Annotated in this window: 237 protein-coding genes and 2 tRNA genes (1 of these 239 only partly in view); 130 read left to right on the top strand and 109 right to left on the bottom strand. The window is 66.3% G+C overall.

Going from position 1 to position 216,818, the window contains the following annotated elements; genetic code table 11:
• From NJQ44_RS02600 to NJQ44_RS02580, 5 genes are all read right to left on the bottom strand, one after another.
• On the bottom strand, positions 1-371 hold the 5' portion of the coding sequence (locus NJQ44_RS02600) for a DUF5809 family protein (RefSeq protein ID WP_254273127.1). It extends 43 nt beyond the left edge of the window; only the first 371 of its 414 coding nucleotides appear in the window; it begins with the start codon at positions 369-371; its stop codon lies off the left edge, out of view.
• Positions 372-395: 24 nt separating this feature from the next.
• Complete coding sequence (locus NJQ44_RS02595) at positions 396-833, bottom strand: DUF5810 domain-containing protein (RefSeq protein WP_254273126.1); 438 nt, start codon at positions 831-833, stop codon at positions 396-398.
• Positions 834-873: 40 nt separating this feature from the next.
• Complete coding sequence (locus NJQ44_RS02590; protein ID WP_254273125.1) at positions 874-1,368, bottom strand: GNAT family N-acetyltransferase; 495 nt, start codon at positions 1,366-1,368, stop codon at positions 874-876.
• 319 nt (positions 1,369-1,687) lie between these two features.
• Complete coding sequence (locus NJQ44_RS02585) at positions 1,688-2,770, bottom strand: aminopeptidase (RefSeq protein WP_254273124.1); 1,083 nt, start codon at positions 2,768-2,770, stop codon at positions 1,688-1,690.
• 58 nt (positions 2,771-2,828) lie between these two features.
• Complete coding sequence (locus NJQ44_RS02580; RefSeq protein ID WP_254273123.1) at positions 2,829-3,158, bottom strand: SHOCT domain-containing protein; 330 nt, start codon at positions 3,156-3,158, stop codon at positions 2,829-2,831.
• 105 nt (positions 3,159-3,263) lie between these two features.
• On the opposite strand from NJQ44_RS02580, the gene gnd reads away from it, so the two are divergent.
• The 4 genes from gnd to NJQ44_RS02560 all read left to right on the top strand — a co-directional run bounded on the left by gnd (position 3,264) and on the right by NJQ44_RS02560 (position 5,852).
• Complete coding sequence (gnd, locus tag NJQ44_RS02575; RefSeq protein WP_254273122.1) at positions 3,264-4,166, top strand: phosphogluconate dehydrogenase (NAD(+)-dependent, decarboxylating); 903 nt, start codon at positions 3,264-3,266, stop codon at positions 4,164-4,166.
• A 112-nt stretch (positions 4,167-4,278) separates the two neighbouring features.
• Positions 4,279-4,860 (top strand): 2Fe-2S iron-sulfur cluster-binding protein, encoded by a 582-nt coding sequence (locus tag NJQ44_RS02570; RefSeq protein ID WP_254273121.1) that lies wholly within the window; start codon positions 4,279-4,281, stop codon positions 4,858-4,860.
• Between the two features lie 49 nt (positions 4,861-4,909).
• Positions 4,910-4,982, top strand: a tRNA-Arg gene (locus NJQ44_RS02565).
• 150 nt (positions 4,983-5,132) lie between these two features.
• Entirely contained in the window at positions 5,133-5,852 is a 720-nt protein-coding gene (locus tag NJQ44_RS02560) for a CPBP family intramembrane glutamic endopeptidase (protein WP_254273120.1), read from the top strand.
• A gap of 13 nt (positions 5,853-5,865) precedes the next feature.
• Here NJQ44_RS02560 and NJQ44_RS02555 read toward each other — a convergent pair whose 3' ends face one another.
• From NJQ44_RS02555 to NJQ44_RS02525, 7 genes are all read right to left on the bottom strand, one after another.
• Positions 5,866-7,092, bottom strand: coding sequence for an aminotransferase class V-fold PLP-dependent enzyme (locus NJQ44_RS02555; protein WP_254273119.1), 1,227 nt, complete (start codon positions 7,090-7,092; stop codon positions 5,866-5,868).
• 137 nt (positions 7,093-7,229) lie between these two features.
• Positions 7,230-7,877 (bottom strand): DUF624 domain-containing protein, encoded by a 648-nt coding sequence (locus tag NJQ44_RS02550; protein WP_254273118.1) that lies wholly within the window; start codon positions 7,875-7,877, stop codon positions 7,230-7,232.
• Positions 7,878-7,879: 2 nt separating this feature from the next.
• Complete coding sequence (locus tag NJQ44_RS02545) at positions 7,880-8,749, bottom strand: carbohydrate ABC transporter permease (RefSeq protein WP_254273117.1); 870 nt, start codon at positions 8,747-8,749, stop codon at positions 7,880-7,882.
• Positions 8,742-9,665 (bottom strand): carbohydrate ABC transporter permease, encoded by a 924-nt coding sequence (locus NJQ44_RS02540; protein ID WP_254273116.1) that lies wholly within the window; start codon positions 9,663-9,665, stop codon positions 8,742-8,744. The genes NJQ44_RS02545 and NJQ44_RS02540 overlap by 8 nt, the downstream gene beginning before the upstream one ends.
• A 9-nt stretch (positions 9,666-9,674) precedes the next feature.
• Entirely contained in the window at positions 9,675-11,069 is a 1,395-nt protein-coding gene (locus tag NJQ44_RS02535) for an extracellular solute-binding protein (RefSeq protein ID WP_254273115.1), read from the bottom strand.
• A gap of 33 nt (positions 11,070-11,102) precedes the next feature.
• Complete coding sequence (locus NJQ44_RS02530; RefSeq protein WP_254273114.1) at positions 11,103-12,242, bottom strand: ABC transporter ATP-binding protein; 1,140 nt, start codon at positions 12,240-12,242, stop codon at positions 11,103-11,105.
• A gap of 61 nt (positions 12,243-12,303) precedes the next feature.
• On the bottom strand, positions 12,304-14,415 hold the full coding sequence (locus NJQ44_RS02525; RefSeq protein ID WP_254273113.1) for a GH32 C-terminal domain-containing protein: 2,112 nt from the start codon (positions 14,413-14,415) through the stop codon (positions 12,304-12,306).
• Between the two features lie 123 nt (positions 14,416-14,538).
• Here NJQ44_RS02525 and NJQ44_RS02520 point away from each other — a divergent pair, with 123 nt between their 5' ends.
• Together NJQ44_RS02520 and NJQ44_RS02515 are read left to right on the top strand one after the other, a co-directional pair.
• A complete protein-coding gene (locus NJQ44_RS02520; RefSeq protein WP_254273112.1) occupies positions 14,539-16,755 on the top strand; it encodes a TrmB family transcriptional regulator in 2,217 nt (738 codons plus the stop codon).
• 74 nt (positions 16,756-16,829) lie between these two features.
• Positions 16,830-17,843 (top strand): Gfo/Idh/MocA family protein, encoded by a 1,014-nt coding sequence (locus NJQ44_RS02515; protein WP_254273111.1) that lies wholly within the window; start codon positions 16,830-16,832, stop codon positions 17,841-17,843.
• Here NJQ44_RS02515 and NJQ44_RS02510 read toward each other — a convergent pair.
• Positions 17,830-18,891: a zinc-dependent alcohol dehydrogenase family protein gene (locus NJQ44_RS02510; RefSeq protein WP_254273110.1), complete on the bottom strand. Its 1,062-nt coding sequence runs from the start codon at positions 18,889-18,891 to the stop codon at positions 17,830-17,832. The two genes, NJQ44_RS02515 and NJQ44_RS02510, sit on opposite strands and share 14 nt — an antisense overlap.
• A 72-nt stretch (positions 18,892-18,963) precedes the next feature.
• Between NJQ44_RS02510 and NJQ44_RS02505 the strand changes: the two genes are divergently transcribed.
• From NJQ44_RS02505 to NJQ44_RS02495, 3 genes are all read left to right on the top strand, one after another.
• A complete protein-coding gene (locus NJQ44_RS02505) occupies positions 18,964-20,286 on the top strand; it encodes a M28 family peptidase (protein WP_254273109.1) in 1,323 nt (440 codons plus the stop codon).
• Between the two features lie 84 nt (positions 20,287-20,370).
• Positions 20,371-20,787, top strand: coding sequence for an ArsR/SmtB family transcription factor (locus NJQ44_RS02500; protein ID WP_254273108.1), 417 nt, complete (start codon positions 20,371-20,373; stop codon positions 20,785-20,787).
• 10 nt (positions 20,788-20,797) lie between these two features.
• On the top strand, positions 20,798-21,505 hold the full coding sequence (locus NJQ44_RS02495) for a DICT sensory domain-containing protein (RefSeq protein ID WP_254273107.1): 708 nt from the start codon (positions 20,798-20,800) through the stop codon (positions 21,503-21,505).
• A gap of 406 nt (positions 21,506-21,911) precedes the next feature.
• Here NJQ44_RS02495 and NJQ44_RS02490 read toward each other — a convergent pair whose 3' ends face one another.
• Positions 21,912-22,601: a hypothetical protein gene (locus tag NJQ44_RS02490; protein WP_254273106.1), complete on the bottom strand. Its 690-nt coding sequence runs from the start codon at positions 22,599-22,601 to the stop codon at positions 21,912-21,914.
• Between the two features lie 140 nt (positions 22,602-22,741).
• Here NJQ44_RS02490 and NJQ44_RS02485 point away from each other — a divergent pair, with 140 nt between their 5' ends.
• Positions 22,742-23,044 (top strand): cupin domain-containing protein, encoded by a 303-nt coding sequence (locus NJQ44_RS02485; protein ID WP_254273105.1) that lies wholly within the window; start codon positions 22,742-22,744, stop codon positions 23,042-23,044.
• Here the strand turns inward: NJQ44_RS02485 and NJQ44_RS02480 are convergent.
• From NJQ44_RS02480 to NJQ44_RS02470, 3 genes are all read right to left on the bottom strand, one after another.
• The gene (locus NJQ44_RS02480; RefSeq protein WP_254273104.1) at positions 23,041-24,114 is read right to left on the bottom strand and encodes a hemolysin family protein; all 1,074 of its coding nucleotides are present in this window, start codon (positions 24,112-24,114) and stop codon (positions 23,041-23,043) included. The genes NJQ44_RS02485 and NJQ44_RS02480 overlap by 4 nt on opposite strands.
• A gap of 56 nt (positions 24,115-24,170) precedes the next feature.
• Positions 24,171-24,959: a VOC family protein gene (locus NJQ44_RS02475; RefSeq protein ID WP_254273103.1), complete on the bottom strand. Its 789-nt coding sequence runs from the start codon at positions 24,957-24,959 to the stop codon at positions 24,171-24,173.
• Positions 24,960-25,027: 68 nt separating this feature from the next.
• The gene (locus tag NJQ44_RS02470; protein ID WP_254273102.1) at positions 25,028-25,963 is read right to left on the bottom strand and encodes an oxidoreductase; all 936 of its coding nucleotides are present in this window, start codon (positions 25,961-25,963) and stop codon (positions 25,028-25,030) included.
• 80 nt (positions 25,964-26,043) lie between these two features.
• Here NJQ44_RS02470 and NJQ44_RS02465 point away from each other — a divergent pair, with 80 nt between their 5' ends.
• The gene (locus tag NJQ44_RS02465) at positions 26,044-26,292 is read left to right on the top strand and encodes a glutaredoxin family protein (RefSeq protein WP_254273101.1); all 249 of its coding nucleotides are present in this window, start codon (positions 26,044-26,046) and stop codon (positions 26,290-26,292) included.
• Here NJQ44_RS02465 and thiE read toward each other — a convergent pair whose 3' ends face one another.
• The gene (gene thiE / locus NJQ44_RS02460) at positions 26,293-26,934 is read right to left on the bottom strand and encodes a thiamine phosphate synthase (protein WP_254273100.1); all 642 of its coding nucleotides are present in this window, start codon (positions 26,932-26,934) and stop codon (positions 26,293-26,295) included.
• 265 nt (positions 26,935-27,199) lie between these two features.
• Here thiE and NJQ44_RS02455 point away from each other — a divergent pair, with 265 nt between their 5' ends.
• From NJQ44_RS02455 to NJQ44_RS02445, 3 genes are all read left to right on the top strand, one after another.
• Positions 27,200-30,805 (top strand): Hvo_1808 family surface protein, encoded by a 3,606-nt coding sequence (locus tag NJQ44_RS02455; protein WP_254273099.1) that lies wholly within the window; start codon positions 27,200-27,202, stop codon positions 30,803-30,805.
• Between the two features lie 70 nt (positions 30,806-30,875).
• Positions 30,876-31,229: a hypothetical protein gene (locus NJQ44_RS02450; RefSeq protein ID WP_254273098.1), complete on the top strand. Its 354-nt coding sequence runs from the start codon at positions 30,876-30,878 to the stop codon at positions 31,227-31,229.
• A gap of 39 nt (positions 31,230-31,268) precedes the next feature.
• Complete coding sequence (locus NJQ44_RS02445) at positions 31,269-32,405, top strand: site-2 protease family protein (protein ID WP_254273097.1); 1,137 nt, start codon at positions 31,269-31,271, stop codon at positions 32,403-32,405.
• 24 nt (positions 32,406-32,429) lie between these two features.
• Here NJQ44_RS02445 and NJQ44_RS02440 read toward each other — a convergent pair whose 3' ends face one another.
• Positions 32,430-33,785: an aryl-sulfate sulfotransferase gene (locus NJQ44_RS02440; protein WP_254273096.1), complete on the bottom strand. Its 1,356-nt coding sequence runs from the start codon at positions 33,783-33,785 to the stop codon at positions 32,430-32,432.
• 84 nt (positions 33,786-33,869) lie between these two features.
• On the opposite strand from NJQ44_RS02440, the gene NJQ44_RS02435 reads away from it, so the two are divergent.
• Positions 33,870-34,724, top strand: a complete 855-nt coding sequence (locus tag NJQ44_RS02435; protein WP_254273095.1) for a ZIP family metal transporter — start codon at positions 33,870-33,872, stop codon at positions 34,722-34,724.
• On the opposite strand, the gene NJQ44_RS02430 is transcribed toward NJQ44_RS02435, so the two are convergent.
• The gene (locus tag NJQ44_RS02430) at positions 34,721-35,020 is read right to left on the bottom strand and encodes a CPCC family cysteine-rich protein (RefSeq protein WP_254273094.1); all 300 of its coding nucleotides are present in this window, start codon (positions 35,018-35,020) and stop codon (positions 34,721-34,723) included. The genes NJQ44_RS02435 and NJQ44_RS02430 overlap by 4 nt on opposite strands.
• A 50-nt stretch (positions 35,021-35,070) precedes the next feature.
• A complete protein-coding gene (locus NJQ44_RS02425) occupies positions 35,071-35,355 on the bottom strand; it encodes a DUF6360 family protein (protein WP_254273093.1) in 285 nt (94 codons plus the stop codon).
• A 161-nt stretch (positions 35,356-35,516) separates the two neighbouring features.
• Between NJQ44_RS02425 and NJQ44_RS02420 the strand changes: the two genes are divergently transcribed.
• On the top strand, positions 35,517-36,623 hold the full coding sequence (locus NJQ44_RS02420; protein ID WP_254273092.1) for a hypothetical protein: 1,107 nt from the start codon (positions 35,517-35,519) through the stop codon (positions 36,621-36,623).
• Between the two features lie 43 nt (positions 36,624-36,666).
• On the opposite strand, the gene NJQ44_RS02415 is transcribed toward NJQ44_RS02420, so the two are convergent.
• The 4 genes from NJQ44_RS02415 to NJQ44_RS02400 form a co-directional block, all read right to left on the bottom strand.
• Positions 36,667-37,818: a nicotinate phosphoribosyltransferase gene (locus tag NJQ44_RS02415; protein ID WP_254273091.1), complete on the bottom strand. Its 1,152-nt coding sequence runs from the start codon at positions 37,816-37,818 to the stop codon at positions 36,667-36,669.
• 78 nt (positions 37,819-37,896) lie between these two features.
• Entirely contained in the window at positions 37,897-38,061 is a 165-nt protein-coding gene (locus tag NJQ44_RS02410) for a hypothetical protein (protein ID WP_254273090.1), read from the bottom strand.
• 124 nt (positions 38,062-38,185) lie between these two features.
• On the bottom strand, positions 38,186-39,514 hold the full coding sequence (locus tag NJQ44_RS02405; RefSeq protein WP_254273089.1) for an Hvo_1808 family surface protein: 1,329 nt from the start codon (positions 39,512-39,514) through the stop codon (positions 38,186-38,188).
• Positions 39,507-41,030, bottom strand: a complete 1,524-nt coding sequence (locus tag NJQ44_RS02400) for an Hvo_1808 family surface protein (RefSeq protein ID WP_254273088.1) — start codon at positions 41,028-41,030, stop codon at positions 39,507-39,509. The genes NJQ44_RS02405 and NJQ44_RS02400 overlap by 8 nt, the downstream gene beginning before the upstream one ends.
• 76 nt (positions 41,031-41,106) lie before the next feature.
• Between NJQ44_RS02400 and NJQ44_RS02395 the strand changes: the two genes are divergently transcribed.
• Positions 41,107-41,676 (top strand): cysteine hydrolase family protein, encoded by a 570-nt coding sequence (locus NJQ44_RS02395; RefSeq protein WP_254273087.1) that lies wholly within the window; start codon positions 41,107-41,109, stop codon positions 41,674-41,676.
• Here NJQ44_RS02395 and NJQ44_RS02390 read toward each other — a convergent pair.
• Together NJQ44_RS02390 and NJQ44_RS02385 are read right to left on the bottom strand one after the other, a co-directional pair.
• On the bottom strand, positions 41,673-42,491 hold the full coding sequence (locus NJQ44_RS02390) for a DUF8155 domain-containing protein (RefSeq protein ID WP_254273086.1): 819 nt from the start codon (positions 42,489-42,491) through the stop codon (positions 41,673-41,675). The genes NJQ44_RS02395 and NJQ44_RS02390 overlap by 4 nt on opposite strands.
• A gap of 45 nt (positions 42,492-42,536) precedes the next feature.
• Positions 42,537-43,724 (bottom strand): MFS transporter, encoded by a 1,188-nt coding sequence (locus NJQ44_RS02385; RefSeq protein WP_254273085.1) that lies wholly within the window; start codon positions 43,722-43,724, stop codon positions 42,537-42,539.
• Between the two features lie 78 nt (positions 43,725-43,802).
• On the opposite strand from NJQ44_RS02385, the gene NJQ44_RS02380 reads away from it, so the two are divergent.
• The 3 genes from NJQ44_RS02380 to NJQ44_RS02370 all read left to right on the top strand — a co-directional run bounded on the left by NJQ44_RS02380 (position 43,803) and on the right by NJQ44_RS02370 (position 46,091).
• Positions 43,803-44,483, top strand: coding sequence for a lipoate--protein ligase family protein (locus NJQ44_RS02380; protein WP_254273084.1), 681 nt, complete (start codon positions 43,803-43,805; stop codon positions 44,481-44,483).
• Positions 44,484-44,535: 52 nt separating this feature from the next.
• Positions 44,536-45,840 carry a dihydroorotase gene (locus NJQ44_RS02375; protein WP_254273083.1) on the top strand — a complete coding sequence of 435 codons (1,305 nt, stop codon included), beginning with the start codon at positions 44,536-44,538 and terminating at the stop codon, positions 45,838-45,840.
• A 71-nt stretch (positions 45,841-45,911) separates the two neighbouring features.
• The gene (locus NJQ44_RS02370; protein WP_254273082.1) at positions 45,912-46,091 is read left to right on the top strand and encodes a hypothetical protein; all 180 of its coding nucleotides are present in this window, start codon (positions 45,912-45,914) and stop codon (positions 46,089-46,091) included.
• Here the strand turns inward: NJQ44_RS02370 and NJQ44_RS02365 are convergent, their stop codons facing one another.
• Positions 46,092-46,481 carry a hypothetical protein gene (locus NJQ44_RS02365; RefSeq protein ID WP_254273081.1) on the bottom strand — a complete coding sequence of 130 codons (390 nt, stop codon included), beginning with the start codon at positions 46,479-46,481 and terminating at the stop codon, positions 46,092-46,094. It abuts the gene before it with no gap.
• Between the two features lie 51 nt (positions 46,482-46,532).
• Entirely contained in the window at positions 46,533-47,204 is a 672-nt protein-coding gene (locus NJQ44_RS02360; protein ID WP_254273080.1) for a DUF5806 family protein, read from the bottom strand.
• A 98-nt stretch (positions 47,205-47,302) separates the two neighbouring features.
• On the opposite strand from NJQ44_RS02360, the gene NJQ44_RS02355 reads away from it, so the two are divergent.
• Positions 47,303-47,674: a universal stress protein gene (locus NJQ44_RS02355; protein ID WP_254273079.1), complete on the top strand. Its 372-nt coding sequence runs from the start codon at positions 47,303-47,305 to the stop codon at positions 47,672-47,674.
• Positions 47,671-48,192, top strand: coding sequence for a GNAT family N-acetyltransferase (locus tag NJQ44_RS02350; protein ID WP_254273078.1), 522 nt, complete (start codon positions 47,671-47,673; stop codon positions 48,190-48,192). The genes NJQ44_RS02355 and NJQ44_RS02350 overlap by 4 nt, the downstream gene beginning before the upstream one ends.
• Here NJQ44_RS02350 and NJQ44_RS02345 read toward each other — a convergent pair.
• Positions 48,189-48,626 carry a universal stress protein gene (locus tag NJQ44_RS02345; RefSeq protein ID WP_254273077.1) on the bottom strand — a complete coding sequence of 146 codons (438 nt, stop codon included), beginning with the start codon at positions 48,624-48,626 and terminating at the stop codon, positions 48,189-48,191. The two genes, NJQ44_RS02350 and NJQ44_RS02345, sit on opposite strands and share 4 nt — an antisense overlap.
• A 91-nt stretch (positions 48,627-48,717) precedes the next feature.
• Here NJQ44_RS02345 and NJQ44_RS02340 point away from each other — a divergent pair, with 91 nt between their 5' ends.
• Together NJQ44_RS02340 and NJQ44_RS02335 are read left to right on the top strand one after the other, a co-directional pair.
• Positions 48,718-49,185: a universal stress protein gene (locus NJQ44_RS02340; protein ID WP_254273076.1), complete on the top strand. Its 468-nt coding sequence runs from the start codon at positions 48,718-48,720 to the stop codon at positions 49,183-49,185.
• A gap of 41 nt (positions 49,186-49,226) precedes the next feature.
• Positions 49,227-50,318 carry a DHH family phosphoesterase gene (locus NJQ44_RS02335; protein WP_254273075.1) on the top strand — a complete coding sequence of 364 codons (1,092 nt, stop codon included), beginning with the start codon at positions 49,227-49,229 and terminating at the stop codon, positions 50,316-50,318.
• Between the two features lie 455 nt (positions 50,319-50,773).
• Here the strand turns inward: NJQ44_RS02335 and NJQ44_RS02330 are convergent, their stop codons facing one another.
• Positions 50,774-51,412, bottom strand: coding sequence for a helix-turn-helix domain-containing protein (locus tag NJQ44_RS02330; protein WP_254273074.1), 639 nt, complete (start codon positions 51,410-51,412; stop codon positions 50,774-50,776).
• A 282-nt stretch (positions 51,413-51,694) separates the two neighbouring features.
• Here NJQ44_RS02330 and NJQ44_RS02325 point away from each other — a divergent pair, with 282 nt between their 5' ends.
• On the top strand, positions 51,695-52,333 hold the full coding sequence (locus NJQ44_RS02325; RefSeq protein WP_254273073.1) for a helix-turn-helix domain-containing protein: 639 nt from the start codon (positions 51,695-51,697) through the stop codon (positions 52,331-52,333).
• Between the two features lie 167 nt (positions 52,334-52,500).
• Positions 52,501-52,743 (top strand): HalOD1 output domain-containing protein, encoded by a 243-nt coding sequence (locus NJQ44_RS02320; RefSeq protein ID WP_254273072.1) that lies wholly within the window; start codon positions 52,501-52,503, stop codon positions 52,741-52,743.
• Between the two features lie 23 nt (positions 52,744-52,766).
• Here NJQ44_RS02320 and NJQ44_RS02315 read toward each other — a convergent pair whose 3' ends face one another.
• Entirely contained in the window at positions 52,767-53,198 is a 432-nt protein-coding gene (locus NJQ44_RS02315) for a DUF5807 family protein (protein WP_254273071.1), read from the bottom strand.
• A gap of 82 nt (positions 53,199-53,280) precedes the next feature.
• On the opposite strand from NJQ44_RS02315, the gene NJQ44_RS02310 reads away from it, so the two are divergent.
• Together NJQ44_RS02310 and NJQ44_RS02305 are read left to right on the top strand one after the other, a co-directional pair.
• On the top strand, positions 53,281-53,583 hold the full coding sequence (locus NJQ44_RS02310; protein ID WP_254273070.1) for an Hsp20/alpha crystallin family protein: 303 nt from the start codon (positions 53,281-53,283) through the stop codon (positions 53,581-53,583).
• A 42-nt stretch (positions 53,584-53,625) separates the two neighbouring features.
• Entirely contained in the window at positions 53,626-54,048 is a 423-nt protein-coding gene (locus tag NJQ44_RS02305) for a dCTP deaminase/dUTPase family protein (protein ID WP_254273069.1), read from the top strand.
• Position 54,049: 1 nt separating this feature from the next.
• Here the strand turns inward: NJQ44_RS02305 and NJQ44_RS02300 are convergent, their stop codons facing one another.
• On the bottom strand, positions 54,050-54,373 hold the full coding sequence (locus NJQ44_RS02300) for a hypothetical protein (protein ID WP_254273068.1): 324 nt from the start codon (positions 54,371-54,373) through the stop codon (positions 54,050-54,052).
• A 137-nt stretch (positions 54,374-54,510) separates the two neighbouring features.
• On the opposite strand from NJQ44_RS02300, the gene NJQ44_RS02295 reads away from it, so the two are divergent.
• The 3 genes from NJQ44_RS02295 (at position 54,511) to NJQ44_RS02285 (ending at position 56,298) form a co-directional block, all read left to right on the top strand.
• On the top strand, positions 54,511-54,900 hold the full coding sequence (locus tag NJQ44_RS02295) for a 30S ribosomal protein S6e (protein ID WP_254273067.1): 390 nt from the start codon (positions 54,511-54,513) through the stop codon (positions 54,898-54,900).
• On the top strand, positions 54,897-55,325 hold the full coding sequence (locus NJQ44_RS02290) for a DUF7112 family protein (RefSeq protein WP_254273066.1): 429 nt from the start codon (positions 54,897-54,899) through the stop codon (positions 55,323-55,325). The genes NJQ44_RS02295 and NJQ44_RS02290 overlap by 4 nt, the downstream gene beginning before the upstream one ends.
• A 94-nt stretch (positions 55,326-55,419) precedes the next feature.
• The gene (locus NJQ44_RS02285; protein ID WP_254273065.1) at positions 55,420-56,298 is read left to right on the top strand and encodes a CheF family chemotaxis protein; all 879 of its coding nucleotides are present in this window, start codon (positions 55,420-55,422) and stop codon (positions 56,296-56,298) included.
• Between the two features lie 206 nt (positions 56,299-56,504).
• Here the strand turns inward: NJQ44_RS02285 and NJQ44_RS02280 are convergent, their stop codons facing one another.
• Positions 56,505-57,431: a thiamine-phosphate synthase family protein gene (locus NJQ44_RS02280; protein WP_254273064.1), complete on the bottom strand. Its 927-nt coding sequence runs from the start codon at positions 57,429-57,431 to the stop codon at positions 56,505-56,507.
• Between the two features lie 103 nt (positions 57,432-57,534).
• Between NJQ44_RS02280 and tenA the strand changes: the two genes are divergently transcribed.
• Genes tenA through NJQ44_RS02265 form a run of 3 tightly spaced genes read left to right on the top strand, consistent with a single transcriptional unit; the run spans position 57,535 to position 60,454 of the window.
• On the top strand, positions 57,535-58,200 hold the full coding sequence (gene tenA, locus NJQ44_RS02275) for a thiaminase II (RefSeq protein WP_254273063.1): 666 nt from the start codon (positions 57,535-57,537) through the stop codon (positions 58,198-58,200).
• Positions 58,188-58,934, top strand: coding sequence for a TenA family protein (locus NJQ44_RS02270; RefSeq protein ID WP_431357781.1), 747 nt, complete (start codon positions 58,188-58,190; stop codon positions 58,932-58,934). Before tenA ends, NJQ44_RS02270 begins: the two co-directional genes overlap by 13 nt.
• Positions 58,928-60,454, top strand: a complete 1,527-nt coding sequence (locus NJQ44_RS02265) for a sodium:solute symporter family transporter (protein WP_348533069.1) — start codon at positions 58,928-58,930, stop codon at positions 60,452-60,454. Before NJQ44_RS02270 ends, NJQ44_RS02265 begins: the two co-directional genes overlap by 7 nt.
• 1 nt (position 60,455) lies before the next feature.
• Here NJQ44_RS02265 and NJQ44_RS02260 read toward each other — a convergent pair whose 3' ends face one another.
• On the bottom strand, positions 60,456-60,758 hold the full coding sequence (locus NJQ44_RS02260; RefSeq protein WP_254273060.1) for a DUF8106 domain-containing protein: 303 nt from the start codon (positions 60,756-60,758) through the stop codon (positions 60,456-60,458).
• Between the two features lie 142 nt (positions 60,759-60,900).
• Between NJQ44_RS02260 and NJQ44_RS02255 the strand changes: the two genes are divergently transcribed.
• Positions 60,901-61,365 carry a hypothetical protein gene (locus tag NJQ44_RS02255; RefSeq protein WP_254273059.1) on the top strand — a complete coding sequence of 155 codons (465 nt, stop codon included), beginning with the start codon at positions 60,901-60,903 and terminating at the stop codon, positions 61,363-61,365.
• A complete protein-coding gene (locus NJQ44_RS02250; protein WP_254273058.1) occupies positions 61,362-63,311 on the top strand; it encodes a hypothetical protein in 1,950 nt (649 codons plus the stop codon). The genes NJQ44_RS02255 and NJQ44_RS02250 overlap by 4 nt, the downstream gene beginning before the upstream one ends.
• On the opposite strand, the gene NJQ44_RS02245 is transcribed toward NJQ44_RS02250, so the two are convergent.
• From NJQ44_RS02245 to NJQ44_RS02225, 5 genes are all read right to left on the bottom strand, one after another.
• Positions 63,312-64,184 carry a CheF family chemotaxis protein gene (locus tag NJQ44_RS02245; RefSeq protein ID WP_254273057.1) on the bottom strand — a complete coding sequence of 291 codons (873 nt, stop codon included), beginning with the start codon at positions 64,182-64,184 and terminating at the stop codon, positions 63,312-63,314.
• 70 nt (positions 64,185-64,254) lie between these two features.
• Positions 64,255-65,487, bottom strand: a complete 1,233-nt coding sequence (locus NJQ44_RS02240; RefSeq protein WP_254273056.1) for a HEAT repeat domain-containing protein — start codon at positions 65,485-65,487, stop codon at positions 64,255-64,257.
• The gene (locus NJQ44_RS02235; RefSeq protein ID WP_254273055.1) at positions 65,484-66,296 is read right to left on the bottom strand and encodes a CheR family methyltransferase; all 813 of its coding nucleotides are present in this window, start codon (positions 66,294-66,296) and stop codon (positions 65,484-65,486) included. The genes NJQ44_RS02240 and NJQ44_RS02235 overlap by 4 nt, the downstream gene beginning before the upstream one ends.
• A complete protein-coding gene (gene cheA, locus NJQ44_RS02230) occupies positions 66,293-68,251 on the bottom strand; it encodes a chemotaxis protein CheA (RefSeq protein WP_254273054.1) in 1,959 nt (652 codons plus the stop codon). The genes NJQ44_RS02235 and cheA overlap by 4 nt, the downstream gene beginning before the upstream one ends.
• Complete coding sequence (locus NJQ44_RS02225; protein WP_254273053.1) at positions 68,251-69,321, bottom strand: protein-glutamate methylesterase/protein-glutamine glutaminase; 1,071 nt, start codon at positions 69,319-69,321, stop codon at positions 68,251-68,253. Before NJQ44_RS02225 ends, cheA begins: the two co-directional genes overlap by 1 nt.
• A gap of 169 nt (positions 69,322-69,490) precedes the next feature.
• Between NJQ44_RS02225 and NJQ44_RS02220 the strand changes: the two genes are divergently transcribed.
• The 19 genes from NJQ44_RS02220 (at position 69,491) to NJQ44_RS02130 (ending at position 87,047) form a co-directional block, all read left to right on the top strand.
• A complete protein-coding gene (locus NJQ44_RS02220; protein WP_254273052.1) occupies positions 69,491-69,925 on the top strand; it encodes a chemotaxis protein CheW in 435 nt (144 codons plus the stop codon).
• Between the two features lie 84 nt (positions 69,926-70,009).
• Positions 70,010-70,735 carry an ATPase domain-containing protein gene (locus NJQ44_RS02215; protein WP_254273051.1) on the top strand — a complete coding sequence of 242 codons (726 nt, stop codon included), beginning with the start codon at positions 70,010-70,012 and terminating at the stop codon, positions 70,733-70,735.
• 157 nt (positions 70,736-70,892) lie between these two features.
• Complete coding sequence (locus tag NJQ44_RS02210; protein WP_254273050.1) at positions 70,893-71,228, top strand: winged helix-turn-helix domain-containing protein; 336 nt, start codon at positions 70,893-70,895, stop codon at positions 71,226-71,228.
• A 92-nt stretch (positions 71,229-71,320) separates the two neighbouring features.
• Positions 71,321-71,596, top strand: coding sequence for a DUF7521 family protein (locus NJQ44_RS02205; protein WP_254274367.1), 276 nt, complete (start codon positions 71,321-71,323; stop codon positions 71,594-71,596).
• A 315-nt stretch (positions 71,597-71,911) separates the two neighbouring features.
• Positions 71,912-72,523, top strand: a complete 612-nt coding sequence (locus NJQ44_RS02200) for a flagellin (RefSeq protein WP_254273049.1) — start codon at positions 71,912-71,914, stop codon at positions 72,521-72,523.
• 275 nt (positions 72,524-72,798) lie between these two features.
• Complete coding sequence (locus NJQ44_RS02195; RefSeq protein WP_254273048.1) at positions 72,799-73,410, top strand: flagellin; 612 nt, start codon at positions 72,799-72,801, stop codon at positions 73,408-73,410.
• A gap of 76 nt (positions 73,411-73,486) precedes the next feature.
• Positions 73,487-74,050: a DUF7500 family protein gene (locus NJQ44_RS02190; protein ID WP_254273047.1), complete on the top strand. Its 564-nt coding sequence runs from the start codon at positions 73,487-73,489 to the stop codon at positions 74,048-74,050.
• A gap of 58 nt (positions 74,051-74,108) precedes the next feature.
• Positions 74,109-74,585, top strand: a complete 477-nt coding sequence (locus NJQ44_RS02185) for a hypothetical protein (protein ID WP_254273046.1) — start codon at positions 74,109-74,111, stop codon at positions 74,583-74,585.
• Entirely contained in the window at positions 74,582-76,531 is a 1,950-nt protein-coding gene (locus NJQ44_RS02180) for a hypothetical protein (protein WP_254273045.1), read from the top strand. The genes NJQ44_RS02185 and NJQ44_RS02180 overlap by 4 nt, the downstream gene beginning before the upstream one ends.
• Before the next feature lie 103 nt (positions 76,532-76,634).
• Positions 76,635-76,994, top strand: coding sequence for a chemotaxis protein CheY (cheY, locus tag NJQ44_RS02175; RefSeq protein ID WP_254273044.1), 360 nt, complete (start codon positions 76,635-76,637; stop codon positions 76,992-76,994).
• Positions 76,995-78,212: a chemotaxis protein CheC gene (locus NJQ44_RS02170; protein WP_254273043.1), complete on the top strand. Its 1,218-nt coding sequence runs from the start codon at positions 76,995-76,997 to the stop codon at positions 78,210-78,212.
• On the top strand, positions 78,212-78,733 hold the full coding sequence (locus NJQ44_RS02165) for a chemotaxis protein CheD (protein ID WP_254273042.1): 522 nt from the start codon (positions 78,212-78,214) through the stop codon (positions 78,731-78,733). Before NJQ44_RS02170 ends, NJQ44_RS02165 begins: the two co-directional genes overlap by 1 nt.
• Positions 78,734-78,987: 254 nt before the next feature.
• Positions 78,988-80,589 carry a FlaD/FlaE family flagellar protein gene (locus tag NJQ44_RS02160; RefSeq protein ID WP_254273041.1) on the top strand — a complete coding sequence of 534 codons (1,602 nt, stop codon included), beginning with the start codon at positions 78,988-78,990 and terminating at the stop codon, positions 80,587-80,589.
• Positions 80,573-81,016 (top strand): archaellum stator protein ArlF, encoded by a 444-nt coding sequence (gene arlF, locus NJQ44_RS02155; RefSeq protein WP_254273040.1) that lies wholly within the window; start codon positions 80,573-80,575, stop codon positions 81,014-81,016. The genes NJQ44_RS02160 and arlF overlap by 17 nt, the downstream gene beginning before the upstream one ends.
• Position 81,017: 1 nt before the next feature.
• Entirely contained in the window at positions 81,018-81,470 is a 453-nt protein-coding gene (gene arlG / locus NJQ44_RS02150; protein ID WP_254273039.1) for an archaellum stator protein ArlG, read from the top strand.
• Complete coding sequence (arlH, locus tag NJQ44_RS02145) at positions 81,467-82,228, top strand: archaellum protein ArlH (RefSeq protein ID WP_254273038.1); 762 nt, start codon at positions 81,467-81,469, stop codon at positions 82,226-82,228. The genes arlG and arlH overlap by 4 nt, the downstream gene beginning before the upstream one ends.
• A gap of 15 nt (positions 82,229-82,243) precedes the next feature.
• Positions 82,244-83,917 (top strand): archaellum flagellar ATPase motor FlaI, encoded by a 1,674-nt coding sequence (flaI, locus tag NJQ44_RS02140; RefSeq protein ID WP_254273037.1) that lies wholly within the window; start codon positions 82,244-82,246, stop codon positions 83,915-83,917.
• A 2-nt stretch (positions 83,918-83,919) separates the two neighbouring features.
• The gene (arlJ, locus tag NJQ44_RS02135; protein ID WP_254273036.1) at positions 83,920-85,668 is read left to right on the top strand and encodes an archaellar assembly protein ArlJ/FlaJ; all 1,749 of its coding nucleotides are present in this window, start codon (positions 83,920-83,922) and stop codon (positions 85,666-85,668) included.
• 194 nt (positions 85,669-85,862) lie between these two features.
• Entirely contained in the window at positions 85,863-87,047 is a 1,185-nt protein-coding gene (locus NJQ44_RS02130) for a carboxylate--amine ligase (protein WP_254273035.1), read from the top strand.
• A gap of 203 nt (positions 87,048-87,250) precedes the next feature.
• Here the strand turns inward: NJQ44_RS02130 and NJQ44_RS02125 are convergent, their stop codons facing one another.
• Positions 87,251-89,224, bottom strand: a complete 1,974-nt coding sequence (locus tag NJQ44_RS02125) for an aconitate hydratase (RefSeq protein WP_254273034.1) — start codon at positions 89,222-89,224, stop codon at positions 87,251-87,253.
• 141 nt (positions 89,225-89,365) lie between these two features.
• Here NJQ44_RS02125 and NJQ44_RS02120 point away from each other — a divergent pair, with 141 nt between their 5' ends.
• The 4 genes from NJQ44_RS02120 (at position 89,366) to NJQ44_RS02105 (ending at position 91,431) form a co-directional block, all read left to right on the top strand.
• On the top strand, positions 89,366-89,830 hold the full coding sequence (locus NJQ44_RS02120; RefSeq protein WP_254273033.1) for a deoxyuridine 5'-triphosphate nucleotidohydrolase: 465 nt from the start codon (positions 89,366-89,368) through the stop codon (positions 89,828-89,830).
• A 194-nt stretch (positions 89,831-90,024) separates the two neighbouring features.
• The gene (locus tag NJQ44_RS02115) at positions 90,025-90,669 is read left to right on the top strand and encodes a helix-turn-helix domain-containing protein (RefSeq protein ID WP_284440233.1); all 645 of its coding nucleotides are present in this window, start codon (positions 90,025-90,027) and stop codon (positions 90,667-90,669) included.
• Positions 90,670-90,738: 69 nt separating this feature from the next.
• Positions 90,739-91,011 carry a hypothetical protein gene (locus tag NJQ44_RS02110; protein ID WP_254273031.1) on the top strand — a complete coding sequence of 91 codons (273 nt, stop codon included), beginning with the start codon at positions 90,739-90,741 and terminating at the stop codon, positions 91,009-91,011.
• A 39-nt stretch (positions 91,012-91,050) separates the two neighbouring features.
• Complete coding sequence (locus tag NJQ44_RS02105; protein ID WP_254273030.1) at positions 91,051-91,431, top strand: methylglyoxal synthase; 381 nt, start codon at positions 91,051-91,053, stop codon at positions 91,429-91,431.
• On the opposite strand, the gene queC is transcribed toward NJQ44_RS02105, so the two are convergent.
• The 3 genes from queC to NJQ44_RS02090 are packed head-to-tail and all read right to left on the bottom strand — an operon-like array spanning position 91,419 to position 93,356.
• The gene (gene queC / locus NJQ44_RS02100; protein ID WP_254273029.1) at positions 91,419-92,126 is read right to left on the bottom strand and encodes a 7-cyano-7-deazaguanine synthase QueC; all 708 of its coding nucleotides are present in this window, start codon (positions 92,124-92,126) and stop codon (positions 91,419-91,421) included. The genes NJQ44_RS02105 and queC overlap by 13 nt on opposite strands.
• A gap of 16 nt (positions 92,127-92,142) precedes the next feature.
• Positions 92,143-92,907: a 7-carboxy-7-deazaguanine synthase QueE gene (locus tag NJQ44_RS02095; RefSeq protein ID WP_254273028.1), complete on the bottom strand. Its 765-nt coding sequence runs from the start codon at positions 92,905-92,907 to the stop codon at positions 92,143-92,145.
• Positions 92,907-93,356: a 6-pyruvoyl trahydropterin synthase family protein gene (locus tag NJQ44_RS02090; RefSeq protein WP_254273027.1), complete on the bottom strand. Its 450-nt coding sequence runs from the start codon at positions 93,354-93,356 to the stop codon at positions 92,907-92,909. Before NJQ44_RS02090 ends, NJQ44_RS02095 begins: the two co-directional genes overlap by 1 nt.
• 89 nt (positions 93,357-93,445) lie before the next feature.
• On the opposite strand from NJQ44_RS02090, the gene NJQ44_RS02085 reads away from it, so the two are divergent.
• Complete coding sequence (locus NJQ44_RS02085; protein WP_254273026.1) at positions 93,446-94,219, top strand: hypothetical protein; 774 nt, start codon at positions 93,446-93,448, stop codon at positions 94,217-94,219.
• Between the two features lie 82 nt (positions 94,220-94,301).
• A complete protein-coding gene (locus tag NJQ44_RS02080; protein ID WP_254273025.1) occupies positions 94,302-94,469 on the top strand; it encodes a ribbon-helix-helix protein, CopG family in 168 nt (55 codons plus the stop codon).
• Here NJQ44_RS02080 and NJQ44_RS02075 read toward each other — a convergent pair whose 3' ends face one another.
• On the bottom strand, positions 94,470-95,702 hold the full coding sequence (locus NJQ44_RS02075; protein WP_254273024.1) for an MBL fold metallo-hydrolase: 1,233 nt from the start codon (positions 95,700-95,702) through the stop codon (positions 94,470-94,472).
• Positions 95,703-95,873: 171 nt separating this feature from the next.
• Here NJQ44_RS02075 and NJQ44_RS02070 point away from each other — a divergent pair, with 171 nt between their 5' ends.
• Positions 95,874-101,561, top strand: coding sequence for an NEW3 domain-containing protein (locus NJQ44_RS02070; protein WP_254273023.1), 5,688 nt, complete (start codon positions 95,874-95,876; stop codon positions 101,559-101,561).
• The gene (locus NJQ44_RS02065) at positions 101,554-102,057 is read left to right on the top strand and encodes a hypothetical protein (protein ID WP_254273022.1); all 504 of its coding nucleotides are present in this window, start codon (positions 101,554-101,556) and stop codon (positions 102,055-102,057) included. Before NJQ44_RS02070 ends, NJQ44_RS02065 begins: the two co-directional genes overlap by 8 nt.
• A 37-nt stretch (positions 102,058-102,094) precedes the next feature.
• Here the strand turns inward: NJQ44_RS02065 and NJQ44_RS02060 are convergent, their stop codons facing one another.
• The 4 genes from NJQ44_RS02060 to NJQ44_RS02045 form a co-directional block, all read right to left on the bottom strand.
• Positions 102,095-102,808, bottom strand: a complete 714-nt coding sequence (locus tag NJQ44_RS02060) for a hypothetical protein (protein WP_254273021.1) — start codon at positions 102,806-102,808, stop codon at positions 102,095-102,097.
• A gap of 118 nt (positions 102,809-102,926) precedes the next feature.
• Positions 102,927-104,885, bottom strand: coding sequence for a PAS domain S-box protein (locus tag NJQ44_RS02055; RefSeq protein ID WP_254273020.1), 1,959 nt, complete (start codon positions 104,883-104,885; stop codon positions 102,927-102,929).
• 513 nt (positions 104,886-105,398) lie between these two features.
• Complete coding sequence (locus NJQ44_RS02050; protein ID WP_254273019.1) at positions 105,399-105,683, bottom strand: WNWW family protein; 285 nt, start codon at positions 105,681-105,683, stop codon at positions 105,399-105,401.
• Positions 105,684-105,914: 231 nt separating this feature from the next.
• The gene (locus NJQ44_RS02045; protein ID WP_254273018.1) at positions 105,915-106,769 is read right to left on the bottom strand and encodes a sulfurtransferase; all 855 of its coding nucleotides are present in this window, start codon (positions 106,767-106,769) and stop codon (positions 105,915-105,917) included.
• Positions 106,770-107,035: 266 nt separating this feature from the next.
• Between NJQ44_RS02045 and NJQ44_RS02040 the strand changes: the two genes are divergently transcribed.
• Positions 107,036-107,824 carry a sulfurtransferase gene (locus NJQ44_RS02040; RefSeq protein WP_254273017.1) on the top strand — a complete coding sequence of 263 codons (789 nt, stop codon included), beginning with the start codon at positions 107,036-107,038 and terminating at the stop codon, positions 107,822-107,824.
• On the opposite strand, the gene NJQ44_RS02035 is transcribed toward NJQ44_RS02040, so the two are convergent.
• Entirely contained in the window at positions 107,825-108,853 is a 1,029-nt protein-coding gene (locus NJQ44_RS02035; RefSeq protein ID WP_254273016.1) for an AI-2E family transporter, read from the bottom strand. It lies immediately after the preceding gene.
• Positions 108,854-108,914: 61 nt separating this feature from the next.
• Positions 108,915-109,592 carry a class I SAM-dependent methyltransferase gene (locus tag NJQ44_RS02030; protein WP_254273015.1) on the bottom strand — a complete coding sequence of 226 codons (678 nt, stop codon included), beginning with the start codon at positions 109,590-109,592 and terminating at the stop codon, positions 108,915-108,917.
• Between the two features lie 86 nt (positions 109,593-109,678).
• On the opposite strand from NJQ44_RS02030, the gene NJQ44_RS02025 reads away from it, so the two are divergent.
• The 3 genes from NJQ44_RS02025 to NJQ44_RS19535 all read left to right on the top strand — a co-directional run bounded on the left by NJQ44_RS02025 (position 109,679) and on the right by NJQ44_RS19535 (position 110,989).
• A complete protein-coding gene (locus tag NJQ44_RS02025) occupies positions 109,679-110,119 on the top strand; it encodes a DUF2391 family protein (protein ID WP_254273014.1) in 441 nt (146 codons plus the stop codon).
• Positions 110,120-110,164: 45 nt separating this feature from the next.
• Positions 110,165-110,743, top strand: a complete 579-nt coding sequence (locus NJQ44_RS02020; RefSeq protein ID WP_254273013.1) for a DUF7090 family protein — start codon at positions 110,165-110,167, stop codon at positions 110,741-110,743.
• Between the two features lie 87 nt (positions 110,744-110,830).
• Positions 110,831-110,989: a DUF7563 family protein gene (locus NJQ44_RS19535; RefSeq protein ID WP_431357780.1), complete on the top strand. Its 159-nt coding sequence runs from the start codon at positions 110,831-110,833 to the stop codon at positions 110,987-110,989.
• A 58-nt stretch (positions 110,990-111,047) separates the two neighbouring features.
• On the opposite strand, the gene glmM is transcribed toward NJQ44_RS19535, so the two are convergent.
• Positions 111,048-112,367 carry a phosphoglucosamine mutase gene (glmM, locus tag NJQ44_RS02015; protein ID WP_254273012.1) on the bottom strand — a complete coding sequence of 440 codons (1,320 nt, stop codon included), beginning with the start codon at positions 112,365-112,367 and terminating at the stop codon, positions 111,048-111,050.
• Positions 112,368-112,406: 39 nt separating this feature from the next.
• Positions 112,407-112,580 (bottom strand): hypothetical protein, encoded by a 174-nt coding sequence (locus tag NJQ44_RS02010; protein ID WP_254273011.1) that lies wholly within the window; start codon positions 112,578-112,580, stop codon positions 112,407-112,409.
• Between the two features lie 59 nt (positions 112,581-112,639).
• Between NJQ44_RS02010 and rpiA the strand changes: the two genes are divergently transcribed.
• Entirely contained in the window at positions 112,640-113,326 is a 687-nt protein-coding gene (gene rpiA, locus NJQ44_RS02005; protein ID WP_254273010.1) for a ribose-5-phosphate isomerase RpiA, read from the top strand.
• Between the two features lie 57 nt (positions 113,327-113,383).
• On the opposite strand, the gene NJQ44_RS02000 is transcribed toward rpiA, so the two are convergent.
• Positions 113,384-113,551: a DUF1931 domain-containing protein gene (locus NJQ44_RS02000; protein ID WP_220617743.1), complete on the bottom strand. Its 168-nt coding sequence runs from the start codon at positions 113,549-113,551 to the stop codon at positions 113,384-113,386.
• A 254-nt stretch (positions 113,552-113,805) separates the two neighbouring features.
• Here NJQ44_RS02000 and larB point away from each other — a divergent pair, with 254 nt between their 5' ends.
• The 5 genes from larB to NJQ44_RS01980 all read left to right on the top strand — a co-directional run bounded on the left by larB (position 113,806) and on the right by NJQ44_RS01980 (position 117,049).
• Positions 113,806-114,579 carry a nickel pincer cofactor biosynthesis protein LarB gene (gene larB / locus NJQ44_RS01995; RefSeq protein WP_254273009.1) on the top strand — a complete coding sequence of 258 codons (774 nt, stop codon included), beginning with the start codon at positions 113,806-113,808 and terminating at the stop codon, positions 114,577-114,579.
• A 105-nt stretch (positions 114,580-114,684) separates the two neighbouring features.
• The gene (locus NJQ44_RS19530) at positions 114,685-114,834 is read left to right on the top strand and encodes a DUF7563 family protein (protein WP_166967749.1); all 150 of its coding nucleotides are present in this window, start codon (positions 114,685-114,687) and stop codon (positions 114,832-114,834) included.
• A gap of 27 nt (positions 114,835-114,861) precedes the next feature.
• Positions 114,862-115,152, top strand: coding sequence for a GIY-YIG nuclease family protein (locus tag NJQ44_RS01990; protein WP_254273008.1), 291 nt, complete (start codon positions 114,862-114,864; stop codon positions 115,150-115,152).
• A gap of 31 nt (positions 115,153-115,183) precedes the next feature.
• Positions 115,184-116,572 (top strand): phosphoglucomutase/phosphomannomutase family protein, encoded by a 1,389-nt coding sequence (locus NJQ44_RS01985; protein ID WP_254273007.1) that lies wholly within the window; start codon positions 115,184-115,186, stop codon positions 116,570-116,572.
• Positions 116,573-116,596: 24 nt separating this feature from the next.
• On the top strand, positions 116,597-117,049 hold the full coding sequence (locus tag NJQ44_RS01980; RefSeq protein WP_254273006.1) for a pyridoxamine 5'-phosphate oxidase family protein: 453 nt from the start codon (positions 116,597-116,599) through the stop codon (positions 117,047-117,049).
• 41 nt (positions 117,050-117,090) lie between these two features.
• Here NJQ44_RS01980 and NJQ44_RS01975 read toward each other — a convergent pair whose 3' ends face one another.
• The 3 genes from NJQ44_RS01975 to samp2 all read right to left on the bottom strand — a co-directional run bounded on the left by NJQ44_RS01975 (position 117,091) and on the right by samp2 (position 118,418).
• Entirely contained in the window at positions 117,091-117,756 is a 666-nt protein-coding gene (locus NJQ44_RS01975; protein ID WP_254273005.1) for a helix-turn-helix domain-containing protein, read from the bottom strand.
• Positions 117,757-117,822: 66 nt separating this feature from the next.
• Complete coding sequence (locus NJQ44_RS01970) at positions 117,823-118,197, bottom strand: GNAT family N-acetyltransferase (RefSeq protein ID WP_254273004.1); 375 nt, start codon at positions 118,195-118,197, stop codon at positions 117,823-117,825.
• Between the two features lie 20 nt (positions 118,198-118,217).
• Positions 118,218-118,418 (bottom strand): ubiquitin-like small modifier protein SAMP2, encoded by a 201-nt coding sequence (samp2, locus tag NJQ44_RS01965; RefSeq protein ID WP_254273003.1) that lies wholly within the window; start codon positions 118,416-118,418, stop codon positions 118,218-118,220.
• 127 nt (positions 118,419-118,545) lie between these two features.
• Here samp2 and NJQ44_RS01960 point away from each other — a divergent pair, with 127 nt between their 5' ends.
• Both NJQ44_RS01960 and NJQ44_RS01955 read left to right on the top strand, forming a co-directional pair.
• The gene (locus NJQ44_RS01960) at positions 118,546-119,151 is read left to right on the top strand and encodes a GNAT family N-acetyltransferase (RefSeq protein ID WP_348533068.1); all 606 of its coding nucleotides are present in this window, start codon (positions 118,546-118,548) and stop codon (positions 119,149-119,151) included.
• Positions 119,152-119,246: 95 nt separating this feature from the next.
• The gene (locus NJQ44_RS01955; protein ID WP_254273002.1) at positions 119,247-120,224 is read left to right on the top strand and encodes a replication factor C small subunit; all 978 of its coding nucleotides are present in this window, start codon (positions 119,247-119,249) and stop codon (positions 120,222-120,224) included.
• Between the two features lie 26 nt (positions 120,225-120,250).
• On the opposite strand, the gene NJQ44_RS01950 is transcribed toward NJQ44_RS01955, so the two are convergent.
• On the bottom strand, positions 120,251-121,126 hold the full coding sequence (locus tag NJQ44_RS01950) for a hypothetical protein (RefSeq protein ID WP_254273001.1): 876 nt from the start codon (positions 121,124-121,126) through the stop codon (positions 120,251-120,253).
• Between the two features lie 323 nt (positions 121,127-121,449).
• Here NJQ44_RS01950 and NJQ44_RS01945 point away from each other — a divergent pair, with 323 nt between their 5' ends.
• The 7 genes from NJQ44_RS01945 to NJQ44_RS01915 all read left to right on the top strand — a co-directional run bounded on the left by NJQ44_RS01945 (position 121,450) and on the right by NJQ44_RS01915 (position 128,422).
• The gene (locus tag NJQ44_RS01945) at positions 121,450-122,076 is read left to right on the top strand and encodes a flagellin (protein ID WP_254273000.1); all 627 of its coding nucleotides are present in this window, start codon (positions 121,450-121,452) and stop codon (positions 122,074-122,076) included.
• Between the two features lie 55 nt (positions 122,077-122,131).
• Positions 122,132-124,915: an alanine--tRNA ligase gene (gene alaS, locus NJQ44_RS01940; RefSeq protein ID WP_254272999.1), complete on the top strand. Its 2,784-nt coding sequence runs from the start codon at positions 122,132-122,134 to the stop codon at positions 124,913-124,915.
• A gap of 78 nt (positions 124,916-124,993) precedes the next feature.
• A complete protein-coding gene (locus tag NJQ44_RS01935) occupies positions 124,994-125,812 on the top strand; it encodes a DUF4013 domain-containing protein (protein WP_254272998.1) in 819 nt (272 codons plus the stop codon).
• 42 nt (positions 125,813-125,854) lie between these two features.
• Positions 125,855-126,628, top strand: a complete 774-nt coding sequence (locus NJQ44_RS01930; protein ID WP_254272997.1) for an alpha/beta fold hydrolase — start codon at positions 125,855-125,857, stop codon at positions 126,626-126,628.
• 25 nt (positions 126,629-126,653) lie between these two features.
• Entirely contained in the window at positions 126,654-127,193 is a 540-nt protein-coding gene (locus NJQ44_RS01925) for a zinc-ribbon domain and TM2 domain-containing protein (RefSeq protein ID WP_254272996.1), read from the top strand.
• 10 nt (positions 127,194-127,203) lie between these two features.
• Positions 127,204-127,650, top strand: a complete 447-nt coding sequence (locus NJQ44_RS01920; RefSeq protein WP_254272995.1) for a DUF2085 domain-containing protein — start codon at positions 127,204-127,206, stop codon at positions 127,648-127,650.
• A gap of 58 nt (positions 127,651-127,708) precedes the next feature.
• Positions 127,709-128,422, top strand: coding sequence for a type 1 glutamine amidotransferase (locus NJQ44_RS01915; RefSeq protein ID WP_254272994.1), 714 nt, complete (start codon positions 127,709-127,711; stop codon positions 128,420-128,422).
• On the opposite strand, the gene NJQ44_RS01910 is transcribed toward NJQ44_RS01915, so the two are convergent.
• A complete protein-coding gene (locus NJQ44_RS01910) occupies positions 128,419-128,910 on the bottom strand; it encodes an HPP family protein (RefSeq protein ID WP_254272993.1) in 492 nt (163 codons plus the stop codon). The two genes, NJQ44_RS01915 and NJQ44_RS01910, sit on opposite strands and share 4 nt — an antisense overlap.
• Positions 128,911-128,991: 81 nt before the next feature.
• Between NJQ44_RS01910 and NJQ44_RS01905 the strand changes: the two genes are divergently transcribed.
• Positions 128,992-129,507, top strand: coding sequence for a hypothetical protein (locus NJQ44_RS01905; protein ID WP_254272992.1), 516 nt, complete (start codon positions 128,992-128,994; stop codon positions 129,505-129,507).
• A gap of 6 nt (positions 129,508-129,513) precedes the next feature.
• Here NJQ44_RS01905 and NJQ44_RS01900 read toward each other — a convergent pair whose 3' ends face one another.
• The 3 genes from NJQ44_RS01900 to NJQ44_RS01890 all read right to left on the bottom strand — a co-directional run bounded on the left by NJQ44_RS01900 (position 129,514) and on the right by NJQ44_RS01890 (position 131,043).
• Positions 129,514-129,981: a cupin domain-containing protein gene (locus NJQ44_RS01900; protein ID WP_254272991.1), complete on the bottom strand. Its 468-nt coding sequence runs from the start codon at positions 129,979-129,981 to the stop codon at positions 129,514-129,516.
• Positions 129,982-130,050: 69 nt separating this feature from the next.
• Positions 130,051-130,215, bottom strand: a complete 165-nt coding sequence (locus tag NJQ44_RS01895) for a DUF6757 family protein (protein WP_254272990.1) — start codon at positions 130,213-130,215, stop codon at positions 130,051-130,053.
• Positions 130,216-130,269: 54 nt separating this feature from the next.
• Positions 130,270-131,043, bottom strand: coding sequence for a PHP domain-containing protein (locus NJQ44_RS01890; RefSeq protein WP_254272989.1), 774 nt, complete (start codon positions 131,041-131,043; stop codon positions 130,270-130,272).
• Positions 131,044-131,194: 151 nt separating this feature from the next.
• On the opposite strand from NJQ44_RS01890, the gene NJQ44_RS01885 reads away from it, so the two are divergent.
• Positions 131,195-131,482 (top strand): DUF5789 family protein, encoded by a 288-nt coding sequence (locus tag NJQ44_RS01885; RefSeq protein WP_254272988.1) that lies wholly within the window; start codon positions 131,195-131,197, stop codon positions 131,480-131,482.
• A 79-nt stretch (positions 131,483-131,561) separates the two neighbouring features.
• Here NJQ44_RS01885 and NJQ44_RS01880 read toward each other — a convergent pair whose 3' ends face one another.
• From NJQ44_RS01880 to NJQ44_RS01855, 6 genes are all read right to left on the bottom strand, one after another.
• Positions 131,562-131,804: a DUF7120 family protein gene (locus tag NJQ44_RS01880; protein WP_254272987.1), complete on the bottom strand. Its 243-nt coding sequence runs from the start codon at positions 131,802-131,804 to the stop codon at positions 131,562-131,564.
• Positions 131,805-131,860: 56 nt separating this feature from the next.
• The gene (locus tag NJQ44_RS01875; RefSeq protein WP_254272986.1) at positions 131,861-132,271 is read right to left on the bottom strand and encodes a DUF8057 family protein; all 411 of its coding nucleotides are present in this window, start codon (positions 132,269-132,271) and stop codon (positions 131,861-131,863) included.
• Complete coding sequence (locus NJQ44_RS01870; protein ID WP_254272985.1) at positions 132,268-132,954, bottom strand: RAD55 family ATPase; 687 nt, start codon at positions 132,952-132,954, stop codon at positions 132,268-132,270. Before NJQ44_RS01870 ends, NJQ44_RS01875 begins: the two co-directional genes overlap by 4 nt.
• 72 nt (positions 132,955-133,026) lie before the next feature.
• Positions 133,027-133,740 (bottom strand): Nmad3 family putative nucleotide modification protein, encoded by a 714-nt coding sequence (locus NJQ44_RS01865; protein WP_254272984.1) that lies wholly within the window; start codon positions 133,738-133,740, stop codon positions 133,027-133,029.
• Positions 133,741-133,770: 30 nt separating this feature from the next.
• Positions 133,771-134,025: a DUF7577 domain-containing protein gene (locus NJQ44_RS01860; RefSeq protein ID WP_254272983.1), complete on the bottom strand. Its 255-nt coding sequence runs from the start codon at positions 134,023-134,025 to the stop codon at positions 133,771-133,773.
• Positions 134,026-134,094: 69 nt separating this feature from the next.
• Positions 134,095-134,997 (bottom strand): acyltransferase, encoded by a 903-nt coding sequence (locus tag NJQ44_RS01855; RefSeq protein WP_254272982.1) that lies wholly within the window; start codon positions 134,995-134,997, stop codon positions 134,095-134,097.
• Between the two features lie 118 nt (positions 134,998-135,115).
• Here NJQ44_RS01855 and NJQ44_RS01850 point away from each other — a divergent pair, with 118 nt between their 5' ends.
• Both NJQ44_RS01850 and NJQ44_RS01845 read left to right on the top strand, forming a co-directional pair.
• Positions 135,116-136,132: a CPBP family intramembrane glutamic endopeptidase gene (locus NJQ44_RS01850; protein WP_254272981.1), complete on the top strand. Its 1,017-nt coding sequence runs from the start codon at positions 135,116-135,118 to the stop codon at positions 136,130-136,132.
• 46 nt (positions 136,133-136,178) lie between these two features.
• Positions 136,179-137,231 (top strand): aldo/keto reductase, encoded by a 1,053-nt coding sequence (locus NJQ44_RS01845; protein ID WP_254272980.1) that lies wholly within the window; start codon positions 136,179-136,181, stop codon positions 137,229-137,231.
• Positions 137,232-137,598: 367 nt separating this feature from the next.
• Here NJQ44_RS01845 and radA read toward each other — a convergent pair whose 3' ends face one another.
• The 4 genes from radA to htpX form a co-directional block, all read right to left on the bottom strand.
• Positions 137,599-138,645, bottom strand: coding sequence for a DNA repair and recombination protein RadA (radA, locus tag NJQ44_RS01840; RefSeq protein ID WP_254272979.1), 1,047 nt, complete (start codon positions 138,643-138,645; stop codon positions 137,599-137,601).
• A gap of 155 nt (positions 138,646-138,800) precedes the next feature.
• Positions 138,801-139,241: a hypothetical protein gene (locus NJQ44_RS01835; protein WP_254272978.1), complete on the bottom strand. Its 441-nt coding sequence runs from the start codon at positions 139,239-139,241 to the stop codon at positions 138,801-138,803.
• Between the two features lie 2 nt (positions 139,242-139,243).
• Positions 139,244-139,861, bottom strand: a complete 618-nt coding sequence (pspAB, locus tag NJQ44_RS01830) for a PspA-associated protein PspAB (RefSeq protein WP_254272977.1) — start codon at positions 139,859-139,861, stop codon at positions 139,244-139,246.
• A 175-nt stretch (positions 139,862-140,036) separates the two neighbouring features.
• Positions 140,037-140,918 carry a zinc metalloprotease HtpX gene (gene htpX, locus NJQ44_RS01825; protein WP_254272976.1) on the bottom strand — a complete coding sequence of 294 codons (882 nt, stop codon included), beginning with the start codon at positions 140,916-140,918 and terminating at the stop codon, positions 140,037-140,039.
• Between the two features lie 118 nt (positions 140,919-141,036).
• On the opposite strand from htpX, the gene NJQ44_RS01820 reads away from it, so the two are divergent.
• Entirely contained in the window at positions 141,037-141,933 is an 897-nt protein-coding gene (locus NJQ44_RS01820; protein ID WP_254272975.1) for an NAD-dependent epimerase/dehydratase family protein, read from the top strand.
• On the opposite strand, the gene NJQ44_RS01815 is transcribed toward NJQ44_RS01820, so the two are convergent.
• Both NJQ44_RS01815 and NJQ44_RS01810 read right to left on the bottom strand, forming a co-directional pair.
• A complete protein-coding gene (locus tag NJQ44_RS01815) occupies positions 141,930-144,011 on the bottom strand; it encodes a thiol-activated cytolysin family protein (protein WP_254272974.1) in 2,082 nt (693 codons plus the stop codon). The genes NJQ44_RS01820 and NJQ44_RS01815 overlap by 4 nt on opposite strands.
• Before the next feature lie 115 nt (positions 144,012-144,126).
• Complete coding sequence (locus tag NJQ44_RS01810) at positions 144,127-146,340, bottom strand: histidine kinase N-terminal 7TM domain-containing protein (protein WP_254272973.1); 2,214 nt, start codon at positions 146,338-146,340, stop codon at positions 144,127-144,129.
• Positions 146,341-146,491: 151 nt separating this feature from the next.
• On the opposite strand from NJQ44_RS01810, the gene NJQ44_RS01805 reads away from it, so the two are divergent.
• A complete protein-coding gene (locus NJQ44_RS01805; RefSeq protein ID WP_254272972.1) occupies positions 146,492-147,622 on the top strand; it encodes a 60S ribosomal export protein NMD3 in 1,131 nt (376 codons plus the stop codon).
• Entirely contained in the window at positions 147,615-148,649 is a 1,035-nt protein-coding gene (locus NJQ44_RS01800; RefSeq protein WP_254272971.1) for a class I SAM-dependent methyltransferase, read from the top strand. The genes NJQ44_RS01805 and NJQ44_RS01800 overlap by 8 nt, the downstream gene beginning before the upstream one ends.
• A 3-nt stretch (positions 148,650-148,652) precedes the next feature.
• Here the strand turns inward: NJQ44_RS01800 and NJQ44_RS01795 are convergent, their stop codons facing one another.
• The gene (locus NJQ44_RS01795) at positions 148,653-150,140 is read right to left on the bottom strand and encodes a PTS transporter subunit IIC (protein ID WP_254272970.1); all 1,488 of its coding nucleotides are present in this window, start codon (positions 150,138-150,140) and stop codon (positions 148,653-148,655) included.
• Positions 150,141-150,266: 126 nt separating this feature from the next.
• Here NJQ44_RS01795 and NJQ44_RS01790 point away from each other — a divergent pair, with 126 nt between their 5' ends.
• The gene (locus tag NJQ44_RS01790; protein WP_254272969.1) at positions 150,267-151,178 is read left to right on the top strand and encodes a hypothetical protein; all 912 of its coding nucleotides are present in this window, start codon (positions 150,267-150,269) and stop codon (positions 151,176-151,178) included.
• Positions 151,179-151,288: 110 nt separating this feature from the next.
• Here the strand turns inward: NJQ44_RS01790 and NJQ44_RS01785 are convergent, their stop codons facing one another.
• Complete coding sequence (locus tag NJQ44_RS01785) at positions 151,289-153,022, bottom strand: ATP-dependent DNA helicase (RefSeq protein ID WP_254272968.1); 1,734 nt, start codon at positions 153,020-153,022, stop codon at positions 151,289-151,291.
• A 166-nt stretch (positions 153,023-153,188) separates the two neighbouring features.
• Here NJQ44_RS01785 and NJQ44_RS01780 point away from each other — a divergent pair, with 166 nt between their 5' ends.
• Complete coding sequence (locus NJQ44_RS01780; RefSeq protein WP_166967680.1) at positions 153,189-153,383, top strand: cold-shock protein; 195 nt, start codon at positions 153,189-153,191, stop codon at positions 153,381-153,383.
• 223 nt (positions 153,384-153,606) lie between these two features.
• Here the strand turns inward: NJQ44_RS01780 and NJQ44_RS01775 are convergent, their stop codons facing one another.
• From NJQ44_RS01775 to NJQ44_RS01765, 3 genes are read right to left on the bottom strand one after another with little or no spacing between them, the layout of a single operon-like run.
• Complete coding sequence (locus tag NJQ44_RS01775) at positions 153,607-153,903, bottom strand: DUF7521 family protein (RefSeq protein ID WP_254272967.1); 297 nt, start codon at positions 153,901-153,903, stop codon at positions 153,607-153,609.
• Positions 153,900-154,229: a hypothetical protein gene (locus tag NJQ44_RS01770; RefSeq protein ID WP_254272966.1), complete on the bottom strand. Its 330-nt coding sequence runs from the start codon at positions 154,227-154,229 to the stop codon at positions 153,900-153,902. The genes NJQ44_RS01775 and NJQ44_RS01770 overlap by 4 nt, the downstream gene beginning before the upstream one ends.
• Positions 154,230-154,574, bottom strand: coding sequence for an ArsR/SmtB family transcription factor (locus NJQ44_RS01765; protein WP_254272965.1), 345 nt, complete (start codon positions 154,572-154,574; stop codon positions 154,230-154,232).
• Between the two features lie 100 nt (positions 154,575-154,674).
• Here NJQ44_RS01765 and NJQ44_RS01760 point away from each other — a divergent pair, with 100 nt between their 5' ends.
• Positions 154,675-155,619 (top strand): CPBP family intramembrane glutamic endopeptidase, encoded by a 945-nt coding sequence (locus tag NJQ44_RS01760; protein WP_254272964.1) that lies wholly within the window; start codon positions 154,675-154,677, stop codon positions 155,617-155,619.
• A gap of 7 nt (positions 155,620-155,626) precedes the next feature.
• Here the strand turns inward: NJQ44_RS01760 and NJQ44_RS01755 are convergent, their stop codons facing one another.
• A complete protein-coding gene (locus tag NJQ44_RS01755; protein WP_254272963.1) occupies positions 155,627-155,842 on the bottom strand; it encodes a DUF7561 family protein in 216 nt (71 codons plus the stop codon).
• Positions 155,843-155,907: 65 nt separating this feature from the next.
• Between NJQ44_RS01755 and NJQ44_RS01750 the strand changes: the two genes are divergently transcribed.
• The 3 genes from NJQ44_RS01750 (at position 155,908) to NJQ44_RS01740 (ending at position 158,533) form a co-directional block, all read left to right on the top strand.
• Positions 155,908-156,771: a YkgJ family cysteine cluster protein gene (locus NJQ44_RS01750; protein ID WP_254272962.1), complete on the top strand. Its 864-nt coding sequence runs from the start codon at positions 155,908-155,910 to the stop codon at positions 156,769-156,771.
• Between the two features lie 71 nt (positions 156,772-156,842).
• A complete protein-coding gene (locus NJQ44_RS01745; protein WP_254272961.1) occupies positions 156,843-157,802 on the top strand; it encodes an NAD(P)H-binding protein in 960 nt (319 codons plus the stop codon).
• On the top strand, positions 157,799-158,533 hold the full coding sequence (locus NJQ44_RS01740; RefSeq protein ID WP_254272960.1) for a DUF7530 family protein: 735 nt from the start codon (positions 157,799-157,801) through the stop codon (positions 158,531-158,533). Before NJQ44_RS01745 ends, NJQ44_RS01740 begins: the two co-directional genes overlap by 4 nt.
• Here NJQ44_RS01740 and NJQ44_RS01735 read toward each other — a convergent pair.
• Positions 158,520-158,693: a DUF5786 family protein gene (locus NJQ44_RS01735; protein WP_254272959.1), complete on the bottom strand. Its 174-nt coding sequence runs from the start codon at positions 158,691-158,693 to the stop codon at positions 158,520-158,522. The genes NJQ44_RS01740 and NJQ44_RS01735 overlap by 14 nt on opposite strands.
• Before the next feature lie 156 nt (positions 158,694-158,849).
• On the opposite strand from NJQ44_RS01735, the gene NJQ44_RS01730 reads away from it, so the two are divergent.
• The 3 genes from NJQ44_RS01730 (at position 158,850) to NJQ44_RS01720 (ending at position 161,099) form a co-directional block, all read left to right on the top strand.
• Positions 158,850-159,824 carry a DUF5784 family protein gene (locus NJQ44_RS01730; protein WP_254272958.1) on the top strand — a complete coding sequence of 325 codons (975 nt, stop codon included), beginning with the start codon at positions 158,850-158,852 and terminating at the stop codon, positions 159,822-159,824.
• Positions 159,825-159,945: 121 nt separating this feature from the next.
• Positions 159,946-160,614, top strand: a complete 669-nt coding sequence (locus tag NJQ44_RS01725; RefSeq protein WP_254272957.1) for an AIM24 family protein — start codon at positions 159,946-159,948, stop codon at positions 160,612-160,614.
• Between the two features lie 41 nt (positions 160,615-160,655).
• The gene (locus NJQ44_RS01720) at positions 160,656-161,099 is read left to right on the top strand and encodes an acyl-CoA thioesterase (protein WP_254272956.1); all 444 of its coding nucleotides are present in this window, start codon (positions 160,656-160,658) and stop codon (positions 161,097-161,099) included.
• 6 nt (positions 161,100-161,105) lie between these two features.
• Here NJQ44_RS01720 and NJQ44_RS01715 read toward each other — a convergent pair whose 3' ends face one another.
• Positions 161,106-162,101, bottom strand: coding sequence for a hypothetical protein (locus tag NJQ44_RS01715; protein WP_254272955.1), 996 nt, complete (start codon positions 162,099-162,101; stop codon positions 161,106-161,108).
• A gap of 323 nt (positions 162,102-162,424) precedes the next feature.
• Here NJQ44_RS01715 and NJQ44_RS01710 point away from each other — a divergent pair, with 323 nt between their 5' ends.
• The 3 genes from NJQ44_RS01710 to NJQ44_RS01700 all read left to right on the top strand — a co-directional run bounded on the left by NJQ44_RS01710 (position 162,425) and on the right by NJQ44_RS01700 (position 165,277).
• Positions 162,425-163,432 (top strand): tyrosine-type recombinase/integrase, encoded by a 1,008-nt coding sequence (locus tag NJQ44_RS01710; protein WP_254272954.1) that lies wholly within the window; start codon positions 162,425-162,427, stop codon positions 163,430-163,432.
• Between the two features lie 57 nt (positions 163,433-163,489).
• Positions 163,490-164,203: a hypothetical protein gene (locus NJQ44_RS01705; protein WP_254272953.1), complete on the top strand. Its 714-nt coding sequence runs from the start codon at positions 163,490-163,492 to the stop codon at positions 164,201-164,203.
• A gap of 165 nt (positions 164,204-164,368) precedes the next feature.
• Entirely contained in the window at positions 164,369-165,277 is a 909-nt protein-coding gene (locus tag NJQ44_RS01700; protein ID WP_254272952.1) for a DpnII family type II restriction endonuclease, read from the top strand.
• A 3-nt stretch (positions 165,278-165,280) separates the two neighbouring features.
• Here NJQ44_RS01700 and NJQ44_RS01695 read toward each other — a convergent pair whose 3' ends face one another.
• Positions 165,281-165,931, bottom strand: a complete 651-nt coding sequence (locus tag NJQ44_RS01695; protein ID WP_254272951.1) for a hypothetical protein — start codon at positions 165,929-165,931, stop codon at positions 165,281-165,283.
• A gap of 57 nt (positions 165,932-165,988) precedes the next feature.
• Complete coding sequence (locus NJQ44_RS01690) at positions 165,989-166,909, bottom strand: DNA adenine methylase (protein WP_254272950.1); 921 nt, start codon at positions 166,907-166,909, stop codon at positions 165,989-165,991.
• 108 nt (positions 166,910-167,017) lie between these two features.
• Between NJQ44_RS01690 and NJQ44_RS01685 the strand changes: the two genes are divergently transcribed.
• The gene (locus NJQ44_RS01685; protein ID WP_254272949.1) at positions 167,018-167,242 is read left to right on the top strand and encodes a transcriptional regulator; all 225 of its coding nucleotides are present in this window, start codon (positions 167,018-167,020) and stop codon (positions 167,240-167,242) included.
• 1,169 nt (positions 167,243-168,411) lie between these two features.
• On the opposite strand, the gene NJQ44_RS01680 is transcribed toward NJQ44_RS01685, so the two are convergent.
• From NJQ44_RS01680 to NJQ44_RS01670, 3 genes are all read right to left on the bottom strand, one after another.
• Entirely contained in the window at positions 168,412-170,367 is a 1,956-nt protein-coding gene (locus tag NJQ44_RS01680) for an ATP-dependent DNA helicase (RefSeq protein WP_254272948.1), read from the bottom strand.
• A 411-nt stretch (positions 170,368-170,778) separates the two neighbouring features.
• Positions 170,779-170,850, bottom strand: a tRNA-Thr gene (locus NJQ44_RS01675).
• A 67-nt stretch (positions 170,851-170,917) separates the two neighbouring features.
• Entirely contained in the window at positions 170,918-171,574 is a 657-nt protein-coding gene (locus NJQ44_RS01670; RefSeq protein WP_254272947.1) for a DUF7114 family protein, read from the bottom strand.
• A gap of 60 nt (positions 171,575-171,634) precedes the next feature.
• Here NJQ44_RS01670 and NJQ44_RS01665 point away from each other — a divergent pair, with 60 nt between their 5' ends.
• The 4 genes from NJQ44_RS01665 to NJQ44_RS01650 all read left to right on the top strand — a co-directional run bounded on the left by NJQ44_RS01665 (position 171,635) and on the right by NJQ44_RS01650 (position 176,345).
• The gene (locus NJQ44_RS01665) at positions 171,635-172,312 is read left to right on the top strand and encodes an enoyl-CoA hydratase/isomerase family protein (RefSeq protein WP_254272946.1); all 678 of its coding nucleotides are present in this window, start codon (positions 171,635-171,637) and stop codon (positions 172,310-172,312) included.
• 69 nt (positions 172,313-172,381) lie between these two features.
• Positions 172,382-173,098, top strand: a complete 717-nt coding sequence (locus NJQ44_RS01660; protein WP_254272945.1) for a thioredoxin-like domain-containing protein — start codon at positions 172,382-172,384, stop codon at positions 173,096-173,098.
• A 53-nt stretch (positions 173,099-173,151) separates the two neighbouring features.
• Positions 173,152-175,128, top strand: coding sequence for a DUF460 domain-containing protein (locus NJQ44_RS01655; RefSeq protein ID WP_254272944.1), 1,977 nt, complete (start codon positions 173,152-173,154; stop codon positions 175,126-175,128).
• A gap of 182 nt (positions 175,129-175,310) precedes the next feature.
• On the top strand, positions 175,311-176,345 hold the full coding sequence (locus tag NJQ44_RS01650; RefSeq protein WP_254272943.1) for a sensor histidine kinase: 1,035 nt from the start codon (positions 175,311-175,313) through the stop codon (positions 176,343-176,345).
• Here NJQ44_RS01650 and NJQ44_RS01645 read toward each other — a convergent pair.
• The gene (locus NJQ44_RS01645; protein ID WP_254272942.1) at positions 176,342-176,530 is read right to left on the bottom strand and encodes a DUF7470 family protein; all 189 of its coding nucleotides are present in this window, start codon (positions 176,528-176,530) and stop codon (positions 176,342-176,344) included. The two genes, NJQ44_RS01650 and NJQ44_RS01645, sit on opposite strands and share 4 nt — an antisense overlap.
• Positions 176,531-176,567: 37 nt before the next feature.
• Complete coding sequence (locus NJQ44_RS01640; protein ID WP_254272941.1) at positions 176,568-176,981, bottom strand: SCP2 sterol-binding domain-containing protein; 414 nt, start codon at positions 176,979-176,981, stop codon at positions 176,568-176,570.
• A 127-nt stretch (positions 176,982-177,108) separates the two neighbouring features.
• Here NJQ44_RS01640 and eif1A point away from each other — a divergent pair, with 127 nt between their 5' ends.
• From eif1A to NJQ44_RS01590, 10 genes are all read left to right on the top strand, one after another.
• Positions 177,109-177,396, top strand: coding sequence for a translation initiation factor eIF-1A (gene eif1A, locus NJQ44_RS01635; protein ID WP_254272940.1), 288 nt, complete (start codon positions 177,109-177,111; stop codon positions 177,394-177,396).
• Between the two features lie 42 nt (positions 177,397-177,438).
• Positions 177,439-178,374, top strand: coding sequence for a serine/threonine-protein kinase Rio1 (gene rio1, locus NJQ44_RS01630; RefSeq protein WP_254272939.1), 936 nt, complete (start codon positions 177,439-177,441; stop codon positions 178,372-178,374).
• 140 nt (positions 178,375-178,514) lie between these two features.
• Positions 178,515-179,063 (top strand): KH domain-containing protein, encoded by a 549-nt coding sequence (locus NJQ44_RS01625; protein ID WP_254272938.1) that lies wholly within the window; start codon positions 178,515-178,517, stop codon positions 179,061-179,063.
• A gap of 145 nt (positions 179,064-179,208) precedes the next feature.
• Positions 179,209-180,204, top strand: coding sequence for an ATP-binding protein (locus tag NJQ44_RS01620; protein ID WP_254274365.1), 996 nt, complete (start codon positions 179,209-179,211; stop codon positions 180,202-180,204).
• A gap of 137 nt (positions 180,205-180,341) precedes the next feature.
• Positions 180,342-180,989 (top strand): helix-turn-helix domain-containing protein, encoded by a 648-nt coding sequence (locus NJQ44_RS01615; protein ID WP_254272937.1) that lies wholly within the window; start codon positions 180,342-180,344, stop codon positions 180,987-180,989.
• A gap of 55 nt (positions 180,990-181,044) precedes the next feature.
• Positions 181,045-181,413, top strand: a complete 369-nt coding sequence (locus tag NJQ44_RS01610; protein ID WP_254272936.1) for a DUF7344 domain-containing protein — start codon at positions 181,045-181,047, stop codon at positions 181,411-181,413.
• Between the two features lie 11 nt (positions 181,414-181,424).
• Entirely contained in the window at positions 181,425-181,643 is a 219-nt protein-coding gene (locus tag NJQ44_RS01605) for a HalOD1 output domain-containing protein (protein WP_254272935.1), read from the top strand.
• Positions 181,644-181,787: 144 nt separating this feature from the next.
• Positions 181,788-183,467, top strand: a complete 1,680-nt coding sequence (gene thsA / locus NJQ44_RS01600) for a thermosome subunit alpha (protein ID WP_254274364.1) — start codon at positions 181,788-181,790, stop codon at positions 183,465-183,467.
• 353 nt (positions 183,468-183,820) lie between these two features.
• Positions 183,821-183,961 (top strand): DNA repair protein RadA, encoded by a 141-nt coding sequence (locus tag NJQ44_RS01595; RefSeq protein ID WP_254272934.1) that lies wholly within the window; start codon positions 183,821-183,823, stop codon positions 183,959-183,961.
• Positions 183,962-184,042: 81 nt separating this feature from the next.
• Positions 184,043-184,993 (top strand): AEC family transporter, encoded by a 951-nt coding sequence (locus NJQ44_RS01590; protein ID WP_254272933.1) that lies wholly within the window; start codon positions 184,043-184,045, stop codon positions 184,991-184,993.
• Position 184,994: 1 nt separating this feature from the next.
• On the opposite strand, the gene NJQ44_RS01585 is transcribed toward NJQ44_RS01590, so the two are convergent.
• From NJQ44_RS01585 to lrp, 4 genes are all read right to left on the bottom strand, one after another.
• Positions 184,995-186,395, bottom strand: coding sequence for a protein kinase domain-containing protein (locus tag NJQ44_RS01585; RefSeq protein WP_254272932.1), 1,401 nt, complete (start codon positions 186,393-186,395; stop codon positions 184,995-184,997).
• Positions 186,396-186,460: 65 nt separating this feature from the next.
• Positions 186,461-187,933 carry an MATE family efflux transporter gene (locus NJQ44_RS01580; protein ID WP_254272931.1) on the bottom strand — a complete coding sequence of 491 codons (1,473 nt, stop codon included), beginning with the start codon at positions 187,931-187,933 and terminating at the stop codon, positions 186,461-186,463.
• Positions 187,930-188,526: a TetR/AcrR family transcriptional regulator gene (locus NJQ44_RS01575; RefSeq protein WP_254272930.1), complete on the bottom strand. Its 597-nt coding sequence runs from the start codon at positions 188,524-188,526 to the stop codon at positions 187,930-187,932. Before NJQ44_RS01575 ends, NJQ44_RS01580 begins: the two co-directional genes overlap by 4 nt.
• A gap of 81 nt (positions 188,527-188,607) precedes the next feature.
• Positions 188,608-189,063: an HTH-type transcriptional regulator Lrp gene (gene lrp, locus NJQ44_RS01570; RefSeq protein WP_254272929.1), complete on the bottom strand. Its 456-nt coding sequence runs from the start codon at positions 189,061-189,063 to the stop codon at positions 188,608-188,610.
• Between the two features lie 126 nt (positions 189,064-189,189).
• On the opposite strand from lrp, the gene glnA reads away from it, so the two are divergent.
• Entirely contained in the window at positions 189,190-190,545 is a 1,356-nt protein-coding gene (gene glnA / locus NJQ44_RS01565) for a type I glutamate--ammonia ligase (protein WP_254272928.1), read from the top strand.
• A 104-nt stretch (positions 190,546-190,649) separates the two neighbouring features.
• Here glnA and NJQ44_RS01560 read toward each other — a convergent pair whose 3' ends face one another.
• Both NJQ44_RS01560 and NJQ44_RS01555 read right to left on the bottom strand, forming a co-directional pair.
• On the bottom strand, positions 190,650-191,906 hold the full coding sequence (locus NJQ44_RS01560) for a YihY/virulence factor BrkB family protein (RefSeq protein ID WP_254272927.1): 1,257 nt from the start codon (positions 191,904-191,906) through the stop codon (positions 190,650-190,652).
• Between the two features lie 44 nt (positions 191,907-191,950).
• The gene (locus NJQ44_RS01555) at positions 191,951-193,387 is read right to left on the bottom strand and encodes an MATE family efflux transporter (RefSeq protein ID WP_254272926.1); all 1,437 of its coding nucleotides are present in this window, start codon (positions 193,385-193,387) and stop codon (positions 191,951-191,953) included.
• A gap of 92 nt (positions 193,388-193,479) precedes the next feature.
• Here NJQ44_RS01555 and NJQ44_RS01550 point away from each other — a divergent pair, with 92 nt between their 5' ends.
• Complete coding sequence (locus tag NJQ44_RS01550) at positions 193,480-193,899, top strand: hypothetical protein (RefSeq protein WP_254272925.1); 420 nt, start codon at positions 193,480-193,482, stop codon at positions 193,897-193,899.
• A 5-nt stretch (positions 193,900-193,904) separates the two neighbouring features.
• Here NJQ44_RS01550 and NJQ44_RS01545 read toward each other — a convergent pair whose 3' ends face one another.
• Positions 193,905-195,005, bottom strand: a complete 1,101-nt coding sequence (locus NJQ44_RS01545) for a tRNA (guanine(26)-N(2))-dimethyltransferase (protein ID WP_254272924.1) — start codon at positions 195,003-195,005, stop codon at positions 193,905-193,907.
• Between the two features lie 50 nt (positions 195,006-195,055).
• Complete coding sequence (locus NJQ44_RS01540) at positions 195,056-196,738, bottom strand: histidine kinase N-terminal 7TM domain-containing protein (protein WP_254272923.1); 1,683 nt, start codon at positions 196,736-196,738, stop codon at positions 195,056-195,058.
• Positions 196,739-196,829: 91 nt separating this feature from the next.
• On the opposite strand from NJQ44_RS01540, the gene NJQ44_RS01535 reads away from it, so the two are divergent.
• Positions 196,830-197,177 (top strand): hypothetical protein, encoded by a 348-nt coding sequence (locus NJQ44_RS01535; RefSeq protein WP_254272922.1) that lies wholly within the window; start codon positions 196,830-196,832, stop codon positions 197,175-197,177.
• Between the two features lie 261 nt (positions 197,178-197,438).
• On the opposite strand, the gene hisH is transcribed toward NJQ44_RS01535, so the two are convergent.
• The 5 genes from hisH to NJQ44_RS01510 form a co-directional block, all read right to left on the bottom strand.
• A complete protein-coding gene (gene hisH, locus NJQ44_RS01530; protein WP_254272921.1) occupies positions 197,439-198,089 on the bottom strand; it encodes an imidazole glycerol phosphate synthase subunit HisH in 651 nt (216 codons plus the stop codon).
• A gap of 362 nt (positions 198,090-198,451) precedes the next feature.
• Entirely contained in the window at positions 198,452-199,039 is a 588-nt protein-coding gene (locus tag NJQ44_RS01525; RefSeq protein WP_254272920.1) for a uracil-DNA glycosylase, read from the bottom strand.
• 44 nt (positions 199,040-199,083) lie between these two features.
• Positions 199,084-199,659 carry an endonuclease dU gene (locus NJQ44_RS01520; protein ID WP_254272919.1) on the bottom strand — a complete coding sequence of 192 codons (576 nt, stop codon included), beginning with the start codon at positions 199,657-199,659 and terminating at the stop codon, positions 199,084-199,086.
• Positions 199,656-199,847 (bottom strand): DUF5786 family protein, encoded by a 192-nt coding sequence (locus NJQ44_RS01515; RefSeq protein WP_254272918.1) that lies wholly within the window; start codon positions 199,845-199,847, stop codon positions 199,656-199,658. The genes NJQ44_RS01520 and NJQ44_RS01515 overlap by 4 nt, the downstream gene beginning before the upstream one ends.
• Positions 199,848-199,943: 96 nt before the next feature.
• Complete coding sequence (locus NJQ44_RS01510; RefSeq protein WP_254272917.1) at positions 199,944-200,663, bottom strand: ThuA domain-containing protein; 720 nt, start codon at positions 200,661-200,663, stop codon at positions 199,944-199,946.
• Positions 200,664-200,746: 83 nt separating this feature from the next.
• Here NJQ44_RS01510 and NJQ44_RS01505 point away from each other — a divergent pair, with 83 nt between their 5' ends.
• Entirely contained in the window at positions 200,747-201,358 is a 612-nt protein-coding gene (locus NJQ44_RS01505; RefSeq protein ID WP_254272916.1) for an MBL fold metallo-hydrolase, read from the top strand.
• Between the two features lie 49 nt (positions 201,359-201,407).
• Here the strand turns inward: NJQ44_RS01505 and NJQ44_RS01500 are convergent, their stop codons facing one another.
• Positions 201,408-201,557, bottom strand: coding sequence for a 50S ribosomal protein L40e (locus NJQ44_RS01500; RefSeq protein WP_254272915.1), 150 nt, complete (start codon positions 201,555-201,557; stop codon positions 201,408-201,410).
• An 81-nt stretch (positions 201,558-201,638) separates the two neighbouring features.
• Here NJQ44_RS01500 and NJQ44_RS01495 point away from each other — a divergent pair, with 81 nt between their 5' ends.
• Complete coding sequence (locus tag NJQ44_RS01495) at positions 201,639-202,712, top strand: enolase-like domain-containing protein (protein WP_254272914.1); 1,074 nt, start codon at positions 201,639-201,641, stop codon at positions 202,710-202,712.
• A 1-nt stretch (position 202,713) separates the two neighbouring features.
• Here NJQ44_RS01495 and NJQ44_RS01490 read toward each other — a convergent pair whose 3' ends face one another.
• The gene (locus NJQ44_RS01490) at positions 202,714-203,229 is read right to left on the bottom strand and encodes a DUF367 family protein (RefSeq protein ID WP_254272913.1); all 516 of its coding nucleotides are present in this window, start codon (positions 203,227-203,229) and stop codon (positions 202,714-202,716) included.
• 89 nt (positions 203,230-203,318) lie between these two features.
• Here NJQ44_RS01490 and NJQ44_RS01485 point away from each other — a divergent pair, with 89 nt between their 5' ends.
• The 3 genes from NJQ44_RS01485 (at position 203,319) to NJQ44_RS01475 (ending at position 205,721) form a co-directional block, all read left to right on the top strand.
• Positions 203,319-204,695, top strand: coding sequence for a redoxin domain-containing protein (locus NJQ44_RS01485; RefSeq protein WP_254272912.1), 1,377 nt, complete (start codon positions 203,319-203,321; stop codon positions 204,693-204,695).
• The gene (locus NJQ44_RS01480; RefSeq protein WP_254272911.1) at positions 204,688-205,050 is read left to right on the top strand and encodes a nuclear transport factor 2 family protein; all 363 of its coding nucleotides are present in this window, start codon (positions 204,688-204,690) and stop codon (positions 205,048-205,050) included. The genes NJQ44_RS01485 and NJQ44_RS01480 overlap by 8 nt, the downstream gene beginning before the upstream one ends.
• Before the next feature lie 191 nt (positions 205,051-205,241).
• Complete coding sequence (locus NJQ44_RS01475) at positions 205,242-205,721, top strand: NUDIX hydrolase (RefSeq protein WP_254272910.1); 480 nt, start codon at positions 205,242-205,244, stop codon at positions 205,719-205,721.
• On the opposite strand, the gene serS is transcribed toward NJQ44_RS01475, so the two are convergent.
• A complete protein-coding gene (gene serS, locus NJQ44_RS01470) occupies positions 205,722-207,104 on the bottom strand; it encodes a serine--tRNA ligase (protein WP_254272909.1) in 1,383 nt (460 codons plus the stop codon). It lies immediately after the preceding gene.
• A 247-nt stretch (positions 207,105-207,351) separates the two neighbouring features.
• Between serS and NJQ44_RS01465 the strand changes: the two genes are divergently transcribed.
• The 4 genes from NJQ44_RS01465 (at position 207,352) to NJQ44_RS01450 (ending at position 211,332) form a co-directional block, all read left to right on the top strand.
• Complete coding sequence (locus tag NJQ44_RS01465) at positions 207,352-207,960, top strand: twin-arginine translocation signal domain-containing protein (RefSeq protein WP_256557192.1); 609 nt, start codon at positions 207,352-207,354, stop codon at positions 207,958-207,960.
• A gap of 197 nt (positions 207,961-208,157) precedes the next feature.
• Entirely contained in the window at positions 208,158-208,349 is a 192-nt protein-coding gene (locus NJQ44_RS01460) for a hypothetical protein (protein WP_254274369.1), read from the top strand.
• A gap of 48 nt (positions 208,350-208,397) precedes the next feature.
• The gene (locus NJQ44_RS01455) at positions 208,398-209,300 is read left to right on the top strand and encodes an MBL fold metallo-hydrolase (RefSeq protein ID WP_254272907.1); all 903 of its coding nucleotides are present in this window, start codon (positions 208,398-208,400) and stop codon (positions 209,298-209,300) included.
• A gap of 85 nt (positions 209,301-209,385) precedes the next feature.
• Positions 209,386-211,332, top strand: a complete 1,947-nt coding sequence (locus NJQ44_RS01450) for a cation:proton antiporter domain-containing protein (RefSeq protein ID WP_254272906.1) — start codon at positions 209,386-209,388, stop codon at positions 211,330-211,332.
• Here the strand turns inward: NJQ44_RS01450 and NJQ44_RS01445 are convergent.
• Positions 211,329-211,778: a PaaI family thioesterase gene (locus NJQ44_RS01445; protein WP_254272905.1), complete on the bottom strand. Its 450-nt coding sequence runs from the start codon at positions 211,776-211,778 to the stop codon at positions 211,329-211,331. The two genes, NJQ44_RS01450 and NJQ44_RS01445, sit on opposite strands and share 4 nt — an antisense overlap.
• A gap of 201 nt (positions 211,779-211,979) precedes the next feature.
• Between NJQ44_RS01445 and NJQ44_RS01440 the strand changes: the two genes are divergently transcribed.
• Positions 211,980-213,011, top strand: a complete 1,032-nt coding sequence (locus tag NJQ44_RS01440) for a TrmB family transcriptional regulator (RefSeq protein ID WP_254272904.1) — start codon at positions 211,980-211,982, stop codon at positions 213,009-213,011.
• An 88-nt stretch (positions 213,012-213,099) separates the two neighbouring features.
• Here the strand turns inward: NJQ44_RS01440 and NJQ44_RS01435 are convergent, their stop codons facing one another.
• Positions 213,100-213,555 (bottom strand): hypothetical protein, encoded by a 456-nt coding sequence (locus NJQ44_RS01435; protein ID WP_254272903.1) that lies wholly within the window; start codon positions 213,553-213,555, stop codon positions 213,100-213,102.
• Between the two features lie 166 nt (positions 213,556-213,721).
• Between NJQ44_RS01435 and NJQ44_RS01430 the strand changes: the two genes are divergently transcribed.
• Positions 213,722-214,759, top strand: coding sequence for a helix-turn-helix domain-containing protein (locus NJQ44_RS01430; protein WP_254272902.1), 1,038 nt, complete (start codon positions 213,722-213,724; stop codon positions 214,757-214,759).
• Between the two features lie 341 nt (positions 214,760-215,100).
• Here the strand turns inward: NJQ44_RS01430 and NJQ44_RS01425 are convergent, their stop codons facing one another.
• Entirely contained in the window at positions 215,101-216,234 is a 1,134-nt protein-coding gene (locus NJQ44_RS01425) for a thiolase family protein (protein WP_254272901.1), read from the bottom strand.
• A 69-nt stretch (positions 216,235-216,303) separates the two neighbouring features.
• On the bottom strand, positions 216,304-216,780 hold the full coding sequence (locus NJQ44_RS01420) for a pyridoxamine 5'-phosphate oxidase family protein (RefSeq protein WP_254272900.1): 477 nt from the start codon (positions 216,778-216,780) through the stop codon (positions 216,304-216,306).
• Between the last annotated feature and the right edge of the window lie 38 nt (positions 216,781-216,818).

Here is a 216,818-nt window from a genome sequence, read left to right as displayed (position 1 = left end):
AGGGTGCTGACGGCCGCGCCTCGCTGCTCGTGGAACGTCGCCGCCACCGCTTCGTCGCTGAAGTCGGGCGCGTGCCAGACGACGTTGTCGACGTTGTCGGAACCGACGACGGTGACCTCGTGGTCGGCGTCGTCTCGCCACGCCTCGAACTCCTCGCGCGTGCCGACGGTCACCGCGAGCGATTCGGCGAAGAGCACGTCGCGGGCCGTCTCGACAACCTCGCCGGTGACTCGCTCGCGATACTCGTCGGCGTCGAGGCCCATCGCTTTGGCGACCTCTTTGACCACGACCTGTGCGGTCGGGCCGAACGACTCGTAGCGGTCGCGCGCCTCGGCGACTGTCGACGGCGAGAACTGCCCCTCTGTCTCCATGTCCACACCTATGGAGTCGGCGGCTTACTGGGTTTCGTCTTCGGCCGACGAGTCGGTCTCCTCGTCGTTCTCTTCCAGCATCTCCCGCGTGAGGTCCCGCGCTTCGGCCAGCACCGACCGATCTTCGTCGCTCATCGCGGCCTGTCCCTGGTGGCTGTCGGCCCCCGACGGGAGGTCGCTCGCGGGCGTTCGGCCGTGGCTGTGGCCGTCGCTGTGGTCGTGTCCCTCGTCGTGGTCGTCCAATCCGCTCTCCTCGAACACCTGCGGGAACTCCGTCTCCTCGGCGTGGTCGACGACCACCTCGGCGAGTTCCGACTCGCCCATCTGTCCCCAGTCGTCGACGTGGTCGTCCAGCCACGCCGCGTGGTCGTCCCCGCCGGTCATCGCCGTGAACGCGAGGTGGTTCGCGAGGTGGCCCGCGTCGGACTGCGGGTCCCCACAGACCGGACAAGTGTATCCCATAGTTCGACGGAGGCGACCCAGCCGTATATTCCGTCGGGTTTCAGAACAACCGAACCATCACGAGGGCGTCCGCGCCGTTGCTGTAGTAGTTCGGAATCGTCTTGCGGTGCTCGAAACCGAACTGGCGGTAGAGCCGTCGCGCGCCGTGGTTATCCGCTCGCACCTCCAGTTTGACCGACCCCGCCCCCGTCGCCGCGAGGACGCCCAGCGCCCGCTCTAACAGCGCCGTCGCGACGCCCGTCCGCCGGTACTCCTCCCGGACGGCGAGGTCCTTGACGTGGCCAAGCGGCGTCCCGTGGTTCGGGATGGCGTCGGCGACGACGTAGCCCGCGACCGTCGGCACGCCGTCCTCGTGGTCCGTCTCCGCCACCAGAAAACCGGGTTCACCGAGGTAGCTCTCCAGCGCCGAGAACGGCCACGGCTGTGGGAACGACGCCTGCTCGATGCGGTGAATCTCCAGCAGGTCGGCCCGCTCGGCCTGCCGAATCGGCAGCCCGTCGGCCCCGTCTGGTCCGTTCGGTGCGACGGTGGTCACGGTCCAAGGTATGCGGTAGCGACACATAGGTGTTGTCGCCGTCCCCGCGGCCGCGTGGCCCACCCCTCGAAGTTGTGAATCGTGTGTCGCACCGCCGCACAGCATCGCCTCGGCCGGAAGGTTCTTACCTCCGAATGCCGAAGCTACGGGTGCACCCACTTTGGGTGCCACCACCCCCCACCCCCCACCCCTCTTTCGTACTTCGACATTCGCGAGCGACTGCCGTCGGCTGGTATCTGTCACGCGCCTCGCTACTCACGGTTCGCCTCGCTCACCGTTCGGTCATGTCGAGGCCCGCTCACTCCGTTCGCGTGCCTCGCTACTCCCACCGAAACTGCCCATCTTCCTGCACGAGTTCGCCGTCGACCTCCAGCCGCGACCCCTCCCCCATCGTCGTGATGAGGTCCTCGTGGACCGCGCTGTCGTTCCCCGATTCACCTTCGGGAAGACAGGCGTCGTAGGCCCGGCCGAGCGCCAAGTGGACGGTGCCGCCCATCTTCTCGTCGAAGAGGATGTTGTCGGTGATGCGGTCGACGCCGCGGTTCATCCCGATGCCGAGTTCGCCGAGTTTTCGCGCCCCGGCGTCGGTCTCCAGTACTTCCTCGACGACCGCTTCGCCCTGTTCGGCCGCGAAGTCGACGACGACGCCGTCTTTGAACGTGAGTTCAACGTCCCGAACCCGTCGGCCCTGAATCGTCATCGGTACGTCGAACGTGACCACGCCCGCGGTGTCGTACGGTGCGGTGAACACCTCGCCCGACGGGAGGTTGTGCGAGTCGTAGGCGACGCTCGCGGCGGAGTTGACCGCGGTGCGGCCGTCGATGCGCATCGTGAGGTCCGTCCCGTCGGCGACGAGTCGGACCTCCTCGCCCGCGTCGAGGATGTCCTTCAACCGGGCCTGTTCCTCGGCCAGCGCCTCCCAGTCCCGGAGCGTCGCGTCGTAGACGAAATCACGGTAGGCCTCGTAGGCCATCCCGGCCTGCTGGGCCATCGCCCGCGTCGGGTGCTGGGTCGACACCCAGTCGGTGTCGAGGCGGGCCTCCCGAATCCCGCGGCGGGCCTTCGAGTAGGCCTGACGGCGCTCGCCGGGAACGTCGGCGCTCCCGGCGGTATTTCGCGTCCCCTTCAGAATCAGGACGCTGTCGGCCCGGTCGTACAGCGCGAGTTCGTAGTCGGGGTCACTCTCGAACGCGCCGTCGTGCGCGCGGAGGTACGCTCGCGTGAGTTCGTCGGAACTGTACGTCGCGAGCAGGTTCGCGCCGCAGTCGCCGAGTCGCTCGGCGACGGCGACGCCGAGTTCGTGTGCCCCCTCGTCGACGCTGAGGACCACGTCGTCGCCCGCCTCGATGCGGGCGCTCCAGTCCACCAGCGTCCGTGCGTGGTCGCGTACGCGTTCGTCCATATCCCGTCCACGACGGGCGAGCGGGAAAGCGTACCGCTGTCGTGCGGTCCGACTCCGTTCAGCCCTCTGTCTCCAACAGTCCTTCGACCCGGGTCTCGAACTCCCGCTCGTCTATCTCGCCGCGGGCGTACCGGTCGCGCAGCGTCGCCAGCGGGCCGTCGTCCGTTCGTTCCGTTCGCCGTTCTGCCGCCGCCTCCCGTTCCGTCTCCCGCCGTTTCGCCAGTCCGAGCGCCAGCGGAAGGACGCCGCCGTACCCCACGGGGAAGGCGACCCACGCCCACGGGATACCGAGGGCGAGGCCGCCGAGGCCGACGACGAGGACGGCCATCGAGATACCACCGGCGAGCGCCGCGTGTGTCGCCTCCGTCGCGTTCCTGTGCGTGTGCATGCGAGTGGCTACGTGCTCGGCCAGTATAAAACTGAGTGAATACTCACTAAGTACTTCGCCGCGCGAATCGCAACCCCTACACGTCCGGTCGGAGAGCCTGTGCGTATGGAACTGGGAGTCATCGGACTCGGACGCATGGGACGAATCGTCGTCGACCGCGCGCTGGACGCGGACCACGACGTGGTCGTCTTCGATATCGACGCGGACGCGGTCGCGGACGCCGCCGACGCCGGCGCGCGGCCCGCCGACTCCATCGCGGACCTCGCCGACTCGCTGGGCGAGGACAAGCGCATCTGGCTGATGGTCCCCGCGGGCGACCCCGTCGACGCCGCGCTGGACGAATTGGAAGGGCTAGTCGACGGCGACGACGTGGTGGTCGACGGCGGCAACTCCTACTTCGAGGACTCGGTCCGCCGCGCGAAGGCGACGGACGCCGCGTATCTGGACTGCGGGACCTCCGGCGGCCCCGCCAGCGCCGAGAACGGCTTCTCGCTGATGGTCGGCGGCCCGCAGTGGGCCTACGACGAACTCGCACCTGTCTTCGACGCCGTCGCCACTGGCCCCGCGGGCCACGACCGCATGGGTCCGGCCGGGTCGGGCCACTACGTGAAGATGGTCCACAACGGCGTCGAGTACGCGCTGATGCAGGCCTATGGCGAGGGCTTCGAACTGCTGGCGAACGGCCGCTACGACCTCGACCTCGAAGCCGTCGCCCGAACGTGGAACAACGGCGCGGTCATCCGCTCGTGGCTGCTCGAACTCTGCGAGGAGGCGTTCCACGAGGAGGGCAACGACCTCGGCGACGTGGCCGACCGGGTCGAAGGCGGCTCGACGGGCACGTGGACCGTTCAAGAGGCGCTCGAACAGGAGGTTCCCGTGCCGCTCATCTACCAGTCGCTGGCCGAGCGGTTCGGGTCGCGCGCCGACGACGGCCGCTTCGCCCGCCGACTGGCGAATCGCCTCCGCTACGGCTTCGGCCGCCACGAGGTCCCCCGCCGCGGGGAGTGAGTCGCCGACGGCGACCGCCACCCCGTCGACCGCGGCGACTCGAATCCCGCGAGCGCGCGTCGAAACGGGCGAATCCAAAGCTTAGTTAAACCAGTACTCCATAGCCGCGCACATGGTAGAACTCGCAGGCATCGCCGGTGGGGTCACGCTTACCCTCGTCGTAGTGGCGTTCCACTACGCGAAGGGGACCGGCTGGGAGGCACCCGAGGACATCTCCCAAGAGGTCCTCGAACAGCGCGCCGCGTCGGTTTCGGAGACGGAGTTCCCCGAACCGTACAACCGCTCTATCGGCGGTGGCGGCGCGGCCGCCATCCCCGCTGGCGAGGCCGAGGGCGAACTCGCCGAGGGCGAAGAAGAAGCGGCCGACGAAGGCTTCGACCCGGACTCCATCGCCGACGACGAAGTCGAGTACTACGACATCGAGTTCGCGAAGGAGGGCGCAACCATCGAAGTCGCCAACAACGAAACCATCCTCGACGCTGGCGAAGACGAGGGCTGGGACCTGCCCTACGCCTGCCGACAGGGCCAGTGTATCTCCTGTGCGGGCCACATTCAGGACGGCCCGGCCGAGGACTACATCCGCCACAGTCAGAACGAGTCGCTGTTCGAGGACGACATGGACGACGGCTACTGTCTCACCTGCGTCGCCTACCCCGTCGACGACTTCACTATCGAGACCAGCGAGTCCCCCTGATTCGCCGGTTCACAACTGTTAAGCGCGTTTCCCGAGAACGATTCTCTGTGGGCGGCTAGTTCAGCGGACAGAACGCCTGGTTCCGGACCAGATGGTCGGGGGTTCAAATCCCTCGCCGCCCGCTATTCTGCGAGGAGCGGGCGTGACGAGCAAATAGCGAACCGAAGAGGGATTTGAACCCAGGCAGTCGCGCGCAGCGAAGCGAGCACGTCTGGCTCCGGTTCAAAACCCTCGCCGCTAACACTTTTCTCGCCGACAGTCGAACGAGAGGTATGACGGCGCCATCGACGGGCGGCCCTCCCGCAGACGCGGTTCGTGCGCTCGGCACGGTGCTCGGATTACTGGTCGCCGGACTGGCAGTCAGCATCGGCTTCGGTGCGGTGTTCACCGTGCCGCTGGTGCTGTCCGGCGCGACCCTCGACAGTCCGCTGACGTTCCTCGCCTTCGCGGCCGTCGGTCAACTCGCCTTCCTCGTCGTCGGCTACGCGTACCTCCGGCGACACGGCGGCGTGCCGATACGGTGGCCGACGCGGGGGGAGGTCCGGTACATGGGCGTCGGACTGGTCGTGACGCTCGCGGCCGCCGTCGGCCTCAGCGCGCTGTTCGCCGCGCTGGGCGTCGCGCCGGAGGGGAGCGTCTTCGAGGACCCCATCACGCAAGACCCGCGGGTCGCGCTGGGATTGGCGGCGCTCTCTCTCGTTCTCGTCGCACCGGCCGAGGAGTTGCTGTTTCGCGGCGCGATTCAGGGTCGGCTTCGGCGGTCGTTCGGCCCCGTCGCGTCGGTGGCGCTGTCGAGCCTCGTCTTCGGGTCGATTCACCTGCTGAACTTCACGGGGTCGCTCGTCGGCGCGTTCGCGGGAGTCGCCGTCGTCACCGTCGGCGGCCTCGTCTTCGGGACGCTGTACGAGTGGACCCGGAACCTGCTGGTCCCCATCGTCGTCCACGGGAGCTACAACGCCGTCCTCCTGACAATCGCGTTTCTGACTCTGTGAACCGCCGTCGTCCTCAGCCGTCGAGCGCCGCGAGAACCCGGTCGACGGCGTAGTCGGCCTCCGCGTCGGTCAGACACATCGGGTTGAGAACGATTTCGTCCTCGTGGAGGCCGTCCGCGCCGACGTAGACCCGGGGGTCTTCCGCGCGGAGTGTGGCGACGAGTTCGCGGGCGGCGGTGTCGACGGCCGCCAACGAGACGACGGCCTCGGGGGCGACGCTCGAACCGCCGGGTTCCGTCGTCGTCACGGCCAGCCCCGCCTCGCGGAGTCGCGCCGCGATGCGCTCGGTCCGGTCGACCCACGACCGCCGGACGGCGTCTCGGTCCTCGTCGAGAAACGCCTCGAGCGCGCTGACGAGGCCGACGAGTTCCTCCTTGCCGACCTTCATCGAGCGGCCGATACCCTGTCGCGGGACGCCGTCGAAGTTGGCGCGGTCGACGAGTCCCTCGGGCGGAGTCCACACGTCCGCGGCGACGTGCATATCGAGGTGTTGGACGGCTATCGACTCGACGTAGCGGCGTTTCCCGGCGACGATGCCCGTCGTCTGCGGACCGCGGATGCCCTTCCCGCCGCTGAAGACGACCATGTCGGCGCCGTCGTCGACGAACGCCGAGAGGTTCTCGACGGGCGGCACTTCGGCGGCGGCGTCGACGATGACCGGGACGCCGTTGTCGTGGGCGATGTCCGCGACCACGGCGAGCGGCGGCCGAGTGTAGTCCTTCTGGACGTAGCCGACGGCGGCCGTCTCGTCGGTTATCGCCCGGTCGAGTTCCCACGGTTCGACGCTGGTCGCGCCGGTTCCGAGATGGGGGTCGTTGGTCCCCACGTCGACGATAGTCGCGCCCGCCGCACGGAGCGCGTGGTCGTACCCCGTCCGATGGGTCCGTGGCATCACGATTTCGTCGGCGACGCCACTCGTGTCGGGCAGGCGGTCCATCACCGACACGTCTCGTCCGGCGATTGCCGCCGCCGCAGACAGCGTCAGACCGGCGGCGGCCCCGCTGGTGACGTACCCGGCCTCCGCGCCGGTCACGTCGGCGACGAGGTCGGCGGCCCGCGCCTGCAGGTCTCCGAGTTCCACGAACTCGTCGGCGGCCCGGCGCATGTCAGCGAGCGCTTCGGGGCGGATGCGACTGCCGCCGATTCGGGTCTTCGTCCCGGCCGCGTTGACGACGGGCGGGACGCCCAGTTCACGGTACACGGAGTCGTCGTCGATGGGTGTGGGAGTGTCCTCGGGCATGGTGCGTTGCCCGCTCCGATACCGTCGGGGACGGGCGCGATAGCCGACCAACGGGGAGTCGCGGCATAAATCCGGAGCCTTCGCCGACGGTGAGTGCGAGACAGGCTTCAGCGGCGAGAGAAGGAGTCGCGCGGCGGTCAGCAGGCCGCGGCGTCGGCCGTCGTCGCGGATTCGGGCGGCCGGTCGTCGACAGTCTCGACGACGGCCACCTGGAGGGAGAACGCGACGCCCGCGAACAGGAGGACGAACGCGACGGTGAGGACGGCGGTCACGGCGAGGACGACGAGCGACAGCAGGCCCGTCGCCAGCGCGGGCGTCGGGTGGCGCGCGAGCCAGCCGACGCCGTAGCGGAACGCCGCCACCGGGTCGGAACCGCGCGCCAACTCGACGTACGTGGGAACCAGCGCGAGGGCGACGTACAGCGCGACGTAGGCCGCGACGAGCGCGACGACTTCGCCAGCCAGCGACCCCGTCCGGAGCGCGGTCACGCCGTACGTGACGGCGACGGCACCGAAGGCGACGGGGACGCCGCTGAACAGCGCGCTCGCCGCGCCGTTCTGCCGCAAGACCGACCAGATGTGGCCACGGTCGATGCGGTTCCGGTCGCTCCGAAGGTCACGGATGGCGACGTACACCGCCAGCGTGGCCGGGCCGATGGTCACCAGCGGGAGAGACGCGAGGGTCCACAGCAGGCTCAACAGGGCCAGACGGAGGCCGTTGTGGTAGACGAATCCCGGCACGTCGGCGACGGCGCGACGGAACGCCGCTTGGTCGGTCCCGGTCATCGTCACCCCGTCCCCGCCTGCATCTGGACGCTGGAGATGAGTTTGTCCTGGAACAGCAGGAAGATGATGAACAGCGGGAGCGACGCCAGCGCGAGCGAGGTCATGATGACGTTCGGCGCGAGGGCGTTCACGTCCCGCAGCGTCACCACACCGACCGGCAGCGTGTACAGCGCGTCGTCGTTCAGGACGATGAGCGGCCAGAGGAACTGGTTCCAACTCCAGATGAACACGAACAGTCCCAGCGCGGTGAGGATGGGCGTCGACAGCGGCAGGATGATGCGCGCGTAGATGCGCAGCGACGAGAAGCCGTCGAGGCGGGCCGCCTCCTCCAACTCCTCGGGGATGTCCCGGAAGAACTGGACGAGCAGGAACACCCCGAGCGGTCCGGCCGCGAAGGGGAGGATGATGGCCCAGTAGGAGTTCATCAGGCCGAGGTCGTTGATGAGCGTGTACAGCGGGATGATGTTCACGTAGCCCGGAATCATGAAGCTCGCCATGATGACGCCCAGAATCAGGCCCTGCCCCGGCCAGTCGAGTCGGGTGATGGAGAAGGCGATCATCGAGTCGACGAGCAACACGATGGCCGTCGTGATGCTGGCGATGGTGAGCGTGTTGAACGCCCACTGGTAGATGATGGGTTCGTCGACCAGATACCGCTGCCACACCGCCAGCGTAACCTCCGGCGGTATCCAGTGGAATCCGCCCTGAGAGAGGACGCTCATCGGCGTCACCGATAGCTGGAACATCCGCCAGTAGGGGACGAAGAACGCTATCGCCAGCCCGTACATCACGACGTACAGGCCGATGCGGTAGAGCGTGTCCCGGTCGGTCACCCGTTCGGTCAGCGACTGCGTCGCGTCGGCGTTACTCATCGTTGCCTCCCACGAGGACGTAGTTGAGCACCGACACGCCGACCAGTATCAGCAGGAGCGTGTAGCCGACGGCGGCCCCGAACCCGAGTTCGCGCGTCTGGAACCCGAGTTCGTAGAGGTAGTACACGAGCGTCTCCGTGTTGCCGACCGGGCCACCCTTCGTCATCAGGTACGGCTGACCGAACACCTGGAACTGGAAGATAGTCGAGGCGATGACGACGAACAGGAGCGCGTTCTTCATGTGCGGGAGCGTGATGTCCCGGAACATGCGCCACGGCCCGGCCCCGTCGAGGCGCGCCGCCTCGTACAGTCGCTCGGGGACGTTCTGTCGGGCCGCGAGCAAGACGGCGAAGTAGAATCCCGCCTGCCACCACACCGTCGTGATGACGATGACGGGCATGGCCCAGAACTTCGAGTTCAGCGGCGACCCGCTGAACAGCCACCCGAAGTACTGCGTGCCGACGCCGCCCTGTGCGAACATCTGCGCCCAGATGATGCCCACGACGGAGACGGTCAGCACGTACGGGCTGAAGTAGACGAACTGGAGGAGGCGAGACCCCTTCAGTTCCTTGTTCAGGCCGAGCGCGAGGACGAGGCTGAGGCCGACGATGAGCGGCACCGTCATCCCCACGAACTCAAGTGTGTTCCACAGCGCGTTCCAGAACGCCGGGTCCTCCAGCAGTCTGGCGTAGTTCTCCAAGCCGACGTACGTCGACTTCGACGGTTCGAGGAAGTTCCACTCGTGGAGGCTCATGTACAGCCCCTTCAGGAGGGGGTACAGGAGGAACACCGCGAACAGCACGAGGTACGGGGCGGCGAACAGCAGCCCCACGAGTAGCTCCCGGGTGGACCGGTCGAACAGCCGCTCCCAGCGGCTTGCGGTCCGGGTCTCGGTGGTCGCTTCGACGTTACTCATGGTCTATCCTCACTGGTCGAGGGCCTGCCGGAGCGCGTCGGCGCTGCTTTTCACACCGGACTGCACGTCGGTGTTCTGGAGGTACATGTCCATGAACGAGCCCCAGTACCGGTCGCTGTTGATGTTGACCGAAGTCTTGGGCTGGTAGCGGACCTGCCCGTTGGTGACCATGTCGTACATCGTCGAGATGGTGCCGTAGTCCTGCCAGAGCGCGGTGTTCTTCACCTCGCTGGAGGTGGCGACGGACTCCGCCGCGGGCAGGTGCCCACCGGCCGACGCCCACAGCGTGTTGTTCTGCGTGACGTACTCGGCGAACTCGACGGCGGCCTGCTTCTCGGCCTCGGAGTGGTTCGGGTTCGTCGGGAAGTACAGCGAGTTGGACTCACACCACGCCACCTCGTCGCCGTCGCCGGGGAACATGAACGGCTTCTGGAAACTGAAGTCGAGGTCTTCGGGGAGTTCGCCGTTCTCGTTCTCGAAGTTGTTGACCGACCACGTCCCGGCGATGAACATCCCGAGGTCACCCGAGAGGAAGTCCTGCACGCGTGCGGCGTCGCTCTGGAACTGCGGGATGTCCCAGCCGCGCTCGCCGGTGATGCTGGCCATCAGTTCGGCCGTCTCCATTCCGACCTCGTTGTCGTAGACCACCTCGTAGTTGCCGGGTTCGCCGGTGACGACATCGCCGCCCGCCTGCGTGAGGGCGATGATGTACGCGCGGAAGGCGGCCTGCCCGATGTTCCAGTTGAGGAACGAGAAGGCCCGCGAGTCAGTGTCGCTGACGATGGTGTCACAGGCGTCGGAGAACGCCTGCCAGTCGGTGAAGTCCGGGTCGACACCGGCCGACTCCAGCACGCTGTCGTTCGTGTACAGCGCCTTGCCGTGGATGTCGATTGGCAGGGCGTACGTCGACCCGTCGACCTGGAGGTTGTTCCACGCGATGTCGAAGTACTCGTTCTTCGCGCCGTCCGAGAGGTAGTCGTCGATGGAGTGCGTGACGGGTTCGAGGTGGCGGCCGAACGAACCGTAGTAACTCGCGACGTGGGGCGCGTTGCCGGAGTTGACCGCGGTGAACAGTTTGTTGAGGAACTCGGCAAACGGGATGCCCTGTGCGTTGACGTGGATGCCGTTGTCTTGGGCGTTGAACTCCTCGATGAGCGCCGTCATCTCCTCGCGCTCCTGCGCGCCGAAGTACATCCAGTAGTCGATTTCCACGTCGCCGCTGGACGCGCCGTCGCCGCCGCTGCTCCCGTCGCTACTGCCGCCGCCACCGCCGCCACCGCCACCGGTCAGTCCGGCACATCCGGCGATGCCCGTCGCGAGTGCGGCCCCGCCCGCGCTCAGCGCGCGGCGGCGAGTGATTGTGGTGCTGTTCGAGGCGTCGGTTTCGTTGGTGTGTTTCGTCATGGTATCTGGTGTCGCTTGCCGTTGGTTGTCGTGCTATGCGGTGACCGAGGAACCGTCGGCCTCGGCGGTCATGCCCTCGTCGACGACGAGGTTCTCGCCAGTCTTCGCGTCGAAGACGTGCAGGTGCTCCTGCGGGAGCGTGAACTCGACCGTCTCGCCCCACTCGAAGCGGGTGTTGCCGTCGACGCGGACCGTCCACTCCGTGTCGCCCTTCGAGAGGTAGAGGTAGTTGTCGCTCCCCTCGTGTTCGAGAACGTCGAGCGTCGCCGTGACCGTGTCAGCACCGTCCGTGTCGACGGTGACGTGTTCCGGCCGGATACCGAGGACGAGGTCGTCGCTCCGGGCGTTCTCGCGGACGACTGTCGAGAGGTCGCTCGGGATTGCGTACTCGAAGTCGTCCCCGTAAAGGACCCCGTCGTCCAGCGACACGTCGAAGAAGTTCATCGAGGGAGACCCGATGAAATCGGCGACGAACCGATTGACCGGGTCGGCGTACACCTCGGCGGGCGTGCCGACCTGCTGAATCGTGCCGTCCTTGAGGATGACGATGCGGTCGGACATCGTCATCGCCTCCGTCTGGTCGTGCGTGACGTAGACGGAGGTAGTCTCCAGTTCCTCCTGGATGCGCTGGAGTTCCGTGCGCATGTGGAGGCGGAGTTTGGCGTCCAAGTTGCTGAGCGGTTCGTCGAACAGGAACACGTCGGGTTGCCGGACGATGGCGCGGCCGGTGGCGACCCGCTGTTGTTGGCCGCCCGAGAGGTTGTTCGGCTTCTTGTCCAGCAACTCGCCGATACCCATCATCTCGGCGGTGTCCTCGACGCGGCGCTGAATCTCCTCGCTGTCGAGGTCCGTGGTCAGTTTCAGTCCGTAGGACATGTTCTGCCGGACGCTCATGTGCGGATACAGCGCGTAGTTCTGGAACACCATCGCGACGCCGCGGTTCTGCGGAGCGATGTTGTTGACCACCGTATCGCCGATTTTGATTTCGCCGCCGGTGATGTCTTCCAACCCGGCAATCATCCGCAGGAGCGTCGACTTCCCCGAACCTGACGGACCGACGATGGTGAGGAACTCCCCGTCTTCGACGTCGAGGCTCACGTCGTCGACGGCACGTATCGTGCCAGCGTCGGAGTCGTACTCCTTTCGTACATTGTTGATTATGATACGACTCATCGCCACAACAACTCGGCCCCATCCATATCAAGTTTTCCCAACTCCAGTGAATAATCCTTCTTCATCTCGATAACTCCCACACGTCGAGGCGCTCGACGGTCACGTCGGCCTCCGCGGCGTACAGGCCGAGACCGGTGCTGTCGGCCCGCGTGGGGTAGATTCGGGTCGCCAAGGCCTGCGCGTCGTTGGCGAACAGTTCGACCACCGAGCGGTCCAGAAACAGGTGCAACGAGAAGGTGCCGTCGTCGTCGAGGTTGATGGGCATCCGCGCCGGGGAGTCGTCGACGGCGTCGCTGACCGACGATTCCGACCGGTCCACGACGAGAGAGCGATACTGCGCCAGACAGCGGACGACCGTCCGCTCCTCGCCGTCGGGCGTCTCCCGCAGGACGAGGCCGAACTCGCCGACGTTGTCGGCGTCGACGGTCAGTTTCACCTCGACGGTGTCGCTCTCGATGTCGGCGAGCGGATTCGGTCCGTCGGGCGAGACGGTGAGGTCGCTGAACGAGTGATGGGTCTCGCGGAGGGCTTCGAGTTCCTCGGGCAGCGAGTATTCGGGCGTTCCCTCGTCGGTGAGCGAGACGACGCGTGGGAGCGACATCGCGCCGGACCACCCGGCGTCCCACTGGGCCTCTGCGTCTCGCTCCTCCTTGAGCCAGCCGAACATGATGGTCCGGCCGTCGTCGTCCTCGAAGGACTGCGGGGCGTAGAAGACGCCGTGGTCCAGCAGTCCGTCGTCGCTGGGGTCGAACGCGTGGGTCGCCTCGTCGTACTCGCCGACGAAGTACGCCACCTTCGCGTAATCAGAGACGTGCAAGAGCGCGCCGTCGTCGAAGCGGAGCAGTTCGGGGCACTCCCACATCGGCCCGGTCTTGCGCCAGTCTCCGGTCAACAGCGGGCGGCAGTACTCCCACTCGACGAGGTCCGTCGACTCGAACAAGAGGGCGGCCCCGCCCTCGCCGTCGATACCCGACCCGATTAGCTGGTACCACGTCTCTCCCTCCTTCCAGACGCAGTGGTCGCGGAACTCCCCGCGCCAGTCGATGCTGTCGAGGACGTCGACGCCCGCGGGCGTCTCCTCGACCAGCGGGTTCGCCGGTGACTTCTCCCACTCGACGAGTGAATCGTCCGTCGCGCGGGCGAGACACGGCAGTTGGTCCCGCCCGGCCCCGCCCGTGTACAGCACGCTCGGGGTCCCGTCGTCGTCGACAAAACACCCCGACCAGACGCCCGTCTCGTCGGGACCGCCCGGGTCCGGTGCGAGCGCTATCGGTTCGTCCTCCCAGTGGACGAGGTCCTCGGAGGTGGCGTGGCCCCAGTGGATAGTGTCGTGGAAGGGTCCCGCCGGATTGTACTGGTAGAACAGGTGGTACGTGCCGTTCCACTGGACGAGGCCGTTGGGGTCGTTGAGCCAGTTCGCGGGCGGCGTGAAGTGGTACGCCGGACGGTTCGTCGCGTCGGGCACGGCCTCGCGGAGCGCTTCGAACGCCGCGCGTTCCTTCGGTCGGCCGACCGTCGCGGGGTCCTCGCCCGCGCCCGCGACGTAGGCCAGACAGTTGTCGAGAAGCCGTTCTTGGAGGTCCGTCTCCCGGTCGTCGAGGCCGTGGCCGACGCCGACGACGCGGCCGTCGCCGTGGCTCCACCGGAGTACCGACTTCTTCGCGGGGTCGTCTTCCCCGTCGGTGGTTCGGGCCGCCAGTACGTCGGCGTCCTTCGGGTACAGCGTCTCGTAGTGGACGGAGACGGCGTCACCGGTGGCGGCGGAATCGGGACGGAGCGTGCCGATACCGTCGAATATCGGATGGTCCTCGTACGCGCGACGGACGAGAAAACCGCTCTCGTCTCCATCGACGGAACCGATGGCGTCGGGCGCGTGCGTCTCGATTCCGACGTGCGACGCCGCTTCGACGGCCCCGTGCGTGAGGAGGAGGCCGCCACCGTCGGCGACGAACGACCGGATGGCGTCCCCCGCGGCGTCGAGTGCCGCCCGCGCGTCGGCGTCCAGCGCCGACTCGCGGTGCCACCACAGCGCGTCGTAGTCTTCGAGACTGTCGACATCGAGCGCGGAGAGCGCCAGCGTGTCGGTGTCGTCGGTTGAATCGACGGCACCGACGGTGAGGCGGGCCGTCTGTGAGGGCGTGTCGTTCAGTAGTGGGCCGTCACGAGCATTCATTTTCACAACTATCGTGAGGAAAGTCTATACTATTATGTGTATCGGTGTGGTATAGTGTTTCATGAGCACGACCCGCAGGCTCGTTCAGCAAACGGCTTATTTCGGAAGCCCTAGCATCGACCAATGACCGCCGAGGACGACGCGAAGCTCGCCCTCCTTCGCGAGACGTTGCAAGACAACGTCGACCTGACGACTTACGAGACGGAGGTGTACCTCGCGCTGGTTCGGGGTGGAACACAGACGATGACCGACATCGCCGAGACGAGCGACGTCCCGAAACAGCGCGTCTACGACATCGTCGACAGACTCCGCGAACGCGGGTTCGTGGAAGTCATCGACGACTACCCGCAGAAGGCCTACGCCGTCGACCCCGGTGAGGCGTTCTCCTCGATACGCGACCAACTCTCGCGCGCGGAGGGATACCTCGAAGAGCTTCACGAGACGGTCGAAACCGTCGAGAGCGGCGTCGCCCTGTTCAAGAGCGAAAGCACCATCAAGCGGTACGTCAGCGACCTGTTGCAGACCGCCGAACAGGACATCCTCCTGTTGGTCCCAGTCGGCCGACTGCCGTCGGTCGTCGACGACTTAGAACAGTGCGTCGACCAGCAGATACGCCTCATCGTCTCGAACGTCTCGCCGGAGGAAAAGGAGCGCGGGACGCCGGACGTGTCGATTCCCGACACCGTCGACGAAGTGCGACTCGTCTCGACGCGCGAGGACTTCGCGCTCACCGCCGACCGACAGCGGGGCCTCTACTGGGTGCAGGAGGGCCACGACTACGTCGACGACGAACGCCACGGCTACTACATCACGAATCCGAGTCTCGCGATGGTCCTCGACCGGTTCGTCTCCGAGTCCATCTGGCCGCTGGCGAAACCGCTGGAACGGTCGACCGGACGGCCGACGCTCCCGAAACAGTACATGCGCATCCGCGACTGTCTGGCCGACGTGTCGGTCCTCACCGAGAGCCAACCGGTCGACGCCTTCGAAATCACCTTCCACGGGTACGACACCGAGACGGGCGAGGAAGTGACCAAACAGGGGACGCTGACCAGTTACTACTACACGGAGTACGACATCCGCGCCTCGCTGACGCTCAACGTCGACACGGCGACGGACGAAGTGAGTTCCCCGATGATTACCGTCGGCGGCGTCGGGACGCGGAACGTCGACTACACCGCCGACACCATCGAACTCCGGCAGAACGGAACGAGCCACACCGCCGCTATCGACGACGAGACGCGACGCCATCTGGAGGCGTGTAAGGCCGAACTCCCGACCGAGTTCGGGAACGGGTCGGTTGCCCTCTGCTTCGACGCGTTCATCGACCGGATGCGGGAGTTCATCCAGCGCCAACCCGGCGGCGAGTACGAGCAGATTCGGCAGTTCGACTCGTTCCGGGAGGCGCTCGTCCGCTACGAGGCCAGCGAGTCCCCGCCGCGCGTCGAGTGGCGACAGACGCGCACCGAACCAGGCGGCCTCGTCGCTCACGTCGGCAGCGTCTTCGACGAACTCGGCTACGACGTGACCCTCATCGGCCGTATGGGCGACCCGATTCGCTCGGAATTCGCCCGCCGCTTCCGCAACCAGACGCTCGTCAGCCTCGGACAGACCACCAGCACGGACTACGTCTGGTTCGAGGACCGGAAGTTCCTGCTCACCGAACCGAACCCCGAACCGCTCGATTGGGACCGCATCGTGGACCGCATCGGCGCGTCGGCGTTCGCCGAGTATATCGACGGGAAGTCCGTCCTCAGCATGGGGTCGTGGTACTCGACACCGGAACTGGCCGACGTCATCGAGCACCTCGGCGAGGAGGTGTGGCCGATGCTCAGTTCGCCGCCGCGCCACGTCCACTTCGTCCCCGGCGAAGTCGACCAGCTATCGGCCGCCGAACTGGAACGCGGGTGTGCGGCGCTGGCGACGCTCGACGACACCGTTCCGGTGACGGTGACCGCGAATCGGAACCAGACGCGGCGGTTCCGCGATACCCTGCTGGACAACGGCGACGAGACGGCCCCGACCGTCGAGCGAGTGCGGGACCGCCTCGACGTGACGCGGTACGTGATGCACTCCCAACGCGGCGCGACGCTGGCCTCGCACGAGGGCGTGCTCTCGGCGAAGGCCCCGCAGGTCGTCAATCCCCACCAACTGCGCAACGTCGACGAGCACTTCCTCAGCGGGATGACCCTCGCACTCGCCGAGGACCTCTCGGACGGCGCGGCCCTGGTCCTCGCGAACACCGTCGCCAGTTACTTCATGCGCCACAACAAGGCTCCGGAGTCCCGCGAGATTCGGGCGTTCATCTCCGAGTACGACGCTTTCTTCGCCGAGTCGTAGGCGAGTCGGGGTCGGCGGGAACCCATCCCCACCCGGCGGTGAGTTTTATCCCCCCGATAGCCGTCGACTTCGGTATGACCGTCACTATCGCCGCCCTCGGACTCGGTGGACTCGGCCGCCGAGAATGTGCCCACTACGCGTCGTTCGACGACGTGACTCTCGTCGGCGGCGTCGACGTTTCGCCCGACGCTCGCGAGACGTTCGAAGCCGAGTTCGACCGGCCCGCCTACGAATCGACCGCCGACTTGCTCGCCGCCCACGAGGACGAACTCGAAGCCGTCAGCGTCTGTACGCCCCACACGCTCCACCACGAGCAAGCGATGGCCGCGATGGACGCCGACTGTCACGTCTTCGTCGAGAAGCCGCTGACGACGGAACTGGCGACGGCGCGGGAACTGGTCGCGACGGCCGACGAGCGAGGCCTGGTGTTGCAGGTCGGCTTCCAGCGGCACTTCGACCCGTTGTTCCGGGAACTGCGCCGCCTCGTCGACACCGGCACAATCGGTACTCCCACGGCCGTCAACGCCTACCTCGGACAGGACTGGATAGACCTGCAGGCGGGAACCTGGCGCACCAACCCCGGCCTGTCCGGCGGCGGCGAACTGTTCGACTCGGGGACCCACCTCGTCGATGCGATGCTGTGGACGCTCGACGCGGAACCGGCCGCCGTCACCGGCATCGCCGACAAGCAGGGCCACGACGTGGACGTAAACAGCGCGCTGGCGGCGACGCTTGACCGGAACGGCCAGCGCATCACCGCCTCGGTCTGTGTCTGCGGCGACGGCACCGACATCGTGCCCGACGACGGCCTGACCATCTGGGGGAGTGAGGGGCACATCTCGCTTCGGGACGGGACGTTGACCGTCACGACGCCGGAGTCGACGCGTCGAGTCGAAATCACCGAAGCCCGGGACTTCGAGACGCTGACCCGCGAAAAACTCCGCAACTTCGTCGATGCCGTCGAAGGCACGGCGGAGTCAGTCGTCACCGGCGAGTACGGTCTCGCGGTGACGGCCTTCCTCGAAAGCGCCTACGAGGCCACCGAGCGCGGCGTGACGCTCGAAGTCGACGACCTCAGAGCGCCGTGACGACCTCCACGCCGACGGTTCCGTAGTCCGTCATCGCGGCGAGGCGGTCCGACACGTCCGCCAGTCCGACGCGGCGGGTGACCAGTTCGCCGGGGTCGACCGTCCCGTCGGCCACGAGCGCCAGCAGTTCGTCGTACCGCGACGGCGGCATCCCGCGGGACCCGAGGAAGTCCACGTCCCAGCGGGTCATCCAGTCGGTCGGGAGAGCCACCTCGCCCCGTTCGGCCTCGGTGGTCAGGCCCACCTGGACGTGTCGCCCGCGCGGGCGGAGCGAGCGGACGCTGTTCCGGCACGTCTCCGCGCGCCCGAGCGCGTCCATGGAGACGTGTGCCCCGCCGTCGGTCGCGTCGTGAATCGCCGCCGGCACGTCTTCGGTGGCCGACGCGTCGACGGTGGCCGCGGCCCCGAGGTCACGCGCCAGTTGGAGCGGTCCGTCCCGCAGGTCAACGGCGACGACGCGCGCGCCCATCGCCGCGGCCAACTGGACGGCCGCGAGTCCGAGGCCGCCACATCCGTGGACGGCGACGCGTTCCCCGGTGGCAACGTCGGCCCGGTGTGCGAGGGCGTGGTAAGCGGTGACGTACCGACAGCCCAGCGCCGCCGCCGCGTCGAAGTCGACGGCGTCGGGGAGTTCGGTGAGGTTGTACTCGGCCCGCGGAACCGCCACTCGCTCGGCGAACGCACCGGGGGCGTCGCGCTCGAATCCGAGCGCCCACCCGTCGGCACAGACGTTCCCGTGGCCGTTCCGGCAGTGGCGACACGTGCCGTCGCCGAGGTTGAACGGCACGACGACGCGGTCGCCGACCGCTATCGAGCGGACCCGCTCGCCCGTCTCGACGACCCGCCCGGCCGGTTCGTGGCCGAGCACCTGTCCCAGCGGCACGTCGTCGTCGGCCCACTCGCCGTGGCCCCGCCACGCGTGCCAGTCGCTCCGGCAGATGCCGCAGGCCTCGACGGCGACGACGGCCCCGTCGGGGTCGGGCGTCGGCGGGTCGATGTCGCGGATTGCGAGCGGGTCGCCGTACGATTCGAGGACTGCGGCGCGCATAGGTCGTCGTTCGCGGGCGGGCCTGAAAACAGCGGGGGCAGTTTCAAAGCCGTCGGCCACCCACGTGCGGGCATGACCGACACAGCGTGGATAGGCGAGACGTTCACCAGCGACGTAGGCTGGTCGCACTTGGAGACGCTCGTCGACATCGGCGACCGGATGGCCGGGAGCGAGGGCGAACGCGCCGCGGCCGAAGCGACCCGCGACGCGTTAGCAGAATACGCCGAGGACGCCCGCCTCGAACCGTTCGAGATACAGGGCTGGGTCCGCGGTGACAGTCGTCTCGCGGTCGGTGAGGAGACGGTGGCGAGCGCCGCCCACGAGGTCATCGCGCTCCCGCGCTCGCCCGCCGGGGCGGCGACCGGCGAGTTCGTCGACGCGGGCTACGGCCTCCCCGAGGACTTCGCGGAAACCGACTGCGAGGGAAAGGTGGTAATGGTCCGGTCGGACGTACCCGAGTGGTACGACCGCTACATCCACCGCCGAGAGAAGTTCTACCACGCCGTCGAGGCGGGCGCGGCGGCGTTCGTCTACCGGAATCACGTCGACGGGATGCTCCCGCCGACGGGGAGCGTCGGAACCGAGGACGCCCCCATCGGCGAGGTACCCGCCGTCGGCGTCGCCAACGAGACGGGGGCGCGACTGGCCCGCCGCTACGCGGGCGACCCCGTGACCGTCGCCGTCGACTGCGAGACGCCCGACGCGACGAGTCAGAACGTCCACGCGGAACTCGGCCCCGACACCGACGAGCGAGTGCTGGTGACCAGCCACGTCGACGCCCACGATATCGCCGAGGGCGCCAGCGACAACGGCGCGGGGACGGCGCTGGTCGTCGAACTCGCCCGGACGCTCGCCGCCCGCGAGGACGAGTTGTCGACCCGCGTCGAGTTCGTCGCCTTCGGGGCCGAGGAGGTGGGACTGGTCGGGTCCCACCGACTGGCCGACGAGCGTGCCCTCGATTCGGTTCGGGCGGTTCTCAACCTCGACGGCGTCGTCCGCGGGCGGACGGTGGAGTGTTTCACCCACGGGTTCGACGCCCTCGACGCCGCCGTCGAGTCGGTCGCCGACGCGTTCGACCACCCGCTCACCGCGAGCCCCGAACAGAGTCCGCACAGCGACCACTGGCCGTTCGTCCGGTGGGGCGTCCCCGGCATCCACGTGATGAGCGAGACGGGCAAACTCGGGCGCGGATGGGGCCACACGCACGCCGACACGCTGGAGAAACTCGAAGTCCGTACCCTGCGCGAGCAAGCCGTCCTGGTGACCGAACTCGCGCTGACCCTGACCGAAACGACGGTCGACCACCGCTCGCCCGACGACATCGCCGCCGCACTCGAAGCGGAGAGGCTTGCCGAGGGGATGCGAATCACCGGCGATTGGCCCTATCAGGAGTGAACGCGGCGACAGATACGCGTGCTGAGCTTTAAACTAGAACAACACCTATTACGCAATCTATCGTAGTTGTGGCATGTGATACGTATGACGGAGGAAGACGACTCCCGAGGGCGACTTTCGCTCGACGAGACGGCGATGGGCGACGATACCTCGGGACCGCCGCCCGACGAACTGTTCAAGGCGTTAGCGAACGAGAAGCGCCGTCGGGTGCTCTCCCTCCTGAGCGTGCAGGGGCCGATGGACCTCGAGGAGGTGACCGATATGCTCGTCGGGTGGCGGGCCACCGCCGATGGACCGACCGGTCCAGACGAGTGGGCGCAGGTGAAGATAGAACTCGTCCACGCGCATCTGCCGCTTCTCTCCGAGATGGGACTGGTCCACTACGACGAGGACACCGACGAGGTGCGCCTCGCGTCGATTCCGGACCCCCTCGACGACCTGTTCGAATTCGCCAGCGAGTACGAACGACTCGCGGAGTTGTACGGGTGGGCCGAGGACTGACCCCGAACCCATGTCCCTCGGCACGATTCTCACCGCGGCCGCCGACGACCGCAAGCGCGTCGTCGTCTACGCACCCGGTGACGAGGGGACGGACCTCGCGGACGCGCTGGCGACCCGAAATCTGGACGTCTACCGCCGGGAGATTCCCGCTCTCAGCGCGGACGCGTTCGTCGTCATCCGGGACGGTTCGGGGTTCCGAGGGGCCGTCTCGCTCACCGACCTCCTCGCCTTTCTCGCGCCGCCGATTCGCCGACCGACCGAGTTAGACGACCTCGACCCCGCGTACCGCGCCATCTACGAGTTGCTCGACAACACCGTGTTCGTCTCGCTCGACCGGCGACAGTTGCTGGCGACATCGCGCGAACTCGAAGAGCGCGCGTGGCGACTGGGGCGCGGCCGCCTGCACGTCGGCTTCCAGTCCAGCGCCGCGTTCGAAGCGCAGGCCGACCTCTACCGCGAGATGGCGAACGCCACCCGCATCGACATCCACGTCTACGTCCCGCCCGAGGGCGATACGACCCACCTCGACGACGCACCGCTGACCGTCCACGCCATCGACGGGGAACTCGAACGCTACTGGTTCATCCTGTTCGACGACGAGGGAACCGGCGCGCAGAACTGCGCACTGGTGGCCGAACAGCAGTCAGCGGACCGATATCGCGGGGTCTGGACCTACGACCCCGAACTCGTCGAAGTCGCCTTTGCGGCCATCGAGTGAGCCGGAAGGGTCATCGGAGAGACACAAACATACTATTTCTGACTTGTTTCGTGAACGGTTTCACGCTCGTCTAGAGTGAGCTATCGGCGGTTCGTGACGTGAAAGAACTTACTCGGATTGAAAGTAACATTTTCCGTAGATTATTTATCGGAGTGGCGAGTGGACATCACTGGCAGGTCGTCGCCGACACCGCACCCGGCCACTTTCCCCCACCACAGGCCGGTCGCGGTGACCCACACCGATGGAGTCTACAACCGTTTCCGTGGTCGACCGATGCCTGCCGTCGTCAGTCAGAACGTGACCGCCTTCGTGTCAGGGGCCGTCACGTGCACCAATCCATGCCATCGGCACCGCGCCTTCCCCCGGCGCGGTGCCATCGTCCGACACCTGACGAGTGACGACGCCCTCACTCATCGAAGGCGTCGTTTACGTCGCGCTTCGCCCGCGGAATGACCGTCCGTTCGGCCCGCCGCATCGACCGAATCGCTTCGTCTGTGAACTCAACGTCGAGCGACGGCAGCGCCCGCGCGAGACCGCCCAACACCTCGCCGGGGTCGATTTCTAGCTCGAAGGCGAAGGCGTTCCGCTCCTCGCGCAGGGGCGTGCTGAACACGAAGTGGGTCTCGACGAGGTCGATTGCCGCCTCGCGGTCGTACGCCTCGACGACCGCGTCCCAGAAGTCGTCGCTGTCGGCCGCGACCAGCGGTGCGAGGTCGTCGCCGAACGCGCGCTGACGGGCCAGTAGTCGCTCCCGGACGGCCTCCCGTCGCTCGCCGCGGACGCGGGGACGAAGCGCGTCCCAGTAGAGGTCGCGGCGTAACACCTCGTCGGCGTAGTCCTCGAAAGGGGCGTCGTCGGCCGCGTAGTCGAGTACCGAGTCGAACTGCCTGAGAATCGTCCGCTGGTACTCGCGGAGTTTCGGCCGGACGACCCGGCGTTCCAGCGGCCGACTGTTCTTCAGGAGTTTGCTCACCGCGCGACTGCCGCCGCTCCGTGACCCACGGAGGACGGCGGCCACGTCGAACGCCGCGTACGTCTCGTCGACGAGGTCCGAGAGGTACGTCTCGAACCCGTCTTCCACCGCTCGCCTAGTCACGGGTGCCGCTCGGGACGCCATCGACCTATCGTTTGTGCCGATTCTGCCCGCCCTGTCCGACCGCGAGCGGTCGGCGGCGACCCGCGGGACCCGCCGCCGGGGGCCGAAACGCACTCCCCGTCCCCGGTCGAACCGCCGACATGGAGCGGACACACCTCGACTTCGACCGCTACTTCGAGGTCGTCATGGACACCGACGAGGCACAGGCCGCCGAGATGACCGTCGACCCCGGACGAGCGGTCGGCGGTCCCGACAACTACCACGCCGACAGCGACCAGTGGCTGTTCGTCGTCTCGGGGACCGGCCTCGTCACCGTCGACGGCGACACCCAACGTATCGACGCGGGCGACTTGCTCCGCATCGAAGCGGGCGAGCGACACGGCATCGAGAACGACGGCGACGCGCCCCTGGAGACGGTCAACTTCTACACGCCGCCCCGCTAAGGCACGCCCGCCTCGGCGTCCATCGGGTCTTGGATGTCGCCGACGACGGCCTCGAAGGCGTCGGTGACGGTGACGAGGCCGACCACCTCGCCGTCTGCGACGACCAGCGCGAGTTCCTGTCGTTCGGCCTGGAAGCGGTCGATAGCGTCGCTGACGCTCGTGTCGGCCGTCACGGTCATCGGCGGCGCGGCGACCGCTTCGAGGTCCACGCCGTCCAGTAACGCCCCCTCGCCGCGTTCCCGGACCAGTTCGGGGACGTAGACGATACCGAGGAACGTCTCGAAGTCCTCGCCGACCAGCGGATAACGGGTGTGGGGCGTCTCGGCGACCCGCCGGGCGTTCGTCTCCTCGTCGTCGGTCGTCGACAGCGCCACCACGTCCTCGATGGGGACCATCACGTCCCGAACTTGCTGGTCGCCGACGTGAAGCGCCGCCAGCACTTCCTCGCGCCGTTCCTCCGGGAGGTCGCCTTCTTCGAGGACGTTCCCGAGTTTGTTCCGGAGGTCCGCACGGGACTCGATAACGTCCTCCTCGGTTTCGAGCCACGCACCCGTCATCTCGACGCCGAACAGTTTCAGCGTCCACTTCGCGACGGCGTCGCCGAGCGTGATGAGCGGCGAGATGAGCCAGTTGAACCAGTACAGCGGCCCGGACCCGTACCGACAGACGAACCGCGCTCGCTCGACCCCGAGGTAGGTCGGCGTCTGCTCGCCGTGGGTCAGGTGGACGAGGTTGATGACGAGGAAGGCCAGTCCCGCGCCGAGGCCGATACCCGCCAGCCGCGACCCGGCGAAGGCCGGTTCGAACAGCGCCGCCAGCGCGGGTTCGGCGACGATACCGACCGCGATGGAGGAGGCGGTGATGCCGACCTGACAGGTGGTGAGGTAGATTTCGAGGTCGTCGGTCATCGCCCACGCCCGCTCTAGGGCGGGGTGGCCGTCGCGGACGAACTCGTCTTCGGTGAACTGCCGGGCCCGCGTGAGCGCGAACTCGATGGCGACGAAGAAGCCGTTCGCGAGGATGAGGCCGATACCGGCCAGCAGTCTGAGGGCGATTTCGACGGGTTGCATCGGCCGGGGCTACACCCGCATCCGTGGAAAAAGTGGGCGTCTTCCGGTCGGGCGGGTCAGAACGGGAACAGCGAGTCCGCCTCGGGGTCCCGCTCGAGCAGTTCTATCTCGTGGCCGTCGGGGTCCTTGGTGAACGCGTACAGGTCGTCACAGCTCTCGGGGTCGCGGTAGTCCTCGGCCTCCCGGGTCATCAGCTGGTCCCAGTCGTCCTGTAGGTCGTCGAGCCTGACACAGAGGTGGCCCCACCCGTCGCCCATCTCGTAGGAGCGGCCGTCGTAGTTGTACGTGAGTTCGACGGACATCGCCTCGGGGGCGGCGTCGGTTGGTTCGACGAAGTAGTTCGCGAAGGTGTCGGCCTCCCAGCGGCCCACCTCGTCGTAGCCGAACTTCCGGGTCCAGAACCCGAGCGCTTCGTCGGCGTCCGTGACGCGAATCATCGTGTGGTCGAGCGACCACTTCGCGCCGTGGTCGCGCTGGACGAGTTCGATTTCGTGGCCGTCGGGGTCTTTCACGAAGGCGTAGCGGCCGCCGCAGGACTCGGGGTCGCGGTAGTCCGCGACGCCTTCGTCCATCAGTTGCTCGTAGGCCGATTCGAGTTCCCCCTCGGGGACTCGCACGGCGATGTGGCCCCACGCGTCCCCGATTTCGGGCGTCTCGCCCTCGTTGTGGGTAATCTCCAGCATCGCACCGTCCTCGTGCATCTCCTCGGGACCGAGGTAGACGATGGTGAACCCATCGCCCTCGTAGCGGTCTTTCTCCTCGTAGTCGAGGTGGGTCTGGTACCACGCCAGCGATTCGTCGAGGTCCGCGACGCGAATCATCGTGTGGTCGAGTGTGCCGTCCATACCGCTCCACAATAGTCCAACGAACAAAAGCGGCCGGACGCCGCGGTCGGTCACGCCGCCGCGCCGTCTCACTCACCGAAGTCGTAGGTGACGCCGGTCGCCGCCTCGGAGACGGTCCAGAGGCGGTCGGCGTCGTCCTCGTCGTAGGACGCCGCGTTAGACCGCTGGAACTCGGGGTACCCGCGCATGTCCATGAGGCCGTCGGGACCGACGAACTCCCCGCCGAGCACGTCGTCGGCCGTCGCGGCGTACAGCATCGGGAGCGCGCCCTTCTCGGCCGACTGGCCCAACAGCGCGTTGGCGACCTTCATCCCCGCCATTCGGAGCGACGACCCCATCTCGCGGGGGCCGCGGAACTGCAGGTCCGTGTCGGCGTACCCGGGGTGACAGGCGACGCTCAGCACGTCGTCGACGCCGTGGTCGTCGAGTCGGCGGTCGAGTTCGTACGCGAAGAGGAGGTTCGACAGTTTGCTCCGTCCGTAGGCCGCCCACTTGCCGTAGTCGCGCTCGGAGTGGAGGTCCGAGAAGTCCATCTCGCCCATCTCGTGTGCGCCGGAAGACTGGGTGACGACGCGGGCCTCGCCATCGCTCGCGGACAGCATCGGTAGGAGGCGACCGGTCAGCGCGAAGTGGCCGAAGTGGTTCACGCCCATCTGCATCTCGAATCCGTCGGCGGTCTCCTGGCGGGGAATCGCCATCACGCCAGCGTTGTTACAGAGGACGTCGACGGCGTCGTAGTCCTCGCGCAGGCCCTCTGCGAAGGCGGCGACCGAGTCGAGGTCCGCGAGGTCACACTCCCGCACGTCCAACTCACCCGTGGCGGCGTGGCGGATTTCGGCGGCGGCGCGTTCCCCCCGGTCGACGCTCCGGCACGCCATCACCACCGTCGCGCCCTTCCGGGCGAACGCTTCGGTTCCCTCGTAGCCGAGGCCGCTGTTGGCCCCGGTCACGACCACGGTTCGCTCGTCCATCGGCGGCATGTCTTCGACGGTCCAGCCAGACATGCCCGCGGCTTAGGGTCGGACGTACAAAAGCCGTCGCCGCGACCGACAGGCCATTGCCCGTCGAGTCCCAACGACCGATGATGAGCGACGCCTCGGTCACGGTGTACACGCGCGAGAACTGTCACCTCTGCGAGGAGGCTATCGACACCATCGAGCGTGTCGCCGAGGAGGAAGGGGTGGCAGTCGACCTCGAACTCGTCGACGTGGACACCGACTCCGAACTCCGCGAGGAGTACGGCGAGCGCGTGCCCTACGTCCTGCTGGACGGGTCGCCGGCGTTCAAGTACCGCGTCGACGAGTTCCGTCTCCGACAGAAATTATCGCGGTAGCTACGCCTCTCGGCCCCGTCGGACCGCCTCGCGAAGCGCCGCCGTCGCCGCCTCGGGGTCGTCGGCCCGCGTAATCGCAGTGATGACGGCCACGCCGTCGGCCCCCGCTCGGACCACCTCGGCGGTGTTCTCGGCGGTGATACCCCCGATACCGACGACGGGCACGTCGACGGCGTCGGTGATTGCGGCCACTCGTTCCGGACCGACGCCGTGGTCGTCTTCGGGGATGTCGGCTTTCGAGTCGGTCCGATAGACCGTTCCGACGCCGAGGTAGTCCGCACCGGCGGTCACCGCCGCCTCGGCCTCCGCGACCGTCGACACCGACCGCCCGACGACGGCCTCGGGACCCAGCAGTTCGCGGGCGACCGGGACGGGCAGGTCGTCGTCGCCGAGATGGACGCCGTCGGCATCGAGCGCTTGGGCGATGTCCACCCGGTCGTTGACGACGAACGTGACGCCCGCCTCGCGGGTCAGCTCACGGATTTGACGCCCCATCTCGTAGCGCTCGCGGGCCGAGCGGTCCTTCTCGCGCAACTGGACGACGCCGACGCCGCCCGCGATGGCCGCCTCGACGACTTCGCGGGTGGTTCGACCCGCCGACAGCGACTCCCCCGTGACCAGATACACGTCCCAATCGACCATACGCGGAGTCGGACCGAGGGCGTTCTGACTCTTGTGGTCCGGGTCGGGACGCGGTGGCACCGATAGTCGTGTTGCCCGTCGGTTGCTTACCGAACGGTATTCCCATCCAACCCGCGCGTTGTCGGTGCTTTCGCCGCCGACCCACCGGCTGAGGTTCCGCTTACTCCGGCTAAGTCCGTCTTAGCGCCTCGCTATTTGCCCATAACTAATTGTCTACATTCGGATAGGACGGCTGCCAGTGCGACCTGCTGGCGGGCAAAAAGAGATGTCATCACGACCAACGATACGGACACGAGCGCTTTCGGCGGTACTGCTGACCGCCGTGGTCTGCCTCGCCGCGACGACGGCGATGGTGGGCACCAGCGCCGCACAGACCGGGTCGGCGGAGGCCGACTTCGAACCGAACGACGACTTCGCCAACGCGACGGCGATAGCGCCCGGAACCTACTCGGGGCTGAACATCAGTGACGACGACGTGGACATCTACGCCGTCGAACTCGAACAGGGCGAGTCACTGTCGGCCGAAATCGGCTTCTCGCACTCGGTCGGCGACCTCGAACTCCACCTCTACGGGCCGGACCAGACAGTCCAGCAGGCCAGCGTCTCCGCGACGGACAACGAGTCCGTCTCGACCGTCGCGGGCGAGTCGGGGACGTACTATCTGGTGGTCTTCGGCTTCCAAGGGGCGACCGGCCCCTACGACCTGAACGTCGTCACGACGGGCGGGACCGCACCCGACGGGGCCGCCGGACCGGACCGCTTCGAACCGAACGACGACGTGCGCAACGCCACGCGACTCCAACCGGGGACCTACGACGACCTGAACGTCACGGCGGGCGACATCGACGTGTACGCCGTCGGCCTCACCGCGGGCGAATCCCTCTCCGCGAGCATCAATTTCTCGCACGAGGAGGGCGACTTGGACCTCTTCTTGCTCGGGGCGAACGGGACGGTCCGGCAGTCCAGTACGTCGGAGACGGACGGTGAGAACGTCTCCTACGTCGCCGGTGAGACGGGAACCTACTACGTCGTCGTCACCGGGTTCCAGAACGCGACCAACGACTACTCGCTGACGCTCGACACCACCGGCACGGGACCGCCGACCGCCGAGGGCGAGTTCGAACCGAACGACGACTTCGCCAACGCGACGGCGATAGACCCCGGCACGTACGACGGACTGGAGATTACCGAGGACGACGTGGACATCTACGCCGTCGAACTCGAAGCGGGCGAGTCCCTCTCGGCCGAAATCGAGTTCTCGCACTCGGTCGGCGACCTCGAACTGTTCCTGCTCGGTCCCGAGCAGTCGGTCCGACAGGCCAGCGTCTCCTCGACGGACAACGAATCCGTCTCGACGGTCGCGACCGAGTCCGGGACGTACTACCTAGCGGTCGCCGGCTACCAAGGCGCGACTGGTCCGTACAACCTCTCTGTCGCCGTTTCGGGCGGCGAGGAACCGGCCACCACCCCCGACCGGTTCGAACCGAACGACGACGTGCGCAACGCCACGCGACTCCAACCGGGGACCTACGAAGACCTAAGCATCACCGAAGACGACCTCGACGCCTACGCGGTCGGTCTCACTGCGGGCGAGTCCGTCTCGGCGAGCATCAACTTCTCGCACGAGGAGGGCGACTTGGACCTCTTCTTGCTCGGGGCGAACGGGTCAGTAGTCGGGTCCAGCACGTCCGAGACGGACAACGAGTCCGTCTCCTACGTCGCCGGTGAGACGGGGACCTACTACGTCGTCGTCACCGGGTTCCTGAACGGCACGGGGCCGTACGACCTCACCATCAGCACCGCAGGGACCGAGCCTCCGGTGACCGTCGGCGAACTCGAACCGAACAACGACTTCGGGAGCGCCACGCCCGTCGAGACGGGGACGTACACTGGGTTGAACATCACCAAGAACGACCTCGACGTGTACGCGGTCGAATTGGAGTCCGGCGAGTCGCTCGCGGCCGAAATCGACTTCTCACACTCGGTCGGCGACCTCGACCTGTTCTTGCTCGGTCCGGACGGGGCCGAGCGACAGTCGAGTACGTCGGTGACGGACGGGGAGAGCGTCTCCTACGTCGCCACGGAGAGCGGCACCTACTATCTCGTCGTCGTCGGCTTCCAGGGCGCGACGGGACCGTACGAGATGACCATCGAAACGAGCGGTTCGGCACAGTCACCGGCCACCGACCGGTTCGAACCCAACAACGATTTTTCGAACGCGACAGCGCTTGACCCGGGAACCTACGAGGGACTGGAGATAAGCGAGAACGACCTCGACGTCTACACCGTCGAACTGGCGGCGGGCGAGTCGCTGTCGGCCAGCATCGGTTTTTCGCATGCACAGGGAGACCTCGATTTTTTTCTCGTCGACCCGGACGGGTCGGTGGTACGGTCGAGCACGTCGGTGACCGACGGTGAGAGCGTCACGTACGTCGCTCCCGCGGCGGGGACGTACTCGCTCGTGGTCACCGGCTACCGGGGGGCGACAGGCCCCTACGAGTTGACCATCGAGACGAGCGGGGCCGGAAACGGCACCCAATCGGCAGTCGGGCCGCAACTGGCAGACCCAGAAACCGACCGACTGGGTTGGGAGAACGGCTACTGGGCCAACGAGTCCGTCGACCTGACCGTCAGTGACGGCCTCAACGAGAGCGAGCGAGCGGCGCTCGTCGCCCGCGGGATGGCCCGCGTCGAGGCCATCCGCGACCGGGAGTTCCAGCGGGACGTGGAATTCGACGTCGTCGCCCGCGAGGAGTACGCCAGCAATCAGAGCAGGTTCGACCGCCTCGTCGGCTCACGGTACTACAATCAGGTGTACGAGGCCACGTTCATGGTCGACGAGGAAACCGACGCCTACGACGTGGTGGTCGGCGAGGACGGCGCTACCGTCGGCGGGTTCTACGCCATCGGACAGGACCGGTTCGTCCTCGTCGTCGAGGACCCCGACCGGCCCCGAATCGACGAGGGGGTCCTCGTCCACGAACTGACCCACGCCCTTCAGGACCAAGTTGGGCTGTTGGACGGGGTGTTCACCGCCAGTGGCGGCCTGCCGACCGCCGACGAACGCACCGCCGCCCTCGGCCTCATCGAGGGGGACGCCAACTACGTGATGGACCGCTACGAGGCCCGCTGTCAGAACGGGACGTGGCGGTGCGTGGCGACCCGGCCGTCGAATACGAGCGCGAGCGGTGCTGATGTCAACCTCGGCGTCTACCTCAGGAGCATCCAACCGTACTCCGACGGGCCGGTGTTCGTCGACCGACTCCGAGAGCGCGGCGGGTGGGACGCCGTCGACGCCGCCTACGACGCTCCGCCGGTCGCCACCGAACAGACCATTCACCCCGAGCGCTACCCAGACGAGCGCCCGCAGGAACTCGACGCGGAGACCGCCCCCGACGGGGAGTGGCGACAGTTCGACACCGAGACCATCGGCGAGGCGTGGCTGTACGCGATGTTCTGGTACCAGGACCGCGAGTACGACATCCCCGTCGTCGACAGCGACCAGGTCCTCGCGACGGACGGCGGGCCGTACGACACCTACAACTACACCAGCGTCCCCACCGAGGGCTGGGGCAACGACCGCCTCTCGCTGTACACGAACGGGAGCGCGAACGGCTACGTCTGGACCACACAGTGGGACAGCGAAGCGGACGCACAGCAGTTCCGTGACGCCTACGTGCAGGTGCTTCGCGGCCACGGCGGCGAGTCCGTCGGCGAGTCGACGTGGCGGATTCCGGAGGGCGAAGCGTACGCCGACGCGTTCCGCGTCGTCCGCGACGGGCAGACGGTCACCGTCGTCAACGGTCCGAGCGTCGATTCGCTTTCGACCCTCCGCCCGTCGCTCGGCAACGAGAGCGAGGGCGACTCGTGAGGCGTGACCGGGCGACGACCCTGACCGATCCGTCCAAACACATCTATAGTCAGCGCACGAACAGATAGACATGGTTCTGGACACGATACTCTCGTTCGTGGTCGGACTGCTCGTCGGCGCGCTGGCGATACACCTCGCCGCGACGGTCGTCGTCGGCAAAAGCACCTACCAAAAGGCGCTCGTCACGGCGGCCATCGCGTCGGTCGCGTGGGCGCTCACCTCGCTGTTTCTGGGGTGGCTTCCGCTCGTCGGTCCGCTCATCGTACTGGTCGTCTACGTCGGCGTCATCAACCTCCAGTACCCCGGCGGGTGGCTGAAGGCCGCCGGTATCGGCCTCGTCGCGTGGCTCGCCTCGCTGCTCGTCCTCGCGGTACTCAGTTTCGTCGGGTTAGGCGTCGAGGTAGTCGGCGTCCCGGGGGTCTGAGTCCGAACCTATTACTGACTGCCAGTCGTCGCTCCCCTCGTGCGGAATTACCACATCACGACGGTTTGGGGCATCCCCATCCGGGTGAACATCTCGCTGGTCGTCTTTCTCCCAGTGCTGGCGTGGCTCATCGGGAGCGGGTCACAGATAGAACTGTACGCGGGTATCGTCGGCAGACTCGCCGGAACGCCCCTCGACGTGGACCGTCTGACCGTGGGGGTGACGCCGTGGCTCATCGGCGGGACGGCGGCCGTCGGCCTGTTCGTCAGCGTCACGCTCCACGAACTCGGCCACGCGTGGGCGGCGATGCGCTACGACCTCGAAGTCGAGTCCATCACGCTGTGGATTCTCGGTGGGCTGGCGAGTTTCAAGCAGATGCCCCGCGAGTGGAACCGCGAGTTCTGGATCGCCGTGGCGGGACCGCTGACGAGCATCGCCGTCGGCGCGGTCTGTTACGCTGGCGTGCTGGCACTCCCCGCGACCGCGGACGTGACGCTGTTCGTCGTCGGGTGGCTGGCGGTGACGAACATCGTGCTGGCGGTGTTCAACATGCTCCCGGCGTTCCCGATGGACGGCGGGCGCGTGTTGCGGGCGCTCCTCGCCCGCTCTCGCCCGTACGCGTCAGCGACCCGAATCGCGGCCCGCATCGGGACGGCCTTCGCCGTCCTCTTTGCGGTCTTCGGCGTGCTCTCGTTCAGCCCGATTCTACTGTTGCTGGCGCTGTTCATCTACGCCGCGGCCAGCGGAGAGTCCCGGACGGTGGCGCTCGCCGACCTCCTAGAGGGCCTGACCGTCGGCGACATCGCTCGGCCGACGCGACTCTCCATCGAGGCCGACGCGTCCGTCGAGGAACTGGTCGACCGGATGTTCGCCGACCGCTCGCCGGAGTTCACCGTCACCCGGGGTGGCGAGACAATCGGCGTCGTCACCGTCTCGGACTTCAAGGCGCTGTCGAAGGCCGAGCGCGAGGCCGACACCGTCGCCGACCTGATGGAGACGGACCTGCCCCGTCTGCAGGCCGACCAGTCGGCGTTCGACGCGCTGGTCGAACTTGACACCTCCAAGGCGAGCGCCGCCCTCGTCGAGAGTCCCGACGGCGTCCACGTCGTCTCCCGCGAGGACTTCGCCTCGGCGATGGAGATGCGGCGGCTAGTGGGTACGTCGGGGCCGTTCTGACGCACCGAGGCGGGAGAAAACTGCTTATCGCTCTCGGAACCGCGCCCATTCGACGCTTCCCGCGACGACACCGACGACGGCAACGAGCGACAGCGCCAGATGGGATTCGCCGAACCAGAAGGGCGTCCACGGCGCGACGGCACGGATGCCGACGAGCAACAGCGAGAGGCCTGGAACCGAACTCCCCGTCTCGGTGCCCGCGCCGGTCGCCGTCTCGGTCGGCGTCCCGTCCGTCCCCGTCGAGTCGTACTGCGTCGCGCCGACGCGTTCGCCCTCGGGGAGTCGCTCGGCCTCGTAGGGAATCGGCGAGTCGTCGGGCGTGCCGGTGCTCCAGACGACGGTGCCGTTGGGCGTCACCTCGAAGACGCGCTTGTTCAGCGTGTCCGTGACCAGCGTGTTGCCGTTGTCGAGTCGGTCGGCGTCCCGCGGCCAGCGGATGTCGATGCCGCCCGCGCGGGTCAGCGTCCACGCCGGTTCCCAGCGGCCGTCGACGCGGTGGAGTTCGACCACGCGGTTGTTGTCCGAGTCCGCGACGAGTACCGCCCCGTCACCCAGCCATTGGGGGTTGTGCTGGTGGTCCAGAATCTCGGGGTTCCCGCAGGTCACGTCGCCGTCGCCGTCGAAGTCCGCCAACTGCTCGCCGCGGACCCGACAGGAACCGTCGTCGTCGTCGCGCCGGTCCTCGTTGATGACCTCGACGACGCCCTCGCCGCGGGAGACGAGCAGAATCTGGTTCGCGTTACGCACGGAGACGAGGTAGTGGGTCTCGTTGACGGCGTCCACGTCGTTGATGTGGAGCCAATCGCGCCGGGTGGGGTCCGGCGGCGCATCGTAGAACGACGAGGCGTTCCACTGCCACGTCACCGCGCCGTCCTGCACGGTGAAGATGCGCTCGTGTTCCATGTCCGAGAGCAGGTACTCGCCGCTCGGCAGGCGCTCTACGTCGTGCGTCTCGCTGTTCTTGGCCGTCCGGACCGGGAAGGCGTACTCGCTGACGACCGTCGGGCCGCCGTCGGCCTCGGGGTCGATGATGCGGAATCCGGTCTTCGTACACGGGGGGTCGTAGGGGGCGCACCTCGAATCGTAGCCCGAGTGCATGAACCCGGCCATGACCGTCCCGTTCGGGAGTCGCGTCACGTCGAAGTAGCTGTCGGCGCTGTCCTCGCGCCACGCGATAGAGTCGTTCTCGACGAGGTAGACGCTCCCCTTCTCGTGCCACCCGGGGCCGCCGCCCTGTGACCCGACGAGGGTGCCGCCGTCGGCGTCACCGGTACTGCTGACGCCGCGGTCCGGGGCCATCGCGGCCCCGACGGTCAGCGTCGCGGCGAGGAGGAGGAGGCTTGCGGCGACGAGGGCGACACCGCGCGTGGCGCGTTCCATCACTCTCGCTTGGGGTGACGGCAGAAAAAAGGCTTCCGACGCCCGGCGGTAGTTACAAGCGACGGGAGGACGCACGCAACCACGATGCAGTCGGGATTCGTCGACGCGTTCGCGTCGTTGGTCGGCACTGACCCGCTCGTCTTGGGCCTCGTCGGCGGCCTCGTCATCGCCACACTGAACCTCCTGGGGGCGTCGCTCGTGCTGGTGTGGCGGGACCCCTCGGAGAAGGCGCTAGACACCGCGCTGGGATTCGCCGCCGGAGTGATGCTGGCGGCGGCCTTCACGAGCCTCATCATCCCCGGTATCGAGGAGTACTCAGGTGGGAACCCGGTGCCGACGCTGGTCGGCGTCGCCCTCGGCGCGCTGTTTCTCGACCAAGCCGACCGCTTTCTCCCGCACGCCCACTACCTGCTGACCGGGCGCAGGCGGACCGACGCCGCGCACCCCAGCGAGTCCCTGCCCGTCGACGACCAGCGACTCGCGGGCGTCGTCCTGTTCATCCTCGCTATCACGCTCCACAACATGCCCGAGGGACTGGCCGTCGGCGTCGGGTTCGGCGCGGCCGCCACCGACCCCGCACAACTCGGCGGGGCGCTCTCGCTCATGCTCGCCATCGGCATCCAGAACGTCCCCGAAGGACTGGCTGTGTCGGTGGCGGCCATCAACGCGGGGCTGGACAAGCGATTCTACGCCGTCGTCGCGGGGGTTCGCGCGGGCGTCGTCGAGATTCCGCTGGCGATTCTCGGCGCCGTCGCCGTCACCCTCGTCGAACCGCTCCTCCCCTACGCGATGGGCTTTGCCGCGGGCGCGATGCTGTTCGTCATCTCCGACGAGATAATCCCGGAGACCCACCGGAGCGGCTACGAGCGCGTAGCGACGCTGGGGCTGATGGCCGGAGCCATCGTCATGCTGTATCTCGACATCTCGCTGGCCGGTTAGCGGTCGTAGGGCCAGTTCGGGTCCCGGTCGAACCCGTCTGGCGAGATGCACGCCGCCGCCTCTTTCTCCGCGCAGGCCCCGTGTTCGCGGAAGTTCTCGCGCGCGGCCGACAGCGAGACGTGGTTCGTGTCGCTGACGTACTCCTCGTCGCCGAACTGGTGCGGGTCGTCGAGCCAGTGACACACCGGACAGACCTCGTAGGAACCCGGTTGCCCCTCCGGGAGTGTCCGGTAGCCACAGCACGGGCAGTACCCCAGTTCCCGTGCAGCGGGGTTGCCGGGCGTGTCGGTCGACATAGGCCGTGGTATGTGACGACACGGCAAAGAACTATCGGGGCGAGAAACGCCTACTCGGACTGGGCGCTCTCGACCTTCTCGGCGTACGTTTCGAGTTCGGCGGCGAGTTCGCGGGCCTGTTCCGCCGAGAGCGTCACCGTGTCGGCGTGGGGCGTTACCGACTCCAGTTGCGTGTTGTCCATCTCCAACTGGAGCGTGATGTGGTCGGGGTTCTTGCGGGGCGCGGTGACGTTCAACACCGCGAGCGCCTCCTCCTCGAAGCCGTGGCCCTCCACCTCGCCGTCGAGCAGGTCGAACGTCGTGTACGCGTTGACCTTCATGATGCGGTCTACCATACGCGACCCTTCGCGTGTCGGCGTCTAAACGCCTGCGCTAACGCGACGGCGTCGGACGGCCCTGTCGGGGTACTGGCCGTCCCCGCAACGCCTCCCGACCCACCGAACCGACAGGACGTCGAAGTATAATAATTTATTTCTTGACCGTCAGATAATGGCGTATGGCAGACGAGCAGCGAATCAAACGCCGCCGCTTGCTCAAAGCGGGCCTCGGTTCGTCCGTGGCCGGACTGACCGGGTGCCTCCGGTTCGGGACCGGTGGGTCGGGGTCGAACGCCACTGCGACGGGGAGCAACAGCGGGTCGACGACGGACGCGGCGTTCGAGTTCGAGTACGACGCCGGGCGACAACGCGCGACGGTTCGGTACACAGGCGGGGGCCGGATTCCCGCCGGGAACGTTCATATTCAGAGCACTGCGGGCGAGTCCGTGCTGTGGCCGCAACTGGGGACGACAACGGCGAACGACGACGAGGTTCTCACCCCGGGGAGCGAGGCGACGGTCGGGCCGACCGTCCTGAACTGGGACAGCGCCGTCGAGGCCACCGAGACGATTCGCGTCGTCTACGACGACGGGTCGCCGACTACCCTCGCGCGGTTCTCTCCGGCGGCTGCGGAGACGGATACGCGGACCGCCGAACCGACGGATTCTCCCGCGGAGACCGATCGAACCGTGCCCTCGGTGGACGGAGCCTACGACGGCTTCGAAGACGGGACGACCGCCGGATGGACGCCCGCGGCCGAACACACCTCGACTTTCGAGGCGTCGCGGGAACGCGCGTTCGCCGGGTCGTGGTCGGCGAAACTGAGCCAAGGAAGCGCGTCGGACAACCCCGTCTGGGAACGCGTCGGCGAGGAGCGCAGGCCGACGACAGTCCAGACGGCCCACGCGCTGGCGAACGGCGAGATATACGCGGACTCGTTTACCGAGTGGCGACTCGGCGAGACGACCGTCCTCCGGGTCAACTACAACTGGTCGAACAACTTCTGTGCGGTCAACGGCCGGGGCGCGAGACCGAACGACATCGAGGAGGGCGCCGTCGTCGCGGACCTGCCGTGGCCCGCCAGCGACCGGTTCTTCCACGTGGTCCTCGACGACATCGACTGGGCCGAGTCCGTCGTCGGGAGTGTCCGAGTCAACGGGGCGGTACGGGCCGAGAACGTTCCGTTCTTCGACGAGGCCGACGGTATCGACCGCGCGACGGTGTTTATCGGCGGCAACGGTGGCAACGTGATGTTCGTCGACGACACGACGGTCCCGACGGCGTGACGGTCGGAGCGCCTCGTCCGCTGTCGCCGGGCGACGGCCGCCGCTAGTCCCCGTCGAACCCGACCAACTCGGCGTCGTCGGCCGCGCGCTCGATGGCCGCATCGAGGTCGAACTCCCGGACCACCTCGCCGTCGCGCACCAGCGGTTCCATCAGCGAGTCGGCGTCGGCGGGGCCGTCGTGGCTCGCCAGTCCGACGTGATGGCCGCCGTCGGCGGTCCGATAGACGGACTTCTTCCCGGTGAGTTTCCCGCGCTTGGCGGCGGGTTCGCCGTCGACTTCGACGAGGTCCAGCGAGAAGTCCAGCGGGTCGGCGTTCGAGACGTAACTGCCGACGCCGAAGCCCTCGGCCACGTCACGGAGTTCCCGCAGTTGGTCGGGGCCGAGGCCCCCCGAGAGGAAGATGTCCACGTCCTCGTGGCCGTGGGCGTCCAGCGTCCAGCGCACCTCGCGGGCGATATACCGGAAGTCCCCGCGACGAGAGCCAGTGGTGTCGAGGCGAACGCCGTCCAAGTCCTCGATAGCGTCGACGGCCCGGAGCGCCTCGTCTACCTCGTCGGAGTAGGTGTCGGTCAGCGCGATGCGCGGCGTCGAATCGGGGACCGCCTCGTCGAAGGCCCGCCACGCGGCCTCCTGTTCGCCGCGACCGAAACAGATGACCAGCGCGTGGGGCATCGTTCCCCCCGCCTCCCGCCCGAGAACGTCACCGGCGGCGACGTTCGAGAAGCCGTCGAGGCCGCCCAGCAGGGCCGAGCGCTCTATCATCGCGCCCAGCGACGGGTGGACGTGCCGCGAGCCAAAGGAGAGCACCGTCGACTCGGGCGCGGCGGTGCGGACTTCGAGCGCTCGGGTGGCGACGCCGGTGGGATGTGAGAGAAAGCCCAGCAGCGCGGTTTCGAGGCGGCAGAACTCCCGGTACGGTCCCTCGATACGCATCACTGGACCGCCGTCGAACAGTTGTCCCTCCGGCAGGGCGTCGACAGCGATGTCGCGGCCGTCCAACAGCGTCGCGGCGTCTTTCAGTCCGGCCAGCAGGTGCCACTCGCCCGTCGGGAACTGGTCGGCCGTCACCTCGGCGACCACGTCGGGGTTCTTCCCGGCGTGGTCCAGTGCCTCCACCGTCCGGTCGAAGTAGGCGTCGGTCGCCCGCCCCGAACGAATGGCTTCGGGCGGTACAACGTCGAACTCGTCGGTCATAGACGGCCTTCGGTCGGCGGTTCAAAAAGGCACCCGGTCACGTGCGCCGCACTGTGTCAGTCCCGGTGGCCGGGTCGGTCACTCGGCGGCGTCGACGAGCGCTTCGCTCAGTTCGCTCTTGCGGTGATTGAGTTGGAGGTGAACGTACACGTCGTTCGCGCTCTCGCCCGTTTCCCCACAGAGCGGGCAGGTGTGGTGTCCCTCCGCAGACTTGACAGACAGTTGGTTAGACATTGCGGGCATCTACGAGAGGAGTGTTTCCCTACCTACATGAATCTGTCTATGAGGTGTACTTTTCCTACGAATAACACTATGTACGCCACATGATTGGTCCGGGTGTGCCGGTCCGGCCCGTCCGCCGTCGCCCTCAGCGGGGCCGGTGGATGGCCGAGAGGTCGTCGACGGTCGGCCCGTTGACGATGCGGACGGTGTCACCGGACCGCGTGATTCGGAAGGCGTCGGCGAACGGACTCTCCTCGGGGACCACGTAGACGTTCGCCCGCGGTTGGGTCGCGCCGTGTTCCTCGACGAGTGCCGCGCGATACGCGCGGGCGAACTCCCGAGCGTCTTCCTCGCTGTCCCACGTGCTCACCCAGACGTAGCCGCCGCCACCGGACTCGTTCTGGTAGGGGACGACGCTGTCACCGGCCCACCCTTCCGAGGGTTCGCTCTGGTAGGAGTACCGCCCGGCGTCGGTCTGGTTGTTGTGGTACATCGTGGCGAAGATGGACGCTTCGCCGACGGTGTCCGCCACCGGGTCGTGGTCGAAGCGGTTCCACTCCTCGTTCGACCGGTCGGGTACGCTGACGTTTTCGGGCTTCTCGTCGGGGTACCGGTCGGGGTGGATGACCTGTTCGGTGCTGTCGGGCACGTTCTCGTGGAGGGCGTCGACGGCGTCCCACCCGCCCTCGCCGTAGACGCTGTCGACGAACGCGGGGCCGGTGGCGTAGGGCTGGATGATGACGGTGAACAGACCGGGGTTGAGGCTGCTGCCGCCGCCACCGCCGCCACCGCTCCGGTCGGGGCGCTCGATGCAGTCCCACTGGCCGTCACAGCGGCGCTGATACAGCGCCTGGACGTAGTTGGCCTCGCCCTCGACGACACCGTCACGGCTGAGTTGCCGGTCCTGGGTCTCCGGGGACCCGGTCAGCCCGAACTGCTGGTCCTGCAGGGCGTGGACGAGTTCGTGGGCCAGCGTCGTCCGGTCGACCTGCGGCGTCTCGGTGGGGCTGACGACGACGATGCGGTCCCGACTCGGCGAGTAGAAGCCTTGTACGGAGGTCGAGAGCGTGCCCTGAATGGCCTCGCTACTGCCCTCGTCCTCGCCGATGAGCAGCAGCGACTCCCACACCTGGTCGTTCCACGGGTCAGCGGGCGGCCCGCCGGAACCGCCGTTGCCCCGCGAGCGGTTCCGGTACTCCGCCCGGGAGATGACTTCGACGGGAACCGTCTCGGTGAACTCCCGGTCGCGTATCTGCTCGACGCGGGCCATCGTCCGAGCGGTGACGGCCTCGCGCTCGCTCTCGTTGAGGCCGTCGTCGGTGGTCACGGAGACGGGGTCGTCGTACCAGTAGCCGTTCTCCCAGCCGATGGTGTCTTCGCCGCTCGGTTCCGCCGGATGGTCCGGGCCGCCGAAGACGGGGACGGAACACCCGGCCAGCAGGACAGTCAGTGCGAGTAGTAGTTCCTTACGCATCGTGTACCTCGTGCAGGTCGGCTTCCGTCGGCGCGTTCACCACGGTGACCGTGTCGCCGTCGACACGGACCGAGACGGCGTCGGCGAAGGGGCTCGCCGACTCGATGACCCAGTTGCCGTCGGCCGTCTCGGTCCCGCCCCAGTGGGCGATGACGGCCTCCCACGTCGTCGCGAACGTCGCCGCGGCGGCCTCGTCGCTCCAGACGGTCCTCCAGACGTAGGCCGTCTCGGTCGTGTTCGTCGCGTTCGCCCGCGTGTAGGCGTACATCCGCCCGCCCTCCCACTCCGTCGTCGCCGGGAGCGCGTAGTTGTACGGGTCGGTGCTGTCGAGGCCGCCCGAAGCGGCGTAGTTGAACACCGCCCGCCGACTGACGACAGCCGACTCGTTGTAGCCGTCGGCCAGCGTGTACGCCATCGACGCCGCGATGGCCGACGGGCCGACCACCGCGTAGTCCGGCCGGTCGCGGTCGGTGGAGGGCCGCACGCGCTCCCACTCGTCCGTCGAGCGGTCCGAGAGCGTCACGTTCCGCGGTTCCCACGCGGGGTAGTCTTCGGGCCGCATCACCTCGCGCGCGCCCTCCGGCGTCTCGTCGTAGGCCTCGTTCACTCTCGCCCACCCGCCGCGGTCGTGTAAGTTCTCGACCAGTCCGGGACCGTCGCTGTACGGGAAGTACACCAGAAAGGAGATGCCGAAGTGCCGGTCACCGCCGCCACCGCCGCCCCCGGCCCCGCCAGAGAGGCAGTCCCACTGCTCGCCACAGCGGGCCACGTAGCGGTCCTCCGTCGCGGCGGCGTCGCCCTCGACGAGACCGTTGCGGCCTTGGACGGCGTCGCGGGTCCGGGCGCTCCCGTCGAAGCCGAAGTGCTGGTCCTGTAAGGCGTGGACGAGTTCGTGTCCCAGGGTCGCCTCGTCGATGGTCGGCGTCTCCGAGTCGGTGACGAGGACGATGGCGTCCCGCCGGGAACTGTAGTACCCCAGCACGCTGGACCCGAGGGTCCCCTGCTGGGTGGCCACTGAGTCCCGGTCTTCGCCGACGAGGAACAGCGCCTCGAACTTCGCGTTGTCGAACCGCCGGAGCGTCTCGCCCGTCTCGTACGTGTTGTTCGCGCGGTATGCCGCCCGCGAGACGGTGTCGACGGGCACGGACCGCTCGAACTCCAGTTGCCGGACGAACTCGACGCGGGCCATCGACCGAGCGACGACGGCGGCCCGTTCGCTCTCGTTGAGGCCGTCGTCGGTGGTCACCGACAGCGTCTCGTCGTGCCAGTACCCGTTCTCCCAGCCGATGGTGTCGTTCTCGGGGTCCGGCCGCGCGCCGTCCGCGGGCGGCGTCGCCGTCGGGGCGGCCGTGTCGTCGCTTCCTTCGCCGTCGAGCGTGAAGACGTAGTCCGCTTCGGGCGTCGGCGACGCCGTCGCCGTCCCGTCGCCGTCGCTCCCGACACCGAACCCCTGACACCCGGCGAGGAGGACGAGGAGGACCACGGCACAGCACAGGGCGGCGAACTGGCGTCGCATCTACCGTCTGGAGGGGGAGCGCGGTGAAAAGTGGCACGCCCGAACGTTCGTAGGGTTGGCGGTCGAAACGCCGACTATGCAACTGGACCCATCGCAGACGGCGCTCGTCGTCGTGGACATGCAGAACGGCTTCTGTCACCCCGACGGGAGCCTCTACGCGCCGGACAGCGCGGCGGCCATCGACCCGGTCACCGAACTCGTGGAGCGAGCGAACGCGGCGGGCGCGAGCGTCGTGTTCACCCGGGACGTTCACCCGCCCGACCAGTTCGAGGACACGTACTACTACGACGAGTTCGACCGCTGGGGCGAACACGTCCTCGAAGGGTCGTGGGAGGCCGAACTCGTCGACGAACTCGACGCCGACGACGCCGACCTCGTCGTGGAAAAACACACCTACGACGCCTTCTACGAGACGCAACTGGGCGGGTGGCTGGACGCCCACGGCATCCGTGACCTCGTCGTCTGCGGGACGCTGGCGAACGTCTGTGTCCTGCACACCGCATCGAGTGCGGGCCTGCGAGACTACCGCCCGATTCTCGCCGAGGACGCCGTCGGCTTCATCGAGGAACAGCACCGGGAGTACGCCCTCGACCACGCCGAGTGGCTGTTCGGCGAACTCGCCGAGCGCGAGGCCATCTCCTTCTAGTCCCGGTCGACGGTCACCTCGACGGCGTCGCCCACCGCCACATCGACCCCCTCACCGACGAGTTTCGCGCCCGCGTCGTCGCGCGAACAGAACAGCGCCAGTCCCGTCACCGGGTCGCCGTTCGCCCGTACCGTCACGCTGTCCCACGCGACGGTACGGCCGTCGACGGTGCCGACCGGGTCCCCGGCGAGGGTCGCTCGCGTCGTCTCCGCGCCGCCCAACAGACCGCCCCACTCGTAGTGGGGGAACCCGCCGTCCAAGACGCCGCCCGCGCTCTCGACGCCGACGAACCGCTCGCCCGGCGCGGGATGGGTCGGACTGTCGAGGCGCGCCCACGTCTCGCCCGTCTCGACGACGGTGCCCGTACCGTCCCACGGAAGCGGTTCCACGTCGACCCCGACCGCGACCGGCAGCGAACCCGCCGCCCGGTAGGGGTTCGCGTCGTGGTCACGAAACCCCAGATGGACGTGGTTCGGGACCCACGGGGCGAAGAAGCCCGCACGCACCAGTTCGCCGATGTCGTCGCCGACGGCCACCGTCTCGCCCGCCTCGACGCTCGGGTTCACGTGGAGCATCCGGGCGACGTGCTCGCCGGTGTCGACGAGAATCAGGTAGTCGTGCTCGGCGGCGTACGGTTTGGAGGGGGCGCGGACCCGCCGGGTGTCCAGCACCTCGCCCGCGACGGGCGAGGGGGCGCGCTCGCTCTCGGGGTAGAGGTCTATCGCACACCCCTCGTCGTGGGCGTCGAACGGCGAGTTGTACAGCGAGAACCGGTAGTACCGAGCGAGTACGTCCGCGGGGACGGTGACGGACATCGGCGATTGTTGGGAGCGGTCGAGTATGTGTCTGTCGTCGCCGGGTCAGGCGTCGCCCCCGTCGACGAGCGCGAAGCCCACGGCGCCCGCGAGGAGTGCGGTAACTCCGGCAGTCAGGAGGGCCGGGCCGTAGCCGACGCGACTGCCCGCGACGGCGAAGACGACCGGACCGACCGTCGCGCCGGAGGCGATGACGCTCGTCCGGAGGCCGAACACGCCCGCGCGATAGCGCGGCGGGGCCAGCGTGCTGAGGAGGCCGTCGATAGAGGGGAGGACGGTCCCCTGTCCCGCGCCGACGACGAGTGCGCCGACGGCGACGACGGCGGGACCGGGCGCGGCCCACACCGCCAGCAGGCCCACGCCGTACGCACAGAAGCCCAGCGCCACCAGTCGGCTCGGCGGGAAGCGGGCGGCGAGGCGACCGTTCGAGAGCGCGACGGCGGCCGTCGACAACGCCGACACGGAGAGCACGAGGCCGATGGTCACCGCTGGGAGGTCGAACGACCGGCCGAGCAAGAAGGGAACGGCGGTAAAGAGCGCCCCGAACAGCAGGACGTACGCCGCAAAGGCCGCCCCGAACACTGCGCCGGTGGCCCGTCGGGGGAGCGCCCGGACGCTGTTGCGGATGTACGAGAAACCGCTCTCGCGGTCGGTCGCCGCCGGCGGGTCGGCCAGTCGAACCGTCGCCCACAGCGCCACGGGGAGGCCGACGGCGTAGAGGTAGAAGGGGCGTCGCCACCCGGCGGCCCCGAGCGCACCGCCGAGCAGGGGGTAGACGGCCGCGCCGACGGAGATGGCGGCGGCGTTGACGCCCAGCGCGGCGGCGCGCTCTGGCCCCTCGAACGCGTCGCTGAGGAGGGTGACGCCGAGGCTGAAGATGGCGCTGGCGGCGACGCCCTGCCCGGCGCGCAGGAGGAGAATCGGCGCGAACGCCGCCATCGCGGTGACGGCGACGCCACACAGCGCGTAGGCGACGAGGCTCCCGGCGAGGACCCGGCGGCGGCCGTAGCGGTCCGCGAGCGCGCCCGCCACCGGACCGAGAGCGATGCCCGGCAGCGTGTAGGCGGTCACGACCAGACTGGCCCGCCCGTCACTCACCCGCAACTGCTCGGCGATAGCGGGCAGCAGTGGGCTGACGAGGGTCACCCCGAGCACACCGACGAGCGTGCTCGCCAGCGCGACGCGGAGTACCGGCGAGTCCCACGGAATCCGGGCGGATTGGGCGGCGGTCACACCGGCGACTCTCCCGGGACCGGGAAACCGCTGTCGGGTCGGCGGTGCGTCTTTGCCGCGGCGGCCCCTACACCGTCCATGCGACTCCTCTGTGGCCGGGCGCGCGACCACGAACGCGACTACGAGCGCACCCGCGAGATGGTCGCCCGCGTCGGCGAGCGTGGCGTCCCAGCCCTGCGCGTCTGGACCCCACACAGACAGGTGGCGTTCGGCCGTCGCGACCGGCGGGCCGAGCGGTACGACCGCGCCCGCGAGATTGCCGCCGAGAAGGGGTACGCAGTCCTCGAACGCGCCGTCGGCGGCCGCGCGGTGGCCTACACCGGGTCGACGGTGGCGTTCGCGCTCGCCGAACCCGTCTCCGACGGCCGCGGGAGCATCGACGAGCGCTACGACCGGGTGACCGGGATGGTCCGGGATGCGCTGGCCGCCCTCGGCGTCGACGCCCGCGAGGGCGAACCGCCCGACGCCTTCTGTCCCGGGACGCACTCGTTGCAGGCCGACGGCAAAGTCGTCGGACTCGCCCAGCGAGTCCACCGGACGGCCGCGCTCACCGCCGGTATCGTCGTCGTCCGCGACCACGACGCACTCGCGGCGGTGTTGGCCCCCGTCTACGACGCGCTGGGCGTCCCCTTCGACCCGAACTCGGTGGGGAGCGTCGCGCGTGCGGGCGGCCCCGCCGACCCCGAAACCGTCGTCGACGCACTCGAAACGGCGCTGGTCGGGGGGCGGACCGTCACCGCCCGCGAGACTCTCGCGTGACTCGTCCCGCCCTTCCGAGACACTTAGGGTGGCCCCCGGTCGAGAAAGGCGTATGCTCATCCGCAACGCGACGCTCGCGGACGGCCGCCAACGGGACGTCCGGGTGCGCGGTGAGACCATCGCCGAAGTCGGCCGTGACCTCGCCGAAGACGACGAACACACCATCGAGGCGTCCGGCAAGCGCCTGTTCCCCGGGATGATGGACGTCCACGTCCACTTCCGCGAACCGGGCTATCCGCACAAAGAGACGTGGGACACCGGGTCCCGCGCGGCCGCCGCGGGCGGCGTGACCGCCGTCGTCGACCAACCGAACACCGACCCGCCGACGGTCGACGGCGCGGCCTTCGCACAGAAGGCCGACTTCGCCGCCGACTCGATAATCGACTGGGGCATCAACGGCGGCGTCACCGCCGACTGGGACCCGGACTCGCTGCTCGCGGAGCGCCTGTTCGCGCTGGGCGAGGTGTTCCTCGCCGACTCGACAGGCGACATGGGCATCGAGACGGGCCTGTTCAAAGAAGCGCTCCGCGCGGCGACGGACGCTGGCGTCACCGTCACGGTCCACGCCGAGGACGCCGACCTGTTCAACGAGGACGCGCGGACGCGCGACGACCCCGACGCGTGGAGCGCCTTCCGCACCGCCGAGGCCGAAGCCGAGGCCGTCGAACGCGCCTGCGAGGCCGCCAAACAGGTCGACGCGCGAATCCATATCGCGCACACGTCGACGCCGGAGGGCATCGACATCGCCGCCGACGCGGGGATGACCACCGAGGTGACGCCACACCACCTCCTGCTCTCGCGGCGCGACCTGGACGAGTTGGGCACGTTCGGCCGGATGAACCCGCCGCTGCGCCGCGAGAAGCGCCGCCGCGAGGTGTACGACCGCGTCGCCGACGGGACGGTCGACATGATTGCGACCGACCACGCGCCACACACCACCGAGGAGAAGGACGCGAGCATCTGGGACGCGCCGTCGGGCGTCCCCGGCGTCGAGACGGTCCTCCCGCTGTTGCTCGCGGAAGCCCGCGACCCCGACACGGCGCTGACCTACGAGCGCGTGCGGGACCTCACCGCCGCGAATCCCGCCGACGTGTTCGACGTGCCCCAGAAGGGCGCGGTCGAACCCGGCAAGGACGCCGACCTCGTGTTGGTCGACGTGACCGAGACGACCGAGATTCGCGCCGACGACCTCCACACGGACTGTGGCTGGACCCCCTTCGAGGGCTTCGAGGCCGTCTTCCCCGAGTGGACGATGGTCCGCGGGACGACGGTGTACGAGCGCGACCCGGGCGGGGACGTGTTCTACGGTCACGAGGGCGAGAACGTCCGCGACGCCGACGCCGAAGTGCTGGAGTAGTCCGGGAGCAGGTGTGCGGCGGTGTCACACTGTCCCGCACGCTATTTGTGTTGCCCCGTTGACTAGTACGCATGGTCACCTGTGAGAACTGCGGCGCGGAACTGGAGACCGCGGACGACCTCGAACGCGAGGAGGTCGAGGAAATCGAACTCGTCGAGCAGGACGAGGGGCCGCCGCGCATCCAGTTGGGCGTCGACATCCGCGACGTGTACCACTGCAAGAAGTGCGGGAAGGTCCTCGGCGTGAGCTAATTAGACCTGTCCCCGTCGCGCCCGTTCGAGTCGGGCGGCCGGAACGGGTCGGACGACGCCGAAGTACGCCCGGTAGCAGAGCATCCCGACGCCGAGTCCGGCCAGCGCCGCCAACAGCACCGACGTGACGAGGTCAGGGCCGAGGAGGGAGCCACCGGCCAGTATCGCGGTCCCCAGTACCGCGACGAGCGCGACGGTCTGTACGGCTCCCGACCCCGGAAGTCGGCCGGTGACCCCGTGTTCACCGGCGTAGGTGGCGGCGACGGTCACGACCGCGAACAGCGCCGCGAGGGGCCACAGCACCCCCTCGTCGACGTTCAGCCACACCTGCGCGAGAGCGAGGACGGCGAGGAACCCGTCGGTGAGGAGGACTTTCGTGCGGAGGTTCATCGGCCGGATTTCGGGTGGGCGGCGGATAACGGTGGCGAGGCTATCGGTCGGTCACTTCTCGTCGACGCCGAACTCGTGGCCGCACTCCGGACAGCACACCTCGTCGTGCCGGAGCGCCGCCGAGTGTTCCCGGACTTCGCGCATGACCGAGGAGATGCGGTCCTCGGCCTCCATCTCGTCTTCGACCGCGAGGTCGACGCCCTCGACTTCCAAGAGGAACTTCGCCACCTCGGTCGCCTCGTACATCACGTCGTCCAGTTCCTCGGCGGTGAAGAAGTCCGACATCGCGCCGTAGAGGAAGGTCGCCCCCGATTTCCGGACCTTCTCCTCGAAGGAGGCGCGGGCCTGATTGACCGCTTGGGGCGTGTACGTGTCGGTCATGAACGGGACGAGTTCGGGGAGGTTCTCGCCGATTTTCGTCATCTCGACGCCCGTCTCGGTCCGGAAGTCCGCACAGAGGCGCGCGATGGCCCACTCGCGGGCCGTGACGTAGGTCCGCTCGCGCAGGAACTCGTTGGCCCGGTCGTAGGTTCCGCCCTCGATTTTCTTGAACCGCTCGTACTTGCGAACGTCGTCCGGCACGTCCGGCCCGAGTTGCTCCTCGCCTGCCTCGGTCCCGTCGCCCGCGTCGGCGTCGTCCGTCTCGTCGGCCGCCGGGTCGTGCGGCGTGACGACTCGCGTCGGCTCCTCGTCGCGCTCCTCCGGCGGCGTGCCCTCGGTCATGGGCGTCTGTGTGTGCCGCCGGTGAAAAAGGGTATCGCCCCGGCGGACGCCTTCCGGTGGCAGGTGGCTTTTTGAGCGTTGACCGTGCACCAGTGCGTATGCACATTCTACTCGGCGTCGGCGGCAGCGAACTGTCCTATCAGGCGCTGGACGAAACCGTCTCTCGGGTCGCGGACACCGGTGACGACCTGACCGTCGCTATCTTCGACAACGAGGAGATGGACACGGACGAGGCGGCGGTCCGCGAGCGGGTCGAATCCACACTGGAAGCGGCCGGGCTAGACGCGGAGGTACGTTACATCGGCGGCGAGTCGCCGGGGAGCCAACTCGTCGACATCGCCGAGAGCGAAGGGTTCGACCGCATCGTTCTCGGCGGCGGCGAGCGGTCGACGCTCGGAAAGATTCAACTCGGTTCGGTCGTCGAGTTCGTTCTGTTGAACGCCCAAACGCCGGTGACGCTGATTCGATGACACGGGAGTACCCAGCGGATGGCGCCGACGCGTTCCCGCGGCCGCCGCGGACGGTGACCGACCGGGACGGCCACGAGGTGACCCTCTCGGCCGCCGACGCCGTCGACCGCGAGGCGCTGGTGGCGATGTATCTGGACTTCGACCCCGCCGACCGCGCGCAGGGGATTCCACCGGTCAAAGAGGCGGCTATCGAGAAGTGGCTCGACAACATCTTGGACGAGGACTGCGTCAACGTCGTCGCCCGTCACGACGGCCGCGTGGTCGGTCACGCGACGCTCGTCCCCGACCGCCACGGCGAGCACGAACTCGCCATCTTCGTCTTACAGGCGTTTCAGGGGTCGGGCAACGGCACCGCCCTCCTCGAGACGCTCCTCGGTGCCGGACAGGCCGCGGGCATCGAGCGGGTGTGGCTCACGGTCGAGCGCTGGAACGACTCGGCCATCGCGCTCTACAAGAAGGTCGGCTTCGAGACGGGCAACACCGAGAGCTTCGAAATCGAGATGTCGATTCGCCTCTAGACGGAGAGGACTGGCTGGCTGGCGTACTCCAAGACGTACAGCGCGGCGCGACCGACGGCCTCCTCGCCGTCACCTTCTCGCGGGACGACGATGAAGTCCGCCTCGATGTCCTCGGCCACGTCTAAGACCACGCTCCCCGGCGTCTGCATCAGCCGATGCTCCGAGAACGCCGCGGCGCTGGACGTGTCGAGGTGCCCGTCGTGACCGGCGTCACGGATCCGTTCGCGTACGCCGCCGGTGAACGCCCGGTGTTGCTCGGCCAGCGCATCGGGGTCGACGCGGCCGTCGTCGATGTCGCGGCGAAGCCGTTCGTCGAGGACGAACAGCAGGTGGAGGTCGGCGTCGTATCGCTCGGCGATGGCGATAGCGTACTCGGCCGCCCGCTCGGACCGGTCGCTGCCGTCGACCGGCACGAGCACGAGGTCGATGTCCATCACTCCACCCTGCGACCGGCCCGGACAAAAATCCACCCCATCCCGGCGTGGATGGGGCGGCTTTTTGGTCGTCGCCGCGGTAGCCCGGAGTATGTTCGAGACGGTGGTCATCGCGACCGACGGGTCGGGGAGCGCACAGCGGGCCGTCGAAGCGGCCTTGGACCTCGCCGACCACTTCGACGCGACCGTCCACGCGCTGTACGTCGTCGACTCGGGCGAGGTCGAGTCGACCCCGGAGGAGGTCCGCGAGGAACTGGAGCGGGCCTTGGCGACCACCGGCGGCCGCGCCCTCTCGTTCGTCCGAGAGGCCGCCGCCGCCGACGCCGACGACGACGACATCATCACCGCCGTTCGGGCGGGCGACCCGGCCGACGAAATTTGCCAGTACGCCGTGGAGAACGACGCCGACGTGGTGGCCACCGGGACTCGCGGCCGTCACGGCGAACACGCCTTCTTACTCGGGAGCGTCGCCGAGGAAATCGTCCGGCAGGCCCCGATGCCGGTACTGACGGTCCGGCAGTTAGAGGGCGAGGTCAATCCCGAGCGCGAACTGGTCTGACAGACCGCCGGGTTCATTGCCGACGACCGGTATGAACGGACATGGACGATTGGCTCATCGACGACGACCGCCTCTCTCTCGGCCGCAAATCCGTCCTCCCCGGTGAGGGCTTCTTCATCCCCGACTCCTACGAGGAAGAGCAAGCCGAAGCAGAGGCCAGAGAGACGCTGGACGGCGCGAGCGTCGTCGTCATCGCCGACCCGGACGCCGACGGACTGGCGTGTACGGCGCTGATTCGGGAAGCCCACGGCGAGGGCGAACTGCTGGCCGCCGGCCCGCACGAACTGCAAGAGGCGCTGGCGTGGACCGCCGAGTACGCCGAACCGGACGCGACCGTGTACGTCTGTGACCTCTGTCCCGACAGCGAGTCCGACCTCGGTGCGCTCTCGGACCTCGTCGAACGCGTGGAGCGAGTCGCGTGGTTCGACCACCACCAGTGGGACGCCGAACTGGGCGAGACGGTCGACGCGGCGGGCGTCGAGCGAACCGTCGGTGACTCAGAGGAAGTGTGTACGGCCGACGTGGCCCTCGAACAGTTGGACTACGCGTTCGACGAGCGGTGGGCCGACCTCGCCGCCGTCACGCGGGACCACGACCTCTGGATTCGCGACGACGAGCGCAGCGACGATTTGGCGGACTTCTCGTACTGGTCCGAACCGGAGGAGTACATCGCTGCCATCACCGACCACGGTCCCGACCTCTCGCCAGCGGTCCACGACTTTCTCGCGGAGAAACGCGTCGAGAAGGAGGCGCTCATCGAGAAGGCCGTCGACCGCGCGGAGATGCGCGAGGTCGGCGAGTGGACCGTCGGCGTCACCTACGGACGCTGCTCGCAAAACGAAGTCGCGGAAGCCCTGCGCGAACAGGGGGCCGACGCCGCCGTCATCGTCAAGCCCGCCGGGTCGGCGTCGATTCGGGGTACCGAGAACTTCGAGCGCGCTCACGAAGTCGCCCGGCAGGTCAACGGCGGCGGCCACCCGAAGGCCGCCGGATGCAAACCGGACATCTACGACGACATGATGGACTACGCCCACCATTGGACGACCCAGGGCGCGGTGGCGAAACAGGCCATCGTCGACGCCTTCAAGCGACTTCCCGAGGAGGACGACGAGGGCGTCGAAACCGAACGGTAACCGCGGTTGCAGGTCGCTGGGCGCCCTCGAACGGAGTGAGAGGGCGCCTTTTTGGTCCAGATTTTTGCGGTGAGCGGTGCGCTCCGCGCACCCGAACCGGAAAAAGGTGGGTGGACGGCTTCAAGCGACTTCCCGAGGAGGACGACGAGGGCGTCGAAACCGAACGGTAACCGCGGTTGCAGGTCGCTGGACGCCCCCGAAACGCCAGGGAGTCTACGACTCCGACCGTACCGTCCACGGAGAAGCGACCCACACAGACGCAGTGGGAGACGCTCGCCGCGACCGACGAACACGGCTACTTCGAGGGGCACGACAGCCCACCTCGCCCGACCTCGAAGAGCAGTTCGACCTGAGCGAGCAGGCCGTCTCACGGCGGTTGCGAAGAGCGATGATGCCCGCTGGTCAGCGAGTTGGTGTTCGAGTCGGGGTAGCGCGCCCTGGGCGACCCCGTCGCGTCAGGACTCGAATATGGTCTCCTCGATGAGCGCGGCGAGGCCGCGACGGAGCCGCTGGGAGTAGGCGCTGTCGCTTATGTCGAAGCTATCGGCGAGGACGGCGAGCGACGTCTGGCGCGGGATGTCGAAGTAGCCGTGCTCGAAGGCGGTCACAATCGCCTCGCGTTGTTCGGTACTCATCGACTCGTTCGCCTCGGGATAGCTGGGGCGGTAGATGCGGCGGACGACGACGTCGATACCCGTCTCGTCGCACAGCGTCCGGAACCCGTCGACGGCGTCCTGATTCCGGAACTGGAGTCGGAACTCCCATCCCCCGTCGATGCTCTCTCCGTCGAGGAGTCGCGCGTTCGATTCGACCATCGTGCGGAGGAAGCCGTCGGCGTCACCGTTCCAACGGGCTTCGAACAGTCGGTGGTCGCCGTCGCTCGTGAGACACTGAGCCTCCTCGACGTGTGGCGACGCCTCCAGTGCGTCGACGATGCGTTCCGTCGTTCCCTGCGATACCCAGAACAGTGTGCTAATCGACCCGCGGCGCGTGACGAGTCGCTCCAACTCGATGTGTCCCCCGGACAGTTCTCGGTGTAAGTGGCTTAGCTCGAAGTCGTCGGCGGGGATTGTGATGTCAGCTATCGAAATCATCGGTGGACTCTCAGGGCAGAAGTGCCGGACCTACTGTATTTTCAGGTTGTACGTCTCCGTTGTAAGTTTAACTCTGAAGGATAAATATATATGCATCATGTTTCGGACCCCAAATAGAGACGGCATAACTATACGCATAGCACTGTCGTAACAGACTGTTCAGTCGTGAACCAGGCGTCCGCTTCGTTCTCCGTGAGAACACCGCCATTTCGGCGTTAACTTCGACAGCGAAGGCGAAATATTTGAGTACATACGTTCAGGATTCGAATACGAAGGAACACGATGCCCATAATAACAGACGTGACGGTAACGGGGGATTCGTTCGCGCTGGGGAATTTCCTCGCCGACAACCCCGAGATACGCGTCGAGATAGAGCGCGTGGTCCCACTCGGGGACCGCCTGCTACCGTTCGTCTGGGTATCCGACGGCTCTACCGCCGACGTCGAAGCGGAACTGATGGCGCAACCACTCGTCAAGGGCGTCGAGCGACTGACGAGCGTCGACGACAGACACCTGTTTCAGATGACGTGGACCTCCGAGGTAAACGGCCTCGTCGAGGCACTCTCGGAGACGAACGGCGCAATTATCGAGGGACAGGGAATCGCGGGCCAGTGGGAACTGCGACTTCGGTTTCCCGACCGCGACAGCCTCCAGGTGTTCAACGACATCTGCGAGAAGAAGGGCATCGACATCGACGTCACCGGCGTCTACAACCCGCACGCGCCAGCCATCGAAGGACGCCTGACACAGACGCAGTGGGAGACGCTCGTCACCGCCTACGAGATGGGGTACTTCGAGGTCCCGCGACAGGCCACCTTGGCCGACCTCGCGGAACACTTCGACGTGAGCGAACAGGCGGTTTCACAGCGGTTGCGTCGGGCGATGAACGCCGTCGTCAGCGGTGTCCTCTTCGAGACGTAAGGGCGGCCGGGGGGCGCGACAGACCGGCGCCGCGGTGTCGCCGTGAACCGGCGTTCGACGACCGCGTTAGACGCTTCGCTTAAAACCGGACAGTAGAAACATGAAGGTATAAACGGCCCCCGCTCTTGGGCAGATGTATGTCCTCGTCTGATAGGACGTCAGACTCTATGCAGTTTCATCGCGACGGGAACCGTGTCTCGGACGATGTTCTCGACGCCGTCGCGACCACGCTCGACACCGATTCCCTCGAATTACCCCCGCTCCAGTACTCAGTAGACGTCGATGCGCTGGATACCATCTGGGCACCCACGGAGACCCAGAACGGGGTAACCGAACTCACTTTTCGATACGCGGAATGCCGCGTCGTCGTCGACAGCGGGCACGTCACGGTGACGCCGTTGGTCGACTGACGCAAGTTCCGACCGCCGGTCACTCACTCCTCGGCGACCCACTTGTCGCTGTACCGTTCACCGCAGGCGCAGACCGCGTAGGCGTGAATTACGTCACCCTCGGCGTAGAGGCCGCCCACGTCTTCGTTCTGGGCCTCCGCGAACGCGAAGACGAACCGCGTCGTGTGGTCCGCCTCGGGTTCCTCGTCCGCGACCGGACAGACGCCGCCGGTCAGGTCGTCCCGCACGGTGCCATCGGTGTCCATCGCCTCCTGTGCCAGTCGCATCGGGTCGATACCCGTCGCCGATTGGAACGCGCTTCGCCCGTCGTCGCCGGGGAGGACGAGGACGTGGCCGTCGTCGACGCTGTCGGCGTACTCCGCGAGCGCTCCGGGGTTCGAGACGGCGTCCTCGTGGAGGAAGAAGAGCACGTCTTCGGGCCGGTCGCCCGTCAGAAACTCGGCGTGTTTGCTCATGCACGTTCGGAGTCGGTCGGCCCCCAAAAGTGGCGCGCTCTCGGCCCTGTAGCTTTTTCACACTTGTCATCGAATCATAACTATGAACCACCATCCGGAGAAAGGCGTGGAACTGTACCACGAAGACGACGCGTTCGTCGTCCTCGTCGACCTCGAAGGGGTCGGCCGAGACGAGGTCGACGTGCGCTGGCACGACCGGCGACTCCACGTCGAGGCGGCCCACCGCGAACCCGGCCAGCGGACGCGGGTGTTCCACCGCTCGATAGGCCTCCCCAGACCGATTCGGGAGGACGACATCACGGCGACGCTGACCGACGGCGTGCTGACGGTCCGTCTGCCAATCGCCGAAGGGGAACGGAGCGGCCGGACCATCGAGGTTACCTGACCGCCCCGTACAGTTTTGCCGCGCGCGAGCGCACCGACGACCATGCCGGACCTCCGCGAGTACGTGACCGACATCGTCCACGAACCGACCCAGCGACACGACGGCGGGTTCGACCTGACCGTCGCGACCGTCGACGAAATCGTCGCCCCCGGGCGCATCGACTTCGGCGGCGGCGAACTGGAATCGGCGGAGACGGTGCCCCACGCCAGCGAGAAACGCGACCCCGAGGACGACTACGAGTGGTGGACCCTCGGCGCGGGGCAGTACCTCCTCTCGTTCAACGAGTCGCTCACGGGCGCGGCCACGGTAACGCTCCAACCGCGGACCGAACTGCTCGAACGCGGCGGGACCCACCCGACGCTGCACGTCTCGGAACTGCCGCGGATTCCGCTGTCGGTCGGCGGCGCGGGCCTGAAACTGAAGGAGAACGCCCGCGTGAGCACCATCGTCGCCGCCGAGGAGTGAGTCAGTCGTCGGCGGCAGTCGCCGACGCGGCCTCAGTCGCGCTGTCGATGCGATCGTCGCCTCGCTCGGCATCCACCTCGCCTTTGAGGCAGTCTGCGGCGCGGGCCAGCGACTCCGAAACCGCTCGCTGATTCTCGCTGACCCGCTGTGTCGAGGCCTGCAAGTCCTCGACGGCCGTCTGCAACGCCGCCAGTCGCTCGCCGAATCCGTCCATCGACCCGCCCAGCGACGCCATCGCCTCCCCGAGGTCGTCGACGCCCTCGTCCGTCTCGTGTGTGGTGTTCATCGTGTCCGTATCGAGGGCGGCATCGGAGGAGCGTCCCATACCTAACCAGTTTGCCTCGACGCGGGTCGCCGCAATCGCCCCCGCGTCTGCCCCGTCGACAGGCCGGTGGCGGCGCGGCCCACCGCCGACACCGACGGTTCGATGCGCTTTTGAAGCGCGATTGATTGAAACCACGTATGGCTGAATTCACCGTTGCCGTTTCCGACCCGGAAAGCGGCCACACGTACCAGATTGACATCGACGGACAGGACGCGAACCGATTCATCGGTCGCGAACTCGGCGACGAAGTCGACGGCGGTGCCGTCGGCCTCGACGGCTACACGCTCGAACTGACCGGTGGCTCCGACACGGCGGGCCGACCGATGCGGCCGGACGTCCGCGGCGTCGCCACGAAGTCCATCATGTCCGACGGCGGCGTCGGCTTCGAACCGACCACCGACGGCGAGCGAAAGCGCATCACCATCCGCGGCCGCGAGGTCAGCGACGAGACGCGACAGATCAACGCGAAAATCGTCGACCGGGGCAGCGAGTCCGTCGACGACCTGCTGGGCGACGACGACGAGTGAGCGACCGCGTCCCCAGCGACCACGAGGCCGTCGAGACGCATCGCGTCTCGCTGGCCGCCATCGGCCGCACCGACCGACCGCGGGTCCACCTCCCGACAGCGCTGGGACTCCAGGACGGCGACGTGGTCGGATTCGCCCTCGACGGGGACGATTTCTACGCGGCCGTCGAGACGACGCTCGACGGCGACTTGAGCATCACGCACGTCGCAGACAACCGCCGTCTCGCCCGCGAACGCGACGGCGAGAACCGACTGGTCGAGTGGGTCGCCGACGCCGCCGTTTCCGTCGGTGGCTCCGCCCACCTCGATGTTGTCACCGCGGGTCAGGAGTACGGCCTGCGGACGCCCGGCAAGCGCGTCGTCTACACGGCGACCGACGGTCCCGATTCCTCGCTCTCGGACATCGCGCAGGACCTCGACGGGTAGCGCGGCCGATGACGCCACCGCCGACGGTTCTCCGAAGTGATATTCGCGCGAAACGCTCAAGAGACGGGCGACTGTACGGACGGTAACGAGCGAGATGTCGGAATCAGTCATCGCGGATTTCGTCGGCCAGTTCAACTCCGAAGTGGCCAGTCGGAGCGACCCCATCAAGGGTCGCATCGTTCTCTCCCAGAAGCGGCTGGTACTGGCCGCCAGCGAGGACGACAAACTGACGATTCCGCTCGACTCGATTTTCGACATCGCCATCGGACAGGTCCCGCCGGACCTCGGCGACTTCTTCGCCCCGACCGTCACCGTCGCCTTCGAGCGCAACGGCAGGCGCCTCGTCGCCGCCATCGAAGCCGACAACGAGAAGATAGAGAAGTTCGGCACCGTCCTGTTCAAGGCCGTCATCAACGGCACGGAGACCACCGTGAAAGAGCGTGCCCGCGTCGGCGGCCGCGTCACCGACGAGGAGTTCCACACCGCCCGCCTCTATCTGACGCCCGGCAGCGTCGAGTTCCGGTCCGGCGACGACACCTTCGTCGTCGACCTCGAAACCGTCTCTGACTTCGACCGTACCACCCGCGAAATCGCCGGTGGCCCCCGGCCCGTCTTGGTGGTCCGGCACATGCAGGACGGCACCGCGGTGACGACGCTGGCCGCACTGGCCTCGAACCGCAAGATGTCCATCCTCGGCCGCTACCTCCGCCGGGAGTACTCCGAACTCATGGAGGAACTGCGCGACGTCGACCTCACCCGCGACAAGAAGGAGGTGCTGGTCGCGATGTACTCCACCGGCGACATGGAGGGGATGCCGCTGGCGAGCATCCTCGGGAAGGATTCCTCGGCGGTGTCGATGCTCCTGCAAGACCTGGAGGCCGACGGCCTGATTCAGGACTCGTCGGGCGGGCCGACGCTCACGCCGAAAGGGAAGGTCGTCGCGAGTCGGCATCTAGAGGACGTCAACGCCTGAATTTTCACTTCGGGAGGTCGCCGACGGCGACCCCCGCTCGCAAAAATTTAGTATGAAAAAGGCGGAAGACGCGGCTTCGCCGCGCTACCGGGGAACCGGCGGCGATGCCGCCGGACGCGCTCACCTCGATACCTACCGTCCCCGGGTCGTGCCACGGAGCGCACTCCCGGCCACCGCACCGCAAACCGCGACCGCACCACTGACCGCTATTTTTCGGTCGCCGCTTCGACCAACTCACTCGCGAGTCGCGCGGCCGCGGCCCCGTCGTCCGCGAGGACGTACGTGATGGGTTCGATGCCGAACGCGCCGCGGTGGTAGAGGAGGTCCGGGACGGCCCCGCGCTCCGCGAACTGTTCGCGGAGTCGGTCGCCGCGGTTCTCGTACCCCGCTTCGAACGCCATCGTGTCGAGGCCGCGGGTTTCGGCGGCCGCGAGGAGGGCGTCGTCGGTGGCGAGGTTGAGCGCGCCCCGGCGGTCGGGGTCGACGGCCATCGCCGCCAGTATCGTCGTCGCGACGTGCTTCGACGCGCCGAACTCGGGGTTGGCGGGGACTTCGACGCTGTGGTCCAGCACGTAGATGCGGCCGGGGACGGCGGCCACGTCGGCGACGGCCGTCGCGTCGGAGAGGGCGGTGCCGACGTTCGTGCCGACGTTGGGGACGAACGCGGGGAGGTCCGGCGTCGTCGCGAGGATGCGACTCGCCTCGCGGACGCTGTCGAGGACGGCCCGCTCGGCCCGCAGTTCCGGGTTCGCGCCGCGAACGCAGAGGTCACAGCCGAGTCCGGCGAGTTCGGGCATCGACTCCTCGTGGAGCGCGCAGATCGGGCCGCGGTCCTCGAAGGCCCGGACGAGTTCCATCACGGCCGCCAGCGCGTCGTAGCCGTCCATCTCGCCGTCGGCGAGGCCCGTCGCGATTCGCTCGACCGTTTCGGCGGTCCGGGGATGGTCCGCGATGCGTGGCTCCAGCGCCGGGTCGCCGCTGACGTACGTCGAGACGGCGGCCTGCGTGACGCCCAGATGCGTCGCTATCTCCTGCTGGGTGAGTTCGCGTGCGGCGAGTTCACGGGCCAAGAGGACCCGCAGGGTCGGCAACACGTCCTCGACGACGATTTCGCTCGGCAACCGGAGCGACATACGACAGCGTTCGCACAGTGCTGGCTTAACAGTTCGACATCGACCGCAGTATAATCGGATTGTATCACTAGCTTATATTACGGTGCGGTGGCGACACTCACCTATGAGTTACACAGACGAACTGGCTGCCATCGGCGACCCCGTCTGGGACGCCATCGTCGCCCACCCGATGCTCGAAGGGTTGGGCGAGGGGACGCTGGACGAGTCGCCGTTCCGTTACTGGGTCCGGCAGGACTACGTCTACCTCGTCGAGTACGCGCGGGTGTTCGCCCTCGGCGCGGCCAACGCGCCCGACCTGCGCCGGATGGGCACGTTCGCGGAACTGCTCGATTCGACCATCAACACCGAGATGGACCTCCACCGGGAGTACGCCGCCGAGTTCGGCATCTCGGAGGCCGACCTCGAAGCGACCGAGCCATCGCCGACGACGCAGGCGTACACGGACTTCCTCGTTCGGGTCGCCGCCACCGGGACGTTCGGCGATCTCGTGGCCGCCTTGCTCCCCTGTATGTGGGGGTTCAACGAGACGGCCCGCCGCCTCGAAGAGCGGGGTCGGCCGGACCACGAGCAGTACGCCGCGTGGATAGCCATGTACGTCGGCGAGGAGTTCACCGACCTCACGGCGTGGTGTAAAGACCTGCTGGACGACGTGGCCGCCGACGCGACCGAGTCCGAACGCGACCGCTATCGGGATATCTTCCGGACCTCGGCCCGCTACGAGTACCGCTTTTGGGACGCCGCGTGGCGCGAAGAGGAGTGGTCGGTGTGACGGGTGACGGCGTGCCGGACAGATACGCCGCCTACGCGGCCGACCGCTCGAACCCGCGATTCACCGAGTGGCTCCGTGCTCGGGCGGGGCCGTCGTGGGACGACGCCACCGACCACCGATTCGCGCGCGAACTCCGTTCGGACGAACTCGCCGATGCGGTGTTCGCCCGATATCTCGTACAGGACTACGCCTTCGTCGAGACGCTGGTCGGCGCGTTCGGCCACACCCTCGGCGACGCGCCGACGATGGCCGCGAAGTCTCGCCTCGCGGATTTCCTCGGAACGCTCACCGACGACGAGGACGACTACTTCCAGCGCTCCTTCGCGGCGCTCGACGTGCCCGAGTCGACGTACCGCGACCCGCCGCTGACCGAGACGACCGCCGCGTTCCGCGACCTCGTCGAGCGCGCGGCGCGCGAGGGCGGCTACGCGGAGACGCTGGCCGTCCTCGTCCCCGCCGAGTGGGTGTACCTCGCGTGGGCGAGCGCGGGCGACGGGGAGCGACCCGAGCGGTTCTACCTCGCCGAGTGGGTGGACCTCCACGCCGTCCCCGCGTTCGCGTCGTTCGTCGACTGGCTCCGAAGCGAACTGGACCGCGAGGGCGCGGCCGCGAGCGAGCGCCGACAGGCCCGTCTCGCCGACCTGTTCTGTCGGACCGTCGACCTCGAAGTCGCGTTCTTCGACGCCGCCTACGAGGGAATCGGGGCGGACCAGGGGGGTGAGGCCGCGTGGTGAGTTCGGCCGTCGCGCTGGGCCTGACCGTGCTGACGCTCGTCGCGTTCGCGGCCCTCGGTATCTGGTACAGTCGCGGGCGCTCCGGGTCCGTCGACGATTTCCTCACCGCCCGAAACTCCGTCGGCGAGCGGCGAACGACGGCGACGATGGTGGCCTCGGTGATGGGCGTCTGGATTCTGCTCGCCGCGCCGGAGGCGGGGGCCGGGTTCGGTATCGCCGCCGTCGTCGGCTACGCCATCGGTGAGGCCGTGCCGATGCTCGCCTACTCTCGTCTCGGCCCGCGCGTGCGCGAACTCCTCCCCGAGGGCCACTCGCTGACGGAGTACGCCCACGCCCGCTACGGGTCGGCGATGTACGGGTTCGTGGTGCTGGTCAGCGCGCTCTACATGTTCGTCTTCGTCGCCGCCGAACTCACCGGTATCGCGGGGGCGCTCTCGCTCGTCGCCGGGGTCCCGCAGTGGCAGACCGCCGTCCTCGTCGGCGGGTTCGTCCTCCTCTATACGGGCTACGGCGGCCTCCGGGCGACCATCGTCACGGACACGGTGCAGGCCGTGCTCGTCCTGCCGCTGTTGGCCCTCGTCGTCGGCGGCGTCGTCCTCACGCTCGGCGGCCCCACCGCGGTGTATCAGGGCGTCGTCGAGGCGAACCCGACCCTCGTCGACCCCGGATTCCTGCCGGGCCTGCAGTTCGGTCTGGGCCTCGCCTTCGCCATCCTCGGCGCGGAACTGGTCAACCAGACGTGGTGGCAGCGCATCTACGCGGGCCGGGACAGCGAGACGGTCGCTCGCGGGTTCCGCAACGCGAGCGTCCTCAACGCGGGGTTGGTCTTCGTCGCCGCGTTGCTGGGTGTGGTCGCCGTCGGTCACGCGGACGTGGTCACGGACGTTACGAGTAGCGCCTACAACGCCGACGTGGCCTTCTTCGTCCTGTTGCAGAGCGCCTTCGGCGAGTGGATTCTGCTCGCGGTGGTCCTGTTGGCGCTCCTCTTGGTCGTCAGTTCCGTCGACTCGCTGTTCTCGGCGCTCGCCAGCCTCGTCACCGCGGACCTGCCGCGACTGCTCGCGGACCCGGACGACCGCACGCTCCGACTCGGCGCGCGGGTGTTCACCGTCGTCGTCGCCGTCGCCGCCGTCTACGTCAGCCTGCGCGCCCGGAGCGTCCTCCGCCTCTTTTTCTTCGCGGACCTGCTGGGCGCGGCCGTCGCCTTCCCCCTAGTCTACGGTCTGTACTCCCGTCGCATCACCGGCCTCGGCGCGCTCGCGAGCAGTCTCGGCGGCCTCGCCGTCGGACTGGCGTACTTCCCGGACCTCCGGTGCATGCTGGCGGCGGTTCCGGGCCTCGGGTCGCTCCTGCCCCCGGCGGACCCGCTGTATCTCACCTCGTTCGCCGGAGCGTTCCTCGTCTCGACAGGGCTGGCGCTGGTCGCCGCTCGCGTCTCCGGGGGCACCTTCGACTTCGACAGCCTCGCCGACACCGGGTCGGTAAAGGTGGCCGACGGCGGGACCGACCGCGCGGAGTGAGTCAGGTCCGGCCGACGGCGAGCCACGTCAATCGCTGACAGAGGGCCTGCCACGTCCGGACGCTGTCTCCCCACGCCCGAACGACCGCGGGCCAGTGGGTTCCGGGCCGCGGGGGCCGCGACCCCTCGAAGGCGGGTCGGTGCGTGAGTTCCGTCCGACAGTCCGGACACCGATACCGCGTCCCGCGGGCGGTCTCTCGCACCAACCAATCGCCGTCGACGTGACTGCGGTGGTCGCACGCCGGGCAGAACAGCGTCGCTTTCGGCGGCGGGTCGTCCGGCGCGGGAGGACTCTGGGCGGTCATCGTCGGACGGTTCGTCGCCAGACTAAAAGCGTCTGCCTAGGAGGTGTCTATACTCCCTGGTAGTCCTTCTATCCGTTCTCGTTATCCCGACCGATAACCGCCCCATCACACACTTATATCGCGCTCACAAACCGCCGGTAACATGGCTGCCCGGCTCCTGAGCGGCGTTTTCGTCCTCGTCCTCGTCGCCGCCGTCGCCGTCGGCCCACTCGGCGTCGCCGTCGGCGAGTCCCCGACAACCCCGGACGAGGCGACAGTCACCGTCGAGTCCGTACCGACCGACACGCTCACGCTCGACCGGGGGCGCTTCGGAAGCGGTCGCTATCACCTCGACGCGCCCCCCGCCGTCGTCACCGCCGCGAACGTCTCGGGGACGCCGTCGGTTCGCTACGTCATCGACGTCCCGGGCCTCTGGATGACGGCGACGACGCGACGGGACCTCGCCGGACGCGAGGGTCGCCTCGCGTTGGCCGCGAGTCCCGCCACGGTCAGCCCGGACCGCGTCGACCGGCGGCGGTACAACGCCACCGTGGCGGTCTGGGTCAGAACCGGGAGCCGCGACCGGGACCTTCTCCAGCGGCGCATCACCGTGGAGGTCGAATCGTGAGCGTCGCCGACCGACTGCTCGCGGGCGAGACGGTCACCGTCGACGAACTCCGCACCGCGACCTGGCGGGCGGTCTTCGGCGACCGGGTCGGCGTGACCGTGTTTCTCGGCACGCTCGCGTGGGTCGGCCTGACGTGGCGACTCGGCTTCTTCTCGAACGACCAGTACACCTTCGCGAACGCGTTGCTCGCCGTCGTCGACGGCCACCTGCACATCGTCGACCCCGTGTACGGCCCGCCGTCGGGGGCGACCCCCGGTGCGGTCCTCGTCGACGGCCGGGTGTACGGCCGCAACTACGGCGTCGTCCTCGTCTCGGCGCTGTGGTACGTCCTCCTGCGACCGCTCGCCGCCGTCGCCGACGTGGGCGTGTTGCTGACCGGTCTGTGGGCGCTCGCCGTCGTTGGCGTGGGCCGCGGCGTCGGTCGGTGGCACGACCGGCCCCGCGACGGCCTGCTGGCGGGCCTCACGGTCGGCGGAACCCTGTTCGTCGCGTCGCTGTTCGTCGCGACGCCGCTCTCGACTCGCTGGCTCCCGCTGGTGGCGCTCCAACTGACGACGGCGCTCTCGGCCGCCCTGCTCGCCGTCGTCTGCTACCGCCTCGTGACGCGGCTGTACGACCGGCGAATCGGGACGGCCGCGGCGTTGACCCTCGTCCTCGCCAGTCCGGTCGGCTTCTGGGCGACGCTCCCGAAGCGCCACACGGTGACGGCCCTGTTCGTCGCCGCCGCGATGTACACGCTGTACCGAAGCCGCGAGGCCTCAACCCGTCGGACGGCGACCCGGTTCCGCGCCCTCACCTACGTCTGGGTCGGCCTCGCCGCGTGGGTCCACGCGGCGGAGGGGTTCGTCCTCTTGCTCGCCGTCGCCGCCGTCGACCTGCCGACGGCCCGCTGGAACGGGCCGCGCGACCTCGGTCCCGTCGTGGCGGCGCTCGCGCTCTCGCTCGTCCCGTTCGTCCTGACGAACGTCGCTATCTCGGGCGACCCGCTCGCCCCGCCCCGCCTGCTGGACGCCTACACCGGTGACGTGCTGAGCGGGACCGGCGACGGCGCGACGACGGGCGGTGCGAATGGGGACTCGGGCGGCGGGACGCCGGTCGATACTGCTGGGGCAAGCGGCGGCGACACCACCAGCGGACGAGGGTTCAGACTGCCGTCGCTCGCGTCGCTCCCCGCCGGAAGGGTCCTCGGCCAGTTCACCGCCTCCTACGCCGCCCTGTTCGACCCCGTGCGCCTGGTCCGGGTGTTCGTCCGCACCGGCTACGTCCCGGCGCTCCCGCCGGGAAAGGACGCCGCCATCAACCTGAGCGTCCTCGCCTCGATGCCCGCACTCGGCGCGCTGGTCGGCTATCCGATACTCGCCGTCCGACGGCGATTCGGAGGCGTGGAGTGGCCCCACCCGCGAGCGTGGTCGCCCGCGCGCGTCCTCGACGCGTTCACCGTCGTCTACGCCCTCGGCCTCCTCGGCCTCTTCTTCCGCGCGCTCCCGACCTACCACATGCTGACGGTCCGCTACCTCCACCCGCTGTACGTCCTCGGCGCGTACTGGCTCGTCCGCTTGCCCGTAGTCCGCGGCGTCGTCACCGAGAACGGACGGTCGCTCGCCACTGCCTACGCCGTAACTGTCGCGGTCGCCGTCCCCGCGTATCTCGGTGCGATAGCCGTCGGCGGACTCGTCCTCGGCGAGGCGGTCCAACTGTACGCGCTCGCCGCACTCACCGCCAGCGCTGGCGTCGTGGCGTGGGCGGCGGTGACGACGGTGACCGGCGACTATCGGCGGGGCGGCCCGTTCGCGCTGGGCGTCGCCGCCGGTGCGACGACGACGTACCTGCTGGTCGCCGGTCTGTCGCTGTTTCCGGTCACCGGGGAATTCCTCCTCCCGCTGTCGCGCCTGCTCGGTGAACACGTCCACTACGCCCGACTCCTGGGGAGTTCGCCGCCCGCGTGACTACTGGTCGGCGATGGCGTCGCCCGCGATAGACCGGCCGCGGGCCTCTAACTGGACCTCGCGGCGAGTCCTGACGGGTTCGAGGATGTCCGCCTCGATGAGGCGGTCGTACGCGTCCTCCACGTCCTCGGTGTCCATGCCGACGAAGTCCGGAATCTCGAACGGCGAGATGCCCGTGTAGAGGGCCATCAACACCTGCGTCTCCTCCGGCGAGAGGTCCACGTCGTCGGCGGCGTTGCGCTGTTCGCCCTGCCGGACCAGCCCTTCTATGAGCGAGACGTGCCGACGGCCTCCCGAGAGGTGGGTCTCCACGCTGGTCCCGTCGATGGTGTGCTCGATTTCGAGGAGGGAGCGTTCCGTCCCGCGAATCTCTTTCTCCTTGGCCTCGACCGTCCCCACGTCGTCCACGTCGAGTTCGACGAACGTCCCGCTCGCGATGGCGAGGTTGACGGTGTCTTCGTGTTCGTCGTCGAGTTTGAGGCGGGCCTTCTCCCACCTGGTGTCTTGAACGACGCCGCCCTCGACGGCCGGGTGTTTGACGAGGACGACGATTTGGTCGAGGAGCGTCCGATAGAGCGCGTCCTCGAACTCGTCGGTGGCCTGCGTCGAGACGAGAGTCACGTCGCGGCCAGCCTGCAGTTTGACGTAGCTGTCGACCTGCGCGAGCGCCTGGTTCATCTGACTGGCCGTGACACTCGTGAGTTTCGCGAGCGGGATGGTCCGCTTGCCCTGATTGGTCGCGAGGACGAGGCGCTTGTTCGAGAGGAGGACGCGGCCCGCCGTCCACTCGATGTTGTTGCGCTTGTTCCCGTCCGAGATGACTTGGACGAACTTCCCCTTCGTGTCGATCAGAACGCGTTCTCCGTCGCTCATCGCTATCCCCGTCTCTCCGTCGGCGATACGACCCGCCTCGACTTAACCGGCCCGACGCGCCGGTCGGCGATCATCCGCGACCACCGAGCTTCGAGATGGCCGAAAACGCCTTCTTGCGGACCACGTCGTGCTCCGTCTCGTCGATGAGTTTGTCGAGCACCTTCCGCGAGCGCTCGCCCCCGACTTTCCCGAGCGTGAAGATAGCCTGCCCACGGACGTTCGGGTCGACGCCCGCGTCCTCGACGAGCGTGAGGAGACGGCGCTCGACCATGTTGTCGTCGTCGCCCAACTCAGCGAGACTGGTCGCCGCGAACTGCCGGAGCATCTGTCCCTCGTCGGAGAGCGCCGTCACGAGAGCGTCGATGACCCGACTCCGCTCCTGTTCGCTGGTGACGCGGCCGAGCAACCACGCGGTGTTGCGCCGCTGTGCGGCCTGCGTGCTCTCTTCGAGAATCTCGACGAGCGGGACGACGACGCTTCGGTCCTCGGTGTTCGAGAGTTTCTCGACGATGGTCTCGCGGATGTCGTGGCTCTGGTCGGTCGGGACGTTCGAGAGCAGTTGGATGAGCGAGTACACCGCCGTCCGGCGGACCGCCGCGGATTCGTCGCCCAGCGCTTCCACGAGGTAGTCGACCGGGCGGCCGTTCTCGAAGTTGCCGAAGGCGTCGACGGCGACGCGGCGAACGCGTTCGTTGTCGTCCTCGTACATCGGGAGCAGCGCCTGCAACGCCTGTCGGTTCCCGATGTTGCCCAGCGCCTCGGCGGCCTCGCGGCGCACCGCCCCCTTCGGGTCGGTGAGCAGCGATTCGAGCGGACTGGTCGCCCGCGAATCCCCGATTTTTCCGGCCGAGCGGGCCGCTCTGGCCCGCACGCGAGGGTCGGAGTCCGCGAAACGTTCGGTGAGCTTTGGAATCGAGTCGGCCTGTTCCAGCCGACCCAACCCGTTGGCGGCGGCCATCCGCAACTCCGGCGTGTCGGCGTCCAAGGCCCGCATGAACGCCTTGGCGGTCACCCAGTCGGCGGCGTCGTCCGCCAGTTCGATGCCCGCCATGCTCCCGATGAGTTGCTCGATGGCGTCCCCGCCCAGTTCGTCCAGCGAGTCGATGGCCGCGGCGGTGACGGCGGCGCTGTCTCCCTGGGCGGCTTGGACGAGGGCGCTGACCACGTCGCGCCGGTCCTCGTGGTCCGCGAAGTTCCCGAGGAGTTCGGCGGCCCGGGCCTGGACGCGTTCGTTGTCGCTCTCGCGCAGGACGCGGATGAGTTCCTGCACCTCCCCGTCCCGTTCGAGTTCGTAGAGGCTCATACCCGGCGGTAGATGCGGTGCTGTTTGTCCACCGCTTCGAAGGCGTCCCGACACTCCGCCGGGAGCGTCTCGGTCATCCCTATCATGAGGTAGCCGCCCTCCCGGAGCGAGTTCCGAATCGTCTCGAAGATGGGGACCTTGAACTCGGCGTCGATGTAGATGAGTAGGTTCCGACAGAACACCAGGTCGAAGTCCCGCTTGGGGTCGCCGCGGATGAGGTCGTGTTGCTGGAAGGAGACCATGTCCGTGACGCGGTCCTTGACGGTGAAGGTGTTGCCGTCCGTCTCGACGTACTCCGAGTAGTCCTGGAGCGGTGCCAGTTCCTCCGCGATATCGGTCGTCTGGGAGGTCTCGTAGGTCGCGTTCCGCGCTTCCCGCAGGATGTCGGCGTTGATGTCGGTCCCGGTAATCTCGATGCGACGCTCGTCGATATCTGGGTCGTCGTGGGCCAGCATCGCCGCCGAGTAGGGCTCACGCCCGTCGGCGCTCGGGGCCGACCAAATCTTCACGCGGCGGTTGTTCGCGGTCAGGTCCCGAAGGACCGGCCGGAGTTGCTCCCACGCGTCGGGGTTCCGGAAGAACCCGGTGACGTTTATCGAGAGCGAGTCCAGCAAGGCTTCTCGCTCGCCGTCCTCGTCGTGTTCGAGCAACCGCTTGTACGCGCGGTAACTGTCGGTGTCGGTCCGGCGCATCCGCGCGGTGATGCGTCGGTCCAGGTACGAGTCGTTGTAAAAGCCCGACTCGAAGTCCATCTCCGATTCGATGAACGCGAGCAACTGGTCGAACTGCCGCTGTTCGGCGCTGTTCATAGGGTCACCACGTCGAGGATGTGGACGATATTGCCGTCGCCGAGCACCGCCGTCCCCGAAAGACCGGGCGTCCCCGAGAGGATGCCCTCCAGCGGTTTGACGACGACTTCCTCCTGACTGTTGACGGAGTCACAGTGCAGCGCCACCTGTCGCTCGGATTCCCGGATGCGGACGAGCATCCCGTCCCCGTTGGCCGTCTCGCCGGGTACGTCGAAGGTGTCGTCCAGGTGGATGACCGGGTAGATGTCGTCGTTGTGCTTGATGACCTCCTTCCCGTTGACCTGTTTGACCGCCTCCGTCGCGGTAATCTCGTCGACGTTCTTGATGGGGACGCCGTACTCCTCGTCGCCCACCTCGACGAACAGCACCTTCACGATGGCCATCGTCACCGGCAGGCGGAGCGCGACGGTGGTCCCCTCGCCTTCCGTCGAGTCGACGTTGACCGACCCGTCCAGTTGCGTGACGGTGTCGTGGACCACGTCCATCCCGACGCCGCGACCGCTGGTGTCGGTCACCTCGTCGGCCGTCGAGAACCCGGGGTGGAAGATGAGGTCGTAAATCGAGGAGTCGTCCATCGCCTCCAGTTCCTCGGGCGAGCGGACGCCCTTCTCGATGGCCTTCTGTTTGATGCCAGTCACGTCGAGACCGGCCCCGTCGTCTTCGACTTCGATGATGACGTGGTCGCGCTCTCGGGAGGCCCGCAGGGTGATGTGACCCGTCGCGGGCTTTCCGGCGGCCTCCCGGTCGGCGGGGTGCTCGATGCCGTGGTCGACCGAGTTCCGCAGAATGTGCATCAGCGGGTCCGAAATCTCGGTGAGGATGGTCCGGTCGAGTTCGATGTCCTCGCCCTCGATTTCGAACTCGATGTCCTTGTCCAGTTCCCGTGCGAGGTCACGGACCAGTCGCGGGAACTTCCCGACGACTTTCTTCAGCGGGATGAGCCGCATGTCCATCACCGTGTTCTGGAGGTTGGCCGTAATCTTGTCCAGTTCGTTCAGCGTCTCGCCCGCCGAATCGAGGTCGTCCTGTTCGACCGAGCGGCGCAGTTTGATGCGACTCGTCACCAACTGCTCGACCAGTCCGTGCAGGTCGTCGAGTTGGTCAACGTCGACCCGCACCGATTTGATTTCGTCGACGCTGTGTTCCTCCTCGTTGGCCGCCGACCCCGAGACGGCGTTCCCGCCACCGACGGCGCTCCCGGCGTCGGCCGTCGCCAGCGCATCGGTCACGTCCCTCGCCTCGAAGGACTCGATTTTCCCGATGGAACCGAGTTCCGCGTCGACGGTCGCGGCGTCCGGGGCGTCGAGGTACAGGTCGAACGTCGCCTCGAACTCGCCGTCTTCGATGGCCGCCCGTTCGGGGGCCATCTCGAGGATGTCGAACACGTCTTCGACCGCGTCGAGCGCCAGCATCGCGTCGACGCCGAGCATGTCCGACTCGCCGACGCTGACGGTCGCGTGAACCACGCGGCCGTCGGCCGCGTTCGGGTCGATATCCGCGTCAACCGTCGCGGCCCCGGTTTCCGCCGCCGCTGTCGCCGCCGGGTCGCCGCTCTCGGCATCCACCGCGGCGTCGGCCCCTTCCTCTAACACCGTTCGTAACTCGGCGACCATCTGGTCGGTCTGGGTGTGTGACTCGCCGTCGTCCTCTATCTCGTTGACGATGACCTCTATCTGGTCGACACCGGCGAAGACGAGGTCCATCACGTCCGACGACACCGCCATCTCGCCTTGCCGCATCGCGTCCAGCAAGTCCTCCATCGCGTGTGCGAGGTTCGCCGCGTCGTCGAACCCCATCGCGCCGAAGTTCCCCTTCAGCGTGTGGGCGGTCCGGAAGATGGAGTCCATCGCCGCCTGGTCGGACGGATCCGACTCCAAGTCCAGCAGTGAATTGTTCAGTTCGGTAATCGCCTCCTCGCTCTCACGGATGAATGCGTCGAGATACTGGTCGTCCATTATGAGGTCACCTCAGTCCGAATCGTGTCCAAGATACCGCTCGCGATGTCGTCGATGGGAAGCACGCTGTCGACACAACCCGTCTCGACCGCCCGCTTGGGCATCCCGTAGACGGCCGACGTGGCTTCGTCCTGTGCGATAGTCCGGCCACCGGCCGCCTTGATGCGGCGGATGCCGTCCGCACCGTCCTCGCCCATCCCGGTGAGGATGACGCCGACGAGGGTGTCGTCGATAACGTCGGCCGCCGTTTCCATCGTCACGTCGACCGCGGGCCGGACACTGTTGACCGGTTCGTCCTGGGTCAGTTTCACCCGCAGTCGACCGTTCCGGTAGTTCTTTATCTCCATGTGGTAGTCACCGGCGGCGACGAGGGCCTCGCCGCCACCGATTCGCGCCCCGTCAGTCGCTTCTCGCACGTCGTACCCGCTCCGCGCGTCGATACGCTCGGCGAATCGCCCCGTAAAGCCCTCGGGCATGTGCTGGACGACGAGGATTCGGAGGTCCGCCGAGGAGGGCAGGTCCGACAGCACTTGCTCGACCATCTTCGGGCCGCCGGTCGACGACCCGATAACCAGCGTCGGATTGGTCGCGTACGACGCCGATTCGACGGTCGACGCGCCGCCACCGCCCTGCGTCGGCCGCCGCGGTCGACGGGTTCGCCCACCGACCTCCACGCTGGCGACGGAGACGACGATGTCGACGAGTTGGTCCTTCAGCCGGGACATCTCCATCGACACCTCCCCGCCGGGTTTGGTGAAGAAGTCGACCGCCCCCTTATCCAGCGCCTCGAAGGTCACGTCGGCGTTCTCGTCCGTATGCGCCGACAGCATCAGGACGGGCGTCGGTCGCTCGGCCATGATGCGTTCTGTGGCCTCGATGCCGTTCATCTCGGGCATCTCGACGTCCATCGTCACCACGTCCGGTTCGTGCTCGACGACCGCATCGACGGCCTCACGGCCGTTTTTCGCCTGTGCGACGACGTCGATTCCCCCCTCCGCCAAGATATCGGAGATGACGCTTCGCATGAAATGGGAGTCGTCGGCGACGACTGCACGCGTGGGACCGGCCATCGTCACACGCGCCCCTGCGACGAGGTCGTTTGCGAGCGGAGCATCTGCATTCCTACGCCGTACTCCCGTTCCGCCCGAAATAAAGACTCCGCCCACGTAATCAAAGTTGATAGCACAGCGGGTAGCTTTATACGCGCGTCCCGCCCTACCTCCAGATACTCCGGGACCTATGTCAGCACAGTCAGCAACCACCGGGCAAGTACTCGAATTCAAACTCGGCGAGGAAACGTACTGCGTCAGCATCGACTACGTGACCGAGATCGTCGATATCGGCGATCTGACACAGGTCCCGAACGCGCCGCCCCACGTCGAGGGCGTCATGGACCTCAGAGGACGGACCACCTCCATCGTCAACCCGAAAGTCGTGTTCGGCATCGACGACGACAGCGAGGGAAAGCGCATCATCGTCTTCGACCCGGACATCGTCCGCGACCAGGGTGCGGCCGGATGGCTGGTCGACGAGGTGTTCCAAGTCGTCCAAATCTCCCCGGAACAGGTCGACCAGTCGCCGGGCAACGACACGGGGTCGATTCGCGGCGTCGTCAAGCGGGACGACGACTTCGTCATCTGGGTCGACCCCGCAATCGTCCACAGCCACGGGTGAGCGTACGGACCGCGGAACCCGTGAAAAAGACTTTTTACGACCCGCTACCCACCGTTAACTAACTTAACCACCCACACATCCGATATGATTGAACTCACAAAGACAGGCATCGACGGCCTCGACGACATCCTCAACGGCGGTATCGTGAAGAACTCGACGACGCTCATCAGCGGCAACCCGGGCGCGGGGAAATCCATCCTCTGTCTCCAGTACATTTACAACGGTGTCGAGATGTTCGACGAATCCGGCATCTACCTCTCCTTCGAAGAGAACGAGTCGGACCTCCGGCAGGCAGCCGAGTCCATCGGCTTCGATAAGTGGCCCGAGTACGTCGACAACGGCGACATCAAGGTGTACGACAAGCAGGTCCTCCTCCGCGAGAACGACTTCTCGTCCTCGCTCGACCTCCTGTTGGACGACCTCGAAGACGAGTCCTACGACCGACTCGTCCTCGACTCGCTGGCGATGTTCAACCTCTTCTTCGAAGACGAGACCGAGAAGCGGACCTACCTCCTGAAGTTCACCGACATCCTTCGGAGCAACGGCCTGACGACGCTGATGACCAACGAGCAGGGAGCCGTCTTCCCGGACACCGAAATCGGACTGGAGAACTACCTCACCGACGGGAACATCTACCTCATCCAGACTCCCACCGACTCCGGGGTCAGCCGCTACGTCTGGGTCGCGAAGATGCGCAAGCAGAATATCGAGACCGATATCTATCCGATGGAGATAGATTGGGGCGGGATTCAGGTCCATCAGAACGCCAGTGCCTTCTCGATGATGAGCGAGGAGGAATCACCGATTTAGGCCCCCCGTTACCCCCATTATTATCGTTTAAAACGCTCCGCTCGACGGTTCATAACGCAGATTACCGCACTTTGGGAGAAAAACGTTTCAATGGCCCATATCGGCAAGTATCATCGGCGATAGTTTTATAAAATTCAAAATTCATGATGTGATAACGATGGCTTCAGCGGATCTTCTACAGACGCTGGGGAATAAATACAGCGCCGAAATCCTCGATGCCACCGACGAACCGGTTTCGGCGCAAGACTTGAGCGACGAACTCGGAATTCCGATTGCGACCTGCTACCGTCGAATCGACGAACTCACCGAACACGACCTTCTCGAACTCCACGACAATATCCTCTCAGACGACCGCCGACGCATCAAAGTCTACCGCCGCAACGTCGACGAAGTGCGGGTCGACTTCGAAGACGACCTGACGGTCCACGTCGAGGAGCGTTCGGAAGTGACCAACAAGCTCGACGAAGCGTGGCGCACGCTTTCCGACGGATAGCGTCCGAAATTCGCATTATCTCCTAATTATCAGGACAGATATTTCCGTGCGTGGATTTAAGAGAGGGTTCGGCGTAACCGTAGACAGTGCCGATGATCGAACTCCTCTATGCTATCTCGACGCTGGTGTTCGTCGTCGCTGGCCTCACTATGGTCGGGATGGCGATGCGGGCGTACGTCCAAACGTCCCGACAGGCGATGCTCCACCTCTCGCTGGGGTTCTCGCTCGCCGTCGCGGGTGCGGCGGCGACGATGATTAGCGCGTTCATCAACGACTTCGAAGGCGTGAAATCGCTCCTGCTGGTCAACAGCGGACTGACGACGTTCGGATACCTGTTCGTGATGTATAGCCTCGTCACCTACGAATAGCGCGACGACCGCGGCTAGTCGCATCGCTTGCTTTCCTGTATACACTCTCGTGCGCGCACGCGTGAGAACCGACCCCGTTTGGACCTGTGCAATCGCGGCGACAATCACCCCGACGCCGACCGCTCACCCAGCGACTGTGACTTTCTTCCGGACCAACTCTCAAATGGAGAATAAACAGGCATCTAGAACCATTCTTCGACGAATTCGCGCAATAGAGTGCCTACGAATGCTGTTATCAACTGGGATATTTTGGGGAATGGTATTATTACTGGTGGAATACAGTGTGCCGGTAGGGTAATCCAACCCGGAATACCAATGTTTAGGAAACTACGAAACGACGACGACCGTGGGCAGGTCGGTATCGGTACGCTCATCGTGTTCATCGCGATGGTGCTGGTCGCGGCGATCGCCGCGGGCGTCCTCATCAATACCGCCGGATTCCTTCAGAGCAGCGCCGAGGAAACCGGACAGCAGAGCAGTGACCAAGTGACCAACCGCCTCGAAGTCGTCAGTACAGTCGGGACGGACATCGACAACACCAACAAGGAAGTCGATACCGTGGAAATCACCGTCAAGAAAGCGCCCGGCGCGGCGAACATCGACCTCGGTAGCACGATTGCACAGTGGGTCGATTCCTCCGGATCCTACGACCTCGTGCAGGGGGCGAGCGCCAACGGCGCACCCAACGGGACCGCGTACAGCGTCTCGACAGTCCAAGACGACGATTCCTCGATTACCGACAGCCAAGTCCTCAACGACCCGTCCGACCGCGCGACGCTGACGTTCAGCGCGGTCGACCTCGGCTCGTCGGGCCTCGGTGAAGGTGCGACGGCCACCATCCAACTGAACACCCAGTCCGGTGGCACCACCACCGTCCGCCTCGTCGTTCCGGAAACCCTGTCCGGCAACTCCGCCGTCACGCTCTAAGCAGGCGCGCTCTCTCTTTTCTCGCACCAGCCCGACCAGCGGTGGCACTTCTGACTGCTTCGGCCGATACAGAAGCCTACATACACCGACTCCCGATACACGGGACGCGGATGGTCGTAACAGGAGACTGTGGCGCCATATTTCTTCGTAGGAATTATGTTATATGGCAGTTAGGCGGTTCGAAACCCCTGTTATCAGCAGAGATATTTCGAGGAGAGGTATTATTACTGGTGAAATGTAGAGTGTTGCTAGGGTCAGACAGGCCCGGAATACCAATGGTTAGGAAACTACGAAACGACGACGACCGCGGGCAGGTCGGTATCGGTACGCTCATCGTGTTCATCGCGATGGTGCTGGTCGCGGCGATCGCCGCGGGCGTCCTCATCAATACCGCCGGATTCCTCCAGAGCAGCGCTGAGGAAACCGGACAACAGAGCAGTGACCAAGTGACCAACCGCCTCGAAGTCGTCAGTACGGTTGGGACGGACATCGACAACACCAACAAGCAAGTCGATACCGTGGAAATCACCGTCAAGAAAGCGCCCGGCGCGGCGAACATCGACCTCGGTAGCACGATTGCACAGTGGGTCGATTCCTCTGGATCCTACGACCTCGTGCAGGGGGCGAGCGCCAACGGCGCACCCAACGGGACCGCGTACAGCGTCTCGACAGTCCAAGACGACGACTCCTCGATTACCGACAGCCAAGTCCTCAACGACCCGTCCGACCGCGCGACGCTGACGTTCAGCGCAGTCGACCTCGGCTCGTCGGGCCTCGGTGAAGGTGCGACGGCCACCATCCAACTGAACACCCAGTCTGGTGGTACCACCACCGTCCGTCTGGTCGTTCCGGAAACCCTGTCCGGCAACTCCGCCGTCACGCTCTAAGCAGGCGCGCTCTCTCTTTTCTCGCACCAACCCGACCAGCGACGGAATTATACCACTCCCTACCACACTAGACGGTATGGCCCGGGGGTCAGACGAACCAAATCCAGAAGACGGCAAGATACTCTCCCCCGAAGAGTTGGATATCGCCGACGACGAGCACGTCACGGAGATCGACGAGGACCGGTACGTCGTCTCGCCGGACGTGCGAACGGACGACGCCTACGGCAATCAGGTCGATTCGGATGCGACACCCGAGCCCCAACCGGAGCCGGAACCGGCAACGCCGGAATTCACTGACGCGAACGTTCATCGGTGGCTGGCCGAGCAGATGGCCGACTCGAACGGTCGCTACGGCTTCGACGTGACCGCGAAGTTCGACGGAAACGTCGACCAGCAACAGCTCGTTTCGAACGATATCGTCACCGTCTTCGAGAGTTTTATGCTCTGGTACGGGCGGCAGATAGACGGCTCGACGGCCGTCGAGGACGTTCTCGGCATCCTCCTCTCGGAGTCGAACGTCCCCGTGAAGTTCCCGCCGGGCAGTTTCAAAGCGATGGTTCGCTCGACGGGACTCGCTCCCGACGACAGCATCGCCGACCTCGTCGAACACGTCGAGGAGCGCGACGGCGCGGAGTTCTGAGGCCGATTCGGCGTGCCGAGATGTTTAACACCGCCGAGTGTCGTTGGTAGGGCAAGCGATGGCCCGCCGGTACCTGTCGAGTAGTGTCGCGCTCCTCGTCGTAGTCGTCGCGCTCGTCACCGGGCCGGTCGTCGGTGTCGACGTAACGAGTGACCCGCCGTCGGCGTTCGGCGACGGGACCGCGACGGTCGACGAGGTCGCCGTCGAAACGGAGACGCTGCGGGTCACAGGGGGGCGATTCGGGACCGGCGTCGAGTACGTCCGAGTTCCGACGGCGACCGTGACGGTCGCGACCGTAACCGACCGACCGCGACTCGTCTACGTCGTCGCGGTCCCGGGACTCGACATCGAACTGACCGACAGCGTGGTGGTGACCGACGCGGGGACCTACCGACTCGACCCGGGCGACCGCGGACTCGAAAGCGGGTCAGCCACGGCGACGCAGTACGAGGGGCGGGTAGCAGTTCGCGTCCAGAGCTTTACCGACGCAAAGACGGTGTACCGTGAGAACGCCACCGTGGAGGTCGCGACGTGAGCCGTTCGGCGACCATCCGTGACCGCGCTCGAACGGTCGGCCGCCTCGTCTTCGGCGACCGACACGGACTGGTCCTCTGGCTGGGTCTGCTCTGTTGGTTCGGGCTGACGTGGCGAGTAGGGTTTTTCATCCAGGACACGTACGCGACGGCGAACACGCTCGTCGCGCTGGCCGACGGCCAGTTGCACGTCACGCGGATTCCCTACTCGCTCACGCTGGGGTCACAGCCGGGTCTGCACCGGTACGACGGGTTGCTGTACGGCCGTAACTACGGTCAGCTCGCGCTCGCGGTCCCGCTGGTGTGGGCCTTGGAGGCGCTGGCCGTCGTCGTCGACCCGCGCCTTCTGTTGGCGGGACTGTGGGCGGGCGTCGCCCTCGTCTTCGTCGGGCAACTCGACCGCCTCGACACCGTCGACGCGGGGTGGATACGGCCCATGGGCGGACTGGTCGTCGCAGTGCTGTTCGTCGCGACCCTCCCGGTGGCGACGGATCTCGACACCGACCGCCTCGCGCTCGCGGCCTACCAACTGTCGACGATGCTGGCCGCGGCGGCCGCGGGACTGGCGATGTACCGACTGGTAAGTGAGTTCCACGGGCGGCGTCTCGGCCTCGTTGCCGGGGTAGCGCTTGGCGTCGCGACGCCGGTCGGCTTCTGGGCGACGATTCCGAAACGGCACACGCTCGTGGCGGCGCTGACCCTCTGGGCGGTGTACGCGTTCGCGGTGAGTCGACGCCGGGAGGGACGGACCGCGCTGGTAGCGCGGGCGTTCGCGTACGGATTCGCGGGGTTCGTCACGTGGACTCACGCCTTCGAGGCGTTCTTCCTCGTCGGGACGCTCGCCGTCGTCGACCTCGCGACCGCTCGGCGGACCGACACCCGGACGCTGGCGGTCCTCGGCGCGGCGCTGTTGCTGGCGACGGCACCGATGCTGGCGACCAACTACGCCATCTCCGGGAACCCCGCTGAACCGCCGCGCCTGCTCCCGAACGTCGAGGGCGGTGACGTGGAGTTCTCGCCGTCGGCGGACGGCGGGACCGACGCGCCCGGCGGTGACTCGGGCGGTCCCGCGGCGGACGGGTCCGCGGGCACGAGCAGCGAGTCCGGCGGCGGTGAGCGAGTCGGGAGAGATTCCGACGGCGGGTTCCTCTCGACGGCCCGCGACACCGCCGGTCCCGTATCGGAGTTCGTGGTCGGGGCCGTCGTCGACGGTGTGGCGACGCTGGGGAACCCGACGCAGATGTGGCACACGTTCGTCCGGAGCGGCCATATCCCGGGGATTCCCTACCGACTCAACAGCTACGAGGTCATCGAACTCACCGTCTTGGAATCGACGCCGATACTGGGGGCGCTCCTCGCGCTCCCGGCGCTGGTCGGACGGCGACTGCGCGAGGACGGACGAGACGCGCTCGCACGCGTTGACCCGCGAACGCTCTCGCCGATTCGACAGACGGACCTCCTCGTCGTTGCAGTGGCCGCCGTCCTGACCGTCGTGTACCTCTCTCGGGCGCTGACCTACAGCCAACTCACCGTGCGATACCTCCATCCGATGGTGCCGCTCGCGACGTACGGCGTCTGCCGGATACCGGCGGTTCGGACCGCCGCCACCGAGGCGACGGGACGGCTCGTCGGGTCGTATCTCGTGTCCCTCGCGTTCGCGCTGGCCGTCGTCCTCGGCGGTATCGCCGGACTCGAACTGGCCCTCGGCGAGGCGGTCCAGTACCACGCGCTGTGGAACCTCGCGGCGGCAGCGGTCGGCGGCGCTGTCGTCGTCGCCCACACGCTCGCCCCCGACCGCATCTCGCCGCGGACTGTCGCCGCCGGTCTCGCCCTCCCCGCCGGGTTCGCCACGGCGTTCCTGTTGCTGTCGGGGCTGGTGTACTTCGACTACGGGACGTACGCCTTCGACCTCGTTCGCGTGGTCGCCGACGTGTTGCCGACGCTGTGAGGATTCGACGAGGGCGACGCCCTCCCACACTCAGCGGTATCACACGCGATAATTTACGGGACACCTTTATTTGGCTCATCACGGTACTTCGGGTCGATAGGTCATGCCAGACGTACTGATAGCCGACGACTCGGAGTTTATGCGAAACCTCCTTCGGGAGATTCTCGAAGAGGACCACACCATCGTCGGGGAAGTCGAGAACGGCGTAGAGGCCGTCGAGGTGTACAAAGAGCAGACGCCCGACCTCGTGATGATGGACATCGTGATGCCCATTCGCGACGGCATCGAAGCGACCGGCGAAATCAAATCGGCCAATCCCGACGCCAACGTCATCATGTGTACGAGCGTCGGCCAGGAAGAGAAGATGAAAGAGGCCGTCAAGGCCGGGGCCGACGGCTACATCACCAAACCGTTCCAGAAACCGAGCGTGATGGAGGCTATCGAGGACGTCGTCCCGTCATAGATGAACGTCGACATTCAGTCGCTCGGCACGTTCAACCAACTCGCACACGAGGGGGCCGAACAGGCGACGCAGTCGATGGCCCAGATGACGGGCATCGACGCCGCCGTGGACGTGACGAAAATCACGCTCCTCGACAGGGCCGATATCGGTGAGGAACTCACCGGACAGGAGTTCGTCGGCGTCCAGTTCGGATTCGACGGGGTGTTGGGGGGTGAGACGGTGCTGGTCTTCGACGCAGACTCGGCGGACACTATCGCCGACGCCCTGATGCCGGGGAGTAGCGACGATCCGGCGATGGCACAGAGCGGTGTCAAGGAGATCGGCAACATCATGATGAGCGGATTCATCGACGGGTGGGCCGACTACCTCGACTCCACCATCGACCACTCGCCGCCGGAGTACATCGAGCGAACCGGGAAAGACGTACTTCCCGAGGCACCGGAGGCCGACGAACACACGCAGGTGTTCGTCTTCAAGTCCGAAATCGAGTGGGTCGGGGAGTCGGTGAACTTCTACATCTACATGCTGCCGGAGTACGACTCGCTCACGACGGCGATGATGGAACACGCCGACACGGACGGCGACGCCATCCCCATCGACAAACTCCAGACGTTCAACGAGATGACCACCAACGGCACGCAACAGGCCGCCGACAACGTCGAGATGATGACCGGCATTCCGACGGACGCGGAGGTGACCCAGATAAGCTTCGCGCCCATCGAGGACGTGCCCAAGCAAATCGGGACGGACACCTACGTCGGGACGGTGGTGGAGTTCACGGGGGTCCCGAGCGGCTATCTGATGGTGCTGTTCGACGAAATCTCGGCGATAAACGTCGCCGAGGCGATGATGCCCGTCGAGGTCGAGGGCGAGGGCTTGACCGACCAGCACAAGGCGGCCATCGAGGAACTGGGCAACATCATGACCAGCGGGTTCGTCGACGGGTGGGCGAACGTGCTCCAGACCTCGGTCGACCACACGCCTCCGCGACTGGTCCACGACATGGGCCGGTCCATCGTCGACCCGCTCGCGGCGCAGGTGGGCCAGCATCAGGAACACGCCTTCATCATCGACTCGGAGATGCGGACCGACGACATCGAGTTCAGCGCGGAGATTCACGCGCTACCCAACGAGCAGGAACTGCGGGCGGCACTCGACGACTTGGACGTCGACCGGGCCGACCAGACCGACGCCGACGTCGAACAGATATTCGAATAATGAAAGTCTACGACGGCAGCCAGACTGACAGTTCACAGAGCAGCACGCCCGAGCGTATCAAGGTCGGTATCGCCGAGTACAAGGTGACCACAGACGCGGCCGTGCTGACCACCAGCGGCTTGGGGTCCTGTATCGGTATCGCCATCCACGACGAGGTGTCGGGTGCTGCCGGACTCGTCCACATCATGCTGCCGACCGCAGAAGACGTCGGCGGCGGCAACAGAGCGAAGTTCGCCGACACCGGGGTCGCGGCGCTCGTCGAGGCCCTCGAAGCGGAAGGGGCCTCTCGCGAGGGGATGCGGGCGAAGATAGCCGGGGGGAGCGACATGCTCGACTTCTCCGAGAACGGGTCGTCTATCGGGTCGCGCAACTCCACGCAGGTCCGAAAGACCCTGGAGGAGTACGACATTCCGCTCGTCGGCGAGGACGTGGGCGGCGACCACGGCCGCTCGCTCCGACTCGAATCGGCGACCGGCGACCTCGTCGTCAAGAGCGCGAACGCGGAGTCGACGACGCTTTGATTCCCGTCGCTGATACCCACCCAGAGGGTCGCTATCGAAATTGATGTCTGACGGACGGCAGTCGTTCGTCTGCCGCAAACGCGCATATCAGGGCGTCTCGGCGGCGATTTCCACTCGAAACAGAGCTAGCGGGAGAGATATTTGCCGGTAAAAATATTATTTCACCCTGTGTAGTCCGAAATATGGTAGATTATTATCAGCGATGATAGGCTAGACGGAATCTTCAAGAGTGTATGAACTTATACTCAGGGACGATGAGTAGTCTCGCCCTCGCACCGACGCTGCAGGCACTCGCTCCCGACGTGGTTGCGGTCGTGCCCGCGTTACTGGTTCTCCTCTCGGGGGGACTCGTCGGTATGAGCATCAAGAACATGTTCGACTCGATAATGTCGGACGACGAGGGCGACGACGACACTGACGACGAGATGGCCGACGGCGGCGGCCTGATGGCCGAGGAGGGCGGCGGCGACGACCTCGGCGGCCTCGGCGGCCTCGACGACGGCGACGACATGGGCGGGTTCGGCGACGACGAGTTCGGCGACATGGAAGACGCCACCGGCCCGGACACGGACGAACTCGAACACCGCCTCGACGAACTGGAAAACGAGGTCGGGAGCCTCTCCTCGACGGTCAACACGGTCCGGACCGAGAACGAGTCTATCTCCGAATCCGTCGAGGAGGTCGAGGAGAACGTCCGGAAACTGCTCGACATCTACGAGATGGTCACGCGCGGGGTCAACCCCTTCGCCGACGACGTCGACGGCGGGATGGCCGGCGGCGGCATGGGCGACGGCTCGTTCGGCCTCTTCGACAACGACGACGGCGGCGACGAGGAAGAGCAAATCGACGACAACGTCGCCAACGCGGACGCGGAGGGCTTTTTCGACGAAGACCTCGTCGAGGACGACGGCGGCGACGAGATGTCGATGGGCGACACCGACGACATGTTCGGCGACGACGACCTCGGCGGCGGCTTCGAGGACGACGGGGGCTCGTTCGACGAGGAGTTCGACGAGTTCGACGACACGGAGGAAGACATGAGTATGGACGACGGACTCGACATGGACGAGGGTGGTAGCGACGACGGGGACGGCGACGGCGGCAAGTCCTTCGCCGAACTCAAAGACGAGTACGAGTCCGGCGAAGCCGACTGGGCGGAGGGAGACGAGGACGGCGACGCCGTCGAGGACGACGGCGACCTCATCGCGGACGACGGCGACGACTTACTCGAAGACGACGGTGACCTCATCGCCGAGGACGACGGTGGACTGGAGGACGACGACCTGTTCGACGAGGTCATCGAAGACGACGCGATGGACGAGGATACCGAATCCCCGATGGACATCGATGCGACGGAGACGCCAGCGGAAGCGGACCCCGAACCTGAACCTGAACCTGAGCCTGAACCAGAACCGGACGCGAAGCCGGAACCCGAACCCGAGCCTGACCCCGCGGCGAGCGAGACGAGCGACACCGCCGAGGCGGCTACGACGACAGAGACGGCGGACGCCAGCGGCGACGGCAAGCCCTATCTGGCGACGATGCCCGAGGGCTTCGCGGCGGACCTCATCGTCATCGAATGGCTGGAGTTCCTCGTCCAGCAGGCGGGCTACCGCGAGACGGCCCGCGCCATCGACTACTACGAGACCATCGGCTGGATAGACGAGTCCGTCGCCGACACGCTGACCGAGTACCTCCGCGGCTTCGAGGACATCGACGACGACGGCGCGGGGCTGACCATCGACCACCACACCGAGAGCCTCCACTACATCTCGCAACTCGACGACGACAGCGGGGCGGACGCCGTCGCCCTCTCGAAACTCGTCGGAGGTGGTTCGGATGGGCTTCAGCGTTAGCGGCTCTGCGGCCATCATCTTCGTCGCCACGTTCATCGGATTCGGGATGTTCTACTCTGCGACGGCCAACGGCTTCGAGAACATCAACGACGCCCGCGAGGCACAGACCGACCGAACGCTCGAACAACAGAACACCGAGATTACCGTGACCGACGTAACCTACAACAGCACGACGCCGTCGCTCAACGTCACGGTGGTCAACGCCGGGTCGACGGAGTTGGCCGTCGAGGACATCGACGTTCTCGCCAACGACGACTACCTCACCGGCTACCGGACCGCCGTCGACGGCGACGAGACGACGGGCCTGTGGCTCCCAGAAGAGCAGTTGGTCATCAACGTCACCGGCGTAAGCCCGGACCCCGGCCGCGTGAAAATCGTCACCGGACCGGGCGTCTCGGCCGTCGAAACGACCACGGTGGTGAGCTGAGATGGCGGGCGTCTCCGCGTCGCACCTCATCCTCTTTATCGCCTCGATGATGGTCGCGGCCAGCGTCGCGGGCGTGTTCACCGACACCATCGGGCAGTTGAGCAGCGCCGTCTCCGAACAAGGACTCGACGTGAGCAGCGACGTGCGGACGGACATCGAAATCATCTCCGACAGCGGCAGCGACGCCATCTACGACAGCGACGGCAACGGGAACATCACGCTCCACGTCAAGAACACCGGCAGTGAGGACTTAGCGGCCGACCCGACGCAGATAGACCTGTTCGTCGACGGCCAGTACGTCTCGGCGTACGAGGTGACCGTCGTCGGCGGCGACACCACGTGGCGGCCCGGCAGCGTCGTCCGCCTCGAAATCTCGCGGTCGCTGTCGGCCGGTGACCACCGCGTGAAACTCGTGGTCAACGGCGACGAGGAGGTGTTCGAGTTCCGAACATGAGCATCGCGAGCAAGAACCTCTTCTCGCTGGGGTTAGACGACCACGACCGACTGAACAAAGAACTGGGCGGCGGCATCCCGCCGGGGAGCATCATCCTCGTCGAAGGCGATTACGGGGCCGGGAAGTCCGCGATGAGCCAGCGGTTCACCTACGGCCTCTGCCAGGAGGGTCACGACGTGACCTACCTCTCGACGGAACTCACCGTCGGGAGCTTCTTAGACCAGATGCACTCGCTGTCCTACGACATGGTCGACCACATGCTGGACGAGAACGTCCTGTTCCTCCACGCGGACATCGGCGAGTCCAACGCCCTCACCGGCGGCGACGAACCGACCGAGCGCAAGGAACTCCTGAAACGACTGATGGAGGCCGAGGTGATGTGGGACGCAGACGTCATCGTCATCGACACGTTCGACGCCATTCTGCGGAACGACCCCAAGTTCGAGGCGCTCGTCCGGCAGAACGAGGAGCGACAGGCCGCACTGGAGGTCATCTCCTTCTTCCGGGACGTCATCTCGCAGGGCAAGTGCATCATGCTCACCGTCGACCCGTCGACGTTGGCCGAAGAGGCCATCGGCCCGTTCCGCGCCATCGCCGACGTGTTCATCGAACTGGAGATGATCGAAGTCGGCAACGACGTGCGCCGACAGATCAACGTCCTCCGGTTCGCCGGGATGGGCGAACAGGTCGGTGACACCGTCGGGTTCTCGGTGCGGTCGGGCACCGGCATCGTCATCGAATCGAGAAGCGTTGCATAAGGAGTGACATAAGACATGACAGACCACGGACGCGCGAAACCCTCGGACGAACTTCGACAGATTGCGGCCCGGCGGCCCCACCTGCGAGACCACCTCAAGAAGTTCAAGCAGATTACCGGGGAGTTCCCGATGCTCATCGAGGAGGCCGACAGCGACTTCGAGTCCGACCGGCCGAACGTCCTCTACCCCGTCGGCGGTCCCATCTTCTGTCACGTCTACGGCGACGTGGGGCAAGACACGAAGTACTACGCCATCGAACCGGAACTCGACCAGGACGAGCGAGCGGTCTTCGGGAAGGTCCGCAACCGCCTCCTCCAGAAGAGCGTCAACAAGCCTGCCCCCGAAAACGAGGCCGAATACGACGACCGAATCGAGGAACTCCTCCAGGAGACGACGAAGATTCGCGACGAGGACAGCGACAGCGGCGTCCTCACCCGCCTGTCGAACCTCACCAACGTCGGGAGCGTCGAGGTCACCCAGTCCACCTACGAGAACATCCTCTACCGCTTGAACCGCGACATCGTTGGTCTGGGCCCGCTGGAACCGGTGATGCGCGACCCGGCCAACGAGGACATTCACGTCATCGGCCGCAGCGAGTGCCACGTCGACCACGGCGTCTACGGCATGCTGGAGACGACCGTGGAGTGGAAGAGCGAGGAGGCCTTCGACCAGTGGCTTCGGAACATGGGCGAACGGATGGGCGACCCCGTCTCGGACTCCGACCCAATCGTCGACTCGACGCTCCCCGACGGGTCGCGTCTGAACCTCATCTACTCCGACGACGTGAGCGTCAAGGGCCCGTCGCTCACCATCCGGCAGGGCGACGAAGTCCCACTGTCGGTGTTCCAGATTACGAAGTGGATGACCCTCTCGCCGGAACTGGCGGCGTACCTCTGGCTCTGTCTGGAGAACGAACAGACCGTGTTCGTCGTCGGGGAGACGGCGTCCGGGAAGACGACGACGCTGAACGCCATCACCTCCTTCATCCCTGACGACGCGAAGATATACACCGCGGAGGACACCGCCGAGGTCCTGCCCCCGCACAACACGTGGCAGCAACTGCTGACCCGGGAGGGCGAAGACGAGGGGACGAGCATCGACATGTTCGACCTCGTCGCGGCCGCCCTGCGGTCGCGCCCCGACTACATCATCGTGGGCGAGGTCCGTGGCGAGGAGGGGCGGATGGCCTTCCAGGCCGCCCAGACCGGTCACCCGGTCATGCTGACCTTCCACGCGAGCGACATCGTCTCGATGATTCAGCGCTTCACCGGCGAACCCATCAACGTCCCCGAGACGTTCATGGACGTGGCCGACGTGGCCCTGTTCCAGAACCGCGTCAAGCAGGGCGACCAAGTCCTGCGCCGGGTCACGAGCGTCCAGGAAATCGAAGGCTACTCCAAGGAGATGGACGGGGTCGTCACCCGGCAGGTGTTCAACTGGGACCCCGTCGAGGACGAAATCGTCTTCCAGGGGATGAACAACTCCTACGTCCTCGAAGAGCAAATCGCGACGCTGTTGGGGTACGAGGACACCCGCGACATCTACGACGACCTGCAGTTCCGCGCGAACATGATAGAGCGCGCCATGCAGGAAGGGATTCTGGGCTACCACGAGGTCAACGACTTCATCTCTGACTTCCAGCGCGACGGCATCGAAGGGATTCCCTTCAACATCAGCCGTCCCAACTGACGATGGCCCAGAGCGAAGCCGACAACGGCATCGACCTGACCATCACCGAGACGGTCCAGGGGTTGGTCGAGTCCTACCGGCAGATGACGATACCGCTGGAGCGGTATCTCTTTTTCATCCTGTTACCGTCCGTCGGCTTTTTCGTCCTCTCGGTGGTCGCCGCGCTCCTGTTAGACCAACCGATGACGATTCGAGCGCCCATCCCGCTACTCGGGTTCCTCGCGATGGCGTCGGCCGTGTTCTATCCGAAGATTCTACTCTCCCAGCGCAAGCGCGAACTCAACAACCGCTTTCACCTCCTCATCACCCACATGACGGTGTTGGCGACGACGAAAATCGACCGCATGGAGGTGTTCCGCACCCTCGCGAAAGAAGACGAGTACGGCGAACTCGCCATGGAGATGCATCGTATCACGCAACTCGTCGACACGTGGAACCAGAGCCTCGACGACGCCTGTCGTCGCCGCGCGAAGGAAGTCCCGAGCGACGCCTTCTCGGATTTCCTCGACCGACTGGCCTACACGCTCGGGGCGGGGCAGTCACTGGAGGACTACCTGCTGTCCGAACAAGAGCAGATTATCCAGCACTACACCACCGTCTACCGGAGTTCGCTGGACAGTCTGGAAGTGATGAAAGATCTCTACCTGTCGATGATTCTGTCGATGACGTTCGCGCTCGTGTTCGCCGTCGTCCTGCCGGTGCTGACCGGGACGAACCCGACGATGACCGTCAGCGCCGTCATCGTGATGTTCGTCTTCGTCCAGTCGGGATTCTTCCTCGCCATCCGCTCGATGGCCCCGTACGACCCGGTGTGGTACCACCCGGAGGAGTACCCCTCCCCCATCGAGGAGCGCCTCGATAAATCGATGTACGCTGGCGTCGGCCTCTCGATGGTGCTCCTGTTCGTCACGCTCGGCGGGATGCTCGGCGTCTCCCCGATTACGCTGGGGGACCTGCTCTTTTTCCTCGACAGCGTCCCGCTGCCGTTCTACGCCGTCGCGCCCATCACGCCGATGATTATCCCCGGTATCGTCTTCCGGCAGGAGGAACAGCGCATCAAGTCCCGCGACGAGGAGTTCCCGAGTTTCATCCGCGCGCTTGGGGCCACCGAGGGCGCGAAACAGTCGACGACCGGGATGGTGCTTCGCACACTCCGCAAGAAGGACTTCGGTCCGCTGACCCAGAACATCGACGACCTGTACAAGCGCCTGAACATGCGCATCGAACCGTCGGCGGCGTGGCGCTACTTCACCGCCGACTGTCGCTCCTACCTCATCCAGACGTTCTCGGAGATGTACCTCATCGGCCGCGAGATGGGGGGGTCTCCGAAGCAACTGGGCGAACTCATCGCCGCCAACATGAACGAAGTGCTCCAGTTACGGCAGAAGCGCAAACAGGCGACGACCACCTTGGTCGGCCTGCTGTACGGGATTACGGCGGCGTCGACGTTCGCCTTCTTCATCGGCTTACAGGTCGTCAACATCCTCGCGCAGATGTCTTTAGACCTCAATGCCGGGAGCCGACTCGACGTGAACTCGCTCATCAACACGGGCGTCTACAACATCCCGCTCATCGAGTTCCTGCTGGTCATCATCATCATGTTCTCGGCGATGCTCTCCTCGCTGATGATTCGGACCGTCGACGGCGGCCACAAGGCCAACACCTACATGCACTTCGTCGTGCTCTCGTGGATCGGCGCTATCACCGGCACGTTCACGAAGTGGCTGGTGACGCAGTTCCTCGCTATCTGATCCCACGCCGGATCTCTCCTCGTGAACGCGGCCGCATAGGAGGTGGCTACCGACGCACGGGCGACGTTCGTCGCGTTTCCGTAGCGGCACGTCGTTCGGGGCCACTGCGCCGACCCGGTCCCATCGGCAGTTAGTAACCTCCTGTTTCGGGTTATCTGTCTCATTCTTACCTATCCCGACGACACTCTCTGGATATGAACGACGCCGCGGAGTCCGTAGTGGTCATCTCGAACGACGCACCCGGGGCGGTCACTGTCGTCCGGTCGCTCGGGAAGCGTGGTATCAGAACCATCGTCGCATCCGACAGCCCTCGGTCCCCGGCATTCGACTCGAAGTACTGCGACGAGCGCGTGATGCTCCCGAGTCCGTACACCGACCTGCTGTCGTATCGCGACGTACTGCTGGACCTCGCCGCCCGGCCGTCGGTGAAAGCCATCGCGCCCGTCCGCGAGGAGGACATCTACGTCCTCGCGAAGTACCGGGACGAGTTCGCCGAACACTTGAACGTCGTCTGGCCGGAGATGGAGACGCTGGCGCGGGCACACGACCGAGTGGAACTCGTGGCGGCGGCCGAACGCGCCGGGGTCGCCGTGCCGGACACCGAACTGCTGACCGACGTGGACGACTGGGACAGACGACTCATCGCGAAGGGGCGGTACGGTATTCTCACCAACCACTACGTCGCCGACATCCCGCCGACGGAATCGCGTTCGATGCCCAAGACGCAGTACTTCCAGCCGAACCAGCCCCCGGATACGGATGCGCTCATCGACCGGATGGGGCACGTCCCTATCGTGCAGGAGTACGTCCCCGGCACGGAGTACACGGTCCGGGCGCTCTACCACGAGGGCGAACCGCTGTTCAGCACGCAGAAGGCGCTCCGCCGCGGGTTCAAGTACCCGCGCGGCCCCAGCGTCTACCACGAGGCGGTGGACATCCCGGAACTCTGGGACGCGGCGCGTGCGGTCCTCGACGAGTTAGAGTGGCACGGCCTCGCGTCCGTGGGGTTCATCGGCGACGAGGAGACCGGCGAGTTCAAACTGCTGGAGATAAATCCCCGGTTCTGGTCGTCGCTCCCGTGTGACCTCCACGCGGGCGTCGACTACCCGTACTACTACTGGCAACTCGCGACCGGCGACACCGGCCCGTTCGACCCCCCGTATCGACCCGGCACGGCGTCACACTTCCTCCGCGGCGAACTCGTCCACCTGCTCAGCGTCGCCACCGAGGAGTACGCGTTCGTCGACAAGCCCTCGCTCGCGCGGACGGCCGGGACGATGCTGGGGTCGATGGTCACGCAACCGCACTTCGATTTCCTGAGTCTCGACGACCCGCGCCCGTTCGTCCGCGACTGTCTGAACGCGGTTCCGGGACGCTGAGACGGCCCGGGGCCACGCACCACCGACCGTCAAACGAATCCGAGCGCCGGCCGGCCACCCGAGGAAGAACGACGTGCTCCGGCTCGTTCGGTTCAGTGCGGGTCGCAGTCGCTCACGAGACGGAGCGAAAGAAAACGAGGTTCGTCCGTCACACGGCGAAAGCCGCCGTCGGAACCGTGCTTTTCGCGGGTCGCGGCCGTCGATTAGTCGTCGGCGGGTGCGGCGCCGCCCTCTTCGTGCTGGGCCTTCGTGTGCGACAGTTTGCCACCGGCGGCGAGGATTTCGCGCTCTCGCTCGGAGGCGTCGAGCGCTGCGGTCGCTTCCCAGTCGTCGTTGATCCGGATGGTGAACTCTTCCTGCCCGGAGCGGACGGCCTCGGCGACGTCGTCGACGATCTGGATGTCGTCGCCCTGCTCGATCTTCTCGTAAGTGTCCTCGTCGATTTCGAGGGGGACGATACCGAAGTTGAACAGGTTCGCCTTGTGGATGCGGGCGAAGCTCTGGGCACAGACGGCTTCGATGCCCAGGTACATCGGACAGAGGGCCGCGTGTTCACGCGAGGAGCCCTGTCCGTAGTTCTCGCCTGCGACGAGGACGCCGCCGTCGGATTCGAGCGCGCGCTCTGCGAACGTGTCGTCGACGCGCGAGAGCGTGAACTCCGAGAGCTTCGGGATGTTCGACCGGTACATCAGGATGTCCTGGGTGGCCGGGATGATGTGGTCGGTGGTGATGTTGTCCTCCATCTTGAGGAGGGCTTCACCGCCGACTTCGGTCTCGAGCGGGTCCTTCAGCGGGACGTCGCCGATGTTCGGGCCCTTGATGAGGTCGTCGTCGACGGCCTCGTCGGGGGCGATGAGGTCCGATTCGGAGTTGCCGATGTACTCGTCGGGCATCTCCAGACCGGGCGCTTCGAGGTCGCCGAGTTCCTCGGCGAGGTTGCGCGGGTCGACGATTTCGCCGGCGAGGGCGGCCGCGGTGGCGACTTCCGGCGAGCAGAGGTAGACGTTGTCGTCCTCGATACCGGAGCGACCCTCGAAGTTGCGGTTGAAGGTCCGCAGGGAGACCGAATCCGAAGCCGGGACGTGGCCGATGCCGATACAGGCACCACACGTCGCCTCGGAGAAGTTGACGCCGGCGGCCATCATCTCCGCGGTCCAGCCCTGTCGGGCCAGCATCTCGGAGGCGACCTTCGAACCGGGTGCGACGATCATCTCGGTCTTCTTGTCGATGTTACGCCCTTCGAGCATCTTCGCGGACGGGAGGATGTCCTCGTAGGCACCGTTCGTACAGGAGCCGATGATGACCTGCTCGACGTCGACGCCCTCGACCTCGCTGACCGGCACGACCTTGTCGGGCATCGACGGTTCGGCGATGAGCGGTTCGAGGTCCGAGAGGTCGACGACGATTTCGTCGTCGTACTCGGCGTCCTCGTCGGGGCCGATTTCGACGAACTCGTCCTCGCGGCCGAGGCGGGAGAGGTAGTCCTCGGTCTGCTCGTCGGTCGGGAATATCGAGGAGGTAGCACCGAGTTCGGTGCCCATGTTGGTGATAGTGGTCCGCTCGGGGACGGTCAGCGTCTCGACGCCGGGGCCGGTGTATTCGAGCACCTTGCCGACGCCGCCCTTGACCGACAGGCGACGGAGCAGCTCGAGGATGACGTCCTTGGCGGTGGCCCACTCGGGCAGTTCGCCTTCGAGGCGGACGTTGACGACTTCCGGCATGTCGATGTAGTAGGCGCCGCCGCCCATCGCGACGGCCACGTCGAGGCCACCGGACCCGATAGCGAGTTCGCCGAGGCCACCGGGGGTCGGCGTGTGGGAGTCCGACCCGAGCATCGTCTTGCCGGGCGCGGCGAAGTTCTCCTTGTGGACGTTGTGGCAGATACCGTTGCCGGGACGGGAGAAGTGCGCGCCGAACGTCCCCGCGGCCGAGCGGAGGAAGCGGTGGTCGTCCGTGTTCTTGAAGTCGAACTGGTAGGTCTGGTGGTCACAGTACTGGGCGGCCAGTTCCGTCTGGACCTCTTCGAGGCCGAGAGCCTCGAACTGCAGCCAAACGAGCGTACCGGTCGTGTCCTGTGTGAGCACCTGGTCGATCTCGATGCCGATCTCTTCGCCGGGTGTCAGCTCCCCTTCGACGAGATGGTCGTCGAGAATCTTTTCCGTGAGCGTCTGTCCCATAACGTCCGAACGTGGACGGTGCGAGCGTATAAATCCCGCGTATTCCACCCTATTTTTCACCAATCGTTACTGCCGTCGCCCGGTTTCGAGCCGTATCGAACGAACAGCAATGTTTTCGCTGTGGGGTGTCCATGCCTTCCCATGTTCAAGAGCGGGGAGTTCGTCGCCGACAAACTCGGTGACGTGCGAGACGCACAGGTGCAACCGAACGGCGTCGACCTGACGCTTGGCGCGGTGTTCGAACAGGTCGAACCGGGCCGTATCGAACGGGGTGGGAAGACCGTCGGCGAGCGTCGGGAACTCGACGCCGAGGACGGCATGTACTCGCTGGACCGGGGTGGCTACGTCGTCGAATACGCCGACCGCGTGGTCATTCCGGAGGGGCACGTCGGCTTCCTCTACCCGCGCTCGTCCCTGCTCCGAAATTCCTGTATGCTGGATACGGCGGTGTGGGACGCCGGCTACGAGGGCCGCGGCGAGGGACTGCTGGAGGTCCACCACCCCATCGAACTGGAACGCGGCGCGCGAATCGCGCAACTCGTCCTCGCCGAGGCGGCCCACGCGGGGACCTACGAGGGGTCCTACCAGCGCGAGAATCTCGACTGAGCGCGTTGCCGAGCGACTTCTCTCATCGAGCTATCAAATAGATTTATTTTGTATTCTCCCGTAATACCACTTGGTGTTTCGGGAGCGCCCCGGGTGTGCCTCTGACAGTCACTCGAACGGGTCGCCTCTCCCGCACCGATTCCGAGTACCGCTGGCAGAGCTTTATATAACCCCCGGACGGTACTCCAATCATGATGGTTGAGTTTCAATTCGAGTCAGCGTTCCTTCACCCCCTCGCCGACGTGGTGACGGACGTTGTCCTCGACGAACTGCAGTGTACCGAAACGGGGTGTCGCGCCGTCGTCTGGGTCGACCACGATGCGAAGTCCGAGATAGACGAGGCGCTGGCGGCGGACGACAGCCTCACCCGACAGTCGTACACCGGGGCGGAAGCGGGCGGCCACTGGTACGTCCTGAACACGACGGACCCGCCGCTTTCGAGCGTCGGCCGCGCCCTCCTCACCGCCGACGGGGCGTTGCTCCGCGCGTCACTGGCCGACGACCACTGGACGGTCCGGGCGCGGTTCCCCGACCGGAGCGACGTGCTCAGTTTCCGCGACGCCCTCGTCGCGGACGGCTTCGACGTGGACGTGCGCGCAATCGACGAAGAGGGAGACCACGACTTCGGGCTGACCGACCCACAGCGCGAAGTGCTCATGCTCGCGCTGGAGCGGGGCTACTTCACCGTCCCCCGGGACGCGTCGCTCTCGGACCTCGCGACGGCACTTGGCATCTCCAGTCAGGCCGCCTCAGAACGGCTTCGGCGGGGGACACAGACGCTCGTCTCGAACACGCTCGCCGAACCGGCACAGCCCCGCGTCCGGTCCCGCTACCGGTGACCTGCCGGTTGTTTCACGTTCTGAAACCACGCCTGCCCCGTTATTACCTCCGCTGAAGTATCGACTGGTATGAACTCCGAGGACGGCACAGTGTACATGCTTCCGGGCGACCCGGAAGGCGACGAGGAGTGGGTCAGTCCCGAACCCGCCGACGACGTCATCACCGCGGCGGTGCTTCGGGAAACCCCCCTCACCGAGGCGGATGTGGACGCCATCGCGTCCTACGTCGACGAGGCGGACCTGCGGGCCGTGGTGGGCGAGGGTGAGTCCGAGTCGATTACGTTCGAGGTGGAGGGTCACGACGTGACCGTCACCGCCGAGAACGACGTGACCGTCGCGTAGGGCGGTATCTCTTTCCCGTCGGGCCGTGTCGTGGGGGACATGACTCGCGTGGCACTCATCGCGCACGACGACGAGAAGCCGGAGATGATCGACCTCGTGCGGGACTACGAGGACGAACTCGCCCGGTTCGACCTCGTCGGCACCGGAACGACCGGCCAGCGCATCATGGACGAGACGAGTCTCGATATCGACCGCAAGCAGAGCGGCCCGCTCGGCGGCGACACCCAAATCGGCGCGCTGGTCGCCGAGGACCGGATGGACGGCATCATTTTCCTTCGGGACCCCTTGACCGCCCAACCGCACGAACCCGACATCTCCGCGCTGTTGCGAATCTGTGACGTGCACGACGTGCCGCTGGCGACGACGCGCACCTCCGCCGAGTACGTCCTCGACGGCCTCGTCGCCGATTACGAGGACTGAGCGGTGTAATCCGGGCGCGTCTCGTACGCTATCGGGTCCCGTTCGCCGAGGCGCTGGAACGCTTCGAGGCGGAACGCGCAGGCGTCACAGGTCCCGCAGGCGGGTTCGTCGCTGCGGTAGCAACTCCACGTCTCCCCGTAGGGAACTCCCAGTTCCAGTCCGCGCTCGGCGATGTCCGTCTTCGACCACTCGACGAACGGCGCGACCAGCGTGATATCCGTCTCGGGTTTCGTCCCCACGTCGACCACCCGCTGGAACGCCTCGAAGAAGGCGGGTCGACAGTCCGGATAGCCGGAGAAATCCTCGCTGTGTGCGCCGATGAAGACGGCCCCGCAGTCGTTGGCCTCAGCGTAGGAGACGGCCATCGACAGCAGGTTCGCGTTCCGGAAGGGGACGTAGGAACTGGGAATCTCGTCGCTGTCGGTGTCGGCCTCGGCGACGGCCATCTCGTCGTCGGTCAGCGACGACCCGCCGATTTGCCGGAGATGACTCGTCTCGACGTGACAGAAGTCGGCCGCGTCGACCGACTCGGCCAGCGCGTCCGCACACTCGTACTCGCGCTGTTCGGTGTTCTGCCCGTAACTGGTGTGGAGCAGATACAGGTGGTCGTACCCGCGTGCCTGTGCCTCGTAAGCCGCCGTGGCGCTGTCCATCCCGCCGGAGGCGAGGACGACGGCGCGTGAGTCGTCGGTCATGAGTTGGTGTCGGTGGTCAGGTCCCGGGCGCGTCGTTCCAGAGGTCCACGTGGAGCCGCGGCGTGTAGCGATAGCCGTACTCCAACGCGAGGTCAGCGACGACGCTCCGGGTGGTTTCGAGTTCGGTACGGGTCTGTCCCTCGGGCATCAGGAGGACCTGCTGGTCGTGAAGCGGCGTGTCGGCGGCGTCCCGCACGCGCGAGACGAGCCGTTCTATTTCGGCCATGTCTTCGGGGCCGGTGACGACGAACTTCAGTTGCGTCTCGTAGGCGTCGACGAGGGCCGCGAGCGTCGGCACGTCCAGGCGTCGGTCCTCGTGGCGGTCGGCCCACTCGCCCTCGCCTTTCGGGTCGCGCTCCGCGGTCGGCGTACTGGTGGCGAGTTTCGGGCTGACGCTCGCGAGGTCGATAGGTGCCTCGCGAAAGATGGTCCCGTTCGTCTCGACGGTGGTGTGGTAGCCCCGGCCGTCCAGCGCGTCGAGGAGGTCGACGCTGGCGTCGTGGACCAGCGGTTCGCCGCCCGTCAGGACGACGTGGTCGGCGTCGTACTCCTCAACTGCGGCCACGATTTCCTCGACGCACTGCCACTCCCCGCTGGGTTCCCACGAGGTGTGATAGGAGTCACAGAACCAGCACCGGAGGTTACAACCGCTCGTGCGGACGAACACGGAGGGGACGCCCGCGAGTCGGCCCTCGCCCTGCAGGGAGCAGAACAGTTCGTTGATGGGGAGGTCGCCATCCTCGGCTTGTCCGAGGCCGTCGGCGTCGCTGGCGACGGGCATCAGCGCGTACAGAGTTCGCTCGTCTCGCTGACGGTGACGGACACGTCCGAGACGGTGTCCGGGAGGCGCTCGCCGAGTCGGTGTTCCAGCGTCGCCGCCATCACCTCCGCCGTCGGCGGGTGTGGGAGGACGACGAGGGCGTCGCCGTCGCCGCTGTCCTCGAAGGCCGCTATCAGGGGGTCGCCGTCTTCGACGAGGAAGCGGTGGTCCCACTCGTCGATGACGCTCGTCACGTCGCCCTTGTCGACGACCCACCCCTCCGCGGTCAACTCGCCGGTGATGCGGACGCTCACCTCGTAGTTGTGCCCGTGAGGGCGGGAACACTTCCCGTCGTGGTGCATGAGGCGGTGGCCCGCCGAGATGCGAATCGGCCGGTCCCCGCCGACGACCAGTTCGCGCTCACCGGCGCTGGCGACCGGGTCCTCTATCGGCGATATTCCCTGAGACATATCCAGAGATTATCAGAGGTGGCAATAAGTCGCTCGGAACCGCTCGGTTCACGAGAAGGCACTTACCGCGAGCCATCGATTCCCGAACCGTGTCCTCCAGACGCGCCTTCCTCGCGTCGCTCGCGGCCGTCGCGGTCGGTGGCTGTGCCGAGTTCGGCGGCGACGCGGCGACGCCGACCACCACGGCGACCCCCGCACCGGTCGCGCTCACGCCGACGCCACCCGAACGCGTACCCGCAGACGCGACGGTCGGACTGCTCCCCGCGGCGGCCGACGCACTCCGGTCGAGCGCCGCCGACGCCCCGACGACGGCGGGCGACGGTCACTGGTGGGGCCCAGTGGCCGCCTTCGACTGCCTCACCGTCGACGGGACGCCCTACGCCGTCACCGACGCGGTTCGCGGCGGCGGCTACGAGAACACGTACGACGTGACCCCGGTCACCGACGCGGGCAACGACACGGTCGTCCCGGTGTCCGCGCTGCCCGCCGAAGACCGCGCGGCCGTGGTTCGTGGCATCGAGCTCGGCGAGTACGCGTTCGACTCGACCGAGGGCGGCTATCGCCCGAACGGAACGGTGCTGGCGTACGACGGGACCGAGTACGCCTTCGAACAGACGCGACATGCCGACTTCCCGACCCAGCGAGTGCGTGTCCTCGAACGGGTCGACGGCGAGAGCGACGCGTGCCCGACGGTCGCGGGACTCGAACTCGATGGAACCCACCGCGACGCCGTCGAGGCGGCCCGCCATGACGATGGCGACCTGACCGTTCCGGCCGCGACGGCACGCGCGCTTCGTGACGGTGGCTACGGCTTCGTCGTGGTCGGAACCGGCTGTTACGCCGTCCCAGCGGTCGGCGAGTAAGGCGGTTTCGGCCGCGTCACACGAACGCCCGACACCCGTCTGACGAGGGTATTTACCCGCGGACACCCACGGTTCGAATCTGATGGACGAGGCATATCTCGACCTCGAAGCGGTCGAAATCGAACTGGACGAAGCGGTGCTCGAGGCAGTCGACGAGAAGGCGTTCGCGGACCACCGCGACAACCGCGACGCCGCCATCCGCGACTTACTGGACGAGTGGCTGAAGACCCGCGACGCGGCCGACGACTGATTACACCCGGACCGTCTCGCCGAGTTCGGGCGCGCTCGCCGCGAACCCGTCTTCTCGGAGTTCCCCGGCGAAGGCCCCCGTCCGGTCGCCGTGGTTGACGAGGACTGGCACCTCCCGGTAGCTATCGAGGAAGTCGAATAGCCCCTCGCGGTCGGCGTGCGCCGAGAACTGGTGCAGTTCCACCTGCGCGCTGACCGGCATCACCCGGCCGTCGAGTTCGGCACTGCCCGTCTCGAGGAGTTCGCGGCCCGGCGTCCCCTCTACCTGATACCCGGTGAGGGCCACCTTGTTCGTCGGGTGGTGGCGGATAGCGGGGACGTAGGTCATCGCTGGGCCACCGTTGAGCATCCCCGACGTGGTGATTATCACCGTATTCTGCTCGGCGATGCGTCTCCGTTGCCCGTCTCGGCCCGTCACGAACCGGGTGCTCGACGTCGCGCCCCGCAAGGCGTCGGCGTCCCGGAGAAACTCGGGGTGGCGCTTCAACTGCTCGGTGACGCGTTGGCCCATCCCGTCCACGTAACAGTCGATGTCGTGCGCGTTACACACCAACATCGCCTCCTGCGTCCGGCCGATGGCGAACGCCGGTACCACGACGGTGCCGCCCTGCCACACCGTCTGTTGCAGGCTCTCGGCGAACCGTTTTTCCACCCTGTCGCGGGCCTCGTGAGTCACGTCCGAATACGTCGACTCACAGATGACCGCGTCTGCCTCCGGGCGGGCAGTCGACGGCGCGACGAGGCGCTGGTCGCCGGTGTGGAAGTCGCCCGTATAGAGCAACCGGATGTCCCCGTCGTCGACGAGGACGTGCGCGCTCCCCGGGATATGCCCCGCGTTGAACAGCGTCACCTCGTAGCCCGCGGCCTCGAACGATTCCTCGTAGCCGTGGGTCACCGACGCCTGCGTGAGGCGGCGCACGTCCGTGTCGGTAAAGGGACAGCGCGGCGTCGACCCGTGAAGCTTCAGCGTGTCCTCGGCGAGCGTCGTCGCCAAATCGCGGGTCGGCGGCGTCCAGTGGACCGGCGGGAGGTCGCCGCTGGACATCAGCGCCGGCACCGCCCCCGCGTGGTCTAAGTGGCCGTGGCTGACGACGACGGCGTCGGGGTCCACCTCGCCGACGGGATACTGCGGGGGCGACTCGCTCGCGATTCCGTAGTCGAGCAGGAGCGAGTCGTCGACGAGGACGGCGCTTCGGCCGATTTCGTCGGCCCCGCCCAGCAGCCGAATCTTCATCGCGCGTGGCTACGGCGTCACCGCGTTTGACACCGTCGGTCGAGCGACACCACCCCGCCCGAATCGCGCGCTCGAGGTCGGTCACTTCCGGAACCGAACGACCGCCACTCGTTTGTATCAAGTAGTTGGATATTCGTGTCAATTAAGTACTCGGCTGCTAACGATTTGGATATGATAGCCGAGGGGGAGGACCGTTCGCGAGGGTGGGTGGTCTCCGTTTTCATGGCGGTGTTGGTCGTTCTGGCCACCGTGACGGCTCCCGTCAGCGTCGCCGGTTCGAGCGTCGCCGATTCGTGTCGAGAAATCAACGGGCACAGGTACTGTCTCGTCGACGTCTGGACCGAACAGGGAACCGTCGCGCCGGGTCAGTCGGTGAACGTCCACGCCGTCGTGGAGAATCGTGGCTCGAAGCAAGGGAGCATCAGTACCTATCTGGGTATCCGGCGGCCCGACGGGAGTAAGACGTATCCCAGCGGCGACAAGGCGTACGATATCGCCGTCGGGGAGCGGGTAAGGCTCGACTACACAGCCGAGATTCCCAGCGATGCGCCGGAAGGCGACTACGAACTGACGGTCGACGTCTGGACGGGTAACGACGCCGAGATGTTCGACACGTCGGGGTGGCTCCAGCAGTTCAGTGTCGAAGAACCGACGATCGACGCCGTCACCAGCACGGACGCTGCGGGCACGTACGCGCCCGGCGAAGACGTTCCAATCGACGTGACCGTCGAGAACACGGGTGATACGACCCACGAGTTCTACGTCGACGCCAGCCTCCAGCGGCCGAACGGCGATTGGGTCACCGGCGAAGGCACGACTGTCGAATTACGCCCCGGTGCCCAGCAGACCGTCACCCTCGACGCCACGGTGCCCGACGACGCCGACGAGGGGAGCTACACCGTCGGGTCCGCCGTTTTCTACAGCAGCGCGAAGGACGAGCGGTTCGGTGGTAGCCAAGAGCGCGACGCGTTCGTCGTCGACGAGCCGACGACCGACGCCGCCGTCACGGCGACTACCGCCAGCGGTACATACACACCCGGTGAGAGGGTGCCCATCGACGTGACAGTCGAGAACACCGGTGACACGACCCACGAGTTCTACGTCGACGCCAGTCTCCAGCGGCCGAACGGCGACTGGGTCACCGGCGAGGGGACGACCGTCGGGCTCCGACCGGGTGCCCAGCAGACCGTCACGCTCGACGCCACCGTACCCGACGGCGCCGACGAGGGGAGCTACACCGTCGGATCTGGCGTCTTCCACAGCAGCGCGAAGGACGAACGGTACGACTACGGGTCCGAGCGTGACGCGGTCACGGTCGACGAACCGACCACCGCGGCAGCCATCGTCGGTCAGACCGTCGACGGTGGCACGTTCCGACCGGGCGAGACCGTGCCGATGGAAGTCACAGTCGAGAACACCGGTGACACGACCCACGAGTTCTACGTCGACGCCAGCCTCCAGCGGCCGAACGGCGACTGGGTCACCGGCGAGGCGGCAACGCCGCGACTCTCCCCGGGCGAGCGAGAGGCGGTCGCTCTCGAGGTCCGACTGCCCGATGACGCGGACGAGGGGACCTACGGTGCGGGAAGCGCTATCTACCGCACCAGTCGCAAGACCGACCGATACGACGGGTACGGCGTCGCCGACGCGTTCGTCGTCGACGAACCGACGACCGACGCCGCTATCACCCACACCGACGCTGGCGGTACCTATGCGCCCGGAGAGAACGTTCCGATCGACGTAACGGTCGAGAACACGGGTGAGACGACCCGCGATTTCTACGTCGACGCCAGTCTCCAGCGCCCGAACGGCAACTGGGTCACCGGTGAAGGCACGACCGTCGGACTCAGACCGGGTGCCCAGAGAACGGTCACACTCGACGCCACCGTACCCGACGACGCTGCCGAAGGCAGGTACACCGTCGGCGCGGGTGTGTTCCGGTCGAGTAACAAGGACGAGAAGTTCGGCGGTGACGAAGAGCGCGATGCATTCGTCGTCGAGGAACCGACGACCGACGCCGCCATCACTACCACCGACGCTGGCGGTACGTACGCGCCAGGTGAGAGGGTGCCCGTCGACGTGACCGTCGAGAACACGGGAGACACGACTCACGAGTTCTACGTCGACGCCAGCCTCCAACGGCCCAACGGAGATTGGGTCACCGGCGAAGGCACGACCGTCGAATTACGCCCCGGTGCCCAGCAGACCGTCACGCTCGACGCCACGGTGCCCGACGATGCCAGCGAGGGCAGTTACACCGTCGGATCAGCCGTCTTCCGATCGGACGCCAAGGACGAGCGGTTCGGTGGCAGCGAAGAACGCGACGCGTTCGTCGTCGAGGAACCGACGGCCAGCGTGACCATCGTCGAACAAACTGTTACAGGACAGTCGTTCGGCCCGGGGGAACAAGTCCCGGTCGAAGTGACGCTCGCGAACGACGGTCGCGCAGGGGCGTCGTTCTACGCCGACGCCAGTCTGCGACTCCCCGATGGCATCTGGGTCGCCGGGGAAGGTCGGGTGGTCGAGCTATCACCAAACAGCGAGCGGACGGTGACGCTCGACGTGGTGCTCCCCGACGACGCGCCGGCCGGTGAATACGACGCGGGCACCGCAGTCTATCGCTCCGCGGCGACGGACGAGCGAGTGGACGAGTCGACGCTCACCAACGCGTTCGACGTATCGGGAACCACCAACGTCGTGGTCGTCGACCACGAGATTCCGACTGGGACGTACTACCGAGGCGAGACGATACCGGGGTCGGTGACCGTCGAGAACACCGGCACGGCGACGGCGACGCTCGGGGTGCGATTCGCACTCGAAGGCGTCCAGACGCGTGAGAGCGGTGAGCGGGCCGTCCGTGACGTGGACCTCCGTCCGGGCGAGCGGCGGACAATAGCGGTCGACAGCACCGTTCCGGACGACGCGCCTTCCGGGTCTTACGACGGCGTGCTCACGGTCGAACGCATCGCCGATAGCGGGCGTGTCGACCGAATCGAGACGCTTCGCTCACAGGACGACATCACGATTTCGTCCGACACCGTCACCATCGAGTCGGTCGACGTGACACCGGACCGAGTCGTTCCCGGCGATTCGACGACAGTTGCGGTCACGCTCGCGAGCGCTGGAGCGCAGGCGACGGACGTCACGGTACGAGTCGCACTCGGCGAGCGAACCGCCTCGCGAACCGTCGCTGTCCCGGAGTCTGACACCCGGACGGTCGCAGTCGAGCTGACGGCCCCGTCCGATGGGCTGCGCGAACTGGCGGTCGAAGCATCGCCCGAGCGTGGGCAGACAGTCACCTACACCCGCACGCTGGCCACCGCGAACGCCACCCTTAGCGGCGTGGTCGTCGACGCCAGCGGCGCGCCCGTCACTGACGCGACAGTCACAGTAGATGGACGCGAGACCGGCGTCGACCGAAGCGGGCAGTTCCGTCTCGCTGATGTGCCAGCCGGGACGGTCACCCTCGAAGTCGTTGCCAGCGGCGTGGCGACGACGCGTTCGGTGACACTCGAATCGGGCTCGGATCGTTCGGTCGAGATACAGACCGGGGCCTCGGGTTCGATCCGTGCTGTCGACGCGCCTCCGACGTACACCGTCGGCGAGCCAATCTCGATACCGGTCACCATCCGAAACGACGCGGCTTCAGAGGCGACGTTTACGCTCGACTTCAACGACTCCGGGGCCAGTACGCTGGAAGTCCGCCCAGTCACTGTCCCGCCGGGGGAGACGAGACGCGTCACGCGCGAAGTCGTCCTCGACGAAGGGGCTGGTGACCAGACCATCGGTGTCGAACTCCGCAGCGAAGACGGGACTGTGGTCGACGAGCGATCGGTGACCGTAACGGAAGCGCCGACGCTGGTGCAGGTCACCGTCGTCACTCCTAGTGGCGACCCCGTCGCTGGTGCGGACCTCGGCCTCGGACTCACGGGACCGAAACCACACACGACCAACGACGCGGGCATCGTGACGATTCCGCTGACGCCGCCGTCGACGACGTTCAGTGCGGATGACGGGCCAGTCGATAGCTGGACGACGATGATCCAGTACGCGGTTGAGGGATACGGCGTCGACGACATCAAGCGAGTCGACGTTCGTCGCGGTGCGACGACGCGAGCGACTATCGAGCTACCTTCTCGCTCACAGATGGGCGGGCGCGTCACCGCCGACGGGGAGCGACTCACCGACGTCGAGGTGTTCGTCGGCGACGAATCGGCCTACGTCGACCAGAACGGACGGTTCGAAATCGACGAGGGACTCTCGCCGGGGCGCTACTACGTCCGGGTCAAGAAGAACGACGAGGTCGTTCTGAACACGATTACGTCCCTCGAGAAGGGATACACGAACGTCCACCTCGAAGTGCCGGCGTCGCGCTACGAATCGGCGACGGGACTCGACAACTACGTCCGAAGCGTCGTCGATGAGGCCTTCAGAGACGACGGTACCGCGATGGTACGTGACGAAATATACGGCGAGGTCACGGAGGCAGACATGACCGTCCCCTCGAGTGGAGGTTCGGAATATTTCGTCGCCGACGACGGAAGCTACTACACGTCCGGTCCGTGTGCCTGGTACAACTCCGAGGACCAATGTGAGGCTTCGAAGGTCACGGAAGGCGGGACCGAATCGACCAGCCGCGCGCTCAACGAGGGGGTCGTCTCGGGGTTCATCTACGGCGGTGAGGAGACGATAAACGGGTTCAAACAGCTGCTCAAACCCATCGAGTATCTCAGCCAACTGTTCACGTTGGCCATGGAAATCATCCGTGATCTGGGGTTGATCGAGGAACTCATGGCCGCGATTCCACAGCAGATCAACGAGGCCCAACGCACCGACAATCCGTACGACGCTGGGAAAGTGGAGAACGAGACGTTCGCCAACGGCTGGTACGGCGGGTACGGATCGTTCCTCCTCGTCTCGAGTGTCGCGTCCAGCGGCGCTGCGAGCGCGACGAGCAAAGCGTTCTCCACCTCCTCGAAGTTCAGTAAGGTCGCGAACAAGGCCAGCGACCTCTCGAAATCGGCGAAGCAACGGGCGTTCCGCCGACAGACGGACGGGCGCAGCGATATCGGAGACGCGCCCGACGCGCTGGACGACCTCGACCCTGAGAAGCGCGAACAACTCGGCGAACTCCGACGCTCCGGGGACCTCAACAGCTATCTCGCCGCCACCGGCGAGCAGGGCGCGACGTTACTGAACCGCCTCGACGGGCCGACTGCCACTCGCACAGTCCGACAGTACAACGCGGGTCGACTCGACGGCGACGCCATCCGGCGGACCAACCGACTCCTCGACAGCGGTGACATGGATCAGGCAGATGTCCAACGCCTGCTCGGGATACTGGAGACGAAGGCCGACGACCCGCTCGTCGATCAGGACCTGACGGCGGACGACCTGCTGAAGATAGCGGACAGCGGCGGAAACATCCAAGAAGCTGTCGTGGTGACGAAACGAGGCGGCGAACCGAAATGGATTCCCGAGGGGTCCGAGCAAAAGGGTATGGCCCACATCGAGGGCCGTCACATCGACGGCGAGTTGGGCACCAACAAGCCGACCGACTTCTTCCCGGTCGGACAGCGCATCACTAGAGACGGAGTAACCAAGCGATTGGACGCAAAGCTCTCACGCGAGGAAGTCAAGCGACTCATCGCACGGACGATACGGGACGGAGATATCGATACCAGCGACGATGGTCCAGGGGTAGTGTACACGCTCGACCCCGAGGACTATCCCGGCGAGTACGATATCGGGACTATCAGAGTCGTTACCGGGCCGGACGGGGACGTGATCACTGCGTATCCCAAGTCCGAAAGACCGACGGCAGACTGGAGCCCAGAGACTGGGTGGAACATTGATTGAGCGAAGTCTGTCTTTCGAGTACGACATCCAGTACGGCGACCAGTTCCAGGAGCAAGTATCTGCGGGCGACCCCAATCCACTGACCGGCATTCGCGTTCTCGTCGGTGGCCAAGACCTCGGCGGAGCATCGGGAAAAACCGATACGTACCATGTTGACGATTATGTCCACTACAATCTGGCAAACATACTACAGAAACTCAAGAACGCTGTCACAAGCGGTGAAAGAGAGGAAGCAACATTCTACGCGACGAATGTGACACTCGCACTGATTCCGGAGGACGACGCCATCCACATCGGGCTCTTCCGCGGGTCAGACATTGCATCCGCCATTTCCAGCTCCGAGCTGGTAGCGGTTCCCCGAGACACGATCGTCCGCGAATTCGCTCGGGCGACTGAGGAGTTCATACGGACCTGTGAATCGATAAACCCGGAGTTGCGTGGTTGTGACGAATTCGAACGGCTGTCTGCCCTCGTTTCGGAACTCTCGGAACTGTGAGCGAGCACAGCGCGCCGACTGAGCACTGTCGGTACGGCTATTCGGCGTCGAAATCGTTGCGCATGGTGACGAACAGTCGCTCGACCATCTCATCGTCGTATTCGTCGCCGGAGACCGCAACGTAGAACACGACGTTGGAGTGGCGCTGATAGAGGCCGACGGTCCGCAGTCCACGGTCGTTTTGGAACCGGACCGCCGTGGCGGTCTCCGATTGCGTCACGTCGCGTGTCTGGACAGTGCCGCCGTTCTCGTCGATCTGTTCGAGGTGTGTCTGGAGCCACCCGGCCGCATCCGCTTCCGCATCGTACACCGCTACCGAGGCGAAGACGTAGGCCGTTCGAGTATCGCCCTCGCCCGAAAAGGCCCGCTCGTGCAGTAACTGGACCCCGCGTTCTTCCATCCGGACGTAGGTCTCACCGGTCGCTTGCTCGCGGCGATCGAGTGTGTCGCCAACGACCGAGAACTCGTCCGGAAGCTCTGACAGGGAGACTTGCATGCGCTCGGTATCGATGTTGTCCGGCGAGAACGTGGTGTCGGTCGTGGCGGTCGAGGGCGTCGCATCGCTACTCGTCGATTCCCCCTCCTCGCGGGTGGGTTCGGTCGGGCCCAGTTGATCCGAGTCGTCGGTCGCTGTCGTAGTTCGATCGGGACGGTCAGTAGTGGGTATGTTCGTCTCTCCCGACGACTGCTCGAACAACTGACTGCAGCCAGAGAGGAGCAACAGAACGACCAGTAGCGTGACGATTCGCATATCCAGGCATGCATTCATGTCGGCTAAAATGTGCCGACTGACTGTCGTATGTTTCACGAGGGCCGATCACACCCAGACTGCATGACGTCGGGAGAATGGTTTCCCGGTCACCTCGTAGTCACCGGAACAGCACGGTGGGGCGGCGGGCGGCGTCGGCGACCGACTGCCCGTCCTCGATAGCCGGGAGGCGAAGCGTCGCCACAGTCCCGTCGTCTCCCGCGAGTTGGAACGACCCGCCGTACTGCGTGACGATCCAGTTGACCAGCCACAGACCGAGTCCCGTCCCGTGCTGGAGGGGCGTCTCCTCGCCCGTCTCGACGACTGTCGCCTCTATCTCGGGAATGCCCGGGCCGTCGTCCGCGACTGCGATTTCGACCCACTCGCCGTCCCGCCGGACGCGAACATCGACCGCAGTGTCGGACGACGGGGCGTGTTCGAGCGCGTTCGTCACCAGTTCCGAGACGGCGCGCTCGATTTCTCGGCCCACACAGACGCCGCAGTCTGCGTCGACGTCGACGCGAACCGTCGCCTCGGGGAATCGCTCGCGGTGCGCCTCGGCGACCGTCTCGACGATGTCGCACGGCCACAGTCGCTCGGGCTTGCGGTCCCGTCGGGCGTAGGTTTCGAGTTCGTGGGCGCGTTCGCTCAGCGCGACCAACCGCTTGACGGGGCGGCGGATACCCGATACCACGTCGACATCCTCCGGCCGTTCCTCGACGAACTCGGTATAGCCGTGGATGACCGTCAGTTCGTTCCGGAGATTGTGCCGGAGGACGCGGTTCAGCAGGCCGATGAGTTGGGCCGTCCGCTTGCGGTCGGTCACGTCCTGCTGGAAGCCGACGTAGTGGGTGGTCACGCCGTCGTCGTTCGCTATCGGCGTGACGGTGACGCGGCTCCAGAAGGGGGTCCCGTCACGTCTGTAATTGACCAGTTCCGTCGTGACCGACCGGGAGTTCTCGATGCCGTCCCGGAGCGTCGCGACGGCCTCGGGGTCGGTCTCCGGCCCCTGCAGGATACGGCAGTTGCGCCCCCGAATCTGCGACGCCGTGTAGCCCGTGACCGTCTCGAACGCGCGGTTAGCGTAGATAATCTCGTTGTCCGGCGTCGTCGCGTCCGCGATGGTTATCGGCATCTCCGCCTCGTCCATCGCTCGGGTCTGCATCCGGAGTCGCGCCTCCCGGTCGCGGCGGTCCGTCACGTCGCGGCCGACGCCCTGTATCGCGGTGACTTCGCCGTCCTCGACGACCGGCGTCGCGTTCACCTCCACGACCACGTCGCTCCCGTCGCGGTGTGCGAACGTGAGTTGGAGTCCCTGGACCGCCTCCCCGGCGAGGACGCGTTCGTACGCGTCGACGGCGGCGACGGACGCGACCGGCCGGAGGTACGTCGTGAACTCGTCGCCGACGAGCGTCTCGGGGTCGTACCCGAGGACGTGCTCAGCCGCCTGCGAGACGTAGGTGAACCGTCCCCCCGCACCCACCTGAAAGAGAACGTCGAAACTCGTCTCCGCGATGCCCGCCAAGCGGCGCTTCTCCGCGCGGAGTTCGGCGGTCCGCTCCTCGCGCAGGCGCTCGTGCTCCCGGCGTTCGATGGCCTGGCCGACCAGTCCGGCGAGCAGTTCGACGAACAGTTCCTCGGCCTCGGAAAACGGCGTCGCTCGCGGGTCGGCGTCGGCGAAGCAGACCGTGCCGTACACCTCGCCGTCGGCGGTCACCGGACACCCGATGTACGACCCGAGGCCGAACGCGTCGTAGGCCGCCTCCGAGACCGCCGCCGACGCCTGTGCGTCCTGCACGCTCAGGTGGCCGTCGGTGGCGACGGTCCGCCGACAGTACGCCTCCTCCAGCGGACACTGCTGTCCGGGCCGGATACCGTCGTGGTCGCCGACGGCGTATTCGATGTGCTGTGTCCCGTCGTGAATCCGCGTCAGAAACCCCAACTCGACGCTCAGTCGGCGAGTGCCCGCCGTGAGCGCCGTCTCGACCGCGTCTCCGAACGCGCGGGTTCGGTCGGCGAACGCCTCGTACACCTGCTCCCGGGCGTCGGACTGCGCTCGGGATTGCGACTCCTCAGTCATAGTCCGTCCGTGGTATCGACGGTAACTCAGGACTCCAGCCGTATGATTCTATGGGGAGAGCGTGCGAAATTAGATAGTTCAGCAGTCGCTGCGTCCGGGGGTCGCGGCCGACTCACGCCGACGGAAGGGTGTCCTCGTCGACGCCGACCGATGCGAACAGCGAGCGGAGTCGTGCGTTCATACCGAGAGGGGTTCGCAACGGGCAAAAGTGTGACTCGGCCAACAGTATCGAGACGACGGTGCCTGGCCGATAAGGTGTGCGTACTAGTACCATGTTACAGTGTCGTTTGTGCCACGGTGAGCTTTCTCACACAAACAATTATTATGTATTAGCAGTAAGATGAAACTGTCATGGCGACACGCCAGCAGACACCGACGACGTACCACACGTGCACCTGCGGTGAGCAGTTCGAGACGACGGAGGCCCTCCTCGAACACGCACGAGAGGCACACGGACTCAGCGTATTCTGACTGGCATCGCGGTCCCGCTTCGAACGTTCTCGGGAGCGACCGCTACGAGTGCGTGTCCACGTCCGGGCGGACGCTGAAGCGGGCGTATCCCCCGTGCGAGAGGTCCAGCGCCCCCAACCACCAGTTCCATCGCTCGACGAGCGAGTAGCCCTCGGGGGCGTCCCGCAGGTTGTCGAGGACGGTGTCGACGGTCAGTTCGCCGTCGAAGTCGGCGTCGAACTGCCCCGCCTCGGCCAAGTCCCGGGCTTGCCGCGCGACGACGCTCACCGGTTCGTCCGCGCCGTCGAACGCCTCGCGCAGCGCCGCTTCGAGTTCCTGTCTGTCCACACTCGTACTCGGGGACGCAGATTATTCAATCCACGGTCGAGGACCGCCGAGCGCCGCGGCTATCCGGGCGGGCATCGAAAGAATACAGAGATGCGAAGGCGGCTTAGTTGCCCTTCTCCACGGCTCCCGACGGTCGCCGTTTCGATTCGAGGCTTCGTGCGCTACGCGTACTCAGCCTCGCCTTTCTCTGCGAGAAGGGAACTACGACCTCGCGCTGAAACGCTCGGTGGCTTAGTTGCCCTTCTCGATGGGCGCGCCGACGAGGTTGCCCCACTCGGTCCACGACCCGTCGTAGTTGATGGCGTCGTCGTAGCCGAGCAGTTCGTGGAGCGCGAACCAGGCGACGGAGGAGCGCTCGCCGATGCGGCAGTAGGCGACGACGGTAGAGTCACCGTCGATGCCTTCCTCGGCGTAGAGTGCTTCGAGTTCGTCGCGGGTCTTGAACGTGCCGTCGTCGTTGGTCACGGCCGCCCACGAGATGTTCTTCGCGCCGGGGACGTGGCCGCCGCGCTGGGCCGTCTCCTGCAGTCCCGGGGGTGCGAGAATCTCGCCGGAGAACTCCTCGGGCGAGCGAACGTCGACGAGGGGCAGTTCGCGCTCGATGGCGTTCTCGACGTCCTCGCGGTAGGCGCGGAGGGACTCGCGCGGTCCGGCCGCCTCGTAGTCGACGGCGTCGAACTCGGGCACTTCGTCGGTGAGTTCGTAGTCGTTCTCGACCCAGTACTCGCGGCCGCCGTCGAGCAGTTTCACGTCGTCGTGACCGTAGTACTTGAACTGCCAGTAGGTGTAGGCGGCGAACCAGTTGGAGTTGTCACCGTACAGGACGACGGTGGAGTCCTCGCTGATGCCGTGCGAACCCAGCAGGTCCTCGAAGTCCTCTTTCGTGAGGATGTCGCGTGTGGTCTGGTCCTGCAGTTGTGTCTCCCAGTTGAAGCCGATGGCACCGGGGATGTGGCTCTCGTCGTACAGTTCCGTGTCGACGTCCACCTCTACGAGACGGTGGGCGGCGTCGTCGCTCTGGAACTCGTCCAGATGCTCGCTGACCCAGTCGGCCGAGACGAGCACGTCGTTGGCGTAATCAGTCATTGTGCGTTATCCCATTGGGTTACCACCCATATATTACCACGAATGGCGGCATGTACGGCCACTCCTCCCCCCTGACGGCATATGTTGCCCCTACTACACGACTGTGTCACGTGACCGAATATCACGGCCGCTATCCCAACACGGGGAGGGCGAGCGCACTGTCACCCTTCGTCTGTCCCGCGGAGATATATTCGGCAACAGTTGCCGCCACCTTCGACCGCCCGTGATGCGAGTCTTCAAGCGGGCGGAGCGGAAACGGGCGGCCAATGACAGATATCGTCTCCGCGTCGTGGGTCGCCGACAACCTGGCGGACCTGCGACTCGTCGACGTGCGCGACGGGTGGGAGTACGACGGCCTCGGCCACCTGCCGGGTGCGGTGAGCGTCCCGTTCGACCGGTTCCGGACCGGGTCCGGCGGCGAGGGGATGTTGCCGAGCGAGTCCGAGTGGGCCAACCTACTCGGCGAGGCGGGCATCACCGCCGACAGCGACGTCCTCGCCTACGACGACCATCACGGCGTCTTCGCCGCGCGCTTTCTCGTGACGGCGGAACTGCTGGGACACGACCCCGCGAATCTCCACTTACTCGACGGCGACTTCTCCAGTTGGCAACTCGAACGCGAGACGACGAGCGAAGCGCCCGAAATCGACCCGACGACGTACGCCGTCTCGCCGCCCGAGGCGACGCCGCTGGTCGACGCCGACGCTGTCGCCGCGGCCACGGACGACCCCGACGCCGTCGTCGTCGACACCCGCGAGGACGAGGAGTACGCAGCGGGCCACATCCCCGGTGCGGTCCTCTTGGACTGGCGGGAACTCGTCGACGACGAGACCCGCGGCCTGCTCCCGCGCGAGGACGCCCTCTCGGTCCTCGAATCGGTGGGCGTCGTCCCCGAGAAGCGCGTCGTCCTCTACTGCAACACCGCCCGGCGCATCAGCCACACCTACGTCGTTCTCCGGCATCTGGGCTTCGAGAACGTCGCGTTCTACGAGGGAAGCCTGACAGCGTGGGAGGCCGAGGACCGACCGCTGGAGACGGGCGGAGTCGGGGAGTAATCACCCGCGCTGGCCGCCGTCATCGTCGACGAGCACTTGCTCTTCCGGCCCGCGCTCGGCGGCCAACAGGTCCGCCGCCTCGACCAACATGGCCACGAGGACCGGTCCGGCGATGAACCCGACCAGCCCCAGCGACAGCACCCCGCCGGTGAAGCCCACGAAGTAGAGGCTGGCGGGCATCCCGGTCGTGTATCGGGCGAGTCGGGGCCGGATGACGGCGTCGGGGAGGAAGCCGACGAGAACGAGGCCGAGGACGGCGATGAGCACCGCCCCGACCACGTCGCCCACGACCACCTCCGCGGCGGCGATGGCGAGGACGACGACGCTCGGGCCGACGACGGGGATGAACTGGAGGATGCCCGCGACGACGGCCAGCGCGAACGCCCCCCGATACCCCAACACCGCGAAGACGGCCCACGCGACGAGGAAGGTGCCGAAGGCCGTCGCCGCCTGCAAGACGTAGATGGCGTACAGCGTCCCGCGCAGGCGTTCGTGAAACCGCGTTACCACGTCGTGGTACTGCTGTGGGATGGTCCGGTACACCACCCGCCCCGGAGCGCTCGGCCGCCACAGCATCGCGTAGACGAGGATGGTGAACAGGACGACTTTCAGTGCGATGATGGGCGTCTCGCTGGCGAGGCCGACCGCCACGTCGGCGAGGACGGTCCGCGCGCCCACCAGCGTCGACTGGATGTCGACGGTGTACCGCATCTCCCCGAACGCGATAGTGATGGTCTCCGGCAGTTCGAGCAAGAAGCGAAAGAGGTCGCGTCGTCGCAGGTACAGCACCGCCACCGGCGGGACGAGGATAGCCGACCCGCCGACGAACGCGATGACCGTCGTCAGGCCCGCGGCGACGCGTTTCGGAAGTCCCTGGTCGACGAACCACGCCGAGAGCGGGAACAGGACGTACGCGACGGTGATGGCGAAGAAGACGGTCGCTAAGACGCTGAACAGCAGGACCGTGGTGAGACTGCCCAAAAGGACGAGCAGACCGGCGAGTACGTACCGCCGCTGTCGAGTGACCACGGCCTGAATTTCCAATCGGACGGGAAAAACGTTCCTACAACTGACAATTCAGCGAAACGAATCAGACGACGCCGACGGTGACCAGCGTGCCGTACTCCCGGTAGCGTTCGACCATCGCCTCGCGGGTCTCCCAGTCGTCGGTCGGGAACTCGCTGGCGGGCGGAATCTCGATGTCGCGGTCGGGGACGTTGTCCTGGACCGCGACCGAGAGGCCCGCCTCCCGGAAGGCCCGGCGGTACTCGGCGGCGCTCCAGCGAGTCATCGGCACGTCGACGAGGTCGTCCCACGCGTGCGAGTGCACGTTCTCCTCGTAGTAGTTCACGGCGCAGTGGAACGTGCCGCCGGGGCGCAGGACGCGGGCCACCTCGCCGAGGACGGCGTGAGGGTCGCTCGCGTAGTAGAACGCCTCCATCGAGAAGCAGTGGTCGACGCTGTCGGACTCGAACGGGAGGCGTTCGAAGTCCCCGACGAGAAAGCCCACGTCGGGGTCGTCGGTGTACGACCGCGCGTTCTCGGCCATCGCCGGCGAGGCGTCGATACCGTAGGCCCGACCCGCGTCCTTCGTCTCCTTGAGGGCGCGGCCCGCGTACCCGCTGCCACACCCCAAGTCGAGGACGGTGTCGCCCGCTTCGACGGGCATCCGCGCGAGGACGTGTTTGGCCGTGTGCCAGTGGCGGTCCTCCATCCCGCGGTCTTTCCCGCGGGCCGCCCAGTCGTCGAACTCGTCGCTGACGCTCATGGTCTCAGTGCGTCGGGGCCGGCCAAACACCCTTCGATGGGCGACGAGGCGAGAACGTTATCCGACAGGACGGACGAGAGACAGGTATGCGACGCCGCCGCCGCTATCGAGTCGCGGACACCGCCCAGCAGGTCGTGGGAGGATTCCTGCTGGCTGGCCCGTTCGTCGTCACCGAGGAGGTGTGGGTGCTGGCGGCGAATATGACGACGTACCACGCCGGACTCGTCGCCACCATCGTCTTCGCCATCGGCTACGGGGCACTGTACAAGGCCGACGTGGACCGGGACATCGACCGAGAGGCCGAAGTCGGCGGCGTCCCCGTCCGCTTCGTCTCGCTGATGACCGTCTCCTTCGGGTCGGTGGCCGTCCTCGCGATGGTGTTCACCGCACCCGAGGCGTTCCTCGTCGAGGGCGGTATCCTCCCCGACCCGACGACAACGGAACTCGCCGTGACGACGCTGAAAGCCGTCTCCGTCGGCGCGATGTTCAGCGTCGTCGGGGCCGCGACGGCGGACAGCGTGTTCTGACGATACCCGCAGACTTAATGACTGTCGCCCCGCTTTGGCGCGTATATGGAGTATACGCTGGCCATCGACAACACGCCAGACACCGTCGAGGGCGGGACCGGTATCCTCTTGTTGCACCCGAGTACCGGCGAGACGGACCGACTGGACACGGACTTCCTCTCGACAGACACCGACGCGATGCTGGTCATCTCGACCCGGACGACCGCTCGCGAGGTCAAACAGAAGTTGGAGTACTACGAAGTCGACGAGGACTCGGCGACGATTCTCGACACGCTCTCTGTCGAACGGGGCTACACCCGACGGCAGTCCGAGAACGTCCGCTACGCCTCCGCACCCGACGACACGGCGGGCATCGTCGAGGAGACGGAGGCGTTCCTGCGCGAACACGACGGCAAGCTCCGCGTGAGTTTCGACTCGCTGACCGAACTCATCTACTACGCCGACGAGGAACGGGCGCTCGCGGCCGTCGAGGACATCCTCGAACTCTTAGACCAGTACGACGCCGTCGGGATGTTCCACCTCGCGGAGGGCGTCCACGACGAGGACACCGTCACGGCGTTCCGGGACCTGTTCGACGGCGTCGTCGAACTCGGGGAAGACGGCACCGTCACCAGCGAGTTCTGAGCGGGGTACGCACACGGCGAATTTGGTATGCCACCAATTACCAAAGTGCCAACCATTAAGACGGTATAGCCCGTCATCGACACCTGTATGCCGGAATGCCAGAACTGTGGTAATTTTGTAACGGCGGATTACGCGCGTGTCTTTACGCCAAACGGGGTCGACAAGCCACGGGTCTGCCCGCAGTGCGAAGACAAGATTCGCGACGGGGCCAGCGTCCGGGAGGCCCGGTCGACGCGGCGACGGTAACGGACGTAACCACACCTTTCTCTCTCGAATCGCGGTGGGTCCCGAGCGCCGCGAGCGCCTACGCCGACCGCGCGTCGGCCAACAGGTCTCGCGCCGTCGACAGCACCGCGTCGGCCCGGTCGGCGTCTCTCGCCTCGGCGGTGACCCGAACCAGCGACTGGGTCCCGCTCGCTCGCAGGAGGAACCACGCGTCCCCGAGGTCCACGCGGACGCCGTCTAAGGTCGTCACGTCGTCGTACGTCTCGGCGACTTGCGCTCGAACGCGGTCCATGACCGCGCCCTTCTCGGCAACCTCGACGCTGTCCCGGCGGATGGGGTAGGTCGGCACGTCCGCGAGTCTGTCGGCCAGCGGTCGCTCGGCGTCGAGCGCGACGGCCCGAATCGCCGCCAACGGGCCGTCGGGACACAGCGTCCGGTCGGGCCAAATCCACGCGCCGCTGGGTTCGCCGCCGAAGGCGACGCCCGGTTCGCTGGCCGCCTCCGCGACGTACACGTCACCGACCGGGGTGTACTCCACGTCCACGTCTATCTCCGCGAGGTAGTCCGCGACGGCGAGACTCGTGTCCACGGGGACGGCCACTCGCTCGCCGGGGTCGGCGGCGTCCCGCGCGAACAGCGCCAAGAGAGCGTCGCCGGTCAGATACGTGCCGTCGGCCGCCACCGCTCGCATCCGGTCGGCGTCCCCGTCGTGGGCGATGCCCACGTCGGCGTCCGACTGGGCCACCAGCGTCGCCAGCGACTGGCAGTTCTCCGGCGTCGGTTCGCTCGGGCGGCCCGGGAACGCGCCGTCCTGTTGGGCGTTCAGCGTCTCGACGCGACACCCGAGCGACTGGAGGACGCCGACGGTGACACCCCCGGCCCCGTTGCCCACGTCCACTATCACGTGGCGGTCCAGCGAGTCGCCGTCGACTTCGGCCCGGAGCGCCTCGGCGTGACGGGCGCGGGCGTCCCACGAGTCCAGCGCGCCGACGGCGTCCCACGCGGCAGGGTCGAAGGCGTCGGCGGCGATTCGCTCCTCGATAGTCTCTCGGCGCTCGGTGTCGAACGCCTGTCCGGAGGGTTGCCACAGTTTGAGGCCGTTGTCTTCCGGGGGGTTGTGGCTCGCGGTGACGGAGACGCCCGCGTCGGCGTCGCGCCACCCGACCGCCCGCCCGACCGTCGGCGTCGACGCCACGCCCACGTCGACCACGTCGGTCCCGCTCTCGCGCAGACCAGCGACCAGCGCCGACTGGAGGTACTCGCCGCTCGCACGTGGGTCCCGACCGACGACGACCCGGTCGCTGTCGACGCCCAGCGCTCGCCCGACCGACAGCGCGAGGTCGGCGGTGACCGTCTCGCCCACGGGGCCGCGGATACCGCTCGTCCCGAACAGTGTCATACCCGCAAGGCGTCGGGAGACGGAAAAAACGTATCGGGTCTACGACTCCGGCGACCACTGGCAGGTCGTCCCCGTCGTCAGGTCAGCCTCGTCGATGTGGGCCGAGAGACAGCCGTAGTTACAGAACTGCGCGGTCGGGTCGCCGGCCGGTGTCGGCGAGAGGTACAACGGGTCGTGGTCCTCGACCGAGCACCCGCAGTAGGTACATTCCATAGGCGAGAGAACGGGACCGAGCAACAAACGTTTTGTCCGCGTCCGCGGCATTGCTGGACATGAAACAGGGCGGTTCCGACGCGGCGAAACGCGCGGCGGGCGAGGCGGCGGCCGAGGAAGTGGCGGACGGCATGGTCGTCGGTCTCGGAACGGGGAGCACCGCGGCCCACGCCATCCGGGCCATCGGCCGCCAGGTCGACGCCGGACTCGACGTGGCGGGCGTGCCGACCTCCTTCCAGTCCCGAGAACTCGCCCGCGAGGCGGGCATCCCGCTCGTCGACCTCGACGAGGCGAGCGTCGACCTCGCCATCGACGGGGCCGACGAGGTGGCCGACGGCGACCTCGTGAAAGGCGGCGGGGCGGCCCACGCCCGCGAGAAAATCGTCGACGCGAGCGCCGACCGCTTCCTCGTCGTCGCCGACCCGACCAAAGAGGCCGAGACGCTGTCGTACCCGGTTCCACTCGAAGTGCTCCCGTCCGCCCGGACCACCGTCGCCGAGTCGGTCCGGGACTTCGGCGGCGACCCCGACCTCCGCCGGGCCGAGCGCAAGGACGGGCCGGTCGTCACCGACAACGGCAACCTCGTGCTGGACTGCGCGTTCGGCGAGATTTCCGACCCCGGCGCGCTGGCGGCGGACCTCGCATCGCTCCCGGGCGTCGTCGAACACGGCCTGTTCGTCGGCCTCGCCGACGCCGTCTACGTCGGGACCGAGGACGGGGTCACCGTTCACGAACTGTCGGAATAGGCGGCGCAGTCGCTATCCGGTCGCTCGAAAGAAAGAAAATGGGTGTGGGTGACCGACTTACAGGTCGCGCGGCTGGACCGTCTTCCGGTCGTTCTCCTCGGCGCGTCGGGCTGCGTCGGCGAGCAGCTCTTCGACTTCCGCGTCGAGTGCATCGTAGAAGTCCGAGGCCACGTTCATGTCATCGAGCTCTTCCTTCACGGCGGCTTTGACGATTAGGTCTGCCATACAGGGCATTCTTCCGCAGGGGTTGCTTAAATACTTTCCCCAATGTGATGCCTCTCGCCGGTATTCACGGGGGTTTGAGAGGTTTTTGGCCGAAAGACTCTATATAAACCCCCGTTCGCGAGGCACATATCAGGGTGACGAGTCGATTGATAGACAGAAACCGGCGGGCCGCGGGCCGTCGTCGCCCGCACGCGACGGTCGCGCGCCCGTCACAGACCGACGGATAGGAGTAGGCGGGACGCCGAGGGCCCGACATGCGCGACCTACTCGACGCACTCGCGGCGGGCGACGTGACGCCCGCCGAGGCCGAAGCGGAACTCGCGGGGTACGCCACCAGCGGTGCGGGTCGGTTCGACGCCGCCCGGGAATCCCGGTCGGGCGTCCCCGAGGCCGTACTGGGCGACGGGAAGACGCCGAACGAGATAGCCGACCTCGCGGCGATAGCCATCGAGACGACGGGCCGGGCCATCGTCACGCGTCTCGACGACGCCGACGCCGGGGCCGTCCGCCGGGAACTCGCCGGTGAGGAACCAGAGGCCACGGTGCGGTGGTCCGACCGGTCGAACTGGCTGGTCGCCACAGCCCCCGATTTCGAGCGACCCGACCTCGATGCCGCCGTCGGCGTCGTCACCGCGGGCACGTCCGACGCCGTTCCCGCGGGCGAGGCGGCGATGATAGCCGAGGAAATCGGCGCGACGGTGACGCGAATCGACGACGTGGGCGTCGCCAGCCTCGAACGCACCGTCGACGCCGTTGCCCGACTGCGAGACCAAGACGTGCTCATCGTCGCCGCCGGACGGGAGGGCGCGCTTCCGACGGTGGTCGCCGGACTGGTCGACACCCCGGTCATCGCCCTGCCTGTCTCGACGGGGTACGGCCACGGCGGCGAGGGCGAGGCCGCCCTCTCGGGACTCCTCCAGTCGTGTACCGCCCTCACGGTGGTCAACATCGACGCGGGGTTCACGGCGGGGACTCAAGCGGGCCTCATCGCCAGACGACTCGACGACGCGCGGGCCGACGATGCGTAGCACCGGACGTGTAATTGGGCGAGAATACCCACACATTTGGGTAAACGAATATGCCTCTGGCACCCCTCGATATGAACGTCGGCGGTGGTGTCGCCGACGAACACGATGCCTGAATGTGACCATTGCGGCGCGCACGTCTCAGACCAGTTCGCCCGTGTGTTCGCTGACGAGCGCGGACACATCAGGGCCTGCCCGAACTGCTCGGCAAACGCTGGCATTGCCGAGGTGTCACGAGAGCGCGCCCACCAAGTGTGAGGCCCACTGGGCCGCCCGCATCGTGCGATGACCACCACGCGGAGCCCTGTTCACTACGCCTACGTGCTGCGGTGTAGTGACGGAAGCTTTTACACCGGCTACACGACCGACGTACAGCGCCGGGTGCGTGAACACGACACCGGCGACGGGGCGAAATACACCCGTGGCCGGACGCCAGTCGAACTCGTCCACGTCGAGCGCTTCGAGTCGAAGTCGGCGGCGATGAGCCGCGAGTACGAGATAAAACAGCTCTCCCGAGACCAGAAGGAGTCGCTAGTGGCGGGGAGCGACAGCCCCGACGTGTCCGGCGACGGGTGATTTTTTCACCGCCCCCCGCGACGTGTCGCGCATGGACGAAGACGACGCCGCGGCGATAGCGTTCGGGACCGACGGGTGGCGAGCGACACTCGACGAGTTCACCGCACCGCGCGTGCGCATGGTCGGGCAGGCCGTCGCGACGACGCTCCGAGAGCGGGACGAGTCGGGAACGGTCGCCGTCGGCTACGACGCCCGCGAGACGTCCCGCGGGTTCGCCGAGGAACTCTCCCGGGTGCTGTGTGCCAACGGCTTCGACGTGCTGCTCCCCGAACGAGACACGCCGACGCCCGTCGTCGCGTGGACCGTCAAAGAGCGCGGACTGCTCGGGGCGCTCCAGATTACCGCGAGCCACAACCCGCCGGAGTACAACGGCGTGAAGTTCATCCCGAACACGGGTGCGCCCGGCCTCCCCGAGACGACCGGCGACATCGTCGAGAACCTCGGGGACCCGACCGCCCTCCCCGAGGAGGAGTGGGGCGAGGTCACCGAGACAGACCTCGTCGCCGACTACGCCGACCACGCCGTCGCGTACGTCGACGCCGACCTCTCGGGCCTCTCGGTCGCCTACGACGCGATGCACGGGAGCGGTCGCGGCGTCACCGACGCGCTCCTCTCGCGGGCGGGCGCGGACGTGACCTCGCTCCGCGACCAGCAGGACCCCGAGTTCGGCGGGGGGTCACCCGAACCGGCCGCCGAGAACGTCGAGGAACTGGTCGAGCGCGTCCAGTCGGGCGACGCGGCGCTGGGCGTCGTCAACGACGGCGACGCCGACCGCATCGGCGTCGTCACGCCCGAGCGCGGCTATCTGGACCCGAACCTCTTCTTCGCGGCCGTCTACGACTATCTGCTCGAAACGCGCGACGGCGACGTGGTGCGGACCGTCTCCACGTCCAGCATCGTCGACCGAGTGGCCGAAGCGCACGGGCAGTCGGTGTACGAGACGGCCGTCGGGTTCAAGTGGGTCGCCGAGTCGATGGGCGACCACGACACCCTGATGGGTGGCGAGGAGTCGGGCGGGTTCGGCCTCACCGACCACCTCCGCAACAAGGACGGCGTGTTGCTGGCGCTGCTGGCGGCGGCCGCCGAAGACGAGGAATCGCTTGACAGTCGCGTCGACCGTCTGCTGGACGAACACGGCGAGATTCACCAGAACAAGGTCAGCGTCGACTGCCCCGACGACCGGAAAGCCGCCGTCCTCGACGCGCTAGAGGACGAACTCCCCGACTCGCTCGCGGGCGTCGACGTGGACGGAATCAACACCGTCGACGGGTTCAAAGTCCGGTTGGCCGACGGGACGTGGGTGCTGATTCGCCCCTCCGGGACGGAGCCGAAACTGCGGGTCTACGCCGAGGCCGACAGCGACCAGCGCGTGACCGAACTCCTGCGCGCCGGTCGAGAGCTGGTCGTCCCACTCGTTTAACACGCCTGCGCGCGTCCGTCCGGTATGGACCCCGACGTATCGTTCGCCTACACCGAGGGCATGACCGAAGCCGACGTCGAGTCGCGCCTGCGCGAGACGGTCCACGGCGTCCTCGCGCTGGCCGACGACGGCGAGTCGTACGCGATTCCCGTCTTTCACCACTACGAGGACGGGTCGCTGTACTTCCGACTCGGCGAGACGCCCGACAGCGAGAAGGCCGCTTACATCGAGACGACGGCGACGGCCACCTACGTCGTCTACGACGCCGACCCGACGGGCGGCCCGGACGAACAGCGGGGCTGGAGCGTCCTCGCGCGCGGCCCCGTCCGGGCAGTCCCCGAGGACGACCCCGCCTACGACGCGGTCACCATCAACGAGCGGTTCGCCCCCATCCGGGTGTTCGACGAGGCCATCGACGAGATGGAGCTGACCCTCTACGAGCTGCGCATCGAGGAACTGTCGGGCAGGCAGAATTAGGGCGTGGCAGGCGATGTCGCCCGCGTTCGGACCCGACGCCGCTAGTCGGACGGTGGCGAGTCGGCGGCGACGGTACTCCCGATGAGCGCGCGGTAGCCCCGGCGGAGCCGAGAGGCAAAGGCCTGTCGCGAGATGCCGAGTTCGGCGGCGAGTTCCGTCTGGTCGACGCCGCGTTTGTCGTCGTAATACCCACGCTCGAACGCGAGCAAGAGCGCCTCTCGCTGTTCGGGCGTGAGGTCGTACGCAGTGTCCGACCCCGCCTCGGTGAGTTGGCTGATGCGGACGAGCGTCACGTTGACGCCGCTGTCCGCGCAGTGGCGCTGGAACGTCGACAGTTGGCCCAGTTGAGTCGCGCGAATCTCGAAGCGCCAGCCGTCGGCGGACCCGCTTGCGGTGAGGACGGTGACGCCCGTGGCGGCGATGGCCGCCATGATGCCCATGAACTCCGGTTCCCACTCGGCACGGAACAGCCCCTTCGTCCCCGTGTCGACGAGCAGTTCGGCCGACCGGAGTTCCGGTAACTCGGTGAGCAACGCCGTGATGGCCGCCATGTCCGCCCCGGCGTCCGAGACCCAGAAGTACGGCATCACGGTGTCGCCGCTGGGGACGACCCGGTCGAGTTCGAACGTCGCGTCTGGCCGGTCCTCGAACACCCGCCCGAGGGGGAACTCGGTCGCTGGAAGCGTGAAGTCCGCGATGGACGGCATGGTCGGTGCTTCGTGCGCCCCGTCCTTAATCCTCGGTCAGACGTACCGGCCGGTCGAATAGCTCGGTTACGAATCCCGTTCACCGCGCCAGCGTCCGGCCTCGTCGGCGCGCTCGATGTCGAATCCCAGCCCCTCGTAGAACGGGCGCACGTCGGCGTCGAAGTCGGCGGTCAGCCGTTCGCGTCGGTCGGCCGCCGCCTCGACCAGCGCCGTCCCGATACCCTGTCCCCGCCGTCGTCGCCGGACCGCGACGGCGACGATGTGCTCGCCGTCGAGCACGACCGCTCCCAGCACGCGCTCGCCGTTCTCGGAGACGGCGACGAGGGTGCCGTCGTCGGCGATACCGGCCCGCACCGTCTCGACGTCGATAGACAGCGCCGCGCCGTCGAGGACGTTCATCGCGTCGGGCAGGTCGGAGACGGTGGCCTCGCGGACGTACATGGTCACTCAGGCGGGGCGCGTCATCCGCCCTTGATGAGGCGAACGACGCGCACGTGGTCGCTCTCGACCGGTTGGTTCGTCGGCACCGTCCGGTCGTCGACCAGCACCGACACCTCGTGTGGCGAGAGCGAGAGCGGCGCGAGGAGGTCGGCGTAGGTGGCATCGTCGCCGACGGTGAGTTCGTGCGTCTCCTCGCCGGCCACCTCGACGGTGACGTTCATGCGTGACCGTACCGGGATTGGCGGCTTGAGTGTGTCGGCTACGGGCGGCGCGAACGACGGCGACTGCCGTGCGAAGACGGCACACACCACCGCGGGAGTTTTCCGTCCCGTCTCGGTAGTCGCGGCCATGCTGTTCCCCGAGGAGATAGAGACCGACCGGCTTCGATTGCGTCGCCTCTCCCACGAGACGGTCGACGCAATCGAGTACTACCGCCTGTGTTCGCGCCACGAACCCGGTATCGAGGACGTGACCGCCTATCTCCCGTGGGACCCACACGAGACGGTCAAAGAGACCCACGACTACCTCGACGAACTCGAAGCGAAGTGGGAAGCGGGGACCCGCGCCGAGTACGTCATCCGGCCCAAATCGGGCGAGGACGGCGCCGGCGAAATCGCGGGGGCGGGCGGCCTCGTCCTCGACTGGGAGCGACAGACGGCCAAGCCCGCGATTTGGCTCCGCAAGCGGTTCTGGGGCCGCGGCTACGGGGGCGAGCGAGCGGCGGCGATGCTGGAACTGGCCTTCGACCGCCTCGACGTACCCCTCGTCGCGGTGCCGGTCGAGGACGGCAACGAGCGGTCGCGGCGCGCCGTCGAGAAATACGTCGAGGCTCACGGCGGCCAGTACGACGGCGTCGTCCGGAACTCGACGGTCCGGCCCGACGGGCGCGTCGTCGACCACCACCGCTACACCGTCACGCGCGAGCAGTATCGAGCGTCGGTCGGGACGGCGTAGGCCCGCCGACTTCGGCGGGAACCGGGGGCGGACCGAACGTCCTATCTGACACCGCGAGCGGGGCGTTTAAGGCTAGCCCGCGCTTCCCCACGACCATGAGTGAGGCCGAGTCCGAGTCGCGGGCGGGGCGCGAAGAAGTGTGGATAGAGAAGTACCGCCCGGAGTCCTTAGACGACGTGATGGGCCACGAGGACATCGTGGGCCGTCTGCAGAGTTACGTCCGGCGCAACGACCTCTCGCACATGCTGTTTTCGGGCCCGGCAGGAACGGGCAAGACCACCTGCGCCACGGCTATCGCCCGCGAGTTGTACGGCGAGGACTGGCGCGAGCACTTCCTCGAACTGAACGCCTCCGACGAGCGCGGTATCGACGTGGTCCGGGACCGCATCAAGAACTTCGCGCGGACGAGTTTCGGCGGCGTGGAGTACCGCATCATCTTCCTGGACGAGGCCGACGCGCTGACCAGCGACGCCCAGTCGGCGCTGCGTCGGACGATGGAGCAGTTCTCGAACAACGTCCGCTTCATCCTCTCGTGTAACTACTCCAGTCAGATAATCGACCCCATCCAGTCTCGGTGTGCCGTCTTCCGGTTCTCGCCGCTGTCGGACGACGCCGTCGAGCAGGAGATTCGCCACATCGCGGCCGAGGAGGACATCGAACTCACCGACGACGGGATGGCGGCGCTGGTCTACGCCGCCGACGGCGACATGCGCAAGGCCATCAACGGCCTGCAGGCGGCGTCGGTCAGCGGCGACGTGGTCGACGAGCAGGCGGTGTACGCCATCACCTCCACGGCCCGTCCCGAGGAGATACGCGAGATGGTTCAGTCGGCGCTGGACGGCGACTTCACTGCCGCCCGCGCGACGCTCGACCGACTGCTCACCGAGGAGGGCATCGCTGGCGGCGACGTCATCGACCAACTCCACCGCTCTGTCTGGGAGTTCGACATCGACGACGAGGCCGCGGTGCGTATCCTCGAACGCGTCGGCGAGACCGATTATCGCATCACGCAAGGGGCCAACGAGACGGTCCAACTGGAAGCGATGCTGGCGTCGCTCGCACAGGGGAAGTAGGGCAGTCGCGGGAAGCGCGAGACCCCTTAGTCCCGCTGTTGGACGTCGATAGCTACGTCGCCCTCGCCGGTCGCCAGTTGGACGATGCGGCCCGTGTAGCGGACCTCGCGGACCCGGGCGTCCGACCCGCCGCCGACCCGCACGTCGACCACGCGGTTCGAGGGGTTGTCGTCGTCGCCGAACAGCGTTCTGATGGGACCGGTCGTGCGGATGTACACCCGCACCGACCCGCGCCGGGGACCGGTAACCCGGACGTAACTGGCCGCGTCGTCGTCATCGTCATCGTCGTCATCGTCATCGTCGAACCGGTCTAAGTCGATAGTGCGGCCGTCGACGACGATTTCCGGCCGTCGGGCCGACCACCGAACGTCGGTGATGCTCCCGGTGAACTCGAAGGAGTCCACCGCGCTGCGGTCGTTCAGAATCGAGCGGATGCGACCGTCCCGGGCCACGTCCTCGTTCTCGGCGAGGTCCCCTTTCCTGGCCTCGCCGGAGACGCGCACGTCGACGACGTTTCGCTCGTCGATGGTGTTGTAGATGCGCATCTCGCGGTAGTTCGCGTCGCCGTCGTAGTCGGTCGGGTCGACGCGCCGCCCGTCGACGTAGACGCGCGGTTCGGCCTGACTCCAGCGGATGCGCCGAATCTGGCCGGTGAACTCGAAATTGTCGGTCGCGCTGCGGTCGGTGAGGACCGAGCGGATACGGCCGTCCTCGGCGCTGTCCTCGGCCTCGGTTCCCGAACCGAGACGCACGTCGCCGGTCACGACGACTTCGACCACGTTCCGCCGGTCGACGGTGTTCTCGATGCGGAGCGTGCGCCATCGTTGCTGTGCGGCCGCGGTGTCGAACAGGGCCAGTCCGGTGAGGGAGAACAGGCCCTTGGTGAGTGCCCGTCGGTTCATGGGTGCTGTGTCGGTGGGGACCACCGTTCGCTGTCACACGCCGCCATCGTGGATAGTTATCCGGCGGCCGCCACCGGTACGACCGCCTTATCGCCGACGGACGCTCAGTGGGGACGTGCTTACCGCCACGTCGGGTCCGTTGGGCCGGTCGGCAACTCGGAACGCACGAACCGGTACGCGGCGGGAAGTCCCGACGGCGCTGGTGGAATCGCTGGCCTGCGTGCGGATACCGTCGCCTCGCGGCCGCAATGGCCTGTTTTCACCATCGATAATTGCTCACTCAAGTTTATACAGTGGTAGAAAGTACGATATCAGTATCTGAAATGCACAGCGCGAACGCCCGGCGCGAAGACGAGCGCGCCCAAGTCGGTATCGGGACCCTCATCGTCTTCATCGCGATGGTGCTGGTCGCGGCCATCGCCGCCGGTGTCCTCATCAACACCGCTGGGTTCCTCCAGAGTTCCGCCCAAGCGACCGGGGAGGGCGCCAGCGACTCGACGACGAACCGCCTCCAAATCGTGAGTACGACCGGCGACCACTTCGCGGGGAACAAGGTTGGCGTCGTCAACATCACCGTCAAAGCCGGGCCGGGGTCTGGAAGCGTCGACTTGGACAAGGCGACGGTCCAGTGGGTCGGGCCGACCGGGTCGTACTACCAGTTGGCGAGCGGGTCCTCTCCGCCCGGCCCCGACGGTGAGTTCACCATCTCGACGGTGCAAGACGACGACGACTCACAACCAGTGGTGAACGACCCCGAAGACCGGTTCACGATAACGCTGGACCTCGGCGCGTCCGACTTACCGGGGACCGATTCGGCGGACACCTTCGGGAACGCCATCCGAGAGGGCGAGACGGCGACGGTCCGTATCACCACCGCGTCGGGCGCGACGACCACGAAGCGAATCGTCGTCCCGCAGACGCTCTCGGGCGGTTCCTCGGTCCTGCTGTAACGGTCGAAACCCCCTTCGGAACTGTTTTACCCGCTGCTGGGCCAACAATACGCCAATGAGTGACCTCGAGGAGGCCTATCAGTTAGACTACTTCGACGAGGCGGGGTTCCAGCGGCAGGAGTGCGTCGAGTGCGGGGCGATGTTCTGGTCCCGCGCCGACCGAGACACCTGCGGCGAACCGCCCTGCGAGGAGTACGGCTTCATCGACAACCCGGGGTTCGACGAGGCGTTCTCGCTGACGGAGATGCGCGAGGCGTTCCTCTCGTTTTTCGAGGGGCGTGACCACACGCGCATCGACCCGTATCCGGTCGCCGCGAACCGCTGGCGCGACGACGTACTGCTGACACAGGCGTCTATCTACGACTTCCAACCGCTCGTCACGTCCGGGACGACGCCGCCGCCCGCGAACCCGCTGTGTATCTCCCAGCCGTGTATCCGGATGCAGGACATCGACAACGTGGGCAAGACCGGTCGGCACACGATGGCCTTCGAGATGATGGCCCATCACGCGTTCAACGCCCGCGAAGACATCGAGGACCCCGAGGAGTACGCCTATCAGGGCGAGGTGTACTGGAAGGACGAGACGGTCCAGTACTGCGTCGAACTGTTCGAGGAACTGGGCGCAGACGTCGAAGAACTCACGCTCATCGAGGACCCGTGGGTCGGCGGCGGCAACGCCGGTCCGGCCTTCGAAGTCATCTATCAGGGCGCGGAACTGGCGACGCTCGTCTTCATGTCCCTCGAACAGGACGACGACGGCGAGTACCTGATGAAAGACGGCAACCGCTACTCGGAGATGGACACCTACATCGTCGACACCGGCTACGGACTGGAGCGGTGGACCTGGGTGTCACAGGGGACCCCGACGGTGTACGAGGCCGTCTACCCCGAGATGATCGCCTTCCTCAAGGACAACGCCGGTATCGAACTCAGCGACGAGGAGGCGGCCATCGTCCACGACGCCGCGAAGTTAGCGGGCCGGATGGACATCGACGAGGCCGAGGACATCGAGGCCGAACGCGACACCATCGCCGACGCCGTCGGCGTCGACATCGACGAACTGCGCGAGTTGATGGGGCCGTTGGAGGAGATTTACGCCATCGCCGACCACTCCCGCACGCTCGCGTACATGCTCGGCGACGGCATCGTCCCGTCGAACGTCGCGACGGGGTACCTCGCGCGGATGGTCCTCCGGCGCACCAAGCGACTGGTCGACAGCGTCGGCGTGGACGCGCCGCTCGACGAACTCGTCGACATGCAGGCCGAACGACTCGGCTACGAGAACCGCGACACCATCCGCGACATCGTTCGCACGGAGGTCGAGAAGTACCGCGAGACCCTCGACAGGGGCGGCCGCCGCGTCCGCCAACTGGCCGACGAGTACGCCCAGACGGGCGAGGCAATCCCGACCGAGGAACTCGTCGAACTGTACGACTCCCACGGCATCCAACCGGACATGGTCGAGGAGATAGCCGCCGAGAAGGGCGTCGCCGTCGACGTGCCCGACGACTTCTACGCCGTCGTCGCCGACCGCCACGGCGGCGGCCAGGCCTTCGAGGACGAGGAGGGCCTCCCCTACGGCGACCGCATCGTCGAACTCCCGGAGACGGACCGACTGTACTACGAGGACCAACAGCGCACGGAGTTCGAGGCCGTCGTCCTCGAAGTGTTCGACCGCGAAGACGGGAACTTCGACGTGGTGTTGGACCAGACGATGTTCTACCCGGAGGGCGGTGGGCAACCGGCCGACCACGGGACCCTCTCGACGGACGACGTGACCGCCGAAGTCGAGGACGTCCAGCGGTACGACGGCGTCATCCTCCACACCGTCGACGAGGACCCCGGCAAGGGCGAGTTCATCCGGGGACAGGTCGACGCCACGCGGCGCAAGCGCCTTATGCAACACCACACGGCGACCCACATCGTCATCCACAGCGCCCGGCAGGTACTGGGCGACCACGTCCGGCAGGCCGGGGCGCAGAAGGGCGTCGACTCCTCGCGCATCGACATCCGCCACTACGAGTCGGTGGCCCGCGAGCAAGTCAAGGAAATCGAACGGTACGCCAACGAACTCGTACAGGACAACGTGCCGGTCACCCAGGAGTGGCCCGACCGCAACGAGGCCGAGGAGAAACACGGCTTCGACCTGTATCAGGGCGGCATTCCGGCGGGCGAGCAGATTCGCCTCATCCAAGTCGCCGACGACATTCAGGCCTGCGGCGGCACGCACGTCGCCCGCACCGGCGACATCGGCACCATCAAACTGCTGAACACCGAGCGCATCCAAGACGGCGTCATCCGCCTCACCTTCGCGGCCGGTGACGCCGCAATCGAGTCCACGCAACGGACGGAAGACGCCCTCTACGAGGCCGCCGACATCCTCGACGTGGCCCCCGAGGAAGTCCCGGCCACCGCCGAGCGCTTCTTCGAGGAGTGGAAGGGCCGCGGCAAGGAGATAGAGGACCTGAAAGCACAACTCGCAGAGGCCCGCGCCGCGGGCGGGGTCGACAGCGAGGAGGTCGACGTCGGCGAGGCCACCGCCGTCGTCCAGCGCATCGACGCCGACATGGACGAGTTGCGCGCACAGGCCAACGCCATCGTCGAACAGGGCGACATCGCGGTCCTCGGGTCCGGTCGGGACGGCGCGCAGTTCGTCGTCGCGGTGCCCGAAGGCGTCGACGTGGACGCTGGCGAAGTCGTCGGCGAACTCGCCGGTCGCGTCGGCGGCGGCGGCGGCGGCCCGGCGGACTTCGCGCAGGGCGGCGGTCCGGACGGCGACGCCTTAGACGACGCCTTAGACGACGCGGGCGAGATTCTGCGGTCGGTCGCGAACGTCTGACTCGGGCGGCGAACCGATTTCCTCGGACCCGCCGGGCGGGGGAAAGAACAATATTCGTTCTCGCTGAACAGTCGAGCAATGGCACAGTGTGGGGCCTGCGGCGAACCGGTCGCAGCGAGCCACGCGTTCTGCCCGGCGTGTGGGGCCGAACAGGACGCCTCGGATTCCGCGGGCGAGTCCGCTGACGACCCGTTCGACCGCGATTCGTTCACCTTCGGTCTGCACTACTCGCTGCGCGGCGGGTACGAACCGATGCTGCTCGGAAGCATCGTCGCGCTCGTCGGGTTAGTCGTGCCGCCGCTCTCGCTGTTCACCTACGGGTACGCGTTCCGGTTGACTCGCGCGGCGGCCGCCGGTGACCCCGACCCGCCAGCGTTCGACGGACTCAAGCGGCTATTCGTCGACGGCCTGCGAGGGGTCGTCGGGGTACTGGTCGTCGGCGGCGTGACTCTCGTCGTCGGCGCGTCAGTGGCGGCCGTCGCGGAACAGGTCGGCCTCGGCGGGGCCGCGACCGACTTCGCGGTCGCCGTGGTGGCGCTCGCCGGACTGTACGTCGCGCCGGCGGTGCTGACCGCCTACGCGGCGACGGGACGGCTCTCGCGGGCGCTGTCGGGCCGCCACGCCGGGGCCTTCGCCACCTCCAAGCGGTATCTGGAGGGGTTTCTCGGATGGGCCGTCCTGCTGTTCGCGGTGACGCTGCTGTGGCTGGCGTCGGTACTGACCATCGTCGGCCCGGCCGTCGTCACGACGTTCGCGGGGTACGTCTTCGCGGGCTTTTGGGGCTATCAGTACCACGCGGCCGCCGACGACGGCGTCGTACCGCCCGTCGCGCCCGCTGACTCTGAACCCGAGGTGGACGACGCGGCCGACCCCGCCCGGCCGCCCGCGACGCACTGACGACCGAAAGAGCCACCCCGCGACCGCGCGAACCGTCGGGCGATGCCGACCGCAACGAACGACGGCGTCTCGCTACACTACGAGACCGACGGCGACGGTCCCACGGTCGCCTTCGTCGGCGACGTTGGCTACGGCGCGTGGCTCTGGGGCTGGCACTACGACGCGCTGACCGGCCCCTACGAGACGCTCGTCTGGGACCTGCGCGGGACCGGCGACTCCGACGCCCCCGACGGCCCGTACGACGTGGCGACGCTGGCGGCGGACCTCGAAGCCGTCCTCGCCGACCACGGCGTCGGGCGCGTCCATCTCGTCGGCGCGGGACTGGGCGGAATGGTCGCGTTGCAGTACGCCCACGAGTTCAACCGCGCGCGGACGCTGACGCTGTACTGCACCGCCGCCGCAGGGAGCGAACTCGACGCCGACGCGCTCGCGTCACTGTCACTCGACGCGGGTGCCGACTCGCTCGCTGGCGCGTTCAGCGACGGCTTTCGCGGGGCGAATCCGGACCTCCTCGAGCGAATCGCCGAGTGGCGGCGCGCGGACGACGCGACGGGCGCGGCCTTCGACGCGCAGGCCGCCGCCGCGCTCGACTTCGACGCGCCGCCGCTGTACGAGGTGACCCTGCCGACGGAGGTGTACTACGGCGTCGAGGACCCCGTCGTTCCGACCGACGCCGCGGAATCGCTCGTCTCGGGCCTCCCTCGCGGGTCGGGCGAGGCCGTCGAAGGACGACACGGCTGTTTCGTGGAGCACGCGACGGTTCTCACCGACCGACTGACGGCGTTCCTCGACGAGTACACCGACCACGAGTTTTAACCACTGCCCGGGCGAGTCGGCAGGCATGTCCCCGGACGACGACGAGGGGCCGCCCTCCGACGACGAACCGAGCGTCAGCGACGAACCGACCGACGCGGAGCGCGAGCACTCCGACGACAGCGAGTCGATAGCCGAGGACGACTCGGCGGCCGGAACCGACGACTCCACGGCCCAGTACGACCCCGAGACGGGCGAACGAGTAGACGAGACGGACGCCGAACCGGCCGCCTCGGACGGCGCCGCCGACGGACAGAAGTTCTGCCACGCCTGCGGAACCCAGATTTCTGCGGGCGCGAAGTTCTGCCCCGACTGCGGTGCCCAGCAGGACGGAGCAGTCGGGTCCGAAAGCGGGTCGCGGGAGGTCGACCGGGTCACGGCGGGCATCTTCGCCATCCTGCTCGGCGGCCTCGGCGTCCACCACTTCTACCTCGGGAACGTGGGGCTGGGCGTCCTCTACCTCTGTTTCTCGTGGACGTTCATCCCGGCGCTCGTCGGCGTCATCGAGGGCATCATCTACCTGACCAAGACCGACGAGGAGTTCCAGCGCCAGTACGGCCGCGAGTGAGGGAGTGAGTGTGCCGCCGACCGAACTGCGACGCGAACTCCGTCGCGGACTGGCCGCGACGGCCCCGTACCTCCTCTCGCACCACGCCGCCGCGGAGCGCCACCGCTGTCACCGCCTGACCGTCGGCGGCCGGACGCTGTACCTCTGTGCCCGCTGTAGCGGCGTCTATCCCGGTATCGTGCTGGGTCTCGCGGCGTTCCTGCTCGGCGTCGGTCGCGGGGCGTGGCTCCCCGTCGTCGCGCTCTTTCCGCTTCCGGCGCTGGCCGACTGGGCGGTGACGACACTCGGCGAACGCCGGGGCACGAACGCCCGCCGGACGGCGACGGGCGCGCTCCTCGGCGTCGCGTACGGGCTTGCGTTGCCGTGGTTCCTGACGACGCGACGGCCGCTACTGCTCGCCGTCGCGGTCGGGTACGCCTCGCTCGCGGCGTTCGGCCTCTGGGCGGCGTCAGAGTGAACGGCAGTTCCTGCCGTGGAAGCAGGCATTTTTGGGCGTCGGCACGTTGTGGGAAACGATGAGTCTGCGCATCGCCCTGCTGAACGCGGCCCACGACGGCGAGGACAACCGCCGGAACTTCCGGCGGGAACTCGACGCCGACCTCGTGGAGTACGACGTGACCGAGCGCGAATTACCGGACACCTTCGCGTTCGACGCGTGTCTGGTCACGGGGTCGCGGGCGTCCGTCTACTGGGACGAGCCCTGGATCGCCGACCTCGAAGCGTGGGTCGGCGACGCAATCGAGCGCGACCTGCCGTTCCTCGGGGTGTGTTTCGGCCACCAGTTGCTCGCCCACGCGCTGGGCGGCCGCGTGGAGGCGATGGACGACTACGAAATCGGCTATCGAACCGTCGAACACGACGGCGAGAACCCGCTGCTCGCTGGCGTCGACGAGTCGTTCACCGTGTTCACGACCCACTCGGACCACGTCGCGGAACTCCCGCCGGGGGCCGAGCGGTTCGCCGAGAACGACTACGGCGTCCACGGCTTCCGACAGGGCGACGTGTTCGCGGTGCAGTTCCACCCCGAGTACGACCCCGAGACGGCCGAGACGGTGACGACGGGGAAGGACCTGCCCGACGAGCGCATCCAGCGCGTACTGGACGGCATCACCGAGGAGAACTACCGGGCCGCCTGCGAGGCGAAGCGGTTGTTCGACAACTTCACCGACTACGTCCGACAGCGGCGGTCGGCGGCGGCCGAGACGACTCGCGCCGCCAGCGACGATTAGCGACTCAGGCGGTCCAACAGTTCGTTTTCGACCACCAGCACGCCGACGGCGGCGACGATTATCGCGCCCTCCACCGGCGAGGTGAGGATACCCAACCCGACGATGAGCGTCGTCGCACACGCTGGCGCGTGACCGGTGTCGGTGAGCAACATTCCGGCCGTCGTCAGCGCGACGGCGACGACGCCGCTGGCCGCCAGTCTGAGGCCGCCGACGGTTCCCGGTCCCATCGACGCCGTGATGACGACGCCCCCGGCGACGGCGTGGTAGGCGAGCAAGCCCGCGAGGACGCCGATGGCGTGACCGCCGAGGACGCGGCGCGGCTTGGAGGCGGGAGCGGCGGGCCGGGTCGCAAAGAGGTACGCCGTCGGCCCGAGACTCGGGAACAGGAAGGGGAGGCCGCTGAGCCACACCACGGCACCGAGCGTCGACAACAGCGCCCCGACGCGGAGCGACTGTCGGAGCGACTCGCTGGTGGACAGTTCGACCACGGTGACGGTTGGTCCCCGCCGTCGGACAAAACGGTGGCGTTCCGGCCACAGGTTTTTCTCGCCACCTCCTGAGGGTGGGATATGCGCCTCGCGACGCTCGCGGTCGTCGTCTGTTGTCTCACAGCGGGTTGTCTCGGGTTCGGCGGCCAGCCAGCCGACACCACACAGGACGTACAGCTGTCGGTCGACAACGCGGCGGACGAAGCCTACGACGTGCGTGTCTCCGTCGTTCCCGGCGACGTGACGAACGTCAGGTTCGTCTACGCCAACGGAACGACCCGAGTCCGGCCGACGACCGACCTCACCGGCGTCTCGCCGTCGCAGTTGACGAACGTGACCGACGTCGTCCTCGCCGGCGCGAACGTCACGAGCGACGAGATTCGCGTCCCCGCCAACAGCGGCATCGGGACCACGCTCTCGGACGTCGAACCGGGAGCGTCGGTGTGGCTCGTCGTCCGCGCGACGACCGGCGAGAGTCGCGTTCGGACGTGGGCGCAGTTCAGTTGCCGCCCGGAGACGGCGCTGGTCCGTGCGGACCTCGCAATCGGTGGCGACGGGACCATCGCACTGGCGACGGAGTGCCGGTCGGCGGCGTGACGCGACTCAGGTGAATCGCCCCGTTTCGGCGTCACACGCCGTACAGTAGGTGAGCAGGGCGTCACGGTCGTCCGTGAGCGCCACCCGCTGTCGCGTCCGTTCGCCGCAGTCGGGACACTCGCGGACCATCTCGGTGTCGTTCGCCTCCCTCGGCGCGCCCAGCGCCAGCGCGACGACTCGCTCGTCGCCGTCGTTGCGCCCCAGTTGCCACTCGCCGGGTGCGAAGCGAACCGCCTCCCCCGCCTCGACGGTCACGTCCCCGTCTTCCGTCTCGAAGGTGGCCGTTCCCGACTGAACGTAGAAGACTTCCTCCTGTTCGGGGTGGCGGTGATACCCCAGCCCGAACGTCTCGCCGGGGGCGAGTTCGTAGTAGTTCATCGCCAGTTCCGTCGTGTCGAGTGCCGACGACAGCGAACGCTTGACGGCGGCGGGGCCGAGGCGGGCGGGCGCGTCGTCGAGACTGGTCCGTTCCATGACGACTACGTGATCGCCGACGCCTAAAACGGTGCGCGCTGACAGGGGGGCGAAAGGCGAGAAATCTCGTTACTCGCGTCGGTCGATGTCGAGTTGCTCGTCGAGTTCGTCGAGCCACTCGGCGTCTTCGAGTTCGGCCATCTGCTCGCGGAAGTGTTGCTTGCACACGCCGACTTTGATGCCGTCGCTCTCGACGGCGAGGTCCGCATCACGGTCGCAGTAGTGACACTGCATACACATCGGTAGGAGTCGTAGGGCATTGAACCCTCGGGTTCCGTCTGCCGGTCGTCAGACGATTGCGGCCCGGACCCGCTCCCACGCCGCGGCGTCCAACCCCGCGAGTCCGAGCGTCTCCTCGTGGGCGTCGCTTCCGCCAGTGGGGAGGAGGTCGTATCGCTCGATAGCGCCCTCGACGAGTCCGGCGTCGGTGTCGTAGCCGTAGGGATACCACCGCTCGACCGCGTCGAGCGACTCACACCGGGCAAGCGCGGCCTCGGTGTCCGGGTACCGAAACGGGTGCGCGAGGCCGACGAGGCCGCAGGCGTCGGCCAGCAGGTCCCGGCCGCGCTCGAAGGACGGCACCTCGCGCGGGACGAAACACGGGCAGTCGTCGCCGATGAAGTGTTCGAACGCCTCGTCGAAACTGTACTCGCTCACCTCGGCGATGGCGCGCGCGACGTGCGGACGGCCGAGTCCCTCCCGGGGTTCGACCGGCAGTTCGGTGTCCAGTCGCGACTCCACGCACTCGATGATGCGCCGCCCTCGCTCGCGCCTGTCCTCTTGGATGCGGTCGCACTCGGCCTCGAGTTCGGGCGTCGGGTCGACGCCGTAGCCCAGCAAGTCCAGTCGCTGGTCGCCCGCGTCGACGCGCAGTTCGATACCGTGGACGACGGTCACGCCGTCGCGCGTCGTCAGCGGCGCGGACAGCGCCGGATTCGTTCGGTCGTGGTCGGTGACCGCGACGACGTCGACGCCCGCCCGCCGTGCGGCAGCGGGGAGCGTCGCCAGCGTGAGCGACCCGTCAGAGCGCGTCGTGTGGACGTGGAGGTCCGCGACAACCATACGGTGTCGTCCGCGTCCAGCGACAAGCCACTTCCCCCCACCGCCCAGTATGTTTCACGCCAACACACGTCGTATGTTCCTTAAACGCACTAAGGTATATTAACATAATCAATAGTTAAGGTTTATTATCGACCATGCACTTTCCCGTCGTATGCGAATGTTGACCGATGCGGCAGAAGCGTTCGAAGCACAGGAGTACCCACTAACCACAGACGAACTCATCGAGGCCGCGGGCGACACCACACTGGAACTGCCCAACGGCACGGAGACGCTGGGGGACGCGCTCAGTCGTTCCTCACCCGAGACGTTCGAATCCGCAGAAGACGCGATGCTGACGGCGTGTGCGGGCGTCTCCAGCAAAGCCATCGGTCGCAAGGGCTACTCCGACCGCGACCCCATCTGCATGGGCGAGGACGGTCCCGACCAAGTCTCGTTCTAACGCGAGAAGCGTCCAGAACGGCCCCAGCTACACTTTTTCGCGCGCTACTCGGCGAGCGGCCGCCACGCCGACGCCCCGCTCAGAAGCCGAAGTCGTCTTCCTCGTCGCGCAGCGCCGGGTCGCGCTGCTCGGCCGCAGTCTGTCCGAACATATCGTCTTCGAGGTCCGATGTCGACTCCTCGGTGGTCGTGTTGTACGCGGAGATACCCCGGGAGAGCAGTTCCTCGACGGCCTGGTCGCGGTTGAGGAACTCCCCCTGTTCGACGAGGCGAGTGATGTCAGAGTCGACTTGGTCCGGCAGGGACACTTTGATTTTGCTCATACGCGGCGGCTAATCCGGTCGGGGATATAAAACCTGTTGCCGGGCCGTGGGAGGGGTCAGCGGTCGAGAAACTCAGGTCTGCTGACTGCCTCGGTGCTGTCGACCTCCTGTCTGTCGAGCAGTTCGCTGGGCGCTAAGGCGTCGGGAAGGCCGTCGCGGCCGCCGGTGGGGATGTCGTCCTCGTCGACGGTAGTGCGTTCGCCCTCGACGAGTTCGGCCCAGATGGCGTCGCCGTCGGCGTTGGTGGCCTCGGCCGTCGCTTTCGCCTCGTTGCGTCCCTCGTCGTACGCGAGTTCGACCATGCTCCGGTGGTACGCCGAGTCCATCTCGGCGTAGATGGCCTCCAGTTCCTCCCGGTTGTACTCCCCGAGGCGTTCGGCGACGCCGATAGCGTAGGCGCGGTCGGTGGCGCCGTCCTTACCCAAGGCGTCCCAGTCGGTGTCGAACTCCCGTTCGTAGCGGTTCATGTCTGTATCTTGGTGTCGGCGTGGACCTGCAGGCCGTGGTCGCTGAAGGATATCTCGCGGATGTCACAGTCGATTGCGGTCCCGCGCATCTTGATGACCTGCACGCCGCGGGTCATGCTCCCGCCTTCGAGGAAGTTGTGGAAGAAGATGACGCCGTGGGCGAGGTAGTGTTCGTCGCTGTACGAGGACGGGTCGGTCATCTCCGAGATGAGCAGCGTCGTGGTGTCGGTCTGTTTCAGCGCGGAGAGGAAGCCCGTAATCTCGCCTTCCACGTCGTTCATGAAGTGCTGCAGGAGCATCGTCGAGTCGATGACCACCCGCTGGATGTCGTTTTGCTCGATGTAGGCGACCAGTCGGTTCGTCAGGCCGCCGTCCGTACCGAACTGCGTAATCGTTCGCTTCCCGTTCTCGGTGACGAGGTTGAGGAACTGGACGGCGTCGGACTGCATCGCCCGGTCGAATCCGAACTCGTAGCCCGACATGTCCTGCATCAGTTCGGCCTTCGTCTCGTGCATCGTCACGTAGAGGCACGTCTCGCCTTCTTTGGCGCCCTGTGTGATGAACTGCGAGCAGAACGTCGTCTTACCGCTTCCGGGCGGCCCGCTGACGACGTACAGGCGGTCCGTGAGCAACCCGCCCTCGATGAGTTCGTCGAATCCGGGGACGCCGCTGGAGATACGCATACTCCCGGTATGCGCGCGTCTGGACATATGTCTTGGTGCTCTGTTTTCACCGGTGATAACTCTCTCGGACGGTCAGGGGTCGACGGCCGCGGGCGGTTCCTCGGCGAGCGTCAGCAATCGCTCGGTCCCCGCCTCGTCGAACCGCATCGGCCGCCGCCACCACGGCCCCTTTCCCGAGTCCGAGGACAGGTCCGTGACCACCCAGTTCGCGTCCGTGCCGCCACTGGGCGCTGACAGCGGGACCACCGTCTCGTACAGTCGGGAGCCTTCCGGGTCACCGAGGAGGAGCACGCGGGCGTCGAACGTCTCGCGCTTGACGTGGGCGTTCGAGTCGAAGACGGCCCGGTCCGCGGGCGCGAGAGCGCGGTACTGCTCGCCCGTCACCGGGTCCCGCGCGAGTCGGAAGTGCCCGATGACGTGCGCGCCCCACCGCGGCGACGCCCACGCGGGCGGGTCGCCGCCGCCAGTCGTCGACAGCGTCGCGTAGAAAAAGAGGTAGTCGCCCGCCGACAGCGCCGACAGCGGCCCCGCCTTCACGCCGTGTTCGTCGCCGTAGGTGTACCGCTCGCCGCCCGCCTCGGGGAACTCGGGGTCGAAGTGGACCGGCCGGTCGGCGACGCCGCTCACGTCCGTCTGGAAGTCGAAATCGGCGTAGGTCGGGACCCGTTCGGCGGTCGGTTTCGACTCGGGAATGGGGATGTACTCGAACGTGCCGTCCGGATAGACGGGGCCGCGAAAGCCCGGTTCGTTCGTGTTAGCCGCGACGTTGATGGCGACGCTCCGCATGGCCGTACGTCGACCCGAACGGCCAAACCCCTACCGGAGCGAGGCCGTACACTCACCGCAGTACCGAATCATCCGATGGGACTCGTTGGCGGCCCCGCAGGCCTCGCAGTTGACGACCACGTCGGTTTCGGGGCGCGATACCGAACGGCCACCGGCGTCGCCGCGGTCGAACCCGCCCGCGGTGGTCTCCGGTGTCGGCTCTCGTCGCTGGAAGTACCGGTACAGAAGGACCTGCAAGAGGCCGAACCCGACGACGTACCCGGTCAGCCACACCCACGTTTCCATACCCGAAATTTCGGGGAGTGCCTACTTTGCTGTTCGGGCGTTATTTTCAGGACTGATACTCGGAAAGAGTCAGCGGTCCGGCGGCGTGAGGTCGCGCTGGAACTCGTCGAACGGGTCGATGTCTTCGGGGATGTCGTAGTCGAGTTCGCGCTCGGCCCGCCGGTCGGCGTTCGCGTCGTCGAGCGGGTCGGCCACGGACTCCCACCCGTCCTTGATGGCGATGGACTTCGCCGGTGTGCCCGCCGCGATGTGGTGGGCCGGGATGTCCTTGCCAGCGATGGATTTCGCGGCGAGGATGGCGTTCTCGCCGACGCGGACGCCCGCCCGGACCATCGAGTCGTAGGTGAGGCGCACGTCGTCTTCGATGATGGTGTGGAAGTTGTCGATGTGGGTCTGGTCGGTGGCGTCGTGGTCGTGACTGTAGATGTGGGTGTCGTCGGAGATGGAGACGCGGTCGCCGATGGTGAGTTTCCCGCGGTCGTCTAAGTGAACGTCGTCGTGGACCACGACGTTGTCGCCCACTTCGATGTTGTGGCCGTAGGTAAAGGAGATGTTCTTGAAGAAGCGGCAGTTCTCCCCGCAGGACTCGAAGAGATGGCTCGCGAGCATCCGACGGAAGCGCAGCGCGAACTCGACGTTGTCGGCCATCGGCGTCGCGTCGAACTGTCGCCAGAGCCACTGGAGGTGCTTCGACCGCTTGAACTTCTCCTCGTCTTTCTCGGCGTAGTACTCGCTCTCCAGCGTGGTGTTACAGGGGTCGTACCCCTGCAGGCGGACGCGTTCGGCGGGCGAAACGTCCTCACCCGACTGCCAGCGCTCGTAGGCGTCGCGGTCCCCGTGGAGGTCGATGAGCACGTCGGTGACCACGTCACAGGTGTCCTCCTCGCCGGAGAGGCGCTCGTCGACTTCGTCGATGAACGCTCGGAGTCCCTCCTCGGCGAGTGGCGGTAACGACACGTGGCGCTTAGTCATGTGCCGTACGTCGCTTCGAGGGCAGATAGGGGTTTCCGTTACGCCACAGAAAGGTGGTGACACCGGTGTCACCACCCGCGAGCCAACAGTATAAGCCGCCCCCGGCCCACGGCCCGACATGGTCAGGTCGGACTTCATCATGGAGGTGCGCGGGTATCTCGTCAACCCCGCCGAGCGGCGGTTGCGCGCGCCGTGGCGACTCGTCGTCTGGGTGTTCCTCGCGGGCTTCGGCGTCGTCGTCGTCGGCGGCGTCGTCGGGTCGATTCCGCTCCCGGCCGGTGAGGGGACCGTGGCGGTGCTGTACGCGACGGCCCAGCGTATCGGCGTCCTCCTCGCCGGACTGGTCGTCGCCGTCGGCGTCGGCTACCTCCTCGACAGGCGGACGCTCGCGGACTACGGCCTCGGACTCGACCGGCAGTGGTGGCGCGACGCCGTCTTCGGCCTCGCGCTGGGGTTCGGGCTTCCCACCGTCGCCCTCCTCGGACTGCTCGCCCTCGGCTTTCTCACCGTGACCGGCGTCCTCACCACGTCGGCCAGCGACACCCTCGCCTTCGGGACGACGGGCGCGCTCTTCCGACTGGGACTGCTCGCGGCCTTCTTTTTGGTGCAGGCCACGACCGAGGAGGTGGTGGTTCGGGGCTATCTGCTGACGAACCTCGCCGAAGGACTGGCCGGGGCGTTCGGGAAGTTCCGGTCCATCGTCGTCGTCACCGTGGGAACGGGGGCGCTGTTCGGCGTCCTCCACCTGACCAATCCCAGCGCGTCCGCGCTCAGCACCACGAACATCACGCTGTACGGCGTCCTCCTCGGCGCGTGCTACGTCCTCACCGGTCGACTGGGCGTCGCCTGCGGCTTCCACGTCGCCTGGAACTACACCCTCGCGCTGTGGAACTTTCCCGTCAGCGGTCTGCGGGCGGGCGCCGCCCTCCTCGAAACGAATCTGACCGGCCCGGCGCTGGTGACCGGGGGGTCGTTCGGTATCGAAGGCGGCCTCGTCGCCCTCCCCCTCCTCGTCCTCGGGTCGGCCGCGCTGTGGTGGTGGGTCAGCCGTGAGTACGGGGCCGTCGAAATCGTCGACGCCGTTGCCGTCCCGGACCTTCGGATTCGGGTCCGTAGCGTCGACTCTGAGAGCTGACCGGCGAACCACGGCGGATAAGTGCGGAGAGCCCTAACGCGCCGGTATGAAGTACGATACGCTCGGGAACTCGGACGTCGAAGTCTCTGAAGTCGGCTTCGGCGCGTGGGTCGTCGGCACGGACTGGTGGGGCGACCGCACGCGCGAGGACGCCGTCGAGATGGTCCAGCACGCCGTCGACCGCGACGTGACCTTCTTCGATACGAGCGACGTGTACGGCCACGGGGACAGCGAGGAGATTCTCGGCGATGCCCTCGCCGAGGTCCGCGACGAGGTGACCGTCTCCACGAAAATCGGCTACGACTTCTACAACAACCCGCAGGCGGGCCACGGCGAACTGCCGAAGAAGCTCACCCCCGAGTGGATTCACACCGCCTTCGACCGCTCGCTCGACCGCCTGGACATGGACCACGTCGAACTCCTGATGCTCCACAACGCCAACGTCGACGAGGTGGACGAAGACGTACTGGAGACGCTCGACGAACTCCGCGAAGAGGGGAAAGTCGACGCCATCGGATGGGCGCTCGGCCCCTCTATCGGCTGGCTGGCCGAGGGCGACGCCGCCGTCGCCGAGGAGTTCGACGTAATCCAGACCGTCTTCAACCTCTTCGAGCAGACTCCCGGTCGCCACTTCGTCGACACCATCCGCGAGCAGAACGCCGACACGTCCATCGTCGCGCGGGTCCCCCACTCCTCGGGCCTGCTGAACGAGCAAGTCACCCCCGAGACGGAACTGGGCGAGGGCGACCACCGCGCCCACCGGCCGACCGAGTGGTACGAGACCGGGTGGGAGAAGGTGGAGTCCATCCGCTTCCTCGAACGGGACGGCGAGCGCACGATGGGACAGGCCGCCATCCAGTGGCTACTCGCCCACGACGAAGTCGCCTCCGTCACCCCGACGTTCCGCACCACCGCCGACATCGACGAGTGGGCGGGTGCACCCGACACGCCGCCGCTCTCCGACGAGGAGTTCCAGCGCGTCCAGGACCTGTACGCGGACAACTTCGGTATCGACCGCGACGACGGCATGGACGCCCTGCGCTCCTCCGTCGGCGGCGAGGACCTGAAGGACACGGGCATGAAGTCCGCCGGGGACTGACTGGGACGCCACGTTTTCGGTCCCGTCATCGACCGGTAGTTCTCCGAATCTGCACTCGATAAGGGGACCCCCCGTGATGTCGCATATCTCTCCGCCGTCTCGCGTTTTCTACCGCCAACCCCCCTATTTCGACAGGAGATGTGCCGCCGTCTTGCGGTTTCCTCTCACACGTACCACTTTCACTCCGGTCCGTCAGACACCCGACAGACGCGAGAGGGCGGCGGGTTCGACACGAAACGAAGGGGTTCGGGTCGCGGGGACATCTCACAAATCGTTTCGAGATGACCGGTCGCGTTCGTGACAGACGGCCGTCGCTGGTCGCCGTGGAAGTCGGGAAAGAACGTGAAATCGGACCGCGCGCTGTCGCCTACTCGTTCATCAGGCCGCCTTCCTCGACGCGCATGACGCCCTCGCCGTCGGGGAGGTTCGGCGCGTCGACGAGTTTGACGATGCGTTTGTTGCCCTTGGACTTGCGGAGGTAGATGCGGAACGTCGAAGTGTGGCCGAGGATGTTGCCACCGATTGGCTGGGTCGGGTCGCCGAAGAACGAATCGGGGTTGGAGGCGACCTGATTCGTGACGAGGACGGCGGTGTTGTTCAGGTCGCCGACGCGCATCAGGTCGTGGAGGTGCTTGTTGAGTTTCTGCTGGCGTTCGGCCAGTTCACCCCGGCCGACGTACTCGGCCCGGAAGTGGGCGGTCAGGGAGTCCACCGCGAGGAGTCGGACCGGGAACTCGTCCTCTTGGGTCTCGCTGGCGATTTCTTGGGCCTTCTCGGCGAGGAGAATCTGGTGGTTGGAGTTGAACGCCTTCGCGACGTGAATCTTGTCGAGGACGGACTCGACGAGTTCGTCCAGCATCGCCTCGTCGGTGGCGTCGGCCTCCCCCTCCTCGGCGACGCCGTGGAGCACCATCGTGTCTTCGAGGACTTCGTCCGTCTGTCCCTTTACCATCTGGTCGATACGCTCGGGCCGGAACGTGTCCTCGGAGTCGATGAAGATGGTGCTGCCTTCGAGGCCGCCGTGTTCGGCGGGGAGTTGGACGTTGACCGCGAGTTGGTGGGTCACCTGCGACTTCCCGGCCCCGAACTCGCCGTACACCTCGGTGATGGACTGGGTCTCGACGCCGCCGCCGAGGAGTTCGTCCACCTCGTCGACGCCCCACGAGAGCTTCCCGATTTGCTCACGGCGTTCCAGTACGGTCGACCCCGTCTCGAACCCGCCGATGTCGGCGGCGTCCCGGGCGGCGTTGATGATGTCGGCCGCCGAGGACTCGCCGATGTCGGCGGTGTTCGAGAGTTCGCCGGGAGAGGCGACGGCGATTCCCTGATACGAGTCGAAGCCGTTGTCTTTGAGTTTCTCTGCGGTGGCCGGACCGACGCCCGGCAGGTCTTCGAGGTCCTCGCTTGCGGACATAGACGTGCCTTACGCCCCATGGCACATAAACCCCCGTTAACACCGTAGTGAAAGTGAAATCGCCAGACGTAGTGGTGGTAAGTTGCGAGTGAATCGGGACGTTTAGAAGGGATGGGGGACGCGTCAGACGCTGTCGGGGGTCACCGCAGGTGTGGCTATAGCCGACCGCTCCCGAGATACAGGAGACCGAACCCGCCGACCAGAATCAGCGCCGCGGCCTGCAACCCCGAGAGGCCGAGCGCACCCTGCCCGAACTCCCCAGCGAGCAAGAGCGCGAGCGCGACGACCGCCGGAATCGGGCGCTCCGCGAGCGTCTCGACGAAGGTCCGGGCCGACCAGTAGAACCCGTCGAGTGCCGACCGGACGCTGGTCGACGGCGACCACCCGTCGTCCGGGTTGTCGGCCGCCTCGAACCCCCCGAGTTCGTCGCTCGACACGGAAACGACCTCCCCGGTGTTGGCCCGCCGTCCGTCCGCACCGCTCACTCGCAGCAACGTCGCGCCGCCGTCGTTCGTCCCGACCACGCGGTACACGCCGTCGCGGAACTCGCTGCCGTCGGCGGGCCGGACGTGGTCGTAGAGCGCGAGGTCCGGCATACCTACTCCCACGGGTGGTCACCCGCCCGGTCGGGCCACAGCGGGTACCAGAACTCCTTGTCCCCCTCGAGATTCAACTCGCCGTCGAGGTTCGACTCCAGTTTGAACTCCGCCGCCGAGTCCCGTTCACGGTCTCGGTCGGCGTCGGGTGCAAAGGGGTAGTACGTCCCCCGACGGAAGGAGTACACCCAGTAGGCGGGTTGCCCGTCCGACTCGCGTTCGAACCCGAACAGCGCCGCCAACAGTCGGGAACCGTATCGCCGCTCGATGAGCGTGTCGGCGGCGAAGTGGATGGACGTGACGAGGTCCTCGAAGTCGTCGTCGTGGAGGACGACCCACTGATAGCCGTGGCTGTCGGAGACGAACTCCGCGACGGTCCCCGTCTCCTCCGCCCCGGCGTCGAGGATGGTCTCGACCTCGTCTGTGGCGTCCTGAAAGTCCGTGCTGTCCACGTCGCCGAAACAGAGGGCCGCGTCGCCCGTCGGCGCGAACCCGAGGTCGGCCTCCATCGTGACGTAGGCCGTCGACATCCCGAAGAGGTCGTCGGGGCTGGCGTCACGGGTCGCGTCGGCCTCGGCTTTCATCCCGAGGACGCTCTTGAGTCCGTCCAGCAGTCCCATACCGGTGCAAAGTGGGCGGGGGATAAGGCGGTTTTCGTGCTAGCAGCGGAAAGAGTCCGCATTGACGCGGACGATACGTGAACCGAGAACAACTCGAAAGCCCCGTAGAACAGTCGACCCGGCTTGCTGGCCGTTCGCGTCGGAATAAGCGACAACGACCGGCGAGAATCGAACCTCAGTACCCTTCGAGGTCCCGTTCCAAGTCCTGCAAGCGGTCGATGCGCTTCTCGGTCGAGGGGTGGGTGCTAAAGAGGCGACCGATCCACCCGACGCGGATGGGGATGATGAAGAAGGCGTTCATCTCGGACTGGCCGCGCAGGTCGTCTTTCGGCACTTTCTCCATGCCGCTGTCTATCTTCATCAGCGCCGTCGCCAGCGCCGCGGGCTTGCCGGTGATGGCCGCACCGCCGCGGTCGGCGGCGAACTCGCGGTAGCGACTGAGCGCGCGGATGAGGAGGAACGACACTATCCACACCACCAGCGAGGCGAGGATGGCGACGAAGACGGGCGCCTGTTGCTGACCGCCGCGGTCGCGGCCGCCGGTGAACAGCCATCCCCAGCGGACGATGAGGAAGGCGATGGTCGAGAGGAACGAGGCGATGGTCATCACCATCACGTCGCGGTTCTTGATGTGGGCGAGTTCGTGGGCGATGACCCCCTCCAGTTCCTCGTCGTCGAGCATCCGCATGATGCCCGTCGTCACGCAGACGGCCGAGTTCTTCTGCGAGCGCCCGGTCGCGAAGGCGTTGGGCGCGCGCGAGTCGGCGACGGCGACCTTCGGTTTCGGGAGGTCCGCCTGTTGGGAGAGGCGGTCGACCATCCGGTGGAGTTCGGGGTACTCCTGCGGGTCGACCTCTCTGGCCCCCATCGAGTACAGCGCGAGTTTGTCGCTGAAGAAGAACTGCGCCCCCATGAACAGCGCCATCACGAGGACGATGGCGGCGAAGTTCGTGAAGTACAGACTGAGGAGGCCGATGAAGACGATGTACAGTCCGAACAGGAGGAACATCGTCAGGACCATCCGACCGCGGAGTCCCCAGTCGGTTTGCCACTGCATACCCCCAGGTACGCGACGAACGGCCTAAAACCCCGCTATCGTGCGGTCGCCTCCCACGCCTCGGCGCGTCGCGTGCCGGTGACCGCACGCATTTGTGTCGGCGGCGACAACCCCATCCATGACCGAGACAGTCGTCGTCACCGGCGGCCGCGGCCGCTCCGGCCGCTGGATTTGCGACCACCTCGCGGGCGAGTACCACGTCGTCTGCGCCGATTTGGACCACCCGGGCTGGGAAGTCCCCGAACGTGACCACGTCGAGTTCAAAGCCGTCGACGCCACCGACGGCGCGGAAGTGCGCGACCTCTTCGCCGAGTACGACCCCGACGCAGTCGTCCACTGGGCCGCGATTCCGGCCCCCGAGCGCCACGCCGGGACGCGCGTGTTCGACACGAACGTCTCGGCGGCGTACAACGTCCTCGACGCGGCGGGCCGGGCCGGGGCAGACGTGGTGTGGGCGTCCTCCGAGAGCGCCTACGGCCTCGCGTTCGCCGAGGAGACGCCCCTGCCCGCGTACCTCCCCATCGACGAGGACCACCCGATGGCCCCCGAGGACCCCTACGGCACCTCGAAGGTGGCCGGCGAGGAGATAGCGAAGATGGTGGTCCGCCGGGACGGCGTCGACGTGGCCTCGATTCGCCCGTCGTGGATTCAGTACCCCGGCGAGTACGCCTGCCGTGACGTGGCCGAGGGCGACCTCGCGGGCGGCGACGGCAACTGCTGGTCGTACGTCGACGTTCGTGACGTGACGAGTATCGTCTCGGCCGCACTCGACGCCGATTTGGGTGGGCACGAAGCGTTCCACGTCGCCGCCGCGGACAACTACGTCGGGCGTCCGACCGCCGAACTCGTCGCGGACCACTGGGGCGAACTACCCGACCGGTGCGAACTGGACGGCGAGCAGTCGGCCCTCTCGACGGCGAAAGCGCAGGGCCTGCTCGAGTGGGAACCGACCCACACGTGGCGCGAGGCGGCCGACGCCGACGTGCCGGAACCGAGTCTGCTCGGCGACGGTTAGAGCGGCACGGGCGAGATGTCGAACGCGAGTTCGATTTCGCTGTTGCGGTCGTTCCAGCGCTCTCTGAACTTCCCCTTCTCCCGGCCCGCGCGGTCCGGGTCGCTCGGGGCTTCGTTGAGGAACCACTTGACGGCCTTCTTGTTGCCGAACTCGTCGCCCGAAGTGGGGTCCCGTTCGTGCGGAATCGCGGTCACTTGGATGTAGGTCCGCGAGTTGTCGAGTTCGTGGGCCTCGTCGAACTCGATGGTGGCGTCGACGCCGAGGTCCTTGCGTTCGCCCTGTTTGACGTTGATGTTCGAGGACTTCGAGCGGTGCCAGACGCGGCCGTCGCTCCGGCCGCCTTTCGGTTCGATGCGGGCGTCCGGGCCGACAATGGTCTCGCCCTCCGGGATGGGCCACGCGACGACGTACACGTCGCCGTACAGTTCCTCCTCGTTGCCGGGGTCGTTCTCCTCGATGACCCCCAGCGACATGTTGTGGACGCGGTAGCCCCGCGTCGTCGGCCGACAGTTGCGCTCGGTGTAGGAGGTCGTGAGGTAGGTGTTCGCGGTGTCGAGGTTGCTGAGGTACTTCGTCTGGTAGGCGATGGGGACGCCAGGGGAGGTCTTCGGGTCGTAGGTCGCACCCTCTTGGATGAAGTTCCGGATGGCCTCGAACGCGCCTTCGCCCGGTTTGCTGACCGTCTGTGCCCCCTGCTGGGCGGCCCCGCCGAGCACCTGGACGTTGATTTGCGTGTCGCGCAGGACCTGCTTGTGTTTGATGTCGAGCGACGCCGTCGCGCGCCCCGACCCGGCGTTCAGCGCGACGTTGAGGGCGTTCTCGATGTCCGTTCGCTCGTACTTCGATTCGGCCGAGAACAGGAGGAGGCGCCCGTAGGAGACGTTCTTGACGACCACGTCGTTGGGCTTGAGGTAGGTCGCTTGGTCGGTGACGACGCCGTTGGCGATGGGGTTCGGCAGCGACACGTCGACGCTGTAGTACTGCTGGTAGAACTGCGCGAATATCTTGTTCGTCTCCGACTCCGTCGAGAAGTCGAACTCGTTGTCGACCTGTAGTTTCAGGCTGTCGTAGTGCGCCCCCAGCGTCACGTCCAGTTGCTTCGAGGAGTGAATCTGATGGATGCTGAAGTTCATCCGCGCGGGGGTGTTCGCGTTCCGGTCGTACTGCCCGAGGATGTCGTCGAGCGCGGTCCGGAACGACCCCAGCGAAGGGGTCTGAAGTTTCCGGGTGTTCTGCCCGTCGATGTTGCGCAGGGAGATGGAGAGTTCGAGCGGGTTCCGTATCTGACTGGTCGGGACGCCGTTGCGCCGCGTCGAGGAGAGCGCGGGCGAGAACTGCCCGCGGGCGACGCTCTCGGCTTCGAGTATCGCGCCCGGCCAGATGGTCCCGATTTGCGGGTCCAGCAGGAAGTTCGTCCCGCTCCCCGAGGTGACCTGTCGGCGCTGTGTCGTACAGATCATGTCGCCCTTTCGCTCGGTGTTCGTCCCGCCGAGCGCGGTGTTCTCGGACTTGTTCGTCTCGGGGGTCACGGTCACGGAGAGGTCATCGCCCTCTTCGACGCTCGACGGTTCGCCGAGCGTCGAGTCCGTCGTGTCGACGAGCGACGGGTCGAGGACGATGTCGGACGAGAGAATCGGGTCCTCCGGGATGAAGATTGGGTCGTCAGGAAGCGTCACCGTCTCCTCCTCGACGGGCGTGCTCACGCACGACCCCGTCAGCACGCACGGGTCGGGTGTCAGCGGTTGGAGACCGGTCTGGTTCGTGGTCGGCGTCGCCGTCGGCACCGCAGTCGGGACCGGCGTCGGTGTACTGGTCGGCACCGCAGTCGGGGAGGCCGTGGGCGTGGGCGTCGGCGTCCGCGTACTGGGCTGTCTGGTCGTCGTCACCGGCGTCGGCGAGGGGGTCGCGGCCCCGCCGCTGTCGCTGCCGCCGCTGTCGCCGCTGTCGCCGTCGGTCGACGCCCCGAAGTCGCCGAAGGGGGTCGAGATTGTACATCCCGCGAGGCCGCCTGCAGAAACCGCGGCCGCAGTCGCCAAGAGTCGTCGTCTGCTCATCGTTGGCTGGTCGTCGTCTGTCATGTCTCGATACTCAGATGGAGAACGACTGGCTACTACGTTGGCACTACGTGTGTAGGGAGGGGCGATAGAACGGCACAAAACCGATAGAGAAGTCCTCAAACGCCGATTCCGCGAATCAGTCGTCCGCGCGTCGGTCGCCGTCGAAGAGGTCCGCGAGCAGTGTCGCTTCGGCCTTGCGGAGGTGGCCGTGGAGCGTCGGCGCGGAGATGTCCAGCGTCGACGCGACTTCCTCGGCCGTCGACCCGCGGGGCCAGTCGAAGTACCCGGCGCGGTAGGCCGTCTCCAGCACCTCCTGCTGGCGGTCGGTGAGTTCGGCGACGGTCCCCCGAGAGATGCCGTCGGGCCGCCCGACGGGCCGGTCGCGGGTTCGCTTCGAGACGAGGCGCGTCTCGGGGAACGCCGCTGTGACCTCCTCGACGAGACGCCGCACGTCGGCGTCGGAGGCCACCTCGGCCACGGCCGTCGTGACCCCGTCCTCGGCGGTCACGGAGACGACCTGCGCGCCGCTGTCGACGAGCGCCCCGACCAGCGTCCCGTCGGGGACCGCCCACTCGACGAGGCCCGCCTCGCCGTCGCGAATCGCCCGAACCCGGTCGGAGTGCGTCGCCGTGAGCGCGTCCGCATCGGGGGCCCTCCCGGACGCCACCCGGAGGTACGCGAGGTGGCCGTCGACGGCGTTCGGGACGATGCCGGTCAGTTCGAGGGCGCAGTCCATCGCCCCGGCCAGTTCGAGGAGCGTCCCGTCGGTGTCGCGGCTGGCGAACTCCAGTTCGACGACCGACTCGGCGCTGAGGAGGCGGCGCGTCTCGACGGCGTTGCTGGCGTGGCCGATGAGTTCGCCGAGTTCCGCGAGCACCTCCCGCTCCCGGTCGGGGATAGCCGTCGAACCGCCGTCGGTCGATTCCGCCGACCGGAGCGCGAGGACGCCGTACACCGTCGGGCCGTACACCAGGGGGACCACCGTCCACGTCCCCGGCTGGTCGTCCGGGTCGACCACGACCGGCGTCGCCTCCGCCCGAGACTCGGCCGGGACGGTACTCGCGATGTCCGCCGGAAGCGCCGACGGGTCGGTGTCGGCCCCGGCGATAGTCCATCCCGCTCCCTCGCCCTGTACCGTCGAGAGGTCGGCGGCGCACGCCGTCCGGTAGATGCCGTCGTCGGTGAGCCGTTCGCACACCGCCCGGCGAATCTCCGACCGACTGGTAGCGGTGACGAGCGCCCGGTGAACGCCCCGAATCGCCGCGTTGAGACTGTCGAGTCGTTCGAGTTCCTCGCGCTGCGTTTCGAGGCGGCGCTCGCGGTTTTTCCGGGTCGTGATGTCTTGGATGACGAGGGTGTGGCCGGTCAGTCGCCCGTGTCGGTCGTGAATCGGCGACGTGCGTATCTCGTAGACGTTGCCGCCGAGTTCCAGTTCCGCGAGGGCGTCCTCGGTGTCGAAGTCGATGGCCGACTCGTCGACGAGCGAGCGGACCGGGTGGCCGAGCGCGGCCGACGAGGAGCAGTCGAACAACTCCGCGGCCGTCGGATTGAGGTACAGCACCCGTCGCGTGGTGTCGACGATGACGACGCCGTCTTCGAGGTGGTGGATGACGGCGCTCCGACCGAGTTGTCTGGTCGCCGGGACCAAGTCGAACAGTCGGTGGCGAAACAGCGCGTAGCCGAAGGCGAACCCGGAGACGACGAAGGAGTAGGGCGTGAGGTCGAGGAGGGGGCGTCCGACCTGTACCACCGGCAGGACCGACAGGGCGCTGGCGAGAATCGGGACGGTGACGCCGACGACGAGCAGGATGGCCTGGTCGGCGTAGAGGTGGTCCGAAAACCAGACCAGACGGAGGAGCAGGAAGCCGCCGGTGGTGATGAGGACGTAGGTAAAGACCGTGAACACCCAGAACCACGGGCCGAACGACTGGTCGAAGATAGCGAGGCCGCTGACGACGACGAGCGTGTTGTCCGTCCACATGAGGTGGTGCCACGGGTTCGTCCACGCCAGCGCGGCGGTGAGGACCGGAACGACCGAGAGCGCGGCCACGGTCCGCCGGTCGATGAGTTCGTCGTGGCCCGTGTATTCGAGGGCGAACAGCATCCAGAGCACCGGAATCGCGGCCGTGCCGGTCCACTGGACGTACTCCCAGAGCAGTCGCGCGCCGAGGTCGACGGTGAGCAGACCGACGAGGTGTGCGCCTGCATACACCGTAAACGCCGCCACCAATCCCGAGAACGCGCGGGCACCGTGTTCGGCCCGATTTCGCCACGCGTAGCCGGTCAGTGCCGTCGTCGTCAGCACGGACAGGGCGAGCAACAACACGTGCGCGACGGTGGCGAGCGTCACGGCTCAGCGCCCCCTCGCGGCCGATACCGGACCCAGCCCCGATATCCCATTGCGAGCACGTTCTACGGCCCGGTTCATAACCTATCCGTTCACAGTCAGGTCGGCCCCGAGAACACACGGTTTAAACACGACAGCGGCCTAGCGGCGCACAATGAGCCGGTCTGGAGCCTTCTGCCCGCGCTGCGGGGACGAGATGGCGGCACACCCGGAGGACCGCCCGGACCTCCCGGGCGCACAGCGGGACTCCGAGCGGGTGCTGTGTGACGCCTGCTACTTCGAGGAGTTCGACCTCGTGGACGCGCCGGAGAAGATTCAGGTCCGCGTCTGCGCGCAGTGCGGCGCGGTCCACAAGGGGAACCGCTGGGTCGACGTGGGGGCGGAGGACTACACGGACATCGCCGTCGAACAGGTGAGCGAGGCGCTGGGCATCCACGTCGACGCCCAGTCCATCGCGTGGCAGGTCGCCCCCGAACAGATCGACCAGAACAACATCCGGATGCACGCCGAGTTCTCCGGCGTCGTCCGCGAGACGCCGGTAACAGAGGAAGTCGTCGTCCCCGTCTCCATCTCCCGACAGACCTGCGAGCGCTGCGGGAAGATTGCCGGTGGCTCCTTCGCCAGCGTCGTGCAGGTGCGGGCCGACGAGCGAGACCCGACCGACGAGGAGATAGCGCGCGCGAAGACCATCGCCGAGGAGTACATCGCCGACCGGGAGGAGACCGGCGACCGCAACGCCTACATCACCGAGACGAAGGAGGTGCCGGAGGGCCTGAACATGAAGATTTCGACGAACCAGATGGGGCTGGGCATCGCCAAGCGCATCACGGCCCAACTCGGTGGCTCGTACTCCGACTCGAAGCGCCTCATCACCGAGGACGAGGACGGACAGAAGCTCTACCGGATGACCTACGCCGTCCGCCTCCCGCGCTACCAGCAGGGCGAGGTCATCGACCCCGAGGACGGCGACGGTCCCGTCCTCGTCCGGTCGATACAGGGGAACCTGAAGGGGGTGCGACTGGCGACGGGCGAGCACTACGAGGCGAGTTTCGAGGAGGGGGAAGCGCCGGACAGCGAGCGACTGGGGTTCCGCGAAGACGGCGAGACGACGACGCTCGTCGCCGTCGAAGACGAGAACGCCGTCCAGGTGCTCGACCCGGATACCTTCGAGAGCGTGACGATACCGCGGCCCGACTACCTCGACACCGACGCCGCCGAGGTGACGGTCATCAAGAGTCAGGCGGGCCTGCACGTCCTGCCCGAGAACGGCGACGACGATGCGTGAGAACGGCAGCGACGACCGGCGACTCGCCGTCGTCGTGGCCAAGCCCCGGACACAGCAGGTAATCGACGCGCTCGGAGCCGAGGGCGTCTACGACGCCGACCGGAGCGTGCGCTCGTGGGACGACGACGCCGTGGCCGTCCCGGTGACCACCCCGCCCGAGTCCGTCGAGGTGCGGGAAATCGTCCAGCAGGTCGGCGAGCCACGGCTTCGGACCCTCGAAGACCACCTCAGACAGCGCGGCTGGACCGACGAGGAACTGGCCGCCGCGCCCGGGTCGTGGGCCGTCGTCGGCAGCATCGTCCTCGTCGACGTGGGGGACAGCCCCCGACCGGAAGAAGTCGGGCAAGCGTTGCTTGCGCTGCACGGCGAGGCCGACACAGTCCTCGCTCGCGGCGGTATCTCCGGCGCCCACCGCGAACCCGACGTGCGCGTGCTGGCCGGTGAGGGCGATACCGAGACGGTCCACACCGAACACGGCACGCAGTACGGGCTTGACCTCGCGGAAGTGATGTTCTCGCCGGGTAACAAGGCCGAGCGCGCTCGGATGGGCGAGGCAGTCGAGGCGGGCGAGCGCGTCCTCGACATGTTCGCGGGTATCGGCTACTTCACGCTCCCGATGGCCCGCGCGGGAGCGGACGTGACGGCCGTCGAGCGCAACCCGACGGCGTTCCGGTATCTGGTCGAGAACGTGATGCGCAACGGCGTCGACGGACGGGTCCAGCCCTATCGGGCCGACTGCCGCGACGTGGTTCCGGGCTTCGCCGAGGAGGGCCGCGCCGACCGGGTGATGATGGGCTACTACGACGCCTACGAGTACCTCGACAGCGCGCTCGACGCGCTGAAACCGGGCGGCGTCGTCCACATGCACGAGGCCACGCCCGAGGCGCTGGTCTTCGACCGGCCGATCGAACGGCTGGAAGCGGCGGCGGCCGACGCCGGGCGGTCGGTCGCGGTGCTCGATACGCGACGGGTGAAGGGGTACAGCGAAGGCGTCGCGCACGTCGTCGTCGACGCGCGCGTCGAGTAGCCGTCAGTCGTCGCCGTCTGCGGGCCGCGTCGCCGCGGCCGGTTCGGGTTCGGCCTCATCCTCGGGTTCTACCTCGGCGGCCGCCGCGGCGGGCATCCCTTTCGTCCAGCGGTAACAGCCGTACGCACAGACCGCGGAGGCGACGCCAGCCACGGCGAGGGCGACACTGACACCGCTCCCGATGCCGAGCGGCGCGAAGAGGCCGACCGACCACCAGTTCCCGCCCGCACTCAGCGCTGAGACGAGCGTCGACCCGTTCGTGTCGACGGCTTGGAGGCCGCCGCTCGCGCGGCCGATTTCGGTGACGTACGGCGCGAGGAGCGTCGTCGCGGCGGTGACGATAGTCGTCACGACGGCCCCGCCGAGGACCGTCCGGACGAGGTTCCCGCCGCTGATGGCCGCCGCCCACATGCAGAACATCGGGAGGGTGACGAGGTCCGCCAGCGGCATGACGACGACGCCGGGGACGAACGCCAGCCCCAGCGCGTACGGGATGAGCAGGAGTCCCGCGACGACGGCCGTCGTGTCGGCGAAGACGATGGCCCCGGCGTCGATGCCGACGACGATGTCCTCGCCGCCGAATCGCTCGCTCTCGTTCACGCGGGCCGAGGCCCGGTCGACCAGCGGTTCGAGGCCGTCCACGAGGAGGTCGACCATCCGCGGGAGCAGCGTCAGCAACCCGGCGACGTACACCGCAGTCCGGAACGCGGCGAGCGGCGGTCGTCCGGCGAGGACGCCGACGAACAGACCGACGAGAAAGCCCAGCACGACGGGGTCGCCGAGCGCGCCGATGCGGCGCTCGATGGCCTCGGGCCGCAGGTCCAGCGTCCCGACGACCGGGACCGAGCGCAGAACGCGGTCGATGGCGAACGCGAACGGCGCTTGCAGGACGCTCTGTGCGTGGGGAAAGCTCGTCCCCGGCACGTCGAAGTACGCCTGCGAGAGGTCCGCGGTCCAGTCGGCCAGACGGAGGACGATGACCTCCGTCACCACCGCGGCGGCCAGTCCCAGCACCCAACTGTCGGTGAGGAGGTAGACGACCGCGGCGTTGAACGCCCACTGCCAGTAGTTCCAGATGTCGGCGTCGAGCGTCCGCGTCCACCCGACGGCGAGGAGGAGGAGGTTGACGCCGAGGCCCAGCGGGATGACCAGCGCGGTCACGCCCATCGCCCACGTGAAACCCGCGACGGTCGCCCACCCCACGTCGAGGCCGACGAGGTCCAGTCCCCAGCGGGTTGCGAGCGCCGCGACGGTGTCGCCGATAGGGCCGAGGACGAAGTCCAGCACCGCGAAGATACCCACGAAGGCGACGCCGACGAGCAGGGCCGACCGCACCGCCGTCCGGACCGGCAACCGAACGGCCATGCCGAGTGCGAAGACGATAACCGGCATGAGCAGGGCGGGCCCCATCGCCGAGACGAACACCCGTAGCTGCGTCAGTAGTTCGACGGCGCTCGCGGCCTGCAACAGGGAGTCGGGCGTGAGGACCATCGTGAGACGGGTCGTGGCTGGCCGGAGAGACGCGCGTCTCCGTGTTAACACCGTTGGGTAGCATCCGGCGACGGCGACCCGGTCTGTGACCACAAACTATTCACCACCCCTGTGACACGTCCGGACATGCGACGCCGCCAGCTCCTCGCCGCCCTCGCCGTCGGCGCGACCCTCCCCCTCGCCGGATGCTCGGACCCGCGCGGGTCCGTCCGTCTGCTGGACGTGAGCGACGACGCCACGCTCGCCGCGCGGTGGTCCGTCCCCACCGCCGACCTGCCGGAGTCGTACCGCTCGCTCGTCGTCGGCGCTATCGACGGCGACCCCGACCGCGCGACGGTCACCGACACCAGCGCGCCGTTCGACCCGGACGCCCCCATCGAACACGAGTCGGGCTACTACGCCGTCGACCACGAGGCTATCGACGAACGGACACAGACGCGCTACAGCGTCGAAGCGACGTTCGACCCTGACACCGTCCCCGAGCGAACGGTCGCGTACGCCGACCTCCCGGCCGTCGACCGGACGAACCTCGATGGCCTGTTGAATCCCGAGACGCGGCGCGACTCGGGGATGGCACTCGGCGTGAGCGTCCACTACACCGACGCCGAGGCCGCCGAGTCCGTGGTCGTCCCAACCCCCGAATACGACGGCGTCACCCGCGGGGACGAGACGTTCGGCATCGCGGTCGTCGACGCCCGCGAGGTGACGGTCTACGACTACCGCTATCGGGCCGAACCGCTCGCGGCGGACGCCGCCGGACTGGCCGCCCTCGCCCGCGAGCGGTTCCGATTCGCCTTCGAGAACCTGCCCGCCGACCAGCGGGCCATCCTCGACGAAGCGAAAGACGGCGGCGTCCACTCAGAAGACCCGCCGAGCGAGGCGTTCTCGGCCCTCGTCGAACGGTTTCGCGCCCGCGACGACACCGCCGTCGAGGTGACCGACTACGACGGCCAGTGGCTCCTCGCGTACGACGGCACGGACTGGTGGGCCGACGTGCGCTATCCGGAGGGGATGCGGGACGAACCCCGTAACGCCTAATTGACGCGGCGCGAAATCCCCTCCATGGATAGACAGCAGGTGATGGCGGTCATTCTCGCCTTCCTGATGGTCGGCTCGGCCGTCGTCTACGGACTCGCCTTCGCCTTCCTTTAGTCCCACACGTCAGAGAGCGGGTGGTTGCGGTCGCGGCCCCCGCCCGACCGCGAGCGCGACCGGTCGTGACGGCGGCGCGCGTTCGCCGAGACGCCCGACAGCGCCCGGTCCGGCGAGAAGTCGGGAAGGTCGGGAACCGACGTGCGGTCGACCTGCGCCGCGAACCAGTCGGGCATGTCGTGGCGTGCGCGCTCGAACAAATCGAGGAGCGACGCGTCCGCGAGGTACGTCGACCCGTAGTCGTCCGGCGCGCGGATGACCCGCCCGCAGGCCTGAATCACGGTCCTGAGGGCGGTTCGGTAGTACCAGCCCCACTGCCCGTCTTCGAGTCGGCGGGCGACCCGCGAGTCGCGCGTGTTGGGATACGGGGCCTTACACAGCACTTGCCAGCGACACAAATCGCCCTCCAAATCGAGGGCCTCCTCCATCTTCACCGAGAGGAACACGTCGGGGTTGTCGCTGCGCTTCCACGCCGCCAGCGCGCCGTCCCGGTCTTCCTTGTCGTGAGTTCGAACCCGCGGGCCGACGCCGAACTCCGTCAGCAACTCGTCTAACTGCTCCTGAATCGCGTAGGAGTGACAGTGAATCAGGCCCTTCTCGTCGGGATGCTGGGCCATGATGCGGACGGTTTCGCGGGCCACCTTCGGCAGGGTGTCGTCGCGGTGCTCGTAGGTCATCTTGCCCTGCGTCACGTCGTAGAGCGGCCGGTTCTCGACGGGGAACGTGTGGCCCACTTCGACGAGGGCCACGTCGTCGGGGTCTAAGCCGACGTTCGCGCAGAACGCGTCCTTGTTAAGAATCGTCGCCGACAGCAGGGCAAAGCGGTTCCCGCGGTCCCAGACGGTGTGTTGGAGGTACCGTTCGGGGTTCATCGGCTTGACCGTCACCGGGCCGCCGTCGTCAGCCTGGTCGACGACCCACGTCGTCGCGCTCTCGGGGTCGCGGTAGTCCTCCTGAAACCACGAGAGGTCGCTCCGGAGTTTGTTCAGCGAGTCGCGTTCGGCCACCTCGTCGGGCGAGAGTTCGGCGTTGCCGCGCAGTTCCTTCACGCGGCGTTCGGCGAGGTGTTCGATGCGTTCGGCGAAGGCGACGGCCTCGTCTAAGCCGTCGAGGTCGGGGATGTCGAGGTCCCGCCACATCGGAATCGTCTGCGGCGAGAGGTCGATGGTGGCGTACATCTCCGCCCACTCGCCGAGGCCGTGGGCCTCGTCGATGACGACCACGTCGCGCTTGCCGAACACGTCGCTCCCTGCCGTCTGCATGAAATAGGCGAGCGTCATCGCGGCGATGCGGCGGTTCGAGGCGATGGCGCGGTCCGAGAAGTACGGACAGCGGTGCTTCACCTGACAGTCGAACTCGCGTTCGCGCACGCACGGGGCCTGATTGACCGGCGTGTCCGTCTCGCCCGGGAGGATGCAGTCGTAGTTGTTCTTCCCCCGGATGACGCACAAATCCTCCAAGAGGGCGTCTTCGGCCACGTCGTCGAGTTGGGAGACTTGCGGCGTGGTATAGTAGGCGTCGACGACCTGTTCCGGGGCCGCCTCACCGGCGGTGCGGGCGCATCCGGCGATGGACCGTGCCAGCAAGGACTTGCCGCTCCCGGTCGGCGCACGAACGAGGACTACGTCGTTGCCGCCCTCGAAGGCCGCGCGGATGTCAGAGAGGGCCTGCTGCTGGTTCCCGCGGTAGCCGGGGGCCGGGAACTCGTCGTGAATCCGCGCCGGGTACACGGACGAAGGCAATGCCCCGCCGGGGGTAAACCTTTCCTGTCAGGGAAGTCCTAACCGGACGGTCTGCTCGACGCGACCGACGTGTGGTCCGTGGTCACATACACACGGTCGTGGTACCGATACTCTCGGAACTCTTATACATATACCCCGTGTACATTTGTTTGCAATGGCAAACGGTAAGGTTGATTTCTTCAACGACACTGGCGGTTACGGTTTCATCTCGACTGAGGACGCGGACGAGGACGTTTTCTTCCACATGGAAGACGTCGGCGGCCCGGACCTTGAGGAAGGCGAGGAGATCGAATTCGACATCGAACAGGCCGACAAGGGCCCCCGCGCGACGAACGTCGTCCGCAACTAACGCAGATTTCCGGTCGCGGAAGCGACCACATCTGACGTGTTTTATCGACGCCGCACCGACGAGTGGCGACGTTACATATAAAATCCGGGGTCGAACTGCTAGACGGGCAGTCCGCTACCGGAGTATAGAGGAGACGGGACCGTAGCGATAGCTGCCGACAGCGCCCCGCTATCGGCCCTCCACGCGGGCCCGCGACGTGTGGACTCCCGTCGCGTTCCCTTTTTCACTCGCGAAGCAGCGCGTACAGCACCGCACACAGGCCCGCGACGGTGACGACCCCACGGGCGAGCAAGACCACGCCCTCTCCCGCCGCCAGCGCCGCCGTAAAGCCGGTAGCGAGGAAAGCGCCGGTCGTCAACAGGCCGATACCGACCGCGAGCGCCCGCATCTTCGGTGCGTCGTTCCGTCGGAAGCCGCGGTAAGCCAGCGCGGCGACGAACAGGCCGACCGCGGCGGTCAGCGCCCGCGACCCCCACGCGACGGTTTCGGGCGAGAACAGCGCACCGAACAGGGACGTCATCGCGACCCCCCACCGTAGACGGTCCAGAGGATAGTGCCGAGACCGGACAGTTCACACGCGCTCACGGCGACGGAGCGGCCGACGACGTCAACCGCAGTGAGCGTCGGGAGGCCGAGGCGAAGCAGTTCCGGAACGGTCGTGAGCAACAGGAGGCCAACCGCGAGCGCCAGCAGTCCGGTTCCGCCTGTACCGCGACGATACCCGCGGACGAGGACTGCAGCGATGACGACCGACAGCACCAACGAGAGCAGCGACAAGGCGAGGACAGCGACGGCTATCGACGGGTCGGCGCCGGTCGCTCGGAGTTGCAAGAGCGGGCCGTACATCTACGACAACCCCTCGAACAAGTCGGTGAAGCGGTCGGCCGGGTCCGTCGACGATTCGCTGACGCCCACCTCGTACTCCCCGTCGGCGAAGCGGACGGTCACTTCCTCGACGGTGGTGACGTACTGCTTGTAGTGGTGCCCGTCGGGGTCTAACGTCTGTTCCGCAGTGACGAGTCCGGCGCGCTCAAGTCGTTCGAGACGGCGGTATGCGGTCGGGTCGGACATCTCGCAAGCCCGGCAGAGTTCTGAGACGGACATCGGTTCAGTGGTGAGAGCGGCGAGGATGGTCCGGGCGTACTCGTCGTCTACGAGCGCGAGGAGTTCGTCGTCGCCAGCCTCGTCCATACGTCTTCGACCCGTGCCCTGGTGTTAAAAATCACCCACGGGCTTCCGGGAGAGAAGCCGTCGACGGGCCACTATGCCGTCGGTGGTCGTCCGCCTCGATATGCGACTGCCAGTCCCTGTCTCCGCACGTCGCGGGTTACGACGGGTCGCATGGCCCGTCTGGAACCGAACGCAGAACCGTCTGCGAGCGCCGATTCGTGCCCTCTTACCCCTCGTCGTGACGCTCGTCGCGCTGGCCGCGATACAGACGACGGTCCGCACGCGGTTCGACCACCCGGTCGTCGAACTGCTCGAACTGGGTGGTTTCGTCGTCGTCCTCGCGGTCGGGACCCTCGGGAGCGCCCGGTTCCTCGACCGTCGCTCGCTCGCGGGCTACGGACTCGGCGTTGACCGCGAGTGGGCCCGACAGGCGGCCGTCGGCGCCGCAGTCGCGACGGCGAGCAACGCCTTCGCGTTCGCGGCCGTCCTCCTCGCTGGGTGGGCCAGCGTCGCGGGATTCGCTGAGACGCCCGGAATACTCCCTTTCCTCCCGGCGCTGGCTATCACGTTCTGCCTCGTCACCGTCGCCGCGACGTGGGAGGAAGTCGTCTTCCGGGGTATAATACTGACCAACCTCGTCGAGGGGACCGACGGCTACCTCCCGCGGTGGGTCGCCGTCGGCCTCTCTCTGACCCTCACTGTCGTCGTCTTCGCGTTCCTCCACGGGGGCAAGGTCACGGCCGTCAGCCAGTACGGCTACTACCTGCTGGCGGGTGTGCTGCTCGGGGGTCTCTACGTCCTGACCGGCGACCTCGCGCTCTCCATCGGCTTCCACGTCGCATACAATTTCACCATGAGTGTGGTGTTCGGCCTCGGCGTCTCACAACAGACCCCCGAACTACTCGTGCTGACGGTGACCGGACCGACGCGCTGGGTCGGCGAGGAAGGCCTGATACACGTCGTCGCCGTCGTCCTCGCCGGAATCGCGTTGCTCGCGTACGTCCGCTGGCGCGACGGGCGCCTCGCGGTCGCCGAAACCATCGGGACGTGGTGTGGCCGGTGTTGACTGGCCCCTACGACTCCTCGTCGAGCGCCGCCACGTCCTCGGCGGTCACCTCGGTGTCGTCGGGTAGGCGGTCGATGCAGTCGTAACAGAGGAAGTGTTCGGTGCCGTCACCGAGTTCGAGGACGATGCCCTCGGTCGGCCGACTCTCCTGCGTCCAGATGTTGGCGATGCCGCCGCCTATCGAGACGCTGTCGCCACAGCCGTCGCAGGGCTGGGAGGCCATAGTTGCGGTAGCCGCGGCCGCGGTAAGGCCCTTTCTTTTTGGCTAGTGACACCAATAGCCATGGTATGGAGGTCGACTGCGAGGGCTGTGCGGGGTGCTGTATCGACTGGCGGCCCCTGACCGGCCGCGACATCGACCACGAGCGCCGCGGCCCGTTCGAACCGCTGGACGACACCTACAACCTCGTCCCCCTCTCGCGCGAGGAGGTCCGGGCGTTCGTCGACGCGGGCTACGGCGACGCACTTCGACCGCGGTTGTGGAAAGCCGACGCCGAGGACGACCGGCGGGTCAGGATAGACGGCGTCGACGTGGCCGCCATCGACGGGCGACCGGTGTTCTACGTCGGGTTTCGCAAGCCCCCGAAACCCGTCGCCCCCTTCGACCGGCCGCCGACGTGGCTCCGGGCCTGCGCGTTTCTGGACCCGACGACGCTCCAGTGCCGCATCCACGGCGACGACCTGTACCCCCACGCCTGCGCCGACTATCCCGGCGAGAACCTCGCGCTCGATGCCGAAACGGAGTGTGAACGCGTCGAACGCGTCCACGGCGGCCGCCGACTACTCGACGACACCGCGCCCGACGCGACGCCGCTGTTCGGCCCCGGCGCGCTGGGCGACCGGGTGTTCGCCCACCCTGACCCGGACCGTCTTGCAGGCGCTATCGGTCGATTCCGTGACGACGCACTCACCGCCGCCGACCGCGCGGAGTTCGTCGCCGTCGCCGCCGCGTCTAGTCCGGGAACGCTCGTCGTCAACGACGAGTGGTACGAACGGACCCGCGAACGGGTGCTCGACGCCGACTCGTGGGCGGGCCGGGCTATCGAGACGTGGGCGGACAGCGCCGCCGAACTCGGCGAGCGAGCGCCCGACGCCGAGTCGGCCGACACGGTCGAAGACGCCGACGGCGCGCCGGAGACGCCGGGGTGGTGAGCGCCGTCGAGTCGGCGACCGACCCGCACAGCGGGGATGCATTTTAACCCCTTGCCGCTCCGTGAGTGGGTATGCACGTGCTGGTGACCGGCGCGACGGGGTTCGTCGGGGGCCACTTGGTCCCCGCGCTCCGCGCGGCGGGTCACGACGTTCGCGCCCTCGTGAGGGACCCGTCGGCGTACGACCCGCCCGCGGGCGTCGAGGTGGTGACTGGGGACCTGTTGGACCCCGACAGCTTCGCGGACGCGTTCTCGGGCGTCGACGCCGCCTACTATCTCGTTCACTCGATGCGGGCCGGGTCGGACTACGCCGAACGGGACCGCCGGGCCGCGGCGAACTTCCGGGAGGCCGCTGACGCGGCGGGCGTCGACCGCGTCGTGTACCTCGGCGGCCTCGGCGACGACGGCGAGATTCGGTCGAAACACCTCCGGTCGCGCCGCGAGGTCGAGTCCGTCCTCGACGCGGGCGCGTACGACCTGACGGTGTTGCGGGCGGCCATCATCGTCGGCACCGACAGCGCCAGTTTCCGACTCATCCGCGAACTGACGGCCACCCTGCCGGTGATGTTCACCCCGCGGTGGGTCCGCACCGACTGTCACCCCATCGCCATCGACGACGTGATCGAGTACCTCGTCGGCGTCCTCGCCGAACCGGAGACGACGGGCGAGACGTACGAAATCGGCGGTCCCGAAGTCCTCACGTACGCCGAGATACTCCGCCGAACCGGGGAGGTCATGCACGACGCCGAACCGCGCATCGTTCCGATTCCGATACTGAGTCCGCGCCTCTCCTCGCTGTCTATCGGACTCGTGACCGACGTGCCGTCGAACGTGGCGCGACCGCTCATCCTCGGTCTGAAGACGCCGGTGGTCGCCAGCGACGACCGGATTCAAGAGGTCGTCCCGGTGTCGCTGACACCCTTCGAAACGGCCGTCGCGCGTGCGCTCGACGACGAGAACGACGCCGAAGACGCGGACGGAGCGGCGGCCGACCAGCGGACCCGCGCCGTCGCCGACGGAGGCGACCGATGAGCGGCGAGAGCCCGCATCCCGACTACGGCGAGACGTGGGTGTACGAGAGCATCGTCGGGGCGCTCCCGGGCATCCGATTACCCACGTGGGCGGCGCTGACGATTCAACTGGTCGTCTTCGAGGTGGCGGTGGTCGCGATGTCGTGGTACTACGACGTGTGGAACGCGGCCATCGCGGCGACGGTGGTGGTGTTCGTCGCGACCATCGGCAGCATCGAAATGCTCCGCATCAGCACGCTCATCCGCCGCATCGACGTGCCGCCGACGTATCGGGCGCTGCTGTTCTCGTCGAACATGGAGGTTGTGCTGTCGGTGCTCGCGTACATCGCCATGCTCACCCACCTGTTCGTCTTCGACCCCCAGACGGCGGAGATACCGCTGGTCACGACGCTGTTCGGCGAGGACCCGCCGGTGCTGGTGGTGTACCTGACGCTGCTCATCCTCTGGGACGTGTGCTACCGTATCGGGACCGGATGGTGGGCCAGCGTCACCGGCCTGTGGCGGTCGCTGCGATTCCGGTTCGACCCCGAAACGGTGCGGGTGTTCCAGCGGGCGGACCTCGAGACGTGGGGCTTCGGCGTCCTCCAATTGGTACTGATACCGTTCGTGCTGAACCAACCGGTGTTGCTGGCGGCGCTGCTCGCCCACGTGGCGGCCGTGACGGTGGTCACCGCCGCGTCGGTGACGCTGCTACAGGTCAGGTCGAGAACGCCCGGCGCTACTCAGAATTGATCTGCTTGAACTGGTCTAACAGGTCTTCGGTAGATTCGCCGCTGTCGTAGCTGACGGTCCCGTGATACGCTGTCCGGTCGTCGTCCTCCGACAGGTCGACCTCGTTGTTCTTGCGCTCACGGCGTTCGTGTTCGTCGTCGTCATACGCTCCCATCGACATAGGTTACCACACCACAACTTGGGTGCTAATGCCTATCAATGTAACGGTGGGGTCAGAAGTGCCGCCACAGCCGCTCACAACTCGGTTCGGCCGCTGTTCGGCGGTCGCCATCGACCGAGGCGGAACGCACAAGAGCGCCGACCGACTACTAACAGTGTGGCTGGCCCACTTCGATTTCGCTACTCGACCGAACGCTGGAGCGAGGACCGCGTCCAGCGTGACCTTCTCTCTCCGCTGCAAGACACCTTCGGTGCCGACCTGAACGGCCCGTGGTTCGCCCCGCCCGAGGGGTGGGCCGCGCGCCGACTGGAGATGAACAACGGCGATTTGGCGCTATTCTGCTGGAACGGCAACGAAGCCTACTGGCTCGGGAACACGCAGACGCCCGAACCGCTCTGGCGCACGAACAAGCGGACGTTCGAGGAAACGCCGGACCCCATCGCCGAGTGGGGCCGACGCGAGCTCCTCGCCCAACTGGAAGTCGAGGACCCGTGGCTCACCGAGTACGACGCCGTCGCGAACTTCTTCCTGCCCGTCTTCCTCTCGAAGGACGGCCGGGACTCCACCCGGCGGTTCTTCCGGGACCACGCCGGTGGCTTTCCCGACGCCTCTCGCGAGGCCGGACTGGCCTTTTACGACGACTTCCTCGCCCGCGGGGTCTTAGACGAGTACCGCTACACGATGGCGAGCAAACTCGGGACTAGCGAGGGGTTCGACCTCTCGCGGATGCAGGCGACGATGGGCGAGTTCAACGCCGCCAAACTGCTGGTCGACGCCGGAAACGACATCGAACCCGAGGTGGAACTCAACTCGGGCCACTCCGTCGACTTCCGCGTCGAGGACACCCTCGTCGAAGTCACCCGCCCGCGGCCGCCCGCCCGTCGGCAGGCCAACACCGCAATCGGCGCGCTGAAGGCCTCAGGCGACGCGAAGACCCGCGACCAACTGGCCGCACACCCCGGGGCCGTGTTGGCCGTCGACTGCACCTCCTTCCCCGACGACGACTGGCGGCGCGTCCACGCCGAACGCCCCGGCGTCGGCTACGAACCACTCATCGTCTTCCGGTACCGCCCCGACGGCCGCGTCGAGGGGTACACCCACGGGTCGGTCCCGTTCCCGCTGCCGCTCTGACGGACACCACCGTAGTCTCCCATGTTACCGCTGTGAGCCACCAGCTCGACAAAATCCGCTCACCAGTTGACGTAAATATATTCATACCATGGTGTCGAGATACTGTCACGGTAAACCCACTATGGACGTCGACACATTCGTCAGCGAAAATCAGCCCAACGAGGGAGCCGACACGTTCGAACTCGAAAACAGCAAACTGCTCGACATCGCCGTCGAGGGCGGCGTGATGGCGAAAGCCGGATCGATGATTAGCTACACCGGCAACCTCGATTTCACCGGGAAATCCTCCGCCGAAGGCGGTCTGACGGGCTTCATCAAGCAGAAAGCCACCGGCGAGGGAACGCCCATCATGGAAGTCGAGGGGAACGGCCACCTGTATCTCGCCGACCAAGGCAAAGAGATACAGGTACTCTCGCTCGACCCCGGCGAGAGCATCTCGGTCAACGGCAACGACGTTCTCGCGTTCGAGTCCCAGGTGGACTACAAGATTTCCACCATCGACAGCCTCGCCGGGTCCGCGACGGGCGGCCTGACCAACGTCTTCCTCGAAGGCCCCGGGAACGTCGCCATCACCACCCACGGCAAACCGCTGGTGCTGACGCCGCCGGTCAAGACGGACCCCGCCGCCACCGTCGCGTGGAGCGGCAACACCTCGCCGAGCGGGAGCGTCAACCGAAGCCTCTCGGACATGGTCGGCCAGTCGTCCGACGAGAGCTACCAACTGGACTTCTCTAACAGCGACGGCTTCGTCGTCGTCCAGCCCTACGAGGAACGGAACCCCCAGCAGTAACCGACCCCCGTTGTTTTCTCCCCGCCCCGTGAAGCGAGCGTATGCCTAACGTCGCCGACACGCACATCGTCAACCGCGAGCGCGTCCAACCGACCCACGCCAACAACTACGAGAGCGCCCACGGGGGCATCGTCATGAAGTGGATGGACGAAATCGGCGCGATGTCGGCGATGCGGGCCGCCGAGGAGTCCTGCGTCACCGCGCAGATGTCCCGCGTCGACTTCGAGCGGCCAATCCCCATCGGCGACACCGCCCGGGTCGAGTCGTGGGCCTACGCCACCGGCCGGACCAGCGTCCGCGTCCGCATCGAAGTCGCCGCCGAGAACCCGCGTACCGGCGAGACGGAGCAGACGACGAGCGCCTACGCCACCTTCGTCGCCGTCGAGAACGGGACGCCCGTTCCGGTCCCCGAACTGACCGTCAAAGGCGAGAAGTGTCGGAAACTTCGGGACCGGGCGTTGGCCGAGGAACCGGACCGGGAGTGAGTGGAGTTAGTCGTCGACGAACCGCGTCGGCGTGACCGCGACTGCCAACAGGACCGCCGGGCCGACGAGGAAGCCAGCCCACGTCGCCACGCTCAGCAGTGCCGCGACCGCTAGCCCCGCCCGGGTCCGCGTCGTCGTCACGGACGCGTCCCGGCCTGCCACCCACAGCGCCCACGCCCCGCACGCCAGCGGGACGACCACGTACAGCGCCGTGACGACGACGCCAGCGGTCGGTCCGGTCTTCGTCAGCGCGACGCCCGTCTGGACCGCCGTGTTCACGCCGCTCGCGAGGACGAGCAGTGCGCCGAGAGCGAGCGCACCGCGGACGAGCGAACGCGACCGGTCGGCCCACCGACGACGGGTGAGGACGCCACCGGCGAGGACGGTCAGCGCGAACGGCCCGACGACGAGCAGCGGCGATTGGCCCTCCCACAGGTGGACCTGCACGAGGTCGAACGGCACGGTCAGGTACTCCGTCGGCGAGAATTCCTCCCTGTAGCCGACGGTGACGCCCACCTCGCCGCTTCGGTTGTCGGGTTCGTAGACGGCGACGAGGTACGCGGCGTCGGCGTCGACCGGTCGGTCCAGACTGGCAGTGTGATACGTCGCCGACGGCGCGAACGGTTCGTACTCGGCCCGCGCCGGTCGCTCGCCGGTGACGACGACGGCACCCATGCCGTCGGGCACCGACACCCGTCCCGGCACGCCGTCTGTCCCGTCGAACGACTCGCTCATGACGACGACCGAGGGGGCGAACGAACCGTCGTCGGGGGTGAACGTGCCGACCCGAAGCCGTTCACCCGCTGTCAGAGAGAACCGGTAGTACGCCACTTCGCCCGGTTCGATATAGTCGTAGAACGACCACGACTTCGCCGCGTCCGGGACCGCGACGGCGCTGTCGGGACTCGTGTTGTCGGTGGGGAAACTCGGGACGTGTCCGGCGACCGGTACCGCCACGACGGAGAGTGCGAGGACGACAATGACGGCGCGAGCGGCGTTCATGGGCGTCGTTGGGGCGCTGCCGTTATAGAGCAGTGGTCACTCGGTGACAAAACGCGTCGTGGAGGTGTGGTCGGAAGGAGCGGCGGCCGGAATTTGAATCCAGAGTCAGACGTGCTCGCTTCGCTGCGCGCGACTGACAGGGATGCAAATCCCGCATCCGGCTTCCCACGCGTGACGGACCCGTCGCTGTCGCTCCGGGTCAGTCACTTGGAGAAAGCCTAGGCCGGAATTTGAATCCGGGGTCTCGTCGCCTTACGGCGATATACGACGCCTGTGGTTCTCTAACGGTGACTGGCACCGGTATCGTGGACCTGCGAGAAGCCATGAGTCTGAAACCAACCCCACCGCACGAAGCGAAGAACCGATTCCTCAAAGACAAGCAACCCGGCGTCACAAAGAAGACGCTCAAGAACTACCGAACCGCTATCCGACAGTTCTGTGACTGGCTGGAAGCCGAAGGGATTACCGACCTGACCGACCTCGACAGCGAAGTTATCCAGCGATACAAGGAACACCGTCTCTCCAAGGTCAAAGTCATCACCGCCCGGCAGGACATGATGACGGTCAAGCAGTACGTACAGTTCTGTGAGCATATCGCGGCCGTTCCTCGGGGGCTGGGTGATATGGTACGAATTCCGAAGACCAGCGCGAACGACGAGATATGCGATGACCTGCTCACCCGCGACGAAGCGACAGAGCTGTTAGAGTTCCTTGACCGCTACGAGTACGCGACGAACCGCCATGTTACTCTTCTGATTCTCTGGAAGACGGGAATGCGGATGAGTGGGCTCCGAGCATTGGACTTAGGCGACTTTGACGAGGGGCGGCCGGCGCTGGAAGTCCGTCACCGGCCCCTGGAAGGAACGCCGTTGAAGAACAAAGAGCAGAGCGAGCGCGACGTACTGCTCACGCCAGAGACGGCCGAGATTATTCGTGATTACGTAGATGGAAGGCGGATAGCTGTGACCGACGAGTACGGCCGCGAACCCCTTCTAACGACCAGAGAGGGCCGTGTAGTCGAGACCACGATTCAGCGGTACGTGTACACTGCGACCCGTCCTTGCTACTACAACGGGGGCGAGTGCCCGTTTGACCGCGACCCCGAGGATTGCGAAGCTATGTCGTGGAACGCCTCAAGCAAGTGTCCGGGTAGCGTCAGCCCACACGCTCTTCGTCGGGGTTACGTCACGGCGGCTCGGAACGCGGGCCAGCCGAAAGATGTGACGGGTGAGCGGGTAAATATGAGCGGAGAGGTGCTTGATACGCACTACGACAAGGGGTCAAGTGCTGAAAAAGCGGACAGGAGACAGGAATACATCCGAGATATATAATTTACTGACATTTTTACCCAAGCTTAATTTTAGTTCCACTCTTTTTCGCAAGAGATGATGGAAGATATTGAGGCCCCCCACGTTTATACGAATTCTGACCAGCTATCCGGAGTGACAGAAGAGTACGTCTGTTGGCTTGATTTGATGGGAATCAAAGGTGCCATGTCTCGGTCAATAGAAACATCTGCTATTGATATTCTGAATTTACATGTCGCTGTTGATGAAACAATAGACCGGAATGAAATCACTCACTACCCTGTTATGGACGGGGTCTATTTAACATCTGAATCCAAGGAAGACATGCAACAGTTACTGATAGGTGTCTTTAGTAAACTTGCAAAAGATAACATCGAAAATAGAGACCGTGAATATACATATATTCCTCGCGGAGCGCTTTCATACGGACCGATAATCCATGGTGAGAATATTTCAGACGAAGCCAATGAGAGCTTTATGACTTCGTCAGACTATGCAGATACACTATTGATTGGTCTCCCGATGATTCAGGCTATTGAAAGCGAAAGCAAAGCACCACCATTTGGGATATTCATTGACCAATCTGCCCGAGCCTTTGCACCTGATGGGGAAGACCCTATTGAGCGAAGATGGTACGAGTGGTATCGATACTTAGATGACGAGATTGAAGAGTTACTATACAACACTCTTGAGGACTACTATGAATGGTGTGAGAGCAATGCTCACCGTGTTCAGTATCCCAAAGAAGATATTAAAAGACATAGAACAATGGCAAAAGAATATCTGATGAGATAGTAGGTTGGGACGCAACCCTTTGTACAGAAAGGACTGCGGTTATCGAGCTTCTGCGAGAACGCGCCGCCTGCGAGGAATTCCACTATCTCAGGGAAAGTATCCGCGCTATTGCCGTTCAATTAATCTGTAACCGCCTGTTTAGTACCGCCTTTTCATGTTTCGACTATGCCGATTCGCCAGCGTTGCCCCCCGACAGAGGAATTCGTAGATACCTTTCAGGACACTATTGTTCCGTCTTCTATTCCCTCTTCTCGGTTCATTGATTGGGACGGGATTGAAGACGAAATAGAGAACTATGAACGTCAGATTGAGGCTATTCTTGACCTCGAAGGCGTCTCTGAATCGGAATTTGTGGAAGGACTGGCTGACGCCCTGATGAACGCTGATGACACCCGGAAGTGGATTGATTTCTATTTCGAGGTTTTGGGTGAGCGTGGGAACAAGTATAGTGCCTTGGAAGGTGTATGGAAGTTCTACGATATACAGCGGTCTATAGACGCTGGGGACAGAGAATCCGCTCGCAGTCTGGCGGACATACTGCAAGAAATCGGACTACAGTATATCGTTGATGAAGCAGACATTCGGGACCACTTCCGGGGAATGCTCGTTGGAATGGAGTCACACGCAAGGAAAAACCGTCAGGGTGAGTGTTTTGAAGAGTTGGTGGGCGAACAGATAGCGAATATTGCTAACCGACTCGTTGACGCAGGCTACAACGTCCAAATGGACGCTGAGTACACTACCGCGTACAACGACGAATCCGGGCAAAAGAAAACGGTTGATTTCGCCCTGTTTGAGGACGATGAACTCAGGCTTGTGGTCGAGGCGAATGCCTACAAGGTCGGGGGGAGCAAACCATCTGAAATCCGTCGGTCGTACAATCACGTCGCCAAACGGATGCGGAACGACGACGTAGCGTTTGTCTGGATTACAGATGGACAGGGCTGGGCAAAGTCTTTAACAAACGTTCTCCGCCAGAGCTACGATGACATAACCGACCTCTACAATCTGCATCAAGCGGAAACCGAACTGCCCGACGACGTAGAGCGGTTCTTTGAAACGAAAGAAGTGTAGCTGTTACTGGTTGGGGATAGCCAGCGGCGTCTCGTGAATCGCGCCCAGTTCTTGCAGTTCCAAGCTCAGTTCTGAGAGGGGCTGATTATCGTATAACTCTTCGACCAGTTCAATGGTCATATTCCGGCCGGTGTAGTTCCAATAGCGAATATCTTGCTCGATGAACAGCCACGGAAGCGGTTTCAGCAGTGCTTCGGGTGTTCGCCCGACAGAGAAATCGAATGTCTCTCCGTATTTATCGAGGACAGCAGTGGGTGACTCTCCTTGGTGAATGTCCATCACCGCTTTGCACAGTGCTTCGAATGAATCAGCATCATCTTGCTCTCGCTTCCAGTAGAGGTCAGAGTAAATCTCACTGTGAGACGGGGCGGGATTGGCCGTTTCATCCCATCCCTCAACGCAGACTTTGAAATCATATCCCTTGTTAAGCCACGCCGGACGAATCAAGAACACCTTCGTTCCGTCCTGTAACTGGTCCACAACGTAACTAACATACTGCTCGTTGCGGTTCTCGGTCAGCGAGAAGGTGAGAACAGTTCCCACTCGAAGCTTGTTCAACTGGTCTTCCCAGTCGTGCTGGGACAACATCGCCTCGACAGTTTCAGGATACCTATCAAATCCTAAAACGTCGTGTTCTCTAACTATTTCAACCACATAAACCGGATTACAAGCATGGAATATAAAGTCCGATTGCAGACATATTGAATGGCCTCAAAAATCGGCAAGTCCCTGCTGTCCTGCTTTTTGTCGAGATTCAGGGGCGACATTCGTAGCGATTATTTCGTCAACTTCGTCACGGTTCTCACCGTCGCTGTTGATAGAGCGGGTCGCACCTTCTACTTCGACGTAGAAACCAGCGTCATCATACATCTCGTGCATGACACCACTGTTACTAAGAATGACATTCACGCCGTTCTGGTCCAGTTCTTGAGCCACGTTCAGGAGCCGCTTTTGGTCATCTTGGCCGAATCCTTCCGCCGAGTAGTCAGTGAAGTACGCAGTGGGACTCATCGGCTCATACGGCGGGTCGAAGTACACTAAGTCGCCTTCCTCGGCTTCGTCAAGAACATACTCGAAGTCCGAGTTGCGTATGTCAGTGTTCTCAAGTACCCGGCTTGCCTTCCGAATTTCTTTCTTCCGTACCCAATCGGGATTGCTGTAGCGGCCTATCGGGACATTGAATCCACCGCTACTGTTCTCCCGGTATAGCCCGTTGTAACACGTCCGATTGAGGTAAAGCAAAAGCGCCGCCTCTTCCAGCTCGTCGTAATCGTCACCGTAAGGCCGGTTATTGAATAGTTCGCGTTGCTGGTAGTAGTAGTTCTTGATTTCCTTACCTTTCCTGTTCGTCTCGGCAAATTGTCGGTCTGAGTCGGCTTCTGCCTCTGGGTCGTCGAACGTTTGAAGGAACTCAATCAACTCTCTGGGCCTATCACGGACCTGTTTGTAGAAATTAATAAGCCGAGAATTCGTATCGTTGATTGTCCCGTTGTCAGGCTCAATGTCGAAGAAGAGCGCCCCGCCACCGAAGAACGGCTCATGGAAGTGGTCGTAGCTTCGAGGAAATCGGCCGTATAACTCATCAAGCAACTGGCGCTTGCCGCCGGCCCATTTGAGAACTGGATTTGCCATCTCTTGTTATCGGATGTTGCGCCTTCCGACTTAAACATAACCGTTCAATATACCTTGAATGGCTGTTCGTTCTGTATGTTTATCACGAGGCTTGTGTAATGCCAATCCGTGACCACCAGCCGGGATGATGACTCGGGGAAGTTTACCGAGCAGTATCCACGGAGCGCATTCGTTGAGGCAGTGGCAAACATCGAGAACGCCACGACGACGAAAGTGGCCGAAGAGGTGGGTTGCTCCTACGATTTGGCATACCGCCGTCTGAACGCGCTTGAATCAGAAAACGAAATTGAGCGAATAACTGTCGGCTCTTCGTTTATTTGGATTCCGAAGTAGTACACTCAGACAACAGCAATCAGTTGTTGTTATCGGCCAAAATCAGTGCAACTTGAACATAGATTTGTCTTCAGCGAGAAGCGCCGCAGACCCCCTGCACTCTATCTTTGTTGTTTGAAATCCCCGTTAGACTCTCTTCAGTTGGAGTATTAATTTAAAAGGTGCTGTAGTAGGTACAGTTACCGTTACCAAACCGAGGCTGTTAGCTGTAAGGCTGTAAGCTGTAGTATGGAAGGCTGGCGCCTTCTTGCAGAATCCCCTTTCACCCTACCCCTTACTCCTACCCCCTATAGTCCCCCTTCCTCATCCCCTTCCCTCTCTCCCCTTAATCAGTCCTGATTCAAGCAAATAGCACACTGACTACTTGAGGCTACAGAAGGCCCCAGAACCGTCCCAGATACATTTCTTGTGTTCAGCGTGGAATCGTTTTCAGACGACAAAGAACGCTCACCACGGGGATGAGAGGCCCAGAGAAAGCGGTTAGAGTGAGAGGTCTGAGTCACAACCAGCCCAGAAATGCACGGGATACTGAACTGAGGTTCTCACTTTCGGCTTTCCAACACGCTTGTTCTGGCAGACCAGTGAACGGGATGCTATTGTAATATAACCATAGGTAATACTCAAACGCTCTTTTTCCGTGGATTGGTTCCGGCTTGTTCGGTGTCCGGCGAGAAGCCCCCCACCCCTGCTGGTGTGTCCCGGTGTCATGTCCGGTTCCAATGTCCCGGCCCCGGTTGTTACACCGTTCCGCTCTCTTGTGCCGAAAAGGGACGTTAGTTGCTCAGAAATATTCTCAAAATCGGCCAATGTTAGGCGACCATGCTACTGTGTGTCGGCGCGCGCTTCTCGCTGTTCTCGATAGGCTGATTGCGAGCTTCGGCTTCAGGGACGACTCTTTCCTCAATATTGTCCTGCTGGATTGAATCCTCTTGGTCAAAGCGGAAGCTACGGTCCCACAACGTTCACTGCACTTCTGCCCTGTTTCTCGTTGAGTAAAGCTCCACAGTGCGGGGGGACAGCAAGTAGGGGACTCGGCGGGGCTTCTCGCAGTAACCCTTCTGAAAATGATGCAGAGATTGGTTACGTGTTGGCTCTGAGAAAAGAGAGAGAGGTCAATCAGAATCACCAACTTTCTCCCTTAGAGATATTATAGGGCATTAATTGGCGATTTAGGGCTCCAAGTCAACGACAGTAAGCGAATCTAAGACCCCGTCGTGGACAGAATACAGGTAGGCCCCGTATTTTCCACCGGACTCTTTCTCCGCCTTACCCTGTTCAACTAAATTATCCAGAATATTCTGAACGTGCGTCTTCGAGACAGTCTCTCCGTTGCTCTCAAACTCTGCTACGATTTCTCGGATAGTCATCTGTCGGTCGGTCATCTCCAACATCTCTGCTATCCGCTTTTCCTTGTTGATTGGAATCTTCCGTACACCTCGGACGGCATCATCAACCATCCCATTCGGAATAGCATCTGTCCAGACGTATACAATGGCTCCGGCGCTCTCACGGTCTGGATTATGATTGTCACGAGCATAGCGTCCGATGGCTTGGCCGACATTTCTCTCGCGTATGGACTGCAAGATTTCTTCGGCTACGTCAGCATCTTCTCCTTCAAAAAATCGGCCCGTTGCTCGAACTACTGACCCGTCTTCTTTCTCAGTCATCTCTGCCTGTGCTGAGAGTCCAAGTAACGCGACTTTATCGAGGATATTCTCGTCACCGGGGTCAATACAACCGATGAGTAGGCCAACAGGCTCCGTTTTGAAGTCGTCACGAGACTTAATCCCGCCATAGTGTAACACGGTCGGATTGGTGACACCGGCTTCTTTCATCATCCTCTCAACATCTGATTTGAGGCTTTTCGAGGTGATGCAAGTTCGAAAATCGTCACCGAACTTTCGCGTCATAGCCTTGATTAAGGCCATTGCACGTCTTCGCGTTCGCTCTCGTTCGGTATGGTCCCGGCCAGCCCACCCAGTCGTATACGAACGAGTGTATTCATCAACCTGATACACGGTCAATTTCCGCTCATCCCGTCGCCAGACGAATTTATCAATCGCATCTGCGACTCTTTCCAGTTGGAGAGTCGGCGTCGTTTGTAACTTCCACAGGTCGAGAGTCGGATGCCCGTCAAGACCGATAACACAACGAGTTTCCGACAGGTCTGGGACGTAGTGGATGAGTTTGATATTGTTCTTAGTGTCAAAGATGACGATTACCTCAGTGTCCTCTTCGGTCCCAAACCCAAACTTCGAGGGATTATACCAACCGATTCCACGCTTTCGGCCGTTACCTACGTCTGTTGAATTGAGTAGGGCCTGAATGATGGCTGGGGCCAATGCATGAACATCGTCCCGAGTGAACACCCAGTCGGGGTCAAGCTCGATATTAGTTAACTGTGAACGGAATTGGTCAATCGTAGCAGTGTCGTCGGCTTGTACTGCGGTCAGAAGCGATTCCCATGTGTTGTGTGACCCCGGTATCTGGGATAGAACATCAGTAACTGCCTGTCGAATCTTTTCTTGTGTCGTTACTCGTCTGATTTGAGATTCCTGCTCGACTTCCTTTTTGACCTCAATGGTATAATCTGGCTGTTCATCGAAGATAAGGTTCGCACCTTTCGTCAGTGCAGTGTTAAATATGAAGCTCTGGGTGACGTGGAGAACATCGAACGGCACAGAATCCGACTCAAAGATTGTGTGCCACTGAGAAACTGCTTCACATCGTTCGTTTTCAGAACAGGGCAGTGCGCCACAGCGTTGTTCAAGCTCTTTGTGGGCCTCGGAGAAAGGAATCTTCTCAGCATCACATTTCCGATTGAACCATGCGGACGGGGGGCAGTTCTCGCCGGGGACATTGATACGGTGGTCGTAATCGCCTTTTGCTACCGGACAAGCTTCTTCTCGGCCCCGCAATCTGTGTGGTATTACTCCTTCTGCCTCTTCGCTCAGCTGGAATGCTCGGTCGCGGGTTTTGATAGTCGGAGAGACGTGGATAACGGGCTTCTCATCTGTGACGTCTCCCAACTTTGACCATCCTGTTGTAGCCACTTTGTGAGTCTTGCCCAGACCAGTGGGAGCCTCGATGAGAGTGTTAGTTTTCTCTTTGAGGGCCTTGTGCATCTCCCTGTGTAGGCGTCCAATGCCCATGCTGGTAGTGAAACGGTGATTAAGAGTATCTGAATCAGTCATGAGTTGGAATATCTGGGATATACAGGGATGTGAGAGTATTTACACTAATCGAGAGGGGGATAGCGTCTCACTCGGCGCGGCGCGTTCTCGCAGAAGCCAAATTCTACGCTTAATTTTCCTTTCTCATAGTTCGATAGATAGCACATACTATCCTCAGTGCCAGCAAGAGCATTTTCCAAAACCGGCAGACGCCGTCGGCCCACAGCTCGCGCGGGTGTCCTTTGTCGGGAGAAGATAGCGGCAACCCTATCCGCCAGACGGGTGTCCTTCTGGAAGATAATCGCCGGAAAAGTTATGCTAGAGCGGCGCTGTGTATCCATTACGGTCTGCGCCGCCGGCGCAAGCCTAGGCCGGAATTTGAATCCGGGGTCTCGTCCTTACCAAGGACGCGCTTTACCGCTAAGCTACCCAGGCACGCAGTACGTTCTTTCCGGCAGTTGTCTTTAGGCGTTTCGATTCGGGTCCGGGGTGGCGATTGTTCTCAGTGGTCGGCGGCCGCTTCGGTCCCGTCGCTGGCCGAGCGGTCGGGGCGGGCGCGACTCGCCAGCGCGTCCGTCACGTCCTCGCCGAGGAGGTGGGCGCTGGTCGGCAGGCCCTCGCTGGCGAGGCCGGTGGCGTACTCCCGGAGCGTCGACGTGGGCCGGACCCCGGCGGCGGTGACGCCGGCGACGACGGCGAGTTCACACACGTCGACTTCGAGGGTGTCGTCGAGGCGCTCGTCGCCGGTGGTTCGCAGGCGCGTCTGGTCGTGGCCGAACGAGCGCACGACATCGACGGCGGCGTCGGCGGCCTCGGTTCGGGCCAGCAGGTAGAAGCCCCGCGAGACGAGGATGTCGGCGATGAGGATGTCGAGGTCGGCGGCGTCGCGGTCGCCGGTCGTCCACGGGTCGTCGTGGGCGAGTTGGCGGGTGAGCCGAAGGCCCTCGTAGATGAGTTGGACGCCGGCGGCGCGGTCGGCGTCGCCCTCCGACAGGTCGGCGGGCGGGTCGCGGGCGGCGCTGGCGCTGACGACCGTCAGCACGCCCGGTGAGAGCGAGGCATCGTCGAGGCGTGCGATGATGCGTTCGCGGAGACGTTCGGGCTCGACGTCGTCGACTGCCGCCACGGCCGCTTGGCGGACTGCCGCCACTTCCTCCATTGGCGCGACCTAGCGGCGGGAAGGGCAAAGACCTTTGGAAACAGCGGGGTCAGACACGTCATGGTCCGGACGACGGCTGACGGGGACGTTCGCGTGGTGACGCTGGACCGACCGGAACGACGCAACGCGCTCGACCGCGAGGCGCTCCGCGAACTGGCGGCGACGGTCGACGCGGCGGCCGAACCGGTCATCTACCTCCGCGGCGAGGGCGAAGCGTTCTGTGCCGGGGCCGACCTGACCGTCGTCGAGGCGCTGGACGGCGAGTCGGCCCGCGAATTCGCCGCGCTGGGCCAGCGGGTCGCGACGACGCTCGAATCGTACGACGGCGCGGTCGTCGCCGGGATAGACGGGGCCGCCCGCGGCGGTGGCGTCGAACTGGCGCTCGCGTGTGACCTGCGGGTGGCGACGCCGGAGGCGACGTTCGCCGAGACGGGCGTCAAACTGGGGCTGTTCGGCGCGTGGGGCGGCACGCGACGGCTTCCCAGAGTCGTCGGCGAGGGCGACGCGATGGATTTGGCGCTGTCGGGCCGGACCGTCGACGCCGAGGCCGCCCTGCGGATGGGCCTCGTCTCCCGGCTCGTCGACGACCCGCGGTCCGTCGCCGACGAACTGGCCGCCGTCGACCACCGGGCGCTCCGGTCGCTGAAACGCCGGATGCGCGACGAGACGGACCAACGGACCGGCGACGAACGCGAGCGAGCGGCCTTCGCCAGCCTCGTCGAGGCCGCAGAGTTCTGAGAGGGGCGCTCTCGTCGGAGCGGCCGCCGAGCCACACGTTCAAACCCCCCGCCCTCCTACGGCCAGCCAATGGTGGATTGCGACTACTGCGACGAATCGTTCGACGGGGAGGACGCCTACCTCGACCACCTCGCGGCCGCCCACGGCGGCGAGTTGGGAGCTATCGACCAGCGGCGGGTCGACCAACGGACGAGCGACGACGGCGAGGGATTACCGCTCGGCCCTATCGTCCTCGGCGTCGTCGCCGTCCTCGCTATCGGCGCGGTGGCGTTCACGATGCTCGGGGGCGGTGGCGGCGGCCCGCCGGTCGACGGCATCGAAGCCGCGCCGCTGAACGAGTCGGGCGACGCCAGTCTGCTGAACGGCGTCGAACGGTTCCCGAACCAGGGCAACGAACACGTCGCCAGCGGGACGGACGTCGACTACGCGCAGATGCCGCCGCTGTCCGGCCCGCACTACACGGGGACCGTCGAGGCGGGGTTCTACGGGGAGACGCCCGCCCTCGGTGACCTCGTCCACACGCTCGAACACGGCGCGGTCATCGTCTACTACGACCCCGCGACGACCACCGACGCGGCCAACGAGAGCCTCGAAGGGTTCGCGACGGTCCACACCGGGACGTGGCAGAGCGTCGTCGTCGCCCCGAACCCCAACCCGAACCCCGAGGCCGACTACGTCCTGACGGCGTGGCGACACCGGATGTACATGGACGGCTACGACGCCCGGACGGTCCACGCGTTCCTCTCGGAGTTCCTCGGGCGCGGCCCCGAGAACCCGGTTCGGTAGACGGAGCGGCGCTCGGAACGAGATTTATATTCGTTCACCCCCTATCGGCGGCCGTGAATCGCACGGCAGCGCTCGACGCCGTCGTTTTCGGCGTGGACATCCAGAGCGGGGACGTGCGGGGGGACGCCCCCTCGTACGCGCTGGTGGTGTTCGACGGCGACGAGATACAGCGAGACGTCGTGTCGCGGCGGAAACTGCGACGGCGCATCGAGAGCGACGAACCGGCCATCGTCGCGACGGACAACATGTACGAACTGGCCGCCGACAAGGACCAGTTGGTCCACTTTCTGGGGTCGCTCCCCGACGAGACGAAACTGGTGCAGGTGACCGGCGACGAGCGGCCGGAACCGCTCTCGCGAGTGGCGAAGCGCCACGGCGTCCCCTACGGCAAAGACCCGATGCAGGAGGCCGAGGCCGCCGCCCGCCTCGCCGCCGCCAACGTCGGCCAAGAGGTGTCCGCGTTCACCGACACCACCGAGGTGAAGGTCGCTCGCGGCCGCTCGACCGGGAAGGGTGGGTGGTCCGAAGACCGCTACACGCGACGCATCCACGGCGCGGTCAAGACGACGGCCCGCGAAGTCGAATCGGAACTCGACGCGGCGGGACTGGAGTACGAACGGGACGTGACCGAGAAGTACGGCGGCTTCTCGAACGCCGTCTTCCGGGTCGAAGGGCGCCCCCAGGACATCCCCGTCTCCCGACGGCGCTCGGGCGACACCCGCATCGAGATAGAGCGGGTGCGCCGGGACGGCATCGAGTTCCGGCCGCTGGCGAAGCGGCGGGACCACGTCGTCGTCGGCGTCGACCCCGGGACCACCACGGCCGTCGCCATCGTGGGCTTGGACGGCGAGGTGCTGGACGTGTACTCCTCGCGGACCAACGACCGCGCCGACGTCATCGAGTGGATTATCGAGCGCGGCCGCCCCGTCGTCGTCGCCGCCGACGTGACGCCGATGCCCGAGACGGTCGAGAAGTTCCGCCGGTCGTTCGACGCCGCCGGGTGGAAACCCGACCGGGACCTGCCGGTCGACGAGAAGAAACACCGGACCCGCGACGACGCCTACGACAACGACCACGAACGCGACGCGATGGCGGCGGCGCTGTACGCCTTCGACCACCACGAGAGCCAGTTCGAGCGCGTGGCGAGCAAAGTGCCGCCGCAGCACGAAGTCGGTCGCGTCGTCGCTCGCGTCGTCGCCGGTGACGAGTCCGTGGAGTCTGTCCTGCGGGACATCGAGGGCGACGACGAACAACCGGAGGAATCCGAGAGCCACCAGCCGCGCGAACTCACCGACGACGAGAAGGAGATAAAGCGACTGGAGGCCCGCACCGACCGCCTCGAATCGCACGTCGACGACCTCAAACAGACCATCCAGCAGAAGAACGAGCGCCTCGACGAGAAGGACAAGCAACTGGAGAAAGCCAGACAGGAGGGTCGCCGAGAGGTCCGAAAGGACCGCGAGGTGACCAGACTCCAGCGGCGCAACGAGGCGCTCGAACGCACGGTCGAGGAGGAACGCGAGCAACGTGAGGAACTGGCCGAGAAGCTCGACCGCCTGAAATCGCTCTGGAAACTCGACCACTCGAACTTCGCCGACGTGTCCGAGAAGCGCCAGGGCCTCACCTCGGTGAAGGTGGTCGAACAGTTCACTCGGGACGCCATCGAGGACGCCGACGAGCGCTTCGGCCTCGTCGAGGGCGACGTGGTCCTCCTGCGCGACGCTTCCGGTGCTGGCCGGTCGACGGCAAAGCGATTAGCCGAAGTCGGTCCCCGCGTCGTCCTGCGGAACGGGAACCTCTCGGACGCCGCCGACGAGGTGCTGTTCGAGCACGACGTGCCCGTCGCTCCCGCCGAGATGGTCGGGATACAGGAGGTGGACGAACTCGCCGTCGCCCGCGAGGACGAAGTCGAGGACGCGATTGCGGACTGGGAGAACCGCGCCGAGGACCGGCAGAAAGAGCAGAACTCGGCGATGGTCGACCAGATAATCAGCGAGCACCGGGCGGAGAGGCCGGTTAGTGAGGAGTAGCGAGACGCCGAGCGCAGCGAGGAGTCTCGAAGAAGCGCAACGGTGGGCGAAGTGAGCCGTGGCGTAGCGAGACGCCGAGCGACACATCGCAGAAACCGTCAACTGCCGTCAGCTTGCGCGTTGACGGCCTCAGAAGGCGATTCGCTACGAAGCGTTATTACCGCTGACAGTCTACCACACGCATGGCGGGGGATGGTCGTCGACTCGAACAGGCACTCGATACGCTCGACGAAGTCGTCTACGTCTACGACGAGTCGTTCCGACTCGTCCACTGGAACCAGCGATTGAACGACCTGTTCGACCTGAGCGACGCGGAACTCGAAGGGATGCGACCGACGGACTTCTTCGAGGACGGCGACCACGCAGGAATCGCGGCGGCCCTCGAGGAAATCGTCGAAACCGGCGAGACGGTCGTCGAAGCGTGGGCACAGACGACCGAGGGGCGCGTTCGCTTCGAGTTGACCGGGCGGTTGCTGACCGACGACGACGGCACGATGCGCGGGTTCGCCGGTATCGGCCGGGACGTGACCGACCGGCACGAACGGGAGTGGCTCCTCTCCCGACAGAACCAGCGGTTGGACGAGTTCGCCGACATCCTCGCCCACGACTTACGGAACCCGCTGGCCGTCGCGAACGGTCACCTCGAACTGGCGCGACAGGAACGAGAGTCGGACGCGCTGTCGGCCGTCGGCGACGCCCACCGACGGATGGGGCGAATCATCGACGACATCCGGACGGCCACGCAGACGGGGGCGCTGGCGGCGACTCTCGAACCGGTCGACGTGGCCGCCGTCGCGGCGGCGGCGTGGGAGAGCGTCGAGACCCACGGGGCGCGACTCGACCTGCCGGAGGCGCTGACCGTCGACGCAGACGCACAGCGCCTGCGTCGGTTGTTCGAGAACCTGTTTCGGAACGCTGTCGAGCACGGCTCGACGAGCAACTCTCCGTGGACCGACGACGGCGAGACGACCGAGCGGGCTGTACGGGTCCGACTGGTCGAGACGGACGCGGGCTTCGCCGTCGAGGACGACGGGCCGGGCATCGGCTCGGTGGACAGCGAGCGCATCTTCGACCCGGGCGTCAGCGGTGCGACGGATGGCACGGGGTTCGGACTGTACATCGTCCGGACCATCGCGGAAGCCCACGGCTGGACGGTTCGAGCGACCGAGAGCGAGACGGGCGGCGCGCGCTTCGAGTTCGACCTGCGGCCGAGTTAGGGCATCCCGCCCATGCCGAACGACGCGAGGAGACTCGTCACGAGACCGTAGACGATGAGGCCGAGGCCGCCGACGACCAGCGCGAGACCGGCCGCGAGAATGAGGTTCTGCCACGCGACGAGGCCGATACCGCCGAACAGGACGACGACACCCGCGATGCCGGAGAGACCGAGTTTGTCGAGCATATCCCATACGTCAGGCGGGCGGACAAAAGCCCGTCGGTCAGTGCTCGAACTCGGTGTCGACGGCCTGTGCGGCCCTGACCATCTCGGCGACGGCGTCCTGTCGCCGCAGGAGCGTCATGGTGTTGCCCTCCACGTCGAACGTGCCGTCCATCACGGCCTCGGAAACGTCCAGTTCGCCGGCGAGCAGGTGCGTCCACGCCTCGTAGGGGCCGCGCAGGGCGAAGTCGTAGTCGGCGTCGCCGTCGACGAGCGTCGCGTCGTCGCACGCGCCGTCGGCGATGTCGACGCGGAAGCGGACCGGGTCGCCGTCGTAGCGGTCGTCGGCCCGTATCTCGAAGAGAAACCGGGCGTCGAACTCGGCGGCGGCCTCGGCGAACGCCTCGCGGTCGTTGATTCGGTCGCGCCACGCCCGCGCCCAGTCTGCGGCCTCGGCAGGCAACGTTAGCGTCATTACCGGCGGTTACGGGAGCCAGACCTTGTGCCTTGCCACTTCGGCCGGTCGCGGAGGGGCGTTCGGCCCCCGCCGTGGCGAGCGTAATCGTACAAAACTTAACCCTCCCCGGACCGAACAGACAGGTATGAGCGACAACGGGGGCCGAAAGGACCTGCGGATGCCCGACGACGACGAGGTGTTCGCCGTCGTCACGAACATGCTCGGCGCGAACCGCGTGAAAGTACGCTGTATGGACGGCGTCGAACGCACCGCCCGGATTCCGGGCAAGATGCAGAAACGCATCTGGATTCGCGAGGACGACGTGGTCCTCGTCGAACCGTGGGACTGGCAGGACGAGAAGGCCGACATCACGTGGCGCTACGAGAAGCAGGACGCCGACCAACTGCGCGAGGAGGGGCACATCCAGGGGTAGCCACCGAATGCACCGCGACGCAGCGCCGACGGAGGCCCGCCCGTGACCAGCGAAGCCGAGTTCGGCCTGCTCGACACCGACGAGGCCAACGCCCCCGGCGACGAGTGGGAGGAACTCGACGTCTCGGACACGGAGGCCGACCGCATCGCCCGCCGCCGGGACCGCGAGTTCAGCGAGTTCCGGAAACGAATCAAGGACGCCGACCAGTTCAAAGTCGAGGCCAGCGTCTTCGACGACGCCACCTACGGCGCGCTCTACAAACTCGTTCAGGACGGCCACATCGACGCCTTCGGTGGCCCCATCTCCACGGGCAAGGAGGCCAACGTCTACACGGCGCTGTCGGGCGACCACGAAGTCGCGGTGAAAGTGTACCGCATCAACGCCTCGGACTTCAAGGACATGCGGGGCTACCTCGACGGCGACCCCCGCTTCGAGGGCATCGGCTCCGACAAGAAGAAGGTCGTCACCGCGTGGGTCCGCAAAGAGTCCTCGAACCTCAAGCGCGCCCGCAAGGCCGGGGTCCGCACGCCCGAACCCATCGCCGTCGAGCGGAACGTTCTCGTCATGGAGTATCTGGGCACCGAGGAGGGCCGCGCGAAACGCCTGAGCGAGGTCCACATCGAGAACCCAGAGACGGCCTACGAAGTCGTCAAGGAGTACATGCGCCGCCTGTACGACGCCGGACTGGTCCACGGCGACCTCTCGGAGTACAACGTCGTCTTCCACGAGGGGCAACTGTACATCATCGACCTCGGACAGGCGGTGACGGTGTACCACCCGAACGCGGAGGACTTCCTCGAACGGGACTGCCGCAACGTCGCGAACTTCTTCGCCCGACAGGGCGTCGACACCACGCCCGAGGACCTCCTCGCGTACGTCAAGGAACACGCGACCCCCCGCGACAACGAGGACACCGCGCCGGGGTCCGACGACGACGCCGTCCCGCAGGGGACGCCCGCCGACCGGCGCGAGGAGTAGGCCGACGGGTTCGTGATTCGACACACCCGGAGCGGGGAGCTTTCGAGGCCGTCGAAGCGGGCGGTCATCGCTGCCTGACAGAGCAAAGAGTGAACGCCGAAGTCTTAAACACCCAGAACCCCGTAACCGGAACCATACTTATGAAACACGTGAAGATTCCGCAGGACCGAATCGGCGTGCTTATCGGCGAAGGTGGTGAGACGATGCGCGAAATCGAGGAGCGGGCGGAGGTCCGTCTGGACATCGACTCCGAGGACGGGACCGTCAAGGTCGAGTCCGTCGGCGACCCGGTGACGGCGCTGAAGGGGCCGGACATCGTGCGGGCCATCGGCCGCGGGTTCAAACCCGAGGACGCCCTCGCACTGTTGGACGGCGACATGATGATGTTCGAACTCATCGACATCGAAGCGGCCTCGCGGAACAAGAACGACTTCCGCAGACAGAAGGGGCGACTCATCGGCGAGGGCGGCCGAACGCGCGAGTTGATGCAAGAGTTGACCGGCGCGGCCGTCGTCATCTACGGGTCGACGCTGGGCATCATCGGCGGCCCAGAACAGGTCGACGCGGTTCGCGAGGCCGCCGAGATGCTGCTGGACGGCGCGCCCCACGGCTCCGTCTACTCGTTCCTCGAACGCAAGCACAACGAGATGAAACACAAAGGACTCGAGTACCACCAGTTCACCGGGTGACGCCGCGTCGCCGATTTCTGCCGCTTCGGGCGTAACATATAACGCCGCTGACGGACAATAGCGGTGAAGAACGACCGTGTCAGACGACAGCGACGGCTCCGGCGGGACCGACACCGGCGGCGAGAGCCAGACCGTCGGCGACGTGATGGACCGACTGGAGCGCCTGCGGGCCGAGGAGGACGAGCGCGCCGCCGAGACGGCCGAGGGGGTCCTCTTGGACCAGTTGGCCGAGGTCGAACAGCGCCTGCTGGCCTTCGGCGAGGCGTTGGGCGGCGACCCCGACGACGTGACGGACCTGCCGTTCACCGAGGAGGCGGGACTCGACCACATGCCCGAACCGCTGTACGTCCGCCACGACACGGCGATGTTGAATCAGGTGACGGCGTGGCTGTTGCAGGACCAGCACATCGGGCTGGTCAGCCCCTACGGCACGGGCAAGTCGGCGTTTCGGGAAATCGTCCTGCGGGACCTCTCGAAACACGACGACTTCGTCGTCACCCATCTGGACAATCCGCGCGAGACGACGCCGCGGGCGCTGTACCGGGCGGTACTCGAAGCGGCCTACGGCGCGGGCTTCTCCGTCGCGTTCGGTAACTACTCGCAGGTCCGCAACGGCATCCCGTGGGCGACGGCCGAGGCGAAAGACGCCGTCAGAGAGGTGGTCGGTCGCGTGCGCGAACAGGGCAAGACGCTCCTGCTGGTCGTCGACGAGATAGAGGTCCTGAAGGCGGACCTCCTCTCGCCGCTACAGGTGGCGGGCGACGCCGGGGTGCGCCTATTCCTGACCGGGACGCCGGAGGGGAAGCGCCGCGTCGCCGAGATTCGCGGGACGCTGGACTCGCGCCTGCGCTACTACGAGGGCATCGAGCCGTTCGCGCCCGACGACGTGGCGGAGTACGTCGCCCGCTCGCTGGCGTACTTCCGCGGGGAATCCTACGACGGCGAGACGCCGGACCTGTTCACGCAGGCGGCCATCGACGACATCCACGAGCGAACCGACGGCGTCCCCCGCGAGGTGCGCATCGAATGTCGGGAACTGTTCACCCGCGCGGCGTTCGTCTGGTACCGCACCGGACAGGACATCGAGCGGATTCAGGTGACGCCGGAGCTTCGGCATCGGCGCTTCGGGATGGGGTACTGAGACAGACTGCCGTGACCGGGTTTCGGGTCGACCACATCAGAGCGCGCCGTCAACCCGACCAGAAGCCACAGTCGACCGTATGAGCCGCTCTCGCGCCCGATGCGGAACTACATTACTGTTGGATTCCTAGCATACGTATGACTGTCGAGGCCGTGTTCGAACTGTCGAGCGAGGAGTTACTCTTCGGTGCGCTCCTCGGCGAGTCCGCCTCGCTCACGTTCGAAATCGAGCGGGTAGTACCGACGGGCGGGCAGGTGATGCCGTACGTCTGGGTGAGCGGGGCCGACGTGGACGCGTTCGAGGACATCGCCGACGAGACGCACGATGTCGAGTCAGTTCGCTTGCTGGACCGCGTGGACGACAGCGCGCTGTACCGTATCGAGTGGCGACGTGATACCGAGCAGTTCGTCGCCGGTATCTTCGACACCGGGGGCACCGTCGTCGAGGCCAGCGGGAGTTCCGAGTGGCTGTTTCGCCTCCGGTTCGAGGAGAGCACCGACCTGAGCGCGTTCCAGACGCACTGTCGAGACCACGAGATACAGAGCCACCTCCAGCGCGTCCACAGCGTCACGCAGACGACGACGCCCCAACGGGAGTTCGGCCTCACGGAGGCCCAGTACGAGGCGGTGCTGGCCGCGCACAGAGCCGGATACTTCGAGGTCCCTCGCGGCGTCACCTACGCCGACCTCGCCGAGGAACTCGACATCTCACAGCAGGCCGTCTCGGAGCGAGTGCGGCGCGGCGTGAACAAGATTCTCGGCGAGACGCTGGCGGCGCTTATTTAAACCAGTTGTGTGGTCAGGAGGCGCTGTTTTCAGGGATTACACCGCTAGGGCGACCATGGAAGTGGATAGCGAGCGTGACGACGCCACTGGATGTGACCTCGACAGCTTATTCGGCGTATTGGCCTCCGAGACACGGCGACGGCTACTCGAACATCTGGATGGAGGTCGAGACCCCGTCTCGGTCGAGCGCCTCGCAGTGGCGCTCGCTGGTGACGGCGTCGCGACAGCGGAGCAGATTCAACAGACGCGGGTGTCGCTCCACCACAGACACCTCCCCGCCCTCCACCGGGCCGGACTGGTCGAGTGGGACGACACCAGCGCGACAGTTCAGCCGATAGCCGGGACAGCGGGACCGGATACGACCGTCTTCAGGGCGAACGGCATCAGCGTGACCGTCACGACGCCTTGCCGCCCGGAGCACTGAGGGATTCAGAAATGACCAAACCGAGCGTCGAAGTGGTCGAACTCGTCGCGGACGCGGCGGAGACGGACCCCGTCGAACTCGAACGACCGCTCGCCGACGTTATCGACCCGCGAGCGCTGGATAACCTGTTCGACGGGCGAGCGACGGTGGGTGAAGTGTCGTTCGTCTTCTACGAATACGAGGTGACGGTCACCGCCGACGGCGACGTCGACGTCGAATCGGTGGCGTGACCGGCGAGAAACGGTATATAAACCCACCACGGTAACCAGTCACACACCGTCTCGGAGGGTCGCAGTGCGGCGATACCTCTACCGGCACAACAAGCTTTATATAGAATCACATTCAATCATCGTTTGACTATGGCTCAACAGCAGATGGGCAACCAGCCCATGATCGTACTTTCCGAGGAGTCCCAGCGCACCTCTGGGAAGGACGCACAGTCCATGAACATCACGGCCGGGACGGCCGTGGCCGAGGCGGTGCGGACGACACTCGGTCCGAAGGGCATGGACAAGATGCTCGTCGACAACTCGGGGTCCGTCGTCGTCACGAACGACGGCGTCACCATCCTCGACGAGATGGACATCGAACACCCCGCGGCCAACATGATCGTCGAAGTCGCCCAGACCCAAGAGGACGAGGTGGGCGACGGGACGACGACGGCCGTCGTCATCGCCGGTGAACTCCTCTCGAAGGCCGAGGAACTCCTCGACCAGGACATCCACGCCACGATTCTGGCGCAGGGATACCGACAGGCCGCCGAGAAGGCCAAGGAGATTCTCGAAGAGAACGCCATCGACGTCGACGCCGACGACACCGAGACGCTGGAGAAGGTCGCTGGCACGGCCATGACCGGCAAGGGCGCGGAGTCCTCGAAGGACGTGCTGGCGGAACTCGTCGTCCGCGCGGCCCAGTCCGTCGCCGAGGACGGCCTCGTCGACACGGACAACATCCAGATCGAGACGGTCGTCGGTGGCTCCACCGACGAGTCCGAACTCGTCGAGGGCGTCATCGTGGACAAGGAGCGCGTCCACGACAACATGCCCTTCGCCGTCGAGGACGCCGACATCGCCCTGCTCGACACCGCTATCGAGGTCCCCGAGACGGAACTCGATACCGAGGTCAACGTCACCGACCCCGACCAGCTTCAGCAGTTCCTCGACCAGGAAGAGGCACAGCTGAAGGAGATGGTCGACAAGCTCGCCGAGTCCGGTGCCGACGTGGTCTTCTGCCAGAAGGGCATCGACGACATGGCCCAGCACTACCTCGCACAGGAGGGCATCCTCGCGGTGCGCCGCGCGAAGAAGTCCGACATCGAGGCCCTCTCGCGCTCGACCGGCGCGCGCATCGTCTCGAACATCGACGACATCACCGAGGATGACCTCGGCTTCGCTGGCTCCGTCGCACAGAAGGACATCGCGGGCGACGAGCGCATCTTCGTCGAGGAAGTCGAAGACGCCAAGGCCGTCACGATGATTCTCCGCGGCGGCACCGAACACGTCGTCGACGAAGTCGAGCGCGCCATCGAGGACTCGCTCGGCGTCGTCGCCGCCACGCTGGAGGACGGCAAGGTCCTGCCCGGCGGCGGTGCCCCCGAGACCCAGCTCGCGCTGGGCCTGCGTGACTACGCCGACTCCGTCGGGGGGCGCGAACAGCTCGCCGTCGAGGCGTTCGCCGACGCCATCGACGTCATCCCGCGCACGCTCGCGGAGAACGCGGGTCACGACCCCATCGACTCGCTCGTGGACCTCCGCAGCAAGCACGACGGCGGAGCCGTCACCTCTGGTCTCGACGCCTACTCCGGCGAAATCGTCGACATGGAAGAAGACGGCGTCGTCGAACCGCTGCGCGTGAAGACGCAGGCCATCGAGTCCGCCACCGAGGCGGCCGTGATGATTCTGCGCATCGACGACGTCATCGCCGCTGGCGACCTGAAGGGTGGCCAGGGCGACGACGACGAAGACGAAGGCGGCCCCGGCGGCCCCGGCGGCGCGCCCGGCGGCATGGGCGGCGGCATGGGCGGCATGGGCGGCGGCATGGGCGGCATGATGTAAGCTCGGTTCCGGCTACATCACCCCATTCACGACCCCCTCGGCCCACACTCGTTTCGTAGCGATTTCCGACCGTTTTCCGGACGATACGTGACGGCGGTAGCATCCGCCTACCGACCGTGACAGTCGAGATATAATTCATTCCGTCCGAGCAATACGTTGGGTATTTCAGGTATGTTTGTCGCACGTTAGCACGGTCGAGTGGTAACCACAGCTAACAGAGTTCGGAACAAGAAACGCATAGCGGGAATGTGACGCGTAGCAGGTGGTAAATAGAGCTTTTCCCACGGGCGAGTAGGCTCAGCCATGTCCAGATGGTGGACACGGACGAAACAGGGTGACAGCGAATGTCGGTGATGACGTGGTTCAGGGACGCACTGCGGGACCCAGAGGGCTATATTATCTACGAGTGTCGCCTCTGTGGTGCCTCGACCGACCAGTGGCAGCGAGCGTGTGACCAGTGCGGGTCCGGCGAGATAGCGCGGTACGAACTCTGACGCCTCGGCGGCCGCGTCGGCGCGGCCGCGACGGCATCGAAATTCGAAAGGATTGTTCTCCCCCCACGACGACTCACGACCGTGTCACTGCTGGGAATCTTCGCGACGGCCATTCTCCCCGTGGTCGGCGTCGCGGCCGTCGGGTTCCTCCTGGGCCGGTACGAGGGCGTCGACCCCGACGCGCTCAACACGGTGACGGTGTACGTTCTCGCACCGGCGCTGGTCGTCCACAGCCTCACGACCTCCGAGTTGGCGGGCGGGACTATCCTCCAGGTGGTCGTCGCCGTCCTCGGTTTCACCGCGGCGATGCTCGGCGTCGCCGAACTCGTCGGTCGCCTGTGGGGCCAGACCGAACCCCTGTTGGGCGCGTTCGTCCTCGCCATCGCCTTCCCGAACACGGGCAACTACGGCATCCCACTAGCCGACTTCGCCTTCGGCGCGACCGGCCGGAGCGTCGCCGTGTTGGTGACCGCGTTGCAGGGCGTGATGCTCTACACCGTCGGCATCTACGTCGCCGCACGCGGGACGGGAACCGACCCACTGGCGGACATGCGACGGGTGTTCGGCGTCCCCCTCGTGTACGCCGTCGTGGTCGCGCTTGCCGTCCGATGGCTGGGCGTCGTCCCGCCCGAATCCTCGACGCTGATGCAGACGCTCGCGTTGCTCGGCAACGCCTCCATCCCCGTGATGTTGCTCATCCTCGGCATCCAACTGTCCTCCGTCGACGGAACGGCGGCGGTTCGCCCGGTCGGCGCGGCCAGCGGGATGCGACTCCTCCTCGCGCCCGTCGTCGCCACCGCGGCCGTCCTGCTGGTGGGCTTCTCGAACTCGACCGTCGCCCGTGTCCTCGTCTTGCTGTTGGCGACGCCGACGGGGGTGACGACGCTCATCCTCGTCGGCGCGTTCAGCAGCGACCGCGACGGTATCTCGCCCGGCGAGTTCGTGAGCGCCACGGTGTTGGTGACGACGCTCGCGAGCGTCGTGACGGTGACACTGCTGGTCGCCGCGTTGCAGTCCGGCGCCGTGGTGTGAGTCAGTCGAGGGACTGGACCAGTCGCCAACAGTCCCGGCGCACCGCCGCGGCCGTCTCGTAGCGCCGGAGTTTGTCCTTGGCCGTCGCCTTCGCGACGATGTCGTCGACGCCGTCGGGAAGCCGCGGGTTTACCTCGGTCGGGGCGGGCGGCCGCGCTTCGAGGACGCGCCGACGGACGGCGTCGTAGTCGCCGGTGAAGGGTGGCCGTCCGGTCAGCAGTCGGTAGCAGACGGCTCCGAGCGCGTACACGTCGGTCGCGGCGTCGATACTGCCGTACTCCCGCGAGAAGTACTCGGGGGCGGCGTAGCGGGGGTCCAGATACGCCGACGGTTCGAAGTGGGCGCGCACGGCGTCCATCAGGCCGACGTTGTCGAGTCGCGGCGCGGGCAGACCGTCGATGCTCGTCGCCGGGTAGACGACGGCTTTCGGGTCGAGGCCGCCGTGGACGACACCGTTGTGGTGGCAGTTCGCGAGCGCCCCGGCGAGATGCGTCGCCTCGCGGAGGCCCCGTTCGACGCTGGGGCGGCCCCGGTCGGCCAGCGACCCGTCCAGATACGGCGTCGCGACCCACGGCCGGGGATAGTCGCCCCAGTCGTGGACGGTCACGACGCCGTCGTGGTCGGTGACGCCCTCCCACTGGGCGAGCGTTTCGGCGACGCTGGCGGCGAACTGCGTGCGGGCGTCGGCCCCGTCGGGCAGGTCGAACAGGCGGAGCGCCACGCCACGTTCCTCGCCGTCTAAGGTGGCGTGGGTCCGCAGGACCGACCCGTAGCGGACCGCCTGCTCCGGTTCGACCACGGTGAGGTCGTCGAACGCGCCGAGGAGGCTGATGGCCCGGAAGGCGCGGGACTGCTCGGCCCGGGCGAGTCGGTCGCGGCGGTCGATAGCCGCGGGGTCTCCGCGCCGCTCTCGCTCGGCGGCGCGGTCGGGGTCGGGGTCGGCCGCTGGCCTCTCGACCGTGCCCGCTCGCTGGGCGACACCGGGGCCAGGGTCGCGCACGTCGTCGGTCTCGACCACCTGCCGGACCGCGCCCGCGACGTCGGTCCCGCCGTCCGCCAGTTCGGTGAACGACCAGCCGTCGGTGTCGGCGATGGCCGCCCGTACCGAACGACCGGCGGCGCAGTCGTCGAGCGCCGCCCGAACCGCCGCCCGGTCGTCGTCGGCCAGCGTCGCCAGCGTCCGCAGGAACGGGCGGCGGTCCTCGGCGTCGGACAGGCGTTCGACCAAGCGAGTGGCGAGCGGTCGGGTCACCGACGAATCGGCGTCCGCGAGGAGGCACAGCGCGCGGGCGGCCTCCCGGCCGGTCTCGCCGTCGAGCGCGTCCAAGAGCGGGCGTCCGAACACCGAGAGGAGCGCCTCGCGTCCCTCGTCGCGCTCTCCGGCCCGACGGCCCGTAGACATATCTGTCCGGTTGCGGGCCAGTCACCATGAACATACGTCAGACGACCGTCACACGGCCGAGCGGGTCAGTCGTCGGCGATGGTGGCGTCGGGACCGCCCCGCGGGTCGGCGTCGCGCCACGTCCCGCGGAGGAACCACGCGAGGGCGATACCGGCCGCGAGGACGTTCGAGATGCCGAAGGCGAGCCAGATGCCTTGCTCGGCCAGCGAGAAGGCGAAGAGGTCGACGATTGACTGCCCGAGCCACGCCGGGACCACGACCGGCCGCGAGGCGACCCACGCGATCGGCACGCGGATGACCCCGAGCATGAGGACCGCGAGCGCCGCCGACGTGAGAGTCTTGCCAGCCCCGCGGAATCCGCCGGAGTAGGCGCGAACGACGCCGATGAATCCGAAGGTGGGCGCGACCCACTGGAGGAACTCCGCGCCGACTTTCACGACGGCCGGGTCGTCGCTGAACACGCTGACGACAGCGGGCGCGGCGAAGATGGTGACCGCGCCGAGCGCCGTCAAGACGACGAACGACACTTTCGCGGCGAAGTGGTTCGCCTTCGCCGCGCGGTCCGGCCGGTCGGCCCCGAGGTTCTGCCCGGTCATCGTCTCGACGCCGCGGTCCATCGCGATGGCGGGCATGAACACGAGCGAGAAGATGCGGATGCCGACGCCGAAGGCGGCGACCACCGTCACGGAGAACGTCCCGACGATGAACAGCATCACGTTGACCGACAGCGCCCGGCCGGTCCCTTCGACCGAGGCCGGAATCCCCAGCGCGAGCAGTTTCTTCAGATAGCCGAAGTCCGGGACCATGTCGGCCGGGTTGATTTGGATGCCCCGGTTGCCACGGAGCATGATGGCGATGCCGACGATGAACGCCAGCCCTCGCGAGAAGATGGTCGCGACGGCCGCGCCGACGACGCCCATCTCGGTGAAGGGGCCCCACCCGAAGATGAGGAACGGGTCCAAGACGATGTTCAGGACGACGGTCCCGAACATCACGAGCATCGGCGTGATGGTGTCGCCCGACCCGCGCATCAGCGAGATGAACACGAAGAAGCCGAACATCGTCGTCAGGCCGAGCGAGACCACCTGTAAGTAGCCCGTCGCGCCCGGCAGGACCTGCTGGGAGGCCCCGAGCAGTCGCAGGAAGTCCTCGACGAAGAAGAAACCGACCGTCCCCAGAAAGAGGGACGCGGCGACGGCGAACGTCAGCGTCTGCGAGGCGGCGTACTCGGCCTTCTCGGGTTCCTCGGCGCCGGTGTGCTGGGCGACGAGGACGCTCCCGGCCACCGAGAGGCCCATCCCCAGCGAGATGAGCAGGAAAATCATCGGGAACGCGAAGGAGATGGCCGCCAGCGCCGTCGTGCTGTACTGGCCCAACCAGAACGTATCGGCCAGGTTGTACGCAACCTGCAAGAGGTTCGTGATGACGATGGGAAAGGAGAGGTACAGCAGGGGCTTCCCGATGGGGCCGCTGGTGAGTTCCAGTTCCTCCTGCCCTTTGAACAGGCTCCCGATGCGGGCGAGTATCCCGTCGCTCACGCCTCGACCTCTTGTGTGTCGGCCAGCAGGTGCGTCTCGACGTACTCGGTGAGCATCCGGCGGGTACACTCGGTTGGACGGCCGGCGGTGACGCGCTCAGTCGCCGCGCCGGTCAGGACGGTGACGACGAACCGCGCGGTGTCTTCGGAGTCCATCTCCGGGTCGAACGTGCCGTCGTCGATGCCCGCTTCGAGGATGTCGGTCAGGCGGTCGACCAGATAGTCGTCGAACCGCGTCAGGCGCTCGCGAAAGCCCGGTTCGTAGGGGGCCTGTGCGCGGATTTCGAGGATGGCGGTTCCGAACTGCTCGCTGTCGTCGTCCGGTTTATCCAGTACGGCGTCGACGAGTGCGAGGAGTCGTTCGTGGGAGTCCGCGTCGTCCACGTCGGCCGTGCGCTCAACGAAACCGTCGTAGAGGTACTCCAAGAACGCACACAGCAGGTCGTGTTTGCTGTCGTAGTGGTAGTGCAGCGCCGCTTTGCTCTTCGCCGACTCGTCGGCGATGTCCTGCATCGTCAGGTCGGCGTAGCCGTGGGCACACAGCGCGCGATACGTCGCGCCCATGATGTCCTCGGAGGGGTCGCCGTCGCTCATTAGTAGTAACTAACTGACTGGTCAGTCAAGTACCCATCGGTTCGGTCGACCGGCGGGATTCGACCCGGAGAAGCGGCGGGGCTATTCGAGGTCGAGTTCGAACTGCTCGTGTTCGCTCGCGGTGTTGAGCACGACCGAGGTGTTCGACTCCTTGATTTCGGGGTCGGTGAGCAGTTGTTTGATTTGGGCGTTCATCCCGTCGGTGTCGGTGAACTTCCCGACGGCGATGATGTCGTAGTCGCCGGTGACCTCGTAGACGGACATCATCTGCTTGTGCTGTTTGAGGTCCTCGGTCACGTCGGGCAGTGAAGACCCTTCGACTTTCAGTTGGATGATGGCCGTCACGTCGTACCCGAGCGCGTCGTAGTCGACTTTCGGTGTGTAGCCGTTGATGATACCGTCGTCTTCGAGCGCCGAGAGATGGTTCGAGACGGTCGTTACCGACACGTCGAGGTCTTCTCCGAGGCTCCGAAGACTGGCGCGCCCATCCCCCAGAAGGGCATTCACTAGCTTGCGGTCGAGATTTTCGTACGTCATTACACTCACACAGGCCCTCGGGGGATTAGAATTTTACGAACGTCCAACTGCGAGCGAGGAGTCCGGAATCCTTGCGTAAAACGGCAGTATTTTAGTAGTAGCAATGCTCGTACCCTCTGTCTAAAGATGACAAGCGAACTCTCGGCTGAGGCACAGGAGGTACTCGACGAAATCGAAGAGGAGAACGTCGACTTCCTGCGACTTCAGTTCACGGACATTCTCGGAACAGTCAAGAACGTCTCGATTACGGCCGACCAGGCCGAGAAGGCCTTCACCGAAGGCATCTACTTCGACGGGTCGTCCATCGACGGCTTCGTCCGTATCCAGGAGTCCGACATGCGTCTGGACCCGGACCCGTCGACGTTCGCCGTCCTGCCGTGGCGCGAGAACGTCGAGGGCGGTTCCAGCGCTCGACTCATCTGTGACGTCATCAACACGTCGACCGGCGAACCGTTCTCCGGCGACCCGCGTGGTGTCCTGAAAGACGCCATCGACCGCGCCGAGGACCTCGGCTACGAGGTCAACGCCGCCCCCGAACCCGAGTTCTTCCTGTTCGAGGAGGACGAGGACGGCCGCGCGACGACGAAGACCAACGACGCCGGTGGCTACTTCGACCTCGCGCCGAAGGACCTCGCCTCCGACGTGCGCCGTGACATCATCTACGGCCTCGAGGCGATGGACTTCAACATCGAAGCCTCCCATCACGAGGTCGCACAGGGCCAGCACGAGATCAACTTCACGTACGACGACGCCCTGACCACGGCCGACAACGTCGCCACCTTCCGGTCCGTCGTTCGCGCCATCGCGGCCGAGCACGACCTCCACGCGACGTTCATGCCCAAGCCCATCCCGCGCATCAACGGCTCCGGGATGCACACCCACATCTCGCTGTTCACCGAGGACGGCGAGAACGCGTTCCACGACGAGGACGACGAGTTCAACCTCAGCGACACGGCCAAGAGCTTCGTCGCCGGTATCCTCGAGCACGCGCCCGCCATCACGGCCGTCACCAACCCGACCGTGAACTCCTACAAGCGACTCGTCCCCGGCTACGAGGCACCCGTCTACGTCGCGTGGTCCGACCGCAACCGCTCCGCGCTCATCCGCAAGCCGGCCGCTCGCACCCCGGCCGCCTCGCGTATCGAGGCTCGCTTCCCCGACCCCTCGTGTAACCCGTACCTCGCGTTCGCCGCGCTCATCCACGCCGGTCTGGACGGCATCGAGAAGGACCTCGAATGCGACGACCCGGTCCGCGAGAACATCTACGAGTTCGACGAGGCAAAGCGCGAGGAGTACGGCATCACCACGCTGCCCGAGAACCTCGGCGAGGCCGTCGACGCGCTCGAAGAGGACGAAGTCGTCAGCGACGCGCTGGGCGAACACGTCTTCGAGAACTTCGTCGAAGCCAAGCGCCAGGAACACAAGGAGTACCTCGTCGACGTTTCCCAGTGGGAACTCGACCAGTACCTCGAGAAGTTCTAAGCGCGACCACCGAACCGAGTACCATTTTTTCCGGCGCGTCACGGCGAGCGACTGTGCTCACGCCGGGACGAACGAGAGCGAGAGAGACAGACCGAGAAAGCCAGTTAGCTACGCCAGTCGCGGGCCTTCTCGACGAGTCGCCCGGGCAGGCCGGTGACCCGGAACGTGACGCCGACGACGAGCATCACGACGTACAGGCCGAGCGTCGCCAGCCAGATGACGAGCATCGCCAGCACGGCCCACAGCCCCTGGTCCTGTAAGTAGTAGAACGCGCCAAGGGTCATCAGCGTCCCGTACAGCAAGACGACGTAGGGGCCCCACCCGCGGGCGTGGCCCCGGCGCATCCGCCGCCGGACGTACTGTTTGAGGTCGGCTTTCACCTCGTCGCGGTGGAGCGTGCGGTCCTCCACGTCGTCGCGGAACGACTCGAACTCCTCGCGTAACTGTGCGAGTTCCTCGTCGGTCAGGTCGTCACCACCGGCCGTCGCGTCGGCGTCCCCGTCCGGCGGTGGCGTCTCACCCGACACTCGGTCGGCGTCCTCACTCATCGCTTTGCCGGACACTCGAAGCGAGTCGTGTTGTAACTGCCGGTCCCTGCCGCCCGAGAGGACGACGTTGAACGCCGCGCCGACGAGCAGTATCTGTCCGGCGAAGTAGAACCACGTCACCAACAGGAGCGCCCCGCCGATGACACCGTACAGTTGGTAGCTCCCGGCCTGGGAGGCGTAGACGCCGAAGGCCGTCCCGAGCAGGGTCCAGCAGACTGCCGCGAGGACGGCCCCCGGGGCCGCCTCGCGAACGCGCATCTCCGTGTCAGGGAAGACGTAGTACAGCGGCAGGAACGCGACGGTGAGGACGGGGACGAGCGCCACGCCACCGAGCGCGACGCTGACGCCGAGCAGTGCGCCGAGCGATCCGAGGACGAACAACCCGGCGAGCGCCAGTCCGATGCCCGCGAGCGCCGAGAGCGCGTCGACCAACTGCGCGACGAACGAGTCGTCACCGGCCGTGCCGTAGAGTTCCGAGAAGGCGATGTCGAGGCCGCGGAACACCTTCAGCGCCCCCCAAGTGGTCACGCCGAGACCGAGCACCGTCGCGCCGCCTCGCCCCGCACTGCTCGTCAGGGCGTCGCCGAGGAGGTCCGCCGCCGCCGGTGAGAGCGCCGCGCCGACGGCCCCGACCACCCGCGCGGCGAACGCCTCGCCGCCGAGTATCGACCCGACGACGAGCGCCAACAACAACAACGGGAGCACGGAGATGAACATGTAGTAGGCGATGCTGGCGGCGAGAAACGACACCTGGTCCTCGCGGACGATATGGACGAGGTCCCGAACGACAGTGACGGCGCGATTGCGGTCCACAGCGGCATGTCGGACGGCTGGTACATATATCTCTGCGACCCGACTCAGTCGTCCAGCGCGGCGTCGGGCCGATACGACCGACTCACCACGCGCCACCGTCCGGAGACGAACCGGTAGTACGTGATAGCGGCGGGGACGGCCGTCTCCGCCAGCAGGGACGCATACAGCGCCAGGACGCCGATAGCGGGGACGAGGATGCCCACGTAGGCGATGGGGAGCGCGAACAGATACATCCCGGCCAGTTGGGAGTACAGCGGCCAGCGGGTGTCGCCACTGGCCCTGAGCGGTCCCGTCGCACCGCCGTCGACGCCGCGGAAGACGACGCTGACGCAGGCGACGGCGACGAACACCGTCACGAGGCCGAGCACCGCCACGTCGTCGACGAACAGGCGTCCGACCTGCCGCGAGAAGGGGAGCAGACCGAGGGCGACGACGAGATAGACGCCGACACCGAGACGGAGGACGGTGCTGGCCCACGCCGTCGCCTCGCGTTCGTCGTTCTCGCCGAGGGCCTGGCCGACGAGACTGCTGGAGGCGAGACTCAGGCCCCAGTTGGGGGTGTCAAGCAGGGCGCGGACCCGCAGGGCGACGACGTACGCCGAGACGACGGTCGGGCCGAACAGGCCGACGATGAACAGGCGAGGGAACTGCGCGCCGGTGCGGGCGAGGTTCGTCCCGACCAGCGGCGTCCCCATCTCGGCGAGGTCACGGGCCAGCGAGCGGTCGAGGAACGGTCGCGAGAGCGGGATTCGGACGGGAAAATCCACGCCGGGGAGGCCGCCGCGGGCGAACCCGACGACGAAAGCGATGGCGACGACGACGTTCGCGACGACGGTGCCGATGGCCGCGCCGACGACGCCCATCCCGAGGCCGAAGACGAGGACGGCGTTGATGGCGATGTTGAGGAGCGCGCCGCCGCCGCGTAAGACCATCGGCGCGTAGGCGTCGTCGGCCCCGACGAGCGTGCGACTGCCGACGAGGTTCAGCGCGGCGAACGGGGCCCCGAGCGCGACCACCTTCAGGTAGCGCTCGCCGTAGGCCACGGCGTCGGTTCCGGAGCCGACGAGGTCGACTAGGAAACCGGGGACGACCCAGTAGACGACCGCCAGGGGGAGCGTGAGGGCGAGGACGACGGCGGCGCTGGTCGTGACCGTCAGCGCCAGTTCGTCGCGGGCGTCGGCCCCGAACCGCTGGGACACCATCCCGATGGTCGCTCCGGCGACGCCCGCGCCGAGCGCGAAGGAGAGGTTCCAGAAGGGGGTGGCGAAACCGACGCCCGCGATGGCCGTCGGGCCGAGCGCCAGTCCCACCATCGCCACGTCGGCCGTCGACTTCGACATCCGAGCGAGGCCCGTGACGATGCGGGGCCACGAGAGGTCCGTCGCCCGTGTGATACGCTCACGGTCGACGAGGCCGACGCGAGCGAGGAGGCCTCCGACGAGCAAGAGGATGCCGCGGACGGGGTTGTACCGGGACGACACGCACACGCCCTTGAGGGCGGACTCTGATATGGGTTACAACTCCGGGTCACACAGGGTTTATAGCCGGGCCACTCCACCGGCGAGACAGAGACATGAACACGGAGATGGCTATCCGGTCGGGGACGATGCAGGTGACGGCGCTGTTGCTCGTCGCCTCGGGCCTGTTGCTCGCGCTGGGATTCGCCGGTGTCCCAGCGTCGGTCCCGCTGGTCGGCCTGCTCCTCGCGTTCGCCGTCGGCCTCTACCTCACCCGCCCGGACGGGGGCGAGTTCGGCTACGTCGTCGGCCTCGACGTGGATAGCCTGCTGGAGTCGCTGTGGTTAGCCCCCGCTATCGCCGCCGTGCCCCTGTTGTTCGAACTCGGCGCGACCCCAGAGGAAGTGCAGGCGCTGGGCGGACTGCTGGGACTGGCCGGGATGGTGAACTACTTCCTCCGGCCGCTGTACCTCCTGCTGTACAGCGTCGTCTCGTCGCTCAGCGGCGACAGCGGTCCAAAATCGGCCGACCGCTAACGGCGCTACTCCGCCGTCGCCTCGCGAATCTCGACCACGTCGGCGTCCGTCTTGAACGTCGTTCCGCCGTAGTGCGACCGCGAGGCGTCGTACCCCGCGTCTCGGAGTTTCTCGATGAAGGTGTCCATCGCCTCGGCCCCGCGACCCCACCGCTTGCAGAGGCGGTGCTGGTCGTAGTGGGTCGGCCTGTCCAGTTCGGCCGCGAGCGTCGCCAGCAGTTCGCGGGCGTTCTCGGCCGTGCCCATGTCGTCGGTAATCTCCTCGGCGACTCGCTCCGCGAATTCGGGGTCGCAGGTCCGGCCCAGCCAAATCGGCCCGGCCGTCTGAAGGTGTTCCTCACACACCGGGCAGGCGTCGGGCGCGTCGGCGATGAGGCCGTGGTCGTGGTCGCGCCACAGACACCGCTGGCAGTGGTGGACGTACCCCAGTTCGTCGATGCAGGCGTTGGCGACTTTCGCGCCGTGTTCGAAGTCGAGGTACGTCCGGGCGTAGTGTTTGGTCGCGTGGCTGAGAACCGGCCGGGCGGCGATGTCGTAGCGGGCGGCGGTCCGGACCATCGCCGACAGGAGGACGCGCATCCCCATCTCGGCGTGGAACTCGGTGTTGCGCGGGACCGCGCCGTAACTGCGGACGCCGCTCTCGAAGTGCGCCCCACACAGCGGCGCGGTGTCGGTGGCGGTGACACAGAGCAGGCCTTTCGTCCCCTGAATCGCCGCGTCGGCGAAGGGGATGGGCGTCCCGAACGGGTCGACATCGACTACGTCGAACGCATCCGAATGCATCAGGACGTTCGCGTTCTCGTGGTGGACCTCCCCGGCGAGGCCGTTGCGTTCGAGGTTGCGCTCACAGAGGGCGACGGCCTCGTCGTCCACGTCACACAGCGCCGTCTCCCACCCGTCGGCGGCCGCACGCACGCCCCGAATCCCGCTCGCGGCGGTGGCGTCGAGGTACGACTCACCGCCCTCCCGCTCCCGGTAGGCCCGCAGCGCCGCGACGGTGATGTCGCGGTTCAGCTCCTGTACCGGGTTGAAAAAGACGTTCTCGCCCTTCCCGGCGTCGGCCTGTTCGGGCACCTCGACGGTCACCTGTCCCTCGCTGACGCGCATATCCGTCTCTCCGCGCGGGGGCCGTTAAGTGGTTCGAACGGGCCGCGCGGTCACGCCGTCGCCGGGTCGTTTGGGACGGGGCGCTCGCGCGGCAGTCGCACCGTCACTGTCGTCCCGTCGCTCGTGTCGAACTCGAGGTCCCCCTCCAGCGTCGTGACGGCCCAGCGGACCAGCCACAGGCCCATCCCGCTCCCGTGATTCAGGTCGGTCTCGCGCCCGCGTTCGAGGACGCCGAGTTCGTGGTCGGGGACGCCGGGTCCGTCGTCGGCGACCGAGAGGGCCACCGCGCCGTCCTCGGCGCTCGCGGTCACCGAGACGGTGGCTGCCGGGACGTGTTGAAGGGCGTTCTCGACGAGATTCGTCACCACGACGCTCAACAGCGCCGGTTGGGTCCGCACGGTGAGGTCCGCGGGCACGGCGACGGTGACCGACCCGTCGTACTCGGGTTCCAACCCGGCGACGATGTCTTCGATGCGGTCCGCGAGGCCGACGGGTTCGAGCGCCTCGTCGTCGCCGCTGGCTTCCGAGAGGGTTCGGGCCTTGTCTCCCGATTCGACGAGTCGGTCGACGGCCCCTTCGATAGTCGCGGCGTGTTCGGCCGCCTCACCCTCCAATTCCGCGGCCAGCAACTCTGCCCGCGCCTGAATGACGACGCTCTCGTTGCGTACGTTGTGACGTAGGAATCGATTGAGCACCTCCAGCCTCCGCTCGCGCTGAATCTCGTCGGTGATGTCCTGAAACACGACAGTGTAGCCGAGATGGGTTCCCGAGTCGTCGGTGAGTTCCGTCCGCTGAATCTTGTACTCGTGGCGGCGGCCGCCGTTCTCGACGCCGAGTCGGTCGCGCTCGGCCCCGATGTCGAACTCGTCGCCCTCAATCCACGCGTCCAGCGGGTCGGTCAGCGCCGCCCGCTTCTCGATGGCGAGCATCACCTCGGCGGCTGGGTTGAGGTTGATGATACGCCCGTCGACGTCGACGATAGCCACCGGCGTCGCGATGTCGTCGATGGCCGCCCGCTCGCCCGCCCGCCGCGTCGCCGGGTGGAATTCGAACATCCCGCTGCGGACGAACGCGTAACTGTCGAGCGCGATGTGTGGCAGGAACAACAGCGTCGTCAGGTTGATGGCCGGGCCGAGTCCCAGCGCCCACGTCAGCACCGCGACACCCGGCGGGATGGGACTCAGGCCGACGGCGATGGCCTGCCGACGGTACAGCGGCCCGTAACTGACGACAGTGTCGAACAGCAACACCGTCGCCACGGAGACGAACAGCATCGAGAGGAGGATGACCAGATACCCCAGCGGCTGGAACGTGTAGGTCACCGCCGACGCCCCGAACACCGTCGCCACGCGGAAGCCGTCCCACAGCAACGCGTGTAAGGGGTTCGTCAGCGCCAGTATCGACGACGCCAGCGGAATCAGGCCGAGCGCCGTGAACGACCGGCTTTCGAGGATGTTCGTCCGCCCGGTGTACCCCAGCGCGAAGCCCATGAAGAAGTAGCCGATCCAGACCAGACACACCCAGGTCACCGTCTCCAAGGCCCGCCGAATCGTCGTGTCGGCGACCAACAGCGCGACGCCGTAGGTGACACACCAGACGGTGATGGTCGCGATGGTCGCCACGAACCACTTCGCGCCCGGTTTCTCCCAGTGGTCCCGCAACTGGGCCAGGAGGTACAGCGACCCGACCCCCGACGCGAACGACCCCAGCGCCACCCACGGGACCACCACCATAGCGTTTCGTCGGGCCGCGGCCTGTTTACAGTTCCGCCCACGCCGCCCCGGCAGACGACGCTGTTTTGTCACGCCTCGCCGTAGCCAGCGTGTGACCACCGTCGACGACTGGGTCTCGCTGCTCGAATCCGCGGGGGAACTCACCCCCGAGGCAGTGACGGCTATCGTCGACGCCCACGACCAGCGGGGGACCCGCGCCATCGAGGCCGTCGGCGAGAGCCGCGTCAAAGGGTACCGCGATTTCACCGTCGTCGTCGGCTACGAGGACGAGTACATCGTCGAGGACGGCGGCTGTCACTGCGCCGACAGCGAGTACAACTTAGACCCCGAGGACCCCGAGGACCTGTGCTGGCACGCCATCGCCGTCCGCATCGCCGAGGCCGTCGACGCTGTCGACGACCACGACATGTGGTACTCCGACGTGCGAGATTTCCTCTAGGTACCCCACTTTTTACTTCGTCGCCTTTCCTCGCGCGCTCACAGCGCGCGCTGTGAGAAGGCTCCTCGCAAAAACATGGGGAAAAACGGCCGCACTCGCGGCGTCGCCGCGAGTTCGGTGAAACCCCGCCTCCGGCGCGGTATGCTCTCCACGGTATGCCTGCCCTTCCCCGGGTCGGCCGACGGAGCGGCCTCTCGGCCACGGCAACCGCAGCCGTCGACCGCAACGACAGCGCAGCGTCGGTTCCGCGACAGCGGCCCGCTACCGCTGGTCGACGCAGTAGTCCACGTAGTTCCGCAGAATCCGCAGGCCCGTCTCGCCCGATTTCTCCGGGTGGAACTGAGTTCCGAAGACGTTCCCGGCCTCGTTGGCGACGATGGAGGCGAAGTCGACGCCGTAGTCCGTGGTGGCGACGACGGCCGCGTCGTCGTCTGGGACGGCGTAGTACGAGTGGACGAAGTAGGCGTACTGGCCGTCGACGCCCTCGACTAGCGGGTGGTCCCGTTGCACGTCGAGTTCGTTCCAGCCCATGTGCGGGACCGTCTGGTCGCGGCTGAAGCGGACGTTCTGGCCGGGGATGAGGTCCAGCCCTTCCACCTCGCCCTCGCCCGCGTGGTCGGCCTCCTCACTGGCCGTCAGGAGCATCTGCATCCCGAGACAGATGCCGAAGAGGGGTTTGCCCGCGTCGGCCTGTTCGAGCAGCGCGTCGCGGAACGGCCCGGCGTTCTCCATGCCTTCGGAGAACGCCCCGACGCCGGGGAGGACGATGCCGTCGGCGGCGTCGAACTCCGCGGGGTCTTCCGAGAGCGTGACGCTCGCACCGGCGCGTTCGAGGCCGCGCGTGACGCTCCGGAGGTTCCCCAGTCCGTAGTCGACGACCACCACGTCGGCGGTCGTCTGTCTCGCGTTCATACGTGCGCGTAGGCGAACGCGCGCCAAGAGCGTTCCCTTTCGCGCAAACGAGTGACGGAACCCGCCCGCCGTCGATGAGCGGCCACTGCGTGCCCCCCAATGACGTACCACACACACAGTCTAAATGCAGATGCTCACACAGCGAGTTGTGCCGGACTCTACTCTTATCGACGACGGTCCTGCTCTTCCAGGGCGGTTCGATGGTCGTCGTGGCCGCTATTCGCGTCTGCTTGCCGCTCAACGAACCGACCAACGGACAGTCCGCCGGAACTGCTCTGACGAATTCAGTACGACAGGGACAAACACGGTAACGCAGACCGCAGAGGACGTGTCGGTACGGGAGACTCCGAGCAGGAGCGGACCTAGAAGTCGCCCAATCGTCGCTGTCCGCTCTCGCCGTCGGTGAAGTCGGCTGCCTTTTCGAGCGTCTGCGCGAACGTCTCCTTCTGCGAGGGGTCGTACAGCGTCGCCGCCGGGTGGACACAGACCATCACGCGCCGCGGGTCGCCCTCGATGGGCACGTCGGTCACGTCGCCCGCCTCGCCGGTGACTGCCACGTCCCGACCCAAGAGATGTTCGGCGGGCACCTTTCCCAGTGTGACGACGAGTTCCGGGTCGACGCGGTCGATTTCTGTCTCCAGGTATCCGCGGCAGTTCGCCAGTTCTTCCGTGCGGGGGTCGCGGTTGTCCGGCGGCCGACAGCGCACGCAGTTGGTGATGCGCACGTCGCCGCGGTCGAGGCCCGCGTCGCGCAGACCGTCGTTCAACACGTCGCCGCTACGGCCGACGAACGGTTCGCCCTGTTCGTCCTCGTTCGCGCCCGGCGCTTCGCCGACGAACAGGAGGTCGGCGTCCGCCGGACCGACGCCGTTGACGATTCGCGAGCGCGAGTCACACAGTTCCTCACAGCGCTCGCAGGCGACCACGTTCAAACCCTCCATCTGCTCCATACCGGGCCTTCGAACCGCCCCGTATCAAGGCCGCCGGTCGGCGCTCACTCTCGCGCGGACTCGCCCGTAGTGTCGGCGTCGACCAGTCCGCGGGCCGCCAGTCGGGCGACCCGGAGCGGTTCCGGGCGACCTCCTTCGGGCGTGAACGCGCGCACCACGTCGGCGGCCGCCGCGTCGTCGAGGCCGACCGCGCGGACGTACACCGTCTCGTCGGTGACCGTGACTGGGTGGCGCTGTGGCTGACGGCGGTAGGTGTCCAGACGGTCGGCGACCGTCTCGGGGTCCTCGAACGCCTCGCGGATGGCCGACTCCAGCCCCGGCGAGTCCTCGAACGTGACCGAGAGTGTCGGCAGGCCGGTGTGGCGGTGAATCTCGTGAAGGTCGAGGACGTTGAACCACGCGGGAGCGATACCCGCGAGCAAGAGATAGCGCACGTCCTCGCGGGCCAAACGGTCGACCATCGCACAGACGGCGGCGGTGGCGTCGCTCCCGCCGACCGTACAGGTGTCGAAGACGAACCCGTCGACGACGCGACTCGCGCGGACGACTGTCCCGGCGAGATGACTGGTCCTGTCCCGGTAGGACTCGGCGACGCCGAGCGCCCGCACCCCGGCTTTCACGTGTTCGCGTCGTCGCTCCCTTTGATGTCTTGCAACCGGTCTAGTAGTTCGTCGTTCGATGCGGTGAACTCGTACTCGACGTCACCCTCGTGGGCGTTGTCCTCCGCGTCGAGTCCATCCTCGTCTTCGAAGTCGGTGTCGTACTCCTGATTGTCTTGTTCCGACTCGTCGTAGCTCCCGAACCCCATAGTACGTGTAGGACTATGATGTTCACACTGAAAAATGACTCGGCGGTCCGAATCCCGAGACGGCGGTTCGCACGCGCGTAAGCGCGTGTGCGTGTGCTACAGTTTTTCCCGCGGGTCGACGTTCCGGTTGCCCGCGTGGGCGTCGGCCCCCGGCGTCGGCGTCGCCCACCGGACGGCGTTGTCGAGGACTCGCTGCACGTCCGCGCGGTGGTAGATGGGATACGTCTCGTGGCCCGGCCGGAAGTAGAAGATGCGACCGCGGCCCCGACGATAACAGCACCCGCTCCGGAACACCTCGCCGCCCTCGAACCACGACGTGAACACGAGTCGGTCCGGTTCCGGGACGCCGAACGGTTCGCCGTACATCTCGGCCTCCTCGATGACGATGGAGTCGCCGAGGCCGTCAGTGATGGGGTGACCGGGGTCGACGACCCAACACCGCTCGCGCTCGCCCGCCTCGCGCCACGTCAGGTCACAGGGCGTCCCCAGCAGTCGTTTGAACGGTTTCGAGGCGTGCGCCGAGTGGAGGACCAGGAGGCCCATCCCCTGTTGGACGTGGTCGGCGACCCGTTCGACCACGGCGTCGTCCACCTCGTCGTGGGCGGCGTGGCCCCACCACGTCAGCACCTCGGTGTCGGCGAGGACTTCCTCCGTGAGGCCGTGTTCGGGTTCGCCGAGCGTGGCCGTGCGCGTCTCGTGACCCCGTTCGGCGAGGGCGTCGGCGATTGTGGCGTGGATGCCATCGGGGTACACCTCGGCCACCGCGTCGTCTTCGCGTTCGTGAACGTACTCGTTCCAGACCGTGACTGAAGCCATACGCCAACCGTCTCCCTCAGCAGAGTTAAACACTCGTCGTCGCCGCCACAAACACTCAAGCGAGTCGCGCCACACCTCCCGGTATGGAGGTCCACAACGTCACCGCCGACGCAGCGACGTTCACCTGCAACGCCTACCTCGCACTCGGCGAGCGAACCACGCTGGTCGACGCGGGCGCGATGGACGGCGTCGTCGACGTGATTCGGGAGCACACCGACTCGCTAGACGCCGTCGTCCTCACCCACCAGCACGGCGACCACGTCGAGCAACTGGACGCCGTCCTCGACGCGTTCGACGCGCCGCTGTACGCCTACGGCGAGCATTCGCGCCGGGACCACGCTATCGACGACGGCGACGACCTGTTGGTCGGCGACGAGACCTGTGAGGTCGTCTACACGCCCGGCCACGCCGAGGACCACGTCTCGCTGGTCTCCGAGAAGTCGCTCTTTTCTGGCGACGTGGTGGTCCACGACGACGGCGCGTTCGACGACGGGTCGTTCGGCCGCACGGACTACCCCGGCCAGTCCCGCGACCGACTCATCGAGAGCGTGCAGCGGCTACTGGAACGGATGGGCGACGGCGTCGAACACATGTACTCGGGCCACGGGAGCGTCTTCCACGGCGACGTGCGCGACGTCGTCGAGCGAGCGCTCGAACGGGCCGAGCGGCGCGAACCGAAGTACCCCGACGAGTAGCGCCGCTACCGACCCGAGAGAACCGTCGAATAGACGGGAGAACAGACGATTATGCGCTGCGCTTCTCTTTGGCCTTCGGGCGGAGGTTGCCGTAGCCGCACTTCCGGCACTGCTCGGCGCGCTGGGGGTTCCGGGCGTTACAGCGCATGCAAATCTGCTTGTTCAGGATTCGGTCTGACGCTTCCTCGAAACTAGCCATGCCCGTCGATTGCCGGTGGCGCGGTTTAAGCTTTGAGTTTCCGACCGGGGCGGTTTTGGGACTGGCGGGCGTTCTTGGGGTATGTACGACCGCGTCGCCGACCTGCCGTTGCACGTCGAGGACTGCGCGTTCGAGTTGCGCGAGCGACCGACCTCAAGCGGGTTCGACCGGGCGACCACCGTCGTCTCGCTGTCGGGCGGCGACGAGGTGGGACGGGGCGAGGACGTGACCTACACGAACGAGGACCACTACGTGCTGGTCAACCACGGGGACGACATCGACCTCGCTGGCGAGTACACCCTCGACTCCTTCTCGGCGGCGCTGGACGACGCGGACCTGTGGCCCGAACCGCCTGACGAAGAGCGCTTTCGCCACTACCGGCGGTGGGCCTTCGAGAGCGCCGCGCTGGACCTGGCACTGAAGCAGGCCGACACCAGCCTCGGGGCCGCCCTCGGCCGCGAGTACGACCCCGTCTCGTTCGTCGTCTCGACGCGCCTCTCGGACCCCGAGGGCGACGACCCGCCGTCGACCGACCGCCTCGACGCCCTCCTCTCGGTCCACGCCGACCTGGCGTTCAAACTCGACCCGACGGCCGACTGGGACGAGGCGTTCATCGCCGACGTGTGCGAGTACGACGTTCGGGTCCTCGACCTGAAAGGCCTGTACGACACCGAGGGCGTCGAGGTGACCGTCGACCCCGACTTCTACCGCCGGGTCGTCGAGGGGGTCCCCGAGGCGTTCGTCGAGGACCCGAACCTCACCGACGAGACCCGACCCGTCTTCGACGGCCACGAGGAACGGGTGACGTGGGACGTGCCCATCACGGGCGTCCAGAGCATCGAGGACCTGCCGTTCGAACCGTCGTGGCTCAACATGAAACCCTCCCGGTGTGGCACGGTGCAGTCGGTCCTCGACACCATCGCGTACTGCGAGGAGCGCGGCATCGGCCTGTACGGCGGCGGTCAGTTCGAACTCGACGTGGGCCGCGACCACATTCAGGCACTGGCGTCGCTGTGCTACGCCGACTCGCCGAACGATGTCGCACCCGGCGGCTACAACGACCCGGACCCGTCGCCGGACGTGCCCGCCAGTCCGCTCTCGCCGCCTGCGGACGCGCGGGGCATCGGCGTCGGGTTCGGGGCTGACGGTGAGTGAGTCACTCCTCGACCAGATAGTCGTCCTGCACCGCGACCACCTCGCTCGAATCGGCACACTCGGCGTACCGCCGTAGGGGTTCTTCGTTCAGTTCGAGGAAGGTGTGGCCCCACGAGAACTTCGAGAGAATCTCCTCGGCCTGTTCCCGGTCGCCGAGGATGCACAGCGCCCCCGCGAACGCCTCGACGGTGTTCAACTGGAACGGCGTCCCGTAGTTGACGGGATTTCCCGCGACCAGAAAGGGGAGCGAGCGGTGAATTCCCTGCAGGTCGAACGCCTCGCGTTCGGCCGTCTCCCACGAGCAGTCCAGCGCCACCAGTCGGTCGTGGCGCGCGCCGTCGGCGGCGGTCGGCCGGTCGGCGGGCGACAGGGCTTTCTCGGCGAAGGGGTTGAGGACGATACCCGGCGGCGTCGACCGGGTCGCCCGGTGTAACTCGGCGAGGTCGAAGCGGGCGAGTTTCCGGGCGCTACACTTCTTCGGGTCGTCGTCGCCCTCGTAGCGAACGTGCAGTTCCACGGGCGAGATTCGCTGGCGACGGTGAAAAACCGCTCGTTCGGCGCGCCTATGTCAACCACCATTAAGTATCGCTAGCGCGAGATGCAAGTGTGATTTCCGAGGGGGCGGCGGCACCGGGGTTCGAGTTACCGGCGTTAGTCGACGGTGAGCGACGGCCCCTCGCACTCGACGAGTACCTCGGCGAGGACGTGGTCATCCTCGCCTTTTACCCGGCCGACTTCAACCCCGCCTGCGACGAGACGTCCTGCGATTTGGACGAACTGGACCTCTTTACGATGCAGAAGGACGTGACCATCCTCGGCATCAGCCCCGATTCGGTGTACAGCCACCGGGCGTTCGCCGAGCGATACGACCTGAGCGTCCCGCTGTTGGCCGACACCGCCGGGGAGGTAGCCCGGCGGTACGACCTCGCGTTCGTCGACGACATCGGTCAGCGACTGCTCGAACGGGCCGTCGCCGTCGTCGACCACGACGGGGTCGTCCAGTACGCGTGGAGCACCGACGACATGACAGAACTCCCCCGCGTCGAGGAGATAAAAGACGCCATCGCCGACACCGGCGGCGACGACACCGCCTTCGCCCGCTACCGCGTCGGCCACGCCCACTACACCGAGGGACGGCGGGCGTTCACCTCGGCGATGGGCAGTTTCGGCGACTCCGAGTGGATGCTCGCGCAGAACGATTTCCAGCGCGCCCGCGAGGAGTTCGCGGAGGCCGAAGCCCGCTTCGACACCGCGGTCCGCTTCGTCGACGACGAGTCGCTGGTCCCCGTCTACGACGGGTCCCGGACGAAGGCCAACGCGCTGTGGCAGGCCGCCGATTGGCTCGCACAGTCCGCGAGCGCCTACTCCAGCGGCAGCGGCGGGTACGGGCAGGAACTCCGCGAGGACGCCGAGAGACCGCTGGAGAACGCCCGGAACTACGAGGAACCCCCGCCGCCCGACGAGTGGCCGCCCGCGATGGCCGACTTGGAGAAAACCGACGAGCCGTCGTCGTCGATTCTCCCGGAAAAGACGGAGCGAGAGAGCGCCGCGCTCGACGTGGACATCGACCACGAGGTGGACGCGGCCGACGGCGCGGACCCGACGAGCGCCGAAGCGGCCCACCGCGCCGACGCCACGACGGCCGAGACGGACGAGACGGACGAGACATCGAGCGACGACCCGGACGGGGACGCGACCGACGGTGAGGCCGACATCGACGACACCGAGATAGCCGAGATACAGGCCGAGGTGGCCGCCAACAATCCCGAGACGAACTACGAGGACGACGAGGCGGCAGACAGCGCGGGAGTGAGCGAGCGAACAGCGGACGGCGCGGCAGGGGACGACGGCACCGCAGACGACGCCGCGGCGGACCGGGCGGCAGAGACATCGAGCGACGACCCGAACGGGGATGCGACCGACGAGACGCCCGTCGACGGCGAACTCGAACTGACCGACCCGACGAGTGACGACGATGCGTGAGGACGGTCCCGACCCTGACGCACCGGCCGACCGGGCGCGGGCGTACTACCGTGCGCTCGACGAGGGCGACTACGACTTGCTGGAGCGGTTGCTGGCCCCGGAGTTCGTTCACGACCGACCGGACCGCCAGTTGGACGGGCGCTCGCGGTTCGTCCGCTTCATGCGCGAGGAGCGACCGCAGACCGACACGAGTCACCCGGTAGACGCAGTCTACCGACGGGTCGGCGACGGCGGGACCGAAGTCGTGGTCCGCGGGCGGTTGCTCGATACCGACGGCAACCGTCTCGTCGGATTCGTCGACGTGTTTCGGTTCGAGGACGGACGCATCTGCCGTCTCGATACCTACACCCGCTGACGAAACGAGGGGAGTACGTGGCGACTAACGAGTGATAATCGCGGGGAAACATTCAATTCGGGTCGCGAGAGGGTATCACATAGCAGTGAGTCTTCGCGCGGGTCGCACCCGCACACGAATCGACAGCGGGCCTGGCGGCGCTCCAGTTATGGGGCGTGTAATTATCCGGGACCCGGTGGTGAACCCAATTCATGTCTAAGCCCTCGTCCGACTCGGCCGACCACGTCCCCGGCACCCGACCGGGAGCCACGCAGATCCGCCGCGGCGCGAAAGCGCTCGTCACCTCGGCGTCGAACGTCCTCCTCGTGAAGGAGCGCCACGCCGACGGGACACCGTTCTGGACGCTCCCCGGCGGCGGCGTCGACCCCGGCGAGTCACCGGAAGAAGGGCTTCACCGAGAACTCGACGAGGAACTGCGCTGTCGGGGCCGCATCGGCCGACCAGTGACGCAGTTCTGGTACGCCCACGACAGCCTCGACAACACCGTCTCGGCGTACACCGTCTACGACTGCACGCTCCTGACCGACCCGAGTCCCGTCCACGACGAGGGAATCTACGACGCGCGCTGGGCTACCCCCTCGGCGCTCCCGTCGGCGACGCTCCCGCAGGTGCGACAGGTGTGCCAGCACGCGACCGACCTCCCGGCGGCGTCGGTGCTGGCGGACGACTAGTTACTCTTTCTCGCCAGCGCCGAGGGCGCTCTCGCCGACGGGTTCGGTGCCCTCGATGACCGCTTGTCCACCCATGTACGGCCGCAGGGCCTCGGGGACGGTGACCGTGCCGTCGTCGTTCTGGTAGTACTCCAAGATGGCGACCATCACGCGCGGGACGGCGAGGCCGGACCCGTTGAGCGTGTGGAGGTACTCCGCCGACTCGTGGCGTTCGGGCCGGAAGCGCAGGCCCGCCCGCCGCGCCTGAAAGTCCTCGAAGTTCGAGACCGACGACACTTCCAGCCAGCGGCCGCCGATGTCGGGGCCTTCCGCCATATCGTCGCCCGGTGCCCACACTTCGATGTCGTACTTCTTGGCCTGCGTAAAGCCCATGTCGCCGGTACACATGTCCAGCACGCGGTAGGGCAGTTCGAGGCGCTCCAGTACCTCGGCGGCCTCGTCTAACAGGGCGTCGAGGCGGTCGTAACTGTCCTCGGGGCGGACGAAGTTGACGAGTTCGACCTTGTGGAACTGGTGGACGCGGACGTACCCCCGCGTTTCGGTCCCGTGCTCACCGGCCTCGCGGCGGAAGTTCGGCGAGAACGCCTGATGTTTCACCGGGAGGTCGTCGTCCAGCAGAATCTCGTCGCGGTACATGTTGGTGACCGGCACCTCCGCCGTCGGCAGAAGCCACAGGTCGTCCTCGTCGTACTCGTCGTCCTGCCGCGCGCCGACGCGGTAGGCGTCGTCGTCGAACTTCGGCAACTGGCCCGTGCCCTCCATCGACGCCGAGTTGACGGGAATCGGCGGGAGGATGTCCGAGTAGCCCTGCTCGCGGTGGACGGCCAGCATGAACTGGATGAGCGCGTGTTCCAGTCGCGCGCCCTCCCCCTTCACGAACTGGTAGCCGCCGCCGGTGACCTTCGCGCCGCGCTCGAAGTCCAGAATGTCCAGTTCCTCGCCGAGGTCGTAGTGCGGGACGACTTCGTCGGGCAACTCCCGCAGGTCCTCGAACCCCTCGCGGTAGGCCTCGACGTTGTCCGCCTCGCCCTCGCCCGTCGGCACTGACTCGTGCGGGACGTTCGGCAGTTCCAACAGCGCCGCCTCCAACTGGGACTCCAGTTCGTCGGCGCGGTCCTCGATGTCCTGCAACTCGTCTTTCAGTTCTTGGGAGCGCTCGATGGCCTCCTGGGCCTCCTCGTCTTTGCCCTCCTGTTTGAGCGCACCGATGGTCTTCGAGACTTCGTTGCGCTCCTGTCGCAGGCCGTCGCCTTTCGCCTTCAGTTCGCGCCACTCCTCGTCGATGGCTAGCACCTCGTCGAGGTCGACGCCCGTGACGCCCTTCCGCTCGATGGCGTCCCGGACCGTCTCGGGATTCTCCCGGACGAACTGTCTCGATAACATGTCCGACGGTTCTCGACGGCGGAAATTAGTCGTGTCGGTCCCCGGCGACTGGAAGAGCGCACGACCGTTCACGTCCGTTCATCGTTCGCGGCAACTGGGTATACAGTCGTTTCCAAAGTATACACATAATTACAATATCGATGGCTTGCGTATCAGGATACTGTCGCTAACCGTCGAGTACGCTCGCAGAACCGCCGTGAAGCGGCTCTGATACCGAACTGGCTCACCAGCGACGGGTCAATCAGCTATGAACAGAGACGACACAAACAGGCGGGACGTATTGAAAATGATCGGTGCCGGTATCGCGGCCGGTGCGGTCTTCACTGGCACTGCCAGCGCTCAGAAGCAGTACGGGGGCGGGAACGGTCTCGGGTCGTTTCTGAACGAAGCGGCACACCTGAAGGCGAACCCAATCTGGGACGGCGGTATCGTCGACCGAACCGGCCTCTCCAAAACGGAGGTCGTCGTCGGTTCGACGACGTCGCTCGACATCCCGCCCGAGGAGTTTCCACCGAACCTCGAACGACCCGACGACGGCCCGTTCGGCTTTGCCCCGCGCGTGGTAAAGGTCTCCCCGGAGACGACGGTCAAGTTCCTCTGGAGCGGGAACTTCTTCCCGGTTCTCGACTCGACGCAACCGTGGCCGCACGACGTGGTGTCCCTCGAACGCGACGAGAACGGCGACCACGTCTTCCACAGTCCGTTCCAGCGAACGGGCGCGTGGGAGCACACGTTCACAGAGGCAGGAACGCATCTCTACTACTGCCACCCACACGGCAACCCGGTCCGAGACCATCCCACGTACGACTACAACCTGATGGGGATGCGCGGTGCCGTCAAGGTAGTCGAAGAGTAGGGCGACCGTGCCCCCTCGCCGACGGTCCCAAGACGCGCAGGGAACTCGACATCCATCGGCGAGGGGGACGGGATTTCCTCGACGCACTCGTCGCGCTCGACCTCCTCGGACGCGAGGGCGGGCGGTACCGAAACACGGCGGCGGCAGACGCGTACCTCGTCCCCGGAACGCCGTCGTATCTCGGCGGCTTCCTGCAGATGGCCAACGACCGGCTCTACCCGTTCTGGGACGACCTCGAAGCGGCGCTACAGACCGGCGAGACGCAGAACGAACTCGAGGACCCCGACACGCACCCGTTCGAGGGCGTCGTCTACCACGACGCCGGGTTCGAGGGCGGCGAGGCCCGCGAACTCCCCGGCCCCGAGACGATGGTCGTCGCCCGACGGTAGCCGCCATCGGACACAATCGTTTTGCGTCCACCACCCCCGAGTGAGCGTATGGCAATCGGTGACGTGTACGCGGCCGAGGACTGTCCCGATATCTACTACGTCGACACCGGCATGTACGACGTGCCGGAGTACGGGTCGGTGTACGTCGTCGACGCCGAGCGTCCGGCACTGGTCGATTCGGGCATCGGGACGGAGTACGAGCGGATACTGGACGCGATGGACGAGGTGGGCATCGCGCCCGAGGAACTGGAGGTCATCGCGCTGACCCACATCCATCTGGACCACGCGGGCGGCGCGGGCCGCCTCGCAGAGGCGTGCCCGAACGCGACGGTGTACGTCCACGAAATCGGGACGCGCCACCTCGTCAACCCCGAGCGGATCTGGGAGGGGACGAAGGGGGCCGTCGGCGACCAAATCGCGTTCTACACCGAACCGAAACCCGTGCCCGAGGAACGCATCGTCGGGATGTCCGACGGCGACGAAATCGACCTCGGCGACCACGCCCTCGAGGTAGTCCACACGCCGGGCCACGCGCCCCATCAGGTCGTCTTCTACGACCCCGCTATCGACGGCGTGTTCACGGCCGATGCGGCGGGCATCTACACCCCCTCGACCGACGAGGTCCACGTCACCAGTCCGCCGGTGAACTTCGACCGCGAACAGGCCCTCGAAGACATCGAGACGATTCGTGAGTTGGACCCCGAGACGCTCCTGTACGGGCACTTCGGCTCGGCTCCGACCGACGACAGACTCGACGAGTACGCCGCGAAACTCGACGCGTGGGTAGCCGACGTGGCCGCAAAGCGGGCGGAACTGGGCGACGACGACGCCGTCACCGAGTACTTCGTCGAGACGGTGGAGACGCCCGCGGTGTGGAGCGACCGGAAGGCGAACGCGGAGGTAGCGATGAACGTCCGCGGGGTCCTCGTCGCGCTTGACCGCGCGGAGTAGCCGACAGCGGTAGGAGCAACGCGCGCCGGGAGTGGGTGCGTTTATACAGGGTGATGCCGTTGTCCGGCGTAGATGGAGGACACCAGTGGCTGGTAGTTCGGGACTCCTGATTCCGCTGGTCGCGGGTATCATCGGATTGGGCGTCATCGCGCAGGTACTCGCCGCCCGCCTTCGAGTGCCGAGCATCATCTTCTACCTACTCGTGGGAGTCGTCATCGGGCAACCGGGGCTGGGCATCATCGGCAGCGAGACGTTCGGCGGCGCGTTGTCGGCCATCGTCGGCCTCGCCGTCGCCATCATCGTCTTCGAGGGGGCCTATCACCTCCGCTTCGAGCGGATTCGGGAGGCCCCGACGGCGACGTTCCGACTGGTGACGCTGGGGGCGGCCATCGCGCTGATCGGGACGGCCGTCGCCGTGAAGTTCGCGTTCAATAGCGAGGCCGTCTCGTGGAACCTCGCGTTCCTCATCGGGGCCTTGCTGGTCGCGACGGGGCCGACGGTCATCACGCCCATCCTCAACGTGGTTCCGGTTCGGGACCGCGTGGCGACGGCCTTGGAGACGGAAGGTATCGTCAACGACGTGACGGCGGCCATCATCGCCGTCGTCGTCTTCGAGACGGTCAACCCCGGCGCGACGAGCGCCGGGTTGTTACAGGCGTTCTCGCTCCGACTCGGGACCGGGCTACTGGTCGGTCTCGTCGTCGCTGGCGTGCTGTACTACCTGCTGCAGTACATCGACCTCTCGCCGGGCGACGCCCCGCGGAACTCCCGCTTGCTGGTGCTCGCGGGGGCCCTCGTCGCCTACGCCGGGGCGAACACCATCGCGACGGAGGCGGGCGTCGCCGCCGTCGCCACCGCGGGCATCGCGCTGGGGAACATCGACCACCCCTACGAGGAGGACATCGAGGAGTTCAAAGGCGACATCACGCTGTTGGTCCTCTCGTTCGTGTTCATCGCGCTGGCGGCCCAACTGAGCCTCGACGCGCTCATCGACGTGGGACTGGCCGGACTCATCGTCGTCCTCGCCGTGGCGCTGGTCATCCGACCGATACTGGTGTTCGTGTCGACGGTCGGCGACCGTTTCACCCGCGCGGAGAAGTGGTTCGTCAGTTTCGTCGGCCCGCGGGGTATCATCCCCGCGTCGGTCGCGACGCTGTTTGCCGTCGAACTGAACACCGTCGCCGAGGAACTTCGAGTGGAAGCGGAGGGGGCGAGCGGACAGGAAGCGACGGAACTGCTGGCGCAGGCGGATTTGCTGGCCAGTCAGGCCGAGATTCTGCTCGGAACGGTCTTTCTGGTCATCTTCGCGACGGCGCTCTTAGAAGGGGGGCTGGCGCGGTACATCGCGGAAAAACTGGATGTGATACCAATGCGAGTCATCATCGTCGGCGGCGGACAGGTGGGCCGAGCGCTCGCCAAGCGCCTCGAAGACCGGGGCGAGAACGTCGTCATCATCGAAGAGGACGAAGCGATAGTCGAACGAGGGCGCAACGACGGCTACACCGTCGAAATCGGCGACGGAACCGATACGGACGTGTTGCGCTCTGCGGGCGCGGAAAACGCCAAAACCGTCGTGGCCGCCACCGGCGACGACGACGCGAACCTGCTGGTCTCGCAACTGGCGAGTTCGAAGTTCGGCGTCGAGCGCATCATCGCCCGGGCGAACAACCCGGACAACGTCGAGGCCTTCGAGGACTTGGGCGTCCGGACCATCTCCTCGGCGATGGCGACGGCGTGGGCCATCGACAACCAGATAGAACGCCCGGCCATCGCCCACTGGATGACCGACGTGGGCCGGACCGGGGACGTACAGGAAGTCGAGGTCCGCAACGAGGACCTCGTCGGGAAGTCCGTGCGGGAAGTCGGGCCGATGTTGCCCGAGGCGTGTCTCATCGCCCTCGTGAGCGGTGGGGACCGCACCGAAGCGGAGGTCCCGACCGCCGAGTACGTCCTGCAACCGGGCGATATGGTGACCTTACTCGGCCGTCGCGAGTCCGTGCGTGACGGGATGAAACTCGTCGCGGGCGACTAGTCGGAGAGCCGTTCTGCCGTTTCGGCGTCGACGCCGTCCATCCACGGCGAGTCGCCCGTCTCGCCGTCTGTCTTGTACGTGCCGCGGGCGCTGGCGACGTGGTGGTCCTCGGCGTCGTACACCTCCACGTCGACGACAGCGACGCTCCCGCCGTCTCTGACGACGTTCGCTTCGGCCCGCAGGTCGTCGGTCGCGGGCGCGAGGTAGTCGATACGCATGTCCACCGTCGGAGAGATACTGCCCGACAGGGAGACGACGGCCGCGCCGCCGACGGTGTCGACCAGTGAGTACGTGACCCCGCCGTGGGCGATGCGTCCGTGCGGGTTCGAGGAGTGTTCAGGCCTGAGTGGGAGGCGTCCCACCGCGTGGCCGTCGCCCACCTCGGTTATGTCCATCCCGAGGTCCTCCACGAACGGGATGGCGTTGAACAGCGCTTGGAGACTCATACGGCCCGGTGGAGCGCCGGTCGTATAAGGATACGAAAACGGGAAACAACGGGCCGTCCGTGGTCGGTACGAAATCCGCGTGCCTCTGACAGCCATCGTAATTCGGCCAGCGGTTAATGTAAACTTTTCTGTGTGTAAAGTATTCCAACAATCATAAGACAGGTACCTCTTTGACGCCCCACGACCCTGTGAGCCGTAGGCATGGATACGCTCGTAACGCAACTACAGCGGTTCGGATTCTCCGAGGCGGAGGCGGAGACCTATCGGGCCGCGTTACAATTGGGGCAGGCGACCGTCGGAGAGGTGGCCGGCAGCGCGGGCCTCTCGAAGGGGTACGCCTACGACGTCATCGACGACCTGGCGGCGCGCGGCGTCCTCACCGTGGACGACCACATGACGCCGACGCAGGTGCGGGCCGAACGACCGACCGAGACGGTCGCGGAGTTCGAGGCCGACCTCGACCGACTGGAGACCTCGCTCCGGGACCACTACACGCACAGCGACCCCGACCACCCCGAAGTCGAAGTCGTCAAGTCTCGAAGCCCGGCCGAGCGGCGACTCCGGGCCGCCATCGGGAACGCGGCGGGCAACATCTCGCTGTCGGTCCCGGCCCCCGCAGTCGAGCGAATCGGGGACGAACTCGCCGCCGCGGCGGACCGCGGCGTGTTCGTGCGACTCCTGATCGGCGGGGCGGCCCGACCCGCGGCGGCCGACCCCGTCGCCGGTCGAGTCGACGCGGCCCGCGTCTGGGAGTACGACGTGCCGTTCGGTCTGCTGAACGACCGCGGGACCGCGATGCTCGGCGACCCGGGCGTGCTGTACGGGCAGTACGACCGCGGGGAGTTCGCGCTCCGGGTGGCCAATAGCCCGAAACTGGCCGGTGCGGTCGGGGCCTTGCTGGCGAACCTCTGGACGAGTTCGCGCGAGGCGTTCGTGGGCGACGCGGACCCACTTCCGTCGGCGTACGACAGTTTCACGGCCGCGGTGTTCCACGCGACGCGCCACCGGCGGGCGGACCGCGCCCTCGAAGCGACCGTGACACTGCGCTCGGGCGAGACGATTACGGGGCGGGTCGTCGACATCGAACAGGCGGTCATCGACCCGATAACGGCCCAGTTCCCGCTGCAGAACACGATGGTGCTGTCGACCGACGACGGCGAGGTGACGGTCGGCGGCCCCGGTGCGTTCATCGAGGAGTACAGCGCGGCCCGGGTCGAGTTGCGGGGCGCGTAGCTACCAGTCGCCGCTCCAGCAAACGCGCAGGTCGTCGGCGGCGTCCTCGACGGCGTCGGAGTTGCCACCACCGTAGGCTTTCGACCCGCTACTCGTCTCCCGGTCGCGCCCGCTGTCGGAGCGTGAGGGGGTCGATGTGGACGGTACCGGTTGCGCCCGTGGTAAAGGGAAGGACCGTCGGCCGAAACGACGCCGGGACCGACAGGGGCGGCCCGAGACGGTGCCAGTCCGTCCCGTTCGTGCTGTAGCGGGCGAGACAGCGCCGACCGTACCGCGCCAGTTCCACGGTCACCGGGTCGTCGACATCGACGCTCGCCGTCGGGTCGGGAAGCCGCGAAGGGTCCCTCCCGCGGCCGACCGCGACGCCGTCCGCTGGCGACGCCCACACCGCGACCAGTGTCGACTCGTCCGGACAACAGCCGTCTTTCAGCGCGACACCCCCGCTCCCCCACGGGTCGGTCTCGGCGTACCGCGCCACCCTGACGACGCCGATGTCGTGTGGTTCCTCGCTTCGCTCACCGCTCGCCTCGGATTGGTTCCCCATACCACACGTACGGTTAAAATCTGTTACGAAAAAGGTTTTCATAAATTTTGTTCAGAAAATCGGCCAGAGATGTACCGTCGGACCGGCACCGCAAGAAGGCGGCCGTGTCACGCGGTTTCCGGACGAGCGGTGCAGTAAAGAGGGTCGGTGCCCTCGACAAAGCAATATGGATTCGACGGCAGAACGCTTGACGAAGTTTGGTCTCTCGGAGACGGAGGCCCAAACTTATCTCGCGGTACTGGAATCCGGGACGGCGACGGTCGCCGACGTGGGCGCGGCCACCGATATCTCCACCGGGTACGTCTACGACCTCGTGGAGAGTCTGGCCGAGCGCGGCCTCCTCGTCGTCGACGACCACCGGACCCCGACGCAGGTGCGGGCCATCGACCCGGAGGCGGCCATCGAAGCGATGACGGAAGAACTGAACGACATCGAATCGGACCTCGCCGAGCGCTACACCGACACGGAGCGTGACTATCCGGCCATCGAACTCGTCAGGGCGCGGCAGACGCTGTACCAGCGACTGGAGGCGCTCATCGAGGGGGCCGAAGAAGAGATATTCATGATGGTTCCCGCTCCCGTCGCGGAACGTCTGACCGAACCGCTCACGCGGGCCCGCGAACGCGGCGTGTTCATCGCGCTGTTGCTGGGCGGCGACGACATCGAGGCCATCGAGCACGCGAGCGACGCCGCGAGCGTCGTGCGGACGTGGAACTACCCCGTCGAGAGCCTCGTCGTCGTCGACAACGTGGCCGCGGTGACCAGCGACTCCTCGCTGTTGCGCGGCGAACACCGCGAGAACGACTACGGGTTAGTCCTCGAACAGAGCCCGAAGACCGGCGGCGCTATCGCTTCGCAGTGGTTCAACTTCTGGGCCGCTGGCGAGGAAATCGCGAGCGTCGAACCGCCCGTCCTGCCCGCCGAGCGACTCTCGTTCAGGCACGCCGTCTTCGTCGTGAGCAAGTACGCCGACAGGGACCTCGAAGTGACCGCACACCTCTACCCCGGCCAAGACGCCGAGTCGATCACCGGCCCCGTCGTCGAGGTCAAACAGGGCCTCCTCGAACCGGTCAGCTACGACTTCCCCGTCCAGAACACGCTGACGCTGGCCGTCGACGGCGAGGAAGTGACCGTCGGCGGTCCCGGCGCGTTCGTCGAGGACTACTCGGCGAAGGCACTGACGGTCCGCGAGCGCGAGAACTGAAAGCGATAGCGCGACTGGCGGCGTCGACCCGACTCGTCGAAACGGTGACGCGGTGGGGCGTCACCACGTGGGGCGGCGTAGCGGGTCTGTCGTGGCATGGACAGAAGGCATGGCAGCTACGACCCCACGACTCGGCTTTCGTAGTCCCGTACATAAGTATTGGCTTTCAAACAATTCAGAAATAGTTCTCGAAAGGTTACAGGCTGTCGAGGCGGCCGACGGTCAGTGGGCCTCGATTGTCGCGTCGCTGCCCCCTTTTTTCGTCGAGTCACCGATGGCGACCACTCCTCGAAAAATCTGGACCAAGAATACCCGAGTCGCACCGCGATTCGCGTCCGTCCTCAGGGTCGGTGGAACTCGATTGCCGCGCCCTGCCCGAACCCGACGCACTCCGTCGCGAGGCCGAGGTCGGCGTCGCGTTTCTGCATCTCGTGGACGAGCGTCACCGGCAGGCGAGCGCCGGAGGCCCCGAGGGGGTGGCCGATGGCGATAGCGCCGCCGTTGACGTTGTATATGTCGTCGTCGAACCCGAGTTCGCGCTGGCAGTACAGACACTGGGAGGCGAACGCCTCGTTCAGTTCCACGAGGTCGTACGCGTCGGTGTCGCGGCCGGTCCGCTCGGCCAACTGGCGGACGGCGGGAACCGGGCCGATACCCATCACGGTCGGGTCGACGCCAGCGACTTCGTGCGCGCCGATTTCGGCCATCACGTCCAGTCCGCGGTCCTCGGCGAACTCGCGGGAGGTGACCATGAGGCCCGCCGCGCCGTCCGAGACCTGCGAGGCGTTGCCCGGCGTCACGGTCCCGTCGGCCTTGAACACCGTCGGGAGGCCCGCGAGCGTGTCGAGTGAGGTGTCGCGGCGGATGCCCTCGTCCGCCTCGACGCGGCCCTCGTCCGTCTCGATGGGGACGAGTTCGTCGTCGAAGCGGCCCGAGTCCGTCGCGTCGGCCGCGCGTTGATGGCTCCGCAGGGCGTACTCGTCCTGTTCCTGTCGGGCCACGTCCTTCTCGGCGGCGACCTTCTCGGCGGTCATCCCCATGCTGAGTTCGCCGATGTTGTAGTGCTCGGCGAGTCGCGGGTGGACGTTGTGGGTGTTCTCGCCCATCGACACGCGGGACATCGACTCGACGCCCCCGGCGATGAGCACGTCGCGCTGTCCCGCGGCGACGGCGTCGGCCGCCCGCATCAGCGCCTCCGCGGAGGAGGCACACCAGCGGTTGATAGTCGACCCCGGAACGCCCTCGCCGAGGTCCGAGAGGAGCGAGATGACGCGGGCCATGTTGTTGCCCTGTTCGCCGCGCTGTTGGGCACACCCCCACAGCAGGTCGTCGACCTCGTCGCTCTCGACGCCGGTGCTGGCGAGCAGTTGGTTCACGAGCGGAACCGAGAGGTCCTCGCTGCGGACGCCCGCGAGCGCCCCGTCTTCTTTCCCCTGTGGCGTCCGAACCGCATCTACGATAACCGGTGTCGGCATGGAGGGCACAACGCGATGGGTCGTGTTAAAAGCTCACAAACTCGGGGCCGCGGGGCCTGAGTTGTCCCGTCACTGCACCTCGGTGTCGAACCCCGGCGGCAGGCCCGCGTGCTTGATACCGGTCCAGTCGCGGACGGTGAACTCGTAGACGGCTATCTCACCGGTGTCGACGGCCGCCTGGAACACCTCCGGCCGCCACGCCGTCCCGAGAACGTCGGCGATGTCGTCCCACTCCGCTTCGGGGACGCGCCGGACCCGGCCCGTCAACACCAGACTCTCCCAGTTGAACATCGACTGCGCGGCGTAGGTGAGAAAGCGGACGGTGTCGGTCTGTTCGACGAGTTCGCGTTTCCGACTCTCCGGCCCGCCGACGAACGTAAAGTACAGCCGTTTGTCGCCGTCGTACCCGAACGACATCGGCAACAGGTACGGCGCGCCCTCGGTGGGAATGCCGACGACACCTGTGCGCTGATTCCGCAGGAAATCGCGCATCTCGCCGTCGTCCATCCGGGTCAGCCCGAACTCGCGCAGTTCGTCAAGTGTCATGCGTGTGTGATTTCGACGGGGCGGCAGATAAGCGTTCA

The organism is Haloarcula marina (assembly GCF_024218775.1).
Lineage (GTDB): Archaea > Halobacteriota > Halobacteria > Halobacteriales > Haloarculaceae > Haloarcula > Haloarcula marina.
The sequence above is the reverse complement of the archived record's forward strand: the minus strand, read 5'-3'. Positions and strand labels throughout refer to the sequence as shown.

What these genes read in the sequence shown, in the direction of transcription:
- NJQ44_RS01735 (WP_254272959.1), bottom strand. Translation starts at nt 158,693, where the DNA reads ATGTCGATGGGAGCGTATGACGACGACGAACACGAACGCCGTGAGCGC.
- NJQ44_RS01970 (WP_254273004.1), bottom strand. Translation starts at nt 118,197, where the DNA reads ATGTACGTCCGCGAGGCCACCGTCTCCGACCTGCCCGACGCGATGAAC.
- NJQ44_RS02345 (WP_254273077.1), bottom strand. Translation starts at nt 48,626, where the DNA reads ATGGACATCGACCTCGTGCTCGTGCCGGTCGACGGCAGCGACCGGTCC.
- NJQ44_RS02465 (WP_254273101.1), top strand. Translation starts at nt 26,044, where the DNA reads ATGAGCGACGCCTCGGTCACGGTGTACACGCGCGAGAACTGTCACCTC.
- NJQ44_RS01430 (WP_254272902.1), top strand. Translation starts at nt 213,722, where the DNA reads ATGGATTCGACGGCAGAACGCTTGACGAAGTTTGGTCTCTCGGAGACG.
- NJQ44_RS01460 (WP_254274369.1), top strand. Translation starts at nt 208,158, where the DNA reads ATGGCCAACGACCGGCTCTACCCGTTCTGGGACGACCTCGAAGCGGCG.
- NJQ44_RS01955 (WP_254273002.1), top strand. Translation starts at nt 119,247, where the DNA reads ATGAGTGAGGCCGAGTCCGAGTCGCGGGCGGGGCGCGAAGAAGTGTGG.
- NJQ44_RS02340 (WP_254273076.1), top strand. Translation starts at nt 48,718, where the DNA reads ATGTTCGAGACGGTGGTCATCGCGACCGACGGGTCGGGGAGCGCACAG.
- NJQ44_RS02410 (WP_254273090.1), bottom strand. Translation starts at nt 38,061, where the DNA reads ATGCCCGCAATGTCTAACCAACTGTCTGTCAAGTCTGCGGAGGGACAC.
- NJQ44_RS02355 (WP_254273079.1), top strand. Translation starts at nt 47,303, where the DNA reads ATGCACATTCTACTCGGCGTCGGCGGCAGCGAACTGTCCTATCAGGCG.
- NJQ44_RS01950 (WP_254273001.1), bottom strand. Translation starts at nt 121,126, where the DNA reads ATGAACCGACGGGCACTCACCAAGGGCCTGTTCTCCCTCACCGGACTG.
- NJQ44_RS01870 (WP_254272985.1), bottom strand. Translation starts at nt 132,954, where the DNA reads ATGCGTATCTCCAGCGGCGTCCCCGGATTCGACGAACTCATCGAGGGC.
- NJQ44_RS01805 (WP_254272972.1), top strand. Translation starts at nt 146,492, where the DNA reads ATGAGCCGGTCTGGAGCCTTCTGCCCGCGCTGCGGGGACGAGATGGCG.
- NJQ44_RS02095 (WP_254273028.1), bottom strand. Translation starts at nt 92,907, where the DNA reads ATGCCCGTCGCCAGCGACGCCGACGGCCTCGGACAAGCCGAGGATGGC.
- NJQ44_RS02300 (WP_254273068.1), bottom strand. Translation starts at nt 54,373, where the DNA reads ATGGGACGCTCCTCCGATGCCGCCCTCGATACGGACACGATGAACACC.
- NJQ44_RS02200 (WP_254273049.1), top strand. Translation starts at nt 71,912, where the DNA reads ATGTTTAGGAAACTACGAAACGACGACGACCGTGGGCAGGTCGGTATC.
- NJQ44_RS02105 (WP_254273030.1), top strand. Translation starts at nt 91,051, where the DNA reads ATGACTCGCGTGGCACTCATCGCGCACGACGACGAGAAGCCGGAGATG.
- NJQ44_RS02025 (WP_254273014.1), top strand. Translation starts at nt 109,679, where the DNA reads ATGCGACGCCGCCGCCGCTATCGAGTCGCGGACACCGCCCAGCAGGTC.
- NJQ44_RS01960 (WP_348533068.1), top strand. Translation starts at nt 118,546, where the DNA reads ATGCTGTTCCCCGAGGAGATAGAGACCGACCGGCTTCGATTGCGTCGC.
- NJQ44_RS01700 (WP_254272952.1), top strand. Translation starts at nt 164,369, where the DNA reads ATGCCGATTCGCCAGCGTTGCCCCCCGACAGAGGAATTCGTAGATACC.
- NJQ44_RS02555 (WP_254273119.1), bottom strand. Translation starts at nt 7,092, where the DNA reads ATGCCCGAGGACACTCCCACACCCATCGACGACGACTCCGTGTACCGT.
- arlF (WP_254273040.1), top strand. Translation starts at nt 80,573, where the DNA reads ATGGGCTTCAGCGTTAGCGGCTCTGCGGCCATCATCTTCGTCGCCACG.
- NJQ44_RS02060 (WP_254273021.1), bottom strand. Translation starts at nt 102,808, where the DNA reads ATGCGAATCGTCACGCTACTGGTCGTTCTGTTGCTCCTCTCTGGCTGC.
- NJQ44_RS02455 (WP_254273099.1), top strand. Translation starts at nt 27,200, where the DNA reads ATGTCATCACGACCAACGATACGGACACGAGCGCTTTCGGCGGTACTG.
- gnd (WP_254273122.1), top strand. Translation starts at nt 3,264, where the DNA reads ATGGAACTGGGAGTCATCGGACTCGGACGCATGGGACGAATCGTCGTC.
- NJQ44_RS02390 (WP_254273086.1), bottom strand. Translation starts at nt 42,491, where the DNA reads ATGTCCGTCACCGTCCCCGCGGACGTACTCGCTCGGTACTACCGGTTC.
- NJQ44_RS01435 (WP_254272903.1), bottom strand. Translation starts at nt 213,555, where the DNA reads ATGGGGAACCAATCCGAGGCGAGCGGTGAGCGAAGCGAGGAACCACAC.
- NJQ44_RS01985 (WP_254273007.1), top strand. Translation starts at nt 115,184, where the DNA reads ATGGACGAAGACGACGCCGCGGCGATAGCGTTCGGGACCGACGGGTGG.
- NJQ44_RS02110 (WP_254273031.1), top strand. Translation starts at nt 90,739, where the DNA reads ATGAACTCCGAGGACGGCACAGTGTACATGCTTCCGGGCGACCCGGAA.
- NJQ44_RS02210 (WP_254273050.1), top strand. Translation starts at nt 70,893, where the DNA reads ATGGCTTCAGCGGATCTTCTACAGACGCTGGGGAATAAATACAGCGCC.
- NJQ44_RS02440 (WP_254273096.1), bottom strand. Translation starts at nt 33,785, where the DNA reads ATGGAACGCGCCACGCGCGGTGTCGCCCTCGTCGCCGCAAGCCTCCTC.
- alaS (WP_254272999.1), top strand. Translation starts at nt 122,132, where the DNA reads ATGAGTGACCTCGAGGAGGCCTATCAGTTAGACTACTTCGACGAGGCG.
- NJQ44_RS01480 (WP_254272911.1), top strand. Translation starts at nt 204,688, where the DNA reads ATGCGTGAGGACGGTCCCGACCCTGACGCACCGGCCGACCGGGCGCGG.
- NJQ44_RS02010 (WP_254273011.1), bottom strand. Translation starts at nt 112,580, where the DNA reads ATGGAATGTACCTACTGCGGGTGCTCGGTCGAGGACCACGACCCGTTG.
- NJQ44_RS01610 (WP_254272936.1), top strand. Translation starts at nt 181,045, where the DNA reads ATGGAAGTGGATAGCGAGCGTGACGACGCCACTGGATGTGACCTCGAC.
- NJQ44_RS02510 (WP_254273110.1), bottom strand. Translation starts at nt 18,891, where the DNA reads ATGCGCGCCGCAGTCCTCGAATCGTACGGCGACCCGCTCGCAATCCGC.
- NJQ44_RS01440 (WP_254272904.1), top strand. Translation starts at nt 211,980, where the DNA reads ATGGATACGCTCGTAACGCAACTACAGCGGTTCGGATTCTCCGAGGCG.
- NJQ44_RS01665 (WP_254272946.1), top strand. Translation starts at nt 171,635, where the DNA reads ATGGTCCGGACGACGGCTGACGGGGACGTTCGCGTGGTGACGCTGGAC.
- NJQ44_RS01550 (WP_254272925.1), top strand. Translation starts at nt 193,480, where the DNA reads ATGAACACGGAGATGGCTATCCGGTCGGGGACGATGCAGGTGACGGCG.
- pspAB (WP_254272977.1), bottom strand. Translation starts at nt 139,861, where the DNA reads ATGGGACTGCTGGACGGACTCAAGAGCGTCCTCGGGATGAAAGCCGAG.
- NJQ44_RS02185 (WP_254273046.1), top strand. Translation starts at nt 74,109, where the DNA reads ATGGCCCGCCGGTACCTGTCGAGTAGTGTCGCGCTCCTCGTCGTAGTC.
- NJQ44_RS01670 (WP_254272947.1), bottom strand. Translation starts at nt 171,574, where the DNA reads ATGGAGGAAGTGGCGGCAGTCCGCCAAGCGGCCGTGGCGGCAGTCGAC.
- NJQ44_RS02365 (WP_254273081.1), bottom strand. Translation starts at nt 46,481, where the DNA reads ATGAACCTCCGCACGAAAGTCCTCCTCACCGACGGGTTCCTCGCCGTC.
- thsA (WP_254274364.1), top strand. Translation starts at nt 181,788, where the DNA reads ATGGGCAACCAGCCCATGATCGTACTTTCCGAGGAGTCCCAGCGCACC.
- NJQ44_RS02375 (WP_254273083.1), top strand. Translation starts at nt 44,536, where the DNA reads ATGCTCATCCGCAACGCGACGCTCGCGGACGGCCGCCAACGGGACGTC.
- glmM (WP_254273012.1), bottom strand. Translation starts at nt 112,367, where the DNA reads ATGACACTGTTCGGGACGAGCGGTATCCGCGGCCCCGTGGGCGAGACG.
- NJQ44_RS01465 (WP_256557192.1), top strand. Translation starts at nt 207,352, where the DNA reads ATGAACAGAGACGACACAAACAGGCGGGACGTATTGAAAATGATCGGT.
- NJQ44_RS01725 (WP_254272957.1), top strand. Translation starts at nt 159,946, where the DNA reads ATGGACGTCGACACATTCGTCAGCGAAAATCAGCCCAACGAGGGAGCC.
- NJQ44_RS01945 (WP_254273000.1), top strand. Translation starts at nt 121,450, where the DNA reads ATGCACAGCGCGAACGCCCGGCGCGAAGACGAGCGCGCCCAAGTCGGT.
- NJQ44_RS02505 (WP_254273109.1), top strand. Translation starts at nt 18,964, where the DNA reads ATGACCGACACAGCGTGGATAGGCGAGACGTTCACCAGCGACGTAGGC.
- NJQ44_RS01860 (WP_254272983.1), bottom strand. Translation starts at nt 134,025, where the DNA reads ATGGAAACGTGGGTGTGGCTGACCGGGTACGTCGTCGGGTTCGGCCTC.
- htpX (WP_254272976.1), bottom strand. Translation starts at nt 140,918, where the DNA reads ATGCAGTGGCAAACCGACTGGGGACTCCGCGGTCGGATGGTCCTGACG.
- NJQ44_RS02030 (WP_254273015.1), bottom strand. Translation starts at nt 109,592, where the DNA reads ATGAGCGTCAGCGACGAGTTCGACGACTGGGCGGCCCGCGGGAAAGAC.
- NJQ44_RS01455 (WP_254272907.1), top strand. Translation starts at nt 208,398, where the DNA reads ATGGCAATCGGTGACGTGTACGCGGCCGAGGACTGTCCCGATATCTAC.
- NJQ44_RS02125 (WP_254273034.1), bottom strand. Translation starts at nt 89,224, where the DNA reads ATGGGACAGACGCTCACGGAAAAGATTCTCGACGACCATCTCGTCGAA.
- NJQ44_RS02115 (WP_284440233.1), top strand. Translation starts at nt 90,025, where the DNA reads ATGGTTGAGTTTCAATTCGAGTCAGCGTTCCTTCACCCCCTCGCCGAC.
- NJQ44_RS01605 (WP_254272935.1), top strand. Translation starts at nt 181,425, where the DNA reads ATGACCAAACCGAGCGTCGAAGTGGTCGAACTCGTCGCGGACGCGGCG.
- NJQ44_RS02285 (WP_254273065.1), top strand. Translation starts at nt 55,420, where the DNA reads ATGTCGGAATCAGTCATCGCGGATTTCGTCGGCCAGTTCAACTCCGAA.
- NJQ44_RS01620 (WP_254274365.1), top strand. Translation starts at nt 179,209, where the DNA reads ATGGACCGACTGGAGCGCCTGCGGGCCGAGGAGGACGAGCGCGCCGCC.
- NJQ44_RS02240 (WP_254273056.1), bottom strand. Translation starts at nt 65,487, where the DNA reads ATGAGCCTCTACGAACTCGAACGGGACGGGGAGGTGCAGGAACTCATC.
- NJQ44_RS01765 (WP_254272965.1), bottom strand. Translation starts at nt 154,574, where the DNA reads ATGGACGAGGCTGGCGACGACGAACTCCTCGCGCTCGTAGACGACGAG.
- NJQ44_RS02070 (WP_254273023.1), top strand. Translation starts at nt 95,874, where the DNA reads ATGATAGCCGAGGGGGAGGACCGTTCGCGAGGGTGGGTGGTCTCCGTT.
- NJQ44_RS01445 (WP_254272905.1), bottom strand. Translation starts at nt 211,778, where the DNA reads ATGAGTCTCCAAGCGCTGTTCAACGCCATCCCGTTCGTGGAGGACCTC.
- NJQ44_RS01680 (WP_254272948.1), bottom strand. Translation starts at nt 170,367, where the DNA reads ATGCACAAGGCCCTCAAAGAGAAAACTAACACTCTCATCGAGGCTCCC.
- NJQ44_RS01495 (WP_254272914.1), top strand. Translation starts at nt 201,639, where the DNA reads ATGTACGACCGCGTCGCCGACCTGCCGTTGCACGTCGAGGACTGCGCG.
- NJQ44_RS01775 (WP_254272967.1), bottom strand. Translation starts at nt 153,903, where the DNA reads ATGACGTCCCTGTTCGGTGCGCTGTTCTCGCCCGAAACCGTCGCGTGG.
- NJQ44_RS01975 (WP_254273005.1), bottom strand. Translation starts at nt 117,756, where the DNA reads ATGCCGTCCATCGCGGACTTCACGCTTCCAGCGACCGAGTTCCCCCTC.
- NJQ44_RS02170 (WP_254273043.1), top strand. Translation starts at nt 76,995, where the DNA reads ATGAACGTCGACATTCAGTCGCTCGGCACGTTCAACCAACTCGCACAC.
- NJQ44_RS02515 (WP_254273111.1), top strand. Translation starts at nt 16,830, where the DNA reads ATGACCGTCACTATCGCCGCCCTCGGACTCGGTGGACTCGGCCGCCGA.
- NJQ44_RS02485 (WP_254273105.1), top strand. Translation starts at nt 22,742, where the DNA reads ATGGAGCGGACACACCTCGACTTCGACCGCTACTTCGAGGTCGTCATG.
- NJQ44_RS02205 (WP_254274367.1), top strand. Translation starts at nt 71,321, where the DNA reads ATGATCGAACTCCTCTATGCTATCTCGACGCTGGTGTTCGTCGTCGCT.
- queC (WP_254273029.1), bottom strand. Translation starts at nt 92,126, where the DNA reads ATGACCGACGACTCACGCGCCGTCGTCCTCGCCTCCGGCGGGATGGAC.
- NJQ44_RS01545 (WP_254272924.1), bottom strand. Translation starts at nt 195,005, where the DNA reads ATGCGCGTCAGCGAGGGACAGGTGACCGTCGAGGTGCCCGAACAGGCC.
- NJQ44_RS02540 (WP_254273116.1), bottom strand. Translation starts at nt 9,665, where the DNA reads ATGAGTAACGTCGAAGCGACCACCGAGACCCGGACCGCAAGCCGCTGG.
- rpiA (WP_254273010.1), top strand. Translation starts at nt 112,640, where the DNA reads ATGAAACAGGGCGGTTCCGACGCGGCGAAACGCGCGGCGGGCGAGGCG.
- thiE (WP_254273100.1), bottom strand. Translation starts at nt 26,934, where the DNA reads ATGGTCGATTGGGACGTGTATCTGGTCACGGGGGAGTCGCTGTCGGCG.
- NJQ44_RS01475 (WP_254272910.1), top strand. Translation starts at nt 205,242, where the DNA reads ATGTCTAAGCCCTCGTCCGACTCGGCCGACCACGTCCCCGGCACCCGA.
- NJQ44_RS01780 (WP_166967680.1), top strand. Translation starts at nt 153,189, where the DNA reads ATGGCAAACGGTAAGGTTGATTTCTTCAACGACACTGGCGGTTACGGT.
- arlG (WP_254273039.1), top strand. Translation starts at nt 81,018, where the DNA reads ATGGCGGGCGTCTCCGCGTCGCACCTCATCCTCTTTATCGCCTCGATG.
- NJQ44_RS19530 (WP_166967749.1), top strand. Translation starts at nt 114,685, where the DNA reads ATGCCTGAATGTGACCATTGCGGCGCGCACGTCTCAGACCAGTTCGCC.
- NJQ44_RS01895 (WP_254272990.1), bottom strand. Translation starts at nt 130,215, where the DNA reads ATGCAGTGTCACTACTGCGACCGTGATGCGGACCTCGCCGTCGAGAGC.
- NJQ44_RS02310 (WP_254273070.1), top strand. Translation starts at nt 53,281, where the DNA reads ATGAACCACCATCCGGAGAAAGGCGTGGAACTGTACCACGAAGACGAC.
- NJQ44_RS02090 (WP_254273027.1), bottom strand. Translation starts at nt 93,356, where the DNA reads ATGTCTCAGGGAATATCGCCGATAGAGGACCCGGTCGCCAGCGCCGGT.
- flaI (WP_254273037.1), top strand. Translation starts at nt 82,244, where the DNA reads ATGACAGACCACGGACGCGCGAAACCCTCGGACGAACTTCGACAGATT.
- cheY (WP_254273044.1), top strand. Translation starts at nt 76,635, where the DNA reads ATGCCAGACGTACTGATAGCCGACGACTCGGAGTTTATGCGAAACCTC.
- NJQ44_RS02470 (WP_254273102.1), bottom strand. Translation starts at nt 25,963, where the DNA reads ATGTCTGGCTGGACCGTCGAAGACATGCCGCCGATGGACGAGCGAACC.
- serS (WP_254272909.1), bottom strand. Translation starts at nt 207,104, where the DNA reads ATGTTATCGAGACAGTTCGTCCGGGAGAATCCCGAGACGGTCCGGGAC.
- NJQ44_RS02380 (WP_254273084.1), top strand. Translation starts at nt 43,803, where the DNA reads ATGCGACTCCTCTGTGGCCGGGCGCGCGACCACGAACGCGACTACGAG.
- NJQ44_RS02000 (WP_220617743.1), bottom strand. Translation starts at nt 113,551, where the DNA reads ATGGCAGACCTAATCGTCAAAGCCGCCGTGAAGGAAGAGCTCGATGAC.
- NJQ44_RS02420 (WP_254273092.1), top strand. Translation starts at nt 35,517, where the DNA reads ATGGCAGACGAGCAGCGAATCAAACGCCGCCGCTTGCTCAAAGCGGGC.
- NJQ44_RS02305 (WP_254273069.1), top strand. Translation starts at nt 53,626, where the DNA reads ATGCCGGACCTCCGCGAGTACGTGACCGACATCGTCCACGAACCGACC.
- NJQ44_RS02450 (WP_254273098.1), top strand. Translation starts at nt 30,876, where the DNA reads ATGGTTCTGGACACGATACTCTCGTTCGTGGTCGGACTGCTCGTCGGC.
- NJQ44_RS02550 (WP_254273118.1), bottom strand. Translation starts at nt 7,877, where the DNA reads ATGACCGGGACCGACCAAGCGGCGTTCCGTCGCGCCGTCGCCGACGTG.
- NJQ44_RS02255 (WP_254273059.1), top strand. Translation starts at nt 60,901, where the DNA reads ATGGCTGCCCGGCTCCTGAGCGGCGTTTTCGTCCTCGTCCTCGTCGCC.
- NJQ44_RS02160 (WP_254273041.1), top strand. Translation starts at nt 78,988, where the DNA reads ATGAGTAGTCTCGCCCTCGCACCGACGCTGCAGGCACTCGCTCCCGAC.
- NJQ44_RS02245 (WP_254273057.1), bottom strand. Translation starts at nt 64,184, where the DNA reads ATGAGCGACGGAGAACGCGTTCTGATCGACACGAAGGGGAAGTTCGTC.
- NJQ44_RS01800 (WP_254272971.1), top strand. Translation starts at nt 147,615, where the DNA reads ATGCGTGAGAACGGCAGCGACGACCGGCGACTCGCCGTCGTCGTGGCC.
- eif1A (WP_254272940.1), top strand. Translation starts at nt 177,109, where the DNA reads ATGAGCGACAACGGGGGCCGAAAGGACCTGCGGATGCCCGACGACGAC.
- glnA (WP_254272928.1), top strand. Translation starts at nt 189,190, where the DNA reads ATGACAAGCGAACTCTCGGCTGAGGCACAGGAGGTACTCGACGAAATC.
- samp2 (WP_254273003.1), bottom strand. Translation starts at nt 118,418, where the DNA reads ATGAACGTCACCGTCGAGGTGGCCGGCGAGGAGACGCACGAACTCACC.
- NJQ44_RS02080 (WP_254273025.1), top strand. Translation starts at nt 94,302, where the DNA reads ATGGACGAGGCATATCTCGACCTCGAAGCGGTCGAAATCGAACTGGAC.
- NJQ44_RS01905 (WP_254272992.1), top strand. Translation starts at nt 128,992, where the DNA reads ATGCGCCTCGCGACGCTCGCGGTCGTCGTCTGTTGTCTCACAGCGGGT.
- NJQ44_RS01875 (WP_254272986.1), bottom strand. Translation starts at nt 132,271, where the DNA reads ATGAACCGCTACGAACGGGAGTTCGACACCGACTGGGACGCCTTGGGT.
- NJQ44_RS01755 (WP_254272963.1), bottom strand. Translation starts at nt 155,842, where the DNA reads ATGGCCTCCCAGCCCTGCGACGGCTGTGGCGACAGCGTCTCGATAGGC.
- NJQ44_RS02425 (WP_254273093.1), bottom strand. Translation starts at nt 35,355, where the DNA reads ATGGTAGACCGCATCATGAAGGTCAACGCGTACACGACGTTCGACCTG.
- hisH (WP_254272921.1), bottom strand. Translation starts at nt 198,089, where the DNA reads ATGAACGCGAGACAGACGACCGCCGACGTGGTGGTCGTCGACTACGGA.
- NJQ44_RS02045 (WP_254273018.1), bottom strand. Translation starts at nt 106,769, where the DNA reads ATGACTGATTACGCCAACGACGTGCTCGTCTCGGCCGACTGGGTCAGC.
- NJQ44_RS01845 (WP_254272980.1), top strand. Translation starts at nt 136,179, where the DNA reads ATGAAGTACGATACGCTCGGGAACTCGGACGTCGAAGTCTCTGAAGTC.
- NJQ44_RS02560 (WP_254273120.1), top strand. Translation starts at nt 5,133, where the DNA reads ATGACGGCGCCATCGACGGGCGGCCCTCCCGCAGACGCGGTTCGTGCG.
- NJQ44_RS01760 (WP_254272964.1), top strand. Translation starts at nt 154,675, where the DNA reads ATGCGACTGCCAGTCCCTGTCTCCGCACGTCGCGGGTTACGACGGGTC.
- NJQ44_RS02130 (WP_254273035.1), top strand. Translation starts at nt 85,863, where the DNA reads ATGAACGACGCCGCGGAGTCCGTAGTGGTCATCTCGAACGACGCACCC.
- NJQ44_RS02190 (WP_254273047.1), top strand. Translation starts at nt 73,487, where the DNA reads ATGGCCCGGGGGTCAGACGAACCAAATCCAGAAGACGGCAAGATACTC.
- NJQ44_RS02530 (WP_254273114.1), bottom strand. Translation starts at nt 12,242, where the DNA reads ATGAGTCGTATCATAATCAACAATGTACGAAAGGAGTACGACTCCGAC.
- NJQ44_RS01990 (WP_254273008.1), top strand. Translation starts at nt 114,862, where the DNA reads ATGACCACCACGCGGAGCCCTGTTCACTACGCCTACGTGCTGCGGTGT.
- NJQ44_RS01425 (WP_254272901.1), bottom strand. Translation starts at nt 216,234, where the DNA reads ATGCCGACACCGGTTATCGTAGATGCGGTTCGGACGCCACAGGGGAAA.
- NJQ44_RS01510 (WP_254272917.1), bottom strand. Translation starts at nt 200,663, where the DNA reads ATGGCTTCAGTCACGGTCTGGAACGAGTACGTTCACGAACGCGAAGAC.
- cheA (WP_254273054.1), bottom strand. Translation starts at nt 68,251, where the DNA reads ATGGACGACCAGTATCTCGACGCATTCATCCGTGAGAGCGAGGAGGCG.
- NJQ44_RS01720 (WP_254272956.1), top strand. Translation starts at nt 160,656, where the DNA reads ATGCCTAACGTCGCCGACACGCACATCGTCAACCGCGAGCGCGTCCAA.
- NJQ44_RS19535 (WP_431357780.1), top strand. Translation starts at nt 110,831, where the DNA reads ATGCCGGAATGCCAGAACTGTGGTAATTTTGTAACGGCGGATTACGCG.
- NJQ44_RS01890 (WP_254272989.1), bottom strand. Translation starts at nt 131,043, where the DNA reads ATGGTTGTCGCGGACCTCCACGTCCACACGACGCGCTCTGACGGGTCG.
- tenA (WP_254273063.1), top strand. Translation starts at nt 57,535, where the DNA reads ATGAGTTACACAGACGAACTGGCTGCCATCGGCGACCCCGTCTGGGAC.
- NJQ44_RS01835 (WP_254272978.1), bottom strand. Translation starts at nt 139,241, where the DNA reads ATGCCGGACCTCGCGCTCTACGACCACGTCCGGCCCGCCGACGGCAGC.
- NJQ44_RS02220 (WP_254273052.1), top strand. Translation starts at nt 69,491, where the DNA reads ATGTCAGCACAGTCAGCAACCACCGGGCAAGTACTCGAATTCAAACTC.
- NJQ44_RS02295 (WP_254273067.1), top strand. Translation starts at nt 54,511, where the DNA reads ATGGCTGAATTCACCGTTGCCGTTTCCGACCCGGAAAGCGGCCACACG.
- NJQ44_RS01660 (WP_254272945.1), top strand. Translation starts at nt 172,382, where the DNA reads ATGGTGGATTGCGACTACTGCGACGAATCGTTCGACGGGGAGGACGCC.
- NJQ44_RS02195 (WP_254273048.1), top strand. Translation starts at nt 72,799, where the DNA reads ATGGTTAGGAAACTACGAAACGACGACGACCGCGGGCAGGTCGGTATC.
- NJQ44_RS02525 (WP_254273113.1), bottom strand. Translation starts at nt 14,415, where the DNA reads ATGAATGCTCGTGACGGCCCACTACTGAACGACACGCCCTCACAGACG.
- NJQ44_RS01710 (WP_254272954.1), top strand. Translation starts at nt 162,425, where the DNA reads ATGAGTCTGAAACCAACCCCACCGCACGAAGCGAAGAACCGATTCCTC.
- NJQ44_RS01740 (WP_254272960.1), top strand. Translation starts at nt 157,799, where the DNA reads ATGAGCGGCGAGAGCCCGCATCCCGACTACGGCGAGACGTGGGTGTAC.
- larB (WP_254273009.1), top strand. Translation starts at nt 113,806, where the DNA reads ATGCGCGACCTACTCGACGCACTCGCGGCGGGCGACGTGACGCCCGCC.
- NJQ44_RS02165 (WP_254273042.1), top strand. Translation starts at nt 78,212, where the DNA reads ATGAAAGTCTACGACGGCAGCCAGACTGACAGTTCACAGAGCAGCACG.
- NJQ44_RS01715 (WP_254272955.1), bottom strand. Translation starts at nt 162,101, where the DNA reads ATGAACGCCGCTCGCGCCGTCATTGTCGTCCTCGCACTCTCCGTCGTG.
- NJQ44_RS02475 (WP_254273103.1), bottom strand. Translation starts at nt 24,959, where the DNA reads ATGGACGGCACACTCGACCACACGATGATTCGCGTCGCGGACCTCGAC.
- NJQ44_RS02120 (WP_254273033.1), top strand. Translation starts at nt 89,366, where the DNA reads ATGTTCAAGAGCGGGGAGTTCGTCGCCGACAAACTCGGTGACGTGCGA.
- NJQ44_RS01625 (WP_254272938.1), top strand. Translation starts at nt 178,515, where the DNA reads ATGAAACACGTGAAGATTCCGCAGGACCGAATCGGCGTGCTTATCGGC.
- NJQ44_RS02595 (WP_254273126.1), bottom strand. Translation starts at nt 833, where the DNA reads ATGGGATACACTTGTCCGGTCTGTGGGGACCCGCAGTCCGACGCGGGC.
- NJQ44_RS01980 (WP_254273006.1), top strand. Translation starts at nt 116,597, where the DNA reads ATGGACCCCGACGTATCGTTCGCCTACACCGAGGGCATGACCGAAGCC.
- NJQ44_RS02405 (WP_254273089.1), bottom strand. Translation starts at nt 39,514, where the DNA reads ATGCGTAAGGAACTACTACTCGCACTGACTGTCCTGCTGGCCGGGTGT.
- NJQ44_RS02400 (WP_254273088.1), bottom strand. Translation starts at nt 41,030, where the DNA reads ATGCGACGCCAGTTCGCCGCCCTGTGCTGTGCCGTGGTCCTCCTCGTC.
- NJQ44_RS01855 (WP_254272982.1), bottom strand. Translation starts at nt 134,997, where the DNA reads ATGACTAAGCGCCACGTGTCGTTACCGCCACTCGCCGAGGAGGGACTC.
- NJQ44_RS01705 (WP_254272953.1), top strand. Translation starts at nt 163,490, where the DNA reads ATGGAAGATATTGAGGCCCCCCACGTTTATACGAATTCTGACCAGCTA.
- NJQ44_RS02480 (WP_254273104.1), bottom strand. Translation starts at nt 24,114, where the DNA reads ATGCAACCCGTCGAAATCGCCCTCAGACTGCTGGCCGGTATCGGCCTC.
- NJQ44_RS01575 (WP_254272930.1), bottom strand. Translation starts at nt 188,526, where the DNA reads ATGAGCGACGGCGACCCCTCCGAGGACATCATGGGCGCGACGTATCGC.
- NJQ44_RS02225 (WP_254273053.1), bottom strand. Translation starts at nt 69,321, where the DNA reads ATGGCCGGTCCCACGCGTGCAGTCGTCGCCGACGACTCCCATTTCATG.
- NJQ44_RS02235 (WP_254273055.1), bottom strand. Translation starts at nt 66,296, where the DNA reads ATGAACAGCGCCGAACAGCGGCAGTTCGACCAGTTGCTCGCGTTCATC.
- NJQ44_RS02545 (WP_254273117.1), bottom strand. Translation starts at nt 8,749, where the DNA reads ATGAGTAACGCCGACGCGACGCAGTCGCTGACCGAACGGGTGACCGAC.
- NJQ44_RS02430 (WP_254273094.1), bottom strand. Translation starts at nt 35,020, where the DNA reads ATGTCGACCGACACGCCCGGCAACCCCGCTGCACGGGAACTGGGGTAC.
- NJQ44_RS02280 (WP_254273064.1), bottom strand. Translation starts at nt 57,431, where the DNA reads ATGTCGCTCCGGTTGCCGAGCGAAATCGTCGTCGAGGACGTGTTGCCG.
- NJQ44_RS01750 (WP_254272962.1), top strand. Translation starts at nt 155,908, where the DNA reads ATGGAGGTCGACTGCGAGGGCTGTGCGGGGTGCTGTATCGACTGGCGG.
- NJQ44_RS01915 (WP_254272994.1), top strand. Translation starts at nt 127,709, where the DNA reads ATGAGTCTGCGCATCGCCCTGCTGAACGCGGCCCACGACGGCGAGGAC.
- NJQ44_RS02370 (WP_254273082.1), top strand. Translation starts at nt 45,912, where the DNA reads ATGGTCACCTGTGAGAACTGCGGCGCGGAACTGGAGACCGCGGACGAC.
- NJQ44_RS02325 (WP_254273073.1), top strand. Translation starts at nt 51,695, where the DNA reads ATGCCCATAATAACAGACGTGACGGTAACGGGGGATTCGTTCGCGCTG.
- NJQ44_RS02260 (WP_254273060.1), bottom strand. Translation starts at nt 60,758, where the DNA reads ATGACCGCCCAGAGTCCTCCCGCGCCGGACGACCCGCCGCCGAAAGCG.
- NJQ44_RS02330 (WP_254273074.1), bottom strand. Translation starts at nt 51,412, where the DNA reads ATGATTTCGATAGCTGACATCACAATCCCCGCCGACGACTTCGAGCTA.
- NJQ44_RS01925 (WP_254272996.1), top strand. Translation starts at nt 126,654, where the DNA reads ATGTCCCCGGACGACGACGAGGGGCCGCCCTCCGACGACGAACCGAGC.
- NJQ44_RS01935 (WP_254272998.1), top strand. Translation starts at nt 124,994, where the DNA reads ATGGCACAGTGTGGGGCCTGCGGCGAACCGGTCGCAGCGAGCCACGCG.
- NJQ44_RS01525 (WP_254272920.1), bottom strand. Translation starts at nt 199,039, where the DNA reads ATGGAGCAGATGGAGGGTTTGAACGTGGTCGCCTGCGAGCGCTGTGAG.
- NJQ44_RS02520 (WP_254273112.1), top strand. Translation starts at nt 14,539, where the DNA reads ATGACCGCCGAGGACGACGCGAAGCTCGCCCTCCTTCGCGAGACGTTG.
- radA (WP_254272979.1), bottom strand. Translation starts at nt 138,645, where the DNA reads ATGTCCGCAAGCGAGGACCTCGAAGACCTGCCGGGCGTCGGTCCGGCC.
- NJQ44_RS01615 (WP_254272937.1), top strand. Translation starts at nt 180,342, where the DNA reads ATGACTGTCGAGGCCGTGTTCGAACTGTCGAGCGAGGAGTTACTCTTC.
- NJQ44_RS01645 (WP_254272942.1), bottom strand. Translation starts at nt 176,530, where the DNA reads ATGCTCGACAAACTCGGTCTCTCCGGCATCGCGGGTGTCGTCGTCCTG.
- NJQ44_RS01640 (WP_254272941.1), bottom strand. Translation starts at nt 176,981, where the DNA reads ATGACGCTAACGTTGCCTGCCGAGGCCGCAGACTGGGCGCGGGCGTGG.
- NJQ44_RS01420 (WP_254272900.1), bottom strand. Translation starts at nt 216,780, where the DNA reads ATGACACTTGACGAACTGCGCGAGTTCGGGCTGACCCGGATGGACGAC.
- NJQ44_RS01770 (WP_254272966.1), bottom strand. Translation starts at nt 154,229, where the DNA reads ATGTACGGCCCGCTCTTGCAACTCCGAGCGACCGGCGCCGACCCGTCG.
- NJQ44_RS01745 (WP_254272961.1), top strand. Translation starts at nt 156,843, where the DNA reads ATGCACGTGCTGGTGACCGGCGCGACGGGGTTCGTCGGGGGCCACTTG.
- NJQ44_RS02020 (WP_254273013.1), top strand. Translation starts at nt 110,165, where the DNA reads ATGGAGTATACGCTGGCCATCGACAACACGCCAGACACCGTCGAGGGC.
- NJQ44_RS02335 (WP_254273075.1), top strand. Translation starts at nt 49,227, where the DNA reads ATGGACGATTGGCTCATCGACGACGACCGCCTCTCTCTCGGCCGCAAA.
- NJQ44_RS02055 (WP_254273020.1), bottom strand. Translation starts at nt 104,885, where the DNA reads ATGACTGAGGAGTCGCAATCCCGAGCGCAGTCCGACGCCCGGGAGCAG.
- arlH (WP_254273038.1), top strand. Translation starts at nt 81,467, where the DNA reads ATGAGCATCGCGAGCAAGAACCTCTTCTCGCTGGGGTTAGACGACCAC.
- NJQ44_RS01815 (WP_254272974.1), bottom strand. Translation starts at nt 144,011, where the DNA reads ATGACAGACGACGACCAGCCAACGATGAGCAGACGACGACTCTTGGCG.
- NJQ44_RS01880 (WP_254272987.1), bottom strand. Translation starts at nt 131,804, where the DNA reads ATGAGCAAAATCAAAGTGTCCCTGCCGGACCAAGTCGACTCTGACATC.
- NJQ44_RS02570 (WP_254273121.1), top strand. Translation starts at nt 4,279, where the DNA reads ATGGTAGAACTCGCAGGCATCGCCGGTGGGGTCACGCTTACCCTCGTC.
- NJQ44_RS02320 (WP_254273072.1), top strand. Translation starts at nt 52,501, where the DNA reads ATGCAGTTTCATCGCGACGGGAACCGTGTCTCGGACGATGTTCTCGAC.
- NJQ44_RS01900 (WP_254272991.1), bottom strand. Translation starts at nt 129,981, where the DNA reads ATGGAACGGACCAGTCTCGACGACGCGCCCGCCCGCCTCGGCCCCGCC.
- NJQ44_RS02415 (WP_254273091.1), bottom strand. Translation starts at nt 37,818, where the DNA reads ATGACCGACGAGTTCGACGTTGTACCGCCCGAAGCCATTCGTTCGGGG.
- NJQ44_RS02435 (WP_254273095.1), top strand. Translation starts at nt 33,870, where the DNA reads ATGCAGTCGGGATTCGTCGACGCGTTCGCGTCGTTGGTCGGCACTGAC.
- NJQ44_RS01850 (WP_254272981.1), top strand. Translation starts at nt 135,116, where the DNA reads ATGGTCAGGTCGGACTTCATCATGGAGGTGCGCGGGTATCTCGTCAAC.
- NJQ44_RS02500 (WP_254273108.1), top strand. Translation starts at nt 20,371, where the DNA reads ATGACGGAGGAAGACGACTCCCGAGGGCGACTTTCGCTCGACGAGACG.
- NJQ44_RS01515 (WP_254272918.1), bottom strand. Translation starts at nt 199,847, where the DNA reads ATGGGGTTCGGGAGCTACGACGAGTCGGAACAAGACAATCAGGAGTAC.
- NJQ44_RS02040 (WP_254273017.1), top strand. Translation starts at nt 107,036, where the DNA reads ATGACAGATATCGTCTCCGCGTCGTGGGTCGCCGACAACCTGGCGGAC.
- NJQ44_RS02495 (WP_254273107.1), top strand. Translation starts at nt 20,798, where the DNA reads ATGTCCCTCGGCACGATTCTCACCGCGGCCGCCGACGACCGCAAGCGC.
- NJQ44_RS01595 (WP_254272934.1), top strand. Translation starts at nt 183,821, where the DNA reads ATGACGTGGTTCAGGGACGCACTGCGGGACCCAGAGGGCTATATTATC.
- NJQ44_RS01505 (WP_254272916.1), top strand. Translation starts at nt 200,747, where the DNA reads ATGGAGGTCCACAACGTCACCGCCGACGCAGCGACGTTCACCTGCAAC.
- lrp (WP_254272929.1), bottom strand. Translation starts at nt 189,063, where the DNA reads ATGACGTACGAAAATCTCGACCGCAAGCTAGTGAATGCCCTTCTGGGG.
- NJQ44_RS02395 (WP_254273087.1), top strand. Translation starts at nt 41,107, where the DNA reads ATGCAACTGGACCCATCGCAGACGGCGCTCGTCGTCGTGGACATGCAG.
- NJQ44_RS02360 (WP_254273080.1), bottom strand. Translation starts at nt 47,204, where the DNA reads ATGACCGAGGGCACGCCGCCGGAGGAGCGCGACGAGGAGCCGACGCGA.
- NJQ44_RS01585 (WP_254272932.1), bottom strand. Translation starts at nt 186,395, where the DNA reads ATGTCTACGGGCCGTCGGGCCGGAGAGCGCGACGAGGGACGCGAGGCG.
- NJQ44_RS02350 (WP_254273078.1), top strand. Translation starts at nt 47,671, where the DNA reads ATGACACGGGAGTACCCAGCGGATGGCGCCGACGCGTTCCCGCGGCCG.
- NJQ44_RS01930 (WP_254272997.1), top strand. Translation starts at nt 125,855, where the DNA reads ATGCCGACCGCAACGAACGACGGCGTCTCGCTACACTACGAGACCGAC.
- NJQ44_RS02315 (WP_254273071.1), bottom strand. Translation starts at nt 53,198, where the DNA reads ATGAGCAAACACGCCGAGTTTCTGACGGGCGACCGGCCCGAAGACGTG.
- NJQ44_RS01790 (WP_254272969.1), top strand. Translation starts at nt 150,267, where the DNA reads ATGCGACGCCGCCAGCTCCTCGCCGCCCTCGCCGTCGGCGCGACCCTC.
- NJQ44_RS01500 (WP_254272915.1), bottom strand. Translation starts at nt 201,557, where the DNA reads ATGGCTAGTTTCGAGGAAGCGTCAGACCGAATCCTGAACAAGCAGATT.
- NJQ44_RS02075 (WP_254273024.1), bottom strand. Translation starts at nt 95,702, where the DNA reads ATGAAGATTCGGCTGCTGGGCGGGGCCGACGAAATCGGCCGAAGCGCC.
- NJQ44_RS01690 (WP_254272950.1), bottom strand. Translation starts at nt 166,909, where the DNA reads ATGGCAAATCCAGTTCTCAAATGGGCCGGCGGCAAGCGCCAGTTGCTT.
- NJQ44_RS01795 (WP_254272970.1), bottom strand. Translation starts at nt 150,140, where the DNA reads ATGGTCCTCACGCCCGACTCCCTGTTGCAGGCCGCGAGCGCCGTCGAA.
- NJQ44_RS01540 (WP_254272923.1), bottom strand. Translation starts at nt 196,738, where the DNA reads ATGGTGGTGGTCCCGTGGGTGGCGCTGGGGTCGTTCGCGTCGGGGGTC.
- NJQ44_RS02585 (WP_254273124.1), bottom strand. Translation starts at nt 2,770, where the DNA reads ATGGACGAACGCGTACGCGACCACGCACGGACGCTGGTGGACTGGAGC.
- NJQ44_RS01885 (WP_254272988.1), top strand. Translation starts at nt 131,195, where the DNA reads ATGCGAATGTTGACCGATGCGGCAGAAGCGTTCGAAGCACAGGAGTAC.
- NJQ44_RS02535 (WP_254273115.1), bottom strand. Translation starts at nt 11,069, where the DNA reads ATGACGAAACACACCAACGAAACCGACGCCTCGAACAGCACCACAATC.
- NJQ44_RS01650 (WP_254272943.1), top strand. Translation starts at nt 175,311, where the DNA reads ATGGCGGGGGATGGTCGTCGACTCGAACAGGCACTCGATACGCTCGAC.
- NJQ44_RS02215 (WP_254273051.1), top strand. Translation starts at nt 70,010, where the DNA reads ATGATTGAACTCACAAAGACAGGCATCGACGGCCTCGACGACATCCTC.
- arlJ (WP_254273036.1), top strand. Translation starts at nt 83,920, where the DNA reads ATGGCCCAGAGCGAAGCCGACAACGGCATCGACCTGACCATCACCGAG.
- NJQ44_RS01865 (WP_254272984.1), bottom strand. Translation starts at nt 133,740, where the DNA reads ATGCGGAGCGTCGCCATCAACGTCGCGGCTAACACGAACGAACCGGGC.
- NJQ44_RS01820 (WP_254272975.1), top strand. Translation starts at nt 141,037, where the DNA reads ATGACCGAGACAGTCGTCGTCACCGGCGGCCGCGGCCGCTCCGGCCGC.
- NJQ44_RS02580 (WP_254273123.1), bottom strand. Translation starts at nt 3,158, where the DNA reads ATGCACACGCACAGGAACGCGACGGAGGCGACACACGCGGCGCTCGCC.